Raw genomic sequence first — 230,686 nt, forward strand, 5'->3', positions numbered from 1 at the left:
GACTAGTAACTGAAATTCAGGTTAGTCTCGATTAACTGTGATGTCCAACACACGGCCGGCTTGCTAGAATCTGCGTCGGTCCGAGGAGGAAAAGTGCGCAGCACGGAAACCCGTTCCAGCGATACGACGCTGGCAAGCAGTACGGCGCAGCCCAGCAGTTCAGTGCAGCCGACTCCTACCACCCAGCGCGGCAAGGCCAAGGAGAACAGGCGGCTGGCGTTGCTGTCCGCCGCCGCCTCGCTGTTCGCACTGAATGGCTTCAACCGCGTGTCACTGGAGGACCTTGGCGCGGCAGCAGGCGTCAGCGGGCCGGCGGTCTACCGCCACTTTCCCGGCAAGCAGGCTGTCCTCGCCGATCTCCTGGTCACCGTGAGCCGGGAACTGCTGGACGGCGGGCGCCAGGTGGTGGACAGCACGTCCGATCCGCTCGCTGCCCTGCGGCGGCTGGTGGAGTTCCAGGTGGATTTCGCGCTCGGAAAACCGGACGTGATCCGCGTGCAGGACCGGGACTTCAGCAATCTGTCCGAGCAGGACCAGTCCGCGGTGCGCGCCCTGCAACGCAACTATGTGGAGGTGTGGGTGGAGGTCCTGGCCAAGGTCCACCCGGGGGTTGACGCTGCTGAGCTGCGGATGCGTGCCCATGCAACGTTTGGTCTCATCAATTCCACGCCGCACTCGGTCCGCAGCCATGGCAGGCGGATGGCGGCCGGGGTTGCCCGCCCCCTGCTCGAACGGATGGCACTGGCGGCCCTGATGGTCGAGAGCGCACCCGCACCACCCACCTAGGCCCTGGAGTTTTTGGGCAGATACGGGGGCTTGCGAGGGCCCGAAGTCCTCGTACCTGCCCAAAAACTCCAAATTCCGGGTGTCTGCTAGACCATGGTGAGCACCATGCCAGGCTCGGCCAGGATCGCTCCGACGTCGGCCAGGAAGCGGGAGCCCTGCTCTCCGTCCACCAACCGGTGGTCGAAGGACAGGCTCAGCGTGAGCACCTGCCGCAGCGCCACCTCACCCCTGTACTCCCAAGGCATGGTGCGGACCGCGCCCAGGCCAAGGATCGCCGCTTCCCCCGGGTTGAGGATGGGGGTGCCGGCGTCGATGCCGAAAACGCCGATGTTGGTGATGGAGATGGTGCCGCCGGAAAGGTCGGCGGGGGTGGTCCTGCCTGCCCGCGCGGTTTCGGCGAGCGCCGTCAGGGCCTGGGCAAGCTGCGGGAGGCCCATGGTGTCGGCGTCCTTAATGTTGGGCACGGTGAGTCCCCGGGGCGTGGCCGCGGCGATGCCCAGATTCACATAGTTGAAGGTGACGATTTCCTGGTTCTCCTCGTCCCAGCGCGAATTCAGTGCCGGGTTCCGCCGGAGGGCGATCAGGACGGCCTTGGCAGCGAGCGTCAACGGGGTGAGCTTGATCCCGGTGAATTCCCTGCTGTTCTTGAGCTTGGCCAGCAGGTCAAGGCTGGGCGTGACATCCACGGTGAGGAATTCAGTGGCATGGGGCGCGGTGAAGGCGCTCTGCACCATCGCCGCCGCAGTGTGTTTGCGCACGCCCTTGATGGGAGTGCGGGTCTCCCGCTCACCCGGCCGGCCTCCGCCGGGGACAGACACCGGCCCACTTGTCGCCGTGGCAGGCTCTCCCGCGTGCCCGGCAAAGCCCTGGACGTCTTCCCGCGTGATCAGCCCGCCGGGGCCCGTGCCGGCGACCTGCGCCAGGTCCACGCCCAGGTCTTTGGCCAGCTTCCGGACCGGAGGCGTGGACCGGGGGCGCTCGGCAGGCGTGGTTTCGACAGGCCTGGTTTCGACAGGCGTGGTTTCGACGGGCCTGGTTTCGACAGGCTCAACCACCGGGGCGAAGGTCCGGGGCCGCCGCGCCGGCCGCCCGGAACCTTCGACGACGGCGCCGTACCCCACGAGGTTGGGTTCCCGCTTCGGAGTCTCCCCTGCGTTCGGAGTTTCCACGGCGGACTCCCCCGCCCCCCGGGGAAAGGCGCCAGATAGCTGCGAAGGTGGCGCGCCGGCGTCGTCCGCCACCTCGAAGGAGACGATCGGCTTGCCCACCTCCACGACGGAGCCGGGCTGTTCGTGGAGTTCCTTGATCACCCCGGCGAACGGGGACGGAAGCTCCACCACGGCCTTGGCGGTTTCCACTTCGGCGATGACCTGGTTCAGGCTGACGGTGTCGCCAACGTCCACTTTCCAGCTGAGGATTTCAGATTCTGTGAGTCCCTCGCCCAGGTCGGGGAGCCGGAATTCCTTGATCATGGTGGCGCTCATCCTTCCAGCCCGCTCAGGGAATTGGGGCGGCCCAGGGCACGGTCCACGCCGTCCAGGATGCGGTCCAGGCCCGGCAGATGGTGCATTTCCAGCTTTGAGTAGGGGTAGGGAATGTCGAATCCGGTCACCCGGACCGGCGCGGCCTCGAGGTGGTAGAAGCACCGCTCGGTGATGCTGGCCGCCACTTCCGCACCCAGCCCCCCGGACTGTCCGGCCTCGTGCGTCACCACCAGCCGTCCGGTCTTCCGCACCGAAGCCACCACGGGCTCATAATCCACCGGGGCCAGCGAGCGCAGGTCGATGACTTCAATGGAGATGCCCTCGTCCGCGGCGGCGGAGGCTGCGTCCAGGGCAGTCTTGACCAGGGGGCCGTAGGCCACCAGGGTGACGTCGCTGCCGTCGGTCAGGACCCGGGCCTTGTCCATGGGCAGGGCGGAACGCGGGTCTGCAGACTCGTCCACTTCGCCTTTGTCGTGGTAGCGGCGCTTGGGTTCGAAGTAGAGGACAGGATCGTCACAGGCAATGGCCTGCTGGATCACGGTGAACGCGTCCTGCGGGTTCGCGACCGTCACCACCCGCAGTCCGGACGTGTGGGTGAAGTAGGCTTCCGGGGACTCGGAGTGGTGTTCCGGTGAGCCGATGCCGCCGCCGAACGGGACCCTGATGGTGATGGGCATCTTGACGGCGCCGCGGGTGCGGTAATGGAGCTTTGCCACCTGGCTGACGATTTGGTCGAACGCCGGGTAGATGAAGCCGTCGAACTGGATTTCCACCACCGGGCGGTAGCCGCGGTATGCAAGGCCGACGGCGGTTCCCACGATGGCGGACTCCGCGAGCGGGGTGTCCACCACGCGGTGCATGCCAAAGTCTTTTTGCAGGCCGTCCGTCACCCGGAACACGCCGCCAAGGGCGCCGATGTCTTCCCCGAGGAGGACCACCTTGGGGTCGTTTTCCAACGACTTCCGCAGCCCGGCATTGATGGCACGGGCAAAGGTCAACTGGGTCATCAGCGTGCACCTTCCTCAGACACGGCTCCTGCGGGATCGCCGAAGGAGGCCAGGTAACGGGCGTAATGGTCCTGCTGGCGTTCCAGCCAGGAATTGGGCGTGCTGTAGACGTGCTTGAAAATGTCCATGGGCTGCGGTTCCGGCATGGTGGTGCATCCGCGGCGCATCTCCGATGCCACGGCATCGGCCTTGTCCTTGACCTGCTGCCGCAGCTCCGCAGTCAGGATCCCCTTCCGGTCCAGGAGGCCGGCCAGCCGGGAGATGGGGTCCTTGGCGGCCCAGTCCTCCAGTTCATTGGCATCCCTGTAGCGGGTGGGATCGTCGGCGGTGGTGTGCGGGCCCATGCGGTAACTCACGGCCTCGATGAACGTGGGGCCACCGCCGCGGCGCGCCCGGTCCAGGGCAAGCCTGGTGGCAGCCATGACCGCCAGGACATCATTGCCGTCCACGCGCAGACTGGGGATGCCGAAGCCGGATGCCCGGTCCGCGAGCTGGATGTGCGACTGCAGGCGCACGGGTTCGGAGATGGCCCAGTGGTTGTTCGTGCAGAAGAACACCACCGGGGCCTGGAAGCTGGCGGCGAACACCATGGCCTCGTTGACGTCGCCCTCGCTGGTGGCACCGTCACCGAAGTAGGTGATGGCCACCGCATCTGCGCCGTCATTCTGGATACCCATGGCATAACCCGTAGCATGCAAAGTCTGGGCGCCGATGATGATCTGCGGCGTGGCCATGTTGATGCTGTACGGGTCCCATCCGCCGGAGGCGTTCCCCCGCCACACCCGGAGGAGGTCCGTCAGGTCAACACCGCGGCAGTAGGCCACACCGTTCTCGCGGTAGCTGGAGAACACAAAGTCGTCCGCCCTCAGCGCCCTCCCGGACCCGATCTGGGCTGCCTCCTGGCCCAGGAGCGGCGGCCACAGGGCCAGCTCACCCTGCCGCTGCAGGGCGGTGGCCTCCACGTCGATCCGGCGGATCACAGTCATGTCCTCGAAGAGGGAGCACAGCTGATCGTCCGTAATGTCCCTGACCCAGAAATCGAACTCCGGGTGGCTGATGCGCTCACCGGACGGGGTGATCAGCTGGACGAGGTCCCCTCCGGATCGGTCAGGGGTTTTCGCGCTTTCAGGGGTTTCCGCGATTCCGGGAGTTCGCGCGTTTTCAGGGGTTTTTGCTCCGCCAGGGCCCGTTTCGTCTGTAGACACGATTGCCGCAACCTTCGTACGTCGTTGACCTGTGGTTTTTGGACTTTTGGCCCCTGCCGCCACCGGCCTTCCGGGCGTCATTGCCCCAGATACTGTGACCCTACTCACAATGCCCACGGGGTACAACCACTGCGGCATTTTTTGCGCATACTGCCCTACCTGGGACCCCTGCACCGTGCTAGCGTTGCGCATTATGCGAGCTTTGGATGGCACTGACACCCGCCTGCTGGCGGCACTGGCGCAGGACCCCCGACGCACCGTGGTGGCCCTCGCGCAAAAGCTCGGCCTGTCCCGCAATACCGTCCAGGCGCGCATGGCCCAACTGGAAAGAAAGCACGTCTTCCTGTCCTTTGAACGGCGCATCAGTCCAGTGGCGTTGGGGTATCCGCTGATGGCCTTCATCTCCGTTCACGTCCAGCAACAGAAACTTGGGCGGCTGGCGGAAGAGATCGCCGCCATTCCCGAGGTTCTGGAGGGGTACGGGCTGACGGGCTCGGCGGACCTGCTGCTGCGCGTCGTCGCCAGGGACGCCGAGGACCTGTTCCGGATCAACGGCAAGATATTGGCCTGCGACGGCGTGGAGCGGGCTGACACCGCGCTGGCGATGGGCGAACTGATCCCCTTCCGGGTTCAGCCCCTGCTGGACCGGGGCTCCGAGGGCGCCTAGCAGCAGCACCTGGAAACGACGCTCCAAGCACGACGGCGGCGGGCAGGGTTATAGGCTGGTTCCAGTCATGTGCCGGGCCGGGAAGGGCCCGGGCCACTCCGCCGGGCGCCCAGCGCCTGTTCCCGAAAGGCTCCCCCTTTGAGCAGTCCCCAGGATCCGTACCAGCAGGGCCCGGCGGGCTACACGCCACAGCAGGTTCGCCAACCGCCCCAGCAGCCGTCCCCGTTCGGACTGCCGGGGGAACCGCCACGGCAGCGGAGCCGGCGGAAGCTGTGGATCATCCTCGGCAGCATCGGCGGGGTGCTGCTCCTGGTGATCCTCGGCGTCGTCATCCTGGTGAACGTGGTGGGAAGCGCCACCAACCAGGCCAGGGGCCTTGCGGACGACTTCACCAGGAAGGTCATCGCCGGTGACAGCTCCCGCGCATACGACGAATACCTTGACCCCGCACTGCAGAAACAGCTCTCCAAGGAGGCCTTCATCTCCGGGGTGAAAAGCCTGGAGATGGACAGCTCCTGCCAGCCCGCCTACAACGACCTGAAGGTGGCCACCGAGAACGGGGTGAAGTCGGCCGAGGTAGTGGGCCAGATCAGCTGCACCGGCAAGAACGTGGACCTCGCGTACCGTTTCGAGGGCACGGACCAGCTTCGCATGACGAACATCAAGCTGCGGCCTGCGGCCTGACTCTTCGGTCACGGAAGAGCCCCCCGCCCCGCAGCTCGCGGGACGGGGGGCTCTTTTTACGCTCCGGAACAGCCCGTCGTGACGCTAGTGGCCGACTGCCTTTTCGGCTCCGATGCCCGTGAGCGAGCGGACTTCCATTTCGGCCTGCTTGGCCGGATCCTCCCGCTTCTTGTCCAGGGTGGTGCCCAGCCAGCCCAGGAAGAAGGCCAGCGGGATGGACACGATGCCCGGGTTGCTGAGCGGGAAGAGGGCGAAGTTGGCGCCCGGGATCATCGAGGTCTTCGCCCCGGAAACCACCGGGGAGAACACGATGAGCAGGATCGCAGCACCCAGGCCGCCATACATGCTCCACACGGCGCCCTGGGTGGTGAACTTCCGCCAGAACAGCGAGTAGATGATGGTGGGCAGGTTGGCCGAAGCAGCGACGGCGAAGGCCAGGGCCACCAGGAAGGCCACGTTCTGGCCGTTGGCGAAGATGCCGCCCAGGATGGCCAGGATGCCGATGACCACCACGGTGCGCCGGGCCACCTTGACCTCAGTGGCAGCGTCAGCCTTGCCCTTGGCGATGACGTTGGCGTAGATGTCATGCGCAAAGGATGCCGCAGCCGTGATGGTCAGCCCAGCCACCACCGCCAGGATGGTGGCGAAGGCGACCGCCGAGATGAAACCGAGCAACAGCGGGCCGCCCAGGTAGAAGGCCAGCAGCGGCGCGGCAGCGTTGACGCCGCCCGGGGCGCCCTTGATGGTGTCCGGACCAACCAGGGCGGCAGCCCCGTAGCCCAGCACCAGGGTGAACAGGTAGAACAGGCCGATCAGCCAGATGGACCAGACCACGGACTTGCGTGCTTCCTTGGCCGTGGGCACGGTGTAGAAGCGCATCAGGACGTGCGGGAGGGCGGCCGTACCCAGGACCAGCGCGAGGCCCAGGGACATGAAGTCCAGCTTGGAGGTGTCGGTCTTGCCGTACTGCAGGCCGGGGTTGAGGACGGCCGGGTTGTTGGCCGTTTCCACGGCGCCGCCCAGGAGGGCGGAGAGGTTGAAGCCGTAGATGGCCAGGACCCAAACGGTCATGACGGCGGCACCTGCGATCAGCAGCATGGCTTTGATGATCTGGACCCAGGTGGTTCCCTTCATGCCGCCGATCAGGACGTACATGATCATGAGGGCGCCGACGACGATGATCACCAGCGCCTGTCCGCCCCAGTCGCTGATGCCCAGCAGGAGGGAGATCAGGCTTCCCGCACCGGCCATCTGCGCCAGCAGGTAGAAGAAGCAGACGGCGAGCGTGGAGATGGCGGCGGCAATCCGGACCGGGCGCTGCTTCAGCCGGAATGAAAGGACATCCGCCATGGTGAATTTGCCGGTGTTGCGCAGCAGTTCAGCCACCAGCAGCAGTGCCACGAGCCAGGCCACCAGGAAGCCAATGGAGTACATGAACCCGTCATAGCCGTTGATGGCGATGGCCCCCGTGATGCCCAGGAAGGAGGCTGCCGACAGGTAGTCACCGGCGATGGCGGTGCCGTTCTGCGAGCCGGTGAACGAGCGCCCGGCGGCATAGTAGTCGGCGGCAGTTTTGTTGTTGCGGCTGGCGCGGAACACGATCACCATGGTCACGGCCACGAACAGGCCGAAGATGCCCATGTTCAAAAGGGTGGTGTCCTTGAGTGCGGCGACATCCACCGCAGCGGGAATTACGATCATTTGTTGGCTCCGCCCACTCGGTTTCCATCCTTATCGAATTCGTGCCCCTCGATCTCGTTCCTGATTTCGGAGGCAATCGGGTCCAGCCGTTTGTTGGAGTAGTGCACGTACCAGCCCGTGATGGCGAACGTCGAGACGAACTGGAGCAGGCCCAGGATCAGGCCGACGTTGATGTTGCCCCAGACCTTGGTGGACATGAATCCCACCGCGTAATCGGCGAGCAGGACATAGGCGAAGTACCACAGCAGGAAGACCACTGCCATGGGGAAGACAAAGCTGCGGTGACGCCTGCGCAATTCCTGGAACTGCCCGGTCGACTGGACTTGCTCGAAGTCCACGGACGCCGCTGCGTCCGGAGTATGGGCATCGTTACCCATCGTTCCTCCTCATTGAGTTGCCGGTACACACCGGGCGGCAGGCCCTGGGACGGAGGCTCTGGCTGGGCCTCCGGACAGGGACACTGCGCAGAGGCACTGCACAGGAACACCGCAGATGTGACACCAATCACTGTGCCTCCCGCCCGCCACCGCTTCCAGCACCTGCCGGGCCACGGTCGCTCAACGGTTGCGATGCTGCGGCAAGCGGCACCCGCCGCTACGCTGGGCACCATGCCGGACTCCCCCCTCCTGACCGCCGCGGCCGTGGCGGTGATCGCCATGGCCATTGCCGTCGTCGTCGGCGTGGGCCTCAAGGTGCTCCGCTCCTTCAGGGACCTGGGCACGGACGCCGAGCGCGCCACCTACCACACGCTCCACGCCGCGTCCCAGGCCGGGCAGCACCTGCGCCGCGGCCTGAACCCGGCCGGCGCCGCGAAAGCCAGCCGCCAGCTGCGCGCCCTCCTGGCCTGCGACGCCCTGGCCATAACGGACACTTCCGGCGTACTCGCCTGGGACGGGACTGCCGAGGACATCAGGCCGCGCCTGATGGAACTGGCCGCCGGGGTCCTTGGGTCGGGCCGCACAGCTGTCCTCTCCGCAGGCGCGGACGGAACCGGCGGCCGCCTTGCCGGCGTGATCGCCCCGGTCCGGGCCGGCACCCGCATCGTGGGCACTGTAGCCGCCTTCGCTCCTTCCGCCGGGGCGGGGCTGGTCAGGGCCACGGGGGAAGTGGCTGACTGGGTGGCGGTCCAGGTGGAACTCGCCGAACTGGACGCATCCCGGACGCTGCTGATGGAAGCAGAAGTCAGGGCGCTGCGGGCCCAGATCAGCCCGCACTTCATCTACAACTCGCTCAACGCCATCGCGTCCTTCATCAACACCGATCCGGAGCGGGCCAGGGAGCTGGTGGTGGAGTTCGCGGACTTCACCCGCTACTCCTTTCGAAGGCACGGCGATTTCACCACGCTTGCCGAGGAGCTCCGCTGCATCGACCGCTACCTGCTCCTGGAGCGTGCCCGGTTCGGCGACCGTGTCCAGGTCAGCCTGCGCGTTGCACCGGAAGTACTCAGCACCGTCATCCCGTTCCTCAGCCTTCAGCCGCTGGTGGAGAACGCCGTCCGGCACGGGCTCGAGGCGAAGGCAGGACCAGGACACATCAGCATTACCGCGGAGGACGCCGGGGCCTTTGCCGAGGTCACCATCGAGGACGACGGCGTGGGGATGGATCCGGAGCAGCTCCGGTCGGTGCTGGCGGGCCACACCGACGGGGACCACGTGGGGCTGCGGAATGTGGATGCCCGCCTCCGCCAGGTTTACGGCAACGACCACGGGCTGGTGGTGGAAACAGCGCCGGGCGAGGGAACGCTGATCACCATGCGGGTGCCAAAGTCCCAGCCCGGGCATGATGCGTGAAGCGGGCACTGCAGCTGGAAGTACCCTAGGAGCATGATTAACGTCCTCGTCGTTGATGATGAGCTGCCCGCCGTAGAGGAGCTGGCCTTCCTGCTGGGCAGGGACGAACGCATCGGAAAGGTGTTGCGGGCGACGTCCGGCGCTGAAGCACTCACAGCCCTGTCCGCCGGAAGCATCGACGCTGTCTTCCTGGACATCCACATGGCCGCGGTGTCCGGCCTGGACATCGCCGCCGCCATTGCCCGGAGCAGCAATCCCCCGGCCGTTGTGTTTGTCACCGCCGACGAGGACCATGCCCTGGCGGCGTTCGAACTCGCCGCCGTGGACTATCTGCTCAAGCCGGTGCGTGCCGAGCGGCTGGCCCGCTCCGTGGGGCGGATCAGTGAACTGCGCGACGGCGGCGCGGCACCTGAGATGATCACGGTGGACCAGGGCGGCACCACCAGGATGATCCGCCGCGACGACGTCACTTATGTGCAGGCCCAGGGGGATTACGCCCGGCTGCACACCGCCGATGCAAGCTATCTCATCCGGGTGCCGCTGGCCGACCTTGAACAGCAATGGGCCGACGCCGGGTTTATCCGCACCCACCGCTCTTACCTGGTGGCACTGAAGCACGTGTCCTCGATGAAGCTGGCGGCTGACGGGCCGCGCGTGACAGTGGCCGGCGCGGGCCTTCCCATCAGCCGGCGCCACCTGCCGACTGTGCGGGAGAAGCTGGAGGCCACCAGGATCAGGCCGCACGCATGACCCGGGTTCGGGTCACGGCCCCGCGGGCTTCTGCCGGCACCCCGGTCCGCGGCGCGCCGCGCCCGCACGAGTCGCGGGAAGCCGCCCAGGACTCGGACGTGGGGCAGGTATTCGTTCGCTCCCTGATCAGATCCCAGCTGCGGCTGGCCCTGGTGGTGGCGGGCGGCTTCCTGCTGATCCTTGCCGCATTCCCATTGATCCTGGTGGCGGTTCCCGGCCTGGCCGAGACCCGGATCGCCGGCATCCCCTTCGGCTGGCTCCTGCTGGGTGCCGGGATCTACCCGGTGATCGGTTTGAGCGCCTGGCTGTACGTCAGGACTGCGGCGCGCAACGAAGCGCGGTACCGGGACCTGGCGGGTGAACAGTGAGGCACGGGTGAACGCCGGAGTCGCCCTGGCTGCGGTAGCGGTGGTGTCCCTCGCCACGGCCGTTATCGGCTTCTACGGGCTGCGGATCTCACGCACCACAGGGGACTTCTACGTTGCCTCGCGTACGGTGCGGCCCTGGTGGAACGCGTCGGCGATCGGCGGCGAGTACCTGTCGGCCGCGAGTTTCCTGGGCGTGGCCGGGCTCATCCTGCTGTCCGGGACCGACGCACTCTGGTTCCCCGTGGGATACACTGCCGGCTACCTGATGCTGCTGCTTTTCGTCGCCGCCCCGCTGCGCCGTTCGGGCGCCTACACCATCCCGGACTTTACCGAGTCCCGGCTCTCGTCCCGGATGGTCCGGCGGGTCACCAGCCTGGTGGTGGTCATGGTGGGGTGGCTGTATATCGTGCCGCAGCTCCATGGGGCCGCCCTGACCATCCGTATCGCCACGGGCCTGCCGTCCTGGGTGGGTTCCGTGGCGGTCGTGGTGGTGGTGTGCCTTACCGTGGCGGCGGGCGGGATGCGGTCCATCACCTTTGTCCAGGCGTTCCAGTACTGGCTCAAGCTGACAGCCCTGGCCGTGCCCATCCTGTTCATCATCTTCGTGCTGGCCGGCAACGGGGCCGCGCCGCAATCCCCGCCGGCAGTCAACCCCACGCATCTGGCGCCGGCCGGGCTCTACCAGAACGTCTCCCTGCTGGTGGCGCTGCTGTTCGGTACCCTGGGGCTGCCGCACGTGCTGGTCCGTTTCTACACCAATCCGGACGGGCACTCGGCGCGCCGCACCACGCTGATCGTCCTGGGACTGCTGTCCGTGTTCTACCTCTTTCCCACTGCCTACGGCCTGGTGGCCCGCATGTACGCCCCGGACCTGGCCCGCTCGGGGCAGCCGGACGCCATGGTCCTGCGGCTGCCCGGCGAACTCGTTGGCGGGACGCCGGGCGACCTGCTCTCCGCCCTGGTGGTGGCCGGGGCCTTCGCCGCGTTCCTGTCCACAACCTCCGGACTGGTGGTGTCCCTGGCAGGCGTCATCAGCCAGGACATCCTGGGCGGCAGCGTCCGCGGGTTCCGGCTCGCCGCCGTGGTGTCCGCCGTCGTCCCCCTTGGCTTTGCCCTCATGACCGGGTCCCTGGCACTCGCCGGCAGCGTGGGCCTGGTCTTCGCCTTCACCGCCTCCACGGTGTGCCCGGTCCTGCTGCTTGGCATCTGGTGGCGCGGCCTGACAGATGTCGGGGCCATCGCGGGCATGCTGACCGGCGGGGTGCTGTGCGGCGGCGCGATGATCGCAGGCTCGGTGTCCGGTTCGGGCCTGACGCCGGCGTGGCTCGCCCAGCCTGCGGCCTGGAGCGTGCCCGCCGCCTTCGCCGTCATGGTCATTGTGTCCAGGGCCACCGCGCACCGGATCCCCGCCACGATGCCGCGGATCATGACCCGCCTTCACACCCCGGAGCGGCCGCTGGCAACCGAACGGTGATCGGGAGGACAATAACGCCATGTCCATCGAGGACGGCGGTACGTCCCACCAGCAGGGTGCGGTTCCGGCCTCCGTGCGGGCGCAGTTGCTCGCCACGGAACACTGGGGCCTGCTCGCATCCCGCAGCACCGCGCAGAGCGAGGTGCTGACCCGGATCAGCATGTTCCTCACTTTCACGTCGGCAAGCCTGGTCAGCGTGGCGCTGGTGGGCCAGGCTACGGGATTTTCGGATGCCTTTGTCCTGCTGGCCGTGGCTGTCCTGTTCATCGACGCGGCGATCGGGCTCCTGACCCAGCTCCGGGTGATGAACGTGGCCTACGAGGACCTGATGTACGTCACCGCCATGAACAGGCTGCGGGCCGCCTACGTGGACCTTGACCCGGGCGTGGCACCTTACCTGATGGCGGCGCACCACGACGACCAGGCCGGTTCCAGGCAGACCTACTACTTCTTCGGCAACGAGAGCAACTTTGGCCATGTGGCCGGCAGCAGCATGATCTTCATGACGACGGCGAACGCAGCCTTGATTGCCATTCTGACGGGCCTGCTGGTGACGCTGGCGGGCGCCGGAACGGCAGGGGGCACAGCGGCGGGCGCTGTGTGCGGCGCCGGGTTCCTGGCTTTGTCCGTCGCGCGCGGGGGCTGGCGATACCATGATCTGTGGCGCCGTTATACGCCGCTATCCCCCACTCCGCCGCCGGACGGCGACTAGCGCCCCTGGTGGCCGTGACCAGTCAGTCGATGGCGGCCATCAGCTCGACGACGCGGTCCAGGAACGCGTCCACCTGCGATTCCTCGTAGCCATCACGGCCGACTGCCGGGCGGAAGACGGCCCGGCGTACGCTGTCCACGCTCAACGGCTTGTCCTGTTCGAGGTAGGCAACAAGTTCGCGGCAGAGCCGGTCGACGTCGTCCGTGTTGTAGCTGCGGGCGTTCTTCCTGGTGGGCCGGCGGAAGCGGTCGCCGTCCGGCCGGTGCAGCCGCCCGCGCAGGATGCCGGACAGGTTCCCGATTTCACGGAGCCAGGCTTCCTCACCGTGGGCCGCAATCAGCTCATCCCGCTCCCTGCGGGCGAAGGCATCCTCGAGCCGGTCCAGTGCGGCGTCCACGATGGCAGCGGAGTAGCCGCCCTTGATGGGGTCGAAGGATACGGCCCGCACATCGGCGCTGTTGATGGGGTCGGTTGCGGCTTCAGGCGATTCCAGGGAGACGCGCGCCCGCTGCAGGAACTCGTCCACCTGCCTGGCGTTGTACCCGTACTCATTGCGCTGCACGCGCTCAAAGGACGCAGGGATCTGCCGATGAATGTCCAATGCCACTTCGATTCCTTCAGTGCTCTTCAGCCGTGATGCTTCCGCACCAGTTTAGGATGCCGGTTTTGGTTCAGCCGTCCAGGCGGCTTCCGGGTCGGATGCGCGGGTCCGCCGGCCGGATGGGGTTATGCGCTGGCCACAAGACCGAAAAGGATGAAGGCCACCGGTGAGGCGAACACGATGGAGTCCAGCCGGTCCATCACTCCCCCGTGTCCGGGCAGGATGCTGCTCATGTCCTTGACGCCCAGTTCACGCTTGACCATGGATTCGGCGAGGTCCCCGGCGGTGGCCGCGGCCACGGTTCCCACGGCCAGCACCACGCCTACCCACCACGGCTTGTCCAGCACGAAGAGGGCTGCCAGGATGCCGATCAGTATGGCGCCCCCCGCCGACCCCGCGAAACCCTCCCAGGATTTCTTCGGACTGATCTTCGGCGCCATGGGGTGCTTGCCGAGGGACGCACCCACCAGGTAACCGAAAGTGTCGTTGGAGACCACCAGCAGCAGCATGACGGCGATCTCCCACGCTCCGATCGGGGCAACGCCGCCGGGCCAGAGCCCCAGCGGCGTTGTGCCGGCCGCATGCAGCGGCAGTGCGGCGAAGCTGATGAAGAACGGTACCCAGCCCAACGTGAAGACGCCGGCGAAAATACTGTTTGCCGATCCGGCGGCACTTTCAATCGATCGCCAGAGCAGGACCGCCACGGCGCTGAGCAGCAGGGTAAACAGTTGGGTCTCGATGCCGCCGAAGTAGGCGGCGAACGGCATGGCCACGGTGCCGGTCATGACCGGCACAATGGGCATCCTGGTCCCGTTGTGTTCCAAAGCCCGGTAGATTTCCCACACGCCAAAGACAGCGAAGGCCGTGACGATGGCTACGAAAACCAGCGGGAGGAACAGCAGGCCGCCCAGAACGGCCAGCAGCATGGCCAGGCCCACCACGACGGCGGCCGGCAGGTTCCGCCCGGCCTTTGGTGTCGGGTTGCTCCTGGGCTGCTTCCCCCTTGTGCGCGCCCTGGGTGCGGGGGCCTGATCTGCCTGACCCATCAGACTTCGAGCAGCTCTGCTTCCTTGCGCTTGAGCAGTTCGTCGATGCCGTCCACATGTGCCTTGGTAAGGCTGTCCAGTTCCTTTTCGGCGCGGGTGCCTTCGTCTTCGCCGGCCTCGCCGTCCTTGACCAGGCGGTCCAGGGTCTCCTTTGCCTTGCGGCGGATGTTGCGGATGGAGATCTTGGCGTCTTCGCCCTTGGTCTTGACGATCTTGACGTATTCCTTGCGGCGTTCCTTGGTCAGTTCCGGGATGGTGATACGGATGACGTTACCGTCGTTGGACGGGTTGGCGCCGACCTCGGAGTCGCTGAGCGCCCGCTCGATGTCGCGCATCGCGGTCTTGTCGAACGGGGTGATCAGGATGGTACGGGCGTCCGGGATGGCAAAGGAGGCCAGCTGCTGCAGCGGCGTGGGTGAGCCGTAGTAGTCCACCAGGACCTTGTTGTAGAGGCCCGGGTTTGCCCTGCCGGTACGGACCGCAGCGAAGTCTTCCTTGGCTACCTCTACGGCCTTGTCCATTTTTTCTTCGGCTTCGAGCAAGGTTTCTTCGATCACGGTCTCTCCTGACGGTTCTGGTGCAGTCCGGGGCGCCGGTTCCATGCACTCACGTGGTTCTTTGTTGCCGTTTCCGTCCCCGCCGGAGGCAGGGACGGAACTGTCCTGAAAACATCCTAGCCGCAGCTAGGCGGTGACCAGCGTGCCGAGCTTTTCGCCAAGGATGGCGCGGGTGACGTTTCCTTCCCCTTCCATGCCAAAGACCACCATGGAGAGGCTGTTGTCCTTGCACATGGTCATGGCCGTCTGGTCCATGACGCGGATGTCACGGCGGAGCGCGTCGTCGTAGCTGAGGGTTTCCAGGCGTTCCGCGGTGGGGTCCTTCTTGGGGTCTGCGGTGTAAACAGCGTCCACACCGCTCTTGGCCATGAGGACCACGTCGGCGTGGACTTCCAGGGCGCGCTGCGCCGCCACGGTATCGGTGGAGAAGTAGGGCAGGCCCGCACCGGCACCGAAAATGACAACGCGGCCCCTTTTCCATGTGCCGGATGGCGCGGCGCGGGATGTAGGCCTCGGCAACCTGCCCCATGGTGATGGCACTCTGGACGCGGGTTTCCACGCCTGCCTGCTCCAGGAAATCCTGCAGTGCCAGGCAGTTCATGACCGTTCCCAGCATCCCCATATAGTCGGCGCGGGAGCGGTCCATGCCGCTCTGGGACAGTTCCGCGCCGCGGAAGAAGTTTCCGCCGCCCACCACAACGGCCACTTCCACCTGCGGGACCGCCGCCGCGATCTGCTTGGCAACGTCGCGGACGGTCTCGGGGTCGACACCCAGCTTCCCACCGCCGAAGACCTCGCCGGAAAGCTTCAGGAGGACCCGCCGCTTGCTCTTCTCGGAATGGATGTCAGTGTTGACGGCTTCCATGATGCCTTCCCGTTGTTGACTCTGAAAAAAGGGTATCCTGCCGGGTCCGGTGGTCGGAACCGGCCGTGCTTCACGTCGATTGTGCGCATGCAAAAGGGGCGGCCACCGAAGTGGCCACCCCCTTGCAGTACCGGCTAGGAGCCGACGCGGAAACGCGAGAAGGCGGTTCCCTTGACACCGGCCTCTTCGAGGACCTGTGCCACAGACTTCTTTGCGTCCTTTGCGAATGCCTGGTCAACCAGGACCTCGCCCTTGTAGAAGCCCGTCACGCGGCCTTCCACAATCTTGGTGAGGGCAGCTTCGGGCTTGCCCTCGGCCTTGGCGGTCTCTTCCGCGATGCGGCGCTCGGACTCGACGAGCTCGGCAGGAACGTCCTCACGGGTGAGGTAGTTCGGAGCCATGGCGGCGATGTGGACAGCGACATCGTGGGCGGCGGTGGTGGCGGCTTCGCCTTCACCGTCGACAGCGAAAAGCACGCCGACCTGGGCCGGGAGGTCCTTGGAGGTCTTGTGCAGGTAAGCGTCGACCGTTGCACCCTCAACGCGGGAGATGCGGCGGACAACAACCTTCTCACCCAGGACCGCGCCCTCTTCGATGACGACCTCGGACAGCGGCTTGCCGTCGACCTCGGTGGCGAGCAGGGTTTCGAGATCGGCAGCGCCGGACTCGACGGCAACGGCCAGGACCTTGTCGGCGAGCTGGATGAACTTGTCAGCCTTGGCAACGAAGTCGGTCTCGCAGTTGACCTCGATCATGACGCCGACGCCGTTGCTGACCTTGGCGGCCACGAGGCCTTCAGCGGTGGAACGGCCTTCACGCTTGGTAGCGCCCTTGAGGCCCTTGATGCGGATGATCTCGATGGCCTTCTCGGCGTCACCGTTGGCTTCGTCAAGAGCCTTCTTGACGTCCATCATGCCGGCGCCGGTGCGCTCGCGCAGGGCCTTGATGTCCGCGGCAGTGTAGTTCGCCATGTGAACCCCTCTGTCTAGAAATGTGTGGTGGTGTACGGACCGACAGGACGGCGGCCCACGGGGTGGGCTGCCATCCTGTCAGCAGCTCCGGCTGCGGACAGCGCGGAGAATCCGGATTTAAGTGTGTTACTTGGCGTCTTCGGCGGGAGCTTCGGCGGCAGCCGGGGCTTCCTCGGCGGCCGGAGCAGCTTCTTCGACAGCCGGAGCAGCTTCTTCGGCAGCAGGAGCTTCAGCGGCTTCTGCCTTGCTGCCTTCGAGGAGCTCGCGCTCCCACTCGGCCAGCGGCTCTTCCGGAGCTTCGGTGGCGCCCGTGCCGCGGTTGTTGCGGGCGATCAGGCCCTCTGCAACGGCGTCGGCCACAACACGGGTCAGGAGGTTCACGGAGCGGATGGCGTCGTCGTTGCCCGGGATCGGGAAGTCGACTTCGTCCGGATCGCAGTTGGTGTCCAGGATGGCCACAACCGGGATGTTCAGCTTCTTGGCCTCGTCAACGGCGAGGTGTTCCTTCTTGGTGTCAACGACCCAGAGCACGGACGGAGCCTTGGTCAGGTTGCGGATACCGCCCAGGTTGGTCTCCAGCTTGGTGAGCTCGCGCTTGAGGAGCAGCAGCTCCTTCTTGGTGTACGCGGAACCGGCGACGTCGTCGAAGTCGATCTCTTCGAGTTCCTTCATGCGCTGGATGCGCTTGGCGACCGTCTGGAAGTTGGTCAGCATACCGCCGAGCCAGCGCTGGTTGACGTAGGGCTGGCCCACGCGGGTTGCCTGCTCGGCAATTGCTTCCTGGGCCTGCTTCTTGGTGCCGACGAAGAGCACGGTGCCGCCGTGGGCAACAGTGGCCTTGACGAATTCGTAGGCGCGGTCGATGTAGGACAGCGACTGCTGAAGGTCGATGATGTAGATGCCGTTGCGCTCGGTGAAGATGAAGCGCTTCATCTTCGGGTTCCAACGGCGGGTCTGGTGTCCAAAGTGAACGCCGCTGTCAAGCAGCTGGCGCATGGTTACGACGGGCATTCCGACGCTCCTTATTTTCCGGCAGGTCATTCATGAGAAAACCCGGAGGCTTCTTACCCTGCCAATAGTTGACGGTTGAATAGCGTGGCCCGGACGGGCCGTGCTCCTGGCATCCACCGCACTTCCCATCAGGACGGAACCTGACCGCAGGAAGCGCGATCCTCCATGGACGACGCCGGGGCGTTGGCTGCCGGAGGGCTGGATGCGCGTAGTCAGCCGCCGCTCCCCCACACTCCTGAATGAGATGTGCCGACGCAATCCGGACAGGGTCATGCACCTTTGGGGGTGAACCACTGGGACGGGAAGCGTTGAGGGCGCAGCAAACTGCTCCATCAAGTGTACTACAGGCGCCCCCGCCCGTCGGACCGGAATCCGCTGCCCGGAAGGATCCTCCGAAAGCAGCACGGTTGTCCACATAGGCGGAATCGGCCCTGCCGGTACAGGGCGCAGCCGGGCAGGCTGGCGGCATGAAACCATCAGTCCTCCTGGCCGCGCTCCTGCTGCTGCCGGCGTCCGTGGCCTCCGCGTCGCAGGCCCATCCCTCCGGCGTCATCTCCTCCGGCCAACCCTCCTTGAACCAGCAGAAGAGCACGACGCCGGCTGGCCAGGCAGGCGCCAGGCCTTCCTGGCAGTGGCCGCTGTCACCGCGCCCGCCGGTGCTGCGCGGTTTCGATCCCCCGCCGAAGCCCTGGCTCAGCGGGCACCGCGGCGTTGACCTGGGCTTCGCCGCAGCCGGGACCCAGGTCACTTCCCCGTCGGCGGGAACAGTAAGCTTCGTGGGCGTGGTGGTGGACCGGCCCGTGATCACCATCGATCATGGCGGCGGGCTTCGGAGCAGTTTCGAACCGGTGGAAAGCACCCTGGCGGCGGGGGCACCCGTGGCTGCGGGCGAGGTGATCGGGACCGTGCTGCCGGGACACTGTCCGGCGGCACAATGCCTGCATTGGGGAGTCCGGGAAGGCGAGGAATACGTCAATCCGCTGCAGTTCGTCCTGGACCTCCGCCCGTCCATCCTGCTTCCGCTGCCCGGCCCGCCGTAACCTGGCGGGCGGGCATCGCCGCTTAAACGATGGCCGAGATGCCTGTGATGGCCCGTCCCGTCACCAGGGTGTTGATTTCGGCCGTGCCCTCGTAGGAGTAAATTGCCTCGGCGTCGGCAAAGATCTTGGCCATTTCGAAGTCGGTCACGATCCCGTTGCCGCCAAGGATGCCGCGGCCCAGCGCCACACTGTCCCGCATGCGCGCGGTGGCGAAGGCCTTGGCCAATGCGGATTGTTCATCCCTGGCCACGCCCGCGTCCTCCAGTTGTGAGAGGCGGACCATCATCCCCATGGAGCTGACGGTGTTGCCCAGGATCCGGACCAGCTGGTCCTGGATGAGCTGGAAGGAGGCCAGGGGCCTGCCGAACTGGTGGCGCTCCACGGCGTAGCGGCGGGCAACGTCGAACGCTGCCAATTGGAGTCCAACGGCCTGCCAGGCGACAGCCAGGCGCGTGACCTTGAGTACTTTATTGACGTCGCGGAAGCTGTTGGCGTGCGCAAGCTTGAAGTGGTCCGGGACCTCAACGTCCGTCAGGACAATGTCGGCGTTCTGCACGGTACGCAGCGAGATCTTGTTCTCGATCTTTGTTGCACTGAACCCGGCCAGCGTGGTGTCCACCAGGAAGCCCTTGACCTGGTTGTCCGCCACGTCCCGGGCATACACCACCACCCAGTCCGAGAAGGTGGCGTTGCCGATCCACCGCTTGGCCCCGTTGAGGATCCAGCTGTCACCGTCTTTCCGTGCGGTGGTACGGGTTCCGCCGGCGACGTCGCTGCCGCCCAGCGGCTCGGTCAGGCCGAAGGCGCCGATCTTCTTCAGGCCGTAGATGTCGGGAAGCCACTCGTCCTTCTGCTCCTGGGACGCCAGCAACTCAATGGAACCGGTGAACAGCCCGTCGTGCACGCCCAGGAAAGTGGCGATGGAGGCGTCGGCACGTGTGAGCTCCGCGTGCAGCATGCCCGCGAAGAGGTTGGAGTACCCCTGCCGGCGGACGGGGCTCATCAGGTCCAGGCCGGCGAGCTTCGGCACCAGGTCCATGGGGAACTCGCCGCGGTTCCAGCAGTCCACCGCAATGGGCCTGACTTCCTGCGCCAGGAACCCGCGGACTTCGGCGAGCCGGTCCTGCTCCTTTCCGGAGAGAAGCTGCTCGAAGGCGAAGAAGTCGCCGTCGGCGTAGGGAAGTTCGTGGGGATCGGCTGCGGAGGTGGCCATGGGTACCTTCTTTGATGTTCAGCGCTGACCATGCCGCGGTGCGGAACACGGAATGTTACTGGTCAGTAACATATCGCAGGGGCTCGGGTTAACCAAGAAACCGCGGCCAACGGAAATCGTTGGCCGCGGTTGTCGATGGGCGGTAGGGCTACTCGGACTTGAACCGAGGACCTTAGGATTATGAGTCCCGCGCTCTAACCAGCTGAGCTATAGCCCCAGATCCCGCCGAGCACCTGTGCAAACGCCACGCTCGGGCAGGGCAGAAACACTCTAGCAAACCCGGGAAAGGGTTCAGACCACTTTGTCCTCATAACCGGCACCGCGGTACAGGTCCTCGAAGGTCTGGAGCGTTCCCTGGATGCTGTGGGGCTCCACCAATTGCCGGCTGGCACGGCCCATGGCGCGCTGTTCTTCCCTGGGCAGCTCCAGGACCTGCGTGATCTTTTTGGCGAGGTCGTCACTGTCGTTGGGGGTGAAAAGGTACCCGTTCTCACCATCGCGCACCAGGTGCGGCAGCGCCATGGCATCCGCAAGGACCACCGGAGTGGAGGCGGACATCGCTTCCAGGGTCACCAGGGACTGGAGTTCCGCGGTTCCGGGCATGCAGAACAGGTCCGCCCGGATGTAGGCCTTACGCAGTTCCTCGTCGCTGGCAAGGCCCAGGAATTTCACCCGGCTGCTGAGTCCAAGCCGCCGCACCAGGTCCTCCAGGGCAGGACGGACTTCGCCGCCGCCCACGACCTCCAGGTGCACGTTCAGCTCCGGCGGTGTCTTGCTGATGGCCTGGATGAGGACGTCCACGTGCTTTTCTTCCGCCAGGCGTCCGGCGAACAGCACCGTGGGGTTGGCATGCGGCTCGATGTGCTCGCCCGGCTGCAGCTCGTAAGCCGAGGAGTCGATGCCGTTGGACAACGGGAGGACCTTTCGCAGGAAGGCATGCTCATGCATGGCCCGGGCTGCCAGGGGCGTGGGGGTGGTCACCACATCCGCCTGGCCCATGACCTTGCCCATGTCCTTCCAGGAAATCCGGCCAATGATGTCCTTGAACCACTGCGGGAACGGCAGGAAGGGGTTGAGGTTTTCGGGCATGAAGTGGTTGGTGGCGATGATCCGGACGCCGCGCTTTACTGCCTCATAGAGCACATGCTCGCCGATCATGTAGTGACTTTGGATGTGCACCACATCGGGCTTGACCCGGTCAAACAGCAGGCTGATTTCTTTCTTGATTTCCCAAGGAAAGCAGAGGCGGAAGGTCTCGTGGGTGAACGCCCTGTGCGAGCGGAGCCGGTGCACGGTTGCTTCCTCGCGGAACTCGGTGAAGCTCTTGCCCTTGTTGTCGCGGGACGCCAGGACATGGACGTTGTGGCCCCGGGCAGTCATTCCCTTGGCAAGCCGGTATCCGAACTGGGCCGCGCCGTTGACATCCGGCGGATAGGTGTCCGCCGCGATCAGGATGGTCAGGGGACGCTGGTCGGCTGGCGTGGTCATATGGAGTACTCCTGATGGTCACGGTGCGGACAGCGTGGAACTGACAGCACGGTTGGCCGCTGGCGCAGGGGCGCCGGGCTTCGTGGAATTGCTGGGCTTGTTGGGGAACGGGCTAGTGGGACGCCCTGCCGGCGGCCTTCCGCGCGTCCTTCTTGCGCTTGGTAACCTCCGGATGGTGCCGGGAAAGGGCGATAACCCCAACGATAGCAAGGCAGGCAGCCGTTGCCATCGCTATCGCCATGACGGCATGGACGTCGGGCCGCAGTTCGCCCAAGATGATGATGCCGATGGCAATGCCCACCATGGGGTCGATGACCGTAAGCCCGGCGATCACCAGGTCCGGCGGGCCGGTGGAGTACGCGCTCTGCACGAACCAGGACCCCAGGCCGCCTGCCGCGACGATGGCCACCACCGAGTACCACTGGACGTTCAGCAGGAAGAGGCCGTTGGGGTCCAGAAGGTGCTTGCCGATGATCCTGGTCAGGACCGCAACGAAGCCGAACAGGACCCCGGCGCCGAGGATGTAGACGAACGCGTTCATGCGGTGCCTGAACATTGCGGCCGACGTGCCGAACAGCCCCACCGCCAGTGCAAGCAGCAGCACGATGGTCAGCTCGTCCTCCAGGCTGACGTGATGGCTCTCCTGGGTCACGTTGACCGCAAGGAGGACAAAGAGCGCCGAGCCCGTGACGCAGGCGCCGATGGACACGGCGGTGGCACGGTTGATGGTCAGGTCCTGGTCCCGGGCGTTGACCACGGTGGTGATCACCAGGGCGATGGCGCCGATGGGCTGGACCACCGTGAGCGGGGCGGAGACCAGGGCCACGGCGTTCAGTGCCATTCCGGCGCACAGCAGCAGGAGCCCGAACATCCAGCGCGGACTGCGCAGGAGGCGCAGGAAACCGTTGGAACTCAGGGCAAGCCCGCCGGTGTCGGCTTTAACGGCACTGCCCTGGCGTTGGGCGCCCAAGGCCAGGCAGCAGGCGCCAAGGACCGCCAGGCCGACGGCAAGCCACACCATCAGCCGTTCCCGCCGTCGTGCTGTTTCTGCTCCCTGCCCTTTCGCAGGATGGCCCAGAAGTAGTTGTACGCGGCGATCCAGTGTCCAATCAGGCCCAGGCCCAGCACCACCCAGGCTGCGGCGAAGAGTTGGCCAGAGAAGCCTGTGTCGAGGCGGGAAAGGACCAGCAGCGGCGTTCCGAGGAGCAGCAGTCCGGTCCTCACCTTGCCCACCACGCTGACGGGGAGGTCCGGGTGGCCGTGGAAGAAGGAGAGTGTCAGGACCAGCAGGACGGCGTCGGGGATTACCAGCGCGGCCAGGTACAGCCAATGCACGACGCCGGCAATCACCAGGGTGGACGCCACGGCCAGCAGGGCCAGCCGGTCGGCGATGGGGTCAAGGACCCTTCCCAGCTTGGAGGTCTGGTCGAACCGGCGGGCAATGTAGCCGTCAATCCAGTCCGTCCCGGCCATGACCGCCAGGACGATCACTCCGGCGCCGTATTCCTTTTGGGCCAGGACGAGCCACATGAACAGCGGGACACCCATGAACCGCACGACGGTGAGCAGGTTGGGGATGGTGAACACGAGGTCGCGGTCCACCTGCGGACGGCCGGGGCGGGCACCTGCACCAATGAACTTCACCCTCCCCCTCTCCTTCCTGCTGCGCCGCGTCGCGGTCTTTCGGTTATGCGTTGCCTGCCGGAACGTCGTTCGCCGGGACAGGGACTAGTTGGAGCGGAGCAGCTTTCGGAGGAGGACCACCAGGACGGTCCCGGCCGCCGCGAACGCTGCCAGCGGCTTCCAGCGCCTGGACAGGTCCGTGGATCCGGACAACGCCGCGAGCCTCTGCCCCGCCGCATCCACACCGCGCTGCGCCAGTACCTGGCCCTCGCGGGCTTTGACCTGGGCGGCGGCCAGCAGGTAGCGGGCCTGGGTCTTTACATCCAGCTCCGTGTCCAGTTCATCGCGGACCTCGGTGAGGTGGTGGCGACGCTGGCTCAAGCGGCGCACCAGCTCGGGCTCGGAGGCGTGCGGGAATTCCTGGTCGTGCTCCGCGGACTTTGCTGCCTTCTCGGCCTTTGCCTTGGCAGCTGCTTCGGCCTTGGCTGCCTTCGCCGCCTTGGCCTCCGGGCTCTCAGGATCCAGGACAGCCGGGTTAAAGGCGGAGCCTTCCCTGGCGACGCCGATATCGTGCCTGATGCCGCGGATGGTTTCCTCCGGCATCAGCGGCATGGCCTTCTTGAACCGCGCGAGGCCAACCAGTCCGCCGACGAGGGCTATCAGCAGGAAGGCAGCGGAGACCAGGAGGGCTGCCAGCCAGGCGGGCATGATGGTGGCCAGCCCCATGATGGCTGCGACGATCAGGCCGACCACCAGGAACGCCAGGAAGAGGAGCGCCACGGCGAAGAAGGCCGCGGCCACCCCCACCTGGATTCCCTTGCGCTTGAGTTCGATCTTGGCGAAGGCGATCTCGTCATTGAGCTGGCGGGGGGCCAACCGGAAAAGGAGTCTTGCCGTCCCGGGCAGCGCAGTGATTCGCAATCCCGGGCTGGTACGCCCGCTGTGACGTCCGCTCATCGGTTCCGCCTTACTGGTCTCATGGGTGGATACTGCTTCCGTTTGCTGGGAAATGTGCAGCCGCACAGTCCACGCCACCAAAACTACCATTCAGGTTCAGGGCGAACTTGGGGGCTTGCCGGACGGCGCGGCCTACAACGCTGCAAAAACAGTCCTGGCCGGGCCTAGGATTGTTTCCCGTGACCAATCCCCCCAATCCGGGCGACCTGCTGAGCCGCCGCCGGAAGCTCTTGTACATCCTCCTTCTGGGCGCCCTCACTGCCCTCGGTCCGTTCACCATCGACCTGTACCTCCCTGCCTTTCCCGCGCTGGAGGCAAGCCTGGGGGTGACCGAGGCCCAGGTCCAGCTCACCCTGGCAGGCACTACGGTCGGTTTTGCGTTCGGTCAGCTGGTGGTGGGTCCCTTCAGCGACAAGTTCGGCCGCAGGACCCCGCTGATCCTGGCCACGGCACTGCACATCGCCGCGTCCCTGGGCGCTGCCCTGTCAACGGACATCACCACGTTGGGGATCTTCCGGGTCCTGATGGGAGTCGGTGCCGCCGGCGGCGGCGTGGTGGCCATGGCCATGGTGCGTGACCTGTTCTCCGGGTATGCCATGGTGCGGATGTTCTCCCGGATGTCCCTGGTCAACGGGCTGGCACCCATCCTTGCCCCCGTCATCGGCTCACAACTGCTCCTGGTGATGCCGTGGCCCGGCATCTTCGTGTTCCTGGCCGTGTACGGGACGTTGGTGATCGTGGCCGCCCTGCTCCTGGTGCGCGAAACCCTTCCGCCGGAGAAACGGGGCCAGAGCGGCATGACGGCCCGGCAGCGCTACAAGTCGCTCTTCAGCGACCGGATCTTCGTGGGGCTGCTGATGGTGGCCGGCTTCAACTTCGGTGGCCTCTTCACCTACCTCTCCGCCTCGCCCTTTCTCTTCCAGGATGTGTTTGGCTTCTCCGCCCAGCAGTACGGGCTGCTGTTCGGCATCAATTCCCTGGGTATCGTGGCCGGCGTGCAGACCAGCGCGCGGCTCATCAGGATCGTCCCGCCGCAATGGATCCTGGCCGGAGCTACTGCCTGGATGTTCCTGATGGCCCTGCTGATCGTGGTCTTCGACCGGATGGGCCTGGGGCTGTGGGGCGTCATGGTCCCGCTGTGGTTCTACATCATGGGCACCGGCTTCATGTTCCCCTGTGTGCAGGTGCTGGCCCTGGCCGGCCATGCCGGCCAGGCCGGGACTGCTGCATCGCTGCTGGGTGCGGCCACGTTCCTCACGGCCGGACTGATCTCCCCCGTGGTGGGCTGGCTCGGCATCACCAGCGCCGCGCCGATGGGCGCGGTGCAGGCGGCATGCATCCTGGTGGCCATTGCCGCACTCTGGCTGGTGGTCCGGCCGCGCACTGTTCCTTCGATCCACTGAGCGCCTAAAAACCACTGAGCGCCAGCTTTCTATTGAAAGGCCGTTCCATGAGCCGCACACCGCACCGCAACGGAAGGGGACTTTTCCTCGGGGCGGTGCTTGGCGCCGTCGTCGGCTACTTTGCCGGCCGCGCCCTTGGCAACCCTGCCATGGGTATCGTCCTGGGGCTGCTGGCCGGCGCCGCCCTCCTGTACCGGGTGAATCCGGGACGCCGGGACCGCCGCTGACCGCGTGCCCGCCTGATCTGCGGCCCTGCCGCGGCTCTCCCTGCCCTCCGGCTTCCTGGCGCGATAAAATGATGGCGTGCCCAACTGGCAGAACCAACCGCCACTTCCGGCCACCTGGCAACGGTGCGACGCCCGGATCCTGCCACTGTGGTGGGAGCGGCTGTGCGCGCAGGCGGGACAGCAGTCGGCGGCGCTGTACGCGGCCGGGCTGTTCACCGAAGACCGGCGCCGGCCGATCGCCCAATGGTTCAACCCCGCCTTCAATGCGGCCCTGCTGGTGGCGCCGGAGACCTCGCCGGAATGGCCCGTGCAGCGCTTCGGGATTTTCTACGCCCCGCCGGACGCCGGCTTTGTCAGGATCCACTCCGCGCCACATGAATGGAGCCCGCGCGAACCCCGTAAGTCGCCTACCGAGAAGGAGGCCTTCGAGGCGGCCATCGCCGAGGCCGAAAGGTTCCTGCAGGTGGAAATGGACTTCGTCTAGCCCGGCTTCCCGCCCAAGCCTCCCGCCGCGCGGAAAGAAAAAATCCCCGTTCCTCCAGCTGGAGGAACGGGGATTTTTCGTGAAGCTCCTCCTGCTGGACTTGAACCAGCAACCCTTCGATTAACAGTCGAATGCTCTGCCAATTGAGCTAAGGAGGAATGAAGCAGGTATGACATTAGCAAAGGATTCCGGCCCAAGGGAAATCGGCGGTATTCCGGGCCCAAACGGCCCTGCCGGGATACAAAAATCCCCGTTCCGGAGGCCGGAACGGGGATTGGAAGCTCCTCCTGCTGGACTTGAACCAGCAACCCTTCGATTAACAGTCGAATGCTCTGCCAATTGAGCTAAGGAGGAATGAAGCGGGTATCAGCCTAGCAAACACCTGCGGCGGAAACGAAATCGGGCAGGGGGTGACCTCCGCCACCCGCTGGTCCGCTGGGCGCCCGGCCTAGGACTCCGCCCGCAGTGCCCGGCGTTCCATTTCCAGCATCATCAGTTCGCGGTTGAGCCGTTGGTAGGTCTCCGGGTCTGCTGCGGCGTCGAGGCGCTGCAGCTGGCCCATCTTGTCCGCTTTGACACGGGTGATTTGGAGTTCGAAAAGTCTGGCCAGGATGTCGCGGCAGTATTTCAGCACCGCCTCCTCCGTGTGGGCCGGCAGCGGCACCACGGCAAGCTCCGAGACCAGGGGCCGGAGGGGCTCCGGGACCTCGTGCATCACGTGCTCCACCCAGCGCACAGGATCCCCCAGCAGCCCGGGGCCCGTGGCGCGCATGGCGTCATGGACGGCCCGGAAGGCGGGGGTGGCAAATCCGGCGGCGGCGAACCGGTCCCAGAACGGGCCTCCCAGCAGGGCAGGCTGCTGGAGGGCCACTTCCAGCGCTTGCCGTTCCATGGAGGCCACGGGGTCCCGGGGGTCGGGCCGGTGGTAGGAGGGGACAGCGCCCGACGGCGGTCCGGCAGCTACGCCGGGTCCGCCGGGCTGGGCAGCACCGGACTGGGCGGCAGCTGGGCGGGCAGGGCTTCCAGCCTGGGGCTGCCCGGGCGCGGGGGGACGTCCCGTGTCGCCGCGCTTGACGGCTGCAGTGACCATGCGCAGGACCTCATTGGGGTCCGGCATGCCCAGCCAGCCGGTCAGCGCCTGGCAGTAGCCCGTCCGGGTGGACGCGTCGCGGATGGCCGCCACCACCGGCACGGACGCCTTCAGGCCCTGGACGCGCCCTTCAACGGTGTCCAGGTTGAACTGCTTCAGCGTGGAGCGGATGGCGAACTCGAACAGCGGCCGCCGGGACTGGATCAGGGCATGCACCGCCTCATCCCCCCGGCTGAGGCGGAGGTCGCAGGGATCGGCGCCGGTGGGTTCCACGGCCACGTATGTCTGCGCGGTGAAGCGCTGGTCCTCCTCGAAGGCCCGCAGGGCGGCCTTCTGCCCGGCGGCGTCGCCATCGAAGGTGAACACCACCTCTCCCCCGGTGCCGTCGTCGGACAACAGCCGCCGGGCGATCTTGATGTGCTCGGTGGCGAACGCCGTGCCGCAGGTGGCTACCGCCGTCGTAATTCCCGCAAGGTGGCAGGCCATCACGTCGGTGTAGCCCTCCACCACCACCAACTGGCGGTCCTTGGCGATGCTGCGCTTGGCGAGGTCGATGCCGTACAGGACCTGGGACTTCTTGTAGAGGGTGGTTTCGGGGGTGTTGAGGTACTTGGGGCCCTGGTCGTCCTCGTAGAGCTTGCGGGCGCCGAAGCCGATGGTGTCGCCGGCCATGTCCTTGATGGGCCAGATGAGGCGGCCCCTGAAGCGGTCGTAGATCCCGCGGTTGCCTTCGGAGAACATTCCCGTGAGCTTGAGCTCGGCATCGGTGAAACCCCGCCCGCGAAGGTGCTTCAGGAGGGCGTCCCACCCCTGCGGGGCGTAACCGCAGCCGAAGTGTTCAGCCGCTGCGCGGTCGAAGCCCCGGCCAAACAGGAAGTTCCGGGCCTCGGCGGCGCCGGGGGTGAGCAGCTGGGCGCGGAAGAACTCGTCGGCGATTTTATGCGCGTCAAGGAGCCGCTGGCGGCGGCCCACTTCCTCACGGTTGGGCCCGGTTCCGCCATCCTCGTACCGGAGCTCATAGCCGATCCGGGCAGCGAGCTTTTCCACGGCTTCCTGGAAGGAGCTGTGGTCCTGCTTCTGGACGAAGGCGATGACATCCCCGTCCTCGCCGCAGCCGAAGCAGTGGTAGCGGCCTACCTGGGGACGGACCGTGAAGGACGGCGAGCGCTCGTCGTGGAAGGGGCACAGGCCCTTGAAAGTTCCCAGCCCGGCACCCTTGAGCGTGACGTAGCCGTCCACCACTTCCTTGATGTCCGTGCGCTGGCGTACTTCGTCGATATCTTCACGTTTGATCAGCCCAGGCACAGAGCCATCTTAGTGTCAGTGCCCGGGCGTCACCGGCCAGGCGTCCGCTGTTCCGGTTTCGGCGGTGTCCGCTCGAGCAGGCTCAGGGCCAGTTTGGGGCAGAGGAAGACGGCCTCCTGGGCGGCTTCACGGTCCGCGTCCCGCAGGGGTACGTCCGTGCGTTCCCGTCCCACCTTGCCGCGCGCCACCGGATACCCCCAGTCGTCCCGGGCCAGCACGGCGGGAAGCAGTTCGGTGCACAGGCCCCGGCCGTCGCAACTGGTCCAGTCGATGTGCAGGTACGTCGTCATGCCGCTACGCCTCCCGGGCCAGCGCAGTATCCGGAAAGATGGGCGCGGAAGTCCGCGGCGAAGACCTCCAGGGCGCTGCTGACCAGCCCCGTGGTTCCTTCCGGATGCCGGCACGCCCCGCGGCTGGAGACCATCCGTCCCAGGCGGTCCAACTCAAATATGAGGCGGGAATTTATTTCGCCACCGGCGATCCGGTTGAGCACGGACGCCATGGCTGGCAGGCCAAACATGCAGGGCCCGCATTGCCGGGCGGACCCGCCGGCCAGGTAGGTGACAATCCGGGCCGTTGCCTGGACGCCGCAGATCTGCAGGTCCAGGGCATGGATCACTCCTGCGCCCGGGCGGGCCGTCCCGTCCGGCGGCCCCACGGGTGAGAGGACGTGGGCCGCTGGCCGCACCCACCGGCCGTGGTATCCGCCCACCAGGACGGCGGACAAGGACGCAGGATCCATTCCCGCTTCCTGCAGAACAGCGGAAAGTTGCGCGCCGCCGGGCACCTCCAGCACGACATCCCGTACCGGGGCAGGGCCGGAGACGGAGACCAGCCGGGTGCCGGTATCCGTTGATGTGCCGGCCTGGCGGAACCATTGCGCACCGTAGCGGGCGATCAAGGCAACCTGGGCCAGGGTTTCGACATTTACCACCACTGTGGGACGGCCGTTGAGTCCTGACTCGCTGAGGCGCCGGCGCTGGTCCATGGGGACGGCAATACCGTTGGCGATCATATTGACGACGGCGCTCGACTCCCCGGAGATGAACGTTTCCGGAGCCTCCACCACACGGATCTTCCTGGCACCGGGCCGCTCGGTGAGGGCCTGCTGTATGCGCGGAAGGCTTGCGGCCTGTGCGTAGACATACATGCCTGCCCCGCCCAGGGCTGCGGCCATGGCGAGCAGTCCATCGATGACCAGGTGGGGCGCACGGGCAAGGAGCGTCCGGTCCTTGAAACTGAGCGGCTCACCTTCGGCACCGTTGGCGATCACCACCGGCCGGGCGGGAAACAAACCTTTCCTGCCTGACCCTGCAGCCGCAGAGGCCTTGCGCCAGGTTTCGAACGCGGCACCGCCGCGGCCGGTGAGTCCGGCTGCCGCCAGCGCCTCCAGCAAGCCTGGCCCTGCAGCCTGGGGGTCCCAGTGCCCGAAGGTGTCCAGGTGCTGCTCCCAGCCCGCATCAGGGCCTGCCGCCAAGAGGCGGGGTTCCCGGCGGCTGCTGTCCTGACGGATGACGTCCTGGCCGATGTTGTTTGGATGGGCCGGCGGGTGGGCGGTTTGCGTCCCGTCCCCGTGCACGCTCCGGGCGGCTTGCGGGTAGATGTCACCGGCAGCTTGCGGGTGGATGTCAGGGCTCATGGCAGGTTTCCTTGCCTGGCGTGCGAGGTTTCGAGGAAGGATGGGCTCAGCCGCCACAGCAGGGCCGCGGCAACAGCCACCGCGGACGCCAAGGCCAGCAGGAGGAACCACCCGCTCGAGACATCGGAACCGTTTCCGAGGACGTGCGCCATAGCAACGGGCCAGATCCCGTAGCTGAGCCAGTGGACGGCTTTGAAGCTGCGCTGTCCGATCCGGTGCCGCAGCAGCCCCGTCACCCCCACGGCTAGGACAAGGTCCAGGGCAACCGTCCCCAGCCCCTGCCAAAACGGCTGGAATGAGCCCAGGAACGGCACCACGATGTCCACCGGCTTCAGTTTGGCAAAGGAGTCAAGGAGCAGAGATCCCACGTGCAGCCCCAGGAAGACCGCAGCGAGCAGGGCGATGTTCCGGTGCAGGAGGCTGATGGAGAACCGTGGCAGCACCAGCAATGGGCGGCCGGACCTGTTGAGGATCCCTAACAGCACGGACGCGGTGAACAATGCCAGGGATACAAAGCCACTGACCCGGCCGAAAGCCCACATTGCTTCATCCATGACCGGCACCCCCGGCGGGCCAGGTGCCGGTGGTGGTGACCCTGCCCCTGCTGTCCACGAGCCGGGCGGGGATTCCTTCGGCCCGGAACCATTCCACCGCCGCAAAGCCGCGGACGATGGCCGCAGTGCTGAACGCGTTTGCTTCCAGGCAGGTTTGCGCCGCCACGGTTACCGAGCGCCAGACCGTTTCGGCAGGAAGGCCAAAGCGGGGGTCAAGGATGTGATGGACGTGTGTCCCCTGATGCGTCCAGCGGCGCTTTTGCGTACTGGACGTAGCCAGGGCAAACCCCGGCGCCACGGAGATTTGTTGGGCGGGATCGGCTGGGAGATCCTGAACCAGGATCTGCCACTGGCCCGGCTTTCCTTGTGTCTGTGGTCCGGGCCCTGCGCTTGCCACGTCTCCGCCCAGGCTCACGAGCACCCCACAGCCCAGCTTCCGGTGCACCGCGGCAGCGGCGAGATCCGCCGCCATGGCCTTGGCCGACGCACCCAGGTCCAGGCGGAGGTCGGCCGGGAGGGTCAGTGTCGTGGAGTCAAGGCGCAGGCGGGACCAGCCTGGTACCCGTGGCGCCGGGGGTTCCGACGACGCGGGCAGCGGCGATACCTCCACGCTCAGGAGTCCCTGTCTGTCCTCCATCCCCGGGCCGTGGCCAAGGGCGGCCAGGTCTGCTCCGAGGGTGGGGTCGACGTCACCGTTGGTCATTGCCGCGGCGTCCAGGGCACGCTCCAGGAGCAGCCGGAACATGGGGCTCACGGTAACGCCCCGCGCCATCCGGGGCTGGAGCCCCAACAGTTCGGAATCACTGCGAAAACGGCTGCAGGCGAGGTCTACAGCCGCCACTACGTCCCGGACAATGCCTTCCGCTGCGGCAAGCGTTCCGGGATCGGTAACCGTAACGGATGCCTCAAGCTGCCAGACCGTCCAGCTGGACTGGGCTGTGCTTTCGGTGGGCCGGGGAACAGCCTCCTTGGGACCTGCGGTATCGGACCCAGCCACGTCAGGACCCCGAGGACCTGCCGTGGATGGTGCCGCCGTTTCCGGGTTGGACCGGGCTGGTGCTGCCGCTTTTGCCGTGGCTCTTCGAACGGCGTGTGCTCTTGTCCTGGGTGGTGGCGTGGTCGTCGTCGTCAGAGCGGGCAGAGCCACCGGACTTCGGAGTGCTCCCCTGCGTGCTGCTGTCCGTGGCGGGGGTAGTCCTGGCTATCACGGAAGGCGTTGCGGCATACACAGCCGCGGCGGCCACCCCGGCAGCAGCGAAACTTCCAACGCCCACGGCGGCGGTGATCCCGGTGGCAAGGCGTTTGCCCCTGCTGCGAGTACTCATGACCTGCTCCCGTCCTGGCGGCCTGCCTTTCCTCCCATGGTGCGCTTCCTTCCTGTGTAAATGCCTTAAGGAAGCTGTTGATCGGGCGGACGTCCAGGCCGGACTTCCAAGGTCCGGTTCACCACAGCGAGGGCAGGCTCCCCACCAGGCGCTCGTACATCGCCAGGGCGGAACCGTCGGTGAGGGATGCCACCTGGTCGATGACCACGCGAAGGCGCGCGCCATCGTCGGGCGCGTCACGCCAGTCTGCAGCGAACATCGGTTCCAGGTGCCGGTCCCCGGTGGCGCTGAGGGCTGTGACCAGGGCGTGGAGTACTTCCCGCTGGCGCTCGTAGATGGGCTGGCGGTGTTCCGTGGTCATCACGAAGGTGGTGGCCAGGCCCTTCATCACCGCGATTTCCATGACGGTCTCATCCGGCACCATGAGCTCGGCGTTGTAGCGGGTGAGGTTTTCCGGACCATACACGGCGCGGGTGGTCTCCAGGGCGCTCTGGCAGAACCGGCCGATCAGCTGGCTGGTCATGTTCTTCAGGGCTCCCATGGACTTGCGGCTGCCGTCAGCCTCGCGCACCCACACGTCCGTAGCCTCCAGCCGTGCCAGCGCGGCGTCGATGGCGGCAGGATCGTTGTGCGGGAGGTACCACTGCTTGGCGTATCCCACCACCCGGGCGCGGTGGTCCGGGTTGTCCATCCAGCGCAGCTGGAAGTGGCCGGCAACGATCGCGTCCTCCACGTCGTGCACCGAGTAGGAGATGTCGTCCGCCAGGTCCATGACCTGCGCTTCCAGGCAGGTCCGTCGTTCCGGGGCACCCTCGCGGATCCAGTTGAAGATGGGCAGGTCGTCCTCGTAGGCGCCGAACTTGCTGGTCCGCCGGCCATGGATCACCGGAGCTTCCAGGGCGGACCACGGGTATTTCGACGCCGCGTCAAGGCTTGCGCGGGTGAGGTTCAGTCCGGCGGGCTGGCCGTCAGCCGTGAGCACCTTGGGTTCGAGCCGGGTGAGCAGGCGGAGGGTCTGGGCGTTGCCTTCGAAGCCGCCGACAGCGTGCGCCACCTCGTTCAGCGCCGATTCCCCATTGTGGCCGAAGGGCGGGTGCCCCAGGTCATGGCTGAGGCAGGCCGTGTCCACCACATCCGGGTCGCAGCCCAGGGCCCGGCCCAGCTCGCGGCCCACCTGCGCCACTTCCAGGCTGTGGGTCAGCCGGGTGCGGACGAAGTCGTCAGTGTCCGGTGCCACTACCTGGGTTTTGGCGCCCAGCCGGCGCAGGGCCGAGGAGTGCAGCACCCGGGCACGGTCCCGTTCAAAGTCGGAGCGGTAGGTGCTTTTGGGCGGCTCCTCCACCCAGCGGGCGGAATCATGGGTGTCGTAGCCGGGCAGTGCCAGGGCGGCGGTGGGGGTTCCGGCCGCACGAGTCTTACCCACCGGAGACGTCCAGTTCGGCGGCGGCGATGTCCCTGGACTGGTCCTCGTTCAGGGCCCGGGAGTCCAGCCAGTCCTTGGGCAGGGCAGGCCTCTTCGGCGAGCCCGCGCGGCCGCGCGGGCCTTCGGCGTCCACCCCCGGATAGGGCGAATCCAGGTCCAGCTCGGCCAGGGTGTCCCGCAGCACCTCCAGGCTGGTCACCAGCGCCAGGCGGGTGCGCAGTTCCCCGCCCACCACATAGCCCTTGAAGTACCAGGCCATGTGCTTGCGGATCTCCCGCAGCGCCTTGCCCTCATCGCCAAAAGTCTCCACCATGAGCTCGGCGTGGCGGTAGACGCCCTCCGCCACCTGGCGCAGGTTGGGGCGGTGGCGGACGTCGCTGCCTTCGAAAGCAGCCTGCAGGTCGCCGAAGAGCCACGGCCGCCCCTGGCAACCGCGGCCAACCACCACTCCGTCCACGCCGGTTTCGCGCACCATCCGGACGGCGTCCTCGGCGGACCAGATGTCGCCGTTGCCCAGCACCGGGATGTCAGGCAGCGCTTCACGGAGCCGGGCGATGGCGGACCAGTCGGCCTTGCCGGAATAGAACTGCGCGGCGGTGCGGCCGTGGAGCGCGACGGCGGCAACACCGGCATCGCGGGCGATGCGGCCTGCGTCGAGGTATGTCAGGTGGTCATCGTCGATGCCTTTGCGCATCTTGATGGTCAGCGGAACGTTGCCTTTGGAGGCTTCCCTGACGGCGGTCTGCACGATGGAGGTGAAGAGGTCGATTTTCCAGGGCAGGGCCGAGCCGCCGCCGCGCCGGGTCACCTTGGGAACGGGGCAACCGAAGTTGAGGTCGATGTGATCGGCCCGGTTCTCCTCCACGAGCATCCGGACGGCGGCGCCGACGGTGCCGGGGTCCACGCCGTACAGCTGGACGGAACGGACCTTTTCGTCGTCGTCGTGCGAAATGATGCGGAGGGATTCGGGCGTCCGCTCCACGAGCGCGCGGGAGGTGACCATCTCCGCCACGTACATGCCGCCGCCGTACTCACGGCAGAGCCTGCGGAAGGCGGAGTTGGTGATGCCGGCCATCGGGGCCAGGATCACCGGGGTGTCAACCGTGATGGGTCCCAGCTTGAGGGGCGGGAGTTCCAGCTTGGGTGCGGGAGGAGTTGCTGCAACAGTCACCTGTCCATTGTTGCAAAGCCGGGCAAATCGGCATTCCGGGGCGGTTGCGGGCCCTGCCGGAAAGACCGGCTTCAGCCGCGGTCGGCCCGGCGGCCCCGCCGGGTGGCAGGCTCTCGCCCGGGTTGGGCGGCCAGGGGTTCGACGGCGGTGCGCCGGCTGCGTTCCTCCAGCGCGGCTGCGGCGAGCGCCCCGGTGTCCGCGACGTCGTCCGCGTGGGCCTGCCCGCCGTCGTGCTTTCCGTTCCCTGCCTCCATACCCACAGGCCCGGTGTCCTTGATCCCTGTTGCCTTGACCACGAGCACGGCAATCAGGGTGGTGACCGGGATGGCCAGGACCAGCCCGATGGATCCGACCAGCGTCCGGATGACTTCCTCGGAGAGTTCGGCGCTGGTGAGGGTGTCCATCAGCGGCCGGTCGTAGAGCATGACGATGATCAGGATGGGCAGCGCGGCACCGGCATAGGCGAAGGCGATGGTGTACACGGTGGAGGCGATGTGGTCGCGGCCGATCCGCATGGCGGAGGTGAACAGCTTCCGGGCGCTGCTGGCCGGTGCCAGTTCGTAGAGCTCCCATACGGCGGAGGACTGCGTAATGGTGACGTCGTTAAGGACGCCCAGGCCGGAAATGATGAGTCCGCAGAGGATCACCCCGGAGATGGAGATGTTTGCAGAGGTGTTCACCAACGTGGCGGCATCATGGCTGCCCACGCCCGCGAGGTTGGCGGCGTCCGTGGCCCAGGCCGCCAGCAGGGCGGTGATGGCCAGCCCGAAAATGGTGCCCAGGAGTGCGGTGGACGTGCGGGCGGAGAACCCGTGGGCGAAGTACAGCACCCCGATCATGATCACGGTGGAACCCACCAGGGCCAGCAGCAGCGGCGGTTTGCCTTCCACCAGGCCCGGGAGCAGGAAGTTTGCGAGCACGAAGTAAGCGCCCACCAGCCCGACCAGGGCCCGGAGGCCGCGCCACCTGGCGACGGCGATGACCACCGCCGCGTAGAGCACGGCGAGCAGGACAATCGGCAGCGTGCGGACGAAGTCCACAAAGATGTAGGCCGGCGAACCCTGTGACCCCGTGGCGCCCTGGGCGTTCGAGAGATTGAGGTACCGGATCTGGTCCCCGGGCTTGACCCCGTGGGATGCGGCCACGTCAGGGTTGATGACCACCTTCACCGGGCTCCCGCCCTTGTCCGGCTCGGTGAAGGCGAAGGTGCAGTCCGAGCCCTGCCCCGGGGGCTGCTGCGCGGAACCCTGCTGGCTGGAACCCTGCTGGCCTGGCCCCTGTTGATTGGTTCCTTGCTGGCTGATTCCCTGCTGGCAGCTCTCCGTCACCACGTTCTGGATGGTGCCCGTATCGAAAGTGACCCCGGGAGCGGTGGAGTACGGGTTGGCGAGCGATACCCCTTCCTTGCTGCCGGAGGGCCAGAGTGCGGCCATCCCGGCCAGGGTCAGCAGTGCCAGCGGAATGAGCACCGCGGCGAGGATGCGGTTCGCCTTGCTGCGGGCAGCCATCGCCTGGGGCGTCGGCTCCGAATGATCCAAGGAAGCGTGGGAGTGACCGGCGCCCATCAGCAGTACAACCTCATAGGTTGAACTCTACGTGCGCCGCCTTAGGGTTTTATAAATGGACCATCGGGATGGGGAGGAACCAGGCATGGGCAACCGGGGTGTGAGCGGGGCAGGGACCCAAGGGGCAGGAGTTCGTGGGGCCGGCATAAGTGGGGCACAGGACGGCGGCGGCGTGCAGGCCGGCCAGGTGCCGGCGGCCCCCGCCCACCAGCCAATACTGAGCGTCCTCGAAGCATCGGGGGACACCAAGGGCGTTGTCCTGGTCCTGCACGGCGGGAAGGCCCACAGCCGGGATCCGGTGGAGGCCCGGCACCTGAGCCCGGCCAGGATGGTCCCCTTCGCCAGGCACCTGCACCGCGCCGGCCGGAAACACGGGCTGGCCGTCTGGTCCCTGCGCAACAGCGTCCGTGGCTGGAACGGCCCCGACATGTCCCCGCTGCAGGATGCACGCTGGGCGCTGCGGCAGATTGCGGAACGCCACCGGGACGTTCCGGTCTTCCTGCTGGGCCACTCCATGGGCGGCCTGACTGCCGTATGCGCAGCGGACCACCCCCAAGTGGAAGCCGTTGTAGCGCTTGCCCCGTGGCTGAACCCGCAAACCCCCGCCACCAGCGTCGCCGGCAGGAAGGTCCTGATCATTCACGGCACCACGGACCACATGACCAGCCCGTCGCAGTCGCTCGCCTTCGCCCGCCGGGCTTCCGCTGACGCGGCGAGCATGCAGTACGTGGCGCTCAGGGGCGTTGGGCACTTCATGCTCCGCAAGATCCGCGTGTGGCAGACCCTTGCCACCGGGTTCATCATTAAATCCTTTGCCGAGAGCACGGGCGCCGGTGTCCGGCCGCCCCGCGCCTTCACCCAGCTGTTGCCGGACTCATCCGTCCACGTCACCCTCTAGGCCGCTTCGTGATGCCCTGGCGTCCGCCGTCCAACGACCGTTTCTACCGGCTGATCGTCCGGACCGGGCAATTCCTGCGCTGGGCCCTGCGGCTGGACATCCAGGCAACAGGCATGGAACACCTGCCCGCCACGGGACTGCCCGGCGGGGCGCCCCGGCAGGTAACACCCGGGAACGGGGCGGTTTTCGCCGTCACGCACTTCGGCTACCTGGACTTTGCCGTACTCGAGCTGATCCTGTGGAGGCGGGACCGAGCCCAGCTGCGGTTCCTGGTCCACCAGGGCGCTGCGGACCATTGGCTTACCGGCCCCGCCATCAGCGCCAGCGGCCACGTGGTGGTGGGCTATACGGACCGCTCCGACGCCTACGACGCCGCCGTGGCCAAGTTGCGGGAGGGCGAGTACCTGGCGGTGTTCCCGGAGGCGGGGGTCAGCCGCAGCTTCACCGTCCGCGAGTGCCGAACGGGGGCTGTGCGGATGGCTGCGGACGCGAACGTTCCGGTGATTCCGGTATCCATCTGGGGCGCCCACCGGGTGTTGACCCGCGGGCACGGCTTTTCCCTGCGCCGCAGCTGGCGGGCCCCGGTGCGGGTCCACGTCGGTGAACCGATGATGGTTGAAGCTGGCGGTGACGTGGAGGCGGCCACGGAAGTGCTGCGCAGCACCCTGCAGTCAGGGATCGACCACTGCATCGCCGGCTTTCCGCTCCAACCCGAACCCGGGGCGTGGTGGATGCCGGCGCACCTGGGCGGCAGCGCCCCGACCGACGCCGAGCGGCAGCTCCTGGACGCCGCGGACATAGCTGCGGGCCGCCGTCGTGCTCCCCGCCAAAGCAGGTAGCGCCCAGTGCCGTCGTGACGGGTCACAACGGCACTGGGCGCTACTCACATTTTGCGCTACTCAGGTGGGCTGGGCTTTCCCGGTGGGGCGGGAGTGGCGTCTAGTCCGAGACCACCAGGGTTTCCGGGCCCGCCAACCGTGCTTTGCCGCTTTCCAGGAGGGGCTCGACGGCGGCACGCAGGGCGGTCATGGAATCGTCCAGTTCCAGCATTACCGGGTGCTGGTACGCGATCAGGGCGAGCATGTCCCGGACCGCCTCGGCAGCATCATCGGCCGCCAGCGCCGGCTCATGCCCTACGAAAACGTCGGTGGGGGTTTCCGTTCCTGTGCCCCCGGTACCGTGGCTTTCCGTATGGGGTGCGGTGTCAGGGTCGGCAGGGGCCGCGTAGCTGACGGCAAACGCGCGGATGCGGCCCCTCCGGCTCGGCGCCACACCGGCGCCGAACGCCGATTCCGGCTCGGCCCGCAGCACGATGGCGCCGTGGGCTCCGGTGAGCTCGTCCAGGAACAGCTTCTGCACCTGCCCCACGGACAGCACGCCCGGGGAATCCCAGCCATGGATGGAGGTGTAGTACCGGCCCACCACGTCGGTCAGCTCCACGGAACCGGTGGCCAGGTCCATCACGATGTCCGAGCCGGCGTTCTCGCCGCTGGCCGCGCCGCCGTCGTCCCTGGCCGGGAACACAGGCAGCCGCAGGGCGCCGGGCTCCACCACCACCAGACGGGAACGCTGGATGGGCGCCAGCCCGAACGCTTCGGCGAAGGCGGCACCGGCGGTGCCGGGCTCCACCTTGGCGCGCAGCTTGGTGACGCCCGACGGCGCCTGTTCGGCTTCGCGCCGCAGCATGGTCAGGAGGCTGGCCCCGATCCCCGTCCGGCGGTGGTCCCTTGCCACTTCGATGTAGGTCCACAGGCGTTCCGGGTGCAGGGACGCTTCATAGACGACGCCGGCCGCCACCGGGATGCCGACGCCGTCGATGACGTCCTCGGCCACGATGCAGCGGCGCCACGGGCTGCCGTCCCTCCCGTTGGAGGAAACGGCAAGGGCGCCGCGGAACTGCCGGGCCTGGGCGGTGTCCGGGTCACCCCAGATTTCCAGGAGCGCCAGGTCGTCGCCGTCCCGCCATTCGCGGTATTCGATGGCCATGCTCAGGCGCCGATCAGCCGTGCCGCCAGGTAGCCCTCCACCTTGTCCAGGGAGACGCGTTCCTGGCTCATGGTGTCCCGCTCGCGGATGGTGACGGCCTGGTCCTCGAGCGTGTCGAAGTCCACGGTGATGCAGAACGGGGTGCCGATTTCGTCCTGGCGGCGGTAGCGGCGGCCGATGGCGCCGGCGTCGTCGAAGTCGATGTTCCAGTTCTTGCGCAGCTGCGCGCCCAGGGCCTTGGCTTTCGGGGACAGGTCCTCGTTGCGGCTCAGCGGCAGCACAGCGGCCTTGACCGGAGCCAGGCGCGGGTCCAGCTTCAGGACGGTGCGGACGTCCACGCCGCCCTTGGCGTTGGGGGCCTCATCCTCGGTGTAGGCGTCCACCAGGAACGCCATGAAGGACCTGGTCAGGCCGGCCGCGGGCTCAATGACGTAGGGGGTGTAGCGCTCGTTGGTGGCCTGGTTGAAGTAGCTCAGGTCTGTCCCGGAGGCCTTGGCGTGGGTGGAGAGGTCGAAGTCGGTGCGGTTGGCGATGCCTTCCAGCTCGCCCCACTCGGAGCCCTGGAAGCCGAAGCGGTACTCGATGTCCGTGGTGCCCTTGGAGTAGTGGCTGAGCTTTTCCTTGGGGTGCTCGTAGAAGCGCAGGTTTTCCTCGCGGATGCCCAGGCCGGTGTACCAGGCCATGCGCTCCTTCATCCAGTACTGGTGCCATTCCTCATCGGTGCCGGGCTCCACGAAGAACTCCATTTCCATCTGTTCGAACTCGCGGGTGCGGAAGATGAAGTTTCCGGGCGTGATCTCGTTGCGGAAGGACTTGCCGATCTGGCCGATGCCGAACGGCGGTTTCTTCCGGGACGTGGTGAGCACGTTGTTGAAGTTCACGAAGATGCCCTGGGCGGTTTCGGGGCGCAGGTAGTGCAGGCCTTCCTCGTTGGCCACCGGGCCCAGGTAGGTCTTGAGCAGGCCGGAGAACTCCTGCGGCTCGGTCCACTGGCCGCGGGTGCCGCAGTTGGCGCAGGCGATGTCCTTCAAGCCGTTCTCCGCCGGGCGGCCCTTCTTTTCCTCGTACTCTTCCTCGAGGTGGTCCGCGCGGTAGCGCTTGTGGCAGGAAAGGCATTCCACCAGGGGGTCGGAGAAGACCTCCACGTGGCCTGAGGCTTCCCATACCTGGCGGGGCAGGATGACGGAGGAGTCCAGGCCCACTACGTCCTCGCGGCCGCGGACCATGGACTGCCACCACTGGCGCTTGATGTTTTCCTTCAGCTCCGCGCCCAGGGGCCCGTAGTCCCAGGCAGAACGCGAGCCCCCGTAGATCTCACCGGCCTGGAACACGAAGCCCCTCCGCTTGGAGAGGGAAATGACCTGGTCGAGGACGGATTTTGCTGCCATGGGGTAACTCCAATTTCTACAGGGCCGCTGGGTGCGGTCCGCGGGTTGTCAGGCCCCGGCCGCCGTATGCCGTGGGGCACAGTGGGCAACGCGCCGGGGCGAAGGAAGGAAGATGGTGGAAAGCTCGTGTCCTAGCGTACCGGCCGCTGCCTGCGGAGCGCGCCCCGCGGCCAGGGGAGGGTTGCCAGGACGATAGCGGCCAGGGTCAGCAGTGTTCCCAGGATGGTGGCCGGAGCGACGACGGTGCCCGGGGCGGGCAGCGCAAGGTCCAGTGCCAGCGAGCCGAGCAACTGGCCGGCGATCATGCCCAGCCCGGTGACCAGCACGCCGAGGCTGCGGACCAGCAGGGCGCCGAGTCCGATGAAAACGCAGCCCATGGGACCGCCCAGGTAGTACCACCATTCGGAGGGCAGCGGGTTGGCGGGACCGGCCACCGCCAGCTTCACCGCGAGCGCGGCCCAGAGCACCGTGCAGCCTGCCACGAAGTTGACCAGCGTGGCCGCGATCGGGGTGCCGTAGTGGACGGTGGCTGTGCCGTTCATGGCCTGCTGGAAGCTCATGAGGAAGCCCGCGGCCACCGGGAGCAGGATGGGAAGCACCAGGGAGCCCGGACCGCCGTCGGTTCCGCCCGCCCCGGTGCCGCTGAACCGGGGCGAGACCGCCCAGGCGACGGCGGCGATGGTCAGGACAGAGCCGAGGATGCGGATGCCGGTGACGGATTTCTTCCCGGCCGGTCCGATTCCCAGCCGGTCCACCAGCAGGCCGCTCACGGTTTGCCCGGTAACCGTGGCGACGGTGAAAAGGGCCACGCCCAGGATGCCCACGGTGAAGGACTGGGCAAAAACGAACAACGCGCCGATGGCGCCGGCCACCACGTAGATGCGCGGGAAAGCCCGGCTGCGGACCGCCGGAAGGATGCTGGCCAGACCGGCGCGGCCCCGCGGCAGGACCAGCGAAATGACGATCATGACCAGCAGGCCTGTGCTGAAACTCACGGCAGCCGCGGCGATCCCGTCATTGAGGCGGGCGCCCAGGGCCCCGTTGATACGGCCCTGGACGGGAATGGCGAGGCCGGAGCCTACCGCCAGGGGCAGGCCTGCGAGCACCGGCAGGCGGGGAGGGGAGGTCATTGAATCCACCTTAGTTCAGGCATTATTGCTCTATGAGCAACCCCATTGACGATGTCCCCATCCGCGACAGCATGATCCGGCTGGGCCAGCTGCTGAAGCTCGCCAACCTCGTGGAGGACGGTGTGGAGGCAACGGAGCTCATCCGGAACGGACTGGTCAAGGTCAACGATGAAATCGATGACCGGCGGGGCCGCCAGCTGCACAACGGCGACACCGTCACCGTCAACGGCCGGACCGTCCGCGTGGTGGCCCCCGAAGCGGACTGAACCAGCGGCTGCCCGAACCCAACCTTGGGGCCTGCCCGCCGCCGTCGTACTGCTATTTGTTCAGCACCTCGTGCGTGAGGAACTCCCCCACGTGCCCGATCTCCTGCTGGTTGATGCCGTGCCACATGCCCGTGTACAGCACCTTGGTGAGCTTGACGTGCTTGCGGACCCAGCCCATGGTGAACTCGACCTTGTCCTGGGTGATCACCGGGTCCTGCTGGTCCCGGCCCCAGAACATGGGCACGGTCCCGTCCAGCTCATCGTCCCTGAACGAAGGGTCGCCGGCGGCGTCCACCACGAAGCCTGAGAGTCCGACGACGGCAGCGAAGTCCGTGGGCCGCTGCCGCAGGAGCGTGGTTGCCATGGCCATACCCATGGAGAAACCGAGCAGGGTCACGGACGGGTGCCCCACCCGGATGGTGTCGATCCAGTCGAGCACGTACTCCGAGGCCTTCTTGACCGGGTCCAGGGAGTAGTCGATGGAGGCCGTGAGCGGGAACCAGGTGAACCCGGGGCCCATGGCGATGGGTGCGCGCACAGATGCGACGGCGAAGTCCCCGGGCAGCATGTCGGCCAGGCTGAGCAGGTCCTGCTCGTTGGCGCCGTAGCCATGCAGCAGCACCAGCAGCGGCTTGCCGGTGCGCTGGTCTTCCGGATGGGACCACAGGACAACGGGGGCGGGAAATACTTCGGCGTCAGTCATGGTTTCCATTCATACCAGTTACCCACAGGTAACAACCTACGTTGGCGTAGCCAGCGACCCGGAAGGCAGGATAGGACCGTGACTGACGCAAGTGCCGCTTCCACCTTTCCCGTTCCCGCCGGATCCCACCCCTGGACCCGGTATGTGGCAATGGGTGACTCCTTCACCGAGGGCATCGGCGACCCCGAACCCTCACGCCCCGGCGGCCACCGCGGCTGGGCCGACCGGGTGGCCGAAGAGCTGGGCCGGACCCAGCCGGACTTCGCCTACGCCAACCTGGCAGTCCGCGGCAGGCTGCTGCAGCAGATCGTGGACCAGCAGCTTGCGCCGGCCCTGGAGCTGAAGCCGGACCTGGTGACCTTGTCCGCCGGCGGCAACGACCTCATCCGTCCCGGCGGAGACCCGGATCTGCTGGCCGAAAAGCTCGACTCCGTGGTCCAGATCCTGTCCATGGGCGGCGCCACCGTGGTCCTGTTCAACGGCCCGGACACGGGTTCATCGGTGCTGGGCAGGATCCGCAGCAAGGTGGCCATTTACAACGAGAACCTGCGGACGGTCGCCACGCGCCATGACGCCGTCATCGCGGACATGTGGTCGCTGCGGCAGTTGAGCGATCCGCAGATGTGGGACCAGGACCGGCTGCACTTCTCCCCGCTGGGCCACCACACCATTGCGGCCATGGTGCTGGACGCGCTCAACGTGGAGCACTCCCTGGAACCGCTGCAGCCCAAGCCGCTGCCGCCGCGGACCTGGCGGGAGGCCAGGAGCGGTGACCTGGTGTGGGCGCGCGAATACTTCGTGCCGTGGGTGCTGCGGCGGCTGCGCCACCAGTCCTCCGGTGATGGCATCACGGCAAAACGGCCGACGCCGGGTCCCGTCTTCGGTCCGGGCGTTCCCTTGGGATCCGGCGAGGGTCCGCTGGGAACCACGGAGCCCAGCCGCCGGTAAGGCGATCCGGGGTTAGGCTGGAAGGACAACACACGAGAGGCGCGGCACCGTGAGCAGCTTGTTTTTCTGGATTATCGTCCTGTCCTTCGTCATCCCTATGGCCATGCGCATGTACCGTCGGTCCATGGCGCGCCGGGACCGGGACCAGGGCCTGCCCGGCCGCTTCCCTGATCAGTTCCCCGGCCAGTCCGGACAGGGCGGATACCCGGGCCAATACCCGGGACCCGGCCAGTACCCGGGTTCGGCCGGACCGCAGAGCAACCAGCCCCGCGACGGCTATACCCAGCAGGACTACTTCTCCGGCGGACTCGGCCAGCCAAACCGGCAGCTCCCGCCGCCGCAGCCCATCGGCGATCCCCAGCTGCTGCCCTACCAGTACGGCCAGCAGCCCATGCCGGACCCCCGTTACGGCGCCCCGCAGGAACCGCCGTTCCAGCAGCCGGGGTTCCAGCAGCAGGGGTTCCAGCAGCCCGGACAGCAGGCCCCGGGACAGCCTTCGGGACCTGCCACTCCCCCGCCACCGGCAGCGCCGCAAGGGTTCCGTGCCCGCAAGCTCGCGGAGCTGGACCAGCAGTACAGCAACGGTGAGCTGTCCATGGAGGAGTACATGAAGCGCCGCAGCGACATCATGAATGGCTAGCCAATCCGATGAACAGGCAGGGCGGGGACCGGTTTCCGGTCCCCGCCCTGCCTTGCTTATTCCACCGGCTTAATCCACCTGCGGGAAGCCCAGGTCAATCTCCGAGGTGGAGGGATCCGGCCAGCGCGTGGTCACCACTTTGCCCCGTGTATAGAACCGGATGCTGTCGGGGCCGTACATGTGGGTGTCACCGAACAAGGAGTTCTTCCACCCGCCGAAGGAGAAGGAGCCCACGGGGACCGGAATGGGCACGTTGACGCCCACCATGCCGGCCTCGGCGTCGAACTCGAACTGCCGGGCCGCCCCGCCGTCGCGGGTGAAGATTGCCGTGCCGTTGCCGAACTCGTTGTCGTTGACCAGCTTCACGGCGTCACTGTAGGTATTGACGCGGACCACGGACAGGACCGGGCCAAAGATCTCGTCGTCGTACACTTTCATGCCCGGCTTGACGTGGTCCACCAGGCTGACGCCGATGAAGAACCCCCCTGACTCGAACTGCTGCGAGCGCCCGTCCACAACCACGGTGGCGCCTTCGTCTTCGGCTCCCGCTACATAGGAGGCCACGCGGTCCCGGTGCTCGGCGGTGATCAGTGGCCCCATCTGGGAGGCGGGGTCGGTTCCCGGACCGATGGCCAAGCCTGCCATGCGGCTGGAAATCGCCTTGACCAGGTCGTCGGCAATGCTGCCCACGGCCACCAGGACGCTGACGGCCATGCAGCGTTCGCCGGCCGAACCGTAGGCGGCGGAAACCGCCGCGTCGGCAGCCATGTCCAGGTCGGCGTCGGGAAGCACCACCATATGGTTCTTTGCACCACCCAGGGCCTGCACCCGCTTGCCGTGTTCTGCCGCCCGCTTGTAGATCGACTGGGCGATCGGGGTGGAGCCGACAAAACTGACCGCTTTGACGTCGGGGTTTTCCAGCAGGACGTCGACCGCTTCCTTGTCCCCCTGGACCACGTTCAGGACGCCGGCCGGCAGGCCCGCTTCAGCGAAGGCCTCGGCGATGAACACGGCGGCCGACGGGTCCTTCTCGCTGGGTTTCAACAACACCGTGTTGCCGCAGGCCAGGGCGCTGCCGATCATCCACAGCGGCACCATGGCCGGGAAGTTGAACGGCGTAATGCAGGCAACGACGCCAACGGGTTGGCGGACGGAGTGCACGTCCACCCCACTGGAGACCTGCTCCGAACGCTCGCCCTTGAGCATGTGCGACAGGCCGGTGGCGAAATCGATGTTCTCCAGGCCCCGGGCGATTTCGCCCTCCGCGTCGGAGAGGACCTTGCCGTGCTCGCTGGTGAGGATTGCGGCAAGTTCGGACTTCCGCTGGTTCAGGATCTCCCGAACCCGGAAGAAGATGGTGGTTCGCCTGGCCAGGCTGGTGGCCCGCCACGCCGGCAGCGCGGCACGGGCGGCCGCGATGGCCTCCTCTGTCCGCGCCGCCGAGGCCAGCGCCACCTGCTTCTCCTGTTCACCGGTGGCGGGGTTGAAGACCGGACCGAAGCGGTCGGCGTCGCTGACGCGGGCGCCGTTGATGTAGTGCGGAATGGTTTCCAAGGGGAGTCTCTTTTCCTGCGTTCGTTGCGGCGGGGCTAGTTGGCGGACGGCGTCTGGTTGGCGGGCTCGAGTGAGCCGTCCACGAGCTTGATGATCATGGAGCAGTCCTTGCCGGCGTCACCGGCGTCAATGAGGCGCTGGAACAGCTGCTGGACGTGCCTGCCGATCTCCAGCGGCGTGCCGGTGTCCTCGGCTGCACTGATGGCCAGCCCGATGTCCTTGTTCGCCAGCTCGGTGGTGAAGGTGGGCGCGAAGTCGTTGTTCGACGCCGCCGTGGGGACCACCCCGGGCACCGGGTACCAGGTCCGCAGTGCCCACGAGTCACCCGAGGAGACCGAGGCAATGTTCCAGAACACCTGCTTGTCCAGGCCCAGCCGGTCAGCCAGCACCGCGCCTTCGGCGGTGGAAGCAAGATTGATGAAAAGCATCAGGTTGTTGCAGATCTTGGCGGCCTGCCCGGTGGTGGGGCCGCCGGTGGGGATGACGTTGGCCGCCATGGGGCCGATGAAGCCCGTTGCGTCCGTGACGGCGCCCTCTTCACCGCCCACCATGAACGTCAGTGTTCCCGCCTCGGCACCGCTCATGCCGCCCGAGACCGGGGCGTCCACGAAGCGGAAACCGGCGGCAGCAGCGGCGTCGTGCAGTTCCTGGGCGGAGGCTACGTCGATAGTGGAGGAGTCAACCAGCAGGGTGCGGGTGTCCGCGTGGGCCAGCACGCCATCCTTGCCGAGATAGACCGTACGGGCGTGTTCGCCCTTCGGCAGCATGGTGAACACGGCGTCTGCACCCTCAACCGCTTCGGCGATACTGGTGGTCCGCTTGACGCCGTCTGCCTCCGCCGCTGCCAGGGCCGCCGGGTTGAGGTCGAAGCCGCGCACCTCGTGCCCGGCCTTCACCAGGTTCACTGACATGTGGCCGCCCATGTTGCCCAGGCCGATCCAACCTATAACTGCCATGCGTAAGCTCCTTTGCTCCATTCCGGCGTTGCTGCCGGCCGTCCGTGTCAACGATCACACCCTGCTAGAGTGCAATCAAGGGGAAAAATCACAGAGGCCATGTGCATTGCTGCACATTAATGGAAGGACCGGCGTGGACCTGAGACGGTTGCCCAGCCCTGACGACCTCCTCATCCTGCTGACGGTTGCACGCCTTGGCCGCTTCAACGCCGTGGCGGAAACGCTGGGAACAACCCACACCACCATTTCCCGCCGCATCCTGGCCCTGGACAAGCAGCTGGGCGGCCGCACCCTGGAACGCAGTCCGCACGGCTGGGAGCTGACGCAGCTTGGTGCCGCCGCGGTGGAAGCCGCCGAGACAATCGAGGCCACGCTTGGCTCACTGTCCGGCCTGATCAGCCAGGACCGGAGCGCGCTCGCCGGCCTGGTCCGTGTCGCGACGACAGATGGGGTGGGGGCCGTGTTCGTCACCCCGGCGCTGGTGCGGCTCCAGCAGCAGAACCCGCAGCTGAACATCGAGATGCTGAGCGCCACCCGGAAAGTCAGCCAGAACCGGTCAGGGGTGGACCTGGAGATCGTGGTGGGCCGGGCCGACGTCACCACCGCGCAAACCATCTTCCTCAGCAACTACTACCTGCGCCTTTACGCCAGCCCCGGCTACGCAGCCCGGCACGGCCTGCCGGAAACGCTCGACGACGTGGGGCAGCACGGCTTTGTCTCGTACGTCGAGTCCGCACTTCAGGTTGCGGAGCTGGGGCCGCGCTGGTCGTCCGAGCTTCCGGTGCCGCGGACAAGCTTCCAGGCCACCAGCGTGTTTGCGCAGATGGAGGCGGTACGGCAGGGTGCGGGTATTGGCCTGCTGCCGAACTTCATGGCGGCAGAGTGCGACAATTTCGTTCCCGTCCTGGCGGCCGACTTTGAGCGGCAACTTCCCATCTGGGCGGTGGCACGCCCGGAGTCACTCCGGTCAGCGCCCGTGCAGGCAGTGATTGCGGCGCTGAAAGAGGAAGTGAAGGAGCGGTCCGGGCTGCTGGCAGGGTGAGTACTGTCTTCTGAAGGGTCAGGCCCGGAAGAGCCGCCTCACCACCTGCCCGGACGCCAGCGCATCCAGACCTTCATTGATCTCACTCAGTGGCCGCGTGTCGGTGTGCAGCAGGTCAACGGGCAGCCTGCCCTCCCGCCAGTACGCCAGGTACTTCGGAATATCCCGCGACGGCACGGCATCCCCCATGTAGGAGCCCAGCAGCCGCTTGCCCGCCCCGGCAAACTGCAGGGCGGGCACCGTCAACTGGGCGGACGGATGCGGCAGGCCCACCGAGACCACGGCACCGCCGCGGGTCACCAGCTCCAGGCAGGAGGCGATGACGCCGGCTGAGCCCACGGCCTCGATGGCAACGTCCACGCCGTCACCGGAAGCTTCCGTGATCAGCCGGGCTGCATCCTCCGGCGTTCCCACCGCAGTGGCACCGGCGTCGCGGGCCAGCTGGTGCTTGCCCTGGTTCGGATCGATGGCAATGACCCCGGCAGCCCCGGCGAGGCGGGCTGCCATGACGGCGGACAGGCCCACCGCGCCGAGGCCGAAAACTGCCACGGACTGCCCTGGGCTGACGCCGGCGGTGTTCAGGACGGCACCCATTCCGGTGAGCACGGCGCAACCAAACATCGCGGCGACCGTATCCGGGACGTCGTCGTCAATCACCACCACTGATTCCCGCGCCACCACTGCGAAATCGGCGAAGGCCGAGACGCCAAGGTGGTGGTTGATGCGCTCCCCCGCCGGCGTCCGCAAGAGCGCCGGCCCATGCAGCAGGTCTCCGGAGCCATTGACCTCTGCCGCGCGGTGGCAAAGAGCGGGCCGGCCGGCCAGGCACGCCCGGCATTGGCCGCAGCTGGGAACGAAGACCAGCACCACGTGGTCCCCCACGGACACGTCGGGCACGCCTTCGCCCACGGAGACCACCCGCCCCACCGCCTCGTGGCCCAAGGCCATGGGAAGGGGCCGTACCCGGGAACCGTCCACCACCGAGAGGTCCGAATGGCACAGGCTCGAGTAGCTGATGGCAACACCAAGCTCACCGGCACGGGGTTCCGGCTGCTCCAGATCCTGCACCAGCAGCGGCCGGGCGTCGGCATAGTTTTCCGTCCCCGGGGCGGCTCCCGCCTTGGGCGCCGAGGGAACGGTGGAGTACAGGACGGCGGCTTTCATGGCTTACTTCTTGCTGGCGGCAAGGAGGTCGGCGGTGCCCTTGGCGTCGGCGGCGTCCACGTCGTGCAGCGAGATGCCGCGGGTTTCCTTCAGGAAGAAGACCGCGACGGCGGTGATGGCGCAGGCGATGAGCAGGTAGACAGCCACGGGGACGGAGGACTTGTAGGTGCCCAGCAGCGAGGCGGCGATGATCGGCGCCAGGGAACCTGCCACGATGGATGTCACCTGGTAACCCAGGGAGACCCCGGAGTAGCGCATCCTGGTGGGGAACATCTCCGCCATGATGGCAGGCTGCCCTGCGTACATGAAGGCGTGGAACACGAGACCGATCATGACGGAAGCCAGGATGATGGCATCGTTCTTGGTGTCCATCATGGGGAAGGCGAAGAAGCCCCAGGTGGCGCCCATGACCGCACCGGCCATGTAGACGGGCCTGCGGCCCAGGCGGTCCGAGAGCTTGCCGACCATGGGCACGACGGCGAAGTGGACGGCGTGGGCGAGGAGCAACAGGAGGAGGATGCGGGTGGTATCTGCCTGGACAACGGTCTTCAGGTAGGTGATGGAGAACGTCACCACGAGGTAGTACAGGATGTTCTCCGCGAAGCGCAGGCCCATGGCGGTGAAGACGCCGCGCGGGTACCGCCGGAACACTTCAGCCACACCGTAGCCCTTGTGGCCGGCGTCCACCTCTTTGCGGGCCTCCAGGAAAATGGGGGCGTCGTTGACCTTGGTCCGGATGTAGTAACCGATCACAACAATCACCGCGGACAGCCAGAACGCTACGCGCCAGCCCCACCCCAGGAAAGCGTCCTGGGTCAACGTGGAGGACAGGATGAACAGCACGGCCGTGGCAAGCAGGTTTCCCAGCGGCACTGCGGACTGCGGCCAGCTGGCCCAGAAACCGCGGGACTTGCTGGGGCTGTGCTCTGCGACGAGGAGGACGGCGCCACCCCACTCCCCGCCGACGGCAAAGCCCTGGGCGAACCGGAGCACGACCAGCAGAGCGGGAGCCCAGTAGCCGATCTGCTGGAATGTGGGCAGGCAGCCCATGAGGAAGGTGGACACCCCCACCAGGATGATGCTTAGCTGCAGCAGCTGCTTGCGGCCGAACTTGTCGCCAAAGTGGCCAAAGACGATGCCGCCGATGGGGCGTGCCACGAACCCTACGGCGTAGGTGAGGAAGGCGGCGATGATGCCGTCCAGTTCGGTGCCGGCGTTGGAGAAGAAGGCCTTGCCGAAGACAAGCGTGGCGGCGGAGGCGTAGAGGAAGAACTCGTACCACTCCACAACGGTTCCGGCCATGGAAGCCGTAACCACCTTCTTAAGGCCTGAAGCCTTGACGTCGTTTTCCTCTGTACGCCTTGCGGCGGAGCTTTCCGTACTCATGCGAACTCCTTCGGTGTCGTCATCGACACCACGGGGACCGGTCAATGGCGGCCGGGTGTGATGCACACCACGAACGCCGGATTCGATTGAGTATGGTCTGCCTGCGGTGCAACCTCAACGCCGATTAGTGCAGAACGCATCTGCAGGAATGCACACGCACGTGGTTTTTCCGGCTTGGCTAGACCAGGAAGCTGCCCCGCAACTGGTTGCCCAGCTGCCCGATTTCGGTCAGGAACCCGTCGTGTCCTATCGGCGCCTGGATGATGTGGACATCGACGTCGCCGGGCAGGGCCTGGGCCAGTTCCTGGGACTGCGACGGAAAATAGAGCCGGTCGGAGTCGACGGCGGCCACGAGGAACCGTGCGGTGGACCGGGCCAGCGTCTCGGCCAGGGTCCCCCGGCCCCGGCAGACGTCGTGGCTCATCAGCGCCTCGGTCAGGGCGATGTAGCTGTTGGCGTCGAAGCGCTTTACGAGCTTGTTGCCCTGGTGGTCCAGGTAGCTTTCCACCTGGTAGCGGCCGCGGGCGGCCAGCACCTCACCCTTCAGGGGCGACTCGGGCGTCTGGGGTGTGCGGCCGAAGCGGCCTTCCAGTTCCGCGGCGGACCGGTAGGTGATGTGCGCGATGCGCCGGGCAAGCGCCAGTCCCTCTTCGGGGCAGGGGCCGCCGTAGTAGTCTCCGCCGTTGAAGTTGGGGTCCTGCCGGATGGCCAGGGTCTGGGCCTGCGCGAAGGCGATCTGTTCTGCCGTGCTGGCGGCCCCTACAGAGATGACGGCGCAGCGCTGCACCCGCTCGGGGTACGTCACGGCCCATTCCAGGGCGCGGGCACCGCCCATGGATCCGCCGAGGACCGCGAACCAGCTGTTGATGCCCAACTGGTCTGCCAGCCGGGCCTCCGCCACGGTGCTGTCCCGCAGGGTGACCAGGGGGAAGCGGGAGCCCCAGGGGGTTCCGTCCGGGGCGGGCGACGACGGTCCCGTGGAGCCGTAGCAGCCCCCCACGATGTTGATGGACACCACGAAGAAACGGTCCGTATCTACCGGAGCGCCGGGCCCGGCCAGCTGTTCCCACCAGCCCTCTTCGTCGGTGTCGCCGCGGGTCACGTGGGTGCTTCCGGTCAGCGCGTGCTCGATCAGGATGGCGTTGCTGGCGTCGGCATTGAGCGTGCCCCAGGTTTCGTAGGCCAGCGTGACATCCGGGAGGTAGCCACCGGCTTCAAGTTCCAGTCCCCCGATGGAGGCGTAACGGACGATTCCTTGTTCGGGGATGGCTGTTCGGGCGACGGTAACCGTCATGGCAAGACCTCTTCTACGCGCTTGCCCGCCGTCATTTGACCGGCAGGCCAGGTCCTCACCCGGGGCACCCCACCGCGGATGGAGGGTTGCCGGCCAGCAAGCCGGGGCTGTCACTGGCACTCATGACCTGGTTCGAGTGTACGAAACACCCCCCGCTCCAGGCCAAGAGTGTGACTGGTTGTGACTTCCCGGATTGCCGGCCGCTGGCGCCCGCTCAGGCGCGCCTGAGCGGGCGCCTGAGCGGGCGCAGTTAAGGCGCCTGTTCAGCCTTGGGCGCCCTTGGCTGCGCGGAAACCCGCTTCCAGGTCGGCCAGGATGTCATCGATGTGCTCCAGGCCCACGGACAGCCGGACCAGTCCCGGGTGGACTCCGGCTATCACCTGCTGCTCCGGGGAGAGCTGGCTGTGCGTGGTCGACGCCGGGTGGATGACCAGGGAGCGGACGTCGCCGATGTTGGCAACGTGGGAGTGCAGCTCCAGGGCGTCGACGAAGCGTTTGCCCGCTTCCGCCCCGCCGGCCAGGTTGAAGGCGACGACGGCGCCCGTCCCCTTGGGCCCGTACTTGCGGCCACGTTCGTACCAAGGGCTGGACGGCAGCCCCGCGTAGGCGACGGATTCGACGTCGTCCCTTCCTTCCAGCCAGCGCGCCACTTCCGTGGCGTTGGCAACGTGGCGCTCCACCCGCAGGCTCAGCGTTTCCAGGCCTTGGGAAATCAGGAAGGCGTTGAAGGGGGACACCGCCGAGCCCAAATCGCGCAGCAACTGGACTCGGGCCTTGAGGATGTAGGAGAGGTTGGCACCCAGCGCACCATCAGCTCCAAGGTCGCGTGCATAGACCAGGCCGTTGTAGGTGGGGTCCGGGGTGTTGAATCCGGGGAACCTTGCCGGGTCCTTGCCGAAGTCGAACTTTCCGGAGTCGACGATCACGCCGGCAATGGCGGAACCGTGGCCGCCAAGATACTTGGTGGCAGAGTGGATCACGATGTCCGCGCCCCACTCCAGCGGGCGGATCAGGTAGGGAGTGGACAGCGTGTTGTCCACGATCAGTGGCACGCCTGCCTGGTGGGCAACCTCGGAGATGCCTTCGATGTCCAGGACATCCTGGCGTGGATTGGACACCACTTCACCGAAGAAGAGCTTGGTGTTCGGCTGGACCGCCTCGCGCCACTGGTCCAGGTTGTCCGGATCGGCCACGAAAGTAACGGAGATGCCGAACTTCTTCAGCGTGTGGGCGAAGAGGTTGTAGGTTCCGCCGTAAAGGCTGGGGCTCGCCACAATATGGTCCCCGGCCTCGGCAATGTTCAGTACCGCGAAGGTCTCGGCGGCCTGCCCGGAGCTCAGCAGCAAAGCGGCCAGACCGCCCTCAAGGCTGGCTATCCGTTGTTCCACGGCATCCTGCGTCGGGTTGCCGATCCGGGTGTAGATGGGTGCAAGCTCTGCCAAAGCGAAGCGGTTGGCTGCGCTTTCGGCGCTGGGGAACACGAAGGACGTGGTCTGGTAGATGGGCAGTGCACGGGCTCCTGTGGCACTGTCCGGCTCCTGGCCTGCATGGATTTGGCGGGTTTCGAAGGACCATCCGTTGGACATCCAAATCTCCTTTGACATGGGCCCGGCATGCTGGGAGCAGTACGGGCCGCGCTTGCTTCCGGCTCTTGCCGGACAGCCAGGTCCTCACCCGGGGCACCCCACCGCGGATGGAGGGTTGCCGGCCAGCGAGCCGGGGCTTGGCGCTGGCGCTCATGACCTGCGCCCAGTCTAGGAACCGGGTGCCTGCCGTGGACAGCATTGTGACGAACAAGGTCTTCGGACCGCCCCGGAGTATGTCCGGGATGGCCCGCCCCTGGCCGGAATTCCAGTAAGGGTACCCTTAGCTGAGAGCCTGATCACAAAGTGCCAAGATGTTGCCATGCGCATGGATCACGTCTCTTACGCCTGTGAACACGATGGCCTCGCGGCCACTACCGAACGTATTTCATCTGCCCTCGGCGTTGAGGCAGTGAAGGGCGGGGTGCACCCCCGGTTCGGAACCCGGAATATGATCATCCCGCTCGCCGGCCACAAGTACCTTGAAGTTGTGGAGGTCCTGGACCACCCGGCGTCGGACAAGGCACCGTTCGGACAGGCAGTTCGTGCCCGTTCCGCGGCTGGTGGCGGCTGGATGGGCTGGTGCGTCGAAGTGGACGACCTCGCCCCCTTCGAGGAACGCCTGGGCCGCGCCGCCGTGAACGGCAACCGCAAGTTCCCGGACGGCCGGGAGTTGGTCTGGAAGCAGATTGGCATCCTTGGCCTTATCGCCGATCCCCAGGTCCCGTACATGCTCAAGTGGGAGGGCGACCCGTCGCTGCACCCGTCCAACGCCTACCCGAGCAACCTCAAGATGAGCTGCCTGACCATTGCCGGCTCCGCCTCCCGCGTGACCGAGTGGCTGGGTGAGCCGGTGGAGAAGCCGCTCGAGGACGTTGCGGTGGAGTGGGTGGCCCCGCACGGAACACCGGGCATCCTGTCGGTTACGTTTGAAACCGCCAACGGGGCAGTCACTATCTGACGCTCCGGGCCTCTCCCTTCCGGGAGTTGAGTTCGCCGGGCTTGTACCCGGATCCGCTTCGGCCGCCATCAGGTGGTGACAACGGCGTCACCACCCGATGGCGGCCGAATCCATTTAAGTGGTTGCTTGCCCTCGCCAGGGGTAGCTGCCCTCGCAGGTGGTGGCTGCCCTCGCAGGGCGTAGCTGCCCGCTGCTGTTACAGCCCACACCGATCTTGAATGTTGGTGCCTCGTTGGATGATGTTCGTATGGGAATCAGCACGGGTGTTGGGGTGGTGTTGGAGGGTGTTCATGCCTCTGTTGCTGCCCTTGATGCGCTGGCCCTGGAGGACGCTTCGCTGGCTGCCGGGATTGGCGTTGGCGCCGGTGTTGGTGCTGGGATTGGCGTTGGTGCTGATGTGGATGTGTTGCAGCGGCGGTACGAGCTCCGGCTGGAACGTATGGAACTCAGATCCCGACTACAGGCGCAGCTGATGGCCGGGCAGGCGGAGGACGTGGTCCAGGCCCTCGAACTCCAGCAGGCCATGACCCCGCCCGGCGCCTCTGTCCAGGACCGAACTTATGCCGAGATGTCGGAGGTTGAGGAGATCGCCGGGGTCCTCACCCTCAGCTCCGGGGCCGCCGGGGCGTTCGTGGAACAGTCCCGGCGGGTGTGCTCCCTGCCGCCGGTGATCGATGCGTTGGCCGCCGGCGCCATCTCCTGGCAGCACGCCAGGATCGTGGCCGATGAAACCGAAGGCCTCACCCCCGACGGTGCAGCCGGGCTGGTGGCGCACTTCTTCGACCCCGCCGCCCCGAACCCGACCCGCGGCGCCGCCCCCGGAGAGCTCGTCCCGTCCCGGTTCCGCGCCAAAGTCCGCACCTGGCGGGAACGCCACCACCCCGAAACCCTCCAGAAACGCCACGCCAAGTCCGTGGCCGACCGGCGGATGGAATACACCCCGGACCGGGACGGCATGGCCTGGATCAACCTCTACCTCCCCGGGGACACCGCCTGCGCCATCTGGAACCGCACCACCGCCACCGCCCGCGGCCTCCAAGGACCCGGCGAAGACCGCACCCTCACCCAACTCCGCCCCGACATCGCCGCCTCCCTACTCCTCGGCACCGGCAGCGCCACCGCCTCTGACACCACCAGCACTACAGCCGCCGAAAACACCATGGGGATCGGGAGGATCCCTACCCCGCGGGCCGATGTGCTGGTCACCGTGCCCATCTTCTCCCTCCTCGGCCTGACCGACGAGCCCGCGGCGCTGGACGCTCTCGGGCCCATCCCGGCGTCGATGGCGCGCAGGCTCGTCGCGGACGGGGCGGATTCGTTCTACCGCGTCCTGGTCGACCCCCGCGACGGGGCGCCGCTGGAGATCGGCCGGACACGCTACCGGCTCCCCGAAACCATCAAACAATGGATCCGGATGCGGGACGGCAAATGCACCTTCCCCGGCTGCAGCAACCGTTCCCCGGACAACGAGACAGACCACCTCACAGCATGGGAACACGGCGGCACCACCGGCACCAGCAACCTCGGACAGCTTTGCCCCAAACATCACCGGCTCAAACACGCCCGCCCCTGGATACCCGATGGTGCCACAGAAGACGAGCCGCCGGGCTGGACCTCACCCACCGGCCGCCACTACAAAGCCGAACACCCCGACCACGAACCAACCCACTGGCCACCAGGAACCTTGCCGACGGATGATGCCCCGGCAGTATCGGACGCCGCACCACAGGCGGCTGCCCTGAATGCCACTCCCCCGATGGCCACAAGGACAGCGGAGACCAACGGACCACCGGAAGATTTTCCCTGGCAAGAGCTACTTGCAGGAATGCCGACGTGGCCGGATGCGCCGCCGGAAGAACCATCCGGCGACAACGTGGTGGATCCGGAGGAGCTTTGCCCTGTTGATTCCGCATGGGAGGACTTCTTCGCAAAGCCGTATGTATTGCCCACAGACCCGCAAGCGGATTGGCAGCTGCTGCTGTCCCTGATCTGACAGCAGCAGCTTGAGCCTGGAGCAGCCCCGTGCGCAGGAACCGGTCCCGGCAAAAGCGGTAGGCGTCTGTTCGGGGGCCGGAGGAACTGGGATTTATGGGCCTCCGAGCAGGGCGCAACCAAAAGTTCCCGCAGTTGTTCGCACAACGATATAGACCCTGGCTTCGTCAGAAGGAGATTCTGCAAGTATCTCGGCCCCGCCTGCTGTTTCGCCCTGCGTAGTCATTCCGCTCACGTCGCGACGCACGGTGGCTGGAGTCGGACCACAGTTGTATTCGCGGCCGCCGAACTGCACTTTTGAAGGAATCTCCTTGGGCCAGAGAACCCAGTCGGATGTCTGCTGATGGACGATCCACAAACGCATAAAGACCAGGAGTCCGGCCAGCACCAAGGCGGTTACTAACGCTGACCATATCAATCGTGACCCCCGGCTCATGGTGCCAACGATCCAGGAAACGCCATCTGCGGGTCAACGAAGGCTTTGCGGTATTCAACCTGCCCTAATACCGGATACGTAGAGCCGTCCCTGACTGAATTCACAGGCTCCTACCCCAACCCCACAGCCTTGCCGAAAAGGCTGAAGCCCACGAAGGCTACGATGTCCAGCAGTGCGTGGGCGATGACCAGTGGCATGACCCGGCGGGTGCGGGTGTACAGCCAGGCGAAGACAACCCCCATCACGGCGTTGCCAATGAACGGACCAAAGCCCTGATACAGGTGGTAACTGCCGCGGAGCACGGAACTCACCGCGATGGCCAGCGGCACGCTCCAGCCGAACTTGCCAAAGCGGTCCAGGAGGTAACCCACCACAATGACTTCCTCGAGCACCGCATGCCGGATGGCGGACAGGATGAGGACGGGGACGGTCCACCAGTAGGCATCTAGGGCACTGGGGATGATGGCGGTGGTGATTCCGAGCGCACGGCCCGCCGCATAGAGCCCCAGCGAGGGTATGCCGATCAATGCCGCCAGCCCCAGGCCCTGCAGCAGGTCCTTGCCGGGCCGGGCGAAGTTGAACCCGAGCTTCTGAAAGGCGGAGCGGGAGTTGCCGTCATCACCCGGCACCGCCTGGCGCTGGTCCGTCAGGAAGTAGAGAACCAGCAGCACCGGCACCAGTGCAAAGACAATGTCCAGCAGCTGATAAGTGAGGTCGAAGTATTCGCGGGTGCTCTGGGAGCGGTTCAGGGTGGACGTGCCCTCCGCCAGCGGCGCGCGCGTCATCTTGTCCAGCAACTGCACCACGGAATAGACAGCCGATTGGCCCAGGGACAGACCCAGGACGATCCAGACTTCGAGCCGCAGGCGACGGCGGGAGGGAACCAGCATGTTCCCATCTTGCCTTCAGTTTCTGGATCCTGGCTGATGGAGCTGCGGGTGTCAGCCAGAGCAGGAGAAGGAACCCGGCCTCAGCAGCCCGGATCAGGCGGGCGCGACAATCACTTCCGTGCCGTTGGCCTCAAAGGCTGCCTTGTCCCGCGGCGAGATGCCGGAATCGGTGATGAGCCGGGTGAAGTCGTAGCCGTCCATGGTGGCGAAGGCCCTCACTCCCACCTTGGAGGAATCAGCCAGGACATAGGACACCCGGGCCCTGCTGGCGAGCAGGGCATTGACGGAGGCTTCCCCCTCCCCGGTGTTGGTCGGCCCCACCTCGGGATCAATGCCGTTGACACCGATGAATGCGATGTCCAGCACCACCTTCTGCATGATGATGTCCGTGTACGGCCCCACCAGTTCGTATGACCGGGGGTTGAGGATGCCGCCGGTAACCATCACCTTGATGTTGGGCCGGACCGCCAGCTGGCCGGCAATGTTGATGGCATTGGTCACCACGGTGAGGGTGGGCTGGTTGGAGGGGGCGTTAAGGTCCTCCCTGGTAGCCAGGATCTGGGCAAGCGCGGTGCTGGTGGTACCACCGCAGAGGCCAATCACCGCTCCGGGCCGAATCAGCGCGGAGGCGCACTGCGCGATCTGTTCCTTGGCTTCGGCATGGTCGTCCCGGTTATACCGCCCCGGCAGGTCGTAGGCCAGGGCGCCCGTAGTGGCGCCACCCCGCGTCCGCGTCAGCAGCCGGCGCTTGGCAAGGCTGTCCAGGTCACGGCGTGCAGTGGCCGGGGAAACATTGAGGGTGCTGACGATTTCGTCGACCTCCACTTGGCCGGTCCTGGCCAGCAGGTCAAGAATCGCCGTCAACCGGTCAGTACGCGTCATGCAAACGGGGCCTTTCGATACAGCAGCCACCACTGTCGATGACGTTTCCTGATTATAACGCAGGAGAAACAAGCAGGAACAATCAGAACGAGGTTCCGGGCCTAACGCTCCCTGGCTCCGGCCCGCCAGACAGCGTACGTCAACGGCATGCCGGGGCGGTAAGCGAGATGCGTCGCGGAGGGGGCGTTCAGCAGGTGCAGGTCGGCGCGGTGCCCAACGGCGATGGACCCGACGGCGCGCTCACCGTCGGCATCGCGGCCGCTTTCCTTGTGCAAGGCCAGCGCACCGCCATAGGTGGCGGCGCGGACTGCCTCGTGCACACTGAGGTGCATCTGCAGGACAGCGGTGGTCACGCAGAACGCCATTGAACTTGTGTAGGACGTGCCGGGATTGCAGTTGGAGGCAAGCGCCACCTGCACTCCTGCGTCGAGAAGCTCGCGGGCCGGGGCCAGCGGCTGGCGGGTAGAGAGGTCGCAGGCCGGGAGGCATGTGGCCACGGTGCCCCGCTCACCCGTTCCGGTGGCGGAGTCCCACCCGGACCAGGAGGCAGCAAGGGACTTCACATCCTGCCGCGAAAGGTAGTTGACGTGGTCCACGCTGGCGGCACGGAACTCCAGGGCAAGCTGCACGCCCGGACCCTCGCCCAACTGGTTGCCGTGCACGCGCAGGCCCAGGCCCGCGTCGCGGCAGGCCGCCAGCACCCGGCGGGACTGTTCGGCCGTGAAAGCGCCCTCCTCGCAAAAGACGTCGGCCCACTGGACGTAGGGGCGGACGGCGTCCAGCATCGGCCCGCAGACCAGGTCGGTGTACTCGTCCGGGTCCTGGCCGGCAGGAACAAGGTGGGCGCCGAGGAAGGTGACCTGGTCCGCCACCGTGGCCGCGATCCGGGCGCTCCGGGCCTCATTCCCGATGTCCAGGCCGTAGCCGGTCTTCGTTTCCAGGTACGTGGTTCCCTGCGAGACGGCCTCGGCAGCCCGGCCCATCGCCAGGCGGGTGAGGTCGAAATCAGAGGTGGCACGCGTGGCGTTCATGGTGACGGCGATGCCCCCGGCGGCGTACGATTCCCCCGCCATCCGGGCTTCGAATTCCGCAGTGCGGTCCCCGGCGAACAACAGGTGGGTGTGGGAATCCACCCACCCTGGAAGCATGGCCCGGCCTCCGGCGTCGACGGCGTCGTCCACAGCGGGGGCAGCAGCGGCAGCTCCGATCCACGAGATCCGCTCCCCCTCGACCACTATCGCCGCGTCCTTCAGGACGCGGCACTCCAGGTCCTGGGTCATCAACTCGGCAATATTGGTGATCAGCGTACTCATGGGACCATTCTTCAGCGTCGGATCGACCAGCGGGTGGCAGCCAGGGCCTGCGCTGTCCGGGATGCCGGACCGTCCGTGCCCGCCGCCTCACCCGGACTGGGCTGTCCGGCCAGGATCTGCTCTGCCGCCAGCTCAGCCATGGCCGCGGAGGTCTGAAAGCCGTAGCCGCCCTGCCCGGCGAGCCAGTAGAAGCCGGGCGCCTCGGCATCGAAGCCCGCCACCGGAACGCCGTCGGCGGCTTCAGTGCGCAGCCCGGTCCAGGCCCGGCGAATGGCCGTGATCCCCAGGTTGGTGACAGCGTTCAGCTTCTCCCCCAGGCGTTCCACGTCGCCGGGCCGCGGCCGCGCGTCCTCGGGCCCACTGGGAACGGTTTCGGACGGCGAAATCAGTACATCGTCACCGTCACGGCGGAAGTAGAACGTATTGTCCGCCGCCGCCACCATTGGACTGCCTTCAGGCAGCGGGCGTTCGACGGCGGCAATCGCCGCAGTGCGCCGGAACGGCTGCAGCCCGAGCTTTTCGACGCCGCTGATCACCGCGAGCTCGTCGGCCCATGCCCCGGCCGCGTTGACCAGCACACCCGTTTCAAAGCCCTCGGCGCCGGCGCCAACCTGCCACCCGGAACCCAGCCTCTGCGCCGAATGCACGCGTGCCCCCGTGATGATCTCGGCCCCGGCAGCGAGTGCCCGCTTCCGGTGCTCAGCCAAGAGCAGGGGCGCGTTGCAGCCAAACGAACCGGTATCCAGCCCGGCGGCGGCAAAGGTTCCCGGGACCAGGGCCGGGCACAGCTCGAGGGCTTGGTCAACGGTGATGGGCTGCATGTGCCCGCTGGCTTCCGCGGCGACATCCGCCTCGGAGCCGATCAGCATGAAACTGCGCGGCGCCAGGACCGGTTCCGGCAGTTCCGCGTCGCGGGCCGCAATCAGCTCAAGGGTCCGGACGGTGAGCTCCTGCACCACGGGAGGCCCGTAGCTGGGGATCAGCTGGCGGGCGGAGCGGGAGGACGTGTGGTACGCCAGTTCCTGCTCCGCCTCCACCAGCGCCACGCTGCACCGGCCGGCCAGCGCGGAGGCCAGGGACAGTCCGGCAATGCCGCCGCCCACGATCAGGACATCGTAATGTGCTGCCATCCGTCCATCCTTGCAGAGTTGGGGCGTGCTGGAACTGCTGTCTTCCGGGGACTCCACTAAGGCCAGGGACTCCGGTCAGGCTTCAGGAACTCCTGCCTGCCCCGGACTTCCTGCCTGCCCGGGACTCCGGTCAGGCTGCTGCCTCGGCGCGGCTGGCGACGAAGGCACGAACGCAGGCTTCGACGTCGTCCGCTGAATGCGCAGCCGACAGTTGCACCCTGATCCTCGCGGCACCGCGCGGGACCACGGGGAAGCTGAAGGCGGTGACGAAGACGCCGTGCTGCAGCATTCGGTCGGCCACCTTGGCGGCCATCACGGCGTCGCCGAACATCACCGGCACAATGGCGTGCTCGCCGGGCAGCAGGTCGAAGCCTTCCTCCGTCATGCGGCGGCGGAAGAGCTCGGCATTTTCGAACAGCCTGCGGCGCAGGCCAGCCGAATTTTCCACCAGGTCCAGCGCTTTGAGGGTGGCTGCCACAATGGCGGGGGCCAACGAGTTGGAGAACAGGTAGGGCCGGGCCTTCTGGCGCAGGATGGCAATGATCTCCCTGCGGCCGGACGCGTAGCCGCCGGACGCCCCGCCCAGCGCCTTGCCGAAAGTGCCTGTGTAGATATCCACGCGGTCTGACACGCCGGCATGTTCGGGAGTGCCCGCGCCGGTGGCGCCCATGAAGCCCACGGCATGGGAATCGTCCACCATCACCAGGGCTCCGTACTTTTCGGCGAGGTCGCAGATGGCCTCGAGCGGAGCGAGGTAGCCGTCCATGGAAAACACGCCATCGGTGACGATGATCTTCCGGCGGGCATCCTGCGCCTCCTGGAGGCGGGCCTCGAGTTCGGCCATGTCCTGGTTGGCGTAGCGGTAGCGGCGGGCCTTGCACAGGCGGATGCCGTCGATGATGGAGGCATGGTTCAGAGCGTCGGAAATGACCGCGTCCCCGGGACCGAAGAGGGATTCGAAGACACCGCCGTTGGCGTCGAAGCAGCTGGAGAACAGGATGGTGTCCTCGGTGCCGAGGAATTTGGCAACCCTGGCCTCAAGTTCGAGGTGCAGGTCCTGTGTCCCGCAGATGAAACGGACGCTGGCCATGCCGAAGCCGCGCTCATCCATGGCAGCCTTGGCGGCGCTGATGATGTCCGGGTGGTCTGCCAGGCCCAGGTAATTGTTGGCGCAGAAGTTCAGCACATCAGCGCCCGGGCCGCCGATCTGGCCGGCGGTGATGTGGCTGGACTGCGGTGAGCTGATGCTGCGTTCGGTCTTGTAGAGCCCGGCGGTGCGGATTTCTTCCAGCTCGTCGTGGAGCTGGTCCTTGATGGAGGTGTACATGGGTTTCCTTACAGTCGGGTCCAGTCGAGGACAACTTTGCCGCCCACGCCGCTGCGGGCAATGTCGAAGCCCTTCTCCCAGTCCGTGGCCGGCAGCGTGTCCGTGACAACGGCGGAGATACCCGCGTGCAGCACGGGGTTGGAGGAGAGCATGGCGCTCATGGCGTACCAGGTTTCGTACATCTCGCGGCCGTAGATGCCCTTGAGCGTGAGCATGTGGGTGACCACCTTGCCCCAGTCGATGATGATCTCCTGGCTGGGCAGCCCCAGCATGGCGATCCGGCCGCCGTGGTTCATGTTGTCGATCATCTCAGGCAGGGCGGAGGGGTGGCCGGACATTTCCATGCCGACGTCGAAGCCCTCGCGCATGCCGAGCTCACGCTGGGCGTCGCGCACCCGGGTGGTGGAGACGTCGATGGCGAGGTCAGCCCCGAGCTGCCGGGCCAGGTCCAGCCGTGGCCGGGAAACGTCGGTAATGGCGATCTTGCGCGCCCCGGCATGGCGGGCGACGGCGATGGCCATCAGGCCGATGGGGCCTGCGCCCGTGATGAGGACGTCTTCGCCGACCAGCGGGAAGCTCAGTGCGGTGTGCACCGCGTTGCCGAAGGGATCGAAGATGGCGCCAAGCTCGGGCGTCACGGAGGGATCGTGGTGGACCCAGACATTGGTTTCGGGAATTACCACGTACTCGGCGAACGCGCCGTCGCGCTGGACTCCCACGCTGACTGTATGGATGCACATCTGGCGGCGTCCTGCCCGGCAGTTCCGGCAGATGCCGCAGACTACGTGGCCTTCGCCGGAGACCCTGTCGCCCACCTTGACATCACGGACATCTTCTCCAACCTCCACCACTTCGCCGTAGAACTCGTGGCCGGGGATGAGGGGCGCTTCGATGATCCCCTGCGCCCAGGAGTCCCAGGACTGGATGTGCAGATCGGTGCCGCAGATCCCGGTGGTCATGACCCGGATCTTCACATCCGCCGGGCCGGCCGCAGGTTCGGGCCGGTCGACGAGTTCGAAACCGGCCTGCGGGCCGGCCTTGTAGAGGGCCTTCATTGGCATCCTTACTTCGTGGCATTTGGTTCTGGAGGTCTTGTCCTCCTCATTGAAGCCTCGCCGAAGCATTAGCACAACAGGGATCTTCTCAATCGACGATGTAGGGATTGCTAATGATTAGACTGAAGTAGTGGAGATACATCAGCTGGAGATCCTGCGGGAACTGGGAGCGCTGGGAAGTGTGAAGGCGGTTGCAGACACACTCATGGTCACCCCGTCGGCCGTCTCGCAGCAACTGGCCCACCTGCAGCGGACAGTGGAGGTGCCGCTGACGCGAAAGGAGGGCCGGAACCTGGTGCTCACGGAAGCGGGCCAGGTGCTCGCCGACGCAGGCGCCGCCGTCGTCAGTGCCATGGCCGACGCCCGTGGAGCCCTGGGCACGTACCACGACTCGCCAGCGGGCAGGGTGACGCTCAGCGGTTTCCACAGTGCCGGACAGGCGTTGTTCGCGCCGCTGGCGCGGATGCTGGACCAGCCCGAACATCCGCGGATTGAACTTTCCGACGAGGACGTTGCCCAGCAGGACTTCCCTGCCCTCACCGCACGGTACGACCTGGTCCTGGCGCACCGCATGGACCACAGTCCCCGCTGGCCGGCGGAACGGGTGGCCGTGATCCCGCTGGCCCACGAACCTTTGGACGTTGCACTGCCCGCCGGTCACCCACTGGCGCAAAAGGACAGGGTGACGGCGGACGACGTCGGCGCGGAGGCCTGGGTGACCAGCCACCCCGGCTACTCCCCCGCCGATGTCCTGTCCGCCGTCGCCGCCGTTTCCAGCCGTGAGCCCAACATCGTCCACCGCATCAACGACTACTCCACCGTGGCCGCGCTGGTGGCCGCCGGCGGTGTGGTGGGCCTGCTGCCCAGGTACACCGCAGGGCCGGTCCTCAACCCCGACATCGTGCTGCGGCCGCTGGAGGGCATCAGCACGCGACGCAGGATCGACCTGCTGGCCAGGCCGGAGAACCTGAAGCGCCGGGCCGTGGTCATGGTCTGTGAGGCGCTGGAGGACATCATGGCCGGACTGGTACAGCAGGGCTGAAAGCCGCGGGAGCTATGAGTCCTGGTCGTCCTGGTGGTTACCTTGGCCCATCTTGTGTCCCAGGCCGTGTCCGGGGCCATGGCCGCGGCCCAGACCTCGTCCCAGGCCCAGGCCAGGCCCGTCGCCGGCGCCCTTCACGATCCGCTTGGCGGTGGCCTTGTCCCCGTCCTTGGCGCCCGCGATGCGCACCGCGTCTCCGGCGGCGATGTCCGCGATGGTTCCGTCCGTCGGCTTAAGCCGCTTGCCGTCGTCGCCCGTGGCCCCTGGGCTTGCCCCCGTACCGTCCGCCGCCGGGGCAGGAATCCTGGTGACCTTGGTGTCGCCGTTGATCGCGTACGCCTGGGAGAAACCGTCCTCGCTCTTGACCGTGATGGCCGAATCGCTGACGGACTCCACGGTGCCGCGCTGTTCCAGGACAGTCTGGAAAGTGCCATCGGCGTTCTTCACCACGCCTTCGCCATGAAGCGGCTGCGCACGCTGTGCCTTCCTGTCCTGCTTGTCCTGCTGTCCGGGCGCGGTGTCCTTGCCGGGCGCCGTTTGCGAGGGCGAAGGCGATGGTGACGGCGAGTCGGCGGACCAGGCGAGGGCCGCCCCGGTGCCGCTGAGTGCAAGGGCCACCGCCCCGGCGAGGAAGGCCTTTCGGATTCTTGGTCGGTCCTGCTGTGGCATCGCGGTCCCTTTCGCGTCGCTGCCGGGGCACCAGTGTCCCGTGGGCTCCAGTGTAAGTCCGCCACACACGCGCAGCTACGGGTACTTTCCGCCCGTACCACCTGAGTACTTAACGCAGAACCGGGTAGCAGTTGCTGCCGTTCCGGGGTCAAAACGGCGTTAACTGCTACCCGGTCGGGGCGGGGGCCTAGACGGTGACGCCCAGTTTCTCCAGGATCAGTTCGCGGACCCGGCCGGCGTCCGCCTGCCCGCGGGTGGCCTTCATGACCCCGCCCACGATTGCGCCGATGGCCTGGACCTTTCCGCCACGGATCTTGTCCGCGACGTCGGGCTGGGCCGCCAGTGCGGCGTCGATGGCTTCCAGGAGGGGCCCGTCGTCGGACACCACGGCCAGGCCGCGCTTCTCGACGATCTCTTCCGGGGTGCCTTCGCCGGCGAGCACGCCGTCCAGCACCTGGGTGGCCATCTTGTTGTTGATCTTGCCGGCTTCCACCATGCGGCTCAGCTCCACCACGGTGGCGGGTTCGACGCCCAGCTGGCCGGGATCCACGTCCGCGGCCTTGGCGCGGCCCACGATCTCGCCCATCCACCATTTGCGGGCCACGGACGCTGAAGCGCCGGCAGCGATGGTTTCCTCGATCTCGTCCAGGACGCCCGCGTTCACAACGTCGCGGAACTCCAGGTCGGAGTAGCCCCAGTCGGCTTTGAGCCGCTTGCGCCGCTCGGCCGGCGGTTCGGGCAGCGTGGCACGCAGTTCCTCCACCCATTCGCGGGAAGCAACCACGGGGACCAGGTCCGGTTCCGGGAAGTAGCGGTAGTCATCCGCGTCGGACTTGGGCCGGCCCGAGGTGGTGGTGCGCGTGTCCTCGTGCCAGTGGCGGGTCTCCTGCACCACGGGGTTGCCGGAATCCAGGACGGCCGCGTGGCGCTGGATTTCGTAGCGGACGGCGTGTTCGACGGCGCGCAGCGAGTTCACGTTCTTGGTTTCGGACCGGATGCCGAACCGTTCGCGGCCGTGCGGGCGGAGCGAGACGTTGGCGTCACAGCGGACGTTGCCGCGTTCCATGCGGGCATCCGAGACACCCAGGCTCTTCACGATTTCCCGCACGGCGGCCACGTACGCCTTGGCCAGTTCCGGTGCGCGGGAACCGGCGCCCTCGATGGGCTTGGTGACGATTTCCACCAGGGGAACGCCGGCGCGGTTGTAGTCCACCAGGGAGAAGTCCGCGCCCTGGATGCGGCCGGTGGCGCCGCCCATGTGAGTCAGCTTTCCGGCGTCCTCCTCCATGTGCGCGCGCTCGATCTCCACGCGGAACACGGTGCCGTCCTCCAGTTCAACGTCCAGGTAGCCGTCGTACGCGATGGGCTCGTCGTACTGTGAGGTCTGGAAGTTCTTGGGGGTATCCGGGTAGAAGTAGTTCTTCCGGGCGAAGCGGCACGTTTCGGCGATCTTGCAGTTCAGGGCAAGGCCGATCTTGATGGAGGACTCCACCGCCGTCTTGTTCACCACGGGCAGGACGCCGGGCATGCCAAGGTCCACCTCGTTGACGTTGGTGTTGGGCTCGTCACCGAAAACGTTGGGCGCGGAGGAGAACATCTTGGTCTTGGTGTTGAGCTCCACGTGGACCTCGAACCCCAGGACGGGATCGTACTTCTCCATGGCCTCTTCGAAGCTCAGGATGTCGTCCGTGTTCATTATTTTGCCTCCTGGGTTTCGAGGGCCGGTGCGCCGGCAAGGTCGGGAGCCTGGTCCAGCAGCGGGCCGCCCCACTTCGCTTCGAGCAGCGATTCCAGGACAGCACCCACCCGGTACAGGCGGGCGTCCTCGCGGGCCGGGGCCAGCAGCTGGATGCCGACGGGCAGTCCGTCCTCGTCCGCCAGGCCGCCAGGCAGGGACAGGCCGGGGACGCCGGCCAGGTTTGCGGGGATGGTGGCGACGTCGTTGAGGTACATGGCCAGCGGGTCGTCCAGCTTTTCCCCCAGCGGGAAGGCCGTGGTGGGGGCGGTGGGCGAGATCAGGACGTCGGCCTTGGTGAAGGCGGCCTCGAAGTCGCGCTGGACCAGCGTGCGCACCTTCTGTGCGGAGCCGTAGTACGCGTCGTAATAGCCGGCGGACAGGGCGTACGTGCCCAGGATGATGCGTCGCTTCACTTCATCGCCGAAACCGGCGGCGCGGGTGGCACCCATGACGCGTTCGATGGTCATGGGGCCCTCTTCGGGGAGGACGCGCAGGCCGTAGCGGACGCCGTCGAACTTGGCCAGGTTGGAGGAGGCCTCGGACGGCATGATCAGGTAGTAGGCGCCCAGGGCGTACTGGAAGTTGGGGCAGGAGACCTCCACGATCTCCGCGCCGGCTTCCTTGAGCAGCTCCAAAGCATCGTTGAAACGGTTTTCGACGCCGGCCTGGTAGCCCTCGCCGTGCAGTTCCTTGATGATGCCGATGCGCAGGCCCTCCACGTTGCCGGTCTTCGCGGCGGCAACCAGGTCCGCCAGCGGGTCCGGGAGGGAGGTGGAGTCGCGAGGGTCGTGGCCGCCGATGACCTGGTGCAGGAGGGCGGAGTCCAGGACGGTCCGGGTGACCGGGCCGATCTGGTCCAGCGAGGAGGCCATGGCGATGGCGCCGTAGCGGGAGACACTGCCGTAGGTGGGCTTCACGCCAACGGTTCCGGTGACCGCACCGGGCTGGCGGATGGAACCGCCGGTGTCCGTACCCAGGGCCAGGGGGGCTTCGAAGGCGGCAACGGCCGCGGCCGAGCCACCGCCGGAGCCGCCCGGGATCCGGTCCAGGTCCCAGGGGTTGCGGGTGGGGCCGTAGGCCGAGTGCTCGGTGGAGGAGCCCATGGCGAATTCGTCCAGGTTGGTCTTGCCCAGGATGGGCATCTTGGCAGCGCGCAGGCGCTCCACCACGGTGGCGTCGTACGGGCTGTGCCAGCCTTCGAGGATCTTCGAGCCTGCGGTGGTGGGCTGGCCGATGGTGACGATGAGGTCCTTGACGGCAATGGGTACGCCGGCCAGGACGTGCAGGGCCTCAGCCTCGGCACCGCCGGCGGCGCGGATGGCGTCGACCTCTGCCGCCACGGCGAGCGCTTCCTCGGCGTTGACGTGCAGGAAGGCGTTGACCTTGCCGTCAACAGCGGCGATGCGGTCCAGGTAGGCCTGGGTGGCCTCGACGGCGGTGACCTCGCCGGCGGCGAGCTTTTCGGCCAGCTGCGCGGCGGACAGGCGGATCAGGGTTTCGGCGCTGGTGCCGGTGGGGTTCTGTTCAGTCATGGTTATGCCTCATCCAGGATGGCCGGGACCTTGAAACGGTTCTCATCGGAATCCGGAGCGCCGGAGAGTGCCTGTTCGGCCGTGAAGGTGTGTCCAACAACGTCCTCGCGGAAGACGTTGGTGAGCGGAATGGGGTGGGAGGTGGCCGGGACGTCATCCCCGGCGGCCTCGCTGACGGACTTGACCGAATCGACGATGACGGCGAGCTCGCCGGCCATCCTGTCCAGCTCTTCGGCACTCATCTCGATGTGAGCGAGCCGCGCGAGGTGCGCGACGTCGTCACGGTTGATCGCAGCCATGGATCTCCCCTGCAAAGTTCGTAATTGTTTTCCGATCCAGTCTAGTGGGGAAACGCAGATGCCCGTCTGACGGCCCCCAGCGGGCGTCAGACGGGCACCTTCGATACCCGGTCCTGCCACGGGGGCAGGAGCGCGGGCAGCTACAGACTAGCCGATTCCGATGGCTCCGGTCAGCATGCCGACGCCGAGCATCACCATGGAGATGACGGCGGTGCGCCACAGGACCTTCTTGTGGTGGTCACCGAGGTCCACCTTGGCCAGTGAGACGAGCAGCAGGATGGCCGGTACCAGCGGGCTCTGCAGGTGGAAGGGCTGGCCGGTGATGGAGGCACGGGCCATGTCCGCGGCGCCCACCCCATAGTGCGCGGCGGTCTCACTCAGGACCGGCAGGACGCCGAAGTAGAACGCGTCATTGCTCATGAAGAACGTCATGGGGATGCTCAGGATGCCGGTGATGACGGCCATGAACGGGCCCATGGAGGACGGGATGATCTGGACCAGCCAGGCGGACATCGCTTCAACCATGCCGGTGCCCTTGAGCACGCCGGTGAGGACGGCGGCGGCCATGACCATGCTGACCACGGCCACGATGGACGGTGCGTGTGCGATCAGCTGGGCGCCCTGGTCCTTGACCTTGGGGAAGTTGACCAGCAGGGCGATGGCGGCGCCCACCATGAACACGAAGGGCAGCGGGACGATGTTGGCCACGAGGACCACCATGACGGCGACGGTCAGGGCCAGGTTGAACCAGAACAACTTGGGGCGCAGGGTGCTGCGGTTGGGATCCAGGGCGGTGTCGGCGAGTCCGGTGCCACTGTCCTCAATGACGCTGTCGGTGCGCTCCAGCACGGCCACGGAGGATCCTGCCGGGGAGCCTTCGACGGCGGGGGCTGCTCCGCCGGGGTTGCCGCCCTTGCGTCCACGGCCGGTGCCTGCACCGGCAACGGAGGAGCCGCCGTCGGACGCTCCATCAAAGCCTTCAAGGGTGTCCGGGACGCCCCAGATCTCCGGGGCCGTGGCACGGAGGCGGTTGCGCTCCTGCAGGCCCAGCAGCCAGGAGAAGGCGAACACGACAACCAGGCCGGCCACCAGGGAGGGGATCATGGGGACGAAGACGTCGTTGACGTCGATCTTCAGGGCGGTGGCGGCGCGGGCCGTGGGGCCGCCCCACGGCAGGATGTTCATGGTGCCGTTGGCCAGGCCGGCCACGCAGGTGAGGACCACCGGGCTCATCTTGAGGCGCAGGTAGACCGGCAGCATGGCGGCGGTGGTGAGGATGAACGTGGTGGACCCGTCACCGTCCAGCGACACGGCGGCCGCCAGGATGGCGGTGCCCAGGACAACCTTGGCGGGGTCGTTGCCCAGCTTGCGGAGGATGAACTTCACCAGCGGGTCAAACAGCCCGACGTCGATCATCAGGCCGAAGTAGATGATGGCGAACATCAACAGGGCCGCGGTGGAGGTCATGGACTTCATGGAGTCCATCACCATGTCGCCGATACCGAGCCCGGCGCCGGCGAAAAGGCCAAAAACAGTAGGGACAATGATCAACGCCAGCACTGGCGTCAACTTCTTCGTCATGATCAGCACCATGAATACCGCGATCATGGCGAATCCAAGTAATACCAGCACGGCTGGGCTCCTTCTTTGTGAACAGCGGCACAGCGGTGTGACGCGTGCTACAGACTTTAGGGTGGCGTCCGTCACGGCAGTGCCTTTGGCGCAATTGATTGGCATACTGCTTATTGGGAGCATTTTGCGCATTGTGCTCACCGGGCCACAGCGCTGGAACCGCAGACTCAGCCCACACCGCCAACACCCGTCAAGGAGGATGAATGCAGCGTTCCGGGCCCCGGCCGCCGCTGCGGTTTTCCACCCAGACGCTGCTGCTGCAGCTGGCGGTGGTGCTGCTGGTGGTGCTGCTCAGCGCCTCGGTGCATGCCTGGCTGACGTACGACCGGGTAGGCAGCGACGCCGAAAACCAGGCACTGACGCTGGCCCGGACCGTTGCCTCGGATCCGGCGGTCAGGGCCGAGGTGCTGGCCGTCAGCGAACAGCCCGGCACTCCCCCGCCGGCCGAGCTCGTGGCCGGGCCGCTCCAGTCATCGGCCGAGGCAGCGCGGACCCGGACCGGCGCCCTGTTCGTGGTGATCACCGACGAAACCGGGATCAGGCTGGCCCATCCTGATCCGCAGCGGCTTGGCGAGAAGGTGAGCACGGACCCGTCCGAGGCGCTGTCCGGGCAGGAAATCACCACCCGGAACACCGGAACGCTGGGTCCCTCCGCCGGGGCCAAGGTTCCCGTATATGCCCCCGGTACCGCCACCGTGGTGGGCGAGGTGAGCGTGGGCTATTCCATGGAGACGGTGGCCCAGAGCGTGGCCCGCGACATCGGACCGGTGGCGTTGACGGCGGCCGGCGCCCTGCTGGCCGGGATCCTGGGGTCCTTCCTGCTGCGCCGCCGGCTGCAGCGGCTCACCCTGGGCCTGGAGCCGGAAGAGATCAGCACGCTGGTCCACGACCAGGTGGCGGTGCTGCAGGGGGTGGACGACGGCGTTATCGGCGTAAGTGCCGATGGCCGGGTGAGCGTTTTCAATGCCGCTGCGCAGCGCCTGCTGGGCTTGCCGGACCTGTCGGGCACGCGGTGGGCGGACGCCCCGGTTCCGGAACAGCTGAAGTCCCTTACCCGGGCAGCGTCCACCACCGCGGGTTCCACCGCAGACGCCCTGGAGCTGGTGGCCGGCGGCCGGGTGTTGGTGGCGAACGCCCGCAAGGCACTGCACCGGCGGGAGGACCTGGGCTGGGTCATCATGCTGCGGGACCGCACGGAGCTGCAGCAGCTCACCCGCCAGCTGGACGCCGTGGGGACCATGTCCACCGCGCTGCGGGCCCAGCGGCATGAGTTTGCCAACCAGCTGCACACCCTTGCCGGTTTCCTGGGCATCGGCCAGCACCAGGAGGCGCGCGACTACCTGGCCGGGCTGGCCGCCACTGGTCCGCTGAAGTTCCCGGTTGACCAGGCCGAACTTCTGCAGGACCCGTATCTGCAGGCGTTCGTGGGCGCCAAGGGTGTGGAGGCGGACGAACGTGGCGTTGCCCTCCGCATCGGCCCGGAGACCCTGGTCAGGGGGCAGGTCACGGAGGCCCAGGACGTGACCACCGTGTTGGGCAACCTGATCGACAACGCCGTCAACGCCGCCGTGGCGGGTTCAGCAGCGGACCGCTGGGTGGAGCTCGAAGTGCTGGACGAGCCGGGCGACGACGGCGGCACGCTGCACGTCGTGGTAGCCGACTCGGGTGACGGGCTGGCAGAAGGCACGGACGCGGAGGGCGTCTTTGCCGAAGGTTTCACCACTGCCTCCGGCCCCGTCCGTGCGGGTGGCGGGCAGGGCTTCGGACTGGCTTTGGCGCGCCAGCTGGCGCGCCGCCGCGGCGGCGACGTGAAAGTGCTTGAGCGCGGAGCCAAGGGCGGGCCGGGCGCCGTGTTCATGGCGACGCTTCCGCATACGACGGCGGGAAACCCTGCCGCCACCATCCAGGGGGCAGCCGGAAAGGATGAGAATGGCTGATGATTTTCGCGTCCTGATTGTGGACGACGACTTCCATGTGGCCAAGCTCCATGCGGCCTATGTTGACTCGGTGGCCGGCTTCCTGGCCCTGGCCCCCGTAGGCACGGCGTCCCTGGCTCTGCAGGCCATCCACAGCCTGCGGCCGGACCTGGTGCTGCTGGACGTCTACCTGCCGGATGCCTCCGGCCTGGACCTGCTGCAGCAACTGGATGTGGACACGATCATCCTCAGCGCCGCCTCCGATGCCGCCTCCCTCCGCGTGGCGTTCCGCCGCGGCGCCCTGGGGTACCTGCTCAAGCCCTTCACCGCGGAGTCGCTGTCCCAGCAGCTGCGCTCCTATGCCCGGTACCGGCGCCTCCTGGGCCAGCCGGGGGCACTGGACCAGGAGGCGGTGGAACGCGCCAAACGTGCGCTGATCCCGGGGGACGTCACACCGTCGTCGAAACCCCGCTCGGCCACCGAAGCAGCCGTACTGGAATCCCTGGTCCCGGGCGAGCAGTATTCTGCCGCCGAAGTGGCCTCCCGGGTGGGCGTCTCCCGGGCCACCGCCCAGCGGTACCTGTCCTCCCTGGCGGACGATGGCGCGGTGGACATCCAACTCCGCTACGGAACCACCGGCAGGCCCGAGCACCGATACGGCCTGCCGGCGCGGTAGGACTGGTTAGTTAGGGCTGCTACAGGTCGCGCCGGTAAACCAGCAGTTTTGTGTCGGTTCCCGGGACGAACCAGTCCCGTTCGGGGACGCGCTGGAAGCCGGTCTTGCGGTACAGGGCGTGCGCGCTTTCCCAGGCTTTGCCCGTGGTGAGTGCCACGCCACGGATACCGGGAAGGGTGTGCGCGTGGCTGAGGATGGCATCCACCATGGCCTTGCCGGCTCCGCTGCGCTGGACGGCAGGGTCCACCACCAGCATGCGGAATTCCAGCTCGTCGTGCAGTGCGATGTCCGCGTACGGTTCGCCCGCGAGCGCCAGCGTGACCGAGCCGATGACCGTTCCTTCACGTTCAGCCACCCAGACGGTGGCCTGCCCGGCGCGCTCTGCGACGTCCATGATCTTGACCATGTACGGGTGGGCGGCGTCGTCGAAGTAGCCTGCGGCGAGGTAGGAGTCGCCGGTGATGCGGGCAACGGCGGCGAAGTCGGCCTCGATGGCGGGACGGATGGTTAACTGCTGCTGCACCCGTCAATGGTAGTGGTGCTCGGGCTGCGGATTGGGCGGAAACGCGCTTTCCGTGACCGAACTATCAGTACCGGGGCCGCCGGCGGCTTTCACCGGGCCCGCAGGGAACGCCCGGCCGCCGAAAAGCAGTCACCTAGAGCGGAAACTTGCCGGACAGCTCGAGGCTGGCCGCGCACGTCCAGGCGTCGAGCCGCTCATCGTCGGTGGGGCCGCCGTCGAGCGGACTGGTCAGGCGTGGCCTGCGTACCCAGCAGCCGGCTTCCTCCGCGATCAGTGCCCCGGCCGAGAAGTCGTGCTCGTTCAGGCCCCGCTCGCCGTAGGCGTCATGCGTTCCGTCCGCCACCATGCACAGGTCCAGGGCGGCGGAACCAAGACGGCGGACGTCGGCGAAGCCGTCCATCAATGTGCCGAAGGCGGCAGCCTGCTGGGACCGGATTTCGGGCTCGTAGCTGAACCCGGTGGCCAGGATCTGACCGGTGCGGCCGGAGACGGGCCCCTCCAGCCTGGTGGCCTGTCCACGTACCTCCAGCCACGCGCCCTGGCCGCGGGCGGCGTAGTAGATCCGGCCCAGGGCAGGGGCATTGACGACGCCGGCCAGCCAGGTGCCATCGGCGTCGGCAACAGCCACGGAGGTGGCGTAGTAGACGATGTTGCGGATGAAGTTGGTGGTGCCGTCAAGGGGGTCGATGGATCAGCGGTAGCCCGTGGGATCGGCGGGGCGGGTGGTGCCCTGTTCCTCGCCGGTGATGCTGTCGCCGGGGCGGGCTGCGGCAATGACGTCCCGCACCGCGTTTTCGGCGGCAACGTCGAAGGCCGTGACCCAGTCCCCGGCCGCCCCCTTGTTGCTGGCATCCAGCGCGTTGCCATCCCGGCCGGAGAGGACCTTGGCACCGGCTGCGGCGGCCTGCCGGGCCACCTCCAGCAGTTCCGAAACGGACGTCATGCGTTCTCCTCCACTGCGGCGGGTACAGCCGCTTCCTCGTTACCGTCCTCGTCCGTCCCGGACCCTGCCGCCTCCCTCAAGGACGCCGCATCCTCCAGGGGCGCCGCATCCTCCAGGACTGCCGCATCCCCCAGGGCTGCCGGGCCGCCGTCGAGCAATTGCCGGAACCCGTCCTCGTCCAGCACGCGGATCCCCAGCTGCTCTGCCTTGTCCAGCTTGCTGCCGGCGCTTTCGCCCGCCACCACGTAGCTGGTGTTTTTGGACACGGACCCGGATGCCTTGCCGCCGCGGAGCAGGATGGCCTCCTTGGCCTCGTCACGGCTGAAGTTGGGCAGGGAACCCGTGACCACCACGGTCAGCCCTTCGAGCGTGCGCGGCATGGACTCGTCCTGTTCGTCCTCCATGCGCACCCCGGCGGCGGCCCAGCGGTCGATGATTTCGAGGTGCCAGTCCTCCGCGAACCATTCCTTCAGTGCGGCGGCGATGGTGGGACCCACCCCGTCCACGTGGGCCAGTTCTTCCTCGGAAGCTGCCCGGATGCGGTCCATGGAACCGAACGCCTGCGCCAGGGCGCGTGATGCGCGCGGGCCGACGTGCCGGATGGAGAGGGCAACCAGCACCCGCCACAGGGGCTGGGTCTTGGCTTTTTCGAGTTCCTTGAACAGTTTCTGCGTGGTGGCCGTGGGCTTGGACGGCGACTTGGCCGTGCCCTTGCTGAAGAAGTACGGCACCAGCTCGTACTCGCCCGTGGGGACGCCCTTGGATTTTTTCTCGCGGCGGATCCGGACATCGGCCAGGTCCTCCGCAGTGAGGTTGAACAGCCCGGCTTCAGAGGTCAGCGGGGGAACTTCGGGTTCGGCCGGCTGGGTCAACGCGATGGCCGCCTCCCAGCCCAGGGCCTCGATGTCGAAGGCACCCCGGCCCGCCACATGGAACACCCGCTCTCGGAGCTGCGACGGGCAGGATCTGGCATTGGGGCAGCGGACATCCACGTCCCCCTCCTTGGCCGGCGCCAGCGGAGTGCCGCAGGAGGGGCACTCGGTGGGCATCACGAAGTCCCGCACCGGCGGGTCCTGCTGGTCCCGGAGGGACAGGACAGGGCCCACGATTTCGGGAATGACGTCGCCCGCCTTCCGCAGGATCACGATGTCGCCGATTTTGACGCCCTTGGCCCTGACCACGTCCTGGTTGTGCAGGGTGGCCATCTCCACGGTGGAGCCAGCCACTTTGACCGGTTCCATGACGCCGAAGGGGGTCACGCGGCCGGTGCGGCCCACGTTGACCTGGATGTCCAGCAGCTTGGTGTGCACTTCCTCCGGCGGGTACTTGTAGGCCACGGCCCAGCGGGGAACGCGGGTGGTGTTGCCCAGGGCACGCTGGGTGGCAAAGTCATCCACCTTGATCACGATGCCGTCGATTTCGTGGAGCAGCTTGTGGCGCTGGTCGCCATACCGTTTGATGAAGCCCAGCACGTCCTCCCGGGTCTCCAGCACCTCGAAGTACGGGCTGACCGGCAGGCCCCACTCCTTGAGCAGCCCGTACGTTTCGGACTGGCTGCCGGCCCCAAGCCCTTCGCGGGCGCCGATGCCGTGGACGAACATCTTCAGCGGCCGCTTGGCCGTCTCGGCAGGGTCCTTCTGGCGCAACGAGCCGGCGGCAGCGTTACGGGGATTGGCAAGCGGCGCCTTGCCGGCTTCGATCAGCGCCTCATTGAACGCGGCGAAGGCTTTGGACGGGATGAAGACCTCGCCGCGCACCTCCATTTCGGCCGGGAAGCCGCTGCCGTGCAGTTCCTGCGGGATTTCCTTGATGGTGAGCAGGTTGTGGGTGATGTCCTCGCCGGTGGTTCCGTCGCCTCGGGTGGCAGCGCGGACCAGCCTGCCGTCGCGGTACAAGAGGTTGACCGCCAGGCCGTCGATCTTGAGTTCAGTCAGCCAGGCCGCCTTGGAACCACCGTCACGGATTTTCTCGATGCCGGCCTCGGCCCGGTTAAGCCACGCCTCGAGCTCCTCCAGCGAAAAGACGTCCTCCAGGCTGTACATCCGCTGCAGGTGTTCCACGGGTGCGAACGCGGCGGACACCTCGCCGCCCACTTCCTGGGTTGGTGAATCGTTGGCCACCAGCTCGGGGTGCAGCGCCTCGATCTCCTCCAGGCGGCGAAAAAGTGTGTCGAACTCGGCGTCCGATACCAGGGGTTCGTCCTCCTGGTAATACGCGAACCGGTACTTCCGCACCAGGTCCGCAAGGTTCTCGTATTCCTCGCGGAGGGCCTCGGTGGGGATCGCTTCGGGCTCGTGCGGTGCCGCGGTCCGGGTGGCGGTCTGTTCTGCGGGTCCTGGTCCTGTGCTCACAAACCTATCTTGCCCTACACCCGGGACAGTCAGTTGGCGGCCGGGGCAAACGGGTGTCAGTGCGAGCGGAGCCGGTTCCGGTTCCGGTTCCACCAGGCGAAGGCCCCGGCGGAAGCGCCCACCAGCAGCGTTCCAAGGGTGATGGGCAGAAGCGCAGGTCCGCCGGGGCCCTGGCTCCGGGCGGGCGCAGCGGCGGCCAGCCGGGAGGGCCCGGCGGATCGGGTGACCGGGCTGTTCCAGTCCTGTCCGCTGGAGGGGCCGGTAGGCGGCCGGTAGCCGGCAGCGGCTGAGGGGGTTTCAGTGGCTGGTTCGTCTGGGGCCACCTCTGTTGAGGCGGGGAGCGCGGCAGGGTCGGGAGTGTCTACCTGCGGCGGGGTCTCTGCCAGTGGCGGCTGCGGCTGGACAGGATGGGCGGGCGCGTCGGCCGGGGGCGCCGGCTGGGCAGGTGGCTGGACCGGCTCCTTGGATTTCCGCGGCCGCCCGGTTTGGCCCGGCTCCGGGTTGTTGGCAAGGACGGGCAGGCAGAGAAGCCCGCAGTCTGACCTGGCCTGGGTCCCTGAAACTGTGGAGGGCGAGGGCATCTTCTACAGCGCCCTGCAGGGCCGCAAATTCCAGCAGATCGCGGCCCCGCCGTCACAGGCCTGGTTCAGTCCCGGTTTTCAGGCGGCAGCGCCACCTGGATCTTCCGTGCCTTGCCGCGTCCCACCACATACCCGCGGCCGGGGATGAAGTCGGGGCTGACCCTGCCCAGGGACGTGTTGAGCAGGCTGTCGCCTTCAATGTCCCCGGGGTTGAGCAGCAGGCCGCGCCGGCCCGACTTGAACGGCTGGGCAAGCTGCCAGGCGGAGGACCAGGTGGAGGACTCCGACTCCCCCACCACCCATTGGTCTGCCTTCAGCGATGCCGTGACCAGCTGCGCCATCCCGGATTCGGCGATGGTGTCGGTGAACTCCGTGAGGCCTTCAATGAAGATGGCCACAGTTCCCGGGTTTCCGGTGGAGTGTTCCACCAGGTCCTCCACCACCTCGGCGAGGTCGTCCGGACCCACCACGGCGCGGTTCCAGATAGGGAGGGAGGCGACGGCGGACCGGCGGGACGCCAGGTAGATCAGCTCGACGGCGGGGTTGGACCTGCGCAGGGCGTACGCCAGCGTGACCAGCGCCACGGTACGCCCGGCTCCCGGCGGGCCTGCCAGCAGCAGCGGGCCGCGCGCCATGATTTCCGCCGGCTGCAGGGACTCGTCGTCCACGCCGATGACGGGGAGGTCCGGGCTGCCGGCGGGCAGGACATCCAGGTCCACCTGCTCGGGCAGCCGCTCAATGCCCGGCGCGGTTTCCAGGCCCTGGCGCAGCATGGCCTCGCTGAGCTTGTGGACTTCGCGGGCCTGCAGGGCAAGGTTCGAGTTGCCGCCGAGGACGGCCAGCTGGACTTCAAGCCCGTCCAGCAGCCCGCGGCCCGGGGGCGAGGTGGCGGTGAGGACGTCCCGGGGCACGTCCAGGGAGATGTAGTCGTCCTCCGAGGAGAGGCGCAGGACCAGGCGCCGCTGGATGGAGGCAAGCAGTGAGGCAGGGACGGCGTTTGGCCGGTCCCCCGTCACCACCAGGTGGATGCCCAGGGTCCGGCCGTCGGTGGCCAGCTGCAGGAAGATGTCCCAGAGCCCGGAGAGCTTGCTGTGCTCATACGCTTCACGGAAGGCGGACATGCCGTCCACCAGCACGAAGATCCGTTTCTCGTCCGGCCGGTTGGCCAACTTCCGGTACTCCACGATGGTGGACGCCCGCACCTCGGCGAACTGCGCGGAACGCAGCTCGGCGATGTCCCGCAGGAGGCGCAGCAACCGCCCCACGCGTTCCACGTCGTCGCCATTGATGATCTCGCCCACGTGCGGAAGCTCCTCAAGCATCCGCAGCCCGGCAGAGCCGCAGTCGATCCCGTAAACGTGGACCGGGCCGCCGCGCGGGGTGACGGCCGCAGCGATCGCAATACCCCGCAGGGCGGCGGACTTGCCGGAACCGCCCGTGCCGTAAATGGCCATATTGCCGTCCCGGTCCGGTTCGTAGAACACGGTTGGCTGGTCCTGGTGCACAGGGTCATCCGCCACACCGAGCAGCAGCTGTTCGTCGGTGCGGGGATTGGGCAGCTTGGAGAAGTCGTAGGTCTTGGCCAGTTCGTCCAGCCATGGCTTCCGTGGCGGCTTGATGGCCAGGGTGTCCGCGGCGTGCACGATGGTGGAGGTCATCCTGGCGATGTCGTTGGGGCCGGCCGGTTCCGGAGCCGCAGGTTTGTCAGGGGCAGGGGCTTCCCAGCTGGGACCGGAGCCGAAGGCCATCTCCACGATGTCGATCTGGGGACGCTGGGGCTTATCCGTGGTCCAGCCGCCGGCGTAGCCCGTCTGGAATCCCTGGATCCGGCCAGGCCCGGTCTTGGCGGCACCGCGGCCCGGAATGGCGGGGTCGAAATACGCTGCATCCGGCACCCCGAGGATGTCGGTGGCATCCTCCTCGTCAGCCATGCGCAGCGCCACGCGGAGGTTGGTGTTGGCACGGAGGTTGTCCTTGATGACACCCGCCGGCCGCTGGGTGGCCAGGATGAGGTGCAGGCCCAGGGAGCGGCCACGGGCAGCCACGTCCACCACGCCGTCCACGAACTCCGGCACGTCACTGGCCAGCGCGGCAAACTCGTCCACGATGATGATCAGGTACGGCGGTGCATCCGGGTCCGCCTCCCGGTGCAGGGCCAGCAGGTCTTTGGCTTTTTTACGGTTCAGGAGCTGCTCACGGTAGTGCAGCTCCGCGCGCAGGGACGTCAGGGCCCGCCGGACCAGGTGCGGGGAAAGGTCCGTGACCAGGCCCACCGTGTGCGGAAGGTTGATGCAGTCCGCGAACGCAGCGCCGCCCTTGTAGTCCACGAAAAGGAAACTGACGCGGTCCGGGCTGTAGGCCGCGGCCATGCCCATCACCCAGGACTGCAGGAACTCGGACTTGCCGGCGCCTGTGGTGCCGCCCACCAGAGCGTGCGGCCCTTCGTTCTTCAGGTCCAGGTACAGCGGCTCGATGCCTTTGGACCCAACCAGGGCCCGGAGGGTGCCGTTGTCCTTGCGGTTGGCCACGGCGGTGGCGTGCACAGAGTTGTTTTCCGTCCAGCGCTCGGCCACGGCCTGCGGGTTGTCCAGGAAGTCGTTGCCGATCAGGGTTGCGTAGGAGACGGCGCGGGGCAGGTCGGAGTCGTCGTTGACGGGTTTGCCCACGTCCACCACCGGTGCCAGCATCCGGGCGAGCTGGGCCGCGAGCTCCGCGTCGACACTTTCGCAGCTGACCGGGTAGGTGTGGCGGCCCAGGCGGACCTGGCCGGTGGTGGTGCCGTGGTCTCCGTCCACCACCATGAAGTCGCGGCAGGCGGCAGGCAGCGCCTGGACCTCGGTGGCAACCCACAGGACGTGCACACCTGAGTCGGGACCCCGTTCGGCCAGCCGGGTGAGGCGGCCGCGGTCCACGGGCGCGTCGTCTTCCACGATGACCAGCACGGACGGGAGGACCGGCTCTTCGAGCTCATGCTTCAGGGGGTCGATGCCGGGGCGCAGATCGGGGCCGGACCGTTTGGCCGCCGCTTCGCGGGCATCCACCAGGTCCTCAAGGCGGGCAACCAGGGAGGAGCCGCCGGCGGAACCGGCAGCCAGGTGGTCCCCGCCCAGGGGGCTGTGGCCCGAGCCCACGTGCGGCAGCCACTGCAGCCAGTTCCAACGCCCGCGGGACTGGGCGGAGGTGATGGCGGTGAGGACCACCTCGGCCGGGGAATGCAGTCCCACCAGTTGCAGCACCATGGCACGGGCTACGTCGTCCACCAGGCCGCGGGCGCCGGCAATTCCCAGAGCCCCGGAGGTGCGCAGCTGGGACACCACGGGGACGCCTTCGATCTCGCTGAACTGCTTGATGCAGTCCTGGATTTCGCGGCTGTACTGGACCTCCGTGTCGTTATTGGAGGGCTCCTCCAGCGGAATTCGGGAGGGCGCGGTCCCCAGTCCGAACCGCAGGCCCAGGAAGGAGGAGTGCTCCGGCCGGTGTGTCCACAGCAGCGGCCCGAGCTTGTAGATGGCGTCCACGGTGTCGCTGACGGACGGTGCTTCCTGCAGCCGGACCGCCCGTTCCACCTGCTGCAGCTCGGTGAGGTCCTGGCGGAAGGCTGCCATGGAGGCGCGGAACTGCTTGAGCTGTTCTTTTTGCTGCTTCCGGGTCCGCATCTTCTGGTCCACGTAATGGCCCACGATGAACAGGGGCATCATCAGCATGAACACCATGGAAAGCACGTTTTGAGTGACCGCAAAAATGACAGCACCCATCATCAGGGGCGCCACCAGCATGATGTAAGGGAACGGGTGGTCCTCGGGGCGCTTGGGCCCGGCAGGAAGGACCCGCTTGGGCACTTCGAAGCGGGGAACCACCCGCGGCGAGCGGTTGAAGTCCACCAGGGGCGACGTCGGTGCTGCCGCGTGGTTGTGCCCCAGTGGCACCACGGTGACGGTGGTGTCACCCAGGGTGACGGTGTCGGAGGAGTTGAGGGTTGCCCGCGTGACGGGCAGGCCGTCCATCAGGAGGCCGTTCGCGGAGTTGGTGTCAACGATCTCGATGCCCTCGCCCACCGTGATCCGGGCGTGCCGTTTGGAGGTGAGCGGGTCCGCCAGCCGGATGTCCACGTCCCGGTCCCGGCCGATGTAGCTGGTACCGGTGGGCAGCGAAAATTCGCGCCCGACGTCGGGCCCGGACAGCACGCGCAGGGTCGCCGCCGCCGGTCCCCGGCCGGCGCCGGCCTCGTGGAACTGCTTGCTGACCTGGGCCAGCGACACCACCGAGCCGGGACGCAGGCCTGATTCCAGGAGGTTGTCCTCCCGGGCCAGGATGTTCCCGCTGATGCCGGCGCCCACGAAGGCTTCGTCGATGCGCAGGGAAAGGTTGTCCGGGGCAGGCGTGCCCTTGCGGTCCGGGTCCGCCGCCCACAGCACGGTGGCGATGTCGGCCACGGTGGCCATGCCGTCCACCGTGACGGCCAGGTCCTTGGCGTCGGCGGGTTCGCGGCGGAGTGTCAGCCGGATCCTCATCCTTCGTCCACGCCCCTCATCTTTTCCAGCAGGTACAGGTCATCGGAGGTCACCAGGTGCGTGGTGACGGCGTGCTCCACCAGCCGTGCCCGGCGGTTGGTGGCGAGCTTGCCGCCGCCGCCCCGCAGTCCCACAACGCCCACCCGGTCCAGCTTGTCGCAGACGTTGTCCAGTTTGCGGTTGAAGCGGGTCAGTGCCCAGCCCAGGGTCTTGGCGGCGGCCGCGGAGGACGGGATGCTGCTGAAACCGGTGCCTTCGCGCCGGAGCACAGGCTCGGCGAGCGCCACGATCAGCGCCTTCTGCGCGTCCGTGAAGACCACGGGTCCGATGGTGGTGTCCCCGCTGCTGGCGCCCTCCCTGGCTTCCTGCCGGAAGGACGGCGTTTTCAGGTGCACGGCGAACTCATAGGTGGTGGGCCCGGCCGTGAAGATGACGTTGGTGTGGCTGAACACGAGCGGTATCCGGGCGCCGGGTGACAGCCAGGCCTGCATGCCGCCGGAGGCGTCGGCCACCGTGGCCGAGAGCATGCCGCCCACGTTGCTGAGCCACCAGATGCCGTCATAGCGGGCCACCTGCAGGAACTGCCGGTGCAGGTACGGGTTGTCGTCCACCTCAAGATCGCCTTCGCGGCCGATATTGAAGATGTCCTCATCCGATGGTTCGTACCACTCGCCACAGAAATCTATTGCTAGATCCCCCATGATCTGTGCCTCCTCAAGGCAGAACTGTTCCGGTAGCCGGAGTGCTGATAATGCGGTGTTGCCAGGTGCGCATGCAGGGATGCCATACGGCCGAAGATCACTTTTCGGTGCAAGCGATGGAGCCGGACTCCAGCGGTGAAAAGGCACCGTCCGAGCGGACGATCATCACCTGGACGCAGGTTTGTCCGGAAGGATTGGACCTGAGCCGGACAGGCGCCTGCTCAATCGACTGGTAGTCTCCCCCGCCGCCGATGGTGTACACCCTCCATTTGTAGGTGTCGCCCGGCTTGGGATCCGGATTGTTCCAGTAGAAGGAGGCCTCGCCGTTGATGTCGACTGTTCCGGACAGGCCCTCTACGTCGGACACGGTGCCGTTGTTCAGGGCGTCGGCCGGCGGTTTGCTGACCTGTTGGGTTTCCACAACCTTGGGGGTGCCTGTGGCGGTGTTGGCCACCACGACGCCCACCACTGCCGCCAGCGCCAGGAGGGTGCCGCCGGCGAGTGCGAGCCAGAGGTTGCGCTTGCCGTGGTCCGCTTCCGGTGCCGCTTCGGGCTCTTCCACTTTCACGGGCCGGTGCACTGTTGCATCGGCGGTGTAGGCAGTGTCCTGCCCTGCTCCCCTTGCGTCCGCTATGGGGGCGCCGTAGCTGGCCGCTCCTGCGCCGCCACGCAGGATGGTGGACTGGGCCCACTCCCCCTGCCCGGCGCCGTCGGCCGCGTCCGCTGCAGGATCAGCCGCTCCGATGGTGCGGGCCGGAATGTGCGGCACTGCCGGGGCAGGCTGCCGTTGGCCTGGGGCGGCAGGAGTGAAGGACGACGGCGGGAGGGCGCCGCCCCTGCGGCCCGTCGCGTCAGTCCCGCTGCCGGGTGAGGTGGGGCGGGTGCGCGCGGGGAAGGTGGGTGCGCTGCCGGTGCGCTCCGGATCGATGGCGGCGATGCTGCGGACGCGCGTCTCCTCGCTGCCGTCGTCCGGGTGGCTCTCCTCCAGCTGGGGCTCCTCCAGGACCTCGAAGGGCGTGACGGAAAGGTTGAGCTCGGCCTGGATGCGCTGCAGGGCCAGGGCGAAGGCGTGCGCCGAGGAGTACCGGGACTGCGGCTGCTTGGCCATGGCCGTTGCCAGCGCCAGTTCCAGCGATTCCGGCACATCGGCACGGCCCAGGCCCGGCAGCGCCATGTTGCTGATCCGGTTGATCAGTTCGCGCTGGGAATTGTCCGCGCCCGGCATCACGAAGGGCGAGCGGCCTGCCAGCAGGGTGTAGAGCGTGGCGCCGAGGGCCCACACGTCCACCATGATGCCGTCAACACCGCCGTCCCGGAACTGCTCGGGCGGGGACCAGGGAATGGACATACCCGATTCGTCGTCCGAATCCCCTGCCAGGGTGCCCGAGATGCCGAAGTCGGTGAGGGCCGGACGGTTGTAGTCCGTCACCAGGATGTTGGCCGGCTTGATGTCGCGGTGGGCGATGCCGGCACGGTGGGCGGTTTCGACGGCGGAGGCCACCTGGATGCCAACGGCCAGGACCTCGTCCACGCTGAAGCGCTGCCGCCGGTACCGTACGTCCAGGCTGGGACGGGAGCAGTACTCCATGGCCAGGTAGGAATGCCCGTCGTCCGTTACTTCCGCTTCGAAAATGGTGACGATGTAGGGGTGCGAGGAGAGCTGGGCCATGAGGTTGGCCTCGGACTCGAACCGCCGCCGCGCGCCCTCGGTCTTGAGGTCCGAAAGCAGCACCTTGACGGCGACTTTCCGGCGCGGCCGGTCCTGTTCGTACAGGTAGACGTCGGAAAACCCGCCGGAGCCCAGCAGGCTGATGTACGTGAACCCCTGGATGCGGGGCGGCGGCGCAACGGGCCGTTTGGAGCTCAAGGAATCTCCTCAAAACGCAGTGAGATGTTGTCGCCCAGCTCTGCGATGTCGCCGTCCAGCAGGATGGCCATCTCGTTCTGGGCCAGGCGGCGCGGCGGCTGGCCCTCCCGGACCAGGACGGTGCCGTTGGTGGCCTTGAGGTCGCAGAGCATCACGTGCCAGCCCTCGAGCCGCACCTCAACATGGGACCTGGAGATGTCCCCGCCCGGGCTCGCCACCTGGACGAGCCGCGGCATCACACCGCCCTGGACCCGGGACACGGACGGCTGCCGGCCGATGACCATCGACTGGTCGAGGTCCAGCAGTTCGCCGGTGGACAAGCGCATCCGCCCCAGTCTCGGGCGGGAGACCTGCACGGCATCCGGCAACAGTGCCGCCCCGCAGGCCCTGCACTGGGCACGGGTGGGTGGATTGGCGTGGCCCTGTGCGCAGACGCGGGCCAGTACCAGCGGGCCCCCGGCGGCGTCCTGTTGTGCGGCCGGTGCCTTGGCCGCCGGACCGGACGGCGTTCCCGGAAGGCTGCTTTTCATGACCGTCTGGCCGTCGTGGTCGGGGTCGAAGCCGGCAGCCGGTTCCTGGGCAGGGGCGGGTATCTGGGAGGTTGCAGCCCCGGCAGCGGGCATTTGCGCATTCTGTGGCGACGGCGGGGTGCCAAGGGTTGGCGGTGCGCTGGGCGCTGGCGCTGCCGCTGCTTTCTGGGCGCCGGGCGCCGCTCCCCCCGTGCGCCAGGGTACAGAGTCGATGAGGACGCCGGTGGAAGCAGGACGGGGCGGGACGGCAGCCTCTTCGTCCGTGCTGGTGCCGGCTCCGGATTCCTGCCCGCCTTCGCCTTCCGGTGCTGTCCCCGAACCGGCTGACGGGACGTCCGGGCCCGCGTCCGCCGCAGATCCAAGGGCGGCCAGCGGTTCCGCGGCGGGCAGGGCAGGCGTCTGCTGCGGGGAAACGTGGCCCGAATCGGCATCGGGTTCCTCACGCACGGCGGCGTCTTCGATGTTCCGCATCACGGTGCGGTCCCACAAATGGTCATAGGACGAGGTCATCTCCACGGCAGGTGAGGCATCCGCTTCGTCTGGGGCAGCGCCGGCCGGGTCTGCACTGGTTGCGTCCAGGCCGATGGGTTCACCCGCGGCTGCCCCAATAAACTCCCCGTCCGAACCGATAACGGCGTCAGGGGCAATAGTGGCGTCAGGATCAAGGCCACGCGCGGCGGACGCTGGATCCAAATCCCCGTCATCCGGGCGTTCATCGTCCGGGTCCTCGTCAATGACTCCCAGCACCGTCTCGGCAGAGGCCCCGTGCTCGGGAAGGAGCGTGGTCTCGGGCAGGAGCGTGGTCCCGGGCAGGTCCTCCGGCTCCGGGAGAACGGCAGCAGGCGGCATATCGGTGGCCGGCACAACGGCGGCGGGAGGATCCACTGCAGCAACGGCTGCAACAGCGCTGTCCGCTGCAGCCGCACCGACGACAGCAGCCGCACCACCGGCAGCGGCGGGGCCATCGACAACAGGCGGGCCGGACGGCGCACCCAGGGTCAGCGACTGCAGCAGCACCACGCCCTCACCAAGCGGCAGTTCAGGTTGTCCAGCAGCTTGCCCCGCAGCACGGGTGCCATCACCTGCGATATCCACCCGGCACGTGCCGGGTACCACGAACCTTCGTTCGTTCCAGGTGGTCACGTCCCGTCCGTCAAGGTCCACCGCTCCCCCGGGCTGTTCCACGGTGAGGGTGATGCCGCCGCGCAGGAAGACCCGCAGCGACCCGTTGAAGTCCAGGATGCCGAAGGCCGGCATGCGGGTGAGGGATCCGCCGCAACTGGTGGTCACGGCCGCGAGGACTTCGTGCGGCTCGGGCCGGCCGGCCAGGAGCTCCCACAATGCACCCGCCAGTTCAGCAGGGGATTCGGGGCCCAGGAGCACTGCGGTGCGGGACCTGACAATGCCCAGCCAGGTGCCGGGAACGTAGCTAGCGGCGGTCATCGTCCGGCTCCCCGTCGTTGTCGGCGGCGTTCTCCGCCGGGTCGGGCAGGGGCTGCGTCACGGCTTCGGATGCCTGCGGCCGCGGCAGCGTCACTTCGTCCCCGTCAGCGGAGGTGAGGCGGGGCGCGGTGGTGCCCGCGCCGTCGTCGTTCGACACGTTCCTTGCGTCCACCACGATGGCCGTCACGTTGTCCCGCCCACCCCTGCGCAGCGCGGCCTGGATCAGGGCGTCCACTGCCTCCTGCGGCTCCGCCACGGTGCTGAGGATCCGGAGGATGTCGTCGTCTGCCAGTTCCCCGGTCAGGCCGTCGGAGCAGACCAGGACACGGTCGCCTTCCTCGACGGGGAGGAGCCAGTAGTCCGCCTCCGTCTCATCCCCCGTACCCAGGGCCCGGGTGACCACGTGCCGGCGGGGGTGGACGGTGGCTTCCTGGGCGGTGATTTCGCCCGCGTCCACGAGTTCCTGGACCTCCGAGTGGTCCACGCTGATCTGTTCGAAGCGTCCCTGGCTGAGCCGGTAGGTGCGGGAGTCGCCGATGTTCAGGACCAGCCAGTACGGGATGCCCATCTGTTCCACGATGACCGCGCCGGTGAGGGTGGTCCCGGCACGGGCTCCGGTGGCCTCACGGATGGAGTTGTCCGCACGGACCAGGTACTGCTGGAGGACGGCCGCCGTGATGCTCCGCTCCCCCGTGGCCACCTGGGGGATTCCGGCGAGGGCCCGCACGCACAGGCCGCTGGCGATTTCACCGGCCTCATGCCCGCCCATGCCGTCAGCCACGGCGAAGACGGGATCGGCGGCGATATAGGAGTCCTCGTTCAGCTCCCGGCGGAGTCCCCTGTCCGTCCCGTAGCCGTAGGTGAGGCTAAGTCCCGGCCCCGGCTGGATGGTTGGGGAAACACTGGCGGGGTGCTGGTTCATGCCTGTCCTAGGTAAAAGGTACGGTCTCCAAAGTGCACGGTGGATCCCGGGGTAACAAACGTGGGGACGCCCGGCACCAGGGGGGTGCGCAGGCCGTCCGGGGTGGTGACGGCGCTTCCGTTGGTTGACTGCCGGTCCGTCACCCAGATGCCTGCGCCGTCGGTGAGCAGGTGCAGGTGGGTCTTGGAGATGGAGCGCCCCGGATCATCCACGGCCAGCAGCTGGGCGTGCTGTTCCCCGGCCTGGCCCACGGGGTTGCGGCCCACCAGGACGCTGCGGTCCAGCTGGAAGTCGCGGCCGTCGTCCAGGCGGATGCGGAGGACGGCCACGGGGGCCGGACCGCCGGTTCCGGGGCGCACCTGGGTGCGTTCGACGTCGTCGTCCACGTGCTGCGGAGCCACCCGGTGGCCTGCTGCGGAACCGGCTGGAACGGCACCTGGCAGGATACCCTGCGGCACACCCTGGGCAGAAGCGGCCGGCGGCGCGAACGACGCCGGCGCGGTATAGGGCATCGTCTGCGACGGCATGGTGGCCGACGGCGAAGGTGCCGGGGGCGCCGGAGCGTGCGGCACCTGCGGGTAGGCTGCCGGCGTCTGCGCTGCTGGGGCTTGCGGCACCGGCGCGTGGGGTGCCTGCTGTGACGGTGCTTGCGGCGCCGGCGACGGGGACCCGGCAGCGCGGGGTGCGCTGGCGCCGGCCACCGGGGACAACACCTGCTGCACGGGCGGAAGGTCCAGGGGCGCGAAGCTGTACGGGCCCTGGATGCCGCCGGTGGCGATGGGGTCGCGGCCTGCCTTGACGTCGAAAACCAGGGTCTTGGCGACGGTGTCATTCCAGCCGCGCAGGCCGCCGTTCTTGTCCCACCGGTTGGAAACAACCACCAGCACGGCCCATACCGAGCCGGCAAGGAGCAGCGGACCAACGATGAACAGGGCGGCGTCGAACCACTTGAAGACTACTACCAGCACCGCAGACAGCACGGCCAGCAGGATGCCCGCCCCCGTGATGAGGCCCCGCAGGAACACAGCACCGGCGCCCGGCGCATAGCCGTCCTGGTCCGCGCTGCGGATACCCATCAGCAGGTTGCCGGGCGTCTTGCCGGTGCGCGCCTCCAGGCCGAGAACCACGAACAGGTAGGCCAGGGTCAGGCCAAGGCCAATGCCGCCGAACAACACCAGGGAGGAGGTGTCATAGACAATAAAGCCGCCGCTCCTGGTCCGGCTGATCCCGGCGAATCCAATGGCAAACGTCACCACCAGCACCGCCACGCCGGGCAGCCAGTCGATGACGGCAGCACCAAGCCGCTTGCCCGCCGCAGCCGGAACAAGCTGAAGGTTCACTGCCATTCCCGTTCCTCCCCCTGGAGCGGCCTCCACCCTTGCGGAGCCGCCGGTCCTGCCCGGCCCGGTGCCCGTGTGCAGGCTACCCCTGCGCAAAGGACCGGCGTGCGCGCTGCCCGTAAGTGCGGTGCCCGCCGGCACTCCTGCCGGGGGCCTTTCTACTATCGGGATAGTACCGGGAATCCCGGGCGCGTGCGCGGGGCGCGCTTGCCCGGGATCGTTGCCGCCGTGGTCCACGGGAAGGTCCGGGGTGCGGGGGCGGCGCGCCGCCCGGTTGGACAGCGGCGCGCCGCAGGCCGTGCAAAAGGTGGCACCCGCGCGGATGTGCTGTTGGCAGTGCGGGCAACGTTCGGCGTCAGAGGTCACTGCCGGCCCGGTCCTTGCTGGATTGAGCCTGGCCCATCTGTGCCTTGCCCGGCCGAGCCTTGCCGGCTTGAGCCTGGCGCGGCGGGTTCCTGCGGTTCGGTGCCCGGGACCGGCGCGTCAACAGTGCCGGCAGCACGGCGGCGGCGCGCGGCAATGAACGCGGGTACCGCCGGCAACGCCAGGCGGCCGCCGCGCAGCCGCAGCCCGTTGCCGGAGTTCATGGCGGTCCGGGCGTCGGCGAGCAGCGAGCGGGGCGAGAACCGTGCCTGCTGCCGGCGCCAGAACCCCATGCCGGAGGTCATCTCCTTCAGCGAACCATCAACGATGGTCCAGTACTCGCGGACTTCGTCCTCGGTGGGCTCCCCGGCGCCGAAGATCGAGGCGTCGGCCCGGCGCGCCAGCATGGTGGTAGTCCCCTGGGTTGCAGGGAACGCGTCGGCCAGGACCGCAGCGCTTTCGCGCCGCGTCGAGCGGGTGTCGACGGCGGCACCCAGGTCGGTCGCGAGGCTCACCACCTCGTTCCAGCCTCCGCCCACACGCTGGGCCGGGTGCCCGTCGCGGAAACGCGACTTCCGCCGTCGCGCCTTCAACAGGGCAATCAGCAACAGCGGCAGGCCCAGGACCACCAGCGGGATCGCGGCGACGCCCAGCGCGCCCAGGAGGGCACCCCAGAACAGCCACGGGTTGTTCTTCTTCTGGTCCGCGTCCAGTGCGTCCGGCGAGGAATCCGGCGGCAGGTCTGCCGGCTCCTGCGGCGGGGGCGGCGGCTGCAGCACCTGCGGCTTGGGCTTGGACTTGTTCTCGGGGTCCGGCGGGATGGGGATGTTGTCCTTGGGCGGGGTGGGATCAAAGCTGACCCAGCCCACCCGCTCAAATGCGACCTCCACCCAGGCGTGGACGTCCTTTCCGGTGATCTTCACCTCGCCGGCGCCGTTCTCCGGGCTGGTGGGCTCAGGGTAGAAACCCATCACCACGCGGGATGGGATGCCCAGGTGCCGGAGCATCAGGGACATGGCCACCGCGTACTGCTCGTCGTCACCGAGCATCTGCTTGGCGGTCAGCAGGTTGCGGATCCGGGCGGAGCCGTGGCCGGAAACGCTGGGCAGCTGCCCCTCGCTCACGAGTCCGTTACTGAAGGCTCCCGTCTTCTGGAAGTGCGCCTCGATCTGGCGCACCCGGTCGATCGCGGTGGGGGCATCGGCGGACAGGTCGTTGGCCTGGGAACCCACTACCGGCGGAACTTCAAGAGGTGCGGGAAGCGAGATCCTGGCGAAGTCATACTGCGTCAACTGGCCATGCTCGAGTTTGACCGGGTCCGAGACCTGCACCGTGTAGGAGTCGCCGCGGGAGAGTCCGTTGGTGGTGACGGCGGTGTCCGTTCCCGGGTTGAAGTAGAGGCCTGCGGCGGCGGCGGAGCCGGACTGGTCAAAGCTGATGCCGGTGGTCTTGCGGCCGCCGGGAACGAAGAAGCCCTGGTAGTCCTCGACATTGATGCCGATCGAGTAGTCCTTGGTGGGCACTACCCCGGAGGTGTCGGCGAGCGTGTTGATGGACTTGGCGTCGCCCACCTTGCTGAAGTTCCCGGAGCTGTTGGGGTCCATGTTGTAGTTGGTGCCGTTGAAGGCGTCCAGGGCACCGAGGCGCACCCGCCCGTCCCGCGGGAGCCCCTTGACCACGAACAGGGTGTCGTCCTTCTGGTCCTTGACGTAGGTCCGGAAACTGGCCAGCGGTGTGATGTAGTCCTTGGGATCAAACGGCGGTACCACCACGTTCCGCAGGACTTTGCGGTCCTCGCCGGCACTGACCAGCGGTGCGGCCACGGCGGTGATTCCCACGCTGACGGCGATCACTCCGGCGGCCATTCCCAACCGGCGGATCCTGGCCCGGCGTGTGGTTGCGCTGTCCGTCTGCGGGTTGTTGACGGCCACCCTCCGGGTGCTGTTCCGCCGCAGGGCATCCCGGCGGAAGGTTGCCCACGCGATGCCGAGCACGGTCAAGCCGACGCCACGTTCGAGGGTCAGGAACGCCGCGTTGGTGCTGAAGGCGATGCCGGTGACGAACAGGACCAGCACCGGCAGGAGGGGCAGGTATGGGCTGCGGAGCCGCCAGGTCAGGAGTGCGGCCACGAGTGCCGTGACCAGCGAGCTGAGGAAGGGGACGATGAGCACGCCGCCGGCAGTTCCCACCGGCACGCCGACCGTGAGCATGTCCTTCCAGGCAAACACGACGCCCAGGAGCAGGATCCGCAGCGAGTCCAGGGTGGGGACGAACCCCGCGATGGCGGAGTCCGGCACGGCAAGCCAGGTCCCGAACACCAGGTAGGCGGCGAAGGCCAGGGCCGTGGTGATCAGCAGCCCCAGGCGCAGGTGGGCATTGGCTGCGCCGATGGCAAGGCCCAGGATGATGCCGCCGAACCCGGACAGCAGGTAGTACGGGTCACCGCCGAAGCTTAGGCCGAAACCGAGCAGGCCCAGGCCCAGCAGGACCACCAGGGCTCCGGCGTCGAGCAGGAAATGCCACAGGGGCTGGCCGTTGGAGAACGCCGAATCCGGGGCGGCGGCTTTGCGGCGGGTACGGGTTTGCGGGGACCGGCCCGGTGCGGTACTCATGCGGCGGCCTTTCTCAGCACGATGGCAAGGTCGGCCAGGTCGCCGAGCGTCAGGACAGTAAGGTCTGCGATGTTGGCCCTGGTGGGCGCTGCACCGGCTTCCACCCGCACCGCGAGGCTGCGCACGCCGGGCGGGACGGAGGCGGCAGCCGAGCGGAGCTGGGTGGCGGTCACGTTGCTGCCCACCACGAAGAAGACCACGGAGGCGTTGGGCACGGTGTCAGCCAGGGTCCTGGCGAGGTCGACGGCGGTGCGGCGCATCGGGGTGCCGACGATCCGGGTCATGTCATCGAGCATGTTGCGGCCGGTTTCGCAGCGGAGCGGGCCTTTTTGTGTGAGCACATCCAGTTCACGCTGTTCGCGGATTGCCTGCCTGCCGATGGAGGCAGCCACCGAAATGGCCATCTCGAACTCGTTTTCGGAGGCGAATTCGTCGGTGTTGATGGACAGCGAGATAGCCAGGTGGGCGCGGCGGGTTTCTTCGAACTGGCGCACCATCAGTTTGTTGGTCCGGGCTGTGGTCTTCCAGTGGATGTGCCTGCGGTCGTCGCCCGGCACGTATTCGCGCAGGGCGTGGAAGGAGACGTCGGCGCTGGAGAGGTCCGTGGTTGGCATGCCTTCGAGGTCGCGGATGAAGCCGGCGGCGGAACCGGCCAGGGCCACGGTCCGGGGGTGGACGAAGAGGTCCTCCGGCTCGGTCCAGAGGACCTGGCGGCGGAGCAGGTGCAGGGGGTCGGCCCGCACTGAGCGGACCGGCCCCACCACGATGACGGCGCGCCGCGCCGTGGGAATGGTGAACAGGTCCTCATGGACCTGGCCGGGCTTCATCCGGGGCAGGTGGAAGACGGCCGTGGTGCTGCCCACCGGCAGTTCCAAGGCGGCCGGCAGCAGCGGCCGTGCGGACGTATTGGAGACGGCAATGCTGCCGACGGCGCTGTCCCCCACCGCCACCCGGGTGCGGGCGAGGTCCAGCACCACTCCGTACGAGGACCGGCCCAGGATGAACGCCACCGCGATCACGAACATGGTGAATGCCGCGATAGCCGCAGCCGTTGCTTCCTGCCAGCCAAAGGCCTGGCCGGTGGTCCAGAGCAGGATCGCGGCGGCCAGGACGGACCAGCCCAGGATGCTGACCACGGAAAGTACCGGCCAGGCGTACTTCAGCCAGTAGCCGCGGACCGCCCGCCAGGCGGGTGCCACGGCGAGCAGGGCCGTGGTACTGGCCTCGGACCAGACTGCTGCGGGGTGCAGGCGGGTGGGGCGGCCGCTCCGGTGGAACGGTTGCTGGAGTCGCTGCGCGAGCCGGGTCAACGGGGTGCCGCTGGACGTGCCGTCCGACATATGGATGTGCCTTCGTTGTTGCGCTGGAATGGAATCTGTTGTGCCGTGCTGTGCTGTGGTGCGGCGCGATTGGTGCTGCGCGGGGCCCGGCCGCGGTTCAGGCGTTGGTGCGCTGCTGCGGGGCGGCGACGTCGGCCAGGATCCTGGTCAGTACGGCCTCGGGGGTGGCGCCGGAGAACTCGGCTTCCGGGTCCATCACGAACCGGTGGGTCCACACCACGGGTGCCAGTTCCTTGATGTCATCCGGCAGGACGAAGTTTCTGCCCTGGGCGGCGGCCCAGACCTTGGCTGCCCGGACCATGGCCAGGGCACCCCGGACGGAGACGCCCAGCCTGGTTTCCGGAGCGCTGCGGGTCTCCTCGCACAGCCGGGAGATGTATTCCAGCACCGCGGTGTCCACATGCGCGGTGGCGGCGAGATCGGCCATGTCCGCCACCGCCTCGGTGGTGATGACGGCCGACAGTTCCTTGGAACGGTCCCTGAGGTTGTTACCGCCCAGGAGCCGGACCGTGGAGGCGTGGTCCGGGTAGCCGATGGAGGTCTTGATGAGGAAGCGGTCCAGCTGGGCTTCGGGCAGGCGGTAGGTGCCGGCCTGCTCGATCGGGTTCTGGGTGGCCATGACCATGAAGGGCCGGCCGGCGGAGTAGGTGACTCCGTCCACGGTGACCCGGGATTCCTCCATGACCTCCAGCAGCGCGGACTGTGTCTTGGGCGAGGCGCGGTTGATTTCATCGGCCAGGACGATGTTGTTGAAGATGGGGCCCTTGTGGAACTCGAACTTCTGCGTTTTCTGGTCGTAGATGGTCACACCGGTGACGTCCGACGGCAGCAGGTCGGGCGTGAACTGGATGCGGTTGTTGGAGCCCTGCACCGTCGCGGCGAGGGCCCGGGCCAGGGAGGTCTTTCCCGTGCCCGGGGCATCCTCGAACAGGACGTGGCCCTCGGCCATCATGGCGGTGAAGGTAAGCCGGATGACGTGTTCCTTGCCCAGCACCGCCTGCCCTACGTTGGCAACCAGCTTTTCGAATGTGTCGGCAAACCACTCGGCCTGCTCGATGGTCATGGTCATGATGTTGGCTTCCTTCTGATGGGTCGAAATTCTGTGCCGGCCCGGGCTGTCCGGGCCTTCGTTGAGTTGGTGGTGCTGCCCTACTTGTTCGGCATCCCTGGAGGCGGGTTGCACCCGACGTTGGAGGTATCGCAGCGGAGCCAGTTGCCCTTGGCCATTCCTTCGCTCAGGTGGTACCAGATACCGCTGGGATTGTTCGAGGTCTTGTACCAGACCTGGTAGCGGTCGGACCGGGAGTAGGCGCCGGCGTCGAGCCAAATGCCCTCACCCGTGCACTGTGACGGGTTGCCTGCAACGAAACTGTCCGTACCCTTTCGCGGTTCGGTGCAGCTGCGCACCGGGCTGGCCGTGACGTTCCAGTCCGTGGGCGGCGGCGGGGTGTTGTCTGGACCGGAGGTTGACGTAGCTGGTCCGCCAATCGCTCCGTCCACGATTGTTACGGCTTTGACGCGCAACCTGTGGCTCTGGTTCCATCCACCGGCGCCGGCGTCGAAGCTGGTGGCCTTGCCCACGTTCTGCCAGCCACCGCCGTCCATGCTCACCTCATAGTGGTTCAGCGGCCGACCATTCGTGCTGGGGTTATTCCAGGTCCAGTGCACCTGGCCGTCGCCCTTGGCCGACGTAATACCATTCACGTTGGGGGCATTGGCCGGCCCATACGGGTTTCCCGTGCCGATGGCCTTGGCATCGCCGGACATGTTGTTCTTGGTGGAGGTCGCAACGATGGTGACGGTGATGTCCCTGCCGTTGGTCATGCCGCCGATGATTCCTCCCCCGGCCTTGATGGCCCCGGTCCTGCCGTCGGCGTTGTAGGAGTAGGCAATCTCGGTGGCGGTGGACCCGTTACGCTGCGCGTCATTCAGCGGCGTGAACGTAACCTCAAGCTGGCCGCTGGTTCCCGTCTCCTTCACCGTCCCGCCGTTGACCTGGCCCGGCTTGCCCGCTGCCCGGATGGGAGCCGACGGGGCACTGGTTCCACTGGTGCCGGCCTTGTTCGTGGCCGACACCGTGAAGGTGTAGTTGGCTTCCGAGTTGTCCACAGTGACGTTCTGCGAAGTGCCGGAGACCGGCTGGCTCGACACCGCAGCGCCGCCCCGGAGCGTGGTCAGCGTGTATGAGGACACGGGATCACCATTGTTGTTCGGCGCCGTCCAGACCACCCGCAGCTGGCTTTGGGAACCAACCGGCGTTGCCTGGGCAACGCTCGGTGCAGCAGGAGTCGCGGGAACGCCAGCAGGTACTTCGGCCGCAGAATAAGGGCTCCACTCGGACGGGTCCTTGGCGTCGTTTCGGGCCAGGACCCGGACCTTGTAGGAGACGCCGTTCTGCAGGCCCTTCCAGACATAGCTCACGGAGGTCAGGTTCTGGATCTGGGCGTTCTGCCCGGCAGGCGCCGGTGAAATTTCCAGGTCGTAGGACTTCACCGGGGAGCCCTTGCTGGCCGGGGCGGTCCAGTTGACCGTCAGCTGCTTGTCGCCGAACTTCAGCGACGGCGCCAGCGGCGTATCCGGCTTCACGTCCGGGCGCACATCGGCCGAGGCCGGCGACCGGTCGGACTCGCCGAACTCATTCGTGGCCGTCACCTGGAAGTGGTAGGTGGTGTTGTTGGTCAGGCCGTTCAGGGTGCAGGTGTTGGCGGGGCAGTCCTGCCGGAACCCGCCCTCCCCGTACACGGTGTACTTGGTGATGGCCGAACCCCTGTCCGCCGGCGCGGACCAGTTCAGCAGCGCGGTTTGATTGCCCACGCTTTGCGCCTGCGGTGTGGTGGGTGCCGCAGGCTTGTCCTTGACGGTGAGCCGGACACGCGCAGTTGCGTGGCGGGACGGGTCACCTGTCTTGTCCTCCACCGTGTAGGCGACCACCAGGGTCCCAGTGAAGCCGGGAGCGGGAGTGACGGTGACCGAGTCCCCATTGACGCCCACATTGCCGCTGCCTGTTTCGGTATTGGCGGCGATGATCTTCAGCGCTGTTTCGGGGAACGGGTTGGCATCGTTGGCCAGGACGTTGATGGTGACCGGTTTGCCGGCGGCGGCGTTGGCTTCCGCGTCGTCGTTGGCCACGGGCTTGGGCCGGTTGGAGGCCGTCACCGCAAGCTGGTACGTTGCCGTGGCTTCGAGGCCCCGGGGGTCCGTCGCCTTGACCTGCACGGCAGCCCTGGTTCCCGTGGCGGTGGAGTCCGCCGCCGAAGCCTTCAGCGTCTTGCCGTCGATGCGTGCATTGAAGCCGCCGGGAGAATCGCCCACCAGTTCATACTTCATCTTCTCCACGTCGTCCTGGTCGGGATCCGAGGTCAGCTTTCCAAGGTCGGTGCTGGCCGAGTCACCCTTCGGCACATCCATGGTCGCGCCAAGCAGTTCCGGCGGGTTGTTCTTGTTGGGATCCGGGAGGACCTTGGTACGGATGCTCAAGGTGGACTTCAGGCCGGCAGGATCGTCCGGCCCGGTCCCGTCGGTCACCTCGAAGGTGAGCGAGCCGGGGCCCACATAGTCGGCAGCTGCCGTGTACTTCAGACCGGTGCCGTCGTTCGTTACCGGGTTGGCGCCATCGGCGCCGATGAGCTTGATGCGGTCCGCCTGGGTCAGGCGGGGCGACCGTCCTTCCCGTACCTTGACCCATTCCTTCAGGTCGACGTCGACGGACTTCCCGGCGACCACCTCGAGGACTTCGTCCTTTGCCAGGGTGGGAACCTGCTGGCCCAGGCCCGGCACCCAGATGATGGCCGTGGACTGCTGGCCGTCCACGTCTTCCACGGCGTACGGGATGAGTTGGGGCTGTTCGGTGAGGTCCACCAGCACGTTGCCGTTGCCGCCGGGGCGTGCCGTGGTGGCTTCGGTGCCGATCTTCAGGTTCTCGCCCACGCCGTCGGGGTCCTCGTCATTCTTGAGGACAGGAACGTCCACGGCCGTCTTGCCCATGGCCTGCGCCGAGGTCACCCTGTCATCGCGCGCAATCGGCGCCTTCAGGGGTACCTCATTGTCAACCACCAGGCGGATGGTGGCCTGTGCGGTGGCGTCCCGGTCATCGGCGATGGTGTAGCGGACGTTGACGGTTCCTGCCTCGTTCGGCGCCAACATGATAATGCGGCCGCTGTTCCTGCTGACGGTGGCCTGGAGGGCCGGATCGGCCTCGATGCCGTCGGTCAGGATGCGGATGCGGTCGCCGTCGGGATCCGTGTCGTTGGCAGTCGCGTCCACGGCGATCTGCCGGCCCGGGCGCACCCGGACCTCGTCATCCACCGGGGTGGGCTTCTGGTTCATCTCGCCGCGCGGCGCGACGCCCACGGTCACGGTTCCCGTGTTGACGGCGCCCTGGCGGTCCACCACCTTGTAGCGGAAGGTATCGGTACCGGCGCCGTCCCCCGCAGCGGTGAAGTCGATGAAGTTGCTTCCCACTGTGGCGGTTCCCATGGCAGGGGTGCTGTCGATGCCGGTCAACTGCACGGAGTCGCCGTCGGGATCGATGCCGTCGAGGGGAACCGGGATCCGGACGGTGCCGGCTGCCACCACGCGGGCGGTGAGGTTCCGCGGCTGGGGCCGGGAGTTCTCGGCACCTTCCAGCGGGAGGATGTGGATGGTCACCGCGGCAGCGCTCTTCTGGCCCTGCGGATCCACCGCGTTGTAGATGGCGCGCACGGTCTTGGGCTGGCTGCCCGCAATGAAGCGGAGGGTGTTCTCGGAGACGAAGCTTTTGCCATCGGCCGGATCCACCGGCTGGGGCAATACGGGGTCAACGGTCAGTTCCAGTCCCTGCGGGTGGGTGTCGTTGTCCAGGACCGGGATGGTGACGACGTCGTTGACGCGGACATTCACCTCATCCGGTTTGGGCTGCGGCGCCTCCACTACGGCTGGAGCCGGGACAGGCACCACGGACACGCTGCCGGTGGCCGACTTTTTGCCGTTGGACATGGTGTATTCGAACAGGATGGGGTCCTTGGTTCCAAGGATGTCGGTGATCCTCAGGACACCGTGGTTGATCACGCTGACAGACACCGGAGCGTTGTCCGGGAGCTTGACCGACTGCAGCACCAGGACCCCGCCGGAGGGGTCGGAGTCGTTGGCCAGGGGGTCCAGCAGCACGCTGCCCCCGGTGGGCATGAGCGCCACGTCGTGGACGGCCACGGGCTCGCCGCCGTCGTTGCCGGATTCAACGTCGACGCGGATCAACCCCTGGCTGCTTTGCGGGCCGTTGCTGGCAATGTAGGTGAGGTAGACCGGGCCGGGCGTGCTGCTGCGGAAGGTGACGGTGCCGCCGTCGGTGACGGGGCCCAGCTCGGCGGGACCGTTGGCCTCCACCTGGGCCAGCCGGAGGGCACCGCCGTTGGGGTCGACGTCGTTCTTCAACGGGGAGATGACCAGGTCCTGGCCCACGACGGCGGTGACGTGGTCGGCATTGACCACGGGCGCCAGGGCGCCGGGCGGCTGGACGTTGACCACTACCTTGCCGGTGACCGTGGCGCGGCCGTCCCAGATGGTGACCTGGACGTTCTTCTTGCCGGCGGTTGCGCCGGAATCCTGGAAGGTGAGCAGGCCGTCGCGCCGCACCTTAACCTGGTCCTGGTCGTTGTCGGCCTTGGCGTCGAGGAGCACAAGGTCGTCGCCGTCGGGGTCGATCCAGTCGGTGAGGATGTTCTGGCTGACGGTTTTGCCCTGTTCCACCAGCATGGTGGTGTCTTCGCCGCGCTTGAACTTCGGCGGCTTGTTCTCGTCCGGTCCCACCACGCTGAGGGTGACCTGGCCGGTGGCGGACAGGCCGCGCCCGTCCGAGGCACTGTAGTTGAAGGTCTCCGTGCCGGGCTTGGCATCCGCGGGGACGGTGATCTGGAATGCGGTGCCGCCGTAGATGTTTTCCAGCGTGCCGGACTTGGGTCCTGCGTCCCCCACTGCGGCCGTAAGGACGTCGCCGTCGGGGTCGGAGTCGTTGTCCAGGACGCTGAGGATGGTGGTCCGGCCGGGGCGCACGCCGACGGCGTCGGGCTTGGTTTCCGGCGGCCGGTTGGGTTTAGTGCGGTCCGGCAGGACGTTGATGGTGTTGTTGTCCGCCGATTCCTGGTCCTGGTCATCGGATTCGTTCTTGGGCGGGATGACGTCGTCCCAGTTGTTGACCAGCTGCATGTTCTGGTTCACCAGCCACACATTCCCCGAATTCACATCGTTCAGGACCACCAGGTCCCGGTTCACCCGGAAAACATACGACGGCGACGCACTCGCCTTGGGCACGTCCACGTTCTTATCGTCCCCGTCATTAACGCAGTCCCGGACGTACTTGTTCGCACCCGACCACGCCGCATGCACACACCCGCCCAACTGCACCGGAGCCGCCGGAACACCCTCACCGTCAAAGGTCACCGTCTTCGCCGTGCCACCATCAAGAGGCTGCTTCAACAACGCCCTCCGCGTCGCAACAGCCACCACATCACTGCCCGGCCCCGCCTGCTGCAACTTCGCATCCCGCGCGTTCTCCAACGCCAACCGCTTACCACCCGGCAGAAACAGGCTCCCGGCCGCAGCATCCAGAACCACCGGCTTATCCCCCACCACCGTGACCTGCAAATCCCCCGCACCCTTAAGCCCATCCCACGTGCTGGACTCCGAAGACACCACCGCCCCGTCCGCATCCACACCCGTCACCGTCACCACCCCGGACTTCGGATCCACCGAATAAATCCGGTCATCAGAACCCACCGCCGAGACAATTCCCTCAGAGCCCACCATCACCGGCTCCGACGCTTCCTTATCAAAACCATTCACCGTGGACGGAGACACCGCCCACACCTTCCCCGACCCAGCATCCGTCACCGAAATCGTCCGCGCACCAAAACTCACATCAGCAGCCCCCGGCAACTGCTTATCCCCACCCAAACGCATATTCGCCGGCGACACCTGGTTCAACGTCGAACCAGTCTCATCATCAACAAACACCTCACCGGCATGCTGCAACACATCAAACGTCGTCGACGCCGGCGTCACCGCACCATCCAACACCCGCGACGGATAATTCAACCGCCCCACAGCATTCTTCGACTTCGACACCACCCACACGCCACCGTCGTTCAACTCCACCTCAGTGGTCTTAAACCCCGGATACAACACCGCACCCGTCACCACAACAGCCACCACAGCACCAAACGCAGTACCCGCAGCGGCCTTCTTATGTCGCCTTTTCAGCCCAAGCTTCCCCAGCAGAGTTGTCACAGCGTGTTTTCCCCCAGATTGTGTTGCCGGATGACCGTCTGTTCGCAGGACTGGCAGCAGGCTTTCTTTCCCCCGGGCAAGCGTACCGAAGCCCTGCAACCCCCGCGATGGGGAGCAGTACCCAGCAAGGGTCCCCGGCGGGGCGGGTGCCCCGGTACCCCGGCGGCTATGGCGTTGCCCCTGTGGGGAAGGTGCACAGCGGAACCCCGCTTTGCGCGGGCGAGCCCAGCGTCGTGTGCAGCGACTGGATCCAGCGCGTGGCGTTCGGCGAGCCGCGCATGATGTAGTACCACTGGCCGTCGCCGCTGTACGTGGTGCCGTGGGGCTTCCAGCACATGACGTCGAAGGTGTCCAGGTGGGACATCCACGGCCGGTCGTAGCCGCCTTGCCCGTCACAGGTATTCCTCGCCGGGTCGTAGGAGGTGGCCCCGGGCAGGTCTGTGCAGCTGCGGTCCATCCCGGAACCAAGCCGGGTAGTCCACCGTGTCTTGGCCGCTCCTGATTGCGCGGAGGCCGAGGCAAGAGGGCCGCCGGTGCCGCGCGAGTTGACGGTCTGGACGTCGATTGAATGCCGCTCGCTGAAGCCGCCGGTGTTGATGGTGCGGCTGCCGGAGGCCGCCACCCGTTCCCAGCCCCCGCCGTCGATCCGGATCTGGGTGTAGGCGATGTCGTGGCTTCCCGCGGCCGGGGACGCCCAGCTCAGGGTCAGGTTCTTCTGGTTTTCGGCGCCGTCCGTGCCGGATGCCGACGGTGTGCCGGGTGAACCGTACGGGTTGGCGGTGGCCGGAGTACTGGCGTCTGAGCTCGGCGCGACGGCGGAGTTCGCCACCACGGTGATGGCGGTGGCGTCGCCGTTGGTGAAGCCGCCTACGGTCTGTCCGGGCCTGATGGGCCCGGTTTGGCCGGTGCTGGCCCGGTAGGTGTAACTGACTTCGGTGTACGTTGAGCCGTTGCGTTCGGCGTCGGTGAGCTCGCGGAAGTTGATGGTGACGGAGCGGCCCGCCCCGCCGGTGTTGGCTTCCGTGGCGCTCACGCCGGAGACCTGCGCGAGCTTGCCGGTGGCGCGGCGCGGAGCCGACGCAGCACTGACCGCGCCCTTGCCTGCCTTGTTCTCCGCCTGGACGGTAAAGGTGTAGGAAGCTTCGGAATTGTTGGCGGTGAAGTTGGCAGTCCGGACGGTGCCGGCCACCACCTGGGTTTGGTCCGCCCCGCCTCCGCCGCTCATGGTGACGTAGTAGTTCCTGATGGCGTCACCGTTGGTGTTTGGCTCGTTCCAGTCCACCTTGAGCTGGTTGGAGGTTCCTACGGAGGACGCCACCGACGACGTCGGAGCCCCGGGAGCGGCGGGAACACCGGCAGGATTGTCCTCGGCTGAGTACTGGCCCCAGTCGGAAGGCCCCAGCTCGTTGACTGCCTGGGCGCGCACCTTGTAGCGCACGCCGTTGGTCAGCCCGGTCCAGGTGTAGCTCAGCCCGGTCACACCGTTCTTGACCGCTGCCCCGTTGGCCGGGGGCGGCGAGATCTCCAGGTTGTAGTTCTTGACCGCGGATCCCTCGGTCCTGGCAGCCGGCCAGGTGATTTCCATGTTCTTATCACCGGCTTTGACTGTCGGGGCTTCCGGCGGCGACGGCTTTTCGTCGGGCCGGATTTCATTCGAGGCCGGCGAGGGATCGGATTCGTTGACTTCGTTCGTGGCGGTGACGGTGAAGACATACTTCACGTCGTTGGTGAGTCCAGTCAGCGTGCAGGTGGTGGTGGCGCACCCCTGGCTGAAGCCGCCCGCAGAGTGCACGGTGTACTTGGTGATGGCCGCGCCGTTGTCCGACGGCGGTGCCCATTTGAGCACGGCCGTCCGGCTGCGGACCTCCGTTGCCGTGGGCGCGGACGGCGCGTCCGGCCGGTCCCGGACGGTGATCCGGACCCGGCCGTCGGTCTGCCGGGAAACATCTTCTGTCTTGTCCATGATGGTGTAGCGCACCACCATCACGCCCTTGAACCCGCTGGCCGGCGTGACGGTGATCGAGTCGCCTGAGACCGCCGGCTGCCCGGCGGCCGAGCCGGTTTCCACGGTGGCGGTGGTGATCCGCAGCGGTGTCTCCGGGAACGGGTTGAAATCATTGGCAAGCACGTTGATGGTCTCGGACTTGCCCGCGTTGGCCTTTTCCACCACGTCGTCGTTCGCCGCGGGCAGCGGCCGGTTGGAGGCCACCACGGTGGCGGTGACGGTGGCCCGGGCCGGTTCGGAGCGGCCATCGGTGACCTTGAGCGGAATGCTGCCCTTCCAGCCAGCGGCTTTGCTGGTGTCCGGCGTCACTTTCAAGACTGCGTTGTCCACGCTGGCCCTGAAGCCTTCCGGCAAGGCGCCGTCCACTTCGAACTTGAGCTTGTCCTGATCGCCGGCGTCCACGTCCTTGGCCAGGTTTGCCAGCTCCAACGTGGCGGATTCGCCCGCAGGCACGTCGAGGGTGGTGCCGCTGAAGGTGGGCGGGTGGTTGGCGTTGGGGTCCGGGAGGACCTTGGTGATGATGCTGAGGGTGGATTTGAGCCCGGCGGGATCGTCCGGTCCTGCGCCGTCGGTCACTTCGAAGGTGACGGAGCCGGGACCCACGTAGTCCTTGAGGGCGGCATAGCGCAGGGCGTTGCCGTTCCCGGCCACCACGTTCTCCGGTGCTGCGCCCAGGACGCGGACCTTGTCCACCTGGGTGATCCGCGGTGTGCGCCCCTCCCGCACCCGGACATAATCGGCCAGTTCCAGGTTGATTTCCTTGCCGGACATGACCTCGACGACGTCGGTCCTGGCCAGGGTGGGGTGTTGTTCGCCCTGCCCCGGAACCCAGATGACCGCCGTCGCGCTTTGCCCGTCAACGTCGGTGACCGTGTAAGGGACCAGCTGGTCGGCCGGCCCGAGCGTGACCCGGACGGTGCCGTCCCCGGTGACGCGGGCGTTGGGGTTGCCGTCGGGAAGGCCGATCTTCAGTTCGGAGGCCACGCCGTCGGGGTCGGCATCGTTCTTGAGGACCGGCACGTCGACGGCGGACTTTCCCAGCGTTTCTGCCTGGCTGACCACGTCGTCCTTGGCAACCGGAATCTTCAGCGCGGCGTCGGGGCTGACCTTCACCCGGATCACGGCCCCTGCCTGGGCTTTCTTGTCGTCCTGGATCTTGTAGCTGACGCTCTCGTTGCCGGCGGCGTTCGGGGCCGTGAGCAGGACCTTTCCGCCCTCGACTGCCTCGACGGCGAGGTCGGCGCGGGCTTCGAAGCCGTTGGACACCAGGGTGATGGGGTCACCGTCCGGGTCCGAATCGTTGGTGAGGGCGTCGACGGCGATCTTCCGGCCGGGGCGGACGTCCACGGCGTCGTCGATGGCGATCGGTTTCTGGTTGCTGGCTTCCGCCGGTGCGATGCCGACGATCACGGTGCCGGTGTTTTCGGCCCCGATGCGGTCCCGGACACGGTAGGTGAAAGTATCCGTGCCCGCCGCGTCGCCGGCGGCGGTGAATTCAAGGTAGCCGTCCCTGACCAGGGCGGTTCCCATCGCAGGGGCCTTGTCCACCCCGGTCAGCTGGACGGAGTCGCCGTCGGCGTCCACGCCGTCCAGGGGCACGGGGATGCGGACGGTCATGCCGGCAACCACGCGTGCGGTGAGGTTCTTCGGTTCCGGCCGGGTGTTGAGCTGGTCGTCGCGGGCCCGGATCCGGATGGTCACCTGCTGGGAGTCTGACTGGCCGGACTCGTTGGTGACCTTGTAGATCGCGTAGACAGTCTTGGGCACGGCACCGGCGATGAAGCGTACCGATCCGCCCGACGTGAAGATGCGCCCGTCCGCAGGGTCGGGTTGCTGCGCCAACTGGGGTTCAAGGGTGAGCTTGCCGCCGTTGGGGTCGGTGTCGTTGGCCAGCACCGGGATGGTGACGACGTCGCCGGCACGGACGGTGGCCTCGTCCGGTTTCGCCTGCGGCGCCTGCAGTTTGGCCGGCGCGGGGACCACCAGCACGGCGATCTCACCGGTGGCCGAGGCTTTGCCGTTGGAGATGGTGTACTTGACGGTCAGCTGTCCCTGGGCCCGGATGTCGGTGATCCGCACAACGGAATGGTCAAGCACGGAGACGCTGAGCGGCAGCCCGTCCGCGGCCGTCACGGACTGGACCACCAGCACGCCGCCCGAGGGGTCGGAGTCGTTGCCGAGGACGTCCACCAGCACGCTGCCGCCGCTGGGCAGCAGCGCCGTGTCACGGACGGCCACCGGGGCGCCGTCACCGCTGCCGGGCACGACGTCGACACGCACCAGCTGCTGGGCGCTGGCCGGTCCGTTGGTGGCCAGGTAGGTGACGTAGTGCGCGCCCTCGGCGGTGGAATTGAACGTAAAGGTTTGCTGGTCCGCGCCCATGGTGGCGGTGGAGTTTCCGTCCGGGGTGACCTGCGCGAGCCGCAGTGCCCCGCCCTGCGGGTCTGAGTCGTTTTTCAGCGGAGCGATCACCGTGTCCACCCCGGCGACGGCAACCACGTGGTCCGCGTTGGCGATTGGCGGCAGGGCTCCGGGCGCCCGGACGTCGACGGTGACCTTGCCTTCCGCGGTGGACCGGCCATCCGAGACGGTGACGGTCACGGTTTTACGCACCGGTTCCGCCCCGGAATCCTGGAAGCTGAGCAGTCCGTCCGGCCTGATCCGGACCTGGTCGCGTGGATCGCTGCCGGTGGCGCCGACCACGAACAGGTCGTCGCCGTCGGGGTCGATCCAGTCGGGAAGGATGTTCTGGCTGACCGCCTTCCCGGCCTGGACCACCAGCGTGGTGTTGCGGTTCGGTTTCTGCCGCGGGGCGGAGTTCTCCCCGGGCGGGACGATGTTAAGCGTGACGTCGGCCGAGGCGGAAAGGCCACGGCCGTCGTCGACCGTGTACTTGAATGTTTCCTGCCCCGTCTTGTCGGCGCCGGCACTGATCTGCAGTCCTGTGGCACCGTAGATCGGGGCGATGGGGCCGGACTGGACCGGATCGGGGGTCCGCACGGTGAGGACGTCGCCGTCGGGGTCGGAGTCGTTGTCCAGGACGGGGAGGATGGTGGTCTTTCCGGCGCGCACGCCGAAGGTGTCCGGCTTGGCCACCGGGGCACTGTTGGGTTTGCTGCGGTCCGGCAGGACCGTCTGCTGCACTTCGTCCGCTGAGTCCTTGTCGGCGTCGTCCGAGGTCTGCTGTGGCGGGATGACGTCGTCCCAGTTGTTGACCAGCTGCATGTTCTGGTTCACCAACCACACATTCCCCGAGTTCACATCGTTCAGGACCACCAGGTCCCGGTTCACCCGGAAAACATACGACGGCGACGCACTCGCCTTGGGCACGCCCACGTTCTTATCGTCCCCATCATTAACGCAGTCCCGGACGTACTTGTTCGCACCCGACCACGCCGCATGCACACACCCGCCCAACTGCACCGGAGCCGCCGGTACACCCTCACCGCCAAACGTCACCGTCTTCGCCGTGCCACCATCAAGAGGCTGCTTCAACAACGCCCTCCGCGTCGCAACAGCCACCACATCACTGCCCGGCCCCGCCTGCTGCAACTTCGCATCCCGCGCGTTCTCCAACGCCAACCGCTTACCACCAGGCAGAAACAGGCTCCCGGCCGCAGCATCCAGAACCACCGGCTGATCCCCCACCACCGTGACCTGCAAATCCCCCGCACCCTTAAGCCCATCCCACGTGCTGGACTCCGAAGACACCACCGCCCCGTCCGCGTCCACACCCGTCACCGTCACCACCCCGGACTTCGGATCCACCGAATAAATCCGGTCATCAGAACCCACCGCCGAGACAATCCCCTCAGAGCCCACCATCACCGGCTCCGACGCTTCCTTATCAAAACCATTCACCGTGGACGGAGACACCGCCCACACCTTCCCCGACCCAGCATCCGTCACCGAAATCGTCCGCGCACCAAAACTCACATCAGCAGCCCCCGGCAACTGCTTATCCCCACCCAAACGCATATTCGCCGGCGACACCTGGTTCAACGTCGAACCAGTCTCATCATCAACAAACACCTCACCGGCATGCTGCAACACATCAAACGTCGTCGACGCCGGCGTCACCGCACCATCCAACACCCGCGACGGATAATTCAACCGCCCCACAGCATTCTTCGACTTCGACACCACCCACACGCCACCGTCGTTCAACTCCACCTCAGTGGTCTTAAACCCCGGATACAACACCGCACCCGTCACCACAACAGCCACCACAGCACCAAACGCAGTACCCGCAAACCGCCGTGAGCCCAGGAAGCGCCGTGCGCGGGGTACGCAAGTGGACGGGCTTTCAGCGCGCGTTTGTCCGCGACGGTTCATTGACAGTTTTCCCCCGGTAGATCTCGGCTCTTCGCCGGCAGCCGGCGTCACAGGACCCCGGGCATCACAACGATACCGCGATACGCCAACAAGTGGACAAATTCTTTCGCCCCGTCCGCCAGCCAGCCCCGGGGGTGGCCTCTAGTCCAGGACCAGGCCCTTGCCCCGTCCGCGGGTGAGGCGGACGGGATGGATCTCGCCGAAGCCGCGCACGTTCTGCGGATCCTGGGGAATCATGACGAAACGCTCGTCGTGCTCCAGGGCGGACGCCGTCATGGAGTCCACCAGGACCGTGCCGGGATCCGCAAGCGTGGTCAGTCGGGCCGCGAGGTTGACCGTGGGGCCGTAGATGTCGCCAAGGCGGGAAAGAATCCTGCCCCAGACCATGGCCACCCGGGCTTCAGGAAGGATCTCGTCTTCGGTGAAGGCCTCGGCGAGCGCAAGGGAGATCTCGGCGCCGGCCGCCGGGGTTTCGGCGATATAGAGGACTTCATCGCCCACCGTCTTGACCAGCCGCCCGCCGCCCACGGAGATGATTTCGGCACACTTGTTCTCGAAGCGCTGGACCAGCCGGGCAAGCGTCTTTTCATTCATCCGGCGGGACAGGCTGGTGTAGGAGACCAGGTCTGCAAAGCCAACCGCACGGGCCAGGGGCAGCGGCGCGTCGTCCTCGTCGCCTTCCCGGCCTTCCTCGCTGGCCTGCAGCCCGGCTTCCGCCCGGACCGCGAGCCGCTGGACCCCGGCGTTGAGCTGGCGGCGCCACGAGTAGACCAGCACTTCCTCGAGCGCGTCCACCAGGGCGGGAAGTTCGTTGACCAGGCGCTTGCGGGCCACGGCATCCGTGACGCCCTGCTCGTGGACCATGTCTTCCACCAGGGCCTCGATTTGCCAGACCACCATGCGGTCCGTCATCTGCCCGATGGACCGGGTCACGGAAATGGCCGCTTCCTCCGTGAGCTTTCCGGCGCGGACCAGGTCCACCACGGTGGACAGGGCGGCCTGGTCGCGTTCGGTGAAGGCGACGTCCTCGTCGCCAAAGTTCGGGAACCCCAGGGCACGCCAGAGTTTGCGGGCGGAGAGCAGGGACAGTCCCGCGCCGGCGGCAACTTCACGACGGCGGAGCTTGCGTTCCCCGCCCAGGAGGCGGGCTTCGAGGGCCTTCATGGCCAGGCGTTCGGCGGACATGGCACCGGTGGGCGGGTGCCGGTCCGTGGCAGGCATGGCGGCGCCAGGTTCCAGCCCGGGCGCCGCGCCGCCGGCAGCATTCACAGCGATCGAAGGTGCGGCAGGATCCAAGGTGGCGGAGTCAGTGGCAGTGGGGTCGGTGGCGGTGCTGTCGACGCGTTCCTGCTGGTCCTCATCGGTCATCCCGTCCACCTTCTCTCATGTCCTCCGGAAAATCACCGGCAGGGTAATACGTCGCGCCGCCCGGTTGGGCCCCGCTGTCAAACGGGCTGTCATCCGGCAGTTCCCCGATGGCGTCGAGGATAAAGTCGCGGAACCTGGCAACCTCAGGCACGTCGCGGAACGTCACCACGCCCTGATACCCGGTCTCCAAGGATATATTCCCCGAGCGCACCAATCGCTGCAGCAGGGATTCGTGGACTGTCAGGTTGCGCACCGATCCCAGGTTCACCTGCTGGTCCCGCCGGTTCAGCAGTCCGTACCGGGCCATCATGCGCCGGCTGGTCAGGGTGTAGCGGGTGCCCTGCCAGCGAAGCAGGCGGGGCAGGCAGTAACCCAGCCACACAGCCGCAGCCGCCAGGACACAGGCGGTGACAAGCCACGGCGTCCACTGGCGGCCAAGGGCAGGCGCCATGCGGGCCGCCCCACCGCGGAGGATCCAGGCACTGGCGAAGGCGGCCAATGCCGGCGCCAGCACAAAAGCCACGGCTGCCCCGGCCAGCTTCCTGGGCTGCGGGCGGGTTGTGACGATGACCTGCTCCCCTGGGACGAGGGTTTTACGCATAACCGCCTTGGTTGGGTGTGTCCGGTGCCGTCCAGGGCCGCAGGTGCACCACGTCCCCGGCAGTCACCACGTGCTCGCGCGAGTCGCGGTCCACCACCAGCAGGGAGCCGTAGTCGTCCAGCCGGGACGCATGGCCGATGATTTCGTGGTCGCCGGGCAGTTGTGCCCGTACCTGCTTGCCCAGGGTGACCATTACCGCTTCCACTCTCTTGTGCAGCGATGTGCCACCCGCCATGCCGGCCGCGGGGTCGCCGTCGGCGTTGCAGAAACTCCGGTACAGGACCGCAAAGTGGGACAAGTAGCTCTTCAGCAGTGCGGTGCGGTCCGTGGTGCGGGCACCTTCAAGGGCCACGGAGGTTGCGGTGGGAACCGGAAGTTCACTTTCCTGCAGGGTGACGTTCAGGCCGGTTCCCAGGATGACCGGGGGCACACTGCCGTCCACCATGGGGCCCAGCTGGGCGAGGATGCCGGCAATTTTCCTGCCGCGCACCAGGACGTCATTGGGCCACTTAAGCTCGGCCGGAATGCCGGCCGTCTCCAGGAGTGTTTCGCGCAGCGCCAGGGCTGCGATCAGGGACAGCCAGGAGTAGCTCTGGGTGGGAAGGGGCCTGCCCTCCGCGTTGACCGGACGCAGCACCACGGAGACGGACACCGAGCTCAGCGGCGGCGCTTCCCAGCGCCTGTCCAGGCGTCCCCGGGCGGCTGTCTGGTACTCGGCGGTCAGCACGGAGAGGTCCGGCCACGCCGCAGGTTCCACCGTGACGTAGCGCAGGAGGTCGGCGTTGGTGGAGCCGGTGGAGTCCACCACATCAATCCGGGGTATGCCGGTGGCGGAGAGGAAACGCTGGTCGGCCAGGTCCCCTCGGTTCAGGGGGGTGCCCGGTGCGTGTGCGTCGTCCATAGCCAAATCCTACCGAGCCTGGCCGGGTCCCGCCGAGCGGATCACCGTCCTTGGACGGACGAACCAGGCACGGCGGGAGGGCCCGCTAAAGGAAGATGTCCGGAACCAGCCGGTCTTCGGGCGCGCCCAGGCTGTAGGGGCGGAAATCCGTCACTCCCGCTGCTGCCAGGACCTGCTCGTCCGTGTAGAAGTTGCCCGACGGCGGACTCCCGGCGGCGAGGTTGCTGCCGGTCAGGACGGCGTGGGCGGCATCGGCCATGATCTGCGGGCCACGCGCGGCCAGCACCATGGTTTCGCCGTGGGGCATGTTGCGGATGGCCGCCGTGTCGATCAGTGTGCACGGCCACAATGAGTTGACCCTGATCCCGTCAGCCTTCAGTTCCTCCGCCAGGCCCAAAGTGGTCAGGCTCATCCCATACTTGGCCATGGTGTAGGCAAGGTGCTTGCCCGCCCAGGACGGATCGAGGTTCAGCGGCGGCGAAAGCGTGAGGATATGCCCCTGTTCCGAGGCCCGGAGCGCCGGGAGCGCCAGCTTCGACAGCAGGAACGAGCCGCGGACGTTGATGTCCTGCATCAGGTCATACTTTTTCATGTCCACGGTGTCCGTGGTGGACAGGTCGATGGCGGAGGCATTGTTGATCACGACGTCGATGCCGCCGAACCGCTCAACGGCTGCGGCCACGGCGCCGGCCACGTCGTCGTCCCGGCGCACATCGCCCACCAGCGGCAGCGCCTGGCCGCCCGCCTTCACAAGTTCCTCAGCCGCGGTGTACACCGTGCCCGCCAGTTTAGGGTGGGGCTCCCCCGTCTTGGCCAGCAGAACGATGTTGGCGCCGTCGCGGGCCGCCCTCGTTGCAATGGCCAGCCCGATTCCGCGGCTGCCGCCGGAGATCAGGATGGTCCGGCCCGCCAGGGAACCTGCCGCCCGGTAAGGGCTTTGGGGAGCATGCAAAGCATCGTCGCTTGAAGTCATGGGAACACTGTAACCCAAATAAGTTACTGGCCAGTAACATTGAAAAGAGGCGGCGGGACCGGCAGAAAATTGTAGGTTCCCTACAGCTGCGGGCGCCCAAAGCGTCACTAGACTTGCCACCAGGGTTCGTCTTTTGTGTGGATGCTACTTAAAGCTCCGGACAACACGGCCCGCCAGCCAACAGAACTGACCTGCTACAGAGCCGGAGACACTTGATGAGCCACGATCTGACAACGACAGCGGGAAAGATTGCCGATTTCCGCGACCGCCAGGCGCGCGCCGAACAGCCCTCCGGCCCCGAAGCCATCGAAAAGCAGCATGCGCGCGGCAAGAACACCGCCCGCGAGCGCATCGGCCTGCTGCTGGACGAAGACTCGTTTGTTGAATTCGATGCGCTGGCAGTGCACCGCTCCACCGCGTTCGGCATGGAAAAGAAGAAACCGCTGGGCGACGGCCTCGTCTCCGGCTACGGCACCGTGGACGGGCGCCTGGTGGCGGTCTACAGCCAGGACTTCACCGTCTACGGCGGATCGCTGAGCCAGGTCAATGGCGAAAAGATCGTCAAGGTGCAGGAGTTCGCGCTCCGCAACGGCTGCCCCGTGGTGGGCATCCTGGACGGCGGCGGTGCCCGCATCCAGGAAGGCGTGGCCTCACTGGCCATGTTCGCGGACATCTTCCGCAACAACGTCCACGCCAGCGGCGTGGTGCCCCAGATCTCGCTGATCATGGGCCCGTCCGCCGGCGGTGCCGCTTACTCCCCCGCCCTTACCGACTACGTGGTGATGGTGGACAAGACCTCCCACATGTTCATCACCGGCCCCGACGTCATCAAGACCGTCACCGGGGAGGACGTGGACATGGAAACGCTGGGCGGCGCCCGGCAGCACAACGCCACCACCGGCACGTCCACCTACCTGGCCTCGGATGAAACCGACGCCATCGAGTTCGTCCGCGAACTGCTGGACTTCCTGCCGTCCAACAACCTGTCCGAGGCACCGGTGCTGGGGCACCAGCAGGAGCTGGAGGTCGACGACGACGACCTCGCCCTGGATGCGCTGGTCCCCGACTCCGCAAACCAGCCCTACGACATGCGCACCGTTGTCGGGCAGATCGTGGACGACGGGCACTTCCTGGAGATGCAGGCCCTGTACGCCCCCAACATCATGATCGGTTACGGCCGGGTGGAGGGCCACACCGTGGGCATCGTGGCCAACCAGCCCCTGCAGTTCGCCGGCACCCTGGACATTGCCGCCTCCGAAAAGGCAGCCCGCTTCGTACGCCACTGCGACGCCTTCAACATCCCCATCATCACCCTGGTGGACGTCCCCGGGTTCCTCCCCGGCAAGGACCAGGAGTTCCAGGGCATCATCCGCCGCGGCGCCAAGCTCCTGTACGCCTACGCCGAGGCCACCGTTCCCAAGCTCACCGTCATTACCCGCAAGGCCTACGGCGGCGCCTACATCGTGATGGGTTCAAAGAAGCTCGGGGCCGACCTGAACCTGGCCTGGCCCACGGCCCAGATCGGCGTGATGGGTGCGCAGGGCGCCGTCAACATCCTCTACCGCCGCGACCTCGCGGCCGTCGCCGGGAACGGCGGCGACGTCGAGGCCCGCCGGGCAGAGGTCATCCGGCAGTACGAGGAAGAACTCCTCAACCCCTACCAGGCCGCGGAGTTGGGCTACGTGGATGCCGTCATCGCCCCCTCCGACACCCGGATCCAGATCATCAAGGGACTGCGGGCCCTCCGCGACAAACGCGCCAGCCTCCCCGCCAAGAAGCATGGGAACATCCCGCTGTGACGCTCCCCACCGGCTCCCAGCCTTCGCAAGCTCAGCCCGGGGCCCCCGCCGGCGTGGGCCCTACAGAAGGCTCTGCACCCGCAGCTCCCCTGCTCTCTGTTGTCAAAGGACAGCCGACGGCCGAGGAGCTCGCCGCGCTGACCGCCGTCGTCCTTTCCCTGGGTGGGGAACGCCCCGCCGCCGCCCGCACCCCCAGCGTTCGGCACTGGGTGCGCCGGCAGCAGCTGCGGCTGGCCCCGTCGCCGGGACCGGGCGCATGGAAACGCAGCGGCGGCCAGTAAGCCGGGCCCTGGCGGGTCCTCGGGGTAGTCTCGGGATGTGACTACAGACACTGCACCCGCCGCGCGCCCGCATACCCGCATCGACGCCGTCGCGGACAATTACACGGACACCCTGATCAGGCTCAACCCGACGTTCGCCACCACCCTTGGCCTGCCGGGGCATGAGACGGAGTACCAGGACTTCTCCCCTGCCGGCATCGCCGGATTCGCAGAAGCAGCGCGGGACACCCTCGCTGCGCTGGAGGGCCTGGAGCCGGCGGACGACGTGGACGCCGTCACCCTGGACGCCATGCGGGAACGGCTCGGCCTGCAACTGCTGATCCATGCCTCGGGCTGGGAGTACGCGGAGCTGAACAACATCGCTTCACCGGCCCAGGACATCCGGGCCATCTTCGACCTCATGCCCACCGGCACCGAGCAGGACTGGGAGCACATCGCCGGGCGTGCGCACAACGTGCCCGCGGCCATCAGCGGCTACATCGAGTCGCTGCGCATGGCCAGGGACGCCGGCAAAGTGGCCGCCGCCCGCCAGGTGCGGATCGTGATCGAACAGGTGACCAAATACGCCGCCGGGGACGGCTTCTTCGCCAAGCTGGCCACCGGGGCCGCCACGGCCGCGGGGCCGCTGCCCGCAGCACTGCAGGACAAGCTCGACGCCGGTGCTGACGCAGCCCGGCGCGCCTACACCGGGCTGGCAGAGTTCCTGCGCACCGAACTGCTGCCCGCCGCGCCCGAGAAGGACGCCGTGGGCCGGGCACGCTACGCGCTGGCCTCCCGCTCCTTCCTGGGTGCAGAGGTTGACCTAGGGGAAACGTACGCGTGGGGCGTGCAGGAACTCGACCGCCTCATCGCCGAACAGGAACGCGTTGCGGGCGCCATCAAAGCAGGCGCCACCATTGCCGAAGCCAAGGAAATCCTCAACAACGACCCCGCGCGCCAGCTGAAAGGCACAGAGGCGCTCCGCGAATGGATGCAGGACCTTTCCGACAAAGCCGTCGCCGAACTCGCCGGGGTGCACTTCGACATCCCTGACGCCATGAAGAAACTCGAGTGCCGGATCGCCCCCACCGACGAAGGCGGCATCTACTACACCGGCCCGTCCGACGACTTCAGCCGGCCCGGCCGCATGTGGTGGTCCGTCCCCGCCGGCGAGGATACGTTCACCACCTGGGCAGAGACCACCACCGTGTACCACGAGGGCGTTCCGGGCCACCACCTCCAGGTGGCCACCGCAACCTACCGCCGTGAAATACTGAACAAGTGGCGCCGGAACGTCTGCTGGACCTCCGGCCACGGCGAGGGCTGGGCTCTTTACGCGGAGAAGCTCATGCAGGAACTGGGCTACCTCAACGATCCCGGCGACCACATGGGCATGCTGGACATGCAGCGCATGCGCGCCGCCCGCGTGGTTTTCGACATCGGAGTGCACCTCGAACTCGAGATGCCAGAACGCTGGGGCTCCGGCACCTGGACCGCCGACAAGGGCTACGGCTTCCTCAAGGAAAACCTTCCCATCAGCGAAGGGCAGCTCAGCTTTGAGTTCACCCGCTACCTCGGCTGGCCGGGCCAGGCCCCCTCCTACAAAGTGGGCCAGCGGCTTTGGGAACAGATCCGCGCCGAGCTGGAAGCCCGGCCCGGGTTCGACCTCAAGGAGTTCCACACCAAGGCCCTCAACATCGGCTCCGTTGGACTGGATACCCTCCGCCGGGCACTGCTCACCTAGCCCGCCCACTTTCCGTCCCGGGTCCTGCCCCCAATTGGTGGACAGTGCGCACAGCAATCAATAAGCTTGCTTACTGAATTGCGTTGTGCTGCGTATTGCCACATGAACAGGGAGACCGCCTTGCCTGACTTCCAAGGGGCACCGGCCGAGACGGGAGCAAGCTTCTTGGCCCCCATGGCGCCCTGATTCTGACGCTGCCGGTGGGCGCAGTCATTTCCGCCGCCTTGACCGCCGCCTTCAGTGAGGTCTACGAGGCAGTGGTGGCAGCCGATGGGGTGGCGGGACTCGACCATCCGGCTTTGGCGGCCAGCAAGGACCTCCGCACCCCCGCGCTGGATATGGTTGTCACGGCCTTCACGGATGTGGGCGGGACCATCGGCATGCCGGTCCTGGCCATCATGATCATGGCGGTCCTCGCCTTCCGGCGCCGCTCCTGGACTCCTGTCATCCTGATCGTCACGGCAGGCCTGGGTTCACTGCTGATGACCATTGCCGGCAAGCGCCTGGTGGGCCGCACCCGCCCGGACCTCAGCGATGCGGTGCCGCGCACCGGCTCTACCTGACCTTCAGAAAGCGCCACGAAACACGAGATGTTAAGCACACCCCCGCCGGGAATAAGTAACACAAGCCGCTGCTGGCCGCGAGTTTCCGGGGTTGTTCAGTTCCTGAAGCAATTGAAGGCCCGTAATATTTCTCAATATTGGTTCGACGTGGTATTGGATGGCGTCTAGCTTGTTCTGGTGAGCACTCAGACAAGCACCCCGTCCCCCGCAGGGAAGACCGGATTCCAGCTGCCCAAATGGGCGGGCTCGTTCGGCTTCCAGATCGTTGCCGCCCTCATCGTGGGCCTCGGCCTCGGCCTGCTGGCCAAGTACACCGGCAGCACCAAGACCAACCCCAACGCCCTCGGCGCCACGCTGCAGACCATCGGCTCAAGCTATGTGTCGCTGCTGCAGACCGCCGTGGTCCCGCTGATCTTCACCGCCGTCGTCAGCTCCATCTCCAACCTGCGCCAGGTGTCCAACGCCGCCAGGCTGGCATGGAACACGCTCCTGTGGTTCGCCATCACGTCCCTGATCGCCGTGCTGATCGGGATCGGGCTGGGCGTGCTGCTGCAGCCCGGCGCCAACACCGGCATCAGCGGGGATGCCAAGTACACCGGCAAGTCCGGTGACTGGTGGGCCTTCCTGGTGGGCCTCTTCCCCAAAAACTTCCTGGGCCTGGGTGCCAGCTCCACTGTTGGCGATTCCGGCGCTGTCACCACCTCGGTCAGCTTCAACGTCCTGCAGATCCTCGTCATCGCCATCGCCGTGGGCGTCGCCGCCCTCAAGGTCGGCAAGGCCGCAGAGCCGTTCCTCAACCTCAACGCCTCGGCCCTTGCCGTGATCCAGAAGGTCCTGTGGTGGATCATCCGCATCGCGCCGCTGGGCACCATCGGCCTGATCGGCAACGCCGTCGCCGTGTACGGCTGGGACACCATCGGCTCGCTGGGCAAGTTCACCGTGGCCATCTATGTGGGCCTCGCCCTCGTGCTGTTCGTGGTCTACCCCATCCTGGTCCGCAGCCACGGCCTCTCCATCAAGCAGTACTTCTCCGGCGTATGGCCCGCCGTCCAGCTGGCCTTCGTGTCCCGCTCCTCGGTGGGAACCCTGCCGCTGACCCAGCGCGTCACCGAGCGCAGCCTGGGCGTCCCCCGCGCTTACGCCTCCTTCGCCGTGCCGCTGGGCGCCACCACCAAGATGGACGGTTGCGCCGCCATCTACCCTGCCATCTCGGCAATCTTCGTGGCCCAGTTCTTCGGCATCCACCTGGACTTCAGCCAGTACCTGCTGATCGCCCTGGTTTCCGTCCTCGGCTCCGCGGCAACCGCCGGCACCACGGGCGCCGTGGTGATGCTCACCCTGACGCTCTCCACGCTGGGACTGCCGCTGGCCGGCGTCGGACTCCTGCTGGCCATCGACCCGATCCTGGACATGGGCCGCACCGCCGTGAACGTCGCGGGGCAGGCCCTGGTTCCCACCATCGTGGCCAAGCGCCAGGGGATCCTGGACGAGTCGCTGTACAACGCACCGCGCAACGGCACGCCCTTCGTTGATGACAGCGATCTTGCTGCCACCGACGCAACCGACGGCACCAGCGCCGACACCGCACCCCGCGAACTGCAGGATGCAAAGGCGTAACAGCCGGGCCTGCCAAATAAAGGAAGTCTCCAGGAACCATCCTGGAGACTTCCTTTTTTATTGGCGTAGGTCCTTCCGTCCAGACACTTAGGTCAGCGCCCGCCGCCTCCGATCACGCCGTTCTGGACGGCCTTGGTCACGGCGTCGGCTTCCGCCTGCGTCAGCTTTCCATCCGTGACAGCCTTGTCCAGCCGGGTCTTGAGCTCGGCGGCCCGCTCAGCCTGGGCCTCCGTGCGAAGATCCTGCAGGGCCTGCGTCACCTTCGCCTCGTCGATGCCCAGCGAATCAGCCAGCGACTTGGCAAGGGCCGCGTCCCGGGTGGCCGGATCGGGCTTCTGGCCGTCCGCAGGCGGCGTAGTGGGCTTGTTGGCGTCACGGAAGGCCTTCAGCGCGTCGCTCACTTTGGTTTCGTCCACGCCAAGCTTTGCAGCCAGGGCCGAAGCCTCCACGATCCCGTGGCCGCCCCGCCCACCGTGCCGTCCCATGCGCTCAGGGGCCGTGCCGGTGCTTCCGTCAGCCGAAGCGCTCGAGCTTGCACTCGGTGCGGGGGTGGGTGTGGTGGTTGTTGCAGAAGCCATGCCGGCGAAACCGATGCCGGCAGCAAGCGCCAGCGCTGCCCCGGACATACCGAGGGTCATCTTCTTCGTGCGTGTCATCTCTTGTCTCCTGATTCGCCGTCACAGAACGGCTGCTGGTGATATGCCTCTTCGTGAGACATACCAAGCTTCGGCGACCAGCTTCAGGAGAGGCTGTTGGGAACCTTTCGTTCTCCTGTGAATCGGAGTTTTGTTCCTCCTCGAAACGCGTCCGCACAAACTTGCATGCAGTGCAAACTTGCACGTAGTGTAATCAAGTGACCACTTCCCTGCCATCCTCCGGCCCGGACCCGGCGCCTCCTTCCCGGCGCGAGCTGAACAAGGCCGCCACCCGCCAGGCCATCACGGACGCCGCGCTGGGACTCCTGCGCTCCAAAGGGCCGGGGAACTTCACCGTGGAGGACATCGCCGACGCCGCAGGAATATCGCGCCGCACCTTCTTCAACTACTTCAGCAGTACCGACGCCGCCCTGGCGTCCATCGTCCACGGCTTCCTGGACAACGCCATCAAGCAGCTGCGCCTCCGCCCGGCCGACGAGCCGATTCTGGAGTCCGCCCAGGCGGCATTGACCGCCCTTGCCGATCCCAAAGCCGTGGCCCCGCTGGCCGAACTGTTCACGCTGACCCAGAAGAGCCCACTAATGTCGCACACCGAACTCGAGGCATGGGACCACTGCCGGGCCCAGGTTTTCACCGTGGCCCGCGAACGCCTCGCCGGTACCCCCGGCGGGCAGGACGAGCTGTACGTCCACGCCCTGGCCGGCTCCATCATCTCCTGCGGAAAAGCCGCCATGGAGGTCTGGTTCAGCCGCCGCGGGCCGGACCTGACCCCTGCTTCGCTGGCAGAGCTGCGCCAGCTGCTCATTGACGCCATGGCCCTGCTGGGGACCGGCTTCAACACCACCAATTCACCATCCGCCACCCGTTCCTCCTGATCAGATCGGTTCTCCCGCATGGCACTCCTCCTCTACCGCCTCGGCAAGTTCTCCTACCGCCGGCGCTGGCTTGTCATCTCGCTGTGGCTTGCCGTGCTGGTGGCCGTGGGCGGCTCGGCCGCAGCATTCCACGGCACCCTGTCCAACAACTTCCAGATTCCGGGGACCGAAACCCAGCGGATCGCGGACAAGCTCAAGCAGGAGCTGCCCTCGGCCTCCGGCGGCAGCGCCACCATCGTTTTCGAGGCCCCCGACGGCGGCTTCACGGCGCAGAGCCGGGCGGCCGTGACGGATGCGCTGAAGAAGCTCCAGACCCTCCCCGAGGTCCGCGGCACGGTGGACCCGTTCGCCACCCAGGCGCAGGTGGACCAGGCCGGCAAGGCCGTCACCGACGGCGAACAGCAGCTGGCGGCGGGCCAGGCGCAGCTTGACGCTTCCCGGGCGCAGCTTGAGGCCGGCAAGGCACAGCTGGCCGCGGCCGAGCAGCAGCTCACCGCCGCCGGAGCGCCGGCCGCATTGATTGAAGCCCAGCTGGGCCAGGAGAAGTCTGCGCTGGCGCAGGGCCAGGCCAAGTTCGACGCCGGCACCCAGGAACTGGCGGCCAGCAAGGCAAAGCTGGAACTTGGCAAGCGCCAGGCCCAGGCAGCCTCGGCCATCCGCTTCGTTTCCGAAGACAACAAGGCCGCCGTGGCCCAGGTGCAGTTCAACACCTCCATCAACGGGCTGACCCCGGCGGTGCGCAAGCAGGTGCAGGAGATCGCCCACCAAACCTCGTCGGCCGGGGTCACGGCCCTGGCCAGCAAGGAAATCACCGAGGACATCTCAGCCCTGTTCGGCGCCGCAGAGATCGTCGGCATCGCCGTGGCCGCGCTGGTCCTCATCCTCATGCTGGGCACGCTGATCGCCGCCGGGCTGCCGCTGCTGATGGCCATCATGGGCGTCGGGGTGGGCGTGGGCATCACGTTCGCACTCTCCGGCCTGTTCGACATGAGCTCCATCTCCCCCATGCTGGCCCTCATGCTGGGTCTCGCCGTCGGCATCGACTACTCCCTGTTCATCGTCAACCGGCACCGGACCCAGCTCCTCGCCGGCATGGACGCTGAAGAGTCCGTGGCGCGGGCGAACGGCACCTCCGGCAACGCCGTGGTCTTCGCCGGCCTCACCGTGATCATCGCCCTTGCCGCCCTGGTGGTTCCCGGCCTGCCGTTCCTCACCGTCATGGGCCTGGCCGCAGCAGGAACCGTGGCAGTGGCGGTCCTCGTGGCCATCACCCTGACTCCCGCCATGCTGTCCCTGATCGGGCGTCGCATCGTCTCCAAGCGTGCCTGGGCCAAGTCAGCGGCGCACAACGCCGAACCGGGCCACGAAGCCGCCGACCTCGCCACCGACCGCGAACGCAGCACCCGCGGATGGGGCGGATTGGTCACCCGGCACCCGTGGGTGGCACTGGTTGCCGGCATCCTCCTGCTAGCCACCCTGGCCCTTCCCGCCACCCAGCTGCAGCTGGCCCTGCCCGACGGCGGCTCCGAGCCTGTGGAGTCCGAGGCCTACCAGGCCTACGACCTCACTGCCCGCAGCTTCGGCGAAGGCGTCACCGGACCGATTGTGGCTGTCGGTGAGTTCCCGGCGAACCTGGACGAAGCCCAGGCGCAGAAGCTGCAGTATGACATCGCGGACCAGCTCCGCGCCGTGGACAACGTGGTGGCTGCCGTGCCGGTGGCGCTCAGCGAAGACCGCCGGACAGCCGTGTTCCAGGTCATCCCCAAGGAAGGCCCGGCCAGCGCCAGCACCGTGCAGGTAGTCTCCGAGCTGCGGGGGCTCAACGGCCAGATCAGGGACGACTACAACGTGGCCATGGGCCTGACCGGCCAGACGGCAGGCAACGTGGACGTCTCCACCAAGCTCGGTGACGCCCTGCCGCCCTACCTGGCGATCGTCGTCGGACTTTCCCTGATCCTCCTGCTGCTGGTGTTCCGCTCCATCGTGGTCCCGCTGCTGGCAACGGGCGGCTTCCTGCTGTCCCTGTCCGCCGCTTTCGGTGCCGTGGTTGCCGTCTACCAGTGGGGCTGGCTGGGCAACGTCTTCGACGTGGCCAACCCCGGCGCCGTGCTCAGTTTCCTGCCCATCATCCTGATCGGCGTGCTGTTCGGCCTGGCCATGGACTACCAGGTGTTCATCGCCTCCGGCATGCGGGAGGCATACATGCACGGCTCACCGGCCAGGGAAGCCGTCCGGGTGGGCTTCCGGCACGCGGCCGCGGTGGTCACGGCCGCCGCGATCATCATGGTCAGCGTGTTCTCCGGCTTCATCTTCAGCCACCTCACCATGGTCCGGCCGCTGGGCTTTGCGATGGCCTTCGGCGTCCTCTTCGACGCCTTCGTGGTCCGCATGACCATCGTCCCGGCCGTGATGTACCTTCTGGGCGCCAGGTCCTGGTGGCTGCCGCGGTGGCTGGACCGGATCCTGCCGGACGTGGACGTGGAGGGCGCCAAGCTCAACCGTGGCCAGGCCGCACCGGTCTCCGGCGAACTGGTCCACTAGGCTGAAGCCGTGCTCCACCTGATTCTCGCCTCCCAGTCCCCCGCCCGCACCAAGCTCCTGGCCGAGGCCGGCATCCGGCACACCGTGCTGGTCTCCGACGTCGACGAGGCCGCCGTGCAGGCAAAGTACGGCGTCACGGACCCGCACGACACCGCGCTGCTGCTGGCCCGCGCCAAGGCCGAGGCCGTAGCGGCGCTGCCCGAAGCGGAGGGCGCCCTGGTTCTGGGTTGCGACTCCGTCTTCGAGTTCGACGGCGAGGCGCACGGCAAGCCTTACACCGCCGAGGTTGCCCGCGAGCGGATGCTGCGGATGAGCGGCAGCGCCGGGGTACTGCACACGGGGCACTGGCTGGTGGACTGCAGGGACACGGACGACGACGGTCCGGCCGGCCGCGGGTCGGGCGCCACGCTCGGGGCGGTTGCCTCCGCCGAGGTCTCCTTCCTGGAGATGGAACCCGCGGAAATCGACGCGTACATCGCCACAGGTGAACCGCTCCACTGCGCGGGCTCCTTCACCATCGACGGCCTGGGCGGGGCCTTCATCCGGAAGGTCGACGGCGACCCGCACGCCGTCGTCGGCCTGTCCGTCTCCACCCTGCGCGGCCTGCTCGCTGCCGCCAGCGTGCGCATCACAGACCTCTGGCCGCCGCGGTGAAGCACTCCGTTTTCCGCACTCCTTGTAGCTTCCCTACAAAGGAAGCCTGGTTTACACGCGGATTCCGCAAGTAATATCGGCGGAACCCTCAAAACCGCGCTAGGCTCCCTGAAGGAAAAGAAGGAGACGCCTTGTCAGCAAATTTGGAGCAGTCCGCAGGTACCACGCAGCCGAGCCTCACAAAGGTGCTGATCGCCAACCGCGGCGAAATCGCCGTGCGCATCATCCGGGCGGCCCGGGACGAGGGCATCGCCTCCGTGGCTGTCTACGCAGACCCGGACCGGGACGCGCTGCACGTCCGGCTGGCTGACGAGGCCTACGCCCTGGGCGGCACCACCGCCGCCGAGTCCTACCTCGTCATGGACAAGATCATCGACGCCGCCCGCCAGTCCGGCGCCGACGCCATCCACCCCGGCTACGGCTTCCTGGCAGAGAATGCCCAGTTCGCCGCACGCGTGATCGAGGCCGGCATCACCTGGATCGGCCCCTCCCCGGAGGCGATCTCCGCGCTGGGCGACAAAGTCCAGGCCCGGCACATCGCCGAGAAGGTGGGCGCTCCCTTGGTCCCCGGCACCGCCGACCCCGTCGAGACCGCGGACGAAATCCTGGACTTCGTGGACCGCCACGGCCTGCCCGTGGCCATCAAGGCTGCTTTCGGCGGCGGCGGACGCGGCATCAAGGTGGCCCGCACCCGGGAAGAAATCCCCGAACTCTATGAGTCCGCTGTCCGCGAGGCCACCGCCGCATTCGGCCGTGGCGAATGCTTCATCGAGCGCTTCCTGGACGCCCCCCGGCACGTGGAGACCCAGTGCCTGGCCGACGCCCACGGGAACGTCGTGGTTGTCTCCACCCGCGACTGCTCCCTCCAGCGCCGCAACCAGAAACTCGTTGAAGAAGCCCCGGCACCGTTCCTCACCGAGGACCAGAACCGGCGCCTCTACGAATCCTCCAAAGCCATCCTGAAGGAGGCCGGCTACCTCGGCGCCGGAACCTGCGAATTCCTGGTGGGCCAGGACGGCACCATTTCCTTCCTTGAAGTCAACACCCGCCTGCAGGTGGAGCACTGCGTCTCCGAGGAAGTCACCGGCATCGACCTGGTCCGCGAGCAGTTCCGGCTGGCCCGCGGCGAGGAACTCGGCTACGGCGATCCCGAGGTGCGCGGGCACTCCATTGAGTTCCGCATCACCGGCGAGGACCCGGGCCGGAACTTCCTGCCCGCCCCCGGCACGCTTCGTGTCCTGAAGAACCCCACCGGCCCCGGTGTGCGCGTGGACTCCGGCGTGGAACAGGGCGACGTAATCAGCGGGAACTTCGATTCCATGCTCTCCAAGCTCATCGTCACCGGCGCCAGCCGGCCGCAGGCGCTGCAGCGCGCCCGCCGCGCACTGGAGGAAATGGTGGTGGAGGGCATCCCCACCGTCATCCCGTTCGACCTCGCAGTAGTGTCCGACCCCGCCTTTGCACCGGCTGAGGGGCCGTTCACGGTCCACACACGCTGGATCGAAACCGAATTCACGAACAACCTTCCCGCGTGGACACCTGACGGCACGGCCGATGCAGAGGGCTCCGCCGATGACCGCCAGCGCGTGGTGGTGGAGGTGGGCGGCAAGCGGCTCGAGGTGGTCCTCCCCGCGTCCCTGGGCACGCCGGGCACCGCAGCAGCCACCGCCGGCAAGCCGGGCAAGTCCAAGAAGCGGTCCCGTTCCGCCGGACCCGCGGCTGCCACCGGCAATGCCCTCACCTCGCCCATGCAGGGAACGATCGTCAAGGTTGCCGTGTCCCATGGCGACATGGTGTCCGAAGGCGACCTGGTGGTGGTCCTTGAGGCCATGAAGATGGAACAGCCGCTCACCGCACACCGGTCCGGCACCATCACCGGGCTCACGGCAACAGCGGGCGAGACGGTGTCCGCGGGCGCCATCATCGCCACCATCGAAGACTAGAAGGCGGTCCGCCAGCCATGCTCGCACCAAGCTTCCAGGAAGAAGTGGACCGCTACCACCAGGCGGTTCCCGAGATCACCCGGGGCAACCCGGCTCCGATCAAGGAGCTCTATTCCAATCTCGACGACGTCACCCTGGCCAATCCTTTCGGCGGAGTAGCCCGCGGCTGGGCCCAGGTGGAGGCCCGGCTGGACCAGGCCGCACGGCAGTTCAGCGACGGCGAGATGCTGGGCTTCGATACCATCACCTCCTATACCGCCCGCGACACCGCCTATCTGGTGGAGACCGAGCACTTCCGGGCACGGCTGGACGGGGCCCTCACCACGGAGGAATTCGCGCTGCGCGTGACCAGCATCTTCCGGCGCGAGGAAGGCTACTGGAAGCTGGTGCACCGCCACGCGGACCCCGCTGCCCGGCCGCAGTCCCGCCGGTCGCTGACCCAGCCCGCCGGCTGATCCTGCAGTTCCCGGCCCGCTGCTGGCAGGCGGCGCCGCCAGGATGCAGACTTAGCTCATGCTGCCTTTCCTTCTCCTTGCCTCCCGCGCGGAAGACGCCGCCGCGGAGGACGAATACGCCGCGTACCTGAGGTACGGCGGGCTTGAGGAACGGGAGCTGCGCCGGGTCAGGCTTGAAGCCGCTCCCCTGCCCGCGCTGGACCTTTCCAGGTTCTCCGGCGTCATCGTGGGCGGCAGCCCGTTCACCTCCAGCGACCCGCCCGGCCAGAAGAGCCCGGTCCAGCACCGGGTGGAGCGGGAATTGTCCGCCCTCCTGGACCAGCTGGTGGACCGCGATTTCCCCTTCCTGGGCGCCTGCTACGGGGTGGGGACCCTGGGCAGGCACCAGGGCGCCGTGATTGACCGGACCTACGGCGAGCCGCTCGGCGCCGTCGAGATCGAGCTGACAGAGGCCGGGCTGCAGGATCCGCTGTTGCAGGGGATGCCCCGCACGTTCACCGCCCTGACCGGCCACAAGGAGGCCGTCAGTTCGCTGCCCACGCGTGCGGTGCTGCTGGCGCGAGCCGCCACCTGCCCTGTCCACATGTTCCGCATCAAGACCAATCTCTATGCCACCCAGTTCCATCCGGAATTGGACGTTGAGGGTCTGGTGACGCGGATCGATATCTATCGGCACGCCGGCTATTTTCCGCCCGAATCCGCGGAGGAGCTGATGGAAAACGCCCGGAAGTTCACCGTCACTGAGCCCATGACAGTACTGAAGAACTTCGTGTCCCGCTACGCCCGCTGAACCCTGCACCCTGCACCCGCTGCAGCCCACCCCCTGGGCCGCGGCAGCCCGCCGTCGTGCGTTCCTGCCCGGTTACTTCAGGCAGACAACGCAAATGCCCGGCACCAACCCTGTCATTGCAGGGCCGGTGCCGGGCAGTTCAGCCGCTAAGCGGGCTGGAATGCACGCAAGGCGTCAGGCCACGTTGTTCTCGTAGTCCAGGTCGCGGGTTTCGCGGGTGAGGAACAGCGCAATCAGGGTGAGCACGGCCATGGCCGTCAGGTACACACCCACCAGGACAGGGCTGCCCTTGGCAAATTCCCACAGGGCCACGGCGATGAACGGGGCCACGGCGGCGCCCAGGATGCTGGAGAAGTTGTAGCTGATGGCCGAGCCGGTGTACCGGACGTTCGTGGGGAACAGTTCCGGCAGCAACGCTCCCATGGGCCCGAAGGTGAGGCCCATGAGGGAGAACCCGAGGATCAGCAGGGCCATGGTGCCCACGAAGCCGCCGCTGAACAGCGGAACGAACAGCAGGCCGAAGACGAAGATGCCGGCGGTGACCGCCATGAGCATCTTGCGGCGGCCGAACTTTTCCGCCAGGGGTCCGGAGACCAGGGTGAAGATGCCGAAGAAGACGACGCCGGCAATCAGCATCCACAGGAAGTCGTTCCGGGTGTAGCCCAGGCCGGGAACGAACGCGGCCGCGGCGGCCTCAGTCATGGGCTTTCCGGCCTTTTCGGCGGCAGCCTTCGCAGCGTCCAGGCTGGAGGCCCGGGTGCCGTAGGTCAACGTGAACGTGGTCATCAGGTAGAAGAGCACGTAGGTGGCGAGCATGATGAACGTGCCCAGGATGAGCTGGCGCCAGCTGGTCTTGAACACCCGGCCCAGGGGCAGCTTGGCCACTTCGTTGGACTCAAGCACCTTGGTGAACGCGGGGGTCTCAATCAGCTTGAGGCGGACGTACAGGCCGATGATCACCATGACTGCACTGAGCAGGAACGGCACGCGCCAGCCCCAGTCCTGGAAGGCCTGCGGCGACAACGTGTAGCTGGCAACCAGGAAGATCACGTTCGCGATGATGAAGCCGATGGGTGCGCCCAGCTGCGGGAACGTGCCGTAAATGGCGCGCTTGTTGGCGGGGGCGTTCTCGGTGGCCAGCAGCGCCGCTCCGCTCCATTCGCCGCCGAGGGCGAGGCCCTGGGCGAAACGCATGACCACCAGCAGGGCCGGAGCCCAGAATTGCCAGCCTTCCACCTTTGCGGTGGGCAGGCAGCCGATGAGGAAGGTGGCGATACCCATGGTCAGCAGCGAAGCCACCAGTGTGCCCTTGCGGCCGAATTTGTCGCCGAAATGCCCAAAGACGATCGACCCGAGCGGGCGGGCGATGAACGCCACGCCGAAGACGGCGAAGGAGCTCAGCAGCTGCGTGGTTTCGTTGGCATTCGGGAAAAAGAGCTGCGGGAAGACGAGCACGGCGGCTGTGGCGTAGACGTAGAAGTCGTAGAACTCCACTGTGGTGCCGATCAGGCTCGCCACAATGACGCGGCCGCGGGAGTTCACCGGCTGGTGCGGACCAGGCACCGTGGTGGTATCGGTGGATGACATAGGTAAACGCTTTCGTGACCGGCCGGGCACAGGCAAGGCTGTCTCCCGGCTCGAATAGTTAGAGTTCGATCTTACTTGGCCGCGTCCAGTCAATGGACGAAACGTCCGGATCGTGGACTTGTGTTGTGTGTCCCACGATTCGGATCAGTCCCAGGGCCTCACACCGCCGGGTCGGGCAGGATAGGCAAAAGTCACCGCGCGTTAACAAACATCGACTGTCCACGAAACGCGCCGTCCCTACCTTGGAGGAACAACATCCCCCGAAGGAGGCAACCCGTGACTGTTGACCGCACCGTCGATGCCGGCGTACAGCCCGGCCCTACCCGCGCCCTAGACGCCCCCGCCCTTGAGTTCCGCCCCGGCCGCTGGATCGCCAACTGGGATGCCGAGAACAAGGAACAATGGGAAACCGCCGGCCGCGCCATCGCCCGCCGCAACCTGAACTGGTCCATCTTTGCCGAGTTCCTCGGCTTCGTCGTCTGGCAGCTGTGGTCCATCGTGGTGGTCCAGCTTCCTGCCGCCGGCTTCACCTTCTCCACCTCGGAAATCTTCTGGCTCATCTCGATGCCCAGCCTGGTGGGCGCAACCCTCCGCATCCCGTACACCTTCATGGTCCCCCGCTTCGGCGGCCGCAACTGGACCATCGTCTCCGCCCTGCTGCTCCTGATCCCCTCCACGGGGCTGGCCCTCTGTGTCTCCAATCCAGGGACACCCTTCGGCGTCATGCTCCTGGTGGCTGCACTGGCCGGCTTCGGCGGCGGAAACTTCGCCAGCTCCATGGCAAACATCACCTTCTTCTATCCGGCCAGGGAAAAGGGCTGGGCGCTGGGCCTGAACGCTGCCGGCGGCAACCTGGGCGCCGCCGTCGCACAGCTTGCCGTTCCCATCGTGATCACCCTGCTGGCCGCCGGCACGGTCAACCTCCCCATGGCGGGCTGGATGTGGGTTCCCTTCATCCTGCTGGCCGCGTTCGGTGCCTTCAAATACATGAACAACCTCACCAGCGCCAAGGGCGACGTTGCCGGCTCGGTCGCGGCGCTCAAGGAACCGCACCTGTGGATCATGGCGCTGCTGTACATCGGCACCTTTGGCTCCTTCATCGGCTTTGCCGGTGTGTTCCCCAAGCTGATCAAGGACTACTTCCCCGCGTTCTCCTCCATCGGAGTGGGCACCGTGGCACTGTCGCTGGCCTTCCTCGGCCCGCTGGTCGGCTCCCTGGCCCGGCCCTACGGCGGACGCATGGCGGACCGCATGGGCGGTGCCCGGATGACCGTGACCGCCTTCGCTTCCATGGCCGTGATCACCCTCACCATGATCTGGACACTGCCGCTGAAGAACTTCTGGCTCTTCCTGGTCCTGTTCCTGATGCTGTTCACCGCCAGCGGCTTCGGAAACGGCGCCACCTACCGGATGATCCCGGTCATCTTCGCCACCTCCAGCCGGGCCGCACGCAAGGGCGCAAGCACAGTGGCCACCCAGCGTCTGGCATCCTCGGCCCTCGGACTGATCTCCGCGATCGGCGCCTACGGCGGCTTCGTGATCCCCCAGGTCCTGAACGCCTCCAGTACCGCCAGCGGCTCCTACACCCCCGCCTTCTACGGATTCGTGGGCGCCTACGTCCTGATGCTGCTGGTCTGCTGGACCTGCTACATCCGCAACGCCGGCCGGAACGCGATGGGACACGTCTAACATGACCAAAAGCGCCGACACGCACTGCCCATACTGCGCCCTGCAGTGCGCCATGACGCTCACGGCCCCCGCGGCCCTGGCCCCGGCTGCCCAGCCGGGGCCAGGGCCTGCGCCTGCACCCAGCCCCGCACGCGCTCCCGCTCCCGCTCCCGCACTGGAGGTTGCAGGCCGGGACTTCCCCACCAACCGCGGCGGCCTGTGCCGCAAAGGCTGGACTTCCCCCACGCTCCTTAACCATGCCGGCCGGATCACCGAGCCGCTGCTGAAAGGTTCCGACGGCGTACACCGGCCCATCACCTGGGATGAGGCCCTGGACCTTGCCGCCAACGCTGTCCGGGATGTCCGCACCCGCCACGGTGCGGACGCCGTGGGGGTTTTCGGCGGCGGCGGGCTCACCAATGAGAAGGCCTACATGCTGGGCAAGTTCGCCCGGCTGGCCCTGGGCACCTCCCGCATCGACTACAACGGCAGGTTCTGCATGTCATCCGCCGCCGCCGCCGGGATGCGCGCATTCGGCATGGACCGCGGCCTGCCCTTCCCGCTCGAAGCCCTGGACACCGCCAGCACCATCCTGATGCTCGGCTCAAACGTTGCGGAGACCATGCCGCCGTTCGTGCAGCACCTGCAGGGAGCCCGCGACGCCGGCGGACTGGTGGTGGTGGACCCGCGCCGTTCCGCTACGGCAGCTTTCACGGCCGACGGCGGCGGCCTCCACCTCCAGCCCCTGCCGGGAACGGACCTTACCCTGCTGCTGGGCCTTTCCCACGTGGTCATCCACGAGAACCTGGTGGACACCGCCTACATCCAGGCGCGCACCTCGGGCTACAGCGGCGTAGTCCGCAGCGTCAACGCCTTCTGGCCCGAACGCGTCCAGTCACTGACCGGCGTCCCCGCGGAGCTCATCCGGCAAACCGCCCGCCTGCTCGCCGCCGGGGCACGGAACGGCGGGAGCTACATCCTCACCGGCCGCGGCGTGGAGCAGCACGTGGACGGCACCGACACCGCCACGGCCGCCATCAACCTCAGCCTCCTCCTGGGCCTGCCGGGCTCGGCCCGCGGCGGCTACGGCACCCTCACTGGCCAGGGCAATGGCCAGGGCGGGCGAGAGCACGGCCAGAAAGCGGACCAGCTCCCGGGTTACCGCAAGATCACGGATCCGGCCGCCCGCGCGCACGTCGCCGGCGTCTGGGGCGTCCCGGCGGAAACCATCCCCGGCCCCGGCCTGCCCGCCGTGCAGCTGCTGAAGTCACTGGGAAAGCACGACGGCGTCCGGTGCCTTTTCGTGCATGCCTCCAACATCGCGGTGGCAGCGCCTGACGCCAACGCCGTGATCGAGGGGTTGCGGAGCCTGGACTTCCTGGTGGTCTGCGACTTCTTCATGTCCGAAACCGCTGCGGAGGCGGACCTCATCCTTCCGGTGCTGCAGTGGGCCGAGGAGGACGGCACCCTGACCAACCTCGAGGGACGCGTCCTGCGACGCCGCCGCGCCATCTCCCCTCCCGCCGGCGCCCGCAGCGAGCTGTGGATCATGGCCCGCCTGGCGGAAAGGCTTGACGCCCCGTCCACCTATAGCGAGGATCCGGAAACAGTCTTCGAGGAACTGCGGCGTGCCTCCGCGGGCGGCCTGGCCGACTACTCGGGCATCGACTACGCCATGCTGGACCGCGGCGAGGCCGCCTACTGGCCCTACCCGGCGGGCAGTACCGGGACGCCGCGGCTGTTTGCGGACGGCTTCGCGCACCCCGACGGCAAGGCGCTGATGGTCCCGGTGGCGCCCCGCCGCCGTCGTCCTTCCCCCGTCATGCCGGAGCCCGCCGGCAAAGCCATGACCCTCATCACCGGCCGGCTCCTGGAGCATTACCAGTCCGGATCCCAGACGCGGCGGGTCGCCGAGCTCCTCGCTGCCCAGCCCGAGGCCACGGTGCAGATCCACCCCTCTGCGGCAGACGCCATGGCCATCACTGCAGGATCCCTGGTCTCCGTGGCGAACGGGCGCGGCGAGGTGGTGTGCCGGGCGGAGTTGAGCACGGCCATCCGTCCCGAAACGGTCTTCCTGCCCTTCCACTTCCCCGGCTCCGAGAGCGCCAACCGCCTCACCGAAGCCGCCACTGATCCCGTCTCCGGGATGCCCGAATTCAAATTCAATACGGTATGGGTCCGGCCCGTGGCCGCACCCGATTCCGCCCGCACGCTGCAAACGACGGAGGCCTCATGAGCGAGCAGATTGTCATCGTGGGATTCGGCCCCGTGGCCGCCAGGCTGGTGGACGAACTCCTGCCCGCCGTGCGCGCAGGGCAGGTCGGGCTCACAGTGCTCGGCGAGGAGGCCGAGGCCGCCTACAACCGGGTCCTCGTGGCCGACCTCGGCGTCGGCCGGACCACAGCTGACGCGCTGGCCCTTGCCGATGCCGCCGAGCTGGCTGCCGCGGGTGTGGAGGTCCGCCTGGGCGTGCGGGTCAAGCGCGTGGACAGGGCGCGGCAGCAGGTCCTGCTCGCCGATGGAATGCCGGTCCACTACGACCGGCTGGTCTTTGCCACCGGGTCCCGGCCGGTCATTCCGAACCTCACCGGCATCAACCCGGACCCGTCCTCCCCCGTCCTTCCCGCCGGCGTCACGGCGCTGCGGGATCTTCGCGACGCCGGCGTCCTGCGGCAGGCCGTGGAGGGCGGCAAGCGGGTGGTGGTCCTGGGCGGCGGCGTCCTGGGCCTGGAAACCGCGCTGGCCGCCGCGGAGGAAGGCGCCACGGTCACGGTGGTCCACAACGGTCCGCATCCCCTGGGCCGCAGCATCGACCGCGGCGGCGGCGCCGTCCTGGCTGCGGGGCTTCGCCGCTGCGGCGTCCGGGTTGCCGGCAACGCCCGTTCCACGGGCGTTGAGCACAACGCGCCCGACGGCGGCTTCTCGGCTTTGCTGCTCGACGACGGGCAGGCGATTGACGGCGACCTCCTGGTTATCTCCTGCGGGGTCCGTCCCCGGACGGAGCTGGCCGAAGGCTGCGGGCTCTCCACCGGCGCCGGAATCCTGGTGGACCACCGGTTGCGGGCGCACCACGAACCACACATCTTTGCCATCGGTGACTGCGCCGAGGTCCACTGCCCGGATCCTGGCTGCGGCGCGTGCCGGAACGCCACGGGGCCCTCAGGGCTGGTGGGCCCGGGCTGGCGGCAGGCCGAGTGGCTTGCCGAATATCTCACGCTCCTGGCCTCGGGCCTGGCCGGGGAGGCGGAAGTGTTGCCCGCCCTGCCGACGGAACAGCCCGGCGTGGTGGTGCTGAAGGCCCGCGGCCTGAACATGGCCGTAGCCGGGAACAACTCCGCCGATCCGTGGGACGACGAAGCCCTCACGGCGGGAGCCGCCAACGGGAGGCCGCGCCTGCAGGTGGCGCAATGGGCGGATCCGGAGCATGGCCGCTACGTCAAGATGACCACGCGCGGCGGAGTGCTGGAAGGCCTGGTGGCGGTGGGCATGCCCCGCACCGCTGCCGAGCTGGTGGGGCTCTTCGAACGGGGGGCCGAATTGCCGGCAGACCGGTCGCTGCTGCTGCGCCTGGACGGGCCGGACCAGCTGCCCGGCGCCGGTGCGGCGGACCCGGCCGGGACGGTGTGCCGGTGTGCCGGGGTCAGCGGATCCGCCATCACGGCTGCGGTACAGGACGGCTGCTCCACGGTGGCTGACGTTTCCAAAACCACCCGTGCGGGCACCGGATGCGGTGGCTGCCACGAAGACATCAAGGGCCTCATCGAACGGCACTTCCAGGCGGTGCCCGCGGTTTGACCCGTTTCCTTCAGCGTCAGAAACCCGGAAGGGGGGATCGGGACCCGTGAAGGCCGTGTCCCAGAGCCCAAAGTACCGTTCCGGCGTAACAGGAATCGGGCAGGTGGCGGATGGCCGGTAGCATCGGGGCCATGGACGCCGACGACGACGACATCACTGATGAACTGCTGGCGGACGCCGGGAAGCTGACCGGGCTGGGTCTGGAACTGCTGGGCCTTGATCCCCACCCCGACGACATGACGCCGGAGCAGAGGCTCCAGTTCGACCCGGAAGACCTGGAAGAAATGGCTGCGGTCCCGCCGGAGGAGCGCCAGAAGGCCGTGCGTCAGACACGCCTGCTGGCGGGCCTGCTGTGGAACTCTTCAAGCGTCCTGATCGACCAGCTTTTCCGCGATCTCGAAACGCTGGGCAGGCTGAATGCCCCAAGCCCGTCCGCCATAGCCGGGACGTCGGTCTTGTCCTCGCTTCCGCCGCGGTTCGCGTCGGATTACGACTCGAGGTTCACCCAAAAGTTTATTGTGGTGGCTTCCGACGTTACCGCCGCCCTGGTCCGCGGCTGGATCGCCCCCGGCTGCCTCGCCGCGGAACTGGTGGTCCGCTGCCTGCTGGACCAGGCGGAAATCACCGAGGATATTTACGAGCTGGACCTCCCGGAGGACTGGCGCGCACAGGTTGAGGAAGTCCTGTTGGAGGATGCCGAAAGTGCGTCGCTCTATGCCGAAAGCCCCGGCACTGCGGCCCACGGTACCCCCGCGGAATTAGGCGTCGGGCATTGGTTCGAGCCCTTCGGCGCGGGGGCCGCGGTACCGCCGTACGCCTGCTCCCCCCGGCGGCTTTCAACCGGGGCCAGTTAGGCCGAAGCTGCTGACCCCAGCTCCCCGCCGGCCACAGCCTCCGCGTATTTTGTGAGGTCCGGTCCCGGCTGGAAGTCCACAAACTGGTCTTTCAGCTTTTCAAACAGGAATTTGTACACCTGATCCTTGTCGGATCCGGACAGGGTGGACGCTGCTTCCCGGACCGCTTCCTGCAACGCCCGGTCTGCGTCCAGCAGGATCTTTTCGCGCGCCTGATCGTTCCATCTGATGTCCTGCAGTTCCATGGGACTCTCCTTGCGTAGACGGCTGATACAGGGACGGCCGGGAACTTCCTTGATGAAAGTCCCGGCCGAGCCCCGTCCGAGTCTATGCAGAGGGCGCCGAACGGGTCCAGACCCCGCGGACCGCGCCCCCGCCTGCGTTGCTACAGGTGCACGTGCAGGCGGCGGGCGGCTTCGGAGATGGATCCGGTCAGCGACGGGTAGACCGTGAAGGTGCTGGCGACATCGTCCACATGCAGCTTCTGCTTGACCGCGATGGAGATCGGGAAGATCAGTTCCGACGCATTCGGCCCAACCACTACGCCGCCGATCACGGTGCCGGAGCCCTTCCGAGCAAAGATCTTCACGAACCCGTCCTTGGCGTTGCGCATTTTGGCGCGGGCGTTGCTGCGGAGGGAGAGCTTGACGACGTCCGCCTGGTACTTGCCGGACTCGATCTCTGCTTCGGACACCCCTACGTTGGCGATCTCGGGCGAGGTGAAGATGTTGGACGCCACCTGGTGCAGCTTCAGCGGCGTGACCATGTCGCCCATGAAGTGCGCCACGGCGATGCGGCCCTGCATGGCCGCAACGGAGGCCAGCGGAAGGACGCCGGTGCAGTCGCCGGCGGCGTAGATGTTGGGGGCGGTGGTGCGGGAGACGCCGTCCACCTTGATGTGGCCGCTCTCGCTGACCGCCACCCCGGCTTCCTCGAGTCCGATTCCGGCCGTATTGGGAATGGAACCCAGGCAGAGCAGGCAGTGGCTGCCAGTCACCGTGGAGCCATCGGAAAGGGTCACCACCACGCCGTTGTCCGTACGTTCCACGCTCTGGGCACGGGAGCGGGACAGGACCCGGACCCCGCGGCGTTCGAAGACTTCCTCCAGGACCACGGCGGCGTCAACGTCGGACCCGGGCAGCACGCGGTCGCGGCTGGAAACGAGGGTGACCTTGGAGCCGAGGCCGTTGTAGGCGGAGGCAAACTCCGCGCCCGTAACGCCGGATCCCACCACGATGAGCTCCTCGGGCAGCTCGTCCAGGTTGTAGATCTGGGTCCAGTTCAGGATCCGCTCGCCGTCGGGGCGGGCCGTTTCCAGCTCGCGGGGGTGCGCGCCCACGGCCAGCAGGATGGTGTCCGCCTCAACCCTTTCGGTGCCGTCCACGGTCAGGACCTCGATGGTGTGGCTGTCCAGGAGCCGGCCCGAGCCGGCGATAATCCGCACGCCCTGTTTCTCCAGGCCGTCGCGGATGTCCTGGGACTGGTTGCGGGCCAGGTTGAGGAGGCGGTCGTTGATGTGTTTGAGGTCGGCGCGCATCACCGGCACGAAGTCGCCGCCGTCGACGTCGAACTTCACTCCCAGCTCTCCGGCCTCGGCCACGCGGGTCATCAGGTCAGCCGTGGCAATGAGGGTTTTCGAGGGAACCACATCGGTCAGCACCGCGGACCCACCGAGACCGGCGCGTTCGATGATGGTCACCGTCGCCCCCAGCGAGGCGGCCACCATGGCAGCTTCGTATCCGCCGGGACCACCTCCCAGGATTGCGATCCGGGGGGAACTGAAATCTGGATGCGTAGTCACAGTCATCCATTCTCGCCCATCCACCGCCTCACCACCAAGAAAACAGGGTGCTTTCCGGTCCCGCCGTGACGGGGGCAACATGAGCGGCAGGATAACTTGTACTGGTGAGTACAACAGACTTCCTGAACACGGACCCGTTCGCCGCCGCCCGCGCCGCCGCGGACTACATTGCCGAAGAAACCGGCGTGGACCGGCACGACACCGCCCTGGTCCTCGGCTCCGGGTGGGGCGAGGCCGCCGACCTCATCGGCGACACAACCGCCACCCTGTCCGCCGAAGAAGTCCCCGGCTTCCATGCCCCCGCCGTGGAGGGCCACGTAGGTACCATCCGGTCCATCCTGACCCCTTCGGGAAAGCGGGCCCTGGTCCTGGGCGCCCGCACGCACTATTACGAGGGCAAGGGCGTCCGCGCCGTGGTCCACGGAATCCGGACCGCCGCGGCCGCCGGCTGCAGCACGCTGGTCCTTACCAATGGCTGCGGCGGGCTCAACGAGGAGTGGGCCCCCGGCACACCGGTACTGATCCGGGACCACATCAACCTCACCGCGGCCTCCCCCCTGGAAGGCGCCACCTTCGTGGACCTGACAGACCTGTACTCGCCGCGGATCCGCGGTCTGGCCCGCGAAGTGGACCCCACCCTGGACGAGGGCGTATACGCCCAGTTCCCCGGCCCGCACTACGAGACGCCGGCGGAGGTGCAGTACGCCAGGCGGATCGGTGCTGATCTCATCGGCATGTCCACGGCGCTGGAGGCCATCGCCGGGCGGCACGCCGGCATGGAGGTGTTCGGCATTTCGCTGGTCACCAACCTCGCAGCGGGCATCAGCCCCCAGCCGCTCAGCCACCAGGAAGTCATCGAATCCGGCCAGGCAGCGGGCCCGCGCATCTCCCGGCTGCTCGCCGATATCATCGCCCGGCTCTAATCCACCTGGCGCCCCGGCTGCATCACGTGGGCGGGCAATGACGATAGCGTTATGCCCATGACGTCTTCCGATGCCGAACTTCGCCTGCTGCCCGAGGCCCGCGAGTGGGCTGCCCAAGACCCGGATCCAGCAACGGAGGCGTCGCTCCTCGAGCTTGTCCGCCTTGTTGAGGATGGCGATGCCGCGGCCCGGCAGGAACTCGAAGACAGCTTCCGCGGCACGCTGCAGTTCGGGACCGCAGGGCTGCGCGCGGCGCTGGGCCCGGGGCCCAACCGGATGAACCGGATGGTGGTCCGCCGCGCCGCTGCCGGCCTCGCCGCCTTCCTGGTTGACGCCGTCGCCAAGGCTGCCTCCGGCACCCGGCCCCGCGCCGTCGTCGGGTATGACGCCCGGCATAACTCGGATGTCTTCGCGGCAGAGACGGCAGCCGTCTTCACCGCGGCCGGCATCGAGACCTTCCTGCTCCCGGCAGCCCTGCCGACTCCCCTGCTTGCGTACGCCGTCCGTGCCTTGGACTGCGACGGCGGCGTCATGGTCACCGCCAGCCACAACCCGCCCCAGGACAATGGGTACAAGGTGTACCTGGGCCGGCATGCCGTGGCGGCCGACGGCGACGGCGCCCAGATCGTGGCGCCGTACGATGCCGAAATCGCCGCGCGGATCGGCGCCGTGGGACCGCTGGAGTCGATAGTGCTGGCAGAGGGCGGCTGGACCGTTCTGGACAGCTCGCTGGCGGCCGACTATGTGCGGGCGACGGCGGCCCTCGCCATTCCGGACCTGTTCCCCGCCCGCGACCTGCGGATTGTCCTCACCCCGCTGCACGGGGTGGGCGGCGGGACCGCGCTGGACGTCCTGAAAGCCGCAGGTTTCACGGATGTCACCGTGGTGGCCGAGCAGGCCGAACCGGACCCCGATTTTCCCACCGTGAGTTTCCCCAACCCGGAGGAACCCGGCGCGCTGGACCTTGCCCTGGAAGCGGCCGCGGAGCTGGACGCCGACCTGGTCATCGCCAACGACCCCGACGCCGACAGGGCTGCCGTGGCGGCGAAGGATCCCGATACCGGCGCCTGGCGGATGCTCCGCGGCGACGAAGTGGGTTCCCTGCTGGGCGCCCACATGGTGGCCCGGCTCGCGGACGGCACCCCCGGAGCGGAGGCTGGCGGCCGTGGCGTCTTCGCCAATTCGATCGTTTCCTCACGGCTGCTGGCCCGCATCGCCGCCGCGGCCGGCTTCGCCCACGAGGAAACACTGACCGGCTTCAAGTGGATTTCCCGGGTTCCCGGGCTGGTCTACGGCTACGAGGAGGCGCTGGGGTATTGCGTTGCCCCGGACCTGGTGAAGGACAAGGACGGCATTTCCGCCGCAGTCCTGATCGCCGAACTCGCGGCCGCCGCCAAAGCAGCAGGCAAGACCGTCTTCGACACCCTCGATGAGCTGTACCTTCAACACGGCCTGCACGCCAGCGACCAGCTGAGCATCCGGGTTGCCGACCTGGGGCTCCTGGACGCGATGATGAACCGGCTGCGGGTTTCGCCGCCGGAATCGTTCGGGCAGTCGGCGGTGGAGGTCTTCACGGACCTGGCCGGGGGCAGCGCGCAGTTGCCGCCCACCGAGGGCCTGCTCTACATCACCCGCAACCTGACCCGTGTGATCATCCGGCCCAGCGGCACGGAGCCCAAGCTCAAGTGCTACCTGGAGGTCATCCACCAGGTGGGCTCCGCCGCGGAACTGCCGGCGGCGCGCCAGGCCGCGCGTGCCTCGCTGGACGAGGTCCTGCACGACGTCAGCGAGGCACTGGGCCTTTAACAGCACAGGGTTAAAACCCGAAAGGGGCGCCTGGGCTGTGAATGGCCCAGTGCCCCTTGAAGGCGTGGAAACTGCTAGAGCTGCACCTCAACGAAGCCGTCAGTGACCCGGGTGCTGAACGCTGCCAGCCGCAGGCCGGGAGTGGTGAAGCATTCGCCGGTCTCAAGGTCGTAGACCTCCTTGTGCAGCGGGGAGGCGATGGTGGGCCGGGTCCCTTTGGAGCCGAGGATGCCGCGGGCCATGACATGGGCTCCGGTAGCCGGATCCTCATGCGCCACGGCGAAGACTTCGCTCGGGCCGGTGCGGAAAAGCGCCACCTGGCGGCCTGCCACCAGGGCGGCCTCGCCCCACGCCGGTTCGAGCTCCTCCACCGCGCAGACACGGTGCCAACCGGTATGGAATCCAGCGATGTCTGATTCGGCGGCGAGCGCCCCAAGTTCCAGTGTTGCCGTCATATCCGGCTCCTTTCCCTGTGCCTGTTGTCCTTGCAGCGGCTGCTTTTGCGGCCGTGTCCCACGCTAGGGTCCGGGTGTTTCAACGGGGTGCGGCGAATGTGTCCGGCGCGTAAAAGAGACCTAACCCGGCCGGAAACGCGATCGTGATGCAGAAGTTAAGTTGACGAAACAATTGGGAAACTGAGGCGAAACTGCCCTTTCCTAGGCTGGAGGCACAAGCTGCAGAGCACCGTCTGCGGCCCATGCGAAAGGCCCACAGTGACCGAACTGACTTCAAGCACAGAGACACCGCGCCGCATCGTCGTCGCCGGCGGCGGCCCCGCGGCCCACCGTTTTGCGGACGCCATGCATGCCCGCGGCCTCGACGGCTGGCATGTCACGGTCCTCACCGAAGAAGCCCACCTCCCCTACGACCGGGTGGCGCTCTCCAAGGCACTCACCGATACCGGCGTGGACCTCACCCTGGGAACGGCCTCGATGTGGGACCACGGCTCGCTGGTCCTGAAGACCGGTGAACGCGTGGTAAAAATCGACGCAGGCGCAAAGACGGTGGAAACCGCTGCCGGGAAGGCGTACGAATACGACGAACTGGTGGTGGCCACGGGCTCGGACGCCGTGCGCCTGCCCATCCCCGGCGCCGAGCACGCCCACGTCTACCGCACCCTCGAGGACGTGTGGGCCATCAACAAGGCCATCGCCGAACTCACCAACAGGCTCGGCCGCAAAATCAACGCCGTGACCATCGGCGGCGGCCTCCTGGGACTCGAATCGGCCGCCGGCACCGAGCAGCTCGGCGCAACCCCCGTCGTCATCAACGGCGCACCGTGGCTGATGAACACCCAGCTGGACGAGGGCGCCGGCCAGGCCCTGGGCCGCCTGATCGAGGCGAAGGGCTTCGAAGTGCACGGCGGCGTGTTCCCCTCCGAGATTCTGACGGACGACGACGGCCAGGTCACTGGTGTGCTGATGGCGGACGATCGCATCATTGCGGCCGACCTGGTGATCGTGGCGGTGGGCGTCAGGCCGCGGGATGAGCTCTTCCGGGCCGCCGAGGGCGAAGACCAGCTCTTCAGCCTGGGCCAGCGCGGCGGCGTGGTGATCAACGACTATTGCGCCACGGAGGTCCCGGGCATCTGGGCCATCGGTGAAGTGGCCAACTTCGGCGGGATGTGCCTGGGCCTGGTGGCACCGGCCAACACCATGGCGGAGATCGTTGCGGACCGGCTGCACGGCGGCGACGCCACCTTCCCCGGGTTCGACACCGCCACCAAGCTGAAGCTTTCCGGCGTTGACGTGGCCAGTTTCGGTGACGCCTTCGCCCGCACCGAGCACGCCCTCGAGATCGTCTACGCCGACCCCGCCCGCGGTGTGTACCAGAAGATCGTGACGACGGATGATGCCAAAACACTGCTCGGCGGCATCTTCGTCGGCGACGCCTCGCCCTACATGAGCCTGCGCCCCCTCCTGGGCCGTGAACTCCCGGCCGAACCGGGAGCCTTCCTGAGCGCGGCCGGTGGCGGCGAGGCCCCCGAGACCGAACTTCCGGATGACGCCACGCTCTGCTCCTGCAACAACGTCACGGCCGGGTCCATCCGCGACGCCATCAACGGCTGCGGTGCCTGCCAGGGCAATGCCCCCGTCCAGGAACTCGGCGAACTGAAGGGCTGCACCCGCGCCGGAACCCAGTGCGGTTCCTGCGTGCCGATGCTGAAGAAACTGCTGGAAACCGAACTGACCAAGTCCGGCGTCGAGGTTTCCAAGGCCCTTTGCGAGCACATCGAGCTCTCCCGGCAGGAACTGTTCGACGCCATCCGCGTCCTGGAGCTGACCTCCTTCGAAGAGATCATGGCCAAGTACGGCACCGGCGCCGGCTGCGACATCTGCAAGCCCACCATCGCCAACATCCTGGCCAGCCAGAACAGCGCTTACGTGCTGGACGCGGGCCGCGGCACCCTGCAGGACACCAACGACCGCGCCCTGGCCAACATGCAGAAGGACGGCACCTACTCGGTGGTCCCCCGCATCGCCGGCGGCGAAATCACCCCGAAGAAACTGGGCGTCATCGCGGCCGTTGCCGAGAAGTACGGCCTCTACACCAAGATCACCGGCGGCCAGCGGATCGACATGTTCGGCGCCCGGCTGGAGCAGCTCCCCGAGATCTGGAAGGAACTGGTGGACGCCGGCTTCGAGTCCGGGCAGGCCTACGGCAAGAGCCTGCGCACGGTGAAGTCCTGCGTTGGTTCCACCTGGTGCCGGTTCGGCGTCCAGGACTCGGTGGCCATGGCCATCCAGCTGGAACTGCGCTACCGCGGCCTGCGCAGCCCGCACAAGCTGAAGATGGGTGTCTCCGGCTGCGCCCGTGAATGCGCGGAGGCGCGGGGCAAGGACGTCGGCGTGATCGCCACCGCCGACGGCTGGAACCTGTAGCGTGGGCGGCAACGGCGGAGCCACCCCGGCCCACGCCCAGCTCCTGGCCAAGGACCTGGACGACGAAACCCTGATCAAGTACATCGACCGCTACTTCATGTACTACATCCGCACCGCGGACCGCCTGCAGCGCACGGCCCGCTGGCAGGAGGAGCTCGACGGCGGCATCAAGCACGTTGTGGACGTGGTGGTCAAGGACACCCTGGGCATCGCGGCGGACCTTGAAGCCGCCATGGCCAAGCATGTGGACACCTATGTGGACGAATGGGCAGACACCCTCAAGGACCCCGAGCGCCTGCGCCGGTTCCGCTCGTTCGTCAACGCGCCTGACCAGAAGGACGACTCCATCACCTTCGTCCCGGACGAGCGCGGCCAGATGCGTCCCGCCACCCCCGAGGAAAAGGGCAAAGTCCTGATCGGCGCGTCCATCCCGGTCCGGACCGCCACCACGGAAACCATCGGAAACGAGGCATAACCATGCAGCTCAGTATCGACCTCACCGGCCGGAACGTCCTGGTAGCCGGCAGCCCCGCTGCCGCGCGGCAGGCGGTGCGGCGATACGAAGCCGCGGGCGCCGTCGTCCACCGCCTTGGCAGCCCCGACGAGGCCCGGTTCGTCCAGCTGCCGGAACAAGTGTTCCTGGTGGCCGCCGTCGAGGATGGACAGCCCGGCTGGTCCGCCCTCCTGGACCGCTGCCGGGATGCCGGCATCCCCATCGCTGCCGAGCCTGCCGCCGGCCCCGCCGGACACGTCACCCTGGTGGGCGGCGGCCCCGGCACCGGCGACCTGCTCACCGTGGCGGCCGTCAAAGCACTCCGTGATGCCGACGTCGTGTTTTACGACCGGCTGGCGCCGTACCAGGAACTGCCGCTGCTGACGTCCGCGGAACTCGTGGACGTCGGAAAGAAGCCGGGGCACCACAAGGTCAGCCAGGCGGACATCGAAAAGCTGATGGTGGAAAGCGCGCTGGCCGGCAACAACGTGGTCCGCCTCAAGGGCGGGGACCCGTACGTCTTTGGCCGCGGCGGCGAGGAAGTTGCCGCCTGCGTGGCTGCGGGAGTCAAGGTCCAGGTGGTATCCGGCGTCACCAGCGCCATCTCGGTGCCGGCCGCCGCAGGTATCCCGGTGACCCACCGCGAAGTCAGCCACATGTTCACCGTGGTTTCCGGGCATGCGCCGCTTACTGAGAAGGAGCACCACCACCTTGCCGGCCTGGGCGGGACCATCGTGGTGCTCATGGGCATCGGCACCCTCCACCAGCTGGCGGCGGGCCTGCGCCGGGCCGGCATGCGCCCCGACATGCCCATGGCCGTGGTGGAACGCGGCTATCGGCCCGGCCAGCGCACCACCATCGCAGACCTGGGCACCATCACGTCCGCCGCTGCCGGCTGCAGCAACCCGGCAGTGCTGGTCATCGGCGAGGTGGTGCGGGTGGCTGAAGCCAACCGGAACCACGCCGGTGCCGCCGCCGACCTGGACAGGCTGGCGGCCTCGCTGCTGGGATCATGAAAGGATTGACCCCCATGACCGCACTTGCACCGGCTGAACCAACGCAGGCCGAACCGACGACGCAGGCCGAGGAAGCCACCGACGCCGCGGAGTCGCCGCTCGAGGGGTTCCGCATCGGAGTGACCTCGGACCGGCGCTCGCGTGACCTCATCGAGGCCCTGGAGCGCCGGGGTGCCGAAGTGCTCCACGCGCCGGCGCTGAAGATCGCTCCCGTCCAGGAGGATATGCGCCTCATTGAGGACACCAAGGCCATCATCGCGGCCAGGCCGGACCTGTGCATCGCCACCACCGCCTACGGCATGCGCCGGTGGTGCGAGGCCGCGGACTCCTTCGGGATCGGCGACGAACTGCTGGAGACGCTGGGGAACTGCCGCATGTTCGTCCGGGGGCCCAAAGCCCGCGGCGCCGTACGCGCGGCCGGCCTTGCCGACGTCGGCATAAGCAGCGACGAAACCACCTCCACCCTGGTGGACATGCTGCTCACTGAAGGCGTCCGGGGCAAGACCGTCGCCATGCAGCTGCACGGCTACACTGACGTCCGCCAGATCGAGCGCCTGCGGATGTCAGGCGCCACGGTCCTGACCGTCACGCCCTACCGCTGGGTGAAGCCCGACGGCGAGGACAAGCTGCCGCGGCTGATCGAGGCCGCCTGCAGCGGGAACCTGGACGTCCTGACCTTTACCAGCGCCCCCGCCGTGGACGCGATGTGGAGCACCGCCCATGAGATGGGCCTCTACAAGCAGCTGCTGGAGAGCCTGAAGCTGAACGTCACCACGGCCGTGGTGGGTCCCGTGACCGCCCAGCCCCTGCTCGACGCCGGCGTGACCCCGCTGATCCCGGAACGGTTCCGGATGGGGGCCCTCATCCGGCTGGTCTGCGAACACTTGGCACTGAACCATGTCCGCCGGCTGGAGACCCGGTCCGGGAACATCGAGCTTCGCGGCCGCAGCCTGCGGATCGACGGCCAGGTGGTTGAACTGGCGCCGGCTCCCCTGCTGCTCCTGCGCGCCCTGCTCGGTGCCGGCGGCGCGGTCCTGTCCCGTGAATCGCTCTCCGACCTGCTCGAACTCCGGGGTTCCGTGCACGCGCTGGACATGACGGTGAGCAGGCTGCGTTCGTCGCTGCCGGACGGCAAGCTCATTGAGACGGTGGTCAAGCGCGGCTACCGGATCCGCGTCTGACGTGCGGAAACCGGGCGAATGTGTCGGCTGGCGGGCGGATGAGAGGTGCGTCACGGGTTCTGTTACCAGCCGGTAAATATTGGCGAACACAGGCCGGATAAACAGCAATGGACGGGTAACACAACTGAAAAAGCAGGCCCTTACGCTGGGTTCCATCATGAAGTTCCGGCCGGTTCCCGGCCGCCACCGAAAGGGCCAGCACATGTCCGCTCCGGCACCCTCAACGTCCACCTCCGCCGCAACCCGCATTGTCATCGCCGGCGCCGGCCCCGCTGCCCAGGCCCTGGTGGCACAGCTGGACCGCGCACGGTTCGCCGGCACCATCACGATGCTGAGCAACCGCGATGACACTCCTGAGAAACTGCTGGAGCTGGCTATGCTTCCCCAGGTTTCCGTGCGCTTCGGCCAGCCCGCCAGCCACATCGACGCCGCAAAGAGGACCGTGGCAACGGCCGACGGCATGGAATTCACCTACGACCAGCTGGTCATCGCCACCGGCTCAGCCCCTGTGGCCAACCCCGTGGACGGCGCCGCACAATGCTTGAGCTACGCCACCATCGATGACGCCCCGCGGATTGCGGACGGCGTGCAGGCAGTGGCCCGGGAGCTGGGCCGGCGCCCGGTGGGGATCCTGGTGGGGACCGGCGCAGCGGCAGGGCAGGCCGAAGCGGTGCTCCGCGCCAAGGGGGTGCGGCCCATCCGCACCACCGCCCGGCCCGCAGCCGTCATCCCCGCCGTCGTTTCAGCCGGGTCATCTTCCCCCTTCGCCGCCTCCGCCGTCGTTTTCGAGGACGGCAGCAGCATGACCGGCGACCTGGTGGTCCTGGCCGAGGAACGGGTAGCCCGCGACGGCCTGGCCGCCAGCGCCGGCCTGCGGACGGCGGCCGGCGGCGGCATCGAAATCAGCCGCGACTTCCGCACATCCGTCCCGGGGATCTGGGCCATCGGTGACGCAGCAGCGTTCGACGGCGTGCGGCTGGGACTGCTGGTGGCAGCGGCCTCGGCGGCAGGCGCCTGCGCCACCCAGCTCCTGAGCGCAGCGTCGGCAGCGCCGGCAGCACCCGTCCTGCAGGCGGCTGCCTGAGCCGCCTGCTGCGGCGCGGTGCGCTGTGACAAGATGGTTCCCGAAACCGAGTCAACGACGGGCCCACGAGGCCCTCCGGGAGGACCATCATGAGCAACGAAGCCACCGTACACACAGGCGCCGTTCACGCAGGCACCGCTGATCCCGCCGCGCCCGCGGACATCGCCTCCTTCATCGACCACACGCTGCTCAAGCCCGAAGCCTCGGAGGCTGACGTGCTGAAGGTCTGCTCCGAGGCAGCCGAGTACGGGTTCAAGTCGGTGTGCGTCAACCCCATCTGGGTCAAGGCCGTCACTACCGCGCTCAAGGGTTCCGGGGTCCTCACCTGCTCGGTGGTGGGCTTCCCGCTGGGGGCCACCCCCACGGATGTGAAGTCGTTCGAAGCCCGCGGCGCCGTCCTGGACGGCGCGGATGAGGTGGACATGGTAATCAACATTGCCGCCGCGAGGGCCGGCGACAAGGGCGCCCTGGCGGAAGACATCGCTGCCGTGGCCGAGACCGTGCACGCAGGCGGCGCCATCCTGAAAGTCATCATCGAAACAGCGCTCCTCACGGATGAGCAGAAGGTGCTGGCGTGCCAGGCTGCCGTGGAGGCCGGGGCGGACTTCGTGAAGACCTCCACAGGTTTCAACGGCGGCGGCGCCACCGTTGAGGACGTGGCCCTGATGCGCCGGACCGTGGGCCCGTACCTGGGGGTCAAGGCCTCGGGCGGCGTACGGTCCCTGGCCGACGCGCAGGCTATGATTGCAGCAGGTGCAACACGAATTGGTGCCAGCTCCGGAATTGCCATTGTCAAGGGTGAACAGGGTTCAGCCGCTTACTGACCCGGGCCGGAAGCCGCCACAGATCAAGCCCCGCGGGGCCGAGGAGGAACACATGTCCAGCCAGATCAACGCTTCCAGCCGGGACACGGCGTCGAACCACGAATCCGTCCGGACCCCGCAGAACGAAAACAGCCTCGCCACCAGCATCATCCTGTTTGTGGTCTGCTTCGCACTGTTCCTGGGCGCCATCTACTCGCTGTCCTTCCTCAGCCTGGGCAACCCGTGGCCGATGGCCGCCTGCCTGGTCCTGTTTGCCCTGGCGTTCTGGATTCCGCAGACCATCCTGGGCCGCTCGGACTCCGCAGGCGAGCACTAAGCTCCATCAATACTGAAAGGACCCCGGACAGTGTCCGGGGTCCTTTGCTGTCTGCTACCAAAACCAGAGCCTCTAAAACCATAGCCTGATCCAGGCTCCCGCGGCAGCCGCTGCCCGGCCCCAATGGTGCTGTGCGGTCGCCCACCCTGCCATGGACATCCCCACCATGGCGTACGCGCTGACCGGAATCAGCACCAGCCACTCCCGCTTTGAACCGGCACGCCCCAGCAGGGGCAGCGACAGGGCGCCGTTGGCACGCCAGACGTTCCGCAGCAGGGGCAGCCGGCGCAGCACTTTCGGCGGACGGACCACCAGCGGCCAGAGCAGCGGCACTCCCCCGGTGGTGATGAGGTCACCAACAATGTGCACCACCACCCCGATCAGCATCGATGTGGGCAGCCAGGTCCACTGATCCGGCGCGTAGACGGTGACCAGGCCCGCCATGACCAGTGCGAAGATCCAGTTGGAGATGAAGCCGCTTTTGGGAAAGAGCTTCAGCGCCTTGGCTGCAATGTTGATCAGGAACATGCACAGCAGCCCGGCGCCAACGGACAGCCGGCCCCAGGCTGTGTCCATGTGCACCTGCGATGCCAGGCCGGCAAGGAACACGAATACAGCGGCACCCAATATGGAGTGCGTGCCCTGCCGGTGGCCCCCGCTGGCATTTTCAATGCCGCGGGCAATCACGTTGGACAGCGGCGGCAGCGAGTGGGCCACGGTGCTTGCCCTGTGGTCCCAGTCGCACACCAGCGCTGTGCCCGCAGTGGCCATGCCGCCGATGAGGATGCCCGTGGGATCCAGCGGGTACCAGCCCAGGGTGTAGGGGCCGGTGGACGCAACAGCTACCCACGCCGCGGCTCCCGACGCGGCGTGGTGTCCTCCCATCAAGGGCTAACCGCTGACTGCCGGAGCGGCGAGAGGCGCGTCCGAGAAGATGTTCCGGATCACGCCGTTGGCCCATTCCAGGATCTCGGCGTCCTGCAGGTCCCGGCCGCCGATCCGCGCTGTCTTGGGCTTGGGAATGAGCACGGCGTCCAGGGCCGGCTTGGACTGCGAGCCCGGGTACATGCGGTTCAGCCGCATGATCTTGGACTCCGGGAGGGTTGCCGGGGAGAACTTGATGAAGTTGCCCTGCAGGGCGACGTCGGACAGGCCGGCTTCGCGGGCTCCCACCCGGAACCGGGCCACTGCCACCAGGTTCTGGGCGGGCAGCGGCAGTTCGCCGTAGCGGTCCACGAGTTCGGCCTGGACCTCGTCGATGGCCTCATCGGTCAACGCGGCAGCGAGCTTCCGGTAGGCCTCCAGGCGCAGCCGCTCGCCCGGAACGTAGTCGTGCGGCAGGTGCGCGTTGACCGGCAGCTCGATCTTCATCTCGGCGGCCTTTTCCTCGGCCTCGCCCCGGAAGTCGGCCACGGCTTCGCCCACCAGCCGGATGTACAGGTCGAACCCCACCCCCTGGATGTGGCCGGACTGTTCACCGCCCAGCAGGTTGCCGGCGCCGCGGATTTCCAGGTCCTTCATGGCCAGCTGCATGCCGGCACCGAGCTCGTTGTGCGCGGCCACGGCCTTGAGCCGTTCCAGCGCCACCTCGCCCAGCGGCTTCTCCGAGGGGTACAGGAAGTAGGCGTAGGCGCGTTCCCGGCCCCGGCCCACACGGCCGCGGAGCTGGTGCAGCTGGGAGAGGCCGTACTTGTCCGCGCCGTCCACGATCAGGGTGTTGGCGTTGGAGATGTCCAGGCCGGTCTCGATGATGGTGGTGCACACCAGCACGTCGAAGCGCCGCTCCCAGAAGTCAACGATGATCTGCTCCAGGCGGCTTTCCGACATCTTGCCGTGCGCCACCTCCACCCGTGCCTCGGGCACCAGTTCGCGGATCTTCGCGGCGGTCCGCTCGATCGTGGACACCCGGTTGTGGACCAGGAACACCTGGCCCTCACGCATCAGCTCGCGGCGGATGGCGGCCGAGGCCTGCTTGTCCGTGTACGGGCCAACGTACGTCAGCACCGGATGCCGTTCCTCCGGCGGGGTGGCCAGGGTGGAGGTTTCCCGGATGCCGGTGAGGGACATTTCCAGGGTGCGGGGAATCGGGGTGGCGCTCATGGCCAGCACGTCCACGTTGGTGCGCATCTTCTTCAGCGCTTCCTTGTGCTCCACGCCGAAGCGCTGTTCCTCGTCCACGATCACCAGGCCCAGGTCCTTGAACTCGAAGTCCTTGGACAGCAGGCGATGCGTGCCGATCACCACGTCCACGGATCCGCTCTTGACGCCTTCCACCGTCTCCTTGGTTTCCTTTGTCCCCTGGAACCGGGACAGGGCCTTGACCCGCAGCGGGAACCCGGAGAACCGCTCGGTGAACGTTTCATAGTGCTGCTGGGCCAGCAGGGTGGTGGGCACCAGCACTGCCACCTGCTTGCCGTCCTGAACGGCTTTAAAGGCGGCCCGCACAGCGATTTCCGTCTTGCCGTAGCCCACATCGCCGGAGACCAGCCGGTCCATGGGGATCTCGCGTTCCATGTCCGCCTTGACCTCGTTGATGGTGGTCAACTGGTCCGGCGTCTCCACGTAGGGGAAAGCCTCCTCGAGCTCGCGCTGCCACGGTGTGTCCGGGGCGAAGGCGTGCCCGCGGGAGGCCATCCTGGCCGAATACAGCCGGATCAGCTCACCGGCGATCTCCTTGACGGCCTTGCGCGCCCTGGACTTGGTGCTGGCCCAGTCAGCGCCGCCCATCTTGCTCAGCACGGGAGTGTCGCCGCCCACGTAGCGGGTCACCTGGTCCAGCTGGTCCGTGGGAACGAACAGCCGGTCCCCGGGGGCGCCGCGCTTCGCCGGCGCGTACTCCAGCACCAGGTACTCGCGCACGCCGTCGCCGCCGCCGGCCACCTTGCGCTGGATCAGTTCCACGAACCGGCCGATGCCGTGCTGTTCGTGGACCACGTGGTCCCCCGCCACCAGCTGCAGGGGGTCCACGGCGTTGCGCCGCTTGGAGGGCATCCGCCGCATGTCCTTGGTGGATCCGGCGGAGGTGCGGCCCAGGAGGTCGGCCTCGGTGAGCAGGCCCAGTTTGAGGCCGTCCAGCACAAAACCGCGGCCGACGGCGGCAGTGGTCACCTCGATGATGCCCGCCTGGGGCTCGTGGTCCAGGCTGTCGACGCGGGCGCACGGGATGTCGTTTTCGTGGAAGAGCTCAGCAAGGCGCTGGGCAGGCCCGGGGCCTTCGGTGGCCACCACGATGCGCCATTGGTCGCGGACATGCGAGCCGATGAAGGCCATCATTTCCGCCACGTCGCCCTGGTAGCCGCGGGGCTCCCGGGCGTGCAGGTTCAAGACATCGATCTCGGGCAGCAGTTCCGCGTCCTGTGCCAGGGACGTGATGGACCACCAGGAGACACCGTGCTCCAGCGCGGACCCACGGGTTTCTGTCAGTGACCTGAAGCTGGCGGAATGAAGCGCGGCGGACGCCTGGGAGCTGAGGTCCAAAGGCGCGGCCCCGCCGTCGGACGCCGTGGACCACGCCGCCTCCAGGAACTCCTCATTGGTGGCGGCAAGGTCGTGGGCACGGGTGCGCACCTTTTCCGGTTCGATCACCACGGCGATGGAGTCCGCCGGCAGCTGGTCCATGAACGGAACCATCGCATCCACCAGCACCGGCGCCAGGGACTCCATGCCCTCCACCGCGATGCCGCCGGCGATCTTCTCCAGCATGTCCGCCGCGGCCGGAAGCTGGGCCTTCAGGGTGGCCGCCCGGGACATGACGGACGGGGTGATCAGGATTTCACGGCACGGCGGGGCGTGCAGCTCGGTGGGGTGGTGGATGCCCGGCGCGGACAGCGAACGCTGGTCAGCCACGGCGAACCAGCGCATCTGGTCCACCTCGTCCCCGAAAAACTCCACGCGGATGGGGTGGTCCTCCGTGGGCGGGAAGACGTCGATGATCCCGCCGCGGACGGCGAACTCGCCGCGGTGCGTGACCATGTCCACCCGGGCGTACGCGGCGTCCGCGAGGCTCTTCACCACGTCGGAGAACGGAACGTCCTGGCCCACCTTCAGCGTGACGGGAATTAGGTCGCCCAGGCCGGCCACGATCGGCTGGACCACGGCGCGAACGGGCGCGACGACGACGCGCAGCCGGCCCGCCGTCGAACTTTCCGGATGTGCCAGGCGGCGCAGCACGGACAGCCGGCGGCCCACGGTGTCCGAGCGCGGTGAAAGCCGTTCGTGCGGGAGCGTCTCCCAGCTGGGGAACTCGGCCACCGAATCCGCGGGCAGGTAGGCGCGCAGGGCCGCGGACAGGTCCTCCGCCTCCCGGCCGGTGGCAGTGACGGCCAGCACCACGCCCGGTGCCGCACCGTCGGCCTGTTCTGCCGTGGCAGCCACGAGCCCGTCAGCCATCTCCGCCAGCAGCACCGGACGAAGCCCTGCCGGAGCGCTGATCTGGTAGTCCTGCCCGCGGACGGCAAAGCCCCGGGCCGCCTCGGCGCGGACCCGGGCGAACGACTGGTCCGGTGCCAGGGCGCGGCGCAGCCCGTCCAGCGACGGGGCCGTGCCTGACTTGCCGGTGCCGGACTTGCCCGTGCTCGACTTACCGGCGCTGGATGTGCGCGTGCTGGATGTGCCGGCGGCGGACTGGCCGGGATGACTCATGGCAGAAACTCCTGTGGTGTTCATCGGGATCGCAGGCAACGCGAAAACCCGAAATTCGCTGCGAATCCCGGGTACTCCCAGCCTACCGCGCAGGAACGACATGGCAGCGCGGGACAGGTGGATTGGCCTAGGCTGGCAGCGTCGAGCCAAATTCGATCGCAGCAGCCGTCCGGACAGGCCGCCGCTCCGAACCGCAAGGTACGAACAGTGCAGGACGAACAGGAGCCAGCATGACCTCAACGAGCGCCCAGCCAACACCAAAGACCGTTCTTGTCACCGGTGCCACCGGCTACATCGGCGGCCGCCTGGTGCCCAAGCTCCTGGAAGCAGGCCACACAGTCAAGGTGCTGGTCCGCTCGCCGGACAAAATAGCCGGCGTGCCCTGGCGGGACAAAGTGGAGGTAGTGGAAAGCAGCCTCGACGACGGCGACGCCCTCCGCGAAGCCCTGGCCGGCGTCGACGTCTTCTACTACCTCGTGCATTCCATGGCCGCAGGTGCAGGATTCGAAGCGAAGGAAAAGGCCATGGCCAGGACGGCCGCGGACGCTGCAGAGGCCGCCGGGGTACGCCGGATCGTCTACCTGGGCGGCCTGCATCCCCAGCGCGTGGAGCTCTCCACCCACATGCGGTCACGGGAGGCGGTGGGGAAGGTCTTCCTGGACAGCCCGGTGGACGCCGTCGTATTCCAGGCAGGCGTGGTGATCGGCTCCGGTTCCGCCTCCTTCGAGATGATCCGGCATCTCTCCGAAACGCTGCCCCTGATGCCGGCGCCCAGCTGGGTGCGCAACAGGATCGAAGCCATCGCCGTACGCGATGTCCTCTACTACCTGGTGTCCGCAGCGACGCTGGAGGGCCCCATCAACCGGACCTTCGACATCGGCTGCCGGCAGGTGCTGACCTACGCGGGGATGATGAAGGAATACGCCGCGGAGGCGGGCCTGCCCTACCGGGTGGTGCTGGCGCTGCCGGTGCCCGCGCCCAAACTGGCCGGCATGTGGGTGGCGCTGACAACACCCATCCCGCTCTCCATGGCCGTGCCGCTGGTCCAGTCGCTGCAGCATGACGCGGTATCCAACGAACACGACATCGACCAGTACATCCCGCAGCCCGACGGCGGCCTCACCGCCTACCGCGCTGCGGTGGCCCTGGCGCTGGGCAGGGAGCGGGACGGCCAGGTGGAGACCACCTGGGCCAATGCCGGCGCCGACTCCGATCCGCTTCCCAGCGACCCCGAGTGGGCGGGGCACAAGGTGTACATCGACGAGCGGACGTTCCACGGCGATGTGGACCCGGCCCACGTCTGGACGGTCATCGAGGGCATCGGCGGCCGCAATGGCTGGTATTCACTCCCCCTGGCCTGGCAGGTCCGGGGCTGGCTGGACAAACTGACCGGCGGCGCCGGCCTGCTGCGGGGCCGCCGGCACCCGCACACCCTTGCTGTCGGCGAAGTGGTGGACTGGTGGCGGGTGGAGCGGATCGAGCGCGGCAGGCTGCTGCGGCTGCGCGCGGAAATGCGGGCGCCGGGGCGGGCCTGGCTGGAGCTCTCCGTAGAGCCGGACGGCACAGGCAGCCGCTACCGGCAGCGCGCCATTTTCTTCCCCAAGGGACTGAGCGGACGGCTTTACTGGCTTGGCGTGCTTCCGTTCCACAGCGTCATTTTTCCGGCCATGGCGCGGAACATTACCGCTACCGCGCAGAAACTGGCGGATGCGGAGCCCTCGCCGATCACCCCGTAGGATGTTGGAGGCTTAATCCGTTCCCACGTCCCAGGAGGACCCATGGCGCTGAGCGCAACCACCAACCTTCCGCACCCCGTTGACAGTGTTGCCGCTGTGCTGGTGAACGAGGATTTCCAGCGCCACGTCAGCCAGCTGGTGGGCGGCAGCCTGGAGTCCTTCACTGTGGACGGTGACATCGCAGGGGCCTTCAACGCCACCTCCGTGCGGACCCTCCCCACCACGCGCCTGCCGGAATTCGCCCGGAAGTTCGTTGGGGAGCACCTCAAGGTGACCCAGGTGGAAAGCTGGGAAGCCCCCGCCGCTGACGGCTCCCGCCAGAGCAACATTTCGCTGAAGATCGCGGGCGCTCCCGTGGATGTCACGGCCGTACAGCGCCTGGTGGCGGATGCCGGCGGAACCCGTGTGGAACTTGAAGGCGCCGTGAAGTCCTCCGTTCCGTTCCTGGGCGGCAAGATCGCCGACGCCGCCGAGCCCATGGTGGCCAAGGCTCTGAACCTGCAGGCCGCCCAGGCGCAGGCCTGGCTGGAAAGCCACTAGCCCGTGCAGCTTCCCGTCTTCGCCGCGCTGGTCCTGATCGTCGCCGGCGTCTGGTCACTGGTGGTCTGGCCCCAGTTCCTCCGCCGCGTGATGAAGGATCCCCGGGCCCGCGATGCGGCAGGCAAGGCAACGAAATTCCTGACCGTGCACATGGTGCTGGTGACCATCTCCATGGTGCTCGGACTCGCCACCGCAGTGATCGGCGTCCTCGGCCTGCTGGGCTGAATCAAACGGTCTCCCTCATTGACAGACCCGTTGCACAACAACAGCCCGGGTCTTCCTCCTGCTGGAGGAAGACCCGGGCTGTTTTGGCTTAGGCTGCCTGGTTGAGGGCGTCCTCCGCGGCCACCCAGGAAATCATGGCGCACTTGACCCGGGCTGCGTAGCGGGCCACCCCCTCGAACGCCGCGGCATCGCCCAGCAGCTCAGGATCCGCATGGATCTTGCCCCGCGAGCGAAGCACCTCCCGGAAGTTGTCGATGACTTCATGCAAATCGGCCACAGTCATGCCCTGGGCGAGGTCGCTGAGGACGGACGCCGAGGCCATGGAGATGGAGCAGCCGGCCCCGTCCCAGGCAACTTGCGCCACTTTGCCGTCCTGGACGGCGAGCCGGAGCGTGACTTCGTCCCCGCAAACCGGGTTGAGCTGGTGCGACTGCCCAGTGGAGGTGCCCTGGGGCGCTTCCGTGGCGGCGAGCCCGCTGCCGTGGCGGGCTTTGGAATGGTCCAGGATGATTTGCTGGTACAGCTGGTCAAGGCTCATGGTGTCGACTTTCCTCTTCTCCGCTAGGCGCGGAAGTAGGCCCGGACGCCGGCTACGGCTTCAAGGAAGCGGTCCACGTCGTCCGTCGTGTTGTACAGGTAGGCGCTGGCGCGGGTAGTGGCGGTCAGTCCAAGCCTTCGGTGCAGCGGCTGGGCGCAGTGATGCCCCACGCGGACGGCGATTCCCCGGGAGTCCAGGAACTGCCCCACGTCATGGGCGTGGACGCCTTCGACGTCGAATGCGGCAAGGCCAATCCGTTCCTTTCCGGCGGCTGGGCCCAAAACCCGCACGCCGGGTATGGCTTCCAGCCCCGCCACCATGCGCTGGCCCAGTCCGGCCTCCCACACGTGGATGCGGTCCAGTCCGGTTTCGGTGAGGTAGTTCGCGGCGGCAGCCATGGCCACAGCCTGGGAGATGCGCTGGGTGCCGGCTTCGAAGCGCTGGGGCGCCGGAAGGTATTCGGCCCGTTCCATGGTGACGGTGGTGATCATCGACCCGCCGGTCAGGAAGGGCGGGAGGATGTCAAGGAGCTCCTGCCGCCCGTAAAGCACGCCAATCCCCGTGGGGGCCAGCATCTTGTGGCCGGAGAAGACCGCGAAGTCCACGTCGAGTTCTTTCACGTCCAGGGACAGGTGCGGAGCGGACTGGCAGGCGTCCAGGACAACCAGGGCGCCGGCGGCATGGCCAAGGTCTGTCAGTTCCTTCACCGGGTTGATGATTCCCAGGACGTTGGAAGCGTGGGTGAAAGCCAGGACCTTCGTGCGCGGGCCGACGATCGCCCCGGCCTGGTCCATGCGGAGGCTTCCGTCGTCCGCGATGGGGATGTACCGCAGCGTGGCCCCGGTACGGAACGCCAGTTCCTGCCATGGAATCAGGTTGGCATGGTGCTCCATCTCGGTCACCACGATTTCGTCCCCGGGCCTCAGGGCCAGCCCCCTGAGCGCCTGGTCGCCACGACCCTGGGCAGCCCATAACCCTGCATTGGACAGCGCATACGACAGGAGGTTCAATCCCTCCGTTGCGTTCGACGTCCAAATGGTCTCCGCGTAGTCGGCACCAATGAAGTCGGCAATGGTTTGGCGGGCATCTTCGAAGACTTCTGTGGCCTCCACCGCAAGATGGTGGGCGCCCCGGTGCACAGCAGCATTGCGCTGCTCGTAGAATTCCTGCTCGGCTTCGATGACGCTCACGGGGTTTTGTGAAGTGGCCCCGGAGTCGAGGTAGACCAGCGGCTGTCCGTTGACCACCTGGTTGAGGACCGGGAAGTCATTGCGGATGCGCAGCACCTCCGCGTTGTCCATGACCGGTACGGCACGTTCCAGTGTGGCTGGCGTTGATATTACGGCCAAAACGAACTCCTCGGGCTGCCAATGTCTGACACCCAATTGTCCCACACACGGCTGCGGCGGCCGCCCGGGAGGGGCGGCCGCCACCGCTGCCCCGGGCTTCAGCCGAGGGAGCAGAGGGCCGGCGACGGCTGGGGGGAGAGTCTCGGTCTCAGAAGACTCTGACGTCGCCGGCCCCGTCTGTACCCGGCCCCTGGGGACCGGAAGTTGAGAGGGCCTAAATGTCCTGCTTGGCTGCTCCACGGCCTCCGTGCTGCCGCTTTGCTTTGCCTCCTTAAGTAAAGCGGCTGGTGGCCTCCCGTACACGAGTAGGGAGTACTCGAATCCCCGGAGGCGCACTACCGGGGTGGCACTCCTGCGCACCACACGGTGCACGGCAATGGGCCCGGGAGTCCGACGGCGGGCCGGCGGCCTGGGGGCAGAGGGGCTTGCGGGCAGGGGCTTGGGGCAGCCCGACGGCGGCCGCCCGGCAGCAGGGAGCGCCCGGCAGCAGGGTGCACAGGACAGCAGGGGGCCTGCGGCAGAAGGGAACGTGCGGCCGGAGGCGGTTTGAAGGCCAGAACCTACTTCGGGAGGGCCGCTTCCAGCTCATCACGGCTGCGGACCCCGAGCTTGACGTACGTGCGGTACAGGTGGCCTTCCACAGTCCGGACGGAGACCATCAGCCGTTGCGCTATTTCGCGGTCGGTCAGGCCCTGCACGGCCAGCTCGACGATGTCCTGTTCCCGTTTGGTGAGGCGGACGGTGGGCGCCGCGGCGATGAAGCGTCCTTCCCGGAACCGTTCACCCAGTTCGTGGTCGCATTTTTCGCGCTGGGCAATGGCCTGGCGCGACCGTCGGCGTTCCCCGGCCTGGTCCAGAACCGTGCTGGCACGGGCGTAGGCTTCACGGGCCATGTTGACAAAGCCTGCCTCCTCCAGCGAGGCAGCCGTTGCCATGAGGGTGTCGCCGTCGGCATTTTCCCAGGCGGTGGCCAGGGTCAGCAGCGCCTCCGCCCAGCGGCCTTCCACGTCCCGGGCCGCTGCCTGCACCATGGGGACCACCGAGGGGTCCCCCAGGTCCCAACACATTGTCAGGACCTCAAGGAGGTTTCCGGTGCGGGCAGAGGCCTCTGTGGTGGTCATTAACGTCTGCAGCGCGGCCAGGCCCTTGCCGTCACGCACCAGGTATTCAGCGGCCGCAGCCACGTAGGCCTCGGCAAGGAGGTCATGCGCAGGCCAGCCGGCCTCGGCGTCCTTGTGATCCTGTTCCAGGCGTTGTGCCTGCTCCGTATCGCCAAGCCGGGCTGCCGCGTAGAAACCGAGTGCGGTGCCAAACCGGTTCAGATGCAACGGGTCGTTGAGCCTCAGCGCTTCGACGGCGGGCAGCAGGACCTGATACGCGCGTTCCATTCTCCCCTGCCGCAGCAGCGAGTAGCCCTGGAGCAGCTGTAGGCTCCCGTCGAAGGTGGCCGCACCCGGTACATGCCCGGCGGCGTAGTGGTTGATCTCCCGCTCAGCCGATTCCCATTCCCCCATGGCGAGGTAGTCGGAGACGAGCCGTCCCAGCACGAACTCAGGGAAGAAGAACAGGCTGCTTTCGAGCGGGGGAAGTTCCGAGGCTGCCAGCAGTGCGGCCTCCAACCCCTGGACGGGGCGTCCCGCCGAGGCAAGGGCGTGGGCCAGGAGACCCTCCGCCAGGGCGCGGAGCGGTTCTCCTCCGGTCTCTGCCGGGCGGCGCTTCCGCATGACGTCCACTTCGTCGTTCAGCGCCGGGAAATTCACCTCCGCACCGAGCTGCAGCAGGTGCAGGAGCTCTTCCTGCCAGCTCCTTTCGCCGTCACCGGAAGGCGCGCCGTGCTTTTCGACGTCCTCCGCCACCACCCCCAGGGGGCGGCCAACGGCCTGGTGGGCCGAGACCCGGAGCAGCAGGACGGCCGGCCCCTCGGGGTCTTCAGCCAGCGGGAGCCAGCACCGGTCAAGGAGGGCGGCGGCTTCCGCATAGGCGCCCTCGTTATAGAGCGCCCGCGCCTGGATAGCCTGGGCGAGCGGGACCATTGCGGGGTGGTGGATGCGGGCCGCTATGGACCGTGCACTGTGGTTGCGGAACCTCAGCAGGGCCTCCCTGGCCGCCGCCAGCATCTCGTCGTCGCTGACCCTGACACCGCACTCAAGGGCCCACTCCACGGACCGCAACCGGCCCTCCCCCCGCAGCTGGGCGGGGTCCTGGCGGGCTTTGACCTTCTCGAGCAGCTGGAGGCTGCGGGAGACCGAAACGGTGTTCCTGATAGCGTCCGCAAAGAGCTCGTTCCAAATCGAAAGCTCGGCCGGGATGCCGGGGGCTTCCACGATCATCTGCTGGTCCAGCAGGGAGCGGACCACTGCCGCCCCGCTGATGTCTTCGATAACCTTCCTGCCCACCGGCCCGGCAAGGGCAACGAGCTTCAGGGCTTCCTGCTCCTCGGGCCGCCGCCGGAGGTGGTCTTTGGCAACCACGCCCGCGAGGCGCGGCCCGTCTGAGGGCAGGGAGCCCAGGAGCATCCAGATTCCGTTGCGCTTGGCCAGGACGCCGGCTTCAGCGGAGTCGTGGAGCAGGGCGTCGAGGATCCGCGGGTTGCCGCCTGATGCGTTCCATATGGAGTCCACGGTTGCGCCGGGAACGGTCCCGTCCAGGACGTGGCCCAGGACCTCTTCGACCTGGTCACGGTTGAGGGGCCGGAGGTCCACGCGTTCGGCAAGGCCGTCATACCAGAGCTGGTCGAGCGGCTGCGGCAGTCCCGGGCGGGGACGGGCGGCCGCAATTACTGTCGCCCACCCGGCCGAAATCACCTCAGCCAGCACGCCTGCGGAAGCGTCATCCAGGTGGTGGGCATCGTCCACGGCAAGCAGGACTGCTCCCCCGTTGCCGGACTTAAGCGTCTCGAAGTAAGACCACATGGAGCGGAGCACCGCGACGGGCGAGACGGATTCCTCCGCAGTGAGCTCCCCTGTATAGGGGGTCAGGACACCGAATGGGACCCCGGCCAGGGCCGAGCTGGCGTGGATGCGCAAAATCTTCATGTTCCCGGCAAGGCGCTCGGTCACGGCGTCAGTCACGGCCGATTTTCCAATGCCCGGTCCGGCCATGATGAAAACGGCCCGGTGGGTCCCGTTCCGGACCATGTTGACGATGCGTTCCACCGGCTCCCGGCGGCCGGTCAGGAGCCGATGCGCAGCCGCCGGCTTGTGGCCATTAGACGAGTCCAGTCAGATCACCCCTTGAAGTCACGCCGAGTTTGGTGAAGACCTGGTACAGGTGGCCTTCCACCGTGCGGACTGACACACCCATTTCCATGGCGATATCGCGGTTTGAAGCCCCGCGTCCGGCCATGCGGGCAATCTGCCGTTCCCGGCTGGTCAGCAGCGGGCTCCCGCTACTGGGCACGATAGGAAGGTTCGCCACAGTGGCAGCCAGGATGTCCAGCCGGGCCTGCGCCGTCCGCGCTGAAAGGGCATCCCCGTCCTGGCGGGCGAAGTCCACAGCCAGTGCCATGAACCGGGCTTCGACGGCGTCGAGTTCAAGCGTGGCTGCGATTTCGCCGCCGGCAAGGAGGGTCTTGGCATCTTTTGTCCTGCTGCCGACGGCGATCAGCCGCGAGACTTCGGCCAGCGGGCCCTGTCGGTGGCCGGCAATATCCTCCAGGAGGCGGAAGTCCGGATCGCTGCCATTCACGGTTGCTGCCAGCAGGTAGATCCCGGCCACCGTGTACCGTCCTGCCTCCACGTTCCGGCGGGCCCCTTGCTTCAGGCCTGCCACCGCCTCCGAGTCACCCAACCAGCGACCAGCGACGAGCGAGCAAAAATCGATAATGCTCTCCGTGGCGAACCCTGCGCTGCCGGGTGTCCTCTGCAGTTTGGCGAGGTACTTGCGGGCGAGCGCCGCGTTGCCGGTCTGGGCGTAGGCCAAAGCTGTGGCCGCATAGGCGGTGCGCAGCGCAGCCTGGACGGGCTGCAACTCCAGCTGGGCGGCGGCGGAGATCAAAGGCTCCAGCGCTGCTTCACCGCGGCCGGAAAATGCAAAGGCCACCCCGGCCGCGAGTTCGGTGGCGGCGCTGCGGTACGGGAGCCGGTGGGGCTGCCCGGCGCTGAAAGGGCTGAGGAGGTCAATGCAGCGCCGCCACTGGCCGGCCATCAGCGAGACGAAGTATGCCTCCCTGGTGTAGCGCTCACGCAGGCCCACGATGTGCGACGCGTCGGTGAGCTGGCCACCGAGTTGGCGCATGAGGCCCAGCGCCTCCATCTCGCGCCCTGTCAGTGCAAGGGCGCCCATCAGGATAACCGCGGACTGGAGCCGGAAGCCGGTGTCCGGGTTCGCGGCAGGATCGGCCGCCCGCTCCAGCGCCGGGATCATGGCCACGTAATCGCCGGCATGGGCCTGGTATTCGAATTCGCTTAACGCGATGCGGTTCGCTGCCACCGCTGCGGGTGCGGGCCAGGAAGAGTGGAGGGCCGCTTCATCAAGCCGTTCCCGCGCCGCGGCGAGCAGTTCCCGGACTTTGCCCGCCTGCTCCGGAATGGAGAGCATGACCCGCACTTTGGCGGCGACCACCTCGGCGTATTCCTCGGGATCCAGGCCCTCGAGTTCGGGGTGGGAAATGCCGTCCAGCGCGCACAGGGCCTGCACCGGCATGTCCAGCTGAAGATACGCCGCAGCCTTCTGCCGCTGCGCCGGTGCCCACTCGGCGTCGGTCCGCTGCACCATCTCCGCGTAGGTCAAGGCAAAACGGGGGTCGAACAGCTGGACTGCGGCTTGGGCCGCCGCAAGTGCCAGCGCCGGGCTCAACGCGGCCTCGCACTCATGGGTCCAGGCGGCGAAAGAGATCAGTTCTTCCACTGTCATCGTCGCCGGATCCGGCTCGTGGCCGCCCAGCAGTACGCTGCGAAGCTCCCGCCGCCGGGAAATACTCAGCCAGGTCCTCACCACGTCCCCAATATATTTCTCCCGCAGCGAGACCCAGCGGTGCTCGGAGTCGTCGATCTCAAGCAGGCCGCCGTCTTCCATGTCCGCAACCACGTCGGCACCGTAGATCGCAGTAAGGCTGGACAGTTCCACCCGCCGCGCACAGGACAGCATCTCCATGACGTCCCGGGTCTCGGGTGTTTCCCGCGACCACCGGGACCGGACGATGTCATCAAGGCTGGCAGCACCGTCGAGCACCACTTTGTCCCGCAGCGTCCAGACGGAATCTGACAGGACCAGGTTGCCGGAAAGCTGCTGTTCGGTGACCAGGGCCTTGAGCAGCAACGGATTTCCCCCCACCATCTGGTGGTAGGTAGTGACCAGGGACGAGGCGACGCGGTGCCCCAGCAGGGACAGCAGGACCTGCCGGGTTTGCAGCTCGTTGAGGTTGCTGAGCCGCACTTCCGTCAGCTTCCGCTCCGTCAGCAGCCAGTGGAAGTCTGCCGGCAGATCGCTGGCATTGGGGGCAACCGCGATGATCTTCGCCGTACCGGTTAATAGGACATTCAGCAGGACCCCGGCACTCATGTCGTCGATACTGGCGGAGGTGTCCAGGGTGATGACACAGGGCCTTCCAGCGGCGTCGCTGCGGATGAGCGAGGTAATGCCGCGCAGGATGGCGGTGGGCGACCCCATGTACGCCTGCGGCAGCCGGGCCAGCAGGAACGAAAGGCAGCCATAAGGGGCGGTGGAACCGGAATGGCCGCTCCGGAGCTGCAGCGACCAGATATCGGGACCCAGGTCTGTCACCGCCGCGCGGGCCAGGGAGGACTTGCCGACGCCCCTGGCCCCGGTGATCACAACTCCAAATGAGTTTTCGCTGGTCAGGGCCGCGTGGACGGCGTCGAGGTTGGCGCTTCGTGCAGGTACGGACCATTTCTGGCCCTCCGGCGCCCTGGAAGGAGGCGTGGGCAGCCCGTCACCTTGCGGTGTTGACCCACGTTCCCAGCTGAGTGGCTCGATTGACATGAACTTATCCCCTACATCCTGCATTAGCGGGATGTAGCCCCTTTGCTCCCCCGCATAGGAAGAAGAGTACCCTGTGCCACAGACAAGGAAACAGGGCCGAAAGGAACTTTTAGGATTTCAACCCGTCTGATCCGGATTTGGCCGGGTGGAACCTCTGCTGTGCCGCGGTCAGCCCGTCGCGGAGCAGGGACTCGACGGCATCAGCGGCATCGTCCAGCAGGAAGGGAAGTTCTTTCTGTTCCGCAGTGCCGAAATCACGCAGCACATAGTCGGCGGTGTCCATCCTGCCGGGCGGCCGTCCCACCCCCACGCGGACCCTTAGGTAATCCTTGGTGCCGAGCGCCTTGGAGATGTCCCGCAACCCGTTGTGGCCGCCCTCCCCGCCACCGAGCTTGAGTTTGACTGTGTTGAAGGGGATGTCGATCTCGTCGTGGACGGCCACCACATGGTCAACGGGGATGTTATAGAAATTGGCCAGGGCCGAAACCGGACCGCCCGATACATTCATGTAGCTCATCGGCTTCGCCAGGACCACCCGTGGCCCGCCGATTCCCAGCCGGCCTTCCAGGACCTGGGCCCTGGCCTTGTGGGTCTTGAACCCGGCTCCGACCCGGCCGGCCAGTTCATCGAGGACCATCTGGCCCACGTTGTGCCTGTTGCCTTGGTATTGCGCTCCGGGGTTGCCAAGGCCGACGATCAGCCAGGTATCAGTCATGGGTCAATCCTATGTGGGCGGTTTGGGCGCACATGGGCGCCTTCTTGCGGACATGACAGTGGCCGGCCCCCTGCGGGAACCGGCCACTGAAGGAAGCTGCAGAGTGATTACTCGGCTGCGGCTGCTTCGGCTGCGGGAGCTTCCCCTGCTGCCTCGGCGGCAGCTTCGGTCTCTTCTTCGGTGGCGGTGGCCTCGGAGATGTTCACCACGAGCGCCTCGGCGTCCGTCAGGAGGGCGGAACCCTTGGGCAGGACGAGATCAGAGGCGTGGATGTGCTCGCCGGCGCCACGGCCTTCGATGCTGACCACGACGGACTCGGGCAGGTGGGTTGCCTCAGCCTCAAGGGACACAACCGTCAGTTCCAGGTTGTGGACGGTGCCGGGAGCGGTTTCGCCCTCAACATGGACCGGGACGTCAACGGTGACCTTCTCGCCCTGGCGGACGGTCAGGAGGTCGATGTGCTCGATGATCTGCTTTACGGGGTCGCGCTGGACATCCTTGACCAGGGCCAGGTGGCCTTCGCCATTGATGTCCAGGGACAGCAGGGCGTTGGCGGTGCGGACGGCCAGGGTGGTGGCCTTGGCCGGCAGGGTGACGTGGATGGGCTCTGCGCCGTGGCCGTAGATGACGGCGGGGATCAGTTTGGCCATCCGGGCGCGGCGGGCGTAGCCCTTGCCGAATTCGGTGCGCAGTTCTGCTACGAGCTTCTGCTCAGACATGGAAATCTCCTTGAAGACTAAACGGTGTTCAGCAAGGGCGGAGGTCTGGTGTGACCTTCAACGCCGGGTGCCGGAAGGCGGCCCTTCAAGAAGGCAGCCCTTCAACGGAAGGACTGTTCAGACCCAGTCGATAACGGAGGCTATGCCCTCCCTCGCCAAGGTATCGCTGACAAGACTACCAGTGCCGGGCCCGTTTCCTGAAAACGGTCCCCATCGGCCCCCTGCCGACGTGGGCCCACCCGCCAGCTCCCTGGAGCGTGGGCCGCACGTCAACAGCGCGATTAGGCCTTGCCGTCGAAGAGGCTGGTGACCGAACCGTCGTCGAACACTTCACGGATGGCCCTGGCGATCAGCGGCGCGATGGAGAGCACCGTCAGCTGCGGGAAGCGCTGGGACGAATTCAGCGGCAGGGTGTTGGTGACCACAACTTCGCGCGCGCCGGACTCCGAGAGCCGGCGGGCCGCCGGATCCGAGAAGACAGCGTGCGTGGCAGCAATAATGACGTCCTTGGCGCCGGCGTTCTTCAGGACGTTGACGGCGCCGGAAATGGTTCCGCCGGTGTCGATCATGTCGTCGATCAGGACACAGGTGCGTCCCTCGATCTGGCCCACCACGGTCTTGGAGACAGCCTGGTTGGGGACAGTGAGGTCCCGGCTCTTGTGCACGAAGGCGAGGGGTGCGCCGCCCAGGCGTTCGGCCCACTGTTCGGCGACGCGGACGCGTCCGGTGTCCGGGGAGACAACGGTGATGTTGTCGGCGTTGACGCGGGTGCGGATGTAGTCGGCCAGGAGCGGGATGGCCATGAGGTGGTCAACCGGCCCATCGAAGAAACCCTGGATCTGCGAGGTGTGCAAATCCACGCTCATGATGCGGTCCGCACCGGCAGTCTTGTAAAGGTCCGCCACCAGGCGGGCAGAGATGGGCTCGCGGCCGCGGCCCTTCTTGTCCTGCCGGGCGTACGGGTAGAACGGCGAAACCACGGTGATGCGCTTGGCGGAGGCCCGCTTCAGCGAGTCGATCATGATCAGCTGTTCCATGAGGTGGTTGTTCAGCGGTGCGGGGTGCGCCTGGATCACGAAGGCGTCGGTGCCGCGGACGCTTTCGCCGGCCCGGACGTAGATCTCGCCGTTGGCGAAGTCGTAGGCATCCACGGGAAGGAGGTCAGTGCCGAGTTCCTTGGCGATTTCCCGGGCCAGCTCGGGGTGGGCCCGCCCGCTGGCGAGCACCAGCTTCTTTTCGCCGCGCGCCGTAATTTCACTCATTGTTGCTTGCCCTCTTCTGTAGATGCCGGGGTACTTGAGGAGTCATTGGTGGCCGCCTGGGCCAGTTCCGCGGAGCGGGTTCCCGGGCGGTTCGCGGGGACCCAGCCTTCGGTGTTGCGCTGGGGGGCGACGCTCAGCGCGAGCGCGCCCGCCGGTACGTCCTTGCGGATCACCGCGCCGGCGCCGCTGTACGCGCCGTCCCCCACGGTGACCGGGGCAACAAAGACGGTGTTGGAGCCTGTACGGACGCCCGAGCCGATGACTGTGCGGTGCTTCTTCTCGCCGTCGTAATTTGCCGTGATGTTTCCACAGCCGATGTTGGTGTCCTCACCAATCTCGGCGTCGCCGGCGTAGCCCAGGTGGGACAGCTTGGAACCGCGGCCGATGGTGACGTTCTTGGTTTCGTAGAAGGCACCGATCTTGCCCTTTTCCCCCAGCACGGTGCCGGGGCGAAGGTACGTGAAGGGGCCGACGGCGGCGCGCGGGCCGATCACCGAGCCGGAACCATGGGTGCGGATCACCGTGGCGCCCTCGCCCACGGTGACGTCGGTCAGGGTGGTGTCAGGGCCGACGGCGGCGTCCCTTGCCACGGTGGTGGCGCCGTGCAGCTGGGTGTTGGGGAGGATGCGGACGTCCTCATCCAGGGTGACGGAGGAATCTATCCAGGTGGTGGCCGGGTCAACGACCGTGACGCCGGCCCGCATCCATGCCTCCACGGTGCGGCGGTTCAGCTCGGCGCCGAGGGCGGCAAGCTGGACGCGGTCGTTGGCGCCTTCCACCTGCCAGCGGTCGGCGGTGACGACGGCGGCTACCCGGCCGCCTGCCTCCCGGGCCAGTGCCAGCACGTCCGTAAGGTATTTCTCACCCTGCGCGTTGTCGGTGGTGACCTTGCCCAGGGCCGCGCGGAGCACGGCGGCGTCGAAGGCGTAGATCCCGGAGTTGACCTCCCGGATCAGCTTCTCGGCCTCGGAGGAGTCCTTGTGCTCGCGGATGCCCGTGACGGAGCCGTCCTCTCCGCGGAGGATCCGGCCATAGCCGGTGGCATCGTCAAGGACTGCCGTGAGGACGGTGACGGCGTTGCCGTCGCGTTCGTGGGTGGCCACGAGTTCAGTGAGCACTTCGCCGGACAGCAGGGGCACGTCGCCATAGGTAACCACTACAGTGCCTGCCAGGTCCTGTTCGGCGTCCAGCGCCTGGAGCGCGGCCTCCACGGCGCGGCCGGTGCCGGGGACGTCGTCCTGGTCCACGATGACGGCCTGCGGATCCAGGGCGGCGACGTGGCTTTCCACCAGGTTCCGTTCGTGGCGCACCACAATGGCGAGCCGCTGCGGGTTGATGCTGCGGGCCGCGCGGAGGGCGTGGCCCACCATGGACAGGCCGCCGATTTCGTGGAGGATCTTCGGTGTACGCGACTTCATCCGGCTACCGGCGCCTGCTGCCAGAACGATTACAGCGGCCGGGCCGGTATTCTCGGGGATCACGTACGGGTTCTCCTTGCTTGGTTGTGCTGCCGCGTTACGGCATCCGGCGGGCCAGCCCGCCGGGCACCGGGTGCCATCCTCATGATCGCTCCCTGCGCAGCAGTTCCGCCCATAGGACTCGAACCTATACTCCACGGCTCCAAAGGCCGGGGTGCTGCCATTACACCAGAGCGGACCGTGCCTGAAGACTCAAGGCCCGGGCACAAGTCCCTATTTTGCCACGGGTTCAGGGCGCCGCGCGACACGGGAGGTTCCGCCCTGCCGGCGCCGCGGAATCCCGCCGCCGGCGGTGAGGCATGATGGGAAGGTGAGCAACAACCTTCCGCGGATGCGGATGACCGGCCTGCAGCGCCGAAGCCAGCTGATCGACGTCGGGCGCGGACTTTTCGCCGTCCGCGGGCTGGACGGGACCACCATCGAGGAAATCGCCGCCTGCGCAGGAGTGTCCAAGCCTGTCATCTACGAACACTTTGGCTCCAAGGAAGGGTTGTACACCGAGGTGGTGGATTCTGAGTTCCACATTCTCCTGGACGCCATCAACTCGGCCCTCACCGCGGAAGCCAAGCCCCGCGTGCTCGTCGAACGCGCCGCCCTGGCCCTGCTCACCTACATCGAGGAACGCACCGAGGGCTTCCGGATCCTCATGCGCGACGCTCCCCCGTCCCAGCCCGAGGGCGCCTTCTCCACCCTGCTCTCGCACGTCACCGCCCGCGTGGAACACATCCTCTCCGATGAATTCTCCCGCCGCGGCTTCAGTGGCGAGGACGGCGCCATGTATGCCCAGATGCTCGTGGGCATGGTGGCGATGACCGGCCAATGGTGGCAGGACAGCCGCCAGCCGGACAAGCACACCGTCGCAGCGCACCTGGTCAACCTCGCCTGGAACGGCCTCACCGGCCTCAAGAAGGACCCGGAGCTGCAGTCCGAGGGTTGAGCGCAGATAGTCTTCGCGTGGATGGAGGCCATCCTCTGCATGCTGGCTCGTTCCTCGCCTCTGACGCATGCTGCCGGATAACCTCCATCCCCGCTTGAGAGGAGCCTTGAGTCAGTCGCCCAGGAGCTCTGAGGACTCCAGCCACTCCAGTTCCAGGGCGTCCTTTTCGTCGGCCAGGTCTTTGAGCTGGCTGTTCTGTTGGGCGAGGGCGTCGAAGTCGGACTTCTCCGTGCTCTTGACCATGTCGTCGTGGAGCTTCTTTTCCTGCTGATCGAGCTTCTTGATCTGCCGCTCGATCCTGTTGAGGGCCTTGCGGGCCTCGCGCTTTTCAGCTTCGGAGGGTCCGGCCCCTGTTGCCGCAGAGGCGGCGCCGCCACTGGTGACGGGGTTGCCGCCGCCGGTGATGGTGGAACCAGCCAGGGTGGCTTCCCGAAGTTCCAGGTACTGGTCCACGCCGCGCGGCAGGGCGCGGATCTTGCCGTCGCCGAGCAGCGCCATCTGGTGGTCGGTGACCCGCTCCAACAGGTAGCGGTCGTGGCTCACCACAATGAGTGTTCCCGGCCAGCCGTCCAGGACATCCTCAACGGCAGCCAGGGTATCGGTATCGAGATCGTTGGTGGGCTCATCGAGCATCAGCACGTTCGGCTCCCCTACCAGCAGACGCAACAGCTGGAGGCGGCGGCGCTCACCGCCGGAAAGGTCCTTGACCGGGGTCCACTGCTTCTCGTTGGTGAAGCCAAGCTGCTCCACGAGCTGGCCCGCTGTAAACTCCTTGCCGCCCACGCTGAAGGAACGCTTCTCCCGCTCGATCACCTCGATCACGCGCAGGTCCGAGACGTCGTCGAGCTCTTTGACCTCCTGGGTCAGCACGGCGGTGACCACGGTCTTGCCGCGCTTGAGCTTGCCGGACGTCGGCTCGATCTGGCCGTTGAGCAGCTTCAGCAGAGTGGTCTTGCCGGCACCATTGACACCCACCAGCCCAAGCCGCTCGCCGGGCGCGAGGCGGAGGGTGATGTTGTCGAAGAGTTTTTGCCCTTCGCTGCCGCCGAGGAAGTCCAGCGAGACGTTCTCCAGGTCCAGCACGTCCTTGCCCTGGCGGGCGGTGGCCATCTTGCTCAGCGCAGTGGAGTCCCTGGGCTCGGGGACGTCGGCGATGAGGGCGTTCGCCGCTTCAATCCGGAATTTCGGCTTGGCAGTCCGTGCAGGGGCACCGCGGCGCAGCCAGGCGAGTTCCTTCTTGACCAGCTGCTGGCGCTTGCTTTCCATCACCGAGGCCGCGCGGTCCCGCTCGGCGCGGGCCAGCACATAGGCTGCGTAACCGCCCTCGAAGGGATCCACGATGCCGTCGTGGACCTCCCAGGTCTTGTTGCAGACCTCATCCAGGAACCAGCGGTCGTGGGTGACCACCAGGAAAGCCCCCTGGTTCGCCCGCCAGCGCGTCTTCAGGTGCCGGGACAGCCAGGCGACGCCTTCCACGTCCAGGTGGTTGGTGGGCTCGTCGAGCATAATGACGTCGTGGTCCTCGATGAGCAGCTTGGCCAGCGCTACGCGCCGCTTCTGGCCGCCGGACAGGGCGTGGACGTTGGCGTGCCAGTCGACGTCGGACACCAGCCCGCCCATGATTTCGCGGATCTGCGGGTTCCGCGCCCACTCGTAATCCGCCTGGTCACCCACGATCGCGGCACCCACTGTGAGGTCGCCGTCGAGCACGTCGCTTTGGTCCAGGTACCCCACATTGACGTCGCCGCGCTTGGTGACCCGGCCGGAGTCGGGGGTGGAACGCAGCGCCAACAGGCGCATCAGGGTCGACTTTCCGTCGCCGTTCCGTCCCACCATCCCAATTCGGTCGCCCTCCTCAAGCCCGAGGGTGATGCCGTCCAGGACGGTGCGGGTTGCATAGGAGACGGTGAGATTCTCGCCGCCAAGAAGGTGTGCCAAAGGGAACTGCTTTCTGCTGCCGGACTGGAAGTGTTAATGGAGGGTGTCGGAGACGATGCGTGCGCCCGGAACCGGGCCGTGGACGGGGAGGGCTGTCAGGCCGTAGCGCTGCAAGTCCTCCGCGAGCGCTTCCGCCGCAATGGAGTCGTCAGCGAGCAAAGCCACGGTGGGGCCGGAACCGGAAACGATACCTGCGATGGCGCCATGGGATTCACCGATTCCCAGCGTATCGCGCAGCGCCGGCGACAATTCAATGGAGGCCCGCTGCAGGTCGTTGACCAGCACCCTGCTCAGGGATTCGGCGTCGCCGCCCCGCAGCGCAGTCAGGATCTGCGGGTCCACTCCGGTCGGCTCACTGGCTTCGACCCCCTCGGCCCCGCGCAGCCGGTCCAGGGTCCGGTACACCTCAGGGGTTGACAGGCCGTAGTCGGCCACCACCAGCACCCAGTGGGTCTGCGCCTTCGCCAGGGCCGGGGACAGTTCGTCGCCCAGGCCCAGGCCCACGGCGGTCCCGCCGAGGAGCGAGAAGGGGACGTCGGCGCCCAGTTCCGACGCCAGGTGCGCCAGTTCCTCCCGTGAGAGGCCGCTGTTCCAGAGGGCATCGCAGGCCAGGAGCGTGGCAGCGGCGTCTGCGGATCCGCCGCCCATTCCACCGGCCACGGGAACCCGCTTGGTGATCTCCAGGTGCAGGCCCGTGGCGTGTTCGGAGACGTCAGCCATGATGGCGGCCGCCCTGTAGGCCAGGTTGTTGCTGTCCAGGGGAATGTCGACCGTGTCGAGGTCAAGGGTGCTTTCGGGGCTGAGGCTGATGGTGATCCCGGGGGCAGCGGTGCTGGTGGCCGCCACTTCCTCATAGAGGGACACTGCGAGATAGACGCTGGCCACGGAGTGGTAGCCGTCCGGCCGGAGCGGACCTACCGCCAGGGAGACGTTGACTTTGCCGGGCGCCTTGACCCGGACTGTCCTGGCGGCGAACCGCCCGCTGCCTGCCCTCCCAAGCCCCGCGCTCACGGGCGGTTTTCCCTGGCTTCAGCGATCCTGGCGAACGCTGCGATGTCAATGACCTCGCCGCGTGCGGTGGGGTCGACGCCGGCTGCGAGCAGGCAGCGCTCCGCTTCCGGGGCACCCCCGGCCCAGCCGGCGAGGGCGGCCCGGAGCGTCTTGCGGCGCTGTGCGAACGCGGCGTCCACCACGGCAAACACCTGTTCCCGGGTGGCAGTGGTGGCTGGCGGCTCGTGGCGGGTGAAAGCCACCAGACCGGAATGGATTTTTGGGGCCGGCCAGAAGACGTTCATGCCGATTACTCCGGCCTTGCGCATCCGGCTGTACCAGGCGGCCTTGACGGACGGCACTCCATATGTCTTGGATCCCGGGCCGGCCGCCAGCCGGTCGGCCACCTCGTCCTGCACCATCACCAGGCCGTGCCGCAGGCTGGGGAAATGCTGCAGGAGGTGCAGCACCACCGGAACCGCCACGTTGTAGGGCAGGTTGGCCACAAGGGCGGTCGGCTCCACCGGCAGCTCGGTGACCTTCATGGCATCGGCGTGCACCAGGTGGAATGCGTTGGCGGCTTCCGGCCGCCATTCCTGGACGGTTTCCGGAAGCTTTGCGGCAAGGACGGGATCGATTTCGACGGCGACAACCGCCGCTGCTGCGTCGAGCAGCCCCAGCGTGAGGGACCCCAGCCCCGGACCGACCTCGAGCACCGTTTCATCCGGGCCCACGCTTGCGGCCGCGACAATCCGGCGGATGGTGTTGCCGTCGATAACGAAATTCTGGCCCAGTGTCTTGGTGGGCCTGATCCCGATTTCCTCTGCGATCCGGCGTATGTCGGAGGCACCAAACAAGGGTGCGGGCACGGCGGGGATCGGTTCAGTCACCTAGGTATCCTATCCCGCGCGGCACCTCCGCCCTTCCGGGTTAACGGCTGTGGCCGGGCCCGGAGTGTCCGGGCCCGGCCACAGCCGTTTCCTGCGCGCTTATGCCCGGTGGATCAGCTGGTAGCCGCCCAGCCGCAGCCCCAGGGCGACAGGCCGCGCTGCGCGTAGACGCGGTTGGCGATGTCGATCTGCTGTGCCTTGGTGGCCAGGCTGGCGTTCGGTGCATAGGCGCCGCCGCCGGCGCCGATCCAGGTGCGGATGTCGAACTGAAGGCCGCCGTAGTAGCCGTTGCCGCTGTTGATGCTCCAGTTGCCGGTGGATTCGCACTGGGCGATCTTGTCCCACATGGCTTCGTTCATCATGGCCGGTGCTGCGGCGCCGGTGTTGGCGCCCCCGGCAGCCGCTGCCGGTGCCGGTGCAGGCTGGGGTGCCGGCTTGGCCTTGGTGCCTACGGTGACTTTCTCGGTGACCGGCTGGACGGCCACGTTCTCGGACACCAGCGTGCGGGAGGCTTCCCGCCCGTCGACGAGTACCAGCTTGAAGGTGCGCTCAAGCTTTCCAGCGGCTCCGGCCTGGGTGACTTCCTTCTCACCCTTGAGCATGTCCGCGCTTTCGGCGGTGACGGTCTGGAAGGGTACGTCTTCGCTGGTGACTGCGGTCTGGCTGGTGTCCACCCTGGAAACCTTGATGACCATGTTGTTCACCACGTTGGCGTTGGCCGGCTGGGAGGTGCGGTCGTTGGCACCGAGGATCACGCCGGAATCCTCAAGGACCTTGCCCACGGTGGGGGCGGTTGTGGTGGCGGTGTTCACTTTGCCGTCGGCGACGATGCTGACGGTCTTGGGCGTGGAGATCGAAACGTAGGAGCCGGCCAGCGAGAGGGCGGCATCCTTGGGCGCCGAAACGGACGAGGCACTGGCGACGCCGAGTTCGGTCACCAGGTCTTCGACGTCCTGTGCGGTGGTGTTCACCGTCTTTTCGGCGCCGTCAAGGCTGACCTTGACTTCCTTGGCCTGGTTGACATTGATGACAGTCCCGTTTTGGACGGTTGCGTCAAGGGAAGGTGAAACACGGTCGCCGGGCTTCAGCTGCAGGTTGGCGCTCTTGACCACCTGTTCGACTGTTCCGCCAAAGGACTGCACGGACGAGGCCTGGCCGTCCACGTTGAGCGTGATTGTTTTGTTATTGCCCACGAAGGCTACGAGGCCTGCGACCAGGCCGCAAAGCACCAGCAGCTGCGCGCCAACTTTGATATAGCTGAACTTGCCGTCCGATGTGAAGAACTTGATCACGATTGCCCGTAACTCTCGGTCTATCCGGGCACGGGGATACGCGCAGTAAAATGCCCGGAGCAACCTTGAAAAGGACCGTCCGGGCACCGTTGCGCCGCCACACTCCGCGCAGCGGCGTGGCCGGGTACTGACAGGCCGGGCCGGCTGCGAAATGGAGTGAAATTACCCGTTGGCCTTCCCCGACCCCGGCTAATAGTTTCCCACTGTAACCGTAGCGTTATAAAGCAGCCAACATTTTTGCATACCAGATATGCACCTAGGGGTTGGGAGGTAACGGGCGATCAGGCCCAGGATCCGTATGCGCGCACGGTATTTTCACTGATGGCTGTGCACAGGCCGGCCAGGTCGGAGCCTGTCAATTCTGCCATGGCCCGCACCGTGTACGGGACCATGTAGCTCGCGTTCGGACGCCCCCTGTGCGGGTGCGGCGTCAGGAAGGGAGCATCGGTCTCCACCATGATGAGTTGCGGGTCCGCCACGGTGAGCGCGGCGCGGAGGTTGGCGGCGTTCCTGAACGTCAGTGTGCCGGCAAACGACATCCACCAGCCCTGTTCGTTGCACGTCTTTGCCAGGTCCTCGTCACCCGAGAAGCAGTGGAACACCACCCTTTCCGGTGCTCCCTCTTCATGAAGCACCCGCACCACATCGCTGTGTGCGTCCCGGTCATGGATCTGGAGGGTCAGGTCCAGGCGCTTGGCGATGTCGATATGCCGGCGGAACGAGTATTCCTGGTGGCGAAGCCCCTCACCTTCGGTGCGGTAGAAGTCCAGCCCGGTTTCGCCGATGGCCCGGATCCGGGGATGGGCGGCCAGGCGTTCGATTTCGGCAAGGGCCGCCTCCAGTTCACCGCCGGCGGCATAGTGCGGAGCATCATTGGGATGCAGCGCCACAGCTCCCAGGAGCCTTTCGTCCTGGTCCACCGCCGCCACCGTGAAGCGTGAGGACTCCAGGTCGCAGCCCACCTGCACGGCACCCTGGACTCCCACGGCCGCCGCGGCATCGAGCGCAGCCTTGATCCCCACGGGCCCCTTTCCTTCCGGGAAGTCCAGGTGGGTGTGGTTGTCCATGACCGGCACGGGCAGGGGCTCCGGCGCGGGCGGGAAATCCCTGCGGCGCGCGGCTTCCGGGTCCGGGGTCCCCTCCGCGGCAGGCACCCGGTAGGCGGCGGGAATCGACGAATTGCACATCCAACCAGCCTATCCGGCGGAGGTACCCCTATATTTGCTGGAACTCTCTGTCAGGCATGGCAGTTGTGTTAGTAGTCTGGAACGAATACATGCGCACGCCCACCGAGGGGCGAAGGCAGGGTCGCTGTCCCGTCCAGGTGAAAACCGGGCTGAAAGGTTGCCGATGGAACCCCACCGACGCACTGCCAACAATACAAGCGCACCGAACCTCAACCTGGCCGGCGTCGCAGAGTCCGTCGGCCACCTGAACGGGCACCGGCCGGCAGCCATGGAGCCCGGCTCCTTCCACGCCGCGGCGCAGCGCATCCTCACCACGGTCAATACCGTCATCGACGGCAAATCCGACGCCGCCAGGTTGGCGCTTACCGTCCTCCTCGCGCAGGGCCACCTGCTGGTGGAGGACGTGCCCGGCGTCGGAAAGACCCTGCTTGCAAAGACCCTCGCCCGGACCATTGACTGCACGGTCAACCGCATCCAGTTCACCCCGGACCTGCTGCCGTCCGACGTCACCGGCGTATCCATCTACAACCAGGCCTCCAGGCTCTTCGAATTCCGGCCGGGTGCGGTCTTTGCAAACATCGTCATCGGCGACGAAATCAACCGCGCATCCGCCAAGACGCAGTCCGCCCTGCTGGAGTGCATGGAGGAGCACCAGGTCACAGTGGACGGCACGTCCTACAAGCTTGATGAGCCATTCATGGTGGTCGCAACCCAGAACCCCATTGAAATGGAGGGCACGTATCCCCTGCCTGAGGCCCAGCGGGACCGCTTCATGGCCCGGATTTCCATGGGTTACCCGGACAAGGCCGCAGAGATCCAGATGCTCGAAACCCACCAGGCGGTCTCACCGCTGGCCACCGTCTCCCCCGTAGTCACCGCGGCCGACGTGGCCGCGATGATCGCCAGCGTCCAGCAGGTCTATGTCTCGGAACCCGTGAAGGAATACACGGTGTCAGTGGGCAGGGCCACCAGGGAAAGCCCGCTGCTGCGGCTGGGCGCGAGCCCCCGTTCCATGCTGCAGCTGCTGCGCGCCGCCAAGGCCACCGCCGCCCTGGATGGACGCGACTTTGTCCTGCCGGACGACGTGCGGGACCTGGCCGAGTCCGTCCTGGCACACCGCATCATCCTGGACCGGAAGGCAGCGGGCGCAGGCGAGACCCCGCACAGCGTCCTGCGGGGCATCCTGTCCCGGCTGCCCGTGCCGCAGGCTCTGCACGGGCAGGCGGACCGGGCCGCGGCCGCCGCCGGCAGCAGGAACCGCTAGGCGCGGACCATGGCCCTGCTGGACAAGCTTCCGCGGCACCTGTTCACCCGGCGCGGCTGGGGCATGCTTGCAGCTGGGGCCTTTACCCTGGCCGCTGCCCAGGTCATGGGGCGCCGGGACCTCCTGACGCTGGCCCTGCTGCTGCTGGTCCTGCCGCTCGTCTCCCTTGCCGGCGTCCGGCTGATCAAACCGCGGTTCCGCGTCTACCGCGAATTCAACCCCTCCCCCGTGGAGACGTCGGCCCCGGCCACGGTGCATCTTGCGGTGGCAAGGACGGACCCGGGGAGCGGACGGGTGGCCATGGAGGAGCGGCTGCCGGCGCAGTTCGGCGTGGCACCGGCCTTCCGGTTCCCGTCCCGATCCGCCACCGGCGGCACAAGCCGCTATGAGTACCACCTCACGTCCAGGCAACGCGGACAGTTTCGGATCGGTCCGGTCACGGCGGAGTTCACCGACCCCTTCGGCCTTTCCCTACACCGCCAGGCAATTGACGGCGGCGACGTCCTCACTGTGACCCCTGCCGCCGTCGTCCTGCCTGCCACCGGGCTGGCGGGAGCGCGCGGGAACGACGGCGTCACCGCCACCCGTGTCCGGGCAAACCCGAGCGATGACGACGTCATGACCCGTGAATACCGCCACGGCGACCCGATGCGAAGGGTCCACTGGGCCGCCACGGCAAGGCACGGGTCCCTTATGGTCCGGCAGGAGGAGTCCGTCACCACGCCCGAAGCCACCATCATCCTTGACCATCGTTCCGGTGCGTTCGGCGGCGGCCCCGGAACATCGATGCCGGGACTGCCCTCCCAGGAGGGACACGCTCCGGCCACCAGCGACACCTTCGAGTGGTCTGTTGTTGCCGCCATGTCCGTCAGCGCGCACCTTGCTGAGCGCAATTACAGCCTTCGGCTGCTGGACACCGGCGGGGAACCGGCATTCCTGCACTCGCCCTCATCTCCGGAGCCCGGGGCGGAGGAATACAGCGGGACATCCGGCCTGCAGTCCATAGCCGAAAGCCTGGCCGCCATCCACCTGTCCCGGCCGCCCCACCCCCGGCGGGACGGCATGCTTCGGGACATCGAGGCCAGGAACCCGGAGCGCCGCGGCGCTCCGGGAGCGCGGACGCCGGCAGGCACGGAGCAGGGGCCGCCGGCGTTTGATGACCACCTGATGGACAAGCTGTCCGCCCACCGGATGCGGGGGCCACTGATTGCAGTGCTGGGACGCATCAGCGCGGAGGAGGCCGCTGCACTGGCGCCGGCTGCTGCCTACGGCACCAACGCGTTCGCCATCCTGTCAGTTGACCGGCCCGCGGAATTCCAGGATGTCCTGGAAGTGCTGCGGCAGGGGGGCTGGCGGGCAGTGGCCGCGGCGCCGGCGGCGCAGCTGGCTACTGCCTGGGGCCCGTTCGACCAGGACGTTACCCTGCCGGTGGCTCCGGCATCAGAAGTCCGGCGGGGAGCGGGGGTGGTCACATGACCCTGGCACCGACCCGGCCAACCGGTGCCGGGCATGAGGCGCAACGCCCCCCGGAAATCCCGGCGGGCCCCATGCAGGCCGGCGCCTACCCGTGGGCCATGGCGGCGGCCATCACCGTGGCTGTGTGCGGAGCGGCCCTGTCCTTGAACGGTGTCCTTCGCGGCTGGAACTGGTATTGGCCGGCAATGACCACCGTGCTGGTGGTGGGGTTCACCCTGGCCGCCCTGCGTTCCGTCCGCGCCCAGCCCCTGCTGGTCACCGCAGGAGGGTTCGTGGCCCTGGCCGGCGTCCTGACGCTGACCTTTTTCCGCAGCTCCAGTTTCCTTTGGGTGCTCCCCACCGGTGCCACGCTTCCGGACCTGGACCGGCTGATCCGGCGGGCCAGCGAAACAGTCCTGGCAGAGACGGCGCCCGTGGCGCCGAACGCCGGGATCGTCATGGTGGTCTGTGCGGTGCTTGGCCTGGCGGTCATTCTGGTCGATGCACTCGCGGTACCGCTGGGGATGCCGGCGGCCTCCGGCACGGGCCTGCTTGCGCTGCTGGTGGTTCCGGCCATGATCAAACCGCAAAGTGTGGGGGTATGGAGTTTCGTTGCCACCGTAACGGGATACCTGTTGATCCTTGCGTGCAGCCAGTGGTTTGCCCCGGATGGCAGGTTGCAGGGCGGCACCGCCCGAAGCCCGGGCCTGGTGCGCCGGGCAGCGCTTACGGGCGCTGTGGCCCTGGTGGCCACCCTGGTGCTGCCCCTGGCGATTCCCGGCTTCGACCGCGGCACTTTCCCCCAGGGCTCAAGGCTCAATCCGTGGGGTTCGGCCACCGGCCTCAACCCAATGATCACGCTGGGAAGCAGCCTCCGCACACCTGACGGCAGCGGCAGGATCACCTATGCCACCAACTCGCCAAACCCGCTCTACCTGCGCTCCGTCACAGTGGACAATTTCGACGGCGATTCCTGGGGACCGGACGACCGCACCGCTTCAAGGGTGCCGCTTGATGGCCGGATCGACCCCGGATATGCGGTCCTGACCGACGAGCAGGTGCGGCTGGTGACAGCCGTTGATGCCGGCTCCTTCACCAGCCCGTACCTGCCGGTCCCCTACGCACCCGAGTCCGTCCGCGGGCTTGGCGGCCAGTGGACCTGGGATCCGGCCACGCTGAGCATCAAAGGCACCGACACCACCACGCGGCGGCAGGAGTACCTGGTGACCTCGGCAGTGCCCAAGCTTTCCGCAGTGCTCCTGGCCCAGTCCACAGGGCCGGCACGGGGCATCCCCGATGTCTTCACCCGCATTCCGGGCAATGTCCCGGACATTGTTAGAACCACCGCCCAGACCGTTGCCGGGGCGGCGGGCACGCCCTACCGGAAGGCCATAGCCATCCAGAGGTACCTCCGCTCGTCCGACTTCACATACTCGCTGCAGTCCCCGGTGCAGGGCGGCTATGACGGCAATGGCCTTTCCGTCCTTGCCGACTTCCTGCAGCAAAAGAGCGGCTACTGCATCCACTACGCCTCCGCGATGGCAGTGATGGCCAGGCTGGAAGGAATTCCGAGCAGGATCGCCGTGGGTTATGCCCCCGGCAGGCTGACCGGGGCTACGCTGACGGTGGCCGGCCAGGGCGCCCTCCCCGAATACGAAGCGGATGCGCGGGACGCCCACGCCTGGCCGGAACTGTACTTCCAGGGCCTGGGTTGGGTGCCATTCGAACCGACGCCTTCGCGGGGGGTGGTGCCGGATTACGCCACCGAGGCCTCAACACCTTCCGTCCCGGACGCGCTGGGCAACAACGACGGGCTCATTCCCGATGCCGCGCCGGTTCCCGCGCCATCCGCCAGCGCAACTGCCCAGGCCGTTCCAGGCAGCGGCGGCAGCAGCACCGCCGACGGCGCGCAACTGATGCCCTGGCTCCTCGGTGCGGCCGCAGTGGCGGGCCTGGTGCTCCTGGCGGCCACTCCGCACCTGGTCCGCGCTGGCACCAGGTCGCGGCGGCTGCATCCAAAGCGCCCGGACCAGGCCGTCCCGCTGGCATGGAACGAGATCCGGGACCTTGGCACCGATTACGGCCTGCCCCCCGGGGACAGCGAGACGCCCCGGGCATATTCGGCCCGGTTCCGCGCTGAACTGCTGGGCGAGCCCGGCGGCATGGACCAGGATGCGCATGAGGCTGTGGCCTTCTTCACCTCGGCCTTCGAGCACTTTAGGTATGGCCGCCCCGGTGGTGACGGTTCCCCAGCCACGGCCCTCCGCCCCGGGACGGCGGCAGAAGACGTGGCAGCCGGCGTTGCCGCCGTGGAAGCATCGCTCCGGGCAAACGCCACCCTGCCCAGGCGATGGACCGCGGCGTGGCTTCCGCCGTCGGTCACCCGGCGGCTGGGCCTGCTGCTCCGGATGCCGTTCAGCGCGGCCGGCAGGGCCGTCCGGAAGACGGTGCACGCAGCCGTGCGCTCGCGGCGGGAACCCTCCAGTGCAGGAGGGCGCGCCAGTCACCGTCCCCGTGCAGGGGCGGGCGACGCCGGCAGCAGGGCTGGCCGGGGCTGAACCGAATGTGCCGGCCGGGGAAGCCCCGGCCGGCACTTGAGGGTGGCGAACCGCCGAAAGCTAGCCGGCGTAGGGGTCGGCGATGCCGATGTACTGCGTGTAGAGGTATTCCTCGATGCCTTCGAGGCCGCCTTCGCGTCCCAGGCCAGACTGCTTCACGCCACCGAAGGGTGCGGCGGCGTTGGAAATGACGCCGGCGTTCAGGCCGAGCATGCCGGTCTCGAGCTTTTCGCCCATCCGGATGCCGCGGTTGATGTCCTTCGTGAAGACGTAGGCCACCAGCCCGTATTCGGTGTTGTTGGCCAGACGTACGGCCTCATCCTCGCTGCTGAAGGTGATGATCGGGGCAACGGGGCCAAAGATTTCCTCGGACAGGATCCGGGTTCCTTCGGAGACACCGGAAAGGATGGTGGGCTGGTAGAAGTAGCCCGGTCCCTCCACGGGGCCACCGCCCAGGACCGCCTTGGCGCCGGACGCGACGGCGTCGGAGACCAGCTCGTGAACCTTGTCGCGGCTCTTGGCGTCGATCAGCGGTCCCACCTTGGACTCCGGCTCGGTGCCACGGGCCGTGGTCATCTCCTTCATCTTCGCGGCGAACTTCTCCGCGAATTCACCGGCGACGGACTCGTGCACGATGAAGCGGTTGGCCGCGGTGCAGGCTTCGCCCATGTTCCGCAGCTTGGCCAGCATGGCGCCGGTGACGGCGGCGTCCAGGTCGGCGTCCTCGAAGACCAGGAACGGGGCGTTGCCGCCCAGTTCCATGGAGGTCCGCAGCACGTTTTCGGACGCATCGGCCAGCAGCCGGCGTCCCACCTCGGTGGAGCCGGTGAAGGAGAGCTTGCGCAGGCGCGAATCCTTGATCAGCGGCCCGGTGGTGGCCCCCGCCGTGGAGGTGGGGATCACGTTGAGGACGCCGGCGGGCAGTCCCGCCTCCTGCATCACGGCGGCGAACAGCTGGGAGGTCAGCGGCGTCAGGTTTGCCGACTTCAGCACCATGGTGCAGCCGGCGGCGACGGCCGGGGCGATCTTGCGGGTGGCCATGGCCAGCGGGAAGTTCCACGGGGTGATCAGGAGGCAGGGGCCAACCGGCTTCTTGGTCACCAGGAGGCGGGACTTGCCGTCCGGCGAAACCGAATAGCGGCCGAACGCCCGTACCGCTTCCTCGGAGAACCAGCGCAGGAACTCGGCGCCGTAGGTCACTTCACCGCGGGCTTCGGCGAGCGGCTTGCCCATTTCCAGGGTCATCAGGAGGGCGAAGTCTTCTGCCCGCTCGGTCACCAGGTCAAACGCCCGGCGGAGGATCTCACCGCGTTCGCGGGGCGGGACCTTCGCCCAGGACTCCTGGGCTGCGGCGGCAGCGTCCAGTGCCGCTGCACCGTCCTCGGGCCCGGCGTCGGCAATGCTCAGCAGCACCTTCCCGGTGGCGGGATCCTCGACGTCGAACGTCTTGCCCGTTGCGGCGTCGCGCCACTCACCGTTGATGAGCAGCCCGGTGGGAACGGAGGCCAAAAGCCGGGTTTCGCGCTCGGCGGTAACAGCCGGCTGTGCAGTGACAGTCACGATGACTCCCTCGTCAGTAGGGTTGTGGCAGCCCGCCGCCGCGGCCATAGTGACCGGGATCATGGGGCTGATTAACAGCCAGACTACTGCGGGCCAACCCCAGGGTCTACGCCGTTGCGCACTGCGGAATCCCGGCTCCGCTGTGCAGCTGCACAGGGACCAGGAGCGGTCAGGCTCCCGGCTGCCGCGCTGCCAGGACCGCCGAGTAGAGTTCCCGCTTGCTGACCCGGACATCTTCGGCTACGGCGGCCACGGCCTCCTTCAACCGGATGCCCTGGGCCACCAGTTCATTGACGGCCGCCACGTGGTCCTCCGGAGTGCCTGCTGCCTGCTCAGGGGCGCCGCCGAGCACCACGGCGATCTCGCCGCGGACCTCCGTGTCCTCGGCCCACTGGAGCAGTTCGCCCACAGTGCCGCGGATGACTTCCTCGTACGTCTTGGTCAGTTCCCGGCATACTGCGATGGGGCGGTCCGGGCCGAACCTCTCGCGCAGCGCACGCAGCATGACCTCCAGCCGGTGGGGGGCCTCGAAAAACACCATGGTGCGCCGCTCCCCGGCAAGGTCCGCGAGGCGGGAGGCCCTTTCGCCGGCTTTGCGGGGAAGGAATCCCTCGAAGCAGAACCGGTCCGTGGGCAGGCCGGACAGAGCCAGTGCCGTGAGGACCGCGGAGGGTCCGGGGACCGCGGTGACGGGCAGTCCCGCCGCGATGGCGCCCTCCACCAGCCGGAAACCGGGGTCCGATACCGCCGGCATCCCGGCGTCCGTGACCATGAGAAGCGTGCTGCCCGCACGCACCTGGTCAAGGAGTTCAGCTGTCCTGGTGGCTTCATTGTGCTCGTGGTAGCTGATGACGCGGCCGGCCACGGCAACGCCGAGGCTTTGGACCAGGCGGTGGAGGCGCCGGGTATCTTCGGCGGCCACGATGTCCGCCGTACCCAGCAGTTCAACGAGCCGGGCGGAGGCGTCGCCGGTGTTCCCAATGGGAGTGGCGGCAAGGACGATCCTGCCCGCGGTCGAAGGGCCGGGCTCGGAAAGGGGGCTGGGGTTCGGATCCACCCACCAAGCCTACTGCTGCCGGGTCTTCCAGCCGCAAAAGGTAGCATGGGGCTCGTGACGCAGACCTCGACGCGGCCCTCGGGGCCCGGGAAACCCAACTCGGCTGGTTCCCCCGCCGGAGCCGGGGCAACCGGGACGGAGCCCGGCGGGAAGGCCGCCCGGCCCTGGATCAGCCGGCCGGATGACGCGTTCACAGGCGAGGCACTGCGGGCCAGGCTCGTCGGCGCCGGCACTTCCTGGCGGGACCATCCGCCGTCGCTTCGGCTCTGGTTTGTCCTTGTTCCGGTCCTGACGGCGGTGACCGGCGGGCTCCTCCGGTTCATCCGCCTCGAGGTGCCGCACAACCTGGTGTTCGACGAGACTTACTACGTCAAGGACGCCTATTCCTACCTGGTCAGCGGCTACGAACGCAGCTGGCCGGACAAGGCAAATGATTCCTTCAACGCCGGCAATCCGGACGTCCTGCTGAACACACCCGAATATGTGGTCCACCCGCCGGTGGGCAAGTGGATGATTGCCGCCGGCATGTGGCTGTTCGGGCCGGAGAACCCCTTTGGCTGGCGCTTCGCCGCCGCCCTCACCGGGACGCTCACGGTGCTGCTGGTCTCCCTGATCGCCCTGAAACTGTTCCGCTCGCTTCCGCTCGCGGGCGCCGCGGGGCTGCTCCTCGCCGTCGACGGCCACCATGTGGTGATGTCCCGGACGTCATTGCTGGACATTTTCCTCACGTTCTGGATCCTTGCCGCTTTCGGCGCCCTTCTGATGGACCGCGACGACGGACGCCGGCGCCTGGCCGCACGGCTGGCCCATGCCGCTGCCGCGAACGGCGGACAGCCTCCGGCCGGGGCGCTGCTGTCCGGGCCGTGGCTGGGCGTGCGCTGGTGGCGGGTGGCCGCCGGGGTCTGCATGGGCCTGGCCGTGGGCACCAAGTGGTCCGGGCTGTTCTTCCTTGCCGGGTTTGGCCTCCTCACCGTGCTGTGGGACCTGAACGCGCGGAGGGTGGCGGGTATCCGCGGCTGGATCAGCGGCGGCGTGATCCGGGACGGAATTCCCGCATTCACCGCCATGGTCCCAGTGGCTGGACTCGTCTATGCCGCCACCTGGACCGGCTGGTTCCTGTCGGACAATGCCTACTTCCGCCACTGGGCCGAAAGCAACCCGTCAGCAGAATGGGGCTGGCTGCCCAACTCCGTCCGGTCCCTTGCCCACTACCACCTGGAAGCGTACAAATTCCATCAGGGCCTGAGCTCCGAGCACCCTTACCAGGCCAGCGCCTGGAGCTGGCTGGTGATGGGACGGCCCACCTCGTTCTTCTATGAATCCCCGCCCCAGGGCACCCCCGGCTGCGACGTGGAAAAGTGCACCTCCGCCATCCTGTCGGTCGGAAACCCGCTGATCTGGTGGGCTGCAGCCATCTCGCTGGTGGTCCTGCTGTTCTGGTGGGTGGGACGCCGGGACTGGCGCGCCGGGGCCGTGCTGGCCGGCGTAGGCGCGGGCTACCTGCCGTGGTTCATGTACCCGGAACGGACCATGTTCTACTTCTACGCGGTGTCCTTTGAGCCGTTCCTGGTCCTGGCGCTGGTGTACTGCCTCGGGCTGGTCCTGGGCAGGGCCCCGGACCCGCCCTGGCGCCGGCGCTCCGGGCTGTACCTGGTGGTCCTGTTCCTTGCCGCGGTGCTCCTGCTGTCGGCGTTTTTCTACCCGATCTGGACCGCCGAGGTCATCCCCTACGTCGACTGGAAAGTCCGGATGTGGATGCCGTCCTGGATCTAGGGCAGGATGGCAACAGAAACCTGAAGGAGCCGCCGCCGCGGCGTGGCAGCGGAAACGGAGACCTGCTGTGAGAGAAGCGAGCACGGAACTGCTGGTTGAGCTTGACGCCAACAGCAACGTGACTGACCTGCTGCTGGAGCAGCACGCAGCCAACCCCGCCCGCGCCCTGTACCGGCGGAAGGGCCCCAACGGATGGGTGGATGTTCCCGCGCAGAAATTCCTCCGGGACGTCAGTGCCCTGGCCAAAGGGCTCATTGCCGGTGGCCTGGAACCTGGCGACACCGTGGCCGTGATGTCCCGCACCTCGTACGAATGGACGCTGGTGGACTTCGCCATCTGGTTCGCCGGCGGCGTCACGGTGCCGATCTACGAAACTTCCTCCGCAAGCCAGGTGGAGTGGATCATCAAGGATGCGGGGGTCCGCCGTGTCTTCGCCGGTGACCGCGCCACCGTGCAGCTGGTCAGCGGAGTCGTGGCCGGTTCCGCCGAGCTCAGCGACCGCCTGGTCAACGTGGTCCGGATGGACTACGACGGCGAGGCCCCCGACCTTGCCAGCCTCGCCGCTGCAGGCACCGGCGTCAGTGATGCCGAACTGGAGCGCCAACGCAGCCGGGCGGGGTTGGCCGACCTCGCCTCGCTGGTGTACACCTCGGGCACCACGGGCAAGCCCAAAGGCTGCGAGATCACGCACGGAAATTTTGCCCTCGTGGCCAAGAACATCGTTGCGTTCCTGCCGGAAATCCTGCAGAAGGACCAGGCCCGCACCCTGATGTTCCTGCCGCTGGCCCACGTGCTGGCCCGGGCCGTCCAAGTGGTGTGCCTTACCGCGGGGGCAACCCTGGGGCATACCCCGGGTGCCGCCCAACTGCTCGAAGACCTCGGGACGTTCCGCCCCACCTTCCTCCTGGTGGTCCCGCGAATCTTCGAAAAAGTCCGGGCAACGGCCGCCCACAAGGCAGCTGTGGCAGGCAAGGGCAGGCTCTTCAAGGCAGCAACGGTTGCCGCCATCGAGTATTCACGGGAGCAGGACCGGCAAAACCGGGGCGAGGGCCAGGGCCCCGGCCTGTTCAGCCGGGTCCGGCACGGGATGTATGACCGGCTGGTCTATCCGCGGCTGCGCCAGGCGATGGGTGGCCACGTCGGGTACACCGTGTCCGGCGCCAGTCCCCTGGCTCCGGAGGACGCCCACTTCTTCCGGGGTGTGGGCATTCCTGTCCTGGAGGGGTACGGGCTGACCGAGACCACGGCGCCGTGCACGGCCAACACCCCTTCCCGCACCAAGGTGGGAACGGTGGGCATTCCCATCCCGGGCACCACCATCCGTGTGGCCGAAGACGGCGAGATCCTGGTGAAGGGAATCGGCGTCTTCAGGGGCTACCACGCCAACCCGGCCGCGGACGCCGAAGCCTTTGTGGATGGCTTCTTCCGCACGGGCGACCTTGGCGCGCTGGACAAGGACGGCTTCCTCACCGTCACCGGACGGAAAAAGGACCTCCTGGTCACGGCCGGAGGCAAAAACGTGGCACCCGGGCCCCTGGAGGAAAAAATCCGCGCCCATCAACTGGTGGGACATGCGGTGGTGGTGGGCGACGGCAGGCCCTTCGTGTCAGCCCTGCTGACCCTTGACCCGGAGGGCGTTGCCAACTGGCGGTCGGAGCGCGGCCTGCCTCCGCTCCCCCTTCGCGAAGCCGCCGGCGATCCCGACGTTCTGGCAGCCCTCCAGGAGGCAGTGGACCTGGCCAACCAGACGGTGTCCAAGGCCGAATCGGTGCGCACTTTCCGGCTGCTGGACGCCGAGTTCAGCGTGGAGTCCGGGCACCTGACACCGTCGCTGAAACTGAAGCGTTCCGCCGTGGTTCAGGAGTTCCAGGCGGAGATCGCCGGGATCTACGCCTGATCCGCCTTTTCCTGCTCCGCGTCCGGCTTTTCCTGCTGCGCAATACCTCGGCGGCGGCGCGTGGGCCAGGTGAGCACCAGCGTCACGACGGACGTCAGAAGCACCAGGGCGGCGATGGCGATGCCGGCATCGATCCAGAACTGGCTGGGGAACAGCCGGATCAGGGCGTCATCCAGGCTGAAAGTCCAGGATCCGTCAGCGAAGAAGATCCGGTGGAATTCGGTGAAGAACTGCTGCCACCCCAGCGCGGCCAGCGTGCCGAGGCCCAGGATCAGGGCAAGCGTGATGATGGAGCCGGCGAAGAGGCCGCGCCGGACCCCGCCGGTGCTCCGCCTGCGCAGGTACAGGATGGCGATCAGCGCAAGGAGGAGCAGAAGCGCACCGGCACCGAAGGTGGACAGGATGACCACCTTGACGTCCGCCATGTGGCTGACTTCGCCTTCCTTGAAGAGCTTGTCGCCGCCACGGTGCACCAGGTCCCCCAAGTAGCGCGGGCCGGCCCAGTTGCTGAGGTAGTCCACGGCGTAGGAGCCGTAGGTCATCCTGTCGTCGGTGCTGAAGCCGTATCCGTCGCCGGGGAAACCGGGACGGTTGTACTCCACCCAGAGGAACAGCGGGCTGGTCACAGCCCGGACGGCCAGGATCAGCAGGATCACCGGGTAAATGATGGCCAGCAGGACCTGCATGACACGCGGCGCCACGGGTTTGGCGTTGGCTGCGCTTTCGCGCTGGGCGTTGCGGCGCTCCACTTCCTCCTCGGGGGGACGGACGTGCAGCGCAGAGGTGGGAAGGGGTTCCTTGAAGACCGGCGAACCGGCGCTGCTGCCGGGCCCGGCAGCGGAGGAACCGGCACTGGGAGTTTCCTCCGCGGAAGTCCGTGTGGCGCCCGCGCCGGCCGCGGAGGATCCGGCGCCGGACGATCCGACGGCGGCTTCCGCCGCCTTGCGGTCGGCCCGGCTTCCGGGTTGGGCGGTTTTGGTCCCGCCCGCTGCCTCGTTCCAGCCGATTCTTTCCCCGCCGGGCTTGTCCGCGCCGGGCTTGTCCGCTCCGGGCTTCTCCCCGCCGGGCTGGTCCGCGCCGGGCTTGTGCTTTCCAGCGGGCGTCAGCCAGGAGAACGCGGGCTCGTCGGAATCCCCGGACATGTCCAGGAAAGGTTCCGGCTGCGGCGCGGCGTTTTTGGCGCGGGCCGGTGTTTCGTCATTCACAGCAGCGTCACTTCCGTTGGGTTCCGCACCGGTCCCAGTCCGCCGGCGCGATTCATTCTGCAGACGAGCCTACCGTCCGGAACTTCCGCTGGGCGAGGAACCACCCCGGCTGGATTACAACGATTCAGGCAGCGATTTCGGTGTAGCCGGCATCTTCGCGGCGGACGTCCCCGCGCTCCCCGGCAAGGTAAGCCCGCCTGCCCCACACCAGTACGTAAATCCAGTACGCGGCCAGAACCGCCGCCCCAATGCCGATCCTGGCCCAGGCCGGCAGCGGACTGGGGGTGACGAACCCTTCCACCAGGCCCGAGACGAACAGCACCACAACGAGCCCCAGTGCCACCGTGATCAGCGAGCGGCCTTCCGCCGCCACCGCTCGGCCCCGCGTCCGTGGCCCCGGTGAGACCAATGCCCAGAAAATCCGCAGGCCCGCGGCGGAGGCAACAAAGACGGCGGTGAGCTCCATCAGCCCGTGCGGCAGGATGTAGCTGAAGAAGACGTCGGATTTGCCGGCGGACGCGAAGATGCCGGCGGCGATGCCCACTCCCTGGGCATTGCTGAACAGGATCATCGGAACCCAGACCCCGGTGATCCCCAGCGCCACGGCCTGCGCGCTGATCCAGGCGTTGTTGGTCCACACTGCACCGGCAAAGGACGCTGCAGGGTTCTCGGAGTAGTAGTTGATAAAGTCCTCATTCACGTACTGGGCGGCCGCGGCTTCGGAAGCGACGGCCCGAAGTGCGTCGGGGGACGTCCCGATCCAGGCGGCGTATGCCGCAGCGATGAGCACGAAAGCCGTACCGCATGCCAGGGTCAGCCAGGTCAGCCGGTACAGGGCTGCCGGCAGGGCTATCACGAAGAACCTGGCCAGGTCCGCCAGCGCGTTTGAGCGGGCGCCGGTAAAGCGCGTCCGGGCCAGGGCCAGCGTGGCGGAGAGGGAGGCGGAGAGGCCGCTTTCCGGAGCCACCGAGCGGACCAGCGACAAGTGGCCGGACGTGGACTGGTACAGCGCCAGCAATTCGTCGGCCTCGGCACCCGTGAGCCTGCCTTTGCCGGCAAGCTCCTGCAGGCGAGCCCACTTGTCCGCGTTGACGGCGGCGAAGGCATCCATGTCCACGGCTACAGCCTAGCGCCCACAGTAGACTTTGACGGTCTGCACCAATTAAGTCCGCATCACCGGCTGCGAAGGGCAGGGACGCAGTGTGAGTCCGATAATCACCGGCGAGGCAGTAGTCCTCGAACTCCGGCCCGCGAGCTTCGCAGCCCGGGCCCTGGGCCTGGTCATCGACGTCGTCGTCCAGGTGGTCCTTCTCGTGCTGATCATGATTGGCCTGTCGGCCGCCGGTGCGGACCTCGATGAGGCAGCAACCCGGGCCCTTGGCCTGGCCGCCGTCGTCTTCTGCCTGGTGGTGGTGCCGGTAGGCGTGGAGACACTGACCCGGGGCCGGTCGCTCGGCAAGGCGGCCACGGGCCTGAGGGTGCTCCGCGAGGACGGCGGCGCCATCCGGTTCCGGCACGCAGTGATCCGCGGACTCACCGGGTTCCTGGAGATCTATCTGACATTCGGCGGGCTTGCCCTTGCCGTGGCGCTCTTCAACGACAAGTCCAGGCGGCTCGGCGACCTGCTCGCCGGAACCTACGCTGTACGCAGCCGGGTTCCTGCCGAAGAGGCCATCCGGGTTTCTGTCCCGCCCCACCTGCAGTGGTGGGCCGCGGCGGCGGACATCGGACGCATCCCCGACGCCACGGCCCGCAGGGCTGCCCAGTTCATCCGACAGGCCGGCCGGATGGCCCCGCTGTCCAGGGCAGGCATGGCGGAGGCAATCGCCGCGGAACTGTCCGCCCACGTCGCCCCGCCCCCGCCGCCGGGGACGGGGCCCGATGACTACCTTGCCGCCGTCGTAGCTGAACGGCGGAACCGGGAATTCACCAGGCTGTCGCAGTCACGCAGGCGGAACACCGAAACGGGGCAACGGCTGCAGCGGCTGCCGTTCGGCAACTGACCTAGTTGTCGTACTCGCCCCACGGGATGTTCCAGTCGCCGAACCCGTCCGTGTTCGCCGCATAGTCGCCCTCGGTGTTGATGATCTGGACCACGTCGCCTGTTCCCATGTTGTCGAAAACCCATGCCGCCCCGTCGGGCAGGAAACCGATGCAGCCGTGGGACACGTTGGCGTTCCCGATGAACGGATAGGCCGACTCAAGTGCCTGGTGGATGTAGGCCCCGCTCAGGGTAAGGCGGATGGTGTATTCGACGTCAACCTCACCGTAGTAGGCGGGGTCATCCGGCTTCAGGCCGATGCTTGCCGCCCTAAAGTGGTCGAACCGGTTCTTCTCCATCAGCACCCCGTATCCCTTTGCAGAGGGGAAGCGCTTATCCCCCATGCTGACGGGCAGGGTCTTGACGGGCTGGTCGTTGACACTGAGCGTGAAGGTGTGGGCAGTGGCGTCGGCAACGGCCACCTTCTTGTCTCCGATGGAGACGTTCACCTTCTTGTTGACGTTTGCGATCTGGCCGTTGCCCAGGTCAACGCCGAAGAGCTGCATGTCCATGGTGACGGTGGAGTTCGCTGCCCAGAAGTTCTCCGGGCGGTACCGGACCATGGTGTCGCTGTACCAGTGGAACGCTCCGGTTTGTCCTGCCGTGGTGCTGATCTTGATGGCCTTTTCCACAGCGGCCCGGTTTGTCACGGGCTCGCTGAAGATGATCTGCAGGGGCTGTCCCACGCCAACCTTCATGCCGTTGAGCGGGTAAACGGCGGCGTCGGCCTCGTGTGAACTCGACACCGTGTCGAAGGACTGCGTTGTGCTGGTCTCGCGTCCTGCAGAATCCTTGACCACGTAGGTGTAGCTGTACTCGGTGTTGAATTCCAGCGGCCCGGTGGCGGACCACGCCGTCCCGCTGGCGTCGATGCTGCCGTCGATGGTCTTCCCCGCCGTGCTGGCGAGGGTGACACGCTGGATGGTTCCGTTGCCCACTTTCAGGGACACCGGAGCAGCGGGGTTCACCTGCTTGGCACCGTTCGCGGGTGCCGGGTCAAAAGTCACCGGCGGCACAACGGGGGAAGCGATGCCTGGCGAGGTCCGCAGTGCGGAGCCTGCTTCGGATTCAAGGGGTCCGCCTGCGAGGCCCGGTGCGACGGCGGCGAAAACCCCGCCTACGGCAGCCAGGACACAGACGGCAGCCACGGCAAGGATTTTCTTGGCAGTCCCCCGGCGACGGGGCTTTACATCAGGGTCCATGTTTTCGATCCTAAGTGCAGAAAATAACGGCCCGGGCGCTCGACTGCGCCCGGGCCCTTACGTCTCAGTAACGATAATGCTCGGGCTTGTACGGACCGGCGACGTCGATGTCCAGGTATTCTGCCTGGTCCTTGGTCAGTTCCGTGAGTTCAACGCCCAGGGCGTCCAGGTGCAGCCGGGCCACCTTTTCGTCCCAGGACCTTGGGCAGCACGTAGACCTTGTTCTCGTACTCGTGCTGGTCCTGCTTGGTCCACAGCTCGATCTGCGCAATGGTCTGGTTTGCGAACGAGTTGCTCATGACGAAGGACGGGTGGCCCGTGGCGTTGCCGAGGTTGAGCAGCCGGCCTTCGGACAGAACGATGATGGAGCGCTCTGCGCCGGTGCCTTCATCAAAGACCCATTCATGGACCTGCGGCTTGATTTCGACCCGCTTGACGCCGGGGATGCGGGCCAGGCCCGCGATGTCGATTTCGTTGTCGAAGTGGCCGATGTTGCCCACGATGGCTTTGTTCTTCATGCCGGTCATGTGCCCGGCCATGATGACGTCCTTGTTGCCTGTGGTGGTGATGAAGATGTCGCCCTGCGCCAGGACTGATTCCAGTTTTGCCACCTGGTAGCCGTCCATGGCCGCCTGCAGCGCACAGATGGGATCAATTTCGGTGACGATGACGCGCGAGCCCTGGCCGCGCAGCGCTTCCGCCGCGCCCTTGCCGACGTCGCCGTAACCGCAAACGACGGCGACCTTGCCGCCCATGAGCACATCAGTGGCCCGGTTAATGCCATCGGGAAGGGAGTGGCGGATGCCGTACTTGTTGTCGAACTTGCTCTTGGTTACGGAGTCGTTGACGTTGATGGCCGGGAAGAGGAGCTTGCCCTGGTCTGCCAGCTGGTACAGGCGGTGGACACCGGTGGTGGTCTCCTCACTGACGCCCTTGATGGTGGCTGCCATCCGGGTCCATTTCTGCGGGTCGGCGGCAAGGGAGCGGCGCAGCACGTCCAGGAAGATGCCGTATTCTTCGGAATCTTCGGGACCGGCGGAGGGGACGTTGCCCACGGCCTCGAACTCGACACCCTTGTGGACCAGCATGGTGGCGTCGCCGCCGTCGTCCAGGATCATGTTGGGACCCAGCTCGGGGTTGGACTCGGCGCCGGGCCAGGTGAGGATCTGCTCGGCGGTCCACCAGTATTCCTCCAGGGTCTCGCCCTTCCACGCGAACACGGGTACGCCCTGCGGGTCTTCAACAGTGCCCTTGCCCACCACCACGGCCGCCGCGGCCTCATCCTGGGTGGAGAAGATGTTGCAGGAGGCCCAGCGGACTTCGGCGCCCAGCGCGGTGAGGGTCTCGATCAGCACCGCGGTCTGCACCGTCATGTGCAGGGAACCGGCAATCCGGGCACCCTTGAGCGGTTGGGTGGGCCCGAACTCCTTGCGGAGGGACATCAGGCCGGGCATCTCGTGCTCCGCCAGGCGGATCTGGTGCCGGCCGGCTTCCGCCAGGGAGATGTCGGCAACTTTGTAGTCAAAAGTCATGGGTGGTCCTTTGCTTGGTCCGGGTCCTGGTCCAGTCCCCGTTCTGCTTTTTCTGTGCGGGCGGATGCAGATGAACTAGTGCCCTGCCGCGGCCGGATCATGCTGGTCCGAACCGGCCGCGGCTGCTGCAGCAAGCAGTTCCGGAGGCAGCAGCAGGGGGATCCCGTCCTCGATGGCGTACCGGTTCCTGATGCCCGTATTCCCGGCCTCGGTGGCCACCAGCTCTTCCCCCTCCTGGACCAGCGGCGAGCCGGTCACGGGGCAACGCAGGACGGACAACAGCTCGGGACTGATCTTTGGCATTTGTTCATGCTCCCTGGCGGGCGCGCTCGCGCCGGTAGCGGAAAAGATGTGCAGCTTCCAGCCTACCGCCAGATGGAGGTCAGGAAGGTTCCCGAAGGACCCGCAGGTGTCCCCGACGTGCGCCTTCGATGCCTGCCGGAGCTTCAAGGGCGGAGTGCGGGGCGCGCTGGGCGGGCGCCTGCGACTCCGGCGGAAGGGCGGCGGCATCGCGCACGGCATTGGCCAGTGCCAGCAGGTCATCGGGCCCCGGCTGCTGGGGAGTGGACGGCATGGCCAGGCGCAGCACCTCCCAGCCGCGGGGAACCGTCAAGGAACCAGCATGCTGCTCGCAGAGGTCGTAGCAGTGCGGTTCCGCGTAGGTGGCCAGCGGCCCCAGGACTGCGGTGGAGTCTGCATACACGTACGTCAGGGTGGCTACCGCCGACTGGCGGCAGGCAGACCTTGAACACTGACGGATAGCTCCCACGACATCACAGACTACCCCTTGCCGCCGCATTAACTGCGCATTGCCGCCCCGTCCGACGCGTCTTTGCGGCAGCGGGAATGTATCGCGGAAATCCTCCCCCGGGTTTACAGTCGATGTATGCAGTCATCGAACCATGAATCAAGTTTTTCGGTCCGGTTGGCTGGCCCGGATGCCCCCGCGGCAACGGGCATGGAGACCGCCGGCAGGAACTTCTTCAGGCGGCGCCGGAACCGCCACGGGCGAGGCCTTCGTGGCGAAGTAATGCTGCCCACGCACCCCGGCTACCGGACCCGCGCCGACCGCTTCGACGACATGGTGCTGGACTCGGCCCAGCGGCTGCACGACATCTGGGGCAAAACCCTGGACGGCGTACGGTTTGGCGTGGACGAAATCCCGCCGGACCTCGAGCAGCTGGCCGCCAATGCATCCACGGCGCCCATGGGCTCCTACACCCCCGCCGCCGGAGAGGACGGGCCGATGATCACGGTGTACCGGCGGGTTGTGGAGCAGGCATGCTCCAGCGTGGACGAGCTCCAGGACCTGGTCCACGATGTGGTGGTGGAACACACCGCGGAAATGCTCGGCGTGGCGCCGGAGACTCTGGATCCCGTCTACCGCCGCCGCTACTGATACCGGCAGCCTGGAACCCTCAGTAGCCCAGGGTGACCGGGACCGTTTCGCGGCCGGCGGCGGCAGCCAGGAAAGCCAGGGACGAGACGTCGTTGCGGCCGTCCTGCCCCACGAGCACCGCCCCATAGGCGGCGTCGCCTGCTGCTGACACCACGTAGCCCACGACGTCGGCACCTTCGGCCTGCTCCGGAACGGTGATGGAGGCGGTTGTTCCCCCGGCGATGTCCGCGGTGGCAGCTGCCCGCACCTTTCCATCGGCCGTGATGGGTGCATACGTGATGGTGGCCCGGGCGTCCAGGGCCCCGAACACCAGCTGGCGAAGGCCGCCCTTCGGGACGGGAACCACGTGCTGGCTGCCGAGCCGTACGGCGGATGCCGCCCACGCCACATCCGAGGGCTGCCCCGCCTGGAGTCCGCGGCTCAAGCGAGCAGCCGCCACGAAGGAAACGTCGGATGAGGCTGCCACTGTGTACTGGCCGGCAGGAACCCCGGCCAGGGATACCTCAGTGGTTGAACCGGCTTTTGCGGTGATCACGCCTCCTGACGGAAGCGCATGCTGGCCGTCCCGTCCGTACAGCTTGATCTCCACCACGGCGTCGGACGCGCCGGGAACGGTCAGCTCGAGGGCGGGCCCGGCGTCCCCGTATCCGGGCTGCGCTGTCAGGGCTGCGACCCCGGCGGGGTCCTGGATGTCCACTCCCGTCATTACCTGGCGCACGGCGGGGGCAGTCCCGGCGCTAATGAAATCCACGCCACCAGGGGTGAGGCCGCGCAGGACGCTTTGCTGGATGGAGGCCGCCACCGGGCCACCTGCGCTGCGGACATGCACGGTGAGGTGGGATTCGTTGGGCGCCAGCCCGGCGAGGACTACACTGCGCGTGGTGCCGGGGGCCACCAGCAGTCCGCGGCTGCCCGGCGCCTGGATTTGCCCGCCGGCACCAAACAGCTCAAGGCTCACGGTAGCGGGTGTGCTCGAGGCATTGGTCAGCGCGAGCACGGAAGTGCGGCCAATAGTGGTGCTGGCACCGGTCAGCCACTGGTCGTTCGAGGGTTGCCCGCAGGCAGCCGCAGCACTGCCCTGCAGGTCGCCGTCCCTGGCGGTGTATTTCATGGCGCCGGCGGCCGCTGCATTCTGGTTTGACAAGGCGTTGGCACTGAGGACGTTCACCCGGTCCACCGCCTGGTCGGCCACCACTCCGGCAAGGAGCTCCTGGGGGGCTCCTGCCGTAGGCGCCGGGCCCGGATCCTTGGCGATTTCGACAGCGGCCGTTCCGTCCAGTCGTGCCAGCCGGCTCGCCGGCAGGACACCTCCCGCGCTGAGCACGGCGGCACTGACCCTGGTTGCCGCCGTGGCGGATTCGGGCCGGAACTGGGCATCGGTGCCGGCGTCGGTGCCCTCGAGCAGCCGCGCAGGGCCAGGGCAGACGCCGAGGCTGGCTCCTGCGGGAACAGCGGCTTCGGCCGCCGGGACAGTCCGGCTGCTTGCAGGGCCGGCCATCAGCGATCCGGCTGCTACCACGGCTCCGCCGCCGGCAAGGATAAGAACGCCGGCCGCCACTCCGGCCACAGATGCTGCACGGCCCTTTCCCCCCGGCAACCTGGTGGCGCCGCGGCCGGACCCATTCCTGCCTTCGCCGGTCCCGGTCCGGGCCGGTGCAGGCTCTTCGGCCGGCGCCTGCTTGCCGCCTGCAACCGATGTTTTGCCTGAAGCCGGCGTATCGGCATCAGCCGGCGCCTTGGCCGGCGGGGTGTGCTCATGCATGTTGGTGTTCCTTACGCAGGGAGCCCTCGTCACGTGAGATGCCGGTCCGCGGCCGTCGGGCAGGCATGGGAATTGCAAGAATCACTGTCAGCCCAATCACCGTGATCTGGGTGGCGGCAGCCCAGAACGACCAGGGGTTTTCGTAGCGGACCGTCAATTGCCCGCCCGACGCCGGAAGGGTGAACGCCTGGGACCAGCCGGAGGTGGTGGAGGTCAGCTTCCGCCCGTCGAGCCAGGCACTCCAGCCCGGATCAGCGCGCTCGGCAAGGACCACCAACCGGCCTTCGGCACCTGCCGGGACAGCGGCGTCGACATCAGCAGTCCCGGAGCCCACCAGGGCCGTGGCCTCACCGCGGGAATCGACGATCCGGACGCGGTGGGCAACATCGGCGGCCTGGACGGCCGGCTGGCTCAGCGGGCTGATGCGCCACAGCCACCCGACGTCGGTCTGTCCCACGGCCACCAGGCCGGGAACTGCATCCATCCGGCTGGCGGTCAGCTGCGCTGCGGTGTCGGCGGAGCGCAGCACCACAAATCCGACCCCGAGTTGTTCGAGCTCCGTGCGCGGGTCCACACCCTGACCGGCGACCAGGGTGGCCACGACGCGGCGGACAGCGGCGGTGACGTCGTCGTCGTCGCGCACCTCTTCCGCGCCCGGAGCGCCGATGATGTTCCGCGCGGAGGCGATGGCCGAGAGGCTGTCCAGCGTGGTGCCGCTCCCGCGCATCAGCGCCGCCTTGAAGGTGCCGTCGTCTTCGGTGCTGAGCAGGAGCGTTCGTGTCTGTTCCGGCCCGGTCCCCCGGTCGATGGCGGTGGCCGGAAGGGACTGCCCGGTGGCGGCCTCCACCAGCCGCGGGGCGCCCAGGGCTCCCCCGGTGGCGGAAGCAGCCGCTGCGGGCGCGTCTCCCGGCGTTGCTGCCGGTGCGGCACCGGTTGCGGCCGGACGCAGCAGGTTCTGCGCGGACCAGGCTGCCATGCCGGCCAGCGGCCCTGCCAGCAGTACTACCAGGCACAGCGCCAAACCGGCGCGGCCTGCCGTCCTGGGCTTCGTGCCGGCACCGGAAGCGCGCTGCGCAGCGGACAGCAGCTGCTCGGCTCCGAGGAGTGCCGCCGCAAGTAGGGCGAAGGACGCGGCGGACACTGCCGGCCCGGTGAAAGGCGTCACCATGACGTCCGCGTTCAGGCCCGTGGCAACGTGGCCGGCCAGCCAGCCGCCCACCAGTACGATAAGGGCGGCAATCCAGAACCATCCGGCAGTCCGCGCCCGGTGCCCCGTGCTGAAGAGACCCACCACGGCAAGGACCAGCACGGGCCCCGCGATGAGCAGTGCCAGGAGCAGGGCCCATGGCACCGTACCGCCTGGAAATGCCGCCAGCCCTTGGAGGCCGCCGGCAGGGTCGAATGACAGTGGCTGGCCCAGGACTTGCTGCCACAGCGGGGCGGCGTCAAACGCCAGTGGGAGTCCGGGGTCGGCCAGCAGCGCCCTCGGCCTGTCCATCGTGGACAGCGCGAATGGGATGAAAAGGGCGGCGCTGGGCAACAGCGCCCACCACACCGTCCGCCCTCGCCGTCCCAGCAGGAGGCCGCAGAGTACGATGACGACAGTTGCCGGGACGAGCAGGGAGGGCGCCGACGCAACTGTGACCGCCAGTGCCAGGCCGGCAGCTGCGGACGCCGTCCACGATGGCACCCCGTTGATGCCGGCCTTGGCCGCGGGCATGTCAGCGAAGCCGTACTCCGGTGCCGGCGAGGGGCTGAAGCGCCCGTGGCCCACCGCCGAGCCGGTAGCCCGCAGCAGGCCCAGGACCACCAGCGGCAGCATGATGTGCGCGATCAATGCACCGGCGCGGCCCTGGTTCAGAGCGGCCTGGAGTGCCGGCGCGGCAGCCCAGAAAACGGCCGCCACAAAGCGGAGCCGGCGGCGCACAGTCAACCCGCCCGCCGCGAACCACGCGGTAAGTCCGGAGAGCGGGGCGCCGAGCAGGAGCAGCCATGCCATGGCCGGGTTGGCGTCACCTCCCCCGAAGACGCCGACGATCCAGAGGACATAGTCAAAGGGATCGCCGCGGCCGGGTAGTCCCGTTCCCAGGCTGACCCACCAGCTGGAGGCGTTGTGCCAGATGTCCCCCAGGTTGGCGGAGACGGGAATCAGGGCGCCACCGGCCACGGCTGGGGCGCGGAACAGCCCGGCCAGGGCCAGGAGCGAGGCCACTGCCGCAATGATGACGGCGGCCAGGGCACCATTGCCCACCCAGCCGCGTTTACTGGTGGCCAGGGCGGCAAAGTCGTCCGCGGCATCGCCGGTGGGCTGGTGCGCGAGCGGATCCTGTACGAGGTGATCAGCCCCTGATCCGTCGGATCCCAGCGCCTCCATTAATGACCTGCGGTGGCTCCACACCTCGCGGCGGGGCGTTTGGAGCTTGCGGATCACCGACCGGCGGATGCGCCGCGTGCGTTTGGCTGCCCGCCGGGCCCTCGCCACGGCCCCGGGCCGGCCCAGCGCGGCGCAGGTGGCAAGAAGCTGCGAAATGCCGTGGCCGGGATCCTTGACGACGATGCTGAGGACCAGCTTGAAAAGGCTGCCAAGCAGAGCACCAATGCCGTGGACGGGCACCATCCAGAGCGGGCTGTGCTTCAGGCGCAGGTGGACCTGGGCCTTACGGGCTGCGGAGGGATTTCCCAGGGCGTGCGGCCGGTGCGCCACGTGGAACATCCGGGCCGCGGGGACAACCACCACGCGGTGGCCTGCCAGGCGGTTCCGCCAGCAGAAGTCGACGTCGTCGCCGCTGCCGGGCAGGGCGGGGTCGAAACCGCCCAGGTGTTCCCAAATGTCCCGGCGGACAAGCATGCCTGCGGAATTGACGGCAAAGGTATCAGTGCGGCCGTCGTACTGGCCCTGGTCCACCTCATCAGCATCGATCAGGGTAAGGCGCTCGGCCCACCGGCTGGTGGAAAGCCCCACATCCATCAGTTTCCGGGGCGAATGCCAGTCCAGTTGCTTGCAGCCGGCGACGGTTACCGAAGGGGCGCGCTCCACGGCACCAAGGAGTTCGGCCAGGGCCTCCGGTGCCGGCGCGGCGTCGTCGTGCAGCAGCCAGATCCACTCCGTGCCGGCACCGCCGGCGGTTCCATGGAAGGGCACCAGCGCTTCGAGGGCGGCGGAGACGGCGGCGCCCATGCCGCCCTTGCCCCGTGGGTGGCTGGCCACGCCGGCCTCACCCAGGGCTTCCCGCAGGAGACCATAGGAGTCGTCGCGGGACCCCGTGTCGACGCCGATGGCTCGGTCAACCGGCCGCGTTTGGGCCGCGAGTGCCGAAAGGGTTCTGGGCAGATAGGCACTGCCGTTGTGGGCGACCACAACGGCAGTGACATGGACATTCTGAAGAATTAGATTGCTCGCTTCCTTAGCCGCCGGCGCTCACGCTCGGAAAGGCCTCCCCAGATGCCGAACCGTTCGTCGTTGGCCAGCGCATACTCCAGGCACTGCGACCTGACATTGCAGGCACCGCAGACCTTCTTGGCATCGCGGGTGGAGCCGCCCTTTTCCGGGAAAAAAGCTTCGGGATCCGTCTGGGCACACAAAGCGTCCGTCTGCCAGCCCAGCTCGCCCTCGTCGTCGAAATCCTGCTGGAGCGGCAGCCCGATCCATACCGGCTGGGCAGTACCGGGCGAAGCCAGTTCCATTGGCGGATCAAGATCGTCTTCCGGTTCCGCACCGCCGTCGAGGAGGGCTTCGTGCGCCGCAAGGAACGCGGTGGCCTGGTCCTCAAGGATGCTGCTGGAATTCCTGTTGTACCGCTCTGCAGCATCAGGATCGGCGGGATCCACGTACCAATCGCTTGGCACTCCCCGCGCACGGTACTTTGCCGTTGCCTGGCCGGCCACGACGGCATCTTCCTGGATACGCTCTGCTTGCCCCACGGCGACCCTCCTGATGTTTCAGCCACTGCCTGGATACATGGACACTCGGTTGTGTGCCGGTATTTACGCAATTGCTTTAGTTACCTAATTACACGTGTGTAACTAGGGTGAGTCAAGCCGTCGCCGGAATAATAGACAGTCGAAGCGGCGAACTTTGCGCACGCCACGCCCGGGATTTTTCACCGCCCGGGCGTGGCGTGCCCGACGGGTGGGGACCGAACGGCAAAAAACCCGTCAATCCTGTGAGCTGACGGGGAAAATACCCCGTCTCCCCGCAAATAGCAAGCACACTTAGCAACGCCCGTGATTAACATCACTCCAGCACTCCCCTCCCATCACGGCGTCCAGGCACGCGGATGACCAGCGGACCGCCGGAAGTGGCAGGATGAAGCCATGACGACTATCCCCGTAACCGACCTGCTGGGCAGCCTTCGCTCCGGCAACTCCACAGCACCCCGCCTGACCTGGTACGGGCCCGATTCCGAGCGGGTGGAACTGTCGGGACGGGTCCTGGACAACTGGGTGGCCAAGACCAGCAACCTGCTGCAGGACGAACTGGATGCGGAGCCGGGCATGCGGCTGCGGCTTGCGCTTCCGGCCCACTGGAAAGCCCTGGTCTGGGCACTGGCCGGCTGGCAGGTTGGCCTGGAGACCGTGCTCGACGGCGGTCCGGCGGACTTCCTGGCCACTGATGATCCCGCAGGCGCCGTGGAACAGCACGACGCCGTCATTGCAGTTGCTCTGCCGGCCCTGGCCATGCGCTGGACCGGGGAGCTCCCCGCCGGCTGCTTTGACTACGCGGCGGACGTGCGGTCACACGGGGACGTGTTTATGCCGCATTCCGATCCGGATCCGTCAGCCTGCGCGGTCCGCACGCAGGAGGGGCGCATTATCCGGCACAGGGAGCTGATCAGCGGTTTCGCCCTGCCGCATACGGAAGGCGCCAGGCTGCATATACCTGCGGATAAGGGACTGGAATCCGCGTTGGCCAACGCGCTGGGAGCCTGGCAGCAGGACGGCTCCGTGGTGCTGACCCACCCGGACGTGGCGCTTACCGGCAAACTGCTCGCGGACGAACGCATCCACGGCAGCTAGCAGCCGCGCAACCTAGGCCTTGGGGCCGCCGTCTGCGGGAGCGGATGCCGGACGTTCAGCAGCCCGTGCGTGCTCCTTGTGGGGGTGTGCTTCGAGAATCTCGTGGTCGTGGGAGAATTCCGGCTCCTGGTCCAGTTCCTGGTTGAACACCAGGAAGCGGTACGCGAAGAAGCGGACCACTGTGGCAACCAGGATGCCGGCCACGCCGGCGAGGAACAGCAGGTTCTTGTTGTCGATGCCCAGCCCGTACTTGGCCAATGCCGTAAAACCGGTGGAAATCCCAATGCCGATGCCGTTGATGAGCACGAACATCGCAAACTCACGGAGTATGTTGGCTTGGCGCCGGTGCCGGAAAGTCCAGAAGCGGTTCGCAATCCAGGAGAAAACCGTAGCTATCGTGGCACCCACAAAGCGGGCCTTTGCCTCGCTGTCGGACATGGGCCCGTGCATCAGGTAATAGGTCAAGCCGTTGTCGATAACGAACGCCACACCGCCCACAGCCCCGAACTTGGCCACCTCGCGCCAAAAAAGTGAGGCGAGCCCCCGGATACGATCTGCAAGTGCGCTAAACATGACCCTCCATGGCCGTCCGAACTGTGGGCCACTCGGCCAAGGGTCCATTTTAGCCCCCAAAGCTTTGAGCCGGCCTCCGCAAGCAGGAGCGCAGTATCCCGACGGCGTAAAATCTGCTTCCCCGCCGGACTGTCAAAGCGGGATCCGGCCCGTCTTCGGTAGGCTGGCATATGTGACTTTTCCAGTGATAGGCGTGGTTGGCGGCGGCCAGCTCGCGCGAATGATGGCCCCTGCCGCTACAGCACTCGGCTTTGAACTCCGCGTCCTCGCCGAGGGTGATGACGTTTCCGCAGTGTCGGCCGTGCCCGCCACGCCCGTGGGCGATTACAAGGACCTGCAGACGCTCCTGGACTTTTCCAAGGGCCTGGACGTGATGACGTTCGACCACGAGCATGTGCCGACGGACCACCTCCGTGCCCTCCAGGAAGCCGGAGTCAACGTCCAGCCCGGGCCGGACGCACTGGTCCATGCCCAGGACAAACTGGTCATGCGTGCCGCCATCGACCGGCTGGAACTGCCCAACCCCGCGTGGGCGTCGGTGGCGGACGTTGCCGCGCTGGTCCGTTTTGGCGACGAAACCGGCTGGCCCGTTGTCCTGAAGACCCCGCGCGGCGGATATGACGGAAAGGGAGTGAGGATCGTGGCCTCGGCTGAGGAGGCCGCGGAGGCCGAAGACTGGTTCGACGCCATGAGTCCCCTGCTGGCTGAGGCAAAAGTCGAGTTCACCCGTGAACTCTCCGCACTCGTGGCGCGCACTCCCGACGGCGAGGCCCGGGCCTGGCCGGTGGTCCACACCATCCAGGTGGACGGTGTCTGTGACGAAGTGATTGCACCCGCAATGGACATTCCGCTGGAAGTTGCTGCCGCTGCCGAGGATGCCGCCTTGCGCATCGCCGCCGAGCTGGACGTGACCGGCGTCCTTGCCGTGGAACTCTTCGAAACCCCAGGCAGCGGGGCCGGATTCCTGATCAACGAACTGGCCATGCGGCCGCACAACACCGGCCACTGGACGCAGGACGGTTCCATTACCAGCCAGTTTGAACAACACCTCCGCGCCGTCCTGAACCTGCCTTTGGGCGCCACCGACGCGCTGGCACCCGTGACTGTCATGAAGAACTTCCTGGGCGGGGAAAACCAGGACCTGTACTCCGCCTACCCCATGGCGCTTGCCGCCGAGCCGGCCGCGAAGGTCCACTGCTACGGCAAATCCGTGCGGCCCGGACGTAAGATCGGCCACGTCAACCTGGTGGGGAATTCCACCGGGGAGGTCGGCTCGGTGCGCCGCCGGGCCGCGGCCGTGGCAGGCATCATCCGTGACGGCCGGGTTGGCACCGACGAACCTTCCGCAATATTCGAGGAGAACGCATGAGCGCCGAAGCCCCCACAACCGCCGGTACCGGCGCCAGTCCCCTGGTTGGCCTGGTCATGGGCTCCGACTCGGACTGGCCGGTCATGGAGGCTGCGGCAGATGCCCTGGCTGAATTCGGCATCCCCTTTGAAGCGGACGTCGTCTCAGCCCACCGGATGCCCACCGAGATGATCCGGTATGGCCAGACCGCCCACGAACGCGGCCTGCGGGTAATCATTGCCGGCGCCGGCGGTGCCGCCCACCTGCCCGGCATGCTCGCCAGCGTCACGCCGCTGCCCGTGATCGGCGTTCCCGTTCCCTTGAAGACGCTGGACGGAATGGACTCGCTGCTGTCCATCGTCCAGATGCCCGCCGGCGTGCCGGTAGCCACCGTCTCCATCGCAGGGGCACGCAACGCCGGGCTCCTGGCCGTGCGGATGCTTGCCTCCGGCACTGACGAATTTGCCTCTTCACTGCGCGCGGACCTCCTTGACTTCGCCGCCGACCTCAACGCAGTCGCTTCCCGCAAGGGCGCAAGCCTGCGGCAAAAGGTCAGCGAAGTCTTCCCCGGCGGCTCCAGCGCTCTCCGGGGCAGCCGTTAGGGCGGCGGACATGGCCAGCAGCAGCGCGCTCAACACCGGCTCCGGCCCGTCCTTGACGGACCCGGTCCGCTATCCGGTCAGTGCTTCCTCCTCGGTCCGAACGAAGCGTGCATTCGTCCTGATCCTGCTGACGCTCCTGGTACCGGGCAGCGCCCAGCTCGTGGCAGGCGACCGGAAGCTGGGGCGGACGGCCCTGCGCGTAACACTCTGTGTGTGGGCGGTCCTGCTGCTGGCAGTGGTCCTGCTGCTGCTCAACCGGAGCATGGTCATCACCATCGTCACCAACCCTGTCACGTCGCTGGTGCTGGTGGTCCTGCTGGCTGCGCTGGCACTCGGCTGGGCTTTCCTTTTCCTGAACACCCTCCGGCTTATCCGCCCCGTGCTGCTGGCCCCCCGGGTGCGTCCCGCCGTCGGCATTGCCCTGGTGCTCGCGCTGGTAGTGGGTAGCGGCTCCCTGGGCTACGCCGCCTACCTGCTGAACGTGGGCCGCAACGCCATAGGGAACATCTTCTCGTCCGGCCCGGCGATAGACCCCGTGGACGGACGCTACAACTTCCTCCTGATGGGGGGCGACGCCGGCGACGACCGTACCGGACGCCGTCCCGACAGCCTCTCTGTTCTCAGCGTGGACGCCCGGACGGGCCAGACAGCGATTATTTCCGTCCCCCGGAACTTCCAGAACGCCCAGTTCAGTGCTGACTCCCCCATGCGCAGGATCTACCCTGACGGCTACAACTGCGGCGATGAATGCCTCATCAATGCCATCAATACCGAGGTCACCAACGAGCACACGGACCTCTACCCCGGCGTGGCAGACCCCGGCGCACAGGCAACCATGGAAGCTGTGTCCGGATCGCTGGGCATGCAGATCCAGGCCTACGTCCTCGTGGACATGGACGGGTTCTCCAAACTGATCGACGCCATGGGCGGAATCCGGATCAAGGCAGGCGGCTGGGTCCCCATCAGCGGTGAGACCATCGACGAGGCCAACGGTATTCATGGAATGCCGCTGGGCTGGATACCCGCCGGCGACAACACCCTGGATGGCTACCACGCCCTGTGGTACGGCCGGTCGCGCGAATTCGTGGATGATTACGCCCGGATCGCGCGCCAGCAGTGCGTCCAGCAGGCCATGCTCAAGCAGCTCGATCCAGCCACGCTGCTGTCCAAGTTTGAGGACATCGCCGACGCCGGAACGAAAGTGGTCGATTCCAACATTTCCTCATCCCAGCTTGGCAGCTTCCTGGACCTGGCCATGAAGGCAAAGGGCAAGGAAGCCAAACGGCTGACCATCGGGCCGCCCGACTTCGGCCCCGCGTTCTCCACCAATCCGGATTTTGACCAAATCCACGAGCGCGTGGACCAGCTGCTCGCATCGGCATCTGCCAAGGGTCCCCAGTCGGCCGGAATTCCTGACGACGTCATGGCAGTTCCACAGGCAGGCGCCGGTCACGTGCAGGCGGCAGGGGCCGCCCCCGCCACGCTGCCTGCCGCCGTCAAGGCGGCGCCGCAGCCCTCGCCGTCGGACTTCACCCCCGTGACCACGACGCCCGACGGCGAGCCGATCACTGAAGAGATGCTGAACCAGCTCAAGCTGGAGGGCGACGAAGAGGCCATCCGCCAGCTCGTTGCCACCAACGGACAGTGCGCCCCGCTCTAGCTCCCACCAGCGCATCTTCACAGCGCCCGCCCATCAGCGCCTAGCCAACAAGGAACGGAACGGTTTTGTACGAGATTGAGAACGTCCTCAGGGACTACGCCTGGGGTTCAACGACCGCCATCGCCTCGCTGCTGGGCCGGCCCGAATCCGGGCGCCCGGAGGCCGAACTGTGGATCGGGGCACACCCTGACTCCCCGTCGGTGGCGCACCTGCCCGAGGACGGGACCCGGAGCCCGCTCGACGCCCTGGTCTCCTCTGACCCGGAGCATTTCCTGGGCGCGGAATCCGTCTCCGCATTTGGCCCCCGGCTGCCGTTCCTGGCCAAGATCCTTGCGGCCGCCCAGCCGCTCTCCCTCCAGGTCCACCCCAGCCTGGAGCAGGCGCGGGCGGGGTTCGCACGGGAAAACGAAGCCGGAATCGATCCCCATGCGCCAGACCGGAACTACAAGGATGACAACCACAAACCGGAGATGATCTTCGCCCTCACGCCTTTCGAGGCGTTGTGCGGGTTCCGGCCCGCCACGGAAACCCGGAAGATCCTGCAGCACATTGCCGATGCCTTCCCTGACGGACAGACGCCGGAGCTGCTCCGCGCCCTTCTTGAAGACCTCGCTGGCCCGGATGAGGGCGGGGGGCTCCGCCGGGCCTTCGAACGGCTGATCGCGGGCGGCCAGGCCGTGGCGGAGGAAACGGCCCTGGTGGTGGCTGCCCTGGTGTCAGGTGCTGCGCTTGAGCCGTACCAGGCCGAGCTGGGCACCGTCATCAGCCTCAACGAAAAGTACCCCGGCGATCCGGGCGTCCTGATTTCGCTGCTGCTGAACAGGATCTCGCTGAAGCCCGGCGAGGCAGTTTACCTTCCTGCCGGGAACGTGCACGCGTACCTGCACGGGCTGGGCGTGGAGGTCATGGCCTCCTCGGACAACGTCCTGCGCGGAGGCTTGACGCCGAAGCACGTGGATGTGCCCGAACTCCTGCGCACCATCGACTTCCACCCGGTGGCTGTGCCGATGCTGCGGGCCGAAAAGACGGTGATGGACCAGGAACTCTTCCGCCCGCCGTTCCGGGAGTTCCAGCTGCAGCGCATCGAGCTGGAACCGGACGCCGGACCCGTTCCGCTGGCCCAGACCGGACCGGCTGTGGTCATCGTTGTGGCGGGTGACGTCTACCTTGACTCCCCCAAGGGAGACCTGGCGCTGTCACGGGGCGGGAGCGCATTCATCGCCGCGGCGGAAGCCCCAATCAACGTCCACAGGGCGGCAGGCAGCACGGAGCCGGCGTTGGCCTTCGCCGTGACCACCGGCCTGTAGCTGCCCGGCAGCAACAACAAAGGACGACGGCGGCACCCAGGCGGGTGCCGCCGTCGCCCTCTTATCCTGGCTCAGTCAGCTGGCCGGCCGCAGCTTCCGGATCAGTGGCCGGACCCGTCCGGCTGCGGTTTTGAGCAGCTGCCGCCCCTGCTGGAGGCCTTTACGGGCCAGCGGCATGGCTGTGGCATACGCGGTGTAGAACGGTGACAGCGGCTTGTCCCAGGTGCCCATCAGCATGTTTTCGTGTTTGGCGAACTGCTTTTTGAAGTCGGAGATGCCATCGTTGAGCAGGCCGTTGAAGTCGTACCGGCTGCAGCCGTCCTCGCGCATGGACTGCAGGGCCGCCCACTTCACGCCGTAGTTCACGCGCTGCTTCTGGCCTTCGGCAGAAACTCCGCCATAGAGCTCGAACGCCGTGGCGCCACTGCGTGACAGCCACGTGAAGGCAAGCATCTGCTCGCCGTCGAACGCGGCAATGATCGGCGAGGCGTCCCCGAGGTTCCGGAAGATGTCGCGGTAGTACTGGTCCTCGTGGATACCGAAGCCCGCCCGCTCCGCGGTGTCGTGGTAGATGGCCAGCACCTGTTCGAGCTCGGATTCGTTCTTGACCTTGCGGAATTCCACGTCGCTGCGCATGGCCTTGCGGATGTTCGCCCGCGTGGACTTGGACATCTCGGCCATCAGTTCGTCATCGGACCGGGTGAGGTCAAGGATGAGGGTGCGCGGGATGAGCACGGTGTTGGCGGACTCGCGGAAGCCTGCGGCGGCCACGGCGCCGGCAAAGGCGGAGCCTCGGTCCCAGTCGGGTTCGATGCTGAGGGCCACGCCCCGGTGGCGGAGGGCAGCGTGCTCGGCCAGCCGGTTCAGGACCACCTGGGCGTTTTCCGCGGAGCACATGGGTCCGCGCGGAATATAGACCAGCGCCCGGAAGGGGACGGGGAGCCTGCGGACCAGCAACTGGGCGCAGCCAATGGTTTCCTCACCAGCCTTGACCAGGACCCTGTCCACGGACCAGCCGTGCATTGCCTTGGTCTCGCCCCAGCCCCACAGCTGTTGCGGATGCCCCTGGAACCGGTCGACGTTTTCGTCCCAAAGGGCGCGGTCAGTACAGGGCACAACAGCAGGAATCATGGCTTAAACCCTATACCAAGGCGTTAACGCCAAAGCCCCGGTGCGCACGCGGCGCCCCGGGGCCCTGACTTCCCGCAGTGGCCGCAGATCAGCTCTTGCGGGCGTAGCCTTCCCACTTGTCGGCGCGGTGCTCGCCATCGACAAAACGGATGGTGCCGGACTTGGAGCGCATCACGATGGACTGGGTGAGGACCTTGTCCTTGGAGTAGCGCACGCCCTTCAGCAGGTCGCCGTCGGTGATGCCGGTGGCGGCGAAGTAGCAGTTGTCGCTGGAGACCAGGTCGTTGGTGGAAAGCACCCTGTCCAGGTCGTGGCCGGCGTCGATGGCCTTCTGTTTTTCTTCATCGCTGGTGGGCCACAGGCGGCCCTGGATCACGCCGCCCAGGGACTTGATGGCGCAGGCCGCCACGATGCCCTCGGGGGTGCCGCCGATGCCCATCAGTGCATCCACACCGGTGCCCGAGCGGGCCGCGGCGATGGCACCGGCAACGTCGCCGTCCATGATGAACTTGGTGCGTGCACCGGCCTCGCGGATTTCCTCCACCAGCGGCTTGTGCCGGTCGCGGTCAAGGATCATCACGTTGAGCTGGTTGACCTTCACGCCCTTGGCCTTGGCGATCAGGTGCAGGTTCTGCTTCACCGGCAGGCGCAGGTCCACCATGTCCGCGGCCTCGGGACCGGTGACGAGCTTTTCCATGTAGAACACGGCGGAAGGATCGAACATGGAGCCACGCTCAGCAACGGCCAGGACGGCCAGGGCGTTGTTGATGCCCAGGGCGGTCAGCCGCGTACCGTCGATGGGGTCAACGGCCACATCGCATTCCGGTCCCGTGCCGTCACCGACGCGTTCACCGTTGAACAGCATGGGGGCTTCGTCCTTTTCGCCCTCGCCGATCACCACCACGCCGTTGAAGTGGACGGTCTGCAGGAAGGAACGCATGGCGTCGACGGCGGCGCCGTCTGCCGTGTTCTTGTCGCCGAAGCCCACCCAGTGGCCGCCGGCAATGGCCGCGGCCTCGGTGACGCGGACAAGTTCGAGGGCGAGGTTGCGGTCCGGCTCGTCGTTGCCCACCGCAAGGGACGGCGAAATGGTGGAGTACTTCTGGGTCATGGACGCTGGTGACACGTGAACCTCTTCTTCGAGTGGCGATCATTGAACCCGCCCGCCGGTGCAGCAGGACGGTGATTCCTCTGCTATCGATCATAGTCGCGGCGGAGCGCGGCGGCCCGTCCCATGACGCGGCCGCGCAATGTGCGCGGCAGGAGCCGGAGGAGGCCAGGCCAGGCCCGAATGGAAGTCCGGCTCCGGGATGGGCGACTATAGAGGGGTGAATGACATGCAGGAAGCCACCAGCCCCAGCTCCGGCCAGGCACAGCCCGATGGCCGCCCCGGCGCCGCCGGCAGCAGTGCGGACACGCCGGTTAAGCCCGTCATTCCGGCGGCGGCCGCCAAGCGGGCCAACGCCTCGGTGATCGGCATGATCATTGCCCTGGTGCTCAGTATCGCTGCGTTCCTGCCCGTTGTCCTCATGAATCCCCAGCCCAAGAACGAGGGCTACCGGCCGGACATCGACGTGGCGTCCGTGGCAAGGAATGCGGCGGATGTGGCGGGATTCACACCTGTCGCCCCGGACACCGGCAACGCCTTCCGGCCAAATTACGCCCGGTGGGAAGCAGGGACCGGCAGCGGCGTGCCCACCTGGGAGGTTGGCTACCTGACTCCCAAGACGTCCTTCATCGCTTTGGTGCAGACCCGGAGTGCCAACCCCACCTGGCTCCTCCAGCAGACCAGGAACGCCCCCGTCACGGGTACCCGCAACGCCGGTGGCCAGGACTGGGAACTGCGGGACACCGGCAAGGGGGAAAAGTCGATGGTGCTGAACTACCGGGGCAGCACCGTTGTCCTCTCCGGCGCGGCGCAACTGGACGAATTCGCAACGCTGGCTGCCGCCGTCGTAAGTGCCCTCGAAAGCAACCCAGCCGTCACAGTTTCACCGTCGGCTGCCCCTGCACCGTAAGGTGGGGCCGTGACGACTAACCTGACCCCTGCACTGGCCTGGCGCCGCCTGCGCGAAGGCAACGAACGTTTCGTAAACGGCGAGTCCTCCCACCCCAACCAGAACGCCTCGCGGCGCTCGTCCCTGGTGGAGACCCAAAACCCCTTCGCGGTGATCTTCGGCTGCTCCGATTCGCGGCTCGCGGCGGAAATTATTTTCGACGTCGGCCTGGGCGACGTCTTCGTGGTCCGCACGGCCGGCCAAGTGATTGACGACGCCGTCCTCGGTTCCCTGGAGTACAGCGTCGGGGTGCTGAATGTGCCGCTGATCGTCATTCTTGGGCACGACAGCTGCGGCGCCGTTACAGCAACCAAGGAGGCCGTTGAGACCGGCGACATGCCCGCCGGCTTCATCCGCGACCTCGTGGAGCGCATCACGCCCTCCGTCCTGACATCCCTGCGCAACGACCAGCCCGAGGTCAATGACATGGTGGTGGAGCACGTCAAGCAGACGTCGCAGCGCCTTGCGGACAGCTCGCGTGTGATTTCCGACGCAATCGAGGGCGGCCGTACCGCCGTCGTTGGTCTTTCCTATCGCCTGGCAGAAGGCCGCGCGGACCTGGTTTACGGAATCGGCGAGCTCTAGGAGCCACGTGCCGGCGGTCCAGCGGGCCGCCGGCACCGCTGCCTTAACGGTTTTCGATGGGGCGCCGGATCGCCATAAGCTAGCCCCATGACTTCCACTGAAGAGTTCCGCATTGAACATGACACGATGGGCGAAGTCCGCGTCCCCGTGAACGCACTGTACCGCGCGCAGACGCAGCGGGCAGTGGAGAACTTCCCTATTTCCGGCAAGACCCTGGAACGCACCCACATCGAGGCGCTGGCCCGGGTCAAGAAGGCTGCCGCCCAGGCCAACGCAGAACTGGGCGTGCTCGACGGCGAGCTGGCCAAGGCGATTGCAGACGCTGCCGATGAGGTGGCTGCGGGCAAGTACGACGGCGACTTCCCCATCGACGTCTTCCAGACCGGCTCCGGCACCTCCTCGAACATGAACACCAACGAGGTAATCGCCGAACTGGCCACGCGTGCGCTGAAGGCCGCCGGCAGCGACAAGGTCGTCCACCCGAACGACCACGTCAATGCCTCGCAGTCCTCCAACGACGTGTTCCCCACCTCTGTACACGTGGCTGCCACCTCCGCGCTGATCAACGACCTCATTCCCGCCCTGGGCTACCTGGCAGAGTCGCTGGAGCGCAAGGCCGCTGAATTCAAGGACGTGGTGAAGTCCGGCCGCACCCACCTCATGGACGCCACCCCGGTGACGCTGGGCCAGGAGTTCGGCGGCTACGCCGCGCAGGTCCGTTATGGCATCGAGCGCATCAACGCCTCGCTCCCCCGTGTTGCCGAGGTTCCGCTGGGCGGCACCGCCGTGGGCACAGGCATCAACACCCCCGCCGGCTTCCCGGAGCGCGTCATCGAGCTGCTGGCCACCGACACCGGGCTCCCGCTGACCGAGGCCCGTGACCACTTCGAGGCCCAGGCCAACCGCGACGGCCTCATCGAAGCGTCCAGCCAGCTGCGCAACATCGCCATCTCGTTCATGAAGATCAACAACGACCTCCGCTGGATGGGCTCCGGCCCCAACACCGGCCTGGGCGAAATCGCCATCCCGGACCTGCAGCCCGGCTCCTCGATCATGCCCGGCAAGGTCAACCCCGTCATCTGCGAGGCGTCCATCATGGTTGCCGCCCAGGTCATCGGCAACGACACCGCCATCGCCTGGTCCGGCACCAACGGCGCCTTCGAGCTCAACGTGGGCATCCCCGTCATGGCAGCGAACCTGCTCGAGTCCACCCGACTGCTGGCCAACACCAGCCGGGTCATGGCGGACAAGATGATCGACGGCATCACCGCCAACGTGGAGCGCGCGCGCTTCCTGGCCGAGGCTTCCCCCTCCATCGTCACCCCGCTGAACAAGTACATCGGGTACGAGAACGCGGCCAAGATCGCCAAGACTGCAGTCAAGGAGGGCCTGACCATCCGCCAGGCCACCGAGAAGCTCGGCTTTGTCGGTGACGGCGAGGGCCAGGTTTCCGAGGCCAACCTCGAGAAGGCGCTGGATGTCACCACCATGACGGCTCCGGCGCACAAGGCTTAGACCCTGCCCTAACCGCACAAGTACGACGGCGGTCGCCCACCTTCCCAGCGAAGGTGCGCGGCCGCCGTCGTTCTTTACCCCGAGAGTTTTTGGGCACGTACGAGGACTTCGAGGCAGCCCAAGTCCTGGTATCTGTCCAAAAACTCGGAGGCCGGCTTGGGCAAAGTTGCACTGAACTTCTACAAGTGCAAAACTTTACTTTATGAATGTGAGTGCAACTTCCGAGTCTGGTCTCCGCGGGCGTAAACGGGCAGCCACCCGCAGCGCCATCACTTCGACGGCCCGGGCCCTGACCGCTGAACGCGGCCTCAACGGCTACACCGTGGAGGAAGTGTGCGCCGCCGCCGGCATTTCGCGCCGCACCTTCTTCAATTACTTCCCCACCAAGGAAGATGCCATCATCGGCCACTCGGAAGATGACATCCCGGCAGGGGTCATCGATGAGTTCGTTGCCGGCGGCGCCGATTCCCCCACAGGCGAAATCTCCCCCACCCTCTTCCGCGACCTGGTCAGGCTCTCACTCCGCCTGGCAGAGGGCATGTCAGCCTCCGAGGAGGAGACCCGGCAGCTGATCGGCGTAGTCCACAAGGAACCGCAGCTCATCCTGCGGATCATCGGTGTGACCGAGCAGCGGGAGGCCCAGTTCGCCCGGGATGTGGCCCGCCGCGAAGGAGTGGCCCCGGACCACCCCGTGGTGCAGATGGCCGTGGTATTGCTCAGCACCATCGCACGCAAGAGCAGCATGGCCTACTTCTCCGACGGCAACACCCGCAGCTATCCGGACCTGCTGCTGGAGAACATTTCCGCAGCCAGCGTCCTCTTTTCCCAACCGTTCGATATCCCGGGCACCAACGCCGTCCCGGACACCAGCGCCGCAAAAGGACAATCATGAGTACCGCCACGACCAGGACAGCGGCAGGGCCCCTGCTGCTGACGCAAAAACGCATCTGGATCATCTTCTCCGCACTGATTGCGGGCATGCTCCTCTCCAGCCTGGACCAGACCATCGTCTCCACGGCCATGCCCACCATTGTGGGCAAGCTGGGCGGCGTGGAGCACCAGGCGTGGATCACCACGGCCTACCTGCTGGCCACCACCATCGTGATGCCCATCTACGGCAAGTTCGGTGACATCCTGGGCCGGCGCAACCTCTTCCTGGTGGCCATCGCGCTCTTCACCCTGGCGTCAGTGGGCTGCGCACTGGCCGTCGATTTCTGGGGCTTTGTCATCTTCCGCGCCATCCAGGGCCTGGGCGGCGGGGGCCTGATGATCCTTTCCCAGGCGATCATCGCCGACATCGTGCCCGCCAAGGAGCGCGGCAAGTACATGGGCCCCCTCGGCGCCATCTTCGGACTCTCAGCCGTGGCCGGCCCGCTGCTGGGCGGCTTCTTCGTGGACCACCTCACCTGGGAATGGGCCTTCTACATCAACATCCCGGTGGGCCTCGCGGCGTTCGCCATCGCCTGGTTCGCCCTGACACTGCCCAACAAGAAGGCCGAAAAGCGGATCGACGTCCTGGGCGTTGTGCTGCTGTCCGCCGCCACCACCTGCCTGATCTTCTTCACCGACTTTGGCGGCAAGAAGGACGAGGGCTGGGATTCGCCCCTGACCTGGGCCTTTGGCGCCGGCCTGCTGGTGTCTGCTGCCGCCTTCGTCATGGTGGAGCGGCGCGCCGAGGATCCCATCATCCCCCTGGGCCTGTTCCGCAACCGGATCTTCATCAATGCCACGGCCATCGGTTTCACCCTGGGCCTGGGCATGTTCTCCGCCATCGCGTTCGTCCCCACCTTCCTGCAGATGTCCTCCGGCACGTCGGCTGCCGAATCCGGCCTGCTGATGTTGCCGATGATGGCGGGCCTCATGGGCACATCCATCTATTCGGGCATCCGGATCTCCAGGACCGGCAAGTACAAGATGTTCCCCATCCTGGGCGCCGCGCTCACCATGGCCGCCATGCTGTGGATGACCACCCTTACCGCTGCCACGCCCATCTGGGTGATCTGCGTCCAGCTGTTCCTCTTCGGCGCAGGCTTGGGCCTGATCATGCAGGTGGTGGTCCTGGTGGTGCAGAACTCCGTCCCGGCCGACCAGATCGGCACCGCCACCAGCACCAACAACTACTTCCGCGAGGTGGGTGCAGCCATGGGCGTGGCCGTGTTCGGCTCCATCTTCACCACCCGCCTTTCGGAAGCACTCACCAACGCATTCACCGGTGCAGGTGCCTCCGCCGAACAGGCCGGGCAGTCCACCCGGACCCTGGATCCGCAGGCCCTGAACCAGCTCCCGGAGCAGCTGCGTGACGCCATCGTGAACGCCTACGCCGATTCGCTGGCACCGGTGTTCTGGTACCTGCTCCCCTTCATTGCCGTGGCGCTGCTCCTGGCCGTCACGCTGAAGCAGATCCCGCTGTCGGACACCGCGGGTATGGTGGCACGCGGCGAGGCAGTCGGCGGCGAAGAAGCCGAGCGGCTCGCCGCCGGCCTGCCTGCCGCTCCTGCCGAGGCCCGCGTCCACGCTGCGGGGGCAGCGCCAGAGGTACGGGAGGGCTCAGAGGTTAAGGACGACGACGGCGAGCTGGTTTCCCCGGGCGCCTGACCGCCGTCGGACGGCCGGCTTTGCCGCAGCCGGCTTAGCTGCCGGCCGCTGGCGGCATCAGGGCTCGAAGTGGACGGCTACGGAGGGTGCCAGCGCCTGGCGGATGCTGGTGAGGTGGCCGGGCATGAGGTCGGGGAGTTCGTCCGGAGTGAACCAGCCGACGGCCAGGGATTCGTCGTCATTGACCCGGGCCTCGCCGGTGACGTAACGGCACAGGAAAACCACATCCAGGAACTCGCAGACATCGCCGTTGGGGTAGGTGACCGGACCCACGGCGCCGACGGAAACCACACGCTCAGCCTCTGCCACCACGGCCGTTTCCTCGAAGATCTCCCGGACCAGGCCCCGGGCAGGCTGCTCCCCCGGGTCCAGCATGCCGCTGATAAGCGCCCACTGGCGGTTGTCGGCCCGTTGGGCCAGCAGGATCCTGCCGGCATCATCAACCACCACGCCACGGACGCCGGGAACCCAGAGGGGGTCGTTGCCGATCTTCTTGCGCAGCTTCAGGACATATTCGGGTGCAGGCATACCGCCAGCCTACCGAACGGCTGTTGAAACCAGCCCGGAGAGCGACTGGGAACAGTCCGGGCTGTTCAGGCGGGCAGCAGCATGGCGGCGGCGGCCCCGGCAAGCATGAACGGGCCAAACGGTATGGCGGACTTCAGTGTCCCCCGCCGCGCGGCCAGGAGCGCCAGGGACCACAGCCCACCCAGCAGGAACGCCAGGAAGGTGCCCGCGAACAGGTGCCCCCAACTGAGGTAGCCAAGGTACATACCGAGAACTCCCGCGAGCTTGACGTCGCCAAACCCCATGCCGGGCGGATAGATGAAACGCAGGACAAAATAGAACAGCCACAGGATTCCGGCCCCGGCCACCACGCGGAGGGCAGGGATGGCCAGTATCGCGGTGGTGCCTGTGCCCGGGAAGGGTCCGGCCCAGGCAACCGCGGCTGCGGCCAGGAGGAGCGCCCCGGCCACCGCGTAGGACGGGAACACGATCCTGTTGGGCAGGAGGTGGTGGCGGACATCGATGACGGTGAGCCGGACCGCCATCACCGCAAAGTACAGGCACGCCGCCAGTACCAGCCAGAAAGCAAGCGGGGTGTCCTGCCAGAGTTCGCCCAGTCGTCCGATCACCCCTCGGATGCTACTGGATCCACCCATTCCGGCCGTAGTACCCGCGCGTAAGATGTGGATATGTCGACCTGGGACTCCCTGCGCCGGCCGGTTCCGGGCACTCCTCCAGACCCCGTGGACCTGGCCGCGATGTTCCGGAACCTGTGCCGCTCTTCCCCCTGGAAGTGGCAGTCGCTGCGTTTCGAGTATTGGGACCAGGCTTTTGAACCAGCACCCGGTCCTGGCGCGCCTTTTGTCCGCGCCTGGCTGCGCCGTCCCGGGGCACTCCGCCTGGAAAGCCCCGAGGGCCTGGTCCTGCACAGCACCACGGGAATCAACGATTCCCGCGACGTCCTTTACGTGAGCGCCACCCGTAAGTCCTGGCTCCTCCCACCGCACCTGGTCACGCCTGTGTACGACGACGCCGGGCTGGTGCGCCGCCGGCCCGAAGCCGCGTACGGCGAACCCGGGTTCGGCAACGGGCGCTTTTCAGCGGCGCTGGACCCCGTGGAGCTCGCCGGCAATTCCCCAGTGCCCATCGAGTTTCCGGGCAGCAACGCGCTGGACATCTTGGATGTCCGGCACGGCGAACACGAGGGCAGGCCTGTCGTTGAAGCGGTGGTGGTCCCCAACGCCGCTTACCGCCCCGGTGATCCCGCATCTCCCTTGTGCCTCCCTGGCGCGTCCCGCCTCCGTGTGGACGCAGGCACCGGTGTCTGTGTCTCCAGCCAGTCGTTGGAGCAGGAGACGGCGGGATATGGCCACTGGATCCGGATCATCGCCGTGGACGAGTACATGCTCGATGACCTGTTCCTGGCCCAGTCCATGAACCTCACGGACGTCCGGCGGCATATCAGTTGGGACATCCCCGCCCGAGCGTGACAGGTGACTAGGGAACCGATGGGCTAGGCTTCGCGGATGACTACCCTTGGCTCCGTCTGGCCGCTGTTCGACCTCACTCTGACCACGCCGCGGCTGGAGCTCCGCCCCATCCAGGACCACGAGATCCCGGCAGCTGTGGCGGCGGCCCGGGGCGGAATCCACGACGCCGGCAGGAATCCGTTCAGCACTCCCTGGACAGAACTTGCCGACGAAGAGTTGGGCCCCAACATGGCCCGCTGGTACTGGCGCTGCCGGGCTGAATGCACCCCGGAGAGCTGGACGCTGCTCCTCGGCATCTGGCACGAAGGCGGGTTTGTCGGCTGCCAGGACGTAGGGGCCAAGGACTTCGCGGCCGTGAGGACAGTCACCACGGGATCCTGGCTGAAGCAGTCCGTCCAAGGCCGCGGCCTGGGCAAGGAGATGCGTGCCGCCGTCGTCCTCTGGGCCTTTGACTGGCTCGGGGCAGAAGCCGCCGAATCCGAGGCAGCCGCCTGGAACAGCGCCTCCCGAGGCGTCTCCCGCTCCCTCGGCTACGAGCTGAACGGGATCACCAGGAAGGCCTGGGGCCCGAAGGTCGAAACAGTCCAGCACGTCCGCCTCACCCCGGAAACCTTCAAAAGGCCCGACTGGACCCTGAAAGTCGAGGGCCACGAAGCAGCGGCGAAGTTCCTCGGCGCAAGCTGAGTGCATGCCCGGGGGCTGGGTTCGTCGGGCCACGGTCCTTCTCCGTCGCTTAGCGCGGAGGTCCCTTCCCAAGGCTCGCAAGCTCGCCTCGGGTCCCTCGGGACGCCGCTTCCTCCGGACGCGCCGCTCTGGTCGGCGATGTGCTCCTACGCGAAGGACTCGGACCGTACGTGTGCCAAGGCTCGCCTTGCAGGAGGAAGAAAGGCTCGAGCGGGGTTGCGGTCCTTCTCGTAGGAGCGCATCGCGACGCATCGGCCGCTGGAGGTCGCTCAGCGACCGAAGGCGGCCCTATGCGGTGTGTCTAAGCGACGGAGAAGGGCCGTATCCCCGCGAACCCAATCACGGAGACGCACAAGGGCCGAAGCCTCGCGAACCCGGCCACGGCCCTTCAGCGAGTGTCGCTAACCTTCCAGGAGTTCCGTGACGAGAGCTGCGATGGGCGAACGCTCTGAACGGGTCAGGGTGACGTGGCCGAAGAGGGGGTGTCCTTTCAGGGTTTCGACGACGGCGGCGATTCCGTCGTGGCGTCCGACGCGGAGGTTGTCGCGCTGGGCGACGTCGTGGGTGAGAACGATCTTGGAGTTCTGGCCGATGCGGCTCATGACGGTTAGGAGGACGTTCTTTTCGAGGGACTGGGCCTCGTCAACGATCACAAAGGCATCGTGGAGGGAGCGTCCGCGGATGTGGGTCAGGGGCATGACCTCGAGCATGCCGCGGTCCATGACCTCCTCCACCACTTCCTGGCTGACCAGGGCGCCGAGGGTGTCGAAGACGGCCTGCGCCCACGGGTTCATTTTCTCCGACTCCGAGCCCGGCAGGTAGCCAAGTTCCTGGCCGCCCACGGCGTAGAGGGGCCGGAAAACGATCACTTTGCGGTGTTCGCGGCGTTCCAGCACAGCCTCAAGGCCGGCACACAGGGCAAGCGCTGACTTGCCGGTGCCGGCTCGGCCTCCGATGGAAACAATGCCGACGGCGGGATCCATCAGCATGTCGATGGCCAGCCGCTGCTCGGCGGACCGGCCGTGGAGGCCGAATACGTCGCGGTCGCCCTTGACCAGGCGCACCTGCTTGTCGGGGCCAACGCGGGCCAGCGCAGAGCCGCGGTTGGAGAGCAGGACCAGCCCGGTGTTAACGGGCAGTTCGGCGGCGGCTGGAATGAAGACGGGTTCGTGGCCGTACAGGGTGGAGATTTCCTGTTCGTTGGCTTCGATTTCGGCGACCCCCGTCCATCCGGAGTCCTTGACCAGTTCGTTGCGGTACTCGTCAGCGGTGAGCCCCATCGCGGAAGCTTTGACCCGCATGGGCAGGTCCTTGGACACCACGGTGACGTTCCGTCCCTCGTTGGCCAGATTCTTGGCGACGGCGAGAATGCGGCTGTCGTTGTCCCCGCTGCGGAACCCCAACGGCAGCACCTCGGCGGAGATGTGGTTGAGCTCCACCATGAGCGTTCCGCCCTCGTCACCGATGGGAAGGGCCTGGTTGAGGCCGCCGTGCTTGACCCGGAGGTCGTCCAGGAGCCGCAGGGCTTTCCGGGCGAAGTAGCCAAGTTCGGGGTCGTGCCGCTTGGCTTCGAGTTCGGTGATGACCACGAGTGGAACCACTACCTCATGCTCAGCGAACCGCAGGAGGGCACGCGGGTCGGAGAGCAGGACGGAGGTGTCGATGACGAAGGTATGGATGTCGGCTTCCCTTCCGGAGACAGCAAAACCGGCCGCAGCATCAGTTGCTGCGCCGGTTTCAAAGGTGGCTCGCTCGGCGCGAGAGGTAGCTTTTCCGCCCTGTCCAAACAGGACCTCGGGCAGTTGTTCAGAAGTAGCCACATCGACTCCAGCCCCGGGCACCAGCCCGGATTTGTTAGTGGTGAGGCGGCTCGGCCAGGAGGCCGGGTGCGGCCTCCCATACAACCGGTGCGATGTTCCGCTCCATGTACTGGCCTCCCCGATCAGCCGGCGGTTTTGCCTGCTGATGGATATAACGTAAATCCACCCGGGGTGATTTGCGCAACCATTACTCGGCGATTTCCGTTGCAGGTGTATGAACTCGTTATGAACCGGGGGTTTCAGGTGCCAAAGCGCCGCTGCCGGCCGGCGTAGTCCCGAAGGGCACGGAGGAAGTCCACCTTGCGGAAGGCGGGCCACAGGGCCTCGCAAAAGTAGAACTCGCTGTAGGCGCTCTGCCACATGAGGAAGCCGGAGAGGCGCTGCTCCCCCGACGTCCTGATCACCAGGTCCGGGTCCGGCTGGCCGCGGGTGTAAAGGAAGCGTGAAATGTCATCAACACACAGGTCATCGGCAAGCCTGGAGATGTCCATGCCCTTGGCGACGGCGTCGTGCAGGAGTTCGCGGACGGCGTCGACAATTTCACGGCGGCCCCCATACCCCACGGCGACGTTGACGTGGATCTTTTCCCGCACGGGGGTCCTGGCCGTGAGCTTGTTGAGGCGCTCGGCCAGGTAGTCCGGAAGCAGTTCGGGTGCACCCATGGCGTGCACGGAGATGTTTGCGTCTTCGTCCAGCCGGTCCAGGGTGTTGGCGATGATGCCCATCAGGAGATCCAGTTCCTCGCTGGAGCGGTTCATGTTGTCCGTTGACAGCATGTACAGCGTCACTACTTTGACGCCCAGTTCCTGGCACCAGCCAAGGAATTCGTGGATCTTGTCCGCTCCGGCCTGATGGCCCTGGCTGGTGGGGGCGTTGAACTGCTTCGCCCAGCGCCGGTTGCCGTCCACCATGACGCCGATGTGGCGGGGAATGCGGTCCCGCGGGAGGTCCTTGAGCAGCCGGCGCTCGTAGTAGCCATAGAGGAACCCGGGCAACTCCACGCGTCCACTCACCTGACTTTCCTGCCGTACGTACATCCACATCCTAGGCTACCGTCCTGGGCAGGCCAGGACCGGGAGCACCGTGGCGCCGTCCCGCCCCACATGTTACTCACGGGTAACCTACGGGTCCGTAAGTTATTCTGGTGCCATGAACAGCGACTCCCCGCAGGCCTCCCGAGCCCCCCAGCCGGAGGACAGGAACGCCGGCCCGGAACCGGAGCCCCGTGCCATGGATGACGCCGCCGTCCGACTGGCGGAACTACTGATGATCAAGCCGAAGTGGCGGGGTTGGATCCACACCGTCACGGCCCCGCTCGCCCTGGCCGCCGGCATCATCCTGGTTGCCCTGGCTCCCACCGTGGACCGCAGGATCACGTCCGCCATCTATGCCGCCACCGGCGTCTTGCTGTTCGGCGTCAGCGCCGTCTACCACCGCGGCAACTGGTCGCCTCGAGTCAAGCTCGTCCTGAAGCGGCTGGACCACACCAACATCATGCTGGTGATCGCCGGAACCTATACACCGCTGGCATGGACGCTCCTGGAACGCCAGCAGGCCGTGGTCCTCCTGTGGGTCATCTGGGCCGGAGCCATCCTTGGCGTGCTGTTCCGGCTGCTGTGGACTGACGCGCCCCGCTGGCTCTACGTGCCCATCTACATCGCACTGGGCTGCGGCGCGCTGTTCTACCTGCCACAGTTCTTCCAGGCCAGCATCCCCGCGGCCGTGCTGATCTGCGTGGGCGGGGTTCTGTACATCACGGGGGCTGTTTTCTACGCCCTGAAAAGACCGAACTTCAGCTATCACCACTTCGGCTTCCACGAGCTGTTCCACGCGTTCACGGTCTTCGCCTTCACGGCCCACTTCGTGGCAATCGCCCTGGCAATCCTGTCCTGAACCGCCCTGGGACCGGGACAGTCTTACTCGCGCGGCGAGAGCCCGCTGGAAGGGCCGTTTCCCTTGGCATCGGGCGCTGCCTGGTGCGGGCCGCCGTCGAGCCCGTCCTGGGCGTCCGCGGCGTCAACGTCAGCCGCAGCGGCAGCCGCCAGGCGCTCTTCCTCCACCTGGGCCCGGTAGCGCACCCGGCGGATCCGCCGCACCATGTCCACGATGAGCAGGGCGGTTGCCACAACGAAGAAGGCGGTCATGATGAACCCCAGCAGCCCCGGGGTTACCTGGTCCTCGGAAATCCCTTCCCGGAGCGTTGGAGTGGGCAGCGGGGTGGGCGTGGTGGCGAGGCTGAGGAGCAGAGAGTGCACGGTTGATACCTTCTGGTGGAGCGGATGCAGCAGGAAGCGGACGGGACCGGCCGTCGCCGCGCCTGTCTTCTACGCAAGATAGAAATAGCCTGCCCTGTCTATCTTAGCCCTGTGAACAGGTCCTTCTCCGGAAGCTCGGAGGGCACCCGCGACTGGATCAGGGAATAGTCCTCCCACGGCCAAACCCGGCGCTGCATGTCCGGCGAAACGGCGAAGAAGAACCCCAGCGGGTCCACCTGCGTCCGGTGTGCGCGCAGTGCGTCGTCGCGCTTCTCGAAGAAGTCTCCGCAGTCGACCTGCGTGGTGGTGGGGTGCGCGGCCGGCGGCGGGGTGTGTCCCTCGGCGTCGGACTCCAGCCACGCGGCCAGGCGCTCGGCGTACGGTGACTGCAGCCCCGCCTCTTCCAGCGCAAAGTGCAGCGCCCGGAACCGCTCGGGGCTGAACGCGCGGTCGTAGTACAGCTTGCTTGGCTCCCAGGCCTCCCCCGCTTCCGGATAGCGTTCCGGATCCCCTGCGGCTTCGAAGGCTTCCACGGCCACCCGGTGGGCCATGATGTGGTCCGGGTGGGGATATCCGCCGTTCTCGTCATAGCTGAGGATGACGTGCGGCTTGAAGGAACGCACCAGCCGGACCAGGGGCGCCGCGGCCCGCTGGAGCGGCAGGGTGGCGAAGGATCCGACGGGGAGCGGCGGGAGGGGATCGCCTTCCGGGAGGCCCGAGTCGACGAAGCCGAGCCACTGCTGGCGGATGCCCAGGATTTCCGCAGCGCGCTGCATCTCCAGCCGCCGGGCACCGGCCATGTCCCGCTTGGGGTGGGGCTCGCCTTCCACGGCTGGATTCTGGATGTCGCCCCGGGAACCGTCCGTACAGGTTGCCACCAGGACGTCCACGCCGGCAGCCGCATACATGGCCATGGTCGCAGCGCCCTTGCTGGATTCGTCATCCGGGTGGGCGTGGACCGCGAGCAGCCGGAGCGGCACCTGGGAGTTGCTGGACGCTGTCATGGAGGGGACGGCTCCTTATTCTTCTTTTGCGGCTTGTGGCAGCTTGTGGATGGTGTCGCGGGTGCCTTGCTCGCCGGCAGCTGCAGCCACCGCAAAGCGCCGGCGGAAAGGGCACTAAACTGGTCTGGTGACTTCCCCGGACCAGCCGGCCCAACCCGCGCCCGCAGACACTAGCCTAGCCAATCGGTATGGTGCTAAAAAGCGCCGGCTCTCCCCCAAGGCCGGCCGGGCCGCGACTGGTGTGGCGCTTGCCGCGGGAATCGGATTCCTGGCATGGGTGACCGCCTCCAACTCCCTCTCGGGGGTGACGTTCAAGGACGTGGGTTACAGCACCACCGATGCCACGCTCGCCGAGGTGGACTTCCAGGTGACGCGGGAACCGGCCAACCCGGTTAAGTGCGCGGTGAAGGCGCTGGATTCCAAGTTTGCCGTGGTGGGTTGGAAAGTGGTGGACATCCCGCCGACAGTTGCGGATGGAACGCCCGACGGCGGCAGGACAGTTGCCCAGCGCGTCACCTTGCGTACGGAGTCGGAGTCCGTATCGGGCGTTGTGGACAGCTGTTGGATTCCGGACGGAACGTCCTAAGGCATGTGATGTGCAACGCTTCCATGTTGGGTTATCTCCAGGGCATTGACTACACTGGGTAGATACCTTTACCCCGCTGAGCTGGTTACTGTTCCACAAGTGGCCACCGTGGCGGGGTCTTTTGCATGTAGGACCACTAGAGGAGAAGTCCGTGTCTACCACCAACAGCGCATCTGCAGCCTGGCTCACCCAGGAAGCTTTTGACCGCCTGAAGGCAGAGCTGGACCACCTTTCCGGCGCAGGCCGGGCGGAGATCGTCCAGAAGATTGAAGCAGCGCGGCAAGAGGGGGACCTCAAGGAAAACGGGGGCTACCACGCGGCCAAGGAGGAGCAGGGCAAGATTGAAGCCCGCATCCGCCAGCTGACGGTTCTGCTCCGTGATGCCCATGTGGGTGAAGCGCCTGCCGATGACGGCATCGTGGAGCCCGGCATGATCGTGGTGGCCAGGATCGCCGGCGACGAGGAGACCTTCCTGCTGGGTTCACGCGAAATCGCGGGCGACTCCGACCTAAATGTCTTCAGCGAGAAGTCGCCTCTTGGTGCAGCCATCCTGGGCCACAAGGAGGGCGAGACCCTCAGCTACATCGCGCCGAACGGCAAGGACATCAAGGTGGAGATCCTCTCCGCCAAGCCTTACGCTGCCTAGCCCCTGGCCTGCCAGGCGCCGAAAGCAGGAAGCGGCGGCTGCCCCCGAGGGGGCGGCCGCCGCTTTTCCTTTTAAACCCCTTGCGCGTTGAACCCCTTGCGCGTTGAACCCCTTGCGCGTTGAACCCCTTGTGCCTGGCTCGCTGCAGGCCGGTCGTCAGAACTCCCGCGAAACCCCGGCGTTCCGCGGACGCAGCAGCAGCGCCGCCACAACGCCACCGGCGGCACCGCCCAGGTGCGCCTGCCAGCTCACATAACCCGCCACGAACGGCAGGGCGCCCAGGAGTATGCTCCCGTAGCCCATGAAGAGGACCACGGCGAGCAGGATCTGCCGCCAGCTGCGGTTGAAGAACCCCCTGACCAGGAGAAACGCGAAGAGCCCAAAGACCAGGCCTGAGGCGCCCACGGTGACCCCGGTCCCGATGAGCCATACCGTCAGCCCGCTGCCGAGCCAGCTGAAGGCCAGCGCCGTGAGGAACACGCGCAGCCCGGAGAGGAACACCAGAAAGCCGAAGATGACCAGCGGCAGGCTGTTGGAGAGCAGATGGTTCAGGTTTGCGTGCAGGAGCGGGAAAGTAAAGATGTCCAGCAGCCCGTCGGCGCTCCTGGGCCGCAGGCCGAAAGTCCGGGTGAGGGCCCCCATCATCAGGGTGTTGACCACTTCGATGGCGAACAGCAGGACCACGAAGCCGCCTAGCACCACCAGGCCGCCCTTCGCGCGGGAGGCGATGGCCTGCCGCCCGGGGATTGGTCCGTTACCCGTCAGTCCAGCCATGGCCGCTCCTAATGTACAACGATCGGCTGGAAGCCCTCGGCGCGGAGCGCGCTGAGGACCTGCTCACCGTGCTGATGGCCCTTGGTTTCCAGGTTTACGGTGATGGAGACATCTCCCATGCTGATGGAACCCCCCACCCGGGTATGGTCCAGGCCGGTGACGTTGGCATCGTTTTCGGCGATGATGCGCGCGATGGTTGCCAGGGAACCCGGGCGGTCATCAAGCATCATCCGCACCGTCATGTAGCGGCCGGCGGCGGAGAGGCCGCGCTGGATCACTTTGAGCATCAGCATGGGGTCGATGTTTCCGCCGGAGAGGACCGCCACGGTGGTTCCGGGGTTCTCGATCTTGCCGTCCATGAGTGCCGCCACACCCACTGCCCCCGCGGGTTCCACCACCATCTTGGCCCGCTCGAGCAGGAAGATCAGCGCGCGGGCCAGGGAATCTTCGCTGACGGTGACCACATCGTCAACCAGCTCACGGATGATGCTGAAAGGCAGCTGCCCCGGGCGTCCCACGGCGATGCCGTCCGCCATGGTGGAAACCTTCTTCAGCGGCACCAGCGCGTCGGCGGCAAGCGAGGGCGGGTAGGCGGCAGCGTTTTCCGCCTGCACGCCGATGATCCGGATCTCCCGGCCAAGTTCCCTGGCACGGGCCTTGATGGCGACGGCGACCCCTGCCAGGAGCCCGCCGCCCCCCACGCCCATGAGGATGGTGTCGACGTTGGGGACCTGCTCGAGGATTTCCAGCCCCACGGTCCCCTGGCCGGCCACGACGTCCACGTTGTCGAACGGATGGACGAAGACCATGCCGGTTTCGTTGCTGTAGCGCTGGGCTTCGGCGAGCGCCTCGTCCACATTGTGCCCGTGCAGGATTACTTCGGCACCGTGGCTGCGGGTGGCTGCGAGCTTGGGCAGTGCCACGCCCAGCGGCATGTAGATACGGGCCTTGATGCCAAGGCTTTTGGCCGCGACGGCAACGCCCTGTGCGTGGTTGCCGGCGGACGCTGCCACCACTCCCCGTTTTTTCTCGTCCGGGGAAAGCCGCGCCATCCGGACGTAGGCGCCGCGCACCTTGAAGGAGCCGGCGCGCTGCAGGTTTTCGCATTTGAAGTAGACGTCGCCCCCCACCATGCCCCCCAGCGCCCGCGAGGACTCGACGGGCGTGCGCGCAATGATCCCGTCAAGCAGCTTCTGCGCCTCAAGGACATCGTCCAGTGTGACGGGAAGGGTTTCAAGGATCTTCACGGACTACTCTCCTCTGGGCTCTGCCCCGGCGCCCTCCTGGGAGGAGGTGCGGGCATCACGGTGTTCGGCTATGGTGCCGGCCGCCGTGTCCCTCCCGGTGTCAGGTGCAGACGGCGGTTCAACGTCCTTGATGGTGTCGTCCCCGCCTGCTCCGGCCGTGATGGGCTTCCCGGCAATTACCGGCACCTGTTCATGTTCCCACGTTCTTGCGGCGATGTAGCGAACGGCCGAGTTTGCTACGGCCAGGATGGGTACGGAGAACAGCGCCCCGGGGATGCCGGCGAGGTAGGAACCGGCGGCAACGCTGAGGATCACTGCCACCGGGTGGAGGGACACGGCCTTGCCCATGACCAGGGGCTGCAGGATGTGGCCTTCGAGCTGCTGAACCAGCAGGACGATGGCCAGCATGATCAGGGCGTTGATAGGGCCGTTGGCCACCAAGGCCAACAGGACGGCAACGACGCCGGTCAACAGGGCGCCCACGACCGGGATGAACGAGCCGAGGAAAACCAGCACAGCCAGGGGAAGGGCCAGCGGGACGCCGAGGATGGCTGCCCCCACGCCGATGCCGAGGGCGTCGACGGCCGCGACGAACATCTGGATGCGCGCGTAGCTGACCATGGAGGCCCAGCCCTTGCGGCCGGCGCCGAAGGTGGCGGCCCGGGCTTTCCTCGGAAGCATCCTGACCAGGAAGGCCCAGATCCGGTCTCCCTCCAGGAGGAAGAAGATGAGGATGAACAACGAGAGGAGCATTCCGGCGGCGAAGTGGCCGGCGGTGCTGCCAAAGGACAGGGCTCCGCTGAGGATGCTGCTGCTGTTGTTCTGCAGCGCGTCGGTAACTTCCTTGACGTACTGGTCGATCTGGGTGGCGGTGAGGTGCAGCGGGCCCGCGGACAGCCAGTCCTGGACCTGCCGGATGCCTTCGAGCGCCTGGGAATAGAGCTCACTGAAACCGACCGCGAGTTGCCTGCCCACCAGGGCAAGCGCGCCGGCGATGACACCGATGAAACCAAGGATTGTCGCTGCGACGGCGAGGCCCGCGGGCAGTCCGTGGCGCTTCAGCCATGCCGTGACCGGACTCAGGAGTCCGGCGAGGAGGGCGGCCACCATGATGGGGATGACCAGGAGGGTGATGTGGCTGAGCAGCCAGACCAGCGTCCCCGCCATCAGGAGGATCAGGCCCAGGCGCCACGACCAGGAGGCCGCGATGCGGATGCCGTACGGGATGTCCTTGTCCAGTTCACGGTCCGTCAGGACCCGCAAGGGCGCCGCCGCAGCCGGCTGTGGAGCAGGAGCCGGGTGGGCCAGGGTAACGTCGTCCTCTTTTGGCGTCATATCCCAATACTTACCCAGCAGCGGCCCAATGGGAAACTACTGGGCTGCCGCACCGGGCTTGTAGTCGATTCCCCACTCAATGCTGAACGACTCCCCGGGCGGCAGCCAGCGGAGGCCGTCACCGGAGTTGAACGCATTCGCGGGCCCGGTCATCGGCTCCACAGCCACTGCCCGGGTTCTGCCGGGGTACACCGTGCTCACGTAGATGTGGACGTAGCGGCAGGCTTCATCCTGCCAGAGCGATACCTCGCTGCCGTCTGCAGCAGCCAGGGTGTGCCGGGCCTTACCCGCCGGGTAATGGAGGTCCGTCAGGGCGACGTCCACGGCCAGGTCCGCGATCCGCCGCCCGGACCGGAAGTCGACGTCCCCGTCAACAGGGGCCGAACTGCGCGGAATCAAACGCTCATCGGTCACCAGCCGGGTGTCGGCGGCAACGGTCAACTGCAGCTCTTCAACCGGGGCGTCGCCAAGCCGCAGGTAGGGGTGGGCGCCGAGAACAAAGGGCGCGGCCGCCGCGGAGTCATTGGTGAGGGTTTGCCGGACCTGCAATCCCAAGTCTTCCGAAAGCTTGTACTCCACCCGGTGCCGCACCAGGAACGGGTAGCCGTGCTGCGGGAAGACGGTGGCCTCCAGTGCCACAGTGTGCTGCGACTCCCCCACGGGGGCGTAGCCCGTGTTTCGAAGCAATCCATGGCTGGCGTTGTTGCGGGACACTTCGGTGATGTCCAGCTGCTGCTTCCCGCCGTCCAGGAGCCACTGCCCGTCCTCCACCCTGTTGGCCCAGGGCGCCAAGGTGATGCCGGCACCACCGGGAGCGATCTGGTCATCACCGTACGTCTCGGTCAGCAGGGTCCCGCCCCGGCTGAACGAGCGGAGGCCGGCAGCGAGTTCGGTGACCACGGCAACGGCGTCGCCCCGGCGAAGCTCGTATTGCCGGCCGGTCGCGCAGGACCGCGTGGATGCACTGGATGGAGTTCCCTGTTCGGAAGAGGCTGTCATGGGCATTACCGTACAACGGGCAGCAGTACTTTCGTCCTCCGGTTGTTACTTTTTGTTGTTAACTATTCATTCTTGATCGCTTATGCGAAACTTTTGGTATGACAGGGATTACCAGCACCACACTCTCCGACGGGCGGGAGTTGATCTACTTTGACGACGACAGCACCAGCACGTCGCGCGCCGAACACCTCACCACCGACCACCGCGGCCTGCCCCCACGCGGGGAGCCCGGCGAGGTCCGCTTCGACGCGTTGACTGATGAATGGGTGGCCGTCGCCGCTCACAGGCAGGCCCGCACCCACCTGCCCCCTGCTGACCAGTGCCCCATCTGCCCCACCACCCCGGCCAATGCTTCAGAGATTCCTGCCGCCGATTACGACGTTGTGGTCTTCGAAAACCGGTTCCCCTCACTGGGACCGGCCCTGGGACACGTGCCGGAGGATGCCGCATGGGGAACTAAGGGGCCGGCGTACGGCCGCTGTGAAGTGGTGTCATTCACCCCGGAACACACCGGGTCCTTCAGCGGCCTGAGCCAGGAGCGGTCCCGCACGGTGATTGAAGCCTGGTCGCAGCGTACCGCTGCCTTGAGCGCCATGACCGGCATCAAGCAGGTCTTCCCGTTCGAGAACCGCGGCGCGGACATCGGTGTGACGCTGCACCACCCGCACGGTCAGATCTACGCCTACCCCTACGTCACGCCGCGCGCCGGCACCCTGGGTGTGGCAGCACGAAAGTACTACGACGCACGCGACGGCGGGGACACCCTGACCGGTTCGCTGCTGCGCGCTGAGCGCGAAGACGGCAGCAGGATGGTGATGGAAGGCACGCACTTCAGCGCGTACGTGCCCTTCGCGGCCCGGTGGCCGCTGGAGATCCACCTGGTCCCGCACCGCCACGTCCCCGACCTCGCCGCGCTGCGTGGGGAGGAAAAAGACGAGCTGGCACATGTCTACCTCGACCTGCTCAAGCGCATGGACGCCTTGTACCCCACACCCACCCCCTACATCGGTGCCTGGCACCAGGCACCGCTGGATGACGTCCTCCGGCCCGCAGGCTACCTGCATCTCCAGTTGACCTCACCGCGCAGGGCGGCCGATAAGCTGAAGTACCTGGCCGGATCCGAGGCAGCCATGGACGCTTTCATCAACGACACCACCCCCGAAAGCGTGGCGGAACGGCTGCGCAATGTTGCCGTCCCGCCGTCGTCCACGCCTGCCGCCGCCATGGCGGCCACCCCGGAAGGAGCCTCCGCATGAGTACCCACGACCAGGCCAAGGCCGCACCTGCCGCCCCCGAGGATCTGACCGCCCGCTTTGAGCAGGAATTCGGCAGCACCCCCGACGGCGTCTGGCAGGCGCCGGGGCGGGTAAACCTCATCGGCGAACACACCGACTACAACGAGGGCTTCGTCCTTCCGTTCGCCATAGACCGTACCGCCCGGGTGGCCGTCGCCGTCCGCCCGGATTCCACGGCGCGGCTCCTGTCCACCTATGGCGACCAGGGCGTAGTCAGCACCGCGCTCAAGTCGCTGCAGCCCGGAACAGCCAAAGGCTGGACCAAGTACCCCCTCGGCGTCATGTGGGCCCTTCGGGAGCGGGGCATCAGCGTTCCCGGACTGGACCTGCTCCTGGACTCGAACGTGCCGCTCGGTGCTGGCCTGTCGTCGTCGCACGCCATCGAATGCGCCGTGGTCACCGCACTCAACGACCTTACGGACGCCGGTCTGGGGGCCGAGGACATGGTGCTGGCAACCCAGCGGGCGGAAAACGACTTCGTCGGAGCGCCCACGGGGATCATGGACCAGTCCGCGTCACTGCGCGGCTCCAAAGGCCACGCAGTCTTCCTGGACTGCCGGGACCAGAAGGCAAGCCTGGTTCCCTTCGAGACTGACCCGGCCGGGCTGGTACTCCTCGTGATCGACACGAAAGTCTCGCACTCCCACGCCGACGGCGGCTACGCCTCACGCCGGGCATCCTGTGAACTTGGCGCGGAAGTGCTGGGAGTGAAGGCACTGCGGGACGTGGAGGTGGCTGACCTTGAGGAGGCCAGCGGCCTGCTGGATGAGGTCACTTTCCGTCGCGTACGGCATGTGGTCACCGAGAATGACCGCGTCCTCCAAACCGTGGAGCTTCTGCGCGGCCCCGGCCCCAGCGCCATTGGTCCGCTGCTGGACGCCAGCCACGCCTCCATGCGCGACGATTTCGAGATCTCATGCCCCGAGCTGGATCTGGCCGTGGACACGGCCCGGGCCCGTGGGGCCATCGGCGCCCGCATGACCGGGGGCGGGTTCGGCGGAGCGGCCATTGCGCTGACCCCGGTGGATGCCGAGCAAAAGGTGCGGGACGCCGTCGCCAAGGCTTTTGCCGGCGCCGGCTTTGCGGCGCCGGATATCTTTACCGTCTCCCCTGCTGCCGGAGCGATGCGCGTCGCCTAGGCTCCCCAGCACCTATTGACGGCAACAGCGCCTTAACGACCGTGGGCCCCACCAGTCTGGTGGGGCCCACGGTTTTGTGGTTCACGACGGCGGAAGCGGCCGGTGTGCCTAGTCGTCGCCGCGCAGGATGGCCAGCAGTCGGATGATCTCCACGTACAGCCAGACCAGCGTAACGGTCAGGCCGAAGGCCGCCGTCCAGGAGAAGCGCTGCGGAGCACCGCTGCGGACACCGGCTTCGATGCTGGTGAAGTCCATGATCAGGGAGAAAGCGGCCAGGCCGATGGCAAAGACACCAACGAGGACACCAACGATGCCGCTTCGCAGGCCAAACGGTTCGTTAGTCACGCCGGTGAGCATCATGACGAGGTTGACCACGGAAAACAGGGCGTAGCCGGCGATCGCAATCATGAAGAAGCGCATGGCCTTGGGAGTGGCACGGACCTTGCCGCTCTTGAACAGCAGCAGCGTCACAGCGAACACAGAGAGCGTACCTACGACCGCCTGCAGGCCAACTCCCGGGTACTGGGTGTCCAGGATCCTGGTCAGACCGCCGAGGAACAGACCCTCCAGTGCTGCGTACGCAAGGATCAGCGCCGGCGACGGCTGCTTCTTGAAGGTGTTGACCAGGGCCAGCACGAAGCCGCCCAGGGCACCGACAATCATCAGCAGGGAAGCCAGCGGCAGCCCCACGGTGAGGGTGATGGCAGCGCCCACCAGCACCGCGCCGAGGCAGGCCGCAGTCTTCATGATGACGTCGTCAAACGTCATCCGTCCGGTGTCTGCGGGGCCGGCCGATGGCTGGCTGTACATCTGCCGCAACTGTTCATCGGTCATGCTCTGGGGCTGCGTGCCCCAGCCCTGCTGGCCGTACGGTGCCTGGCCGTAGGGCGCCTGGCCATAAGGCTGCTGGCCGTACGGAGCACCGTAAGGAGCCTGCGGGACAGGCGGTGCCTGGGTGGCTCCACGGAAACTCTTTCCGTTGAAGATCGGGTTGCCGCCAAGTGCCATTGCGGGATTCCTCCATGTGGGTGTGGGTGATGGATCTTTTCTTTACGCTACCAATTCCCACGTGGGGGCAGTCGTGAAAGTTCCCGGAGGGCCGGGTTGCAACCGAACCGTGACCGGATACGGCTGCTTCAGGCACCGGGCCCCGTCAGGAGGACTACCCCACCCCCAGGTAAGCCTCCTTGATCGACGGGTCTTCCAGCAGCTGTTTCCCGGTGCCGCTGTGCGTGATCTCCCCGGTTTCCAGCACGAAGGCGCGATGCGCCCCCGCCAGGGCCTGGTTGGCGTTCTGCTCCACCATCAGGACTGTGGTGCCCTGGTTGTTGATTTCCTTGATGATCTTGAAAATCTGGCGGATGAACTGCGGGGCCAGGCCCATGGACGGCTCGTCCAGCAGCAGCAGCTTGGGGTTGGACATCAGGGCCCGCCCGATGGCCAGCATCTGCTGCTCGCCGCCGGACATGGTGCCACCGTACTGCTTTTCCCGCTCCTTCAGCCGCGGAAACAGGTCGAAGACGCGGTCCAGGTCCTTCCCCACGCCACTTCTGTCCTTGCGCCCGAAGGTCCCCATGTCCAGGTTTTCCATCACGGTCATGCCGGGGAAGATACCGCGCCCTTCGGGGGCCTGGGAGATTCCATGGACCACCCGGATGTGCGCCTTCATCTTGGTGATGTCCTGGCCGGCGAAAGATACCTTGCCTTCCGAGCAGTTCAACAGCCCGGAGATGGTCCGCATGGTGGTGGTTTTGCCGGCACCGTTGGCGCCGATCAGCGCCACCACTTCACCTTCGTCCACCGTAAAGGAGATGTTCCGCAGGGCCTGGATGCGGCCGTAGTGAACGGAAACGTCCTTAAGTTCAAGCAACGTCATCTTCGGGCTCCCCTAGGTAGGCGGCAATAACACGCGGGTCTTCCCGGATCTCGCGCGGCAGTCCATCTGCGATCTTTTTCCCGAATTCCAGCACGACGATCCGGTCCGTCACGCCCATCACGAGCTTCATGTCGTGCTCAATCAGCAGCACGGTGTAGCCCTCATCCCTGATGGTGCGGATGAGCGCCATCAGCTCCTCCTTCTCGGCAGGATTGAATCCGGCCGCAGGCTCGTCGAGGCACAACACCTTGGGATCGGTGGCAAGGGCCCGGGCGATCTCAAGCCGGCGCTGGTAGCCGTACGGCAGTTGCCGGGACAGGACATGCGCGTGGCTGCCAATGCCTACGAAGTCCAGCAGGGCCATGCCCCGCTCGATGGCCGACTTCTCCTCCCTGATGTGGGTGGGGAGGCGCAGCAGCGCCCCGCCTACGCTGGTGCGGTGCCGCGCGTCCAGGCCCACCACCACGTTCTCGAGGGCGGTCATTTCGCCGAACAAGCGGATGTTCTGGAAGGTGCGCGACAGGCCCAGGCGGGTGATCTTGTGCTGCTTGATGCCGTTCAGCACCTGGCCCTCCAGCACCACCTTGCCGCTGGTGGGCTTGTAGACGCCGGTCATCGCATTGAAGCACGTGGTCTTGCCCGCGCCGTTAGGCCCAATGAGGCCCAGGATCTCGCCCCGCTTGATGTTGAAGCTGATGTTGTCCAGCGCCACGAGGCCACCGAACTTGATGGTGAGGTTCTGCACCTCAACGATGTTGTCGCCAACCTTGACCCCGATATCGCGGTCCGGGGCCACCTTCTCGGCAAGCTCCGGGGCAACTCCGGCCTCGGCCAGGGCTTCGATGTCGATCTCGGGCGCAACAGCGGCGGAACCGTCGGATCCCGGCTGCTCCTCCACGCTGCTGGAGCCGCCGTGCCTTTCCTCGGAACTCATGCTTCCGCTCCTCTCTGGCCGGCCGCATGTGCGCCGGGGCCGGCTGCTGGACTGTCCGTGTCCTTGGGTTCGGTGTCCTGGCGGCTGGTGACCTTGGTCAGCGCCGTCCTGCCGTAAGCGAGCAACCGCTGCCGGGCCGGGAGGAGCCCCTGGGACCGGAAGATCATGATCAGTACCAGGGCAATCCCGAAGATCAGGTACTTGTACTCCGCAATGGCCGTGAACCTCAGCGGGATATAGCTGACCAGTGCTCCGCCGAGGATAGCGCCCACCTTGTTGCCGGCTCCGCCGAGCACGACGGCGGCGAGGAACAGGATGGACGTGGTGACGTCGAACTTCTGGTTGTTGACGAAGCCCACCTGGCCGGCGAACAAGGCACCGGAAAGGCCGCCGATGGCAGCGCCAATGGCGAAGGCCCACACCTTGTATTTGAAGGTGGGAACGCCCATGATCTCTGCGGCGTCCTCGTCCTCGCGGATGGCGATCCAGGCGCGGCCAACCCGGCTGCGCTCCAGGTTGCCTACCAGGAGGGTGACGATGATGATGATGGTCAGTGTCAGCCAGTACCAGGGCACGCCGTTCGAGTTGGAGAAGATGGGCGTTCCGTCAGCCTCGGTACCGGGCGGGTGGCCGACGTTCTGGAAGCCCACCTGGCCTTTCATGGCCGGGATAATGGTGGCCAGGATGCGGACGATTTCACCGAACCCGAGCGTCACGATGGCGAGGTAGTCACCCCTGAGGCGCAGGGTAGGCACGCCCAGCACCACGCCGAAGAACATGGTGACCGCCATGGCCACCGGAATGGTCCACAGGTACGGGATGTGCAGGAAGGGCGAGTCCGGACTGGTCAGCATCGCTGCGCAGTAGGAGCCCACCGCGAAGAAGGCGACGTATCCCAGGTCCAGCAGTCCGGCGTACCCCACCACCACGTTGAGGCCGACGGCGATAAGTGCGAACCGGGCCATGTCGAAGCACGCCAAGGCGAAGTTGTTGCCGGGCTCGGTGGTGATGATGGGCGGGTTCATCAGCGGGAGCAGGTAGGCCAGCACGACGACGATAATCAGGAACGCCCACTGCTGTTGACGGGACAATGCGTGCCACCGGTCGGAGAAGTACCCGGGCTTGCGTTTGCCCCGCTGGCGGAGGTCGCTCTTTCCTGCGGCTTTCGAGGATGCTTCGCGTTCCTCTGCTGCCTGGTCGGCGGCCGCTGTCTGAAGCGGTGTGGGGCCGTCCGTCATACTCATGCTTTGCTCCTTCCAAGGGAGGTTCCCAGGATGCCTTCGGGCCGCAGCAGCAGCACGAGCACCAGCACCACGAACGCCACGACGTCGGTCCACTGCGAGTTGCCCAGCAGGATCTGGCCGTAGTTGCCGATCAGGCCGAGCAGCAGGCCGCCGAGGAGGGCCCCGCGGACGTTGCCGATGCCGCCGAGCACTGCGGCTGCAAACGCCTTGATACCCAGGACGAAGCCGCCGCTGTACTGGACACCGGACGGAATTTTCATTACGTAGAACAAGGCGGCGGCTCCTGCGAGCAGGCCTCCGATGATGAAGGTGGTAATAATGATGCGCTCTTTGTTGACGCCCATCAATGTTGCGGTGTCAGGATCCTGGGCAACGGCCCGGATGCCGCGGCCGGTGCGGGACTTGCTGATGAACCTGTCGATGCCCACCATCATGATCACCGCGGCGATGATGATCACAAGCTGTTGGGAATCGACGATGGTGCCGAAGACGTCGAAGATGGGAGTGGGCCGGAACATGGTCAGTGCCAGCTCGGGGCTGGGACCACGCCACAGGTAGATCAAGTACTGGATGGTGAAGGAAGCACCAATGGCGGTAATCAGGAAGACCAGGCGGGGGGCGTTCCGTTGCCGAAGGGGTTTGTACGCGATGCGTTCCAGCAGGAAGGCTGTGACGGCCGAGGCAACCATGGCCAGGACCAGCGCCAGCAGCAGGTTCAGGATGATGGCCCAAATGTCGAGCCGGGGAACCGAGGGGCCGAACCCCAGGCTGCTGAGGGTGAAGAAGACTGCGTAGCAGCCCACGATGAACACTTCCGAGTGGGCGAAGTTGATCAGGTTCAGAACGCCGTAGACCAAGGTGTAACCCAGCGCAACGAGCGCGTAGATGGCCCCGAACGTGAGCCCGTCAAAGGTGGCGCTCCAGAAGTTCTGGGCCAGGGACGGTATGTCGAAGGTGATCCAGTCGTTTTCAGTCGGCAGTAGTGGGACAAGAGAGGGAAGCATGGGAACATCCTGATCCAGTTGCACGCGGCTTTGTGGGCCCGGCCGTGGGACTTGTGTCTATTGGCGTAACTTGGTTCTGGGCTGCTGCCAAGCGAAGAAAAGGCTGTGGGGGCCTGCTGATGCTGGCCCCCACAGCCATTGTCTTTCGCCGGGCTGCTACTC

185 protein-coding genes, 4 tRNA genes, 5 pseudogenes and 2 riboswitches (1 of these 196 only partly in view) are annotated in these 230,686 nt (G+C 67.0%); of the genes and pseudogenes, 74 read left to right on the forward strand and 120 right to left on the reverse strand.

Annotated features, from left to right (window positions below; genetic code table 11):
• The first annotated feature begins 129 nt into the window (after positions 1-129).
• Positions 130-786 (forward strand): SACE_7040 family transcriptional regulator, encoded by a 657-nt coding sequence (locus QFZ57_RS17725; RefSeq protein ID WP_306901615.1) that lies wholly within the window; start codon positions 130-132, stop codon positions 784-786.
• Between the two features lie 86 nt (positions 787-872).
• On the opposite strand, the gene QFZ57_RS17730 is transcribed toward QFZ57_RS17725, so the two are convergent.
• The 3 genes from QFZ57_RS17730 to pdhA are packed head-to-tail and all read right to left on the reverse strand — an operon-like array spanning position 873 to position 4,482.
• The gene (locus QFZ57_RS17730) at positions 873-2,270 is read right to left on the reverse strand and encodes a dihydrolipoamide acetyltransferase family protein (protein ID WP_306901122.1); all 1,398 of its coding nucleotides are present in this window, start codon (positions 2,268-2,270) and stop codon (positions 873-875) included.
• On the reverse strand, positions 2,267-3,277 hold the full coding sequence (locus QFZ57_RS17735) for an alpha-ketoacid dehydrogenase subunit beta (RefSeq protein ID WP_306631805.1): 1,011 nt from the start codon (positions 3,275-3,277) through the stop codon (positions 2,267-2,269). Before QFZ57_RS17735 ends, QFZ57_RS17730 begins: the two co-directional genes overlap by 4 nt.
• Positions 3,277-4,482, reverse strand: coding sequence for a pyruvate dehydrogenase (acetyl-transferring) E1 component subunit alpha (gene pdhA / locus QFZ57_RS17740; RefSeq protein WP_306901123.1), 1,206 nt, complete (start codon positions 4,480-4,482; stop codon positions 3,277-3,279). Before pdhA ends, QFZ57_RS17735 begins: the two co-directional genes overlap by 1 nt.
• Positions 4,483-4,675: 193 nt before the next feature.
• On the opposite strand from pdhA, the gene QFZ57_RS17745 reads away from it, so the two are divergent.
• Positions 4,676-5,149: an Lrp/AsnC family transcriptional regulator gene (locus QFZ57_RS17745; protein ID WP_306631807.1), complete on the forward strand. Its 474-nt coding sequence runs from the start codon at positions 4,676-4,678 to the stop codon at positions 5,147-5,149.
• A gap of 138 nt (positions 5,150-5,287) precedes the next feature.
• A complete protein-coding gene (locus tag QFZ57_RS17750) occupies positions 5,288-5,833 on the forward strand; it encodes a hypothetical protein (RefSeq protein WP_306631808.1) in 546 nt (181 codons plus the stop codon).
• Positions 5,834-5,917: 84 nt separating this feature from the next.
• Here QFZ57_RS17750 and QFZ57_RS17755 read toward each other — a convergent pair whose 3' ends face one another.
• Both QFZ57_RS17755 and QFZ57_RS17760 read right to left on the reverse strand, forming a co-directional pair.
• On the reverse strand, positions 5,918-7,534 hold the full coding sequence (locus QFZ57_RS17755) for a solute symporter family protein (RefSeq protein ID WP_306631809.1): 1,617 nt from the start codon (positions 7,532-7,534) through the stop codon (positions 5,918-5,920).
• Positions 7,531-7,911, reverse strand: coding sequence for a DUF485 domain-containing protein (locus QFZ57_RS17760; protein ID WP_306631810.1), 381 nt, complete (start codon positions 7,909-7,911; stop codon positions 7,531-7,533). Before QFZ57_RS17760 ends, QFZ57_RS17755 begins: the two co-directional genes overlap by 4 nt.
• Before the next feature lie 231 nt (positions 7,912-8,142).
• On the opposite strand from QFZ57_RS17760, the gene QFZ57_RS17765 reads away from it, so the two are divergent.
• The 5 genes from QFZ57_RS17765 to QFZ57_RS17785 are packed head-to-tail and all read left to right on the forward strand — an operon-like array spanning position 8,143 to position 12,628.
• Entirely contained in the window at positions 8,143-9,324 is a 1,182-nt protein-coding gene (locus QFZ57_RS17765; protein WP_306632559.1) for a sensor histidine kinase, read from the forward strand.
• A 33-nt stretch (positions 9,325-9,357) separates the two neighbouring features.
• Positions 9,358-10,074, forward strand: a complete 717-nt coding sequence (locus tag QFZ57_RS17770; protein WP_306901124.1) for a LytR/AlgR family response regulator transcription factor — start codon at positions 9,358-9,360, stop codon at positions 10,072-10,074.
• The gene (locus QFZ57_RS17775; protein WP_306631812.1) at positions 10,071-10,442 is read left to right on the forward strand and encodes a hypothetical protein; all 372 of its coding nucleotides are present in this window, start codon (positions 10,071-10,073) and stop codon (positions 10,440-10,442) included. Before QFZ57_RS17770 ends, QFZ57_RS17775 begins: the two co-directional genes overlap by 4 nt.
• A gap of 7 nt (positions 10,443-10,449) precedes the next feature.
• A complete protein-coding gene (locus tag QFZ57_RS17780) occupies positions 10,450-11,916 on the forward strand; it encodes a sodium/solute symporter (RefSeq protein ID WP_306901617.1) in 1,467 nt (488 codons plus the stop codon).
• A gap of 19 nt (positions 11,917-11,935) precedes the next feature.
• Entirely contained in the window at positions 11,936-12,628 is a 693-nt protein-coding gene (locus QFZ57_RS17785) for a hypothetical protein (RefSeq protein ID WP_306631813.1), read from the forward strand.
• Between the two features lie 22 nt (positions 12,629-12,650).
• Here the strand turns inward: QFZ57_RS17785 and QFZ57_RS17790 are convergent, their stop codons facing one another.
• From QFZ57_RS17790 to rpsB, 6 genes and pseudogenes are all read right to left on the reverse strand, one after another.
• Positions 12,651-13,235 (reverse strand): DivIVA domain-containing protein, encoded by a 585-nt coding sequence (locus QFZ57_RS17790; RefSeq protein WP_306631814.1) that lies wholly within the window; start codon positions 13,233-13,235, stop codon positions 12,651-12,653.
• 119 nt (positions 13,236-13,354) lie between these two features.
• Positions 13,355-14,275, reverse strand: a complete 921-nt coding sequence (locus QFZ57_RS17795) for a phosphatidate cytidylyltransferase (RefSeq protein ID WP_306901126.1) — start codon at positions 14,273-14,275, stop codon at positions 13,355-13,357.
• On the reverse strand, positions 14,275-14,832 hold the full coding sequence (gene frr, locus QFZ57_RS17800; RefSeq protein ID WP_306631816.1) for a ribosome recycling factor: 558 nt from the start codon (positions 14,830-14,832) through the stop codon (positions 14,275-14,277). Before frr ends, QFZ57_RS17795 begins: the two co-directional genes overlap by 1 nt.
• 126 nt (positions 14,833-14,958) lie before the next feature.
• A pseudogene (pyrH, locus tag QFZ57_RS17805) lies at positions 14,959-15,697 on the reverse strand (UMP kinase).
• Positions 15,698-15,831: 134 nt separating this feature from the next.
• Positions 15,832-16,668, reverse strand: a complete 837-nt coding sequence (tsf, locus tag QFZ57_RS17810) for a translation elongation factor Ts (RefSeq protein WP_306631818.1) — start codon at positions 16,666-16,668, stop codon at positions 15,832-15,834.
• Between the two features lie 126 nt (positions 16,669-16,794).
• Positions 16,795-17,679: a 30S ribosomal protein S2 gene (gene rpsB, locus QFZ57_RS17815; RefSeq protein ID WP_306631819.1), complete on the reverse strand. Its 885-nt coding sequence runs from the start codon at positions 17,677-17,679 to the stop codon at positions 16,795-16,797.
• 467 nt (positions 17,680-18,146) lie between these two features.
• Between rpsB and QFZ57_RS17820 the strand changes: the two genes are divergently transcribed.
• A complete protein-coding gene (locus QFZ57_RS17820) occupies positions 18,147-18,719 on the forward strand; it encodes a M23 family metallopeptidase (protein WP_306901127.1) in 573 nt (190 codons plus the stop codon).
• A gap of 22 nt (positions 18,720-18,741) precedes the next feature.
• Here QFZ57_RS17820 and QFZ57_RS17825 read toward each other — a convergent pair whose 3' ends face one another.
• The 6 genes from QFZ57_RS17825 to QFZ57_RS17850 all read right to left on the reverse strand — a co-directional run bounded on the left by QFZ57_RS17825 (position 18,742) and on the right by QFZ57_RS17850 (position 24,000).
• The gene (locus tag QFZ57_RS17825; RefSeq protein WP_306901128.1) at positions 18,742-19,932 is read right to left on the reverse strand and encodes an acyl-CoA dehydrogenase family protein; all 1,191 of its coding nucleotides are present in this window, start codon (positions 19,930-19,932) and stop codon (positions 18,742-18,744) included.
• 143 nt (positions 19,933-20,075) lie between these two features.
• Positions 20,076-20,149: transfer RNA gene (locus QFZ57_RS17830), tRNA-Ile, on the reverse strand.
• A 74-nt stretch (positions 20,150-20,223) separates the two neighbouring features.
• Positions 20,224-21,420: a glycosyltransferase gene (locus QFZ57_RS17835; protein WP_306631822.1), complete on the reverse strand. Its 1,197-nt coding sequence runs from the start codon at positions 21,418-21,420 to the stop codon at positions 20,224-20,226.
• Between the two features lie 112 nt (positions 21,421-21,532).
• Positions 21,533-22,441 carry a DMT family transporter gene (locus QFZ57_RS17840; RefSeq protein ID WP_306901130.1) on the reverse strand — a complete coding sequence of 303 codons (909 nt, stop codon included), beginning with the start codon at positions 22,439-22,441 and terminating at the stop codon, positions 21,533-21,535.
• On the reverse strand, positions 22,441-23,064 hold the full coding sequence (locus QFZ57_RS17845; protein ID WP_306901131.1) for a CDP-alcohol phosphatidyltransferase family protein: 624 nt from the start codon (positions 23,062-23,064) through the stop codon (positions 22,441-22,443). The genes QFZ57_RS17840 and QFZ57_RS17845 overlap by 1 nt, the downstream gene beginning before the upstream one ends.
• Before the next feature lie 84 nt (positions 23,065-23,148).
• Positions 23,149-24,000 (reverse strand): phage holin family protein, encoded by an 852-nt coding sequence (locus QFZ57_RS17850; protein WP_306901132.1) that lies wholly within the window; start codon positions 23,998-24,000, stop codon positions 23,149-23,151.
• Positions 24,001-24,179: 179 nt separating this feature from the next.
• Between QFZ57_RS17850 and QFZ57_RS17855 the strand changes: the two genes are divergently transcribed.
• From QFZ57_RS17855 to QFZ57_RS17865, 3 genes are all read left to right on the forward strand, one after another.
• The gene (locus QFZ57_RS17855) at positions 24,180-25,403 is read left to right on the forward strand and encodes a multidrug effflux MFS transporter (protein WP_306901133.1); all 1,224 of its coding nucleotides are present in this window, start codon (positions 24,180-24,182) and stop codon (positions 25,401-25,403) included.
• A gap of 47 nt (positions 25,404-25,450) precedes the next feature.
• The gene (locus tag QFZ57_RS17860; protein ID WP_306631827.1) at positions 25,451-25,630 is read left to right on the forward strand and encodes a hypothetical protein; all 180 of its coding nucleotides are present in this window, start codon (positions 25,451-25,453) and stop codon (positions 25,628-25,630) included.
• 76 nt (positions 25,631-25,706) lie between these two features.
• Positions 25,707-26,114 (forward strand): hypothetical protein, encoded by a 408-nt coding sequence (locus tag QFZ57_RS17865; protein WP_056338573.1) that lies wholly within the window; start codon positions 25,707-25,709, stop codon positions 26,112-26,114.
• An 85-nt stretch (positions 26,115-26,199) separates the two neighbouring features.
• Here the strand turns inward: QFZ57_RS17865 and QFZ57_RS17870 are convergent.
• The 11 genes from QFZ57_RS17870 to QFZ57_RS17920 all read right to left on the reverse strand — a co-directional run bounded on the left by QFZ57_RS17870 (position 26,200) and on the right by QFZ57_RS17920 (position 36,129).
• Positions 26,200-26,272 (reverse strand) — tRNA-Asn (locus QFZ57_RS17870).
• A gap of 123 nt (positions 26,273-26,395) precedes the next feature.
• Positions 26,396-26,468 (reverse strand) — tRNA-Asn (locus tag QFZ57_RS17875).
• A gap of 94 nt (positions 26,469-26,562) precedes the next feature.
• The gene (gene dnaG / locus QFZ57_RS17880; protein WP_306901134.1) at positions 26,563-28,509 is read right to left on the reverse strand and encodes a DNA primase; all 1,947 of its coding nucleotides are present in this window, start codon (positions 28,507-28,509) and stop codon (positions 26,563-26,565) included.
• Between the two features lie 29 nt (positions 28,510-28,538).
• Complete coding sequence (locus QFZ57_RS17885) at positions 28,539-28,799, reverse strand: ferredoxin (protein WP_306631829.1); 261 nt, start codon at positions 28,797-28,799, stop codon at positions 28,539-28,541.
• The gene (locus tag QFZ57_RS17890) at positions 28,796-30,148 is read right to left on the reverse strand and encodes an NADH-ubiquinone oxidoreductase-F iron-sulfur binding region domain-containing protein (protein ID WP_306901135.1); all 1,353 of its coding nucleotides are present in this window, start codon (positions 30,146-30,148) and stop codon (positions 28,796-28,798) included. The genes QFZ57_RS17885 and QFZ57_RS17890 overlap by 4 nt, the downstream gene beginning before the upstream one ends.
• A complete protein-coding gene (locus tag QFZ57_RS17895; RefSeq protein WP_306631831.1) occupies positions 30,145-30,702 on the reverse strand; it encodes a ferric reductase-like transmembrane domain-containing protein in 558 nt (185 codons plus the stop codon). Before QFZ57_RS17895 ends, QFZ57_RS17890 begins: the two co-directional genes overlap by 4 nt.
• Complete coding sequence (locus QFZ57_RS17900) at positions 30,695-31,699, reverse strand: FAD:protein FMN transferase (protein WP_306901136.1); 1,005 nt, start codon at positions 31,697-31,699, stop codon at positions 30,695-30,697. The genes QFZ57_RS17895 and QFZ57_RS17900 overlap by 8 nt, the downstream gene beginning before the upstream one ends.
• 1 nt (position 31,700) lies before the next feature.
• Positions 31,701-32,027 carry a hypothetical protein gene (locus QFZ57_RS17905; protein WP_306901137.1) on the reverse strand — a complete coding sequence of 109 codons (327 nt, stop codon included), beginning with the start codon at positions 32,025-32,027 and terminating at the stop codon, positions 31,701-31,703.
• Between the two features lie 118 nt (positions 32,028-32,145).
• The gene (locus QFZ57_RS17910) at positions 32,146-33,450 is read right to left on the reverse strand and encodes a deoxyguanosinetriphosphate triphosphohydrolase (RefSeq protein ID WP_373461273.1); all 1,305 of its coding nucleotides are present in this window, start codon (positions 33,448-33,450) and stop codon (positions 32,146-32,148) included.
• Entirely contained in the window at positions 33,443-34,621 is a 1,179-nt protein-coding gene (gene dusB / locus QFZ57_RS17915; RefSeq protein ID WP_306901138.1) for a tRNA dihydrouridine synthase DusB, read from the reverse strand. Before dusB ends, QFZ57_RS17910 begins: the two co-directional genes overlap by 8 nt.
• A 71-nt stretch (positions 34,622-34,692) precedes the next feature.
• A complete protein-coding gene (locus QFZ57_RS17920) occupies positions 34,693-36,129 on the reverse strand; it encodes a YibE/F family protein (protein ID WP_306901139.1) in 1,437 nt (478 codons plus the stop codon).
• 112 nt (positions 36,130-36,241) lie between these two features.
• On the opposite strand from QFZ57_RS17920, the gene QFZ57_RS17925 reads away from it, so the two are divergent.
• The gene (locus QFZ57_RS17925; RefSeq protein ID WP_373461275.1) at positions 36,242-37,084 is read left to right on the forward strand and encodes an alpha/beta hydrolase; all 843 of its coding nucleotides are present in this window, start codon (positions 36,242-36,244) and stop codon (positions 37,082-37,084) included.
• Between the two features lie 11 nt (positions 37,085-37,095).
• Positions 37,096-37,923 (forward strand): lysophospholipid acyltransferase family protein, encoded by an 828-nt coding sequence (locus QFZ57_RS17930; RefSeq protein WP_306901622.1) that lies wholly within the window; start codon positions 37,096-37,098, stop codon positions 37,921-37,923.
• Between the two features lie 100 nt (positions 37,924-38,023).
• On the opposite strand, the gene QFZ57_RS17935 is transcribed toward QFZ57_RS17930, so the two are convergent.
• From QFZ57_RS17935 to QFZ57_RS17945, 3 genes are all read right to left on the reverse strand, one after another.
• On the reverse strand, positions 38,024-39,070 hold the full coding sequence (locus QFZ57_RS17935; RefSeq protein ID WP_306901141.1) for a GNAT family N-acetyltransferase: 1,047 nt from the start codon (positions 39,068-39,070) through the stop codon (positions 38,024-38,026).
• Positions 39,071-39,072: 2 nt separating this feature from the next.
• Positions 39,073-40,458, reverse strand: coding sequence for a glycine--tRNA ligase (locus QFZ57_RS17940; protein WP_306631838.1), 1,386 nt, complete (start codon positions 40,456-40,458; stop codon positions 39,073-39,075).
• 131 nt (positions 40,459-40,589) lie between these two features.
• Positions 40,590-41,588 (reverse strand): DMT family transporter, encoded by a 999-nt coding sequence (locus QFZ57_RS17945; RefSeq protein WP_306901142.1) that lies wholly within the window; start codon positions 41,586-41,588, stop codon positions 40,590-40,592.
• A 32-nt stretch (positions 41,589-41,620) separates the two neighbouring features.
• Here QFZ57_RS17945 and QFZ57_RS17950 point away from each other — a divergent pair, with 32 nt between their 5' ends.
• Positions 41,621-41,854 carry an RNA-binding S4 domain-containing protein gene (locus QFZ57_RS17950; protein WP_306901143.1) on the forward strand — a complete coding sequence of 78 codons (234 nt, stop codon included), beginning with the start codon at positions 41,621-41,623 and terminating at the stop codon, positions 41,852-41,854.
• A 52-nt stretch (positions 41,855-41,906) separates the two neighbouring features.
• Here the strand turns inward: QFZ57_RS17950 and QFZ57_RS17955 are convergent, their stop codons facing one another.
• Positions 41,907-42,557, reverse strand: a complete 651-nt coding sequence (locus QFZ57_RS17955; protein WP_306631841.1) for an alpha/beta hydrolase — start codon at positions 42,555-42,557, stop codon at positions 41,907-41,909.
• Positions 42,558-42,707: 150 nt separating this feature from the next.
• Between QFZ57_RS17955 and QFZ57_RS17960 the strand changes: the two genes are divergently transcribed.
• Positions 42,708-43,505 carry an SGNH/GDSL hydrolase family protein gene (locus tag QFZ57_RS17960; RefSeq protein WP_306632563.1) on the forward strand — a complete coding sequence of 266 codons (798 nt, stop codon included), beginning with the start codon at positions 42,708-42,710 and terminating at the stop codon, positions 43,503-43,505.
• A 49-nt stretch (positions 43,506-43,554) separates the two neighbouring features.
• Positions 43,555-44,145 (forward strand): hypothetical protein, encoded by a 591-nt coding sequence (locus tag QFZ57_RS17965; protein ID WP_306901144.1) that lies wholly within the window; start codon positions 43,555-43,557, stop codon positions 44,143-44,145.
• 69 nt (positions 44,146-44,214) lie between these two features.
• On the opposite strand, the gene QFZ57_RS17970 is transcribed toward QFZ57_RS17965, so the two are convergent.
• Both QFZ57_RS17970 and mmsB read right to left on the reverse strand, forming a co-directional pair.
• Positions 44,215-45,699: a CoA-acylating methylmalonate-semialdehyde dehydrogenase gene (locus QFZ57_RS17970; protein WP_306901145.1), complete on the reverse strand. Its 1,485-nt coding sequence runs from the start codon at positions 45,697-45,699 to the stop codon at positions 44,215-44,217.
• A gap of 35 nt (positions 45,700-45,734) precedes the next feature.
• Positions 45,735-46,655: a 3-hydroxyisobutyrate dehydrogenase gene (gene mmsB / locus QFZ57_RS17975; protein WP_306901147.1), complete on the reverse strand. Its 921-nt coding sequence runs from the start codon at positions 46,653-46,655 to the stop codon at positions 45,735-45,737.
• Positions 46,656-46,794: 139 nt separating this feature from the next.
• Here mmsB and QFZ57_RS17980 point away from each other — a divergent pair, with 139 nt between their 5' ends.
• Positions 46,795-47,697, forward strand: coding sequence for a LysR family transcriptional regulator (locus QFZ57_RS17980; RefSeq protein ID WP_306901623.1), 903 nt, complete (start codon positions 46,795-46,797; stop codon positions 47,695-47,697).
• A gap of 18 nt (positions 47,698-47,715) precedes the next feature.
• Here QFZ57_RS17980 and QFZ57_RS17985 read toward each other — a convergent pair whose 3' ends face one another.
• From QFZ57_RS17985 to QFZ57_RS18000, 4 genes are all read right to left on the reverse strand, one after another.
• The gene (locus QFZ57_RS17985; protein WP_306901148.1) at positions 47,716-48,861 is read right to left on the reverse strand and encodes a zinc-binding dehydrogenase; all 1,146 of its coding nucleotides are present in this window, start codon (positions 48,859-48,861) and stop codon (positions 47,716-47,718) included.
• Positions 48,862-48,864: 3 nt separating this feature from the next.
• Positions 48,865-50,247 (reverse strand): MFS transporter, encoded by a 1,383-nt coding sequence (locus QFZ57_RS17990; protein ID WP_306901149.1) that lies wholly within the window; start codon positions 50,245-50,247, stop codon positions 48,865-48,867.
• Positions 50,248-50,425: 178 nt separating this feature from the next.
• Positions 50,426-51,541 carry a homoserine O-acetyltransferase MetX gene (gene metX / locus QFZ57_RS17995; protein ID WP_306631847.1) on the reverse strand — a complete coding sequence of 372 codons (1,116 nt, stop codon included), beginning with the start codon at positions 51,539-51,541 and terminating at the stop codon, positions 50,426-50,428.
• Between the two features lie 12 nt (positions 51,542-51,553).
• Positions 51,554-51,669, reverse strand: a riboswitch (SAM riboswitch).
• 135 nt (positions 51,670-51,804) lie between these two features.
• Complete coding sequence (locus tag QFZ57_RS18000; protein WP_306631848.1) at positions 51,805-53,127, reverse strand: bifunctional o-acetylhomoserine/o-acetylserine sulfhydrylase; 1,323 nt, start codon at positions 53,125-53,127, stop codon at positions 51,805-51,807.
• 43 nt (positions 53,128-53,170) lie between these two features.
• A riboswitch (SAM riboswitch) is annotated at positions 53,171-53,285 on the reverse strand.
• 161 nt (positions 53,286-53,446) lie between these two features.
• Between QFZ57_RS18000 and QFZ57_RS18005 the strand changes: the two genes are divergently transcribed.
• Together QFZ57_RS18005 and QFZ57_RS18010 are read left to right on the forward strand one after the other, a co-directional pair.
• Positions 53,447-54,085: a VOC family protein gene (locus tag QFZ57_RS18005; RefSeq protein WP_306631849.1), complete on the forward strand. Its 639-nt coding sequence runs from the start codon at positions 53,447-53,449 to the stop codon at positions 54,083-54,085.
• A 247-nt stretch (positions 54,086-54,332) separates the two neighbouring features.
• Positions 54,333-56,078, forward strand: a complete 1,746-nt coding sequence (locus QFZ57_RS18010) for an HNH endonuclease signature motif containing protein (RefSeq protein ID WP_306901151.1) — start codon at positions 54,333-54,335, stop codon at positions 56,076-56,078.
• Positions 56,079-56,623: 545 nt separating this feature from the next.
• Here the strand turns inward: QFZ57_RS18010 and QFZ57_RS18015 are convergent.
• The 6 genes from QFZ57_RS18015 to tdh form a co-directional block, all read right to left on the reverse strand.
• Positions 56,624-57,403 carry a CPBP family intramembrane glutamic endopeptidase gene (locus QFZ57_RS18015; protein ID WP_306631851.1) on the reverse strand — a complete coding sequence of 260 codons (780 nt, stop codon included), beginning with the start codon at positions 57,401-57,403 and terminating at the stop codon, positions 56,624-56,626.
• A 93-nt stretch (positions 57,404-57,496) separates the two neighbouring features.
• Positions 57,497-58,285, reverse strand: a complete 789-nt coding sequence (locus QFZ57_RS18020; RefSeq protein ID WP_142030746.1) for a DeoR/GlpR family DNA-binding transcription regulator — start codon at positions 58,283-58,285, stop codon at positions 57,497-57,499.
• A gap of 101 nt (positions 58,286-58,386) precedes the next feature.
• Complete coding sequence (gene hutI / locus QFZ57_RS18025; RefSeq protein ID WP_306631852.1) at positions 58,387-59,598, reverse strand: imidazolonepropionase; 1,212 nt, start codon at positions 59,596-59,598, stop codon at positions 58,387-58,389.
• An 11-nt stretch (positions 59,599-59,609) separates the two neighbouring features.
• A complete protein-coding gene (locus tag QFZ57_RS18030) occupies positions 59,610-60,728 on the reverse strand; it encodes an NAD(P)/FAD-dependent oxidoreductase (protein WP_306901153.1) in 1,119 nt (372 codons plus the stop codon).
• A gap of 130 nt (positions 60,729-60,858) precedes the next feature.
• On the reverse strand, positions 60,859-62,055 hold the full coding sequence (locus tag QFZ57_RS18035; protein WP_306901154.1) for a glycine C-acetyltransferase: 1,197 nt from the start codon (positions 62,053-62,055) through the stop codon (positions 60,859-60,861).
• 8 nt (positions 62,056-62,063) lie between these two features.
• Entirely contained in the window at positions 62,064-63,110 is a 1,047-nt protein-coding gene (tdh, locus tag QFZ57_RS18040) for an L-threonine 3-dehydrogenase (RefSeq protein WP_306901155.1), read from the reverse strand.
• A gap of 130 nt (positions 63,111-63,240) precedes the next feature.
• Between tdh and QFZ57_RS18045 the strand changes: the two genes are divergently transcribed.
• The gene (locus QFZ57_RS18045) at positions 63,241-64,152 is read left to right on the forward strand and encodes a LysR family transcriptional regulator (protein ID WP_306901156.1); all 912 of its coding nucleotides are present in this window, start codon (positions 63,241-63,243) and stop codon (positions 64,150-64,152) included.
• A 12-nt stretch (positions 64,153-64,164) separates the two neighbouring features.
• On the opposite strand, the gene QFZ57_RS18050 is transcribed toward QFZ57_RS18045, so the two are convergent.
• The 5 genes from QFZ57_RS18050 to QFZ57_RS18070 all read right to left on the reverse strand — a co-directional run bounded on the left by QFZ57_RS18050 (position 64,165) and on the right by QFZ57_RS18070 (position 70,154).
• Positions 64,165-64,821 carry a hypothetical protein gene (locus QFZ57_RS18050; protein WP_306901158.1) on the reverse strand — a complete coding sequence of 219 codons (657 nt, stop codon included), beginning with the start codon at positions 64,819-64,821 and terminating at the stop codon, positions 64,165-64,167.
• 187 nt (positions 64,822-65,008) lie between these two features.
• A complete protein-coding gene (gene gatB, locus QFZ57_RS18055; RefSeq protein WP_306901159.1) occupies positions 65,009-66,517 on the reverse strand; it encodes an Asp-tRNA(Asn)/Glu-tRNA(Gln) amidotransferase subunit GatB in 1,509 nt (502 codons plus the stop codon).
• Positions 66,517-68,091, reverse strand: coding sequence for an Asp-tRNA(Asn)/Glu-tRNA(Gln) amidotransferase subunit GatA (gatA, locus tag QFZ57_RS18060; protein ID WP_306901160.1), 1,575 nt, complete (start codon positions 68,089-68,091; stop codon positions 66,517-66,519). Before gatA ends, gatB begins: the two co-directional genes overlap by 1 nt.
• A 2-nt stretch (positions 68,092-68,093) precedes the next feature.
• Complete coding sequence (gene gatC / locus QFZ57_RS18065) at positions 68,094-68,390, reverse strand: Asp-tRNA(Asn)/Glu-tRNA(Gln) amidotransferase subunit GatC (RefSeq protein ID WP_141940678.1); 297 nt, start codon at positions 68,388-68,390, stop codon at positions 68,094-68,096.
• A gap of 147 nt (positions 68,391-68,537) precedes the next feature.
• Positions 68,538-70,154, reverse strand: coding sequence for a CitMHS family transporter (locus QFZ57_RS18070; protein WP_306901164.1), 1,617 nt, complete (start codon positions 70,152-70,154; stop codon positions 68,538-68,540).
• Positions 70,155-70,225: 71 nt separating this feature from the next.
• On the opposite strand from QFZ57_RS18070, the gene QFZ57_RS18075 reads away from it, so the two are divergent.
• Together QFZ57_RS18075 and QFZ57_RS18080 are read left to right on the forward strand one after the other, a co-directional pair.
• Positions 70,226-71,959, forward strand: a complete 1,734-nt coding sequence (locus QFZ57_RS18075; protein WP_306901165.1) for a sensor histidine kinase — start codon at positions 70,226-70,228, stop codon at positions 71,957-71,959.
• Positions 71,952-72,614 carry a response regulator gene (locus tag QFZ57_RS18080; RefSeq protein ID WP_306631862.1) on the forward strand — a complete coding sequence of 221 codons (663 nt, stop codon included), beginning with the start codon at positions 71,952-71,954 and terminating at the stop codon, positions 72,612-72,614. Before QFZ57_RS18075 ends, QFZ57_RS18080 begins: the two co-directional genes overlap by 8 nt.
• Positions 72,615-72,633: 19 nt before the next feature.
• Here QFZ57_RS18080 and QFZ57_RS18085 read toward each other — a convergent pair whose 3' ends face one another.
• The 20 genes and pseudogenes from QFZ57_RS18085 to QFZ57_RS18175 form a co-directional block, all read right to left on the reverse strand.
• A complete protein-coding gene (locus QFZ57_RS18085) occupies positions 72,634-73,137 on the reverse strand; it encodes a GNAT family N-acetyltransferase (RefSeq protein WP_306901167.1) in 504 nt (167 codons plus the stop codon).
• A gap of 133 nt (positions 73,138-73,270) precedes the next feature.
• Positions 73,271-74,080 (reverse strand): annotated as a pseudogene (locus tag QFZ57_RS18090) (inositol monophosphatase family protein).
• Entirely contained in the window at positions 74,077-76,431 is a 2,355-nt protein-coding gene (gene ligA / locus QFZ57_RS18095) for an NAD-dependent DNA ligase LigA (RefSeq protein ID WP_373461276.1), read from the reverse strand. The pseudogene QFZ57_RS18090 and the gene ligA overlap by 4 nt, the downstream one beginning before the upstream one ends.
• Before the next feature lie 56 nt (positions 76,432-76,487).
• Positions 76,488-77,012: a hypothetical protein gene (locus QFZ57_RS18100; RefSeq protein WP_306901168.1), complete on the reverse strand. Its 525-nt coding sequence runs from the start codon at positions 77,010-77,012 to the stop codon at positions 76,488-76,490.
• 65 nt (positions 77,013-77,077) lie between these two features.
• Positions 77,078-81,523, reverse strand: a complete 4,446-nt coding sequence (locus QFZ57_RS18105) for an FtsK/SpoIIIE domain-containing protein (protein ID WP_306901169.1) — start codon at positions 81,521-81,523, stop codon at positions 77,078-77,080.
• Positions 81,520-82,224: a hypothetical protein gene (locus tag QFZ57_RS18110; protein ID WP_306901171.1), complete on the reverse strand. Its 705-nt coding sequence runs from the start codon at positions 82,222-82,224 to the stop codon at positions 81,520-81,522. Before QFZ57_RS18110 ends, QFZ57_RS18105 begins: the two co-directional genes overlap by 4 nt.
• A gap of 97 nt (positions 82,225-82,321) precedes the next feature.
• Positions 82,322-84,091, reverse strand: coding sequence for a serine/threonine-protein kinase (locus tag QFZ57_RS18115; protein ID WP_306901173.1), 1,770 nt, complete (start codon positions 84,089-84,091; stop codon positions 82,322-82,324).
• The gene (locus QFZ57_RS18120; RefSeq protein ID WP_306901174.1) at positions 84,088-86,064 is read right to left on the reverse strand and encodes an FHA domain-containing protein; all 1,977 of its coding nucleotides are present in this window, start codon (positions 86,062-86,064) and stop codon (positions 84,088-84,090) included. Before QFZ57_RS18120 ends, QFZ57_RS18115 begins: the two co-directional genes overlap by 4 nt.
• Entirely contained in the window at positions 86,051-86,986 is a 936-nt protein-coding gene (locus QFZ57_RS18125) for a PP2C family protein-serine/threonine phosphatase (RefSeq protein ID WP_306631870.1), read from the reverse strand. Before QFZ57_RS18125 ends, QFZ57_RS18120 begins: the two co-directional genes overlap by 14 nt.
• Positions 86,983-88,332, reverse strand: a complete 1,350-nt coding sequence (locus QFZ57_RS18130) for an RDD family protein (RefSeq protein ID WP_306901176.1) — start codon at positions 88,330-88,332, stop codon at positions 86,983-86,985. The genes QFZ57_RS18125 and QFZ57_RS18130 overlap by 4 nt, the downstream gene beginning before the upstream one ends.
• Before the next feature lie 279 nt (positions 88,333-88,611).
• A pseudogene (locus tag QFZ57_RS21635) lies at positions 88,612-88,692 on the reverse strand (zinc-ribbon domain-containing protein); the annotation flags it as partial.
• Positions 88,689-91,301 (reverse strand): transglutaminase-like domain-containing protein, encoded by a 2,613-nt coding sequence (locus QFZ57_RS18135; RefSeq protein ID WP_306901178.1) that lies wholly within the window; start codon positions 91,299-91,301, stop codon positions 88,689-88,691. The pseudogene QFZ57_RS21635 and the gene QFZ57_RS18135, both read right to left, overlap by 4 nt.
• Positions 91,298-92,641, reverse strand: coding sequence for a DUF58 domain-containing protein (locus QFZ57_RS18140; protein ID WP_306901179.1), 1,344 nt, complete (start codon positions 92,639-92,641; stop codon positions 91,298-91,300). Before QFZ57_RS18140 ends, QFZ57_RS18135 begins: the two co-directional genes overlap by 4 nt.
• A 97-nt stretch (positions 92,642-92,738) precedes the next feature.
• On the reverse strand, positions 92,739-93,710 hold the full coding sequence (locus QFZ57_RS18145; RefSeq protein WP_306901180.1) for an AAA family ATPase: 972 nt from the start codon (positions 93,708-93,710) through the stop codon (positions 92,739-92,741).
• Positions 93,711-93,790: 80 nt separating this feature from the next.
• Positions 93,791-99,901, reverse strand: coding sequence for an Ig-like domain-containing protein (locus tag QFZ57_RS18150; RefSeq protein WP_306901182.1), 6,111 nt, complete (start codon positions 99,899-99,901; stop codon positions 93,791-93,793).
• Positions 99,902-100,067: 166 nt separating this feature from the next.
• Positions 100,068-106,241, reverse strand: a complete 6,174-nt coding sequence (locus QFZ57_RS18155; RefSeq protein WP_441296746.1) for an Ig-like domain-containing protein — start codon at positions 106,239-106,241, stop codon at positions 100,068-100,070.
• Positions 106,242-106,382: 141 nt separating this feature from the next.
• Entirely contained in the window at positions 106,383-107,609 is a 1,227-nt protein-coding gene (locus tag QFZ57_RS18160) for an adenylate/guanylate cyclase domain-containing protein (protein WP_373461278.1), read from the reverse strand.
• Positions 107,599-108,210 carry a PH domain-containing protein gene (locus QFZ57_RS18165; RefSeq protein WP_306631876.1) on the reverse strand — a complete coding sequence of 204 codons (612 nt, stop codon included), beginning with the start codon at positions 108,208-108,210 and terminating at the stop codon, positions 107,599-107,601. The genes QFZ57_RS18160 and QFZ57_RS18165 overlap by 11 nt, the downstream gene beginning before the upstream one ends.
• Positions 108,203-109,111 (reverse strand): biotin--[acetyl-CoA-carboxylase] ligase, encoded by a 909-nt coding sequence (locus QFZ57_RS18170; protein ID WP_306901185.1) that lies wholly within the window; start codon positions 109,109-109,111, stop codon positions 108,203-108,205. The genes QFZ57_RS18165 and QFZ57_RS18170 overlap by 8 nt, the downstream gene beginning before the upstream one ends.
• Before the next feature lie 85 nt (positions 109,112-109,196).
• Entirely contained in the window at positions 109,197-110,084 is an 888-nt protein-coding gene (locus QFZ57_RS18175; protein WP_306631878.1) for an SDR family oxidoreductase, read from the reverse strand.
• A 215-nt stretch (positions 110,085-110,299) separates the two neighbouring features.
• On the opposite strand from QFZ57_RS18175, the gene QFZ57_RS18180 reads away from it, so the two are divergent.
• From QFZ57_RS18180 to QFZ57_RS18200, 5 genes are all read left to right on the forward strand, one after another.
• Positions 110,300-111,883, forward strand: coding sequence for an acyl-CoA carboxylase subunit beta (locus tag QFZ57_RS18180; protein ID WP_306631879.1), 1,584 nt, complete (start codon positions 110,300-110,302; stop codon positions 111,881-111,883).
• 53 nt (positions 111,884-111,936) lie between these two features.
• The gene (locus QFZ57_RS18185) at positions 111,937-112,164 is read left to right on the forward strand and encodes an acyl-CoA carboxylase subunit epsilon (RefSeq protein WP_306901627.1); all 228 of its coding nucleotides are present in this window, start codon (positions 111,937-111,939) and stop codon (positions 112,162-112,164) included.
• Positions 112,165-112,201: 37 nt separating this feature from the next.
• Positions 112,202-113,887, forward strand: a complete 1,686-nt coding sequence (locus QFZ57_RS18190) for a DUF885 domain-containing protein (RefSeq protein WP_306901187.1) — start codon at positions 112,202-112,204, stop codon at positions 113,885-113,887.
• 200 nt (positions 113,888-114,087) lie between these two features.
• Entirely contained in the window at positions 114,088-114,450 is a 363-nt protein-coding gene (locus QFZ57_RS18195; RefSeq protein ID WP_306901188.1) for a hypothetical protein, read from the forward strand.
• Positions 114,451-114,627: 177 nt separating this feature from the next.
• Positions 114,628-116,067, forward strand: a complete 1,440-nt coding sequence (locus QFZ57_RS18200; RefSeq protein ID WP_306901189.1) for a dicarboxylate/amino acid:cation symporter — start codon at positions 114,628-114,630, stop codon at positions 116,065-116,067.
• 92 nt (positions 116,068-116,159) lie between these two features.
• Here QFZ57_RS18200 and QFZ57_RS18205 read toward each other — a convergent pair whose 3' ends face one another.
• Positions 116,160-116,723, reverse strand: a complete 564-nt coding sequence (locus tag QFZ57_RS18205) for a hypothetical protein (RefSeq protein WP_306901190.1) — start codon at positions 116,721-116,723, stop codon at positions 116,160-116,162.
• Positions 116,724-116,920: 197 nt separating this feature from the next.
• Here QFZ57_RS18205 and QFZ57_RS18210 point away from each other — a divergent pair, with 197 nt between their 5' ends.
• The 6 genes from QFZ57_RS18210 (at position 116,921) to QFZ57_RS18235 (ending at position 123,981) form a co-directional block, all read left to right on the forward strand.
• On the forward strand, positions 116,921-117,598 hold the full coding sequence (locus QFZ57_RS18210; protein WP_306631884.1) for a TetR/AcrR family transcriptional regulator: 678 nt from the start codon (positions 116,921-116,923) through the stop codon (positions 117,596-117,598).
• Positions 117,599-117,616: 18 nt separating this feature from the next.
• Positions 117,617-120,139: an MMPL family transporter gene (locus QFZ57_RS18215; protein ID WP_306901191.1), complete on the forward strand. Its 2,523-nt coding sequence runs from the start codon at positions 117,617-117,619 to the stop codon at positions 120,137-120,139.
• A 9-nt stretch (positions 120,140-120,148) separates the two neighbouring features.
• On the forward strand, positions 120,149-120,793 hold the full coding sequence (locus QFZ57_RS18220) for a Maf family protein (RefSeq protein WP_306631886.1): 645 nt from the start codon (positions 120,149-120,151) through the stop codon (positions 120,791-120,793).
• 131 nt (positions 120,794-120,924) lie between these two features.
• Positions 120,925-122,736 carry an acetyl/propionyl/methylcrotonyl-CoA carboxylase subunit alpha gene (locus tag QFZ57_RS18225; protein ID WP_373461280.1) on the forward strand — a complete coding sequence of 604 codons (1,812 nt, stop codon included), beginning with the start codon at positions 120,925-120,927 and terminating at the stop codon, positions 122,734-122,736.
• A 17-nt stretch (positions 122,737-122,753) separates the two neighbouring features.
• Positions 122,754-123,191 carry a YybH family protein gene (locus tag QFZ57_RS18230; protein WP_306631887.1) on the forward strand — a complete coding sequence of 146 codons (438 nt, stop codon included), beginning with the start codon at positions 122,754-122,756 and terminating at the stop codon, positions 123,189-123,191.
• A 58-nt stretch (positions 123,192-123,249) separates the two neighbouring features.
• Positions 123,250-123,981 carry a glutamine amidotransferase gene (locus QFZ57_RS18235; protein WP_306631888.1) on the forward strand — a complete coding sequence of 244 codons (732 nt, stop codon included), beginning with the start codon at positions 123,250-123,252 and terminating at the stop codon, positions 123,979-123,981.
• A 174-nt stretch (positions 123,982-124,155) separates the two neighbouring features.
• Here the strand turns inward: QFZ57_RS18235 and QFZ57_RS18240 are convergent, their stop codons facing one another.
• Complete coding sequence (locus QFZ57_RS18240) at positions 124,156-125,568, reverse strand: MFS transporter (RefSeq protein WP_306901192.1); 1,413 nt, start codon at positions 125,566-125,568, stop codon at positions 124,156-124,158.
• A gap of 276 nt (positions 125,569-125,844) precedes the next feature.
• Between QFZ57_RS18240 and QFZ57_RS18245 the strand changes: the two genes are divergently transcribed.
• The 4 genes from QFZ57_RS18245 (at position 125,845) to QFZ57_RS18260 (ending at position 131,885) form a co-directional block, all read left to right on the forward strand.
• Positions 125,845-127,257: an MFS transporter gene (locus tag QFZ57_RS18245; protein WP_306901193.1), complete on the forward strand. Its 1,413-nt coding sequence runs from the start codon at positions 125,845-125,847 to the stop codon at positions 127,255-127,257.
• 1 nt (position 127,258) lies between these two features.
• Positions 127,259-129,472: a molybdopterin oxidoreductase family protein gene (locus QFZ57_RS18250; RefSeq protein WP_306901194.1), complete on the forward strand. Its 2,214-nt coding sequence runs from the start codon at positions 127,259-127,261 to the stop codon at positions 129,470-129,472.
• The gene (locus tag QFZ57_RS18255; RefSeq protein ID WP_306901195.1) at positions 129,469-131,031 is read left to right on the forward strand and encodes an FAD-dependent oxidoreductase; all 1,563 of its coding nucleotides are present in this window, start codon (positions 129,469-129,471) and stop codon (positions 131,029-131,031) included. Before QFZ57_RS18250 ends, QFZ57_RS18255 begins: the two co-directional genes overlap by 4 nt.
• Before the next feature lie 131 nt (positions 131,032-131,162).
• The gene (locus tag QFZ57_RS18260) at positions 131,163-131,885 is read left to right on the forward strand and encodes a hypothetical protein (RefSeq protein WP_306901196.1); all 723 of its coding nucleotides are present in this window, start codon (positions 131,163-131,165) and stop codon (positions 131,883-131,885) included.
• On the opposite strand, the gene QFZ57_RS18265 is transcribed toward QFZ57_RS18260, so the two are convergent.
• Both QFZ57_RS18265 and QFZ57_RS18270 read right to left on the reverse strand, forming a co-directional pair.
• The gene (locus QFZ57_RS18265; RefSeq protein WP_306631894.1) at positions 131,882-132,130 is read right to left on the reverse strand and encodes a hypothetical protein; all 249 of its coding nucleotides are present in this window, start codon (positions 132,128-132,130) and stop codon (positions 131,882-131,884) included. The genes QFZ57_RS18260 and QFZ57_RS18265 overlap by 4 nt on opposite strands.
• A gap of 140 nt (positions 132,131-132,270) precedes the next feature.
• Complete coding sequence (locus QFZ57_RS18270) at positions 132,271-133,686, reverse strand: NAD(P)H-quinone dehydrogenase (protein ID WP_306631895.1); 1,416 nt, start codon at positions 133,684-133,686, stop codon at positions 132,271-132,273.
• Positions 133,687-133,790: 104 nt separating this feature from the next.
• Here QFZ57_RS18270 and QFZ57_RS18275 point away from each other — a divergent pair, with 104 nt between their 5' ends.
• Both QFZ57_RS18275 and QFZ57_RS18280 read left to right on the forward strand, forming a co-directional pair.
• On the forward strand, positions 133,791-134,609 hold the full coding sequence (locus tag QFZ57_RS18275; protein WP_306901197.1) for a purine-nucleoside phosphorylase: 819 nt from the start codon (positions 133,791-133,793) through the stop codon (positions 134,607-134,609).
• Positions 134,610-134,666: 57 nt separating this feature from the next.
• Positions 134,667-136,415, forward strand: coding sequence for a phospho-sugar mutase (locus QFZ57_RS18280; protein ID WP_306901199.1), 1,749 nt, complete (start codon positions 134,667-134,669; stop codon positions 136,413-136,415).
• 74 nt (positions 136,416-136,489) lie between these two features.
• On the opposite strand, the gene nirD is transcribed toward QFZ57_RS18280, so the two are convergent.
• The gene (gene nirD, locus QFZ57_RS18285) at positions 136,490-136,870 is read right to left on the reverse strand and encodes a nitrite reductase small subunit NirD (RefSeq protein WP_306901200.1); all 381 of its coding nucleotides are present in this window, start codon (positions 136,868-136,870) and stop codon (positions 136,490-136,492) included.
• A gap of 258 nt (positions 136,871-137,128) precedes the next feature.
• On the opposite strand from nirD, the pseudogene nirB reads away from it, so the two are divergent.
• The 6 genes and pseudogenes from nirB to QFZ57_RS18315 all read left to right on the forward strand — a co-directional run bounded on the left by nirB (position 137,129) and on the right by QFZ57_RS18315 (position 144,211).
• Positions 137,129-139,772, forward strand: a pseudogene (gene nirB / locus QFZ57_RS18290) (nitrite reductase large subunit NirB).
• Between the two features lie 2 nt (positions 139,773-139,774).
• Positions 139,775-140,806 carry a uroporphyrinogen-III C-methyltransferase gene (gene cobA / locus QFZ57_RS18295; RefSeq protein WP_306901202.1) on the forward strand — a complete coding sequence of 344 codons (1,032 nt, stop codon included), beginning with the start codon at positions 139,775-139,777 and terminating at the stop codon, positions 140,804-140,806.
• A gap of 14 nt (positions 140,807-140,820) precedes the next feature.
• Complete coding sequence (locus tag QFZ57_RS18300) at positions 140,821-141,987, forward strand: uroporphyrinogen-III synthase (protein WP_306631901.1); 1,167 nt, start codon at positions 140,821-140,823, stop codon at positions 141,985-141,987.
• Positions 141,988-142,189: 202 nt separating this feature from the next.
• Positions 142,190-143,071 (forward strand): FAD-dependent oxidoreductase, encoded by an 882-nt coding sequence (locus QFZ57_RS18305; protein WP_306631902.1) that lies wholly within the window; start codon positions 142,190-142,192, stop codon positions 143,069-143,071.
• An 89-nt stretch (positions 143,072-143,160) separates the two neighbouring features.
• Complete coding sequence (gene deoC, locus QFZ57_RS18310; RefSeq protein ID WP_306901204.1) at positions 143,161-143,895, forward strand: deoxyribose-phosphate aldolase; 735 nt, start codon at positions 143,161-143,163, stop codon at positions 143,893-143,895.
• Between the two features lie 52 nt (positions 143,896-143,947).
• Positions 143,948-144,211: a hypothetical protein gene (locus QFZ57_RS18315; protein ID WP_306901205.1), complete on the forward strand. Its 264-nt coding sequence runs from the start codon at positions 143,948-143,950 to the stop codon at positions 144,209-144,211.
• Positions 144,212-144,283: 72 nt separating this feature from the next.
• Here QFZ57_RS18315 and QFZ57_RS18320 read toward each other — a convergent pair whose 3' ends face one another.
• Positions 144,284-145,096, reverse strand: coding sequence for a metal-dependent hydrolase (locus tag QFZ57_RS18320; protein WP_306631905.1), 813 nt, complete (start codon positions 145,094-145,096; stop codon positions 144,284-144,286).
• A gap of 6 nt (positions 145,097-145,102) precedes the next feature.
• Positions 145,103-148,852 carry a transcription-repair coupling factor gene (gene mfd, locus QFZ57_RS18325; RefSeq protein ID WP_306901206.1) on the reverse strand — a complete coding sequence of 1,250 codons (3,750 nt, stop codon included), beginning with the start codon at positions 148,850-148,852 and terminating at the stop codon, positions 145,103-145,105.
• A gap of 230 nt (positions 148,853-149,082) precedes the next feature.
• Between mfd and QFZ57_RS18330 the strand changes: the two genes are divergently transcribed.
• From QFZ57_RS18330 to QFZ57_RS18340, 3 genes are read left to right on the forward strand one after another with little or no spacing between them, the layout of a single operon-like run.
• On the forward strand, positions 149,083-150,588 hold the full coding sequence (locus tag QFZ57_RS18330; protein WP_306901207.1) for an SDR family oxidoreductase: 1,506 nt from the start codon (positions 149,083-149,085) through the stop codon (positions 150,586-150,588).
• A 42-nt stretch (positions 150,589-150,630) separates the two neighbouring features.
• Positions 150,631-151,128: a DUF2505 domain-containing protein gene (locus QFZ57_RS18335; protein WP_306631908.1), complete on the forward strand. Its 498-nt coding sequence runs from the start codon at positions 150,631-150,633 to the stop codon at positions 151,126-151,128.
• Positions 151,129-151,131: 3 nt separating this feature from the next.
• Positions 151,132-151,353 (forward strand): SCO4848 family membrane protein, encoded by a 222-nt coding sequence (locus QFZ57_RS18340; protein ID WP_306901209.1) that lies wholly within the window; start codon positions 151,132-151,134, stop codon positions 151,351-151,353.
• Positions 151,354-151,441: 88 nt separating this feature from the next.
• Here QFZ57_RS18340 and sufU read toward each other — a convergent pair whose 3' ends face one another.
• From sufU to QFZ57_RS18385, 9 genes are all read right to left on the reverse strand, one after another.
• Entirely contained in the window at positions 151,442-151,891 is a 450-nt protein-coding gene (sufU, locus tag QFZ57_RS18345; protein ID WP_306901211.1) for a Fe-S cluster assembly sulfur transfer protein SufU, read from the reverse strand.
• A 23-nt stretch (positions 151,892-151,914) separates the two neighbouring features.
• A complete protein-coding gene (locus QFZ57_RS18350; RefSeq protein ID WP_306901213.1) occupies positions 151,915-153,240 on the reverse strand; it encodes a SufS family cysteine desulfurase in 1,326 nt (441 codons plus the stop codon).
• 560 nt (positions 153,241-153,800) lie between these two features.
• The gene (locus tag QFZ57_RS18355; RefSeq protein ID WP_306901215.1) at positions 153,801-156,395 is read right to left on the reverse strand and encodes a helix-turn-helix domain-containing protein; all 2,595 of its coding nucleotides are present in this window, start codon (positions 156,393-156,395) and stop codon (positions 153,801-153,803) included.
• 52 nt (positions 156,396-156,447) lie between these two features.
• Positions 156,448-159,183 carry a helix-turn-helix transcriptional regulator gene (locus QFZ57_RS18360; protein ID WP_306901217.1) on the reverse strand — a complete coding sequence of 912 codons (2,736 nt, stop codon included), beginning with the start codon at positions 159,181-159,183 and terminating at the stop codon, positions 156,448-156,450.
• Positions 159,184-159,292: 109 nt separating this feature from the next.
• A complete protein-coding gene (pth, locus tag QFZ57_RS18365) occupies positions 159,293-159,898 on the reverse strand; it encodes an aminoacyl-tRNA hydrolase (RefSeq protein WP_306901219.1) in 606 nt (201 codons plus the stop codon).
• A 107-nt stretch (positions 159,899-160,005) separates the two neighbouring features.
• Entirely contained in the window at positions 160,006-160,617 is a 612-nt protein-coding gene (locus QFZ57_RS18370; RefSeq protein WP_306631915.1) for a 50S ribosomal protein L25/general stress protein Ctc, read from the reverse strand.
• A 281-nt stretch (positions 160,618-160,898) separates the two neighbouring features.
• Positions 160,899-161,879, reverse strand: a complete 981-nt coding sequence (locus QFZ57_RS18375; RefSeq protein WP_306631916.1) for a ribose-phosphate diphosphokinase — start codon at positions 161,877-161,879, stop codon at positions 160,899-160,901.
• Positions 161,876-163,360 carry a bifunctional UDP-N-acetylglucosamine diphosphorylase/glucosamine-1-phosphate N-acetyltransferase GlmU gene (gene glmU, locus QFZ57_RS18380; protein WP_306901221.1) on the reverse strand — a complete coding sequence of 495 codons (1,485 nt, stop codon included), beginning with the start codon at positions 163,358-163,360 and terminating at the stop codon, positions 161,876-161,878. The genes QFZ57_RS18375 and glmU overlap by 4 nt, the downstream gene beginning before the upstream one ends.
• A gap of 103 nt (positions 163,361-163,463) precedes the next feature.
• A tRNA-Gln gene (locus QFZ57_RS18385) sits at positions 163,464-163,535 on the reverse strand.
• A 132-nt stretch (positions 163,536-163,667) separates the two neighbouring features.
• On the opposite strand from QFZ57_RS18385, the gene QFZ57_RS18390 reads away from it, so the two are divergent.
• On the forward strand, positions 163,668-164,294 hold the full coding sequence (locus QFZ57_RS18390; RefSeq protein WP_306901222.1) for a TetR/AcrR family transcriptional regulator: 627 nt from the start codon (positions 163,668-163,670) through the stop codon (positions 164,292-164,294).
• Between the two features lie 111 nt (positions 164,295-164,405).
• On the opposite strand, the gene QFZ57_RS18395 is transcribed toward QFZ57_RS18390, so the two are convergent.
• The 5 genes from QFZ57_RS18395 to QFZ57_RS18415 form a co-directional block, all read right to left on the reverse strand.
• Positions 164,406-166,232, reverse strand: coding sequence for an ABC-F family ATP-binding cassette domain-containing protein (locus QFZ57_RS18395; RefSeq protein ID WP_306901223.1), 1,827 nt, complete (start codon positions 166,230-166,232; stop codon positions 164,406-164,408).
• A 33-nt stretch (positions 166,233-166,265) separates the two neighbouring features.
• Positions 166,266-167,243, reverse strand: coding sequence for a 4-(cytidine 5'-diphospho)-2-C-methyl-D-erythritol kinase (locus QFZ57_RS18400; protein ID WP_306901224.1), 978 nt, complete (start codon positions 167,241-167,243; stop codon positions 166,266-166,268).
• Complete coding sequence (rsmA, locus tag QFZ57_RS18405) at positions 167,240-168,112, reverse strand: 16S rRNA (adenine(1518)-N(6)/adenine(1519)-N(6))-dimethyltransferase RsmA (RefSeq protein ID WP_306901226.1); 873 nt, start codon at positions 168,110-168,112, stop codon at positions 167,240-167,242. Before rsmA ends, QFZ57_RS18400 begins: the two co-directional genes overlap by 4 nt.
• Before the next feature lie 113 nt (positions 168,113-168,225).
• Entirely contained in the window at positions 168,226-169,404 is a 1,179-nt protein-coding gene (locus tag QFZ57_RS18410; RefSeq protein WP_306901227.1) for a resuscitation-promoting factor, read from the reverse strand.
• A 281-nt stretch (positions 169,405-169,685) separates the two neighbouring features.
• The gene (locus tag QFZ57_RS18415; RefSeq protein ID WP_306901228.1) at positions 169,686-170,591 is read right to left on the reverse strand and encodes a TatD family hydrolase; all 906 of its coding nucleotides are present in this window, start codon (positions 170,589-170,591) and stop codon (positions 169,686-169,688) included.
• A gap of 163 nt (positions 170,592-170,754) precedes the next feature.
• Here QFZ57_RS18415 and QFZ57_RS18420 point away from each other — a divergent pair, with 163 nt between their 5' ends.
• From QFZ57_RS18420 to QFZ57_RS18430, 3 genes are read left to right on the forward strand one after another with little or no spacing between them, the layout of a single operon-like run.
• Complete coding sequence (locus QFZ57_RS18420) at positions 170,755-171,855, forward strand: AAA family ATPase (protein ID WP_306901230.1); 1,101 nt, start codon at positions 170,755-170,757, stop codon at positions 171,853-171,855.
• 9 nt (positions 171,856-171,864) lie between these two features.
• The gene (locus QFZ57_RS18425) at positions 171,865-173,331 is read left to right on the forward strand and encodes a DUF58 domain-containing protein (protein WP_306901232.1); all 1,467 of its coding nucleotides are present in this window, start codon (positions 171,865-171,867) and stop codon (positions 173,329-173,331) included.
• Positions 173,328-175,868, forward strand: coding sequence for a transglutaminase family protein (locus QFZ57_RS18430; protein WP_306901233.1), 2,541 nt, complete (start codon positions 173,328-173,330; stop codon positions 175,866-175,868). The genes QFZ57_RS18425 and QFZ57_RS18430 overlap by 4 nt, the downstream gene beginning before the upstream one ends.
• A gap of 60 nt (positions 175,869-175,928) precedes the next feature.
• Here QFZ57_RS18430 and QFZ57_RS18435 read toward each other — a convergent pair whose 3' ends face one another.
• Positions 175,929-177,428 carry an NAD-dependent succinate-semialdehyde dehydrogenase gene (locus QFZ57_RS18435; RefSeq protein ID WP_306901234.1) on the reverse strand — a complete coding sequence of 500 codons (1,500 nt, stop codon included), beginning with the start codon at positions 177,426-177,428 and terminating at the stop codon, positions 175,929-175,931.
• Positions 177,429-177,597: 169 nt separating this feature from the next.
• A complete protein-coding gene (gene rsmI / locus QFZ57_RS18440; RefSeq protein WP_306631928.1) occupies positions 177,598-178,485 on the reverse strand; it encodes a 16S rRNA (cytidine(1402)-2'-O)-methyltransferase in 888 nt (295 codons plus the stop codon).
• Between the two features lie 45 nt (positions 178,486-178,530).
• On the opposite strand from rsmI, the gene QFZ57_RS18445 reads away from it, so the two are divergent.
• Both QFZ57_RS18445 and QFZ57_RS18450 read left to right on the forward strand, forming a co-directional pair.
• The gene (locus QFZ57_RS18445; protein ID WP_306901235.1) at positions 178,531-180,258 is read left to right on the forward strand and encodes a dolichyl-phosphate-mannose--protein mannosyltransferase; all 1,728 of its coding nucleotides are present in this window, start codon (positions 178,531-178,533) and stop codon (positions 180,256-180,258) included.
• 67 nt (positions 180,259-180,325) lie between these two features.
• The gene (locus QFZ57_RS18450) at positions 180,326-182,155 is read left to right on the forward strand and encodes an AMP-dependent synthetase/ligase (RefSeq protein ID WP_306901236.1); all 1,830 of its coding nucleotides are present in this window, start codon (positions 180,326-180,328) and stop codon (positions 182,153-182,155) included.
• On the opposite strand, the gene QFZ57_RS18455 is transcribed toward QFZ57_RS18450, so the two are convergent.
• A complete protein-coding gene (locus QFZ57_RS18455) occupies positions 182,146-183,360 on the reverse strand; it encodes a TIGR01906 family membrane protein (protein ID WP_306901237.1) in 1,215 nt (404 codons plus the stop codon). The genes QFZ57_RS18450 and QFZ57_RS18455 overlap by 10 nt on opposite strands.
• 124 nt (positions 183,361-183,484) lie before the next feature.
• Positions 183,485-184,477, reverse strand: coding sequence for a stage II sporulation protein M (locus QFZ57_RS18460; RefSeq protein ID WP_306901238.1), 993 nt, complete (start codon positions 184,475-184,477; stop codon positions 183,485-183,487).
• An 85-nt stretch (positions 184,478-184,562) separates the two neighbouring features.
• On the opposite strand from QFZ57_RS18460, the gene QFZ57_RS18465 reads away from it, so the two are divergent.
• The gene (locus tag QFZ57_RS18465) at positions 184,563-185,363 is read left to right on the forward strand and encodes an RDD family protein (RefSeq protein WP_306901240.1); all 801 of its coding nucleotides are present in this window, start codon (positions 184,563-184,565) and stop codon (positions 185,361-185,363) included.
• A gap of 1 nt (position 185,364) precedes the next feature.
• Here the strand turns inward: QFZ57_RS18465 and QFZ57_RS18470 are convergent, their stop codons facing one another.
• The 4 genes and pseudogenes from QFZ57_RS18470 to QFZ57_RS18485 all read right to left on the reverse strand — a co-directional run bounded on the left by QFZ57_RS18470 (position 185,365) and on the right by QFZ57_RS18485 (position 188,904).
• On the reverse strand, positions 185,365-186,603 hold the full coding sequence (locus tag QFZ57_RS18470) for a L,D-transpeptidase (RefSeq protein ID WP_306901242.1): 1,239 nt from the start codon (positions 186,601-186,603) through the stop codon (positions 185,365-185,367).
• Positions 186,604-186,667: 64 nt separating this feature from the next.
• Positions 186,668-188,135: pseudogene (gene ahcY / locus QFZ57_RS18475) on the reverse strand (adenosylhomocysteinase).
• A gap of 75 nt (positions 188,136-188,210) precedes the next feature.
• Positions 188,211-188,438 (reverse strand): Trm112 family protein, encoded by a 228-nt coding sequence (locus QFZ57_RS18480; protein WP_306901244.1) that lies wholly within the window; start codon positions 188,436-188,438, stop codon positions 188,211-188,213.
• A 79-nt stretch (positions 188,439-188,517) separates the two neighbouring features.
• Positions 188,518-188,904 carry a DUF3499 domain-containing protein gene (locus QFZ57_RS18485; RefSeq protein WP_306631937.1) on the reverse strand — a complete coding sequence of 129 codons (387 nt, stop codon included), beginning with the start codon at positions 188,902-188,904 and terminating at the stop codon, positions 188,518-188,520.
• Positions 188,905-189,021: 117 nt separating this feature from the next.
• Between QFZ57_RS18485 and QFZ57_RS18490 the strand changes: the two genes are divergently transcribed.
• Positions 189,022-189,534 (forward strand): metallopeptidase family protein, encoded by a 513-nt coding sequence (locus QFZ57_RS18490; protein ID WP_306901245.1) that lies wholly within the window; start codon positions 189,022-189,024, stop codon positions 189,532-189,534.
• 19 nt (positions 189,535-189,553) lie between these two features.
• On the opposite strand, the gene QFZ57_RS18495 is transcribed toward QFZ57_RS18490, so the two are convergent.
• From QFZ57_RS18495 to QFZ57_RS18505, 3 genes are read right to left on the reverse strand one after another with little or no spacing between them, the layout of a single operon-like run.
• Complete coding sequence (locus tag QFZ57_RS18495) at positions 189,554-191,296, reverse strand: DUF5719 family protein (RefSeq protein ID WP_306901247.1); 1,743 nt, start codon at positions 191,294-191,296, stop codon at positions 189,554-189,556.
• On the reverse strand, positions 191,289-194,654 hold the full coding sequence (locus tag QFZ57_RS18500; RefSeq protein WP_373461281.1) for a glycosyltransferase: 3,366 nt from the start codon (positions 194,652-194,654) through the stop codon (positions 191,289-191,291). Before QFZ57_RS18500 ends, QFZ57_RS18495 begins: the two co-directional genes overlap by 8 nt.
• A gap of 29 nt (positions 194,655-194,683) precedes the next feature.
• On the reverse strand, positions 194,684-195,217 hold the full coding sequence (locus tag QFZ57_RS18505; RefSeq protein WP_306901248.1) for a WhiB family transcriptional regulator: 534 nt from the start codon (positions 195,215-195,217) through the stop codon (positions 194,684-194,686).
• Between the two features lie 393 nt (positions 195,218-195,610).
• On the opposite strand from QFZ57_RS18505, the gene QFZ57_RS18510 reads away from it, so the two are divergent.
• Complete coding sequence (locus QFZ57_RS18510; protein WP_306631940.1) at positions 195,611-196,312, forward strand: TIGR03089 family protein; 702 nt, start codon at positions 195,611-195,613, stop codon at positions 196,310-196,312.
• A gap of 12 nt (positions 196,313-196,324) precedes the next feature.
• Here QFZ57_RS18510 and QFZ57_RS18515 read toward each other — a convergent pair whose 3' ends face one another.
• Complete coding sequence (locus tag QFZ57_RS18515) at positions 196,325-196,885, reverse strand: GtrA family protein (protein WP_306631941.1); 561 nt, start codon at positions 196,883-196,885, stop codon at positions 196,325-196,327.
• Positions 196,886-197,057: 172 nt separating this feature from the next.
• On the opposite strand from QFZ57_RS18515, the gene QFZ57_RS18520 reads away from it, so the two are divergent.
• The 4 genes from QFZ57_RS18520 (at position 197,058) to manA (ending at position 201,802) form a co-directional block, all read left to right on the forward strand.
• On the forward strand, positions 197,058-198,254 hold the full coding sequence (locus tag QFZ57_RS18520; protein ID WP_306901250.1) for a 5-(carboxyamino)imidazole ribonucleotide synthase: 1,197 nt from the start codon (positions 197,058-197,060) through the stop codon (positions 198,252-198,254).
• Positions 198,251-198,835, forward strand: a complete 585-nt coding sequence (gene purE, locus QFZ57_RS18525) for a 5-(carboxyamino)imidazole ribonucleotide mutase (protein WP_306631943.1) — start codon at positions 198,251-198,253, stop codon at positions 198,833-198,835. The genes QFZ57_RS18520 and purE overlap by 4 nt, the downstream gene beginning before the upstream one ends.
• Positions 198,836-198,845: 10 nt before the next feature.
• On the forward strand, positions 198,846-200,495 hold the full coding sequence (locus QFZ57_RS18530; protein ID WP_306901253.1) for an LCP family protein: 1,650 nt from the start codon (positions 198,846-198,848) through the stop codon (positions 200,493-200,495).
• A 65-nt stretch (positions 200,496-200,560) separates the two neighbouring features.
• Entirely contained in the window at positions 200,561-201,802 is a 1,242-nt protein-coding gene (manA, locus tag QFZ57_RS18535) for a mannose-6-phosphate isomerase, class I (protein WP_306631945.1), read from the forward strand.
• 75 nt (positions 201,803-201,877) lie between these two features.
• Here manA and QFZ57_RS18540 read toward each other — a convergent pair whose 3' ends face one another.
• Together QFZ57_RS18540 and glpX are read right to left on the reverse strand one after the other, a co-directional pair.
• Positions 201,878-202,933 (reverse strand): lipid II:glycine glycyltransferase FemX, encoded by a 1,056-nt coding sequence (locus tag QFZ57_RS18540; RefSeq protein ID WP_306631946.1) that lies wholly within the window; start codon positions 202,931-202,933, stop codon positions 201,878-201,880.
• An 88-nt stretch (positions 202,934-203,021) separates the two neighbouring features.
• The gene (glpX, locus tag QFZ57_RS18545; RefSeq protein WP_306632571.1) at positions 203,022-204,044 is read right to left on the reverse strand and encodes a class II fructose-bisphosphatase; all 1,023 of its coding nucleotides are present in this window, start codon (positions 204,042-204,044) and stop codon (positions 203,022-203,024) included.
• A 226-nt stretch (positions 204,045-204,270) separates the two neighbouring features.
• Here glpX and QFZ57_RS18550 point away from each other — a divergent pair, with 226 nt between their 5' ends.
• From QFZ57_RS18550 to QFZ57_RS18570, 5 genes are all read left to right on the forward strand, one after another.
• Positions 204,271-204,951, forward strand: coding sequence for a DUF4245 domain-containing protein (locus tag QFZ57_RS18550; protein ID WP_306901629.1), 681 nt, complete (start codon positions 204,271-204,273; stop codon positions 204,949-204,951).
• Between the two features lie 9 nt (positions 204,952-204,960).
• On the forward strand, positions 204,961-205,575 hold the full coding sequence (locus QFZ57_RS18555) for a carbonic anhydrase (protein WP_306631947.1): 615 nt from the start codon (positions 204,961-204,963) through the stop codon (positions 205,573-205,575).
• Positions 205,576-205,662: 87 nt separating this feature from the next.
• Positions 205,663-207,090, forward strand: coding sequence for a class II fumarate hydratase (locus QFZ57_RS18560; protein ID WP_306901254.1), 1,428 nt, complete (start codon positions 205,663-205,665; stop codon positions 207,088-207,090).
• A 202-nt stretch (positions 207,091-207,292) separates the two neighbouring features.
• Positions 207,293-207,982, forward strand: coding sequence for a TetR/AcrR family transcriptional regulator (locus QFZ57_RS18565; protein WP_306901256.1), 690 nt, complete (start codon positions 207,293-207,295; stop codon positions 207,980-207,982).
• Positions 207,979-209,685, forward strand: a complete 1,707-nt coding sequence (locus tag QFZ57_RS18570; protein WP_306901257.1) for an MDR family MFS transporter — start codon at positions 207,979-207,981, stop codon at positions 209,683-209,685. Before QFZ57_RS18565 ends, QFZ57_RS18570 begins: the two co-directional genes overlap by 4 nt.
• A gap of 57 nt (positions 209,686-209,742) precedes the next feature.
• Here the strand turns inward: QFZ57_RS18570 and QFZ57_RS18575 are convergent, their stop codons facing one another.
• Positions 209,743-210,213 (reverse strand): NUDIX hydrolase, encoded by a 471-nt coding sequence (locus QFZ57_RS18575; RefSeq protein WP_306901258.1) that lies wholly within the window; start codon positions 210,211-210,213, stop codon positions 209,743-209,745.
• A gap of 65 nt (positions 210,214-210,278) precedes the next feature.
• Positions 210,279-210,821, reverse strand: a complete 543-nt coding sequence (locus tag QFZ57_RS18580; RefSeq protein ID WP_306901260.1) for a prepilin peptidase — start codon at positions 210,819-210,821, stop codon at positions 210,279-210,281.
• Between the two features lie 60 nt (positions 210,822-210,881).
• Here QFZ57_RS18580 and QFZ57_RS18585 point away from each other — a divergent pair, with 60 nt between their 5' ends.
• Together QFZ57_RS18585 and QFZ57_RS18590 are read left to right on the forward strand one after the other, a co-directional pair.
• Entirely contained in the window at positions 210,882-211,682 is an 801-nt protein-coding gene (locus QFZ57_RS18585) for a hypothetical protein (protein WP_306901262.1), read from the forward strand.
• 36 nt (positions 211,683-211,718) lie between these two features.
• Positions 211,719-212,366 (forward strand): GNAT family N-acetyltransferase, encoded by a 648-nt coding sequence (locus QFZ57_RS18590; RefSeq protein WP_306901263.1) that lies wholly within the window; start codon positions 211,719-211,721, stop codon positions 212,364-212,366.
• Between the two features lie 401 nt (positions 212,367-212,767).
• Here the strand turns inward: QFZ57_RS18590 and QFZ57_RS18595 are convergent, their stop codons facing one another.
• Both QFZ57_RS18595 and QFZ57_RS18600 read right to left on the reverse strand, forming a co-directional pair.
• The gene (locus QFZ57_RS18595) at positions 212,768-214,186 is read right to left on the reverse strand and encodes a PhoH family protein (RefSeq protein ID WP_306901264.1); all 1,419 of its coding nucleotides are present in this window, start codon (positions 214,184-214,186) and stop codon (positions 212,768-212,770) included.
• A gap of 239 nt (positions 214,187-214,425) precedes the next feature.
• The gene (locus QFZ57_RS18600; protein ID WP_306632573.1) at positions 214,426-215,187 is read right to left on the reverse strand and encodes an isoprenyl transferase; all 762 of its coding nucleotides are present in this window, start codon (positions 215,185-215,187) and stop codon (positions 214,426-214,428) included.
• 148 nt (positions 215,188-215,335) lie between these two features.
• Here QFZ57_RS18600 and trhA point away from each other — a divergent pair, with 148 nt between their 5' ends.
• Positions 215,336-216,079 carry a PAQR family membrane homeostasis protein TrhA gene (gene trhA / locus QFZ57_RS18605; protein WP_373461283.1) on the forward strand — a complete coding sequence of 248 codons (744 nt, stop codon included), beginning with the start codon at positions 215,336-215,338 and terminating at the stop codon, positions 216,077-216,079.
• 23 nt (positions 216,080-216,102) lie between these two features.
• On the opposite strand, the gene QFZ57_RS18610 is transcribed toward trhA, so the two are convergent.
• Complete coding sequence (locus QFZ57_RS18610) at positions 216,103-216,441, reverse strand: hypothetical protein (RefSeq protein ID WP_306901266.1); 339 nt, start codon at positions 216,439-216,441, stop codon at positions 216,103-216,105.
• A gap of 98 nt (positions 216,442-216,539) precedes the next feature.
• Positions 216,540-217,445, reverse strand: coding sequence for a mycothiol conjugate amidase Mca (gene mca, locus QFZ57_RS18615; RefSeq protein WP_306631957.1), 906 nt, complete (start codon positions 217,443-217,445; stop codon positions 216,540-216,542).
• 127 nt (positions 217,446-217,572) lie between these two features.
• On the opposite strand from mca, the gene QFZ57_RS18620 reads away from it, so the two are divergent.
• Positions 217,573-218,031, forward strand: coding sequence for a DUF4307 domain-containing protein (locus tag QFZ57_RS18620; protein WP_306631958.1), 459 nt, complete (start codon positions 217,573-217,575; stop codon positions 218,029-218,031).
• Positions 218,032-218,182: 151 nt separating this feature from the next.
• On the forward strand, positions 218,183-218,677 hold the full coding sequence (greA, locus tag QFZ57_RS18625) for a transcription elongation factor GreA (RefSeq protein WP_306631959.1): 495 nt from the start codon (positions 218,183-218,185) through the stop codon (positions 218,675-218,677).
• A gap of 156 nt (positions 218,678-218,833) precedes the next feature.
• Here the strand turns inward: greA and QFZ57_RS18630 are convergent, their stop codons facing one another.
• The 4 genes from QFZ57_RS18630 to QFZ57_RS18645 are packed head-to-tail and all read right to left on the reverse strand — an operon-like array spanning position 218,834 to position 223,032.
• The gene (locus tag QFZ57_RS18630; protein ID WP_306631960.1) at positions 218,834-219,451 is read right to left on the reverse strand and encodes a rhomboid family intramembrane serine protease; all 618 of its coding nucleotides are present in this window, start codon (positions 219,449-219,451) and stop codon (positions 218,834-218,836) included.
• A gap of 8 nt (positions 219,452-219,459) precedes the next feature.
• The gene (gene ilvA / locus QFZ57_RS18635) at positions 219,460-220,698 is read right to left on the reverse strand and encodes a threonine ammonia-lyase (protein ID WP_306631961.1); all 1,239 of its coding nucleotides are present in this window, start codon (positions 220,696-220,698) and stop codon (positions 219,460-219,462) included.
• A gap of 3 nt (positions 220,699-220,701) precedes the next feature.
• Entirely contained in the window at positions 220,702-222,033 is a 1,332-nt protein-coding gene (locus QFZ57_RS18640) for an AI-2E family transporter (protein ID WP_306901269.1), read from the reverse strand.
• A 36-nt stretch (positions 222,034-222,069) separates the two neighbouring features.
• On the reverse strand, positions 222,070-223,032 hold the full coding sequence (locus QFZ57_RS18645) for an aldose 1-epimerase family protein (protein WP_306631963.1): 963 nt from the start codon (positions 223,030-223,032) through the stop codon (positions 222,070-222,072).
• A gap of 98 nt (positions 223,033-223,130) precedes the next feature.
• Here QFZ57_RS18645 and galT point away from each other — a divergent pair, with 98 nt between their 5' ends.
• Together galT and galK are read left to right on the forward strand one after the other, a co-directional pair.
• Positions 223,131-224,288: a galactose-1-phosphate uridylyltransferase gene (gene galT / locus QFZ57_RS18650; RefSeq protein WP_306901270.1), complete on the forward strand. Its 1,158-nt coding sequence runs from the start codon at positions 223,131-223,133 to the stop codon at positions 224,286-224,288.
• On the forward strand, positions 224,285-225,466 hold the full coding sequence (galK, locus tag QFZ57_RS18655) for a galactokinase (RefSeq protein WP_306901271.1): 1,182 nt from the start codon (positions 224,285-224,287) through the stop codon (positions 225,464-225,466). Before galT ends, galK begins: the two co-directional genes overlap by 4 nt.
• A 108-nt stretch (positions 225,467-225,574) precedes the next feature.
• Here the strand turns inward: galK and QFZ57_RS18660 are convergent, their stop codons facing one another.
• The 6 genes from QFZ57_RS18660 to QFZ57_RS18685 form a co-directional block, all read right to left on the reverse strand.
• Positions 225,575-226,474 carry a Bax inhibitor-1/YccA family protein gene (locus QFZ57_RS18660; RefSeq protein ID WP_306901272.1) on the reverse strand — a complete coding sequence of 300 codons (900 nt, stop codon included), beginning with the start codon at positions 226,472-226,474 and terminating at the stop codon, positions 225,575-225,577.
• A 154-nt stretch (positions 226,475-226,628) separates the two neighbouring features.
• On the reverse strand, positions 226,629-227,342 hold the full coding sequence (locus QFZ57_RS18665) for an ABC transporter ATP-binding protein (RefSeq protein ID WP_306901273.1): 714 nt from the start codon (positions 227,340-227,342) through the stop codon (positions 226,629-226,631).
• Positions 227,329-228,276, reverse strand: coding sequence for an ABC transporter ATP-binding protein (locus QFZ57_RS18670; RefSeq protein WP_306631968.1), 948 nt, complete (start codon positions 228,274-228,276; stop codon positions 227,329-227,331). Before QFZ57_RS18670 ends, QFZ57_RS18665 begins: the two co-directional genes overlap by 14 nt.
• Positions 228,273-229,520: a branched-chain amino acid ABC transporter permease gene (locus QFZ57_RS18675; RefSeq protein WP_306631969.1), complete on the reverse strand. Its 1,248-nt coding sequence runs from the start codon at positions 229,518-229,520 to the stop codon at positions 228,273-228,275. The genes QFZ57_RS18670 and QFZ57_RS18675 overlap by 4 nt, the downstream gene beginning before the upstream one ends.
• Complete coding sequence (locus tag QFZ57_RS18680) at positions 229,517-230,524, reverse strand: branched-chain amino acid ABC transporter permease (protein WP_056332384.1); 1,008 nt, start codon at positions 230,522-230,524, stop codon at positions 229,517-229,519. The genes QFZ57_RS18675 and QFZ57_RS18680 overlap by 4 nt, the downstream gene beginning before the upstream one ends.
• A gap of 156 nt (positions 230,525-230,680) precedes the next feature.
• Positions 230,681-230,686, reverse strand: the final stretch of a protein-coding gene (locus QFZ57_RS18685) for a branched-chain amino acid ABC transporter substrate-binding protein (protein WP_306631970.1). 1,227 nt of this gene lie beyond the right edge of the window; the window shows 6 of its 1,233 coding nt (coding positions 1,228-1,233); the start codon falls outside the window, past its right edge — the gene reads right to left on this strand; it ends in the stop codon at positions 230,681-230,683.

Origin of the sequence: Arthrobacter sp. B1I2 (genome assembly GCF_030816485.1) — a bacterium.
Taxonomy (GTDB): domain Bacteria; phylum Actinomycetota; class Actinomycetes; order Actinomycetales; family Micrococcaceae; genus Arthrobacter.

What these genes read in the sequence shown, in the direction of transcription:
- QFZ57_RS17730 (WP_306901122.1), bottom strand. Translation starts at nt 2,270, where the DNA reads ATGAGCGCCACCATGATCAAGGAATTCCGGCTCCCCGACCTGGGCGAG.
- QFZ57_RS17735 (WP_306631805.1), bottom strand. Translation starts at nt 3,277, where the DNA reads ATGACCCAGTTGACCTTTGCCCGTGCCATCAATGCCGGGCTGCGGAAG.
- QFZ57_RS17745 (WP_306631807.1), top strand. Translation starts at nt 4,676, where the DNA reads ATGCGAGCTTTGGATGGCACTGACACCCGCCTGCTGGCGGCACTGGCG.
- QFZ57_RS17755 (WP_306631809.1), bottom strand. Translation starts at nt 7,534, where the DNA reads ATGATCGTAATTCCCGCTGCGGTGGATGTCGCCGCACTCAAGGACACC.
- QFZ57_RS17760 (WP_306631810.1), bottom strand. Translation starts at nt 7,911, where the DNA reads ATGGGTAACGATGCCCATACTCCGGACGCAGCGGCGTCCGTGGACTTC.
- QFZ57_RS17765 (WP_306632559.1), top strand. Translation starts at nt 8,143, where the DNA reads ATGCCGGACTCCCCCCTCCTGACCGCCGCGGCCGTGGCGGTGATCGCC.
- QFZ57_RS17770 (WP_306901124.1), top strand. Translation starts at nt 9,358, where the DNA reads ATGATTAACGTCCTCGTCGTTGATGATGAGCTGCCCGCCGTAGAGGAG.
- QFZ57_RS17775 (WP_306631812.1), top strand. Translation starts at nt 10,071, where the DNA reads ATGACCCGGGTTCGGGTCACGGCCCCGCGGGCTTCTGCCGGCACCCCG.
- QFZ57_RS17785 (WP_306631813.1), top strand. Translation starts at nt 11,936, where the DNA reads ATGTCCATCGAGGACGGCGGTACGTCCCACCAGCAGGGTGCGGTTCCG.
- QFZ57_RS17795 (WP_306901126.1), bottom strand. Translation starts at nt 14,275, where the DNA reads ATGGGTCAGGCAGATCAGGCCCCCGCACCCAGGGCGCGCACAAGGGGG.
- tsf (WP_306631818.1), bottom strand. Translation starts at nt 16,668, where the DNA reads ATGGCGAACTACACTGCCGCGGACATCAAGGCCCTGCGCGAGCGCACC.
- rpsB (WP_306631819.1), bottom strand. Translation starts at nt 17,679, where the DNA reads ATGCCCGTCGTAACCATGCGCCAGCTGCTTGACAGCGGCGTTCACTTT.
- QFZ57_RS17820 (WP_306901127.1), top strand. Translation starts at nt 18,147, where the DNA reads ATGAAACCATCAGTCCTCCTGGCCGCGCTCCTGCTGCTGCCGGCGTCC.
- QFZ57_RS17825 (WP_306901128.1), bottom strand. Translation starts at nt 19,932, where the DNA reads ATGGCCACCTCCGCAGCCGATCCCCACGAACTTCCCTACGCCGACGGC.
- QFZ57_RS17835 (WP_306631822.1), bottom strand. Translation starts at nt 21,420, where the DNA reads ATGACCACGCCAGCCGACCAGCGTCCCCTGACCATCCTGATCGCGGCG.
- QFZ57_RS17840 (WP_306901130.1), bottom strand. Translation starts at nt 22,441, where the DNA reads ATGGTGTGGCTTGCCGTCGGCCTGGCGGTCCTTGGCGCCTGCTGCCTG.
- QFZ57_RS17850 (WP_306901132.1), bottom strand. Translation starts at nt 24,000, where the DNA reads ATGAGCGGACGTCACAGCGGGCGTACCAGCCCGGGATTGCGAATCACT.
- QFZ57_RS17860 (WP_306631827.1), top strand. Translation starts at nt 25,451, where the DNA reads ATGAGCCGCACACCGCACCGCAACGGAAGGGGACTTTTCCTCGGGGCG.
- QFZ57_RS17885 (WP_306631829.1), bottom strand. Translation starts at nt 28,799, where the DNA reads ATGACGACGTACCTGCACATCGACTGGACCAGTTGCGACGGCCGGGGC.
- QFZ57_RS17890 (WP_306901135.1), bottom strand. Translation starts at nt 30,148, where the DNA reads ATGAGCCCTGACATCCACCCGCAAGCTGCCGGTGACATCTACCCGCAA.
- QFZ57_RS17895 (WP_306631831.1), bottom strand. Translation starts at nt 30,702, where the DNA reads ATGGATGAAGCAATGTGGGCTTTCGGCCGGGTCAGTGGCTTTGTATCC.
- QFZ57_RS17905 (WP_306901137.1), bottom strand. Translation starts at nt 32,027, where the DNA reads ATGAGTACTCGCAGCAGGGGCAAACGCCTTGCCACCGGGATCACCGCC.
- QFZ57_RS17920 (WP_306901139.1), bottom strand. Translation starts at nt 36,129, where the DNA reads ATGGCTGCCCGCAGCAAGGCGAACCGCATCCTCGCCGCGGTGCTCATT.
- QFZ57_RS17925 (WP_373461275.1), top strand. Translation starts at nt 36,242, where the DNA reads ATGGACCATCGGGATGGGGAGGAACCAGGCATGGGCAACCGGGGTGTG.
- QFZ57_RS17930 (WP_306901622.1), top strand. Translation starts at nt 37,096, where the DNA reads ATGCCCTGGCGTCCGCCGTCCAACGACCGTTTCTACCGGCTGATCGTC.
- QFZ57_RS17935 (WP_306901141.1), bottom strand. Translation starts at nt 39,070, where the DNA reads ATGGCCATCGAATACCGCGAATGGCGGGACGGCGACGACCTGGCGCTC.
- QFZ57_RS17940 (WP_306631838.1), bottom strand. Translation starts at nt 40,458, where the DNA reads ATGGCAGCAAAATCCGTCCTCGACCAGGTCATTTCCCTCTCCAAGCGG.
- QFZ57_RS17945 (WP_306901142.1), bottom strand. Translation starts at nt 41,588, where the DNA reads ATGACCTCCCCTCCCCGCCTGCCGGTGCTCGCAGGCCTGCCCCTGGCG.
- QFZ57_RS17950 (WP_306901143.1), top strand. Translation starts at nt 41,621, where the DNA reads ATGAGCAACCCCATTGACGATGTCCCCATCCGCGACAGCATGATCCGG.
- QFZ57_RS17955 (WP_306631841.1), bottom strand. Translation starts at nt 42,557, where the DNA reads ATGACTGACGCCGAAGTATTTCCCGCCCCCGTTGTCCTGTGGTCCCAT.
- QFZ57_RS17960 (WP_306632563.1), top strand. Translation starts at nt 42,708, where the DNA reads ATGGGTGACTCCTTCACCGAGGGCATCGGCGACCCCGAACCCTCACGC.
- mmsB (WP_306901147.1), bottom strand. Translation starts at nt 46,655, where the DNA reads ATGGCAGTTATAGGTTGGATCGGCCTGGGCAACATGGGCGGCCACATG.
- QFZ57_RS17985 (WP_306901148.1), bottom strand. Translation starts at nt 48,861, where the DNA reads ATGAAAGCCGCCGTCCTGTACTCCACCGTTCCCTCGGCGCCCAAGGCG.
- QFZ57_RS17990 (WP_306901149.1), bottom strand. Translation starts at nt 50,247, where the DNA reads ATGAGTACGGAAAGCTCCGCCGCAAGGCGTACAGAGGAAAACGACGTC.
- metX (WP_306631847.1), bottom strand. Translation starts at nt 51,541, where the DNA reads ATGACGGTTACCGTCGCCCGAACAGCCATCCCCGAACAAGGAATCGTC.
- QFZ57_RS18000 (WP_306631848.1), bottom strand. Translation starts at nt 53,127, where the DNA reads ATGTCCAACGGATGGTCCTTCGAAACCCGCCAAATCCATGCAGGCCAG.
- QFZ57_RS18005 (WP_306631849.1), top strand. Translation starts at nt 53,447, where the DNA reads ATGCGCATGGATCACGTCTCTTACGCCTGTGAACACGATGGCCTCGCG.
- QFZ57_RS18010 (WP_306901151.1), top strand. Translation starts at nt 54,333, where the DNA reads ATGGGAATCAGCACGGGTGTTGGGGTGGTGTTGGAGGGTGTTCATGCC.
- QFZ57_RS18015 (WP_306631851.1), bottom strand. Translation starts at nt 57,403, where the DNA reads ATGCTGGTTCCCTCCCGCCGTCGCCTGCGGCTCGAAGTCTGGATCGTC.
- QFZ57_RS18020 (WP_142030746.1), bottom strand. Translation starts at nt 58,285, where the DNA reads ATGACGCGTACTGACCGGTTGACGGCGATTCTTGACCTGCTGGCCAGG.
- hutI (WP_306631852.1), bottom strand. Translation starts at nt 59,598, where the DNA reads ATGAGTACGCTGATCACCAATATTGCCGAGTTGATGACCCAGGACCTG.
- QFZ57_RS18030 (WP_306901153.1), bottom strand. Translation starts at nt 60,728, where the DNA reads ATGGCAGCACATTACGATGTCCTGATCGTGGGCGGCGGCATTGCCGGA.
- QFZ57_RS18035 (WP_306901154.1), bottom strand. Translation starts at nt 62,055, where the DNA reads ATGTACACCTCCATCAAGGACCAGCTCCACGACGAGCTGGAAGAAATC.
- tdh (WP_306901155.1), bottom strand. Translation starts at nt 63,110, where the DNA reads ATGAAGGCCCTCTACAAGGCCGGCCCGCAGGCCGGTTTCGAACTCGTC.
- QFZ57_RS18050 (WP_306901158.1), bottom strand. Translation starts at nt 64,821, where the DNA reads ATGCCACAGCAGGACCGACCAAGAATCCGAAAGGCCTTCCTCGCCGGG.
- gatB (WP_306901159.1), bottom strand. Translation starts at nt 66,517, where the DNA reads ATGAACACGGACGACATCCTGAGCTTCGAAGAGGCCATGGAGAAGTAC.
- gatA (WP_306901160.1), bottom strand. Translation starts at nt 68,091, where the DNA reads ATGACTGAACAGAACCCCACCGGCACCAGCGCCGAAACCCTGATCCGC.
- gatC (WP_141940678.1), bottom strand. Translation starts at nt 68,390, where the DNA reads ATGGCTGCGATCAACCGTGACGACGTCGCGCACCTCGCGCGGCTCGCT.
- QFZ57_RS18070 (WP_306901164.1), bottom strand. Translation starts at nt 70,154, where the DNA reads ATGCGCAAAATGCTCCCAATAAGCAGTATGCCAATCAATTGCGCCAAA.
- QFZ57_RS18075 (WP_306901165.1), top strand. Translation starts at nt 70,226, where the DNA reads ATGCAGCGTTCCGGGCCCCGGCCGCCGCTGCGGTTTTCCACCCAGACG.
- QFZ57_RS18080 (WP_306631862.1), top strand. Translation starts at nt 71,952, where the DNA reads ATGGCTGATGATTTTCGCGTCCTGATTGTGGACGACGACTTCCATGTG.
- QFZ57_RS18100 (WP_306901168.1), bottom strand. Translation starts at nt 77,012, where the DNA reads ATGCCCTCGCCCTCCACAGTTTCAGGGACCCAGGCCAGGTCAGACTGC.
- QFZ57_RS18105 (WP_306901169.1), bottom strand. Translation starts at nt 81,523, where the DNA reads ATGAGGATCCGGCTGACACTCCGCCGCGAACCCGCCGACGCCAAGGAC.
- QFZ57_RS18110 (WP_306901171.1), bottom strand. Translation starts at nt 82,224, where the DNA reads ATGGGGGATCTAGCAATAGATTTCTGTGGCGAGTGGTACGAACCATCG.
- QFZ57_RS18120 (WP_306901174.1), bottom strand. Translation starts at nt 86,064, where the DNA reads ATGACCGCCGCTAGCTACGTTCCCGGCACCTGGCTGGGCATTGTCAGG.
- QFZ57_RS18125 (WP_306631870.1), bottom strand. Translation starts at nt 86,986, where the DNA reads ATGAACCAGCACCCCGCCAGTGTTTCCCCAACCATCCAGCCGGGGCCG.
- QFZ57_RS18130 (WP_306901176.1), bottom strand. Translation starts at nt 88,332, where the DNA reads ATGGCAGTGAACCTTCAGCTTGTTCCGGCTGCGGCGGGCAAGCGGCTT.
- QFZ57_RS18135 (WP_306901178.1), bottom strand. Translation starts at nt 91,301, where the DNA reads ATGAGTACCGCACCGGGCCGGTCCCCGCAAACCCGTACCCGCCGCAAA.
- QFZ57_RS18140 (WP_306901179.1), bottom strand. Translation starts at nt 92,641, where the DNA reads ATGTCGGACGGCACGTCCAGCGGCACCCCGTTGACCCGGCTCGCGCAG.
- QFZ57_RS18145 (WP_306901180.1), bottom strand. Translation starts at nt 93,710, where the DNA reads ATGACCATGACCATCGAGCAGGCCGAGTGGTTTGCCGACACATTCGAA.
- QFZ57_RS18155 (WP_441296746.1), bottom strand. Translation starts at nt 106,241, where the DNA reads ATGAACCGTCGCGGACAAACGCGCGCTGAAAGCCCGTCCACTTGCGTA.
- QFZ57_RS18160 (WP_373461278.1), bottom strand. Translation starts at nt 107,609, where the DNA reads ATGACCGATGAGGACCAGCAGGAACGCGTCGACAGCACCGCCACCGAC.
- QFZ57_RS18165 (WP_306631876.1), bottom strand. Translation starts at nt 108,210, where the DNA reads ATGCGTAAAACCCTCGTCCCAGGGGAGCAGGTCATCGTCACAACCCGC.
- QFZ57_RS18170 (WP_306901185.1), bottom strand. Translation starts at nt 109,111, where the DNA reads ATGGACGACGCACACGCACCGGGCACCCCCCTGAACCGAGGGGACCTG.
- QFZ57_RS18175 (WP_306631878.1), bottom strand. Translation starts at nt 110,084, where the DNA reads ATGACTTCAAGCGACGATGCTTTGCATGCTCCCCAAAGCCCTTACCGG.
- QFZ57_RS18180 (WP_306631879.1), top strand. Translation starts at nt 110,300, where the DNA reads ATGAGCCACGATCTGACAACGACAGCGGGAAAGATTGCCGATTTCCGC.
- QFZ57_RS18205 (WP_306901190.1), bottom strand. Translation starts at nt 116,723, where the DNA reads ATGACACGCACGAAGAAGATGACCCTCGGTATGTCCGGGGCAGCGCTG.
- QFZ57_RS18215 (WP_306901191.1), top strand. Translation starts at nt 117,617, where the DNA reads ATGGCACTCCTCCTCTACCGCCTCGGCAAGTTCTCCTACCGCCGGCGC.
- QFZ57_RS18230 (WP_306631887.1), top strand. Translation starts at nt 122,754, where the DNA reads ATGCTCGCACCAAGCTTCCAGGAAGAAGTGGACCGCTACCACCAGGCG.
- QFZ57_RS18235 (WP_306631888.1), top strand. Translation starts at nt 123,250, where the DNA reads ATGCTGCCTTTCCTTCTCCTTGCCTCCCGCGCGGAAGACGCCGCCGCG.
- QFZ57_RS18240 (WP_306901192.1), bottom strand. Translation starts at nt 125,568, where the DNA reads ATGTCATCCACCGATACCACCACGGTGCCTGGTCCGCACCAGCCGGTG.
- QFZ57_RS18250 (WP_306901194.1), top strand. Translation starts at nt 127,259, where the DNA reads ATGACCAAAAGCGCCGACACGCACTGCCCATACTGCGCCCTGCAGTGC.
- QFZ57_RS18255 (WP_306901195.1), top strand. Translation starts at nt 129,469, where the DNA reads ATGAGCGAGCAGATTGTCATCGTGGGATTCGGCCCCGTGGCCGCCAGG.
- QFZ57_RS18260 (WP_306901196.1), top strand. Translation starts at nt 131,163, where the DNA reads ATGGACGCCGACGACGACGACATCACTGATGAACTGCTGGCGGACGCC.
- QFZ57_RS18265 (WP_306631894.1), bottom strand. Translation starts at nt 132,130, where the DNA reads ATGGAACTGCAGGACATCAGATGGAACGATCAGGCGCGCGAAAAGATC.
- QFZ57_RS18280 (WP_306901199.1), top strand. Translation starts at nt 134,667, where the DNA reads ATGACGTCTTCCGATGCCGAACTTCGCCTGCTGCCCGAGGCCCGCGAG.
- nirD (WP_306901200.1), bottom strand. Translation starts at nt 136,870, where the DNA reads ATGACGGCAACACTGGAACTTGGGGCGCTCGCCGCCGAATCAGACATC.
- cobA (WP_306901202.1), top strand. Translation starts at nt 139,775, where the DNA reads ATGCAGCTCAGTATCGACCTCACCGGCCGGAACGTCCTGGTAGCCGGC.
- QFZ57_RS18300 (WP_306631901.1), top strand. Translation starts at nt 140,821, where the DNA reads ATGACCGCACTTGCACCGGCTGAACCAACGCAGGCCGAACCGACGACG.
- QFZ57_RS18305 (WP_306631902.1), top strand. Translation starts at nt 142,190, where the DNA reads ATGTCCGCTCCGGCACCCTCAACGTCCACCTCCGCCGCAACCCGCATT.
- deoC (WP_306901204.1), top strand. Translation starts at nt 143,161, where the DNA reads ATGAGCAACGAAGCCACCGTACACACAGGCGCCGTTCACGCAGGCACC.
- QFZ57_RS18315 (WP_306901205.1), top strand. Translation starts at nt 143,948, where the DNA reads ATGTCCAGCCAGATCAACGCTTCCAGCCGGGACACGGCGTCGAACCAC.
- QFZ57_RS18320 (WP_306631905.1), bottom strand. Translation starts at nt 145,096, where the DNA reads ATGGGAGGACACCACGCCGCGTCGGGAGCCGCGGCGTGGGTAGCTGTT.
- mfd (WP_306901206.1), bottom strand. Translation starts at nt 148,852, where the DNA reads ATGAGTCATCCCGGCCAGTCCGCCGCCGGCACATCCAGCACGCGCACA.
- QFZ57_RS18330 (WP_306901207.1), top strand. Translation starts at nt 149,083, where the DNA reads ATGACCTCAACGAGCGCCCAGCCAACACCAAAGACCGTTCTTGTCACC.
- QFZ57_RS18335 (WP_306631908.1), top strand. Translation starts at nt 150,631, where the DNA reads ATGGCGCTGAGCGCAACCACCAACCTTCCGCACCCCGTTGACAGTGTT.
- sufU (WP_306901211.1), bottom strand. Translation starts at nt 151,891, where the DNA reads ATGAGCCTTGACCAGCTGTACCAGCAAATCATCCTGGACCATTCCAAA.
- QFZ57_RS18360 (WP_306901217.1), bottom strand. Translation starts at nt 159,183, where the DNA reads ATGTCAATCGAGCCACTCAGCTGGGAACGTGGGTCAACACCGCAAGGT.
- pth (WP_306901219.1), bottom strand. Translation starts at nt 159,898, where the DNA reads ATGACTGATACCTGGCTGATCGTCGGCCTTGGCAACCCCGGAGCGCAA.
- QFZ57_RS18370 (WP_306631915.1), bottom strand. Translation starts at nt 160,617, where the DNA reads ATGTCTGAGCAGAAGCTCGTAGCAGAACTGCGCACCGAATTCGGCAAG.
- QFZ57_RS18375 (WP_306631916.1), bottom strand. Translation starts at nt 161,879, where the DNA reads ATGAGTGAAATTACGGCGCGCGGCGAAAAGAAGCTGGTGCTCGCCAGC.
- QFZ57_RS18415 (WP_306901228.1), bottom strand. Translation starts at nt 170,591, where the DNA reads ATGTGCAATTCGTCGATTCCCGCCGCCTACCGGGTGCCTGCCGCGGAG.
- QFZ57_RS18420 (WP_306901230.1), top strand. Translation starts at nt 170,755, where the DNA reads ATGGAACCCCACCGACGCACTGCCAACAATACAAGCGCACCGAACCTC.
- QFZ57_RS18425 (WP_306901232.1), top strand. Translation starts at nt 171,865, where the DNA reads ATGGCCCTGCTGGACAAGCTTCCGCGGCACCTGTTCACCCGGCGCGGC.
- QFZ57_RS18430 (WP_306901233.1), top strand. Translation starts at nt 173,328, where the DNA reads ATGACCCTGGCACCGACCCGGCCAACCGGTGCCGGGCATGAGGCGCAA.
- QFZ57_RS18445 (WP_306901235.1), top strand. Translation starts at nt 178,531, where the DNA reads ATGGGGCTCGTGACGCAGACCTCGACGCGGCCCTCGGGGCCCGGGAAA.
- QFZ57_RS18470 (WP_306901242.1), bottom strand. Translation starts at nt 186,603, where the DNA reads ATGGACCCTGATGTAAAGCCCCGTCGCCGGGGGACTGCCAAGAAAATC.
- QFZ57_RS18480 (WP_306901244.1), bottom strand. Translation starts at nt 188,438, where the DNA reads ATGCCAAAGATCAGTCCCGAGCTGTTGTCCGTCCTGCGTTGCCCCGTG.
- QFZ57_RS18490 (WP_306901245.1), top strand. Translation starts at nt 189,022, where the DNA reads ATGCAGTCATCGAACCATGAATCAAGTTTTTCGGTCCGGTTGGCTGGC.
- QFZ57_RS18495 (WP_306901247.1), bottom strand. Translation starts at nt 191,296, where the DNA reads ATGCATGAGCACACCCCGCCGGCCAAGGCGCCGGCTGATGCCGATACG.
- QFZ57_RS18510 (WP_306631940.1), top strand. Translation starts at nt 195,611, where the DNA reads ATGACGACTATCCCCGTAACCGACCTGCTGGGCAGCCTTCGCTCCGGC.
- QFZ57_RS18515 (WP_306631941.1), bottom strand. Translation starts at nt 196,885, where the DNA reads ATGTTTAGCGCACTTGCAGATCGTATCCGGGGGCTCGCCTCACTTTTT.
- purE (WP_306631943.1), top strand. Translation starts at nt 198,251, where the DNA reads ATGAGCGCCGAAGCCCCCACAACCGCCGGTACCGGCGCCAGTCCCCTG.
- QFZ57_RS18530 (WP_306901253.1), top strand. Translation starts at nt 198,846, where the DNA reads ATGGCCAGCAGCAGCGCGCTCAACACCGGCTCCGGCCCGTCCTTGACG.
- QFZ57_RS18540 (WP_306631946.1), bottom strand. Translation starts at nt 202,933, where the DNA reads ATGATTCCTGCTGTTGTGCCCTGTACTGACCGCGCCCTTTGGGACGAA.
- glpX (WP_306632571.1), bottom strand. Translation starts at nt 204,044, where the DNA reads ATGACCCAGAAGTACTCCACCATTTCGCCGTCCCTTGCGGTGGGCAAC.
- QFZ57_RS18550 (WP_306901629.1), top strand. Translation starts at nt 204,271, where the DNA reads ATGCAGGAAGCCACCAGCCCCAGCTCCGGCCAGGCACAGCCCGATGGC.
- QFZ57_RS18560 (WP_306901254.1), top strand. Translation starts at nt 205,663, where the DNA reads ATGACTTCCACTGAAGAGTTCCGCATTGAACATGACACGATGGGCGAA.
- QFZ57_RS18565 (WP_306901256.1), top strand. Translation starts at nt 207,293, where the DNA reads ATGAATGTGAGTGCAACTTCCGAGTCTGGTCTCCGCGGGCGTAAACGG.
- QFZ57_RS18570 (WP_306901257.1), top strand. Translation starts at nt 207,979, where the DNA reads ATGAGTACCGCCACGACCAGGACAGCGGCAGGGCCCCTGCTGCTGACG.
- QFZ57_RS18575 (WP_306901258.1), bottom strand. Translation starts at nt 210,213, where the DNA reads ATGCCTGCACCCGAATATGTCCTGAAGCTGCGCAAGAAGATCGGCAAC.
- QFZ57_RS18585 (WP_306901262.1), top strand. Translation starts at nt 210,882, where the DNA reads ATGTCGACCTGGGACTCCCTGCGCCGGCCGGTTCCGGGCACTCCTCCA.
- QFZ57_RS18590 (WP_306901263.1), top strand. Translation starts at nt 211,719, where the DNA reads ATGACTACCCTTGGCTCCGTCTGGCCGCTGTTCGACCTCACTCTGACC.
- trhA (WP_373461283.1), top strand. Translation starts at nt 215,336, where the DNA reads ATGAACAGCGACTCCCCGCAGGCCTCCCGAGCCCCCCAGCCGGAGGAC.
- mca (WP_306631957.1), bottom strand. Translation starts at nt 217,445, where the DNA reads ATGACAGCGTCCAGCAACTCCCAGGTGCCGCTCCGGCTGCTCGCGGTC.
- QFZ57_RS18630 (WP_306631960.1), bottom strand. Translation starts at nt 219,451, where the DNA reads ATGGCTGGACTGACGGGTAACGGACCAATCCCCGGGCGGCAGGCCATC.
- QFZ57_RS18640 (WP_306901269.1), bottom strand. Translation starts at nt 222,033, where the DNA reads ATGACGCCAAAAGAGGACGACGTTACCCTGGCCCACCCGGCTCCTGCT.
- QFZ57_RS18645 (WP_306631963.1), bottom strand. Translation starts at nt 223,032, where the DNA reads ATGACAGCCTCTTCCGAACAGGGAACTCCATCCAGTGCATCCACGCGG.
- galT (WP_306901270.1), top strand. Translation starts at nt 223,131, where the DNA reads ATGACAGGGATTACCAGCACCACACTCTCCGACGGGCGGGAGTTGATC.
- galK (WP_306901271.1), top strand. Translation starts at nt 224,285, where the DNA reads ATGAGTACCCACGACCAGGCCAAGGCCGCACCTGCCGCCCCCGAGGAT.
- QFZ57_RS18660 (WP_306901272.1), bottom strand. Translation starts at nt 226,474, where the DNA reads ATGGCACTTGGCGGCAACCCGATCTTCAACGGAAAGAGTTTCCGTGGA.
- QFZ57_RS18665 (WP_306901273.1), bottom strand. Translation starts at nt 227,342, where the DNA reads ATGACGTTGCTTGAACTTAAGGACGTTTCCGTTCACTACGGCCGCATC.
- QFZ57_RS18670 (WP_306631968.1), bottom strand. Translation starts at nt 228,276, where the DNA reads ATGAGTTCCGAGGAAAGGCACGGCGGCTCCAGCAGCGTGGAGGAGCAG.
- QFZ57_RS18675 (WP_306631969.1), bottom strand. Translation starts at nt 229,520, where the DNA reads ATGAGTATGACGGACGGCCCCACACCGCTTCAGACAGCGGCCGCCGAC.
- QFZ57_RS18680 (WP_056332384.1), bottom strand. Translation starts at nt 230,524, where the DNA reads ATGCTTCCCTCTCTTGTCCCACTACTGCCGACTGAAAACGACTGGATC.